204 protein-coding genes and 5 pseudogenes (2 of these 209 only partly in view) are annotated in these 226,796 nt (G+C 69.1%); 93 read left to right on the top strand and 116 right to left on the bottom strand.

Going from position 1 to position 226,796, the window contains the following annotated elements:
• On the top strand, positions 1-769 hold the 3' portion of the coding sequence (locus tag ACUWEX_RS13590; RefSeq protein WP_079728694.1) for a carboxylesterase family protein. 650 nt of this gene lie to the left of the window's left edge; 769 of the gene's 1,419 nt are visible here — the last part of the coding sequence; the start codon falls outside the window, past its left edge; its stop codon occupies positions 767-769.
• A 61-nt stretch (positions 770-830) separates the two neighbouring features.
• On the opposite strand, the gene ACUWEX_RS13585 is transcribed toward ACUWEX_RS13590, so the two are convergent.
• Positions 831-1,598 (bottom strand): HAD-IIB family hydrolase, encoded by a 768-nt coding sequence (locus tag ACUWEX_RS13585; RefSeq protein ID WP_079728693.1) that lies wholly within the window; start codon positions 1,596-1,598, stop codon positions 831-833.
• A gap of 91 nt (positions 1,599-1,689) precedes the next feature.
• Between ACUWEX_RS13585 and ACUWEX_RS13580 the strand changes: the two genes are divergently transcribed.
• Both ACUWEX_RS13580 and ACUWEX_RS13575 read left to right on the top strand, forming a co-directional pair.
• On the top strand, positions 1,690-2,331 hold the full coding sequence (locus tag ACUWEX_RS13580; RefSeq protein WP_445996593.1) for a TrmH family RNA methyltransferase: 642 nt from the start codon (positions 1,690-1,692) through the stop codon (positions 2,329-2,331).
• Position 2,332: 1 nt separating this feature from the next.
• Positions 2,333-2,788: an SRPBCC family protein gene (locus tag ACUWEX_RS13575; RefSeq protein WP_445996592.1), complete on the top strand. Its 456-nt coding sequence runs from the start codon at positions 2,333-2,335 to the stop codon at positions 2,786-2,788.
• Positions 2,789-2,835: 47 nt separating this feature from the next.
• Here the strand turns inward: ACUWEX_RS13575 and ACUWEX_RS13570 are convergent, their stop codons facing one another.
• Genes ACUWEX_RS13570 through ACUWEX_RS13560 form a run of 3 tightly spaced genes read right to left on the bottom strand, consistent with a single transcriptional unit; the run spans position 2,836 to position 6,043 of the window.
• Positions 2,836-4,731 carry a YhgE/Pip family protein gene (locus tag ACUWEX_RS13570; protein ID WP_445996591.1) on the bottom strand — a complete coding sequence of 632 codons (1,896 nt, stop codon included), beginning with the start codon at positions 4,729-4,731 and terminating at the stop codon, positions 2,836-2,838.
• Positions 4,728-5,402 (bottom strand): hypothetical protein, encoded by a 675-nt coding sequence (locus tag ACUWEX_RS13565; RefSeq protein ID WP_445996590.1) that lies wholly within the window; start codon positions 5,400-5,402, stop codon positions 4,728-4,730. Before ACUWEX_RS13565 ends, ACUWEX_RS13570 begins: the two co-directional genes overlap by 4 nt.
• Positions 5,399-6,043 (bottom strand): TetR/AcrR family transcriptional regulator, encoded by a 645-nt coding sequence (locus ACUWEX_RS13560; RefSeq protein WP_445996589.1) that lies wholly within the window; start codon positions 6,041-6,043, stop codon positions 5,399-5,401. The genes ACUWEX_RS13565 and ACUWEX_RS13560 overlap by 4 nt, the downstream gene beginning before the upstream one ends.
• 299 nt (positions 6,044-6,342) lie before the next feature.
• Here ACUWEX_RS13560 and ACUWEX_RS13555 point away from each other — a divergent pair, with 299 nt between their 5' ends.
• From ACUWEX_RS13555 to ACUWEX_RS13525, 7 genes are all read left to right on the top strand, one after another.
• Positions 6,343-7,170 carry an ABC transporter ATP-binding protein gene (locus tag ACUWEX_RS13555; protein ID WP_445996588.1) on the top strand — a complete coding sequence of 276 codons (828 nt, stop codon included), beginning with the start codon at positions 6,343-6,345 and terminating at the stop codon, positions 7,168-7,170.
• On the top strand, positions 7,167-7,856 hold the full coding sequence (locus tag ACUWEX_RS13550) for an ABC transporter permease (RefSeq protein ID WP_079728687.1): 690 nt from the start codon (positions 7,167-7,169) through the stop codon (positions 7,854-7,856). Before ACUWEX_RS13555 ends, ACUWEX_RS13550 begins: the two co-directional genes overlap by 4 nt.
• Entirely contained in the window at positions 7,853-8,596 is a 744-nt protein-coding gene (locus ACUWEX_RS13545) for an ABC transporter permease (protein ID WP_234991249.1), read from the top strand. The genes ACUWEX_RS13550 and ACUWEX_RS13545 overlap by 4 nt, the downstream gene beginning before the upstream one ends.
• Before the next feature lie 69 nt (positions 8,597-8,665).
• The gene (locus tag ACUWEX_RS13540) at positions 8,666-9,610 is read left to right on the top strand and encodes an ABC transporter substrate-binding protein (RefSeq protein ID WP_445996587.1); all 945 of its coding nucleotides are present in this window, start codon (positions 8,666-8,668) and stop codon (positions 9,608-9,610) included.
• A gap of 243 nt (positions 9,611-9,853) precedes the next feature.
• Positions 9,854-10,345: a DUF3151 domain-containing protein gene (locus tag ACUWEX_RS13535; protein WP_077054820.1), complete on the top strand. Its 492-nt coding sequence runs from the start codon at positions 9,854-9,856 to the stop codon at positions 10,343-10,345.
• 100 nt (positions 10,346-10,445) lie between these two features.
• A complete protein-coding gene (locus ACUWEX_RS13530) occupies positions 10,446-11,732 on the top strand; it encodes an adenylosuccinate synthase (protein ID WP_079728685.1) in 1,287 nt (428 codons plus the stop codon).
• A 111-nt stretch (positions 11,733-11,843) separates the two neighbouring features.
• Positions 11,844-12,995, top strand: coding sequence for a lactonase family protein (locus ACUWEX_RS13525; protein WP_445996586.1), 1,152 nt, complete (start codon positions 11,844-11,846; stop codon positions 12,993-12,995).
• Here ACUWEX_RS13525 and ACUWEX_RS13520 read toward each other — a convergent pair.
• Complete coding sequence (locus ACUWEX_RS13520) at positions 12,992-13,282, bottom strand: hypothetical protein (RefSeq protein WP_445996585.1); 291 nt, start codon at positions 13,280-13,282, stop codon at positions 12,992-12,994. The genes ACUWEX_RS13525 and ACUWEX_RS13520 overlap by 4 nt on opposite strands.
• A gap of 88 nt (positions 13,283-13,370) precedes the next feature.
• Between ACUWEX_RS13520 and ACUWEX_RS13515 the strand changes: the two genes are divergently transcribed.
• The 5 genes and pseudogenes from ACUWEX_RS13515 to ACUWEX_RS13495 all read left to right on the top strand — a co-directional run bounded on the left by ACUWEX_RS13515 (position 13,371) and on the right by ACUWEX_RS13495 (position 18,047).
• A complete protein-coding gene (locus tag ACUWEX_RS13515; protein ID WP_445996584.1) occupies positions 13,371-14,024 on the top strand; it encodes a GNAT family N-acetyltransferase in 654 nt (217 codons plus the stop codon).
• 103 nt (positions 14,025-14,127) lie between these two features.
• Positions 14,128-14,823, top strand: a pseudogene (locus ACUWEX_RS13510) (ABC transporter ATP-binding protein); the annotation flags it as partial.
• Between the two features lie 383 nt (positions 14,824-15,206).
• Positions 15,207-16,601 (top strand): permease, encoded by a 1,395-nt coding sequence (locus tag ACUWEX_RS13505; protein ID WP_445996583.1) that lies wholly within the window; start codon positions 15,207-15,209, stop codon positions 16,599-16,601.
• Positions 16,602-16,767: 166 nt separating this feature from the next.
• Complete coding sequence (locus tag ACUWEX_RS13500) at positions 16,768-17,094, top strand: chorismate mutase (protein ID WP_077054825.1); 327 nt, start codon at positions 16,768-16,770, stop codon at positions 17,092-17,094.
• Entirely contained in the window at positions 17,091-18,047 is a 957-nt protein-coding gene (locus ACUWEX_RS13495) for an SDR family NAD(P)-dependent oxidoreductase (protein WP_445996582.1), read from the top strand. The genes ACUWEX_RS13500 and ACUWEX_RS13495 overlap by 4 nt, the downstream gene beginning before the upstream one ends.
• A gap of 69 nt (positions 18,048-18,116) precedes the next feature.
• Here the strand turns inward: ACUWEX_RS13495 and ACUWEX_RS13490 are convergent, their stop codons facing one another.
• Together ACUWEX_RS13490 and ACUWEX_RS13485 are read right to left on the bottom strand one after the other, a co-directional pair.
• A complete protein-coding gene (locus tag ACUWEX_RS13490) occupies positions 18,117-19,961 on the bottom strand; it encodes a chaplin family protein (protein WP_445996581.1) in 1,845 nt (614 codons plus the stop codon).
• Between the two features lie 89 nt (positions 19,962-20,050).
• Positions 20,051-21,082: a hypothetical protein gene (locus ACUWEX_RS13485; protein ID WP_445996580.1), complete on the bottom strand. Its 1,032-nt coding sequence runs from the start codon at positions 21,080-21,082 to the stop codon at positions 20,051-20,053.
• Between the two features lie 284 nt (positions 21,083-21,366).
• Here ACUWEX_RS13485 and ACUWEX_RS13480 point away from each other — a divergent pair, with 284 nt between their 5' ends.
• Positions 21,367-22,830, top strand: coding sequence for an MFS transporter (locus ACUWEX_RS13480; RefSeq protein ID WP_234991247.1), 1,464 nt, complete (start codon positions 21,367-21,369; stop codon positions 22,828-22,830).
• A 205-nt stretch (positions 22,831-23,035) separates the two neighbouring features.
• Here the strand turns inward: ACUWEX_RS13480 and ACUWEX_RS13475 are convergent, their stop codons facing one another.
• Positions 23,036-25,120, bottom strand: coding sequence for a YhgE/Pip domain-containing protein (locus tag ACUWEX_RS13475; protein WP_159449543.1), 2,085 nt, complete (start codon positions 25,118-25,120; stop codon positions 23,036-23,038).
• On the bottom strand, positions 25,117-28,287 hold the full coding sequence (locus tag ACUWEX_RS13470) for an efflux RND transporter permease subunit (RefSeq protein ID WP_445996579.1): 3,171 nt from the start codon (positions 28,285-28,287) through the stop codon (positions 25,117-25,119). Before ACUWEX_RS13470 ends, ACUWEX_RS13475 begins: the two co-directional genes overlap by 4 nt.
• A gap of 116 nt (positions 28,288-28,403) precedes the next feature.
• Between ACUWEX_RS13470 and ACUWEX_RS13465 the strand changes: the two genes are divergently transcribed.
• Complete coding sequence (locus ACUWEX_RS13465) at positions 28,404-29,078, top strand: TetR/AcrR family transcriptional regulator (protein ID WP_143785497.1); 675 nt, start codon at positions 28,404-28,406, stop codon at positions 29,076-29,078.
• A 105-nt stretch (positions 29,079-29,183) separates the two neighbouring features.
• Here the strand turns inward: ACUWEX_RS13465 and purL are convergent, their stop codons facing one another.
• A complete protein-coding gene (gene purL / locus ACUWEX_RS13460; RefSeq protein ID WP_445997652.1) occupies positions 29,184-31,487 on the bottom strand; it encodes a phosphoribosylformylglycinamidine synthase subunit PurL in 2,304 nt (767 codons plus the stop codon).
• Positions 31,488-31,632: 145 nt separating this feature from the next.
• Here purL and ACUWEX_RS13455 point away from each other — a divergent pair, with 145 nt between their 5' ends.
• Both ACUWEX_RS13455 and ACUWEX_RS13450 read left to right on the top strand, forming a co-directional pair.
• On the top strand, positions 31,633-32,547 hold the full coding sequence (locus ACUWEX_RS13455; protein WP_445996578.1) for a hypothetical protein: 915 nt from the start codon (positions 31,633-31,635) through the stop codon (positions 32,545-32,547).
• Between the two features lie 138 nt (positions 32,548-32,685).
• Positions 32,686-33,105: a pilus assembly protein CpaE gene (locus tag ACUWEX_RS13450; RefSeq protein WP_445996577.1), complete on the top strand. Its 420-nt coding sequence runs from the start codon at positions 32,686-32,688 to the stop codon at positions 33,103-33,105.
• A 651-nt stretch (positions 33,106-33,756) separates the two neighbouring features.
• On the opposite strand, the gene ACUWEX_RS13445 is transcribed toward ACUWEX_RS13450, so the two are convergent.
• Positions 33,757-34,362 (bottom strand): DedA family protein, encoded by a 606-nt coding sequence (locus tag ACUWEX_RS13445; RefSeq protein ID WP_445996576.1) that lies wholly within the window; start codon positions 34,360-34,362, stop codon positions 33,757-33,759.
• A gap of 195 nt (positions 34,363-34,557) precedes the next feature.
• Between ACUWEX_RS13445 and ACUWEX_RS13440 the strand changes: the two genes are divergently transcribed.
• The gene (locus tag ACUWEX_RS13440) at positions 34,558-36,648 is read left to right on the top strand and encodes a GDSL-type esterase/lipase family protein (RefSeq protein WP_445996575.1); all 2,091 of its coding nucleotides are present in this window, start codon (positions 34,558-34,560) and stop codon (positions 36,646-36,648) included.
• Between the two features lie 14 nt (positions 36,649-36,662).
• Here ACUWEX_RS13440 and ACUWEX_RS13435 read toward each other — a convergent pair whose 3' ends face one another.
• The 10 genes from ACUWEX_RS13435 to ACUWEX_RS13390 form a co-directional block, all read right to left on the bottom strand.
• Positions 36,663-37,241 (bottom strand): hypothetical protein, encoded by a 579-nt coding sequence (locus ACUWEX_RS13435; protein WP_445996574.1) that lies wholly within the window; start codon positions 37,239-37,241, stop codon positions 36,663-36,665.
• Positions 37,238-38,449: a glutathionylspermidine synthase family protein gene (locus ACUWEX_RS13430; RefSeq protein WP_445996573.1), complete on the bottom strand. Its 1,212-nt coding sequence runs from the start codon at positions 38,447-38,449 to the stop codon at positions 37,238-37,240. The genes ACUWEX_RS13435 and ACUWEX_RS13430 overlap by 4 nt, the downstream gene beginning before the upstream one ends.
• 118 nt (positions 38,450-38,567) lie before the next feature.
• Positions 38,568-39,863, bottom strand: a complete 1,296-nt coding sequence (locus ACUWEX_RS13425; protein ID WP_445996572.1) for an acyltransferase family protein — start codon at positions 39,861-39,863, stop codon at positions 38,568-38,570.
• Between the two features lie 19 nt (positions 39,864-39,882).
• Complete coding sequence (gene purQ / locus ACUWEX_RS13420; protein ID WP_079728667.1) at positions 39,883-40,578, bottom strand: phosphoribosylformylglycinamidine synthase subunit PurQ; 696 nt, start codon at positions 40,576-40,578, stop codon at positions 39,883-39,885.
• 4 nt (positions 40,579-40,582) lie between these two features.
• Positions 40,583-40,858, bottom strand: a complete 276-nt coding sequence (gene purS, locus ACUWEX_RS13415) for a phosphoribosylformylglycinamidine synthase subunit PurS (protein WP_077054843.1) — start codon at positions 40,856-40,858, stop codon at positions 40,583-40,585.
• A gap of 88 nt (positions 40,859-40,946) precedes the next feature.
• Positions 40,947-42,572 carry an AMP-binding protein gene (locus ACUWEX_RS13410; RefSeq protein WP_445996571.1) on the bottom strand — a complete coding sequence of 542 codons (1,626 nt, stop codon included), beginning with the start codon at positions 42,570-42,572 and terminating at the stop codon, positions 40,947-40,949.
• A gap of 175 nt (positions 42,573-42,747) precedes the next feature.
• A complete protein-coding gene (locus ACUWEX_RS13405; RefSeq protein WP_079728665.1) occupies positions 42,748-43,011 on the bottom strand; it encodes a hypothetical protein in 264 nt (87 codons plus the stop codon).
• Between the two features lie 167 nt (positions 43,012-43,178).
• On the bottom strand, positions 43,179-43,616 hold the full coding sequence (locus ACUWEX_RS13400; protein ID WP_200811558.1) for a DUF7882 family protein: 438 nt from the start codon (positions 43,614-43,616) through the stop codon (positions 43,179-43,181).
• A gap of 158 nt (positions 43,617-43,774) precedes the next feature.
• On the bottom strand, positions 43,775-44,272 hold the full coding sequence (locus ACUWEX_RS13395) for a MarR family winged helix-turn-helix transcriptional regulator (protein ID WP_143785495.1): 498 nt from the start codon (positions 44,270-44,272) through the stop codon (positions 43,775-43,777).
• Positions 44,273-44,325: 53 nt separating this feature from the next.
• The gene (locus ACUWEX_RS13390; protein ID WP_079728867.1) at positions 44,326-45,591 is read right to left on the bottom strand and encodes an alpha/beta hydrolase; all 1,266 of its coding nucleotides are present in this window, start codon (positions 45,589-45,591) and stop codon (positions 44,326-44,328) included.
• Between the two features lie 163 nt (positions 45,592-45,754).
• Here ACUWEX_RS13390 and ACUWEX_RS13385 point away from each other — a divergent pair, with 163 nt between their 5' ends.
• Complete coding sequence (locus tag ACUWEX_RS13385) at positions 45,755-47,380, top strand: sensor histidine kinase (RefSeq protein WP_079728664.1); 1,626 nt, start codon at positions 45,755-45,757, stop codon at positions 47,378-47,380.
• Here the strand turns inward: ACUWEX_RS13385 and ACUWEX_RS13380 are convergent.
• Both ACUWEX_RS13380 and ACUWEX_RS13375 read right to left on the bottom strand, forming a co-directional pair.
• Complete coding sequence (locus ACUWEX_RS13380) at positions 47,377-47,754, bottom strand: response regulator transcription factor (RefSeq protein WP_079728663.1); 378 nt, start codon at positions 47,752-47,754, stop codon at positions 47,377-47,379. The two genes, ACUWEX_RS13385 and ACUWEX_RS13380, sit on opposite strands and share 4 nt — an antisense overlap.
• A gap of 131 nt (positions 47,755-47,885) precedes the next feature.
• Positions 47,886-48,815: an AlkA N-terminal domain-containing protein gene (locus ACUWEX_RS13375; RefSeq protein ID WP_079728662.1), complete on the bottom strand. Its 930-nt coding sequence runs from the start codon at positions 48,813-48,815 to the stop codon at positions 47,886-47,888.
• A gap of 112 nt (positions 48,816-48,927) precedes the next feature.
• Between ACUWEX_RS13375 and ACUWEX_RS13370 the strand changes: the two genes are divergently transcribed.
• Positions 48,928-50,046 (top strand): CPBP family intramembrane glutamic endopeptidase, encoded by a 1,119-nt coding sequence (locus ACUWEX_RS13370; RefSeq protein WP_445996570.1) that lies wholly within the window; start codon positions 48,928-48,930, stop codon positions 50,044-50,046.
• 167 nt (positions 50,047-50,213) lie between these two features.
• Positions 50,214-51,455 (top strand): zinc-binding dehydrogenase, encoded by a 1,242-nt coding sequence (locus tag ACUWEX_RS13365; RefSeq protein ID WP_445996569.1) that lies wholly within the window; start codon positions 50,214-50,216, stop codon positions 51,453-51,455.
• A 107-nt stretch (positions 51,456-51,562) separates the two neighbouring features.
• On the opposite strand, the gene ACUWEX_RS13360 is transcribed toward ACUWEX_RS13365, so the two are convergent.
• A complete protein-coding gene (locus ACUWEX_RS13360; protein WP_445996568.1) occupies positions 51,563-51,913 on the bottom strand; it encodes a hypothetical protein in 351 nt (116 codons plus the stop codon).
• 126 nt (positions 51,914-52,039) lie between these two features.
• Positions 52,040-52,810 (bottom strand): glycosyltransferase family 2 protein, encoded by a 771-nt coding sequence (locus ACUWEX_RS13355; protein ID WP_445996567.1) that lies wholly within the window; start codon positions 52,808-52,810, stop codon positions 52,040-52,042.
• A gap of 113 nt (positions 52,811-52,923) precedes the next feature.
• Here ACUWEX_RS13355 and ACUWEX_RS13350 point away from each other — a divergent pair, with 113 nt between their 5' ends.
• Positions 52,924-53,655: a hypothetical protein gene (locus ACUWEX_RS13350; RefSeq protein ID WP_445996566.1), complete on the top strand. Its 732-nt coding sequence runs from the start codon at positions 52,924-52,926 to the stop codon at positions 53,653-53,655.
• 9 nt (positions 53,656-53,664) lie between these two features.
• On the top strand, positions 53,665-54,408 hold the full coding sequence (locus tag ACUWEX_RS13345; RefSeq protein ID WP_445996565.1) for a hypothetical protein: 744 nt from the start codon (positions 53,665-53,667) through the stop codon (positions 54,406-54,408).
• A gap of 34 nt (positions 54,409-54,442) precedes the next feature.
• Here the strand turns inward: ACUWEX_RS13345 and ACUWEX_RS13340 are convergent, their stop codons facing one another.
• Complete coding sequence (locus tag ACUWEX_RS13340) at positions 54,443-55,282, bottom strand: LuxR C-terminal-related transcriptional regulator (protein ID WP_445996564.1); 840 nt, start codon at positions 55,280-55,282, stop codon at positions 54,443-54,445.
• Between the two features lie 101 nt (positions 55,283-55,383).
• On the opposite strand from ACUWEX_RS13340, the gene hxlB reads away from it, so the two are divergent.
• The gene (gene hxlB / locus ACUWEX_RS13335) at positions 55,384-55,953 is read left to right on the top strand and encodes a 6-phospho-3-hexuloisomerase (RefSeq protein WP_445996563.1); all 570 of its coding nucleotides are present in this window, start codon (positions 55,384-55,386) and stop codon (positions 55,951-55,953) included.
• Positions 55,954-56,005: 52 nt separating this feature from the next.
• On the top strand, positions 56,006-56,629 hold the full coding sequence (hxlA, locus tag ACUWEX_RS13330) for a 3-hexulose-6-phosphate synthase (RefSeq protein ID WP_077054858.1): 624 nt from the start codon (positions 56,006-56,008) through the stop codon (positions 56,627-56,629).
• A gap of 4 nt (positions 56,630-56,633) precedes the next feature.
• On the opposite strand, the gene ACUWEX_RS13325 is transcribed toward hxlA, so the two are convergent.
• A complete protein-coding gene (locus ACUWEX_RS13325) occupies positions 56,634-57,485 on the bottom strand; it encodes a hypothetical protein (protein WP_079728653.1) in 852 nt (283 codons plus the stop codon).
• Between the two features lie 101 nt (positions 57,486-57,586).
• On the opposite strand from ACUWEX_RS13325, the gene ACUWEX_RS13320 reads away from it, so the two are divergent.
• The 3 genes from ACUWEX_RS13320 (at position 57,587) to ACUWEX_RS13310 (ending at position 58,685) form a co-directional block, all read left to right on the top strand.
• On the top strand, positions 57,587-57,994 hold the full coding sequence (locus ACUWEX_RS13320) for a hypothetical protein (RefSeq protein ID WP_445996562.1): 408 nt from the start codon (positions 57,587-57,589) through the stop codon (positions 57,992-57,994).
• Positions 57,995-58,080: 86 nt separating this feature from the next.
• Complete coding sequence (locus ACUWEX_RS13315; RefSeq protein WP_079728865.1) at positions 58,081-58,380, top strand: DUF7882 family protein; 300 nt, start codon at positions 58,081-58,083, stop codon at positions 58,378-58,380.
• An 8-nt stretch (positions 58,381-58,388) separates the two neighbouring features.
• Positions 58,389-58,685 (top strand): hypothetical protein, encoded by a 297-nt coding sequence (locus ACUWEX_RS13310; RefSeq protein ID WP_079728651.1) that lies wholly within the window; start codon positions 58,389-58,391, stop codon positions 58,683-58,685.
• A gap of 89 nt (positions 58,686-58,774) precedes the next feature.
• Here the strand turns inward: ACUWEX_RS13310 and ACUWEX_RS13305 are convergent, their stop codons facing one another.
• From ACUWEX_RS13305 to ACUWEX_RS13275, 7 genes are all read right to left on the bottom strand, one after another.
• The gene (locus tag ACUWEX_RS13305; protein WP_445996561.1) at positions 58,775-60,562 is read right to left on the bottom strand and encodes a hypothetical protein; all 1,788 of its coding nucleotides are present in this window, start codon (positions 60,560-60,562) and stop codon (positions 58,775-58,777) included.
• A 61-nt stretch (positions 60,563-60,623) separates the two neighbouring features.
• Positions 60,624-61,535, bottom strand: coding sequence for a VOC family protein (locus tag ACUWEX_RS13300; protein WP_445996560.1), 912 nt, complete (start codon positions 61,533-61,535; stop codon positions 60,624-60,626).
• Between the two features lie 38 nt (positions 61,536-61,573).
• Positions 61,574-63,091 (bottom strand): amino acid permease, encoded by a 1,518-nt coding sequence (locus ACUWEX_RS13295; protein ID WP_079728648.1) that lies wholly within the window; start codon positions 63,089-63,091, stop codon positions 61,574-61,576.
• A 170-nt stretch (positions 63,092-63,261) separates the two neighbouring features.
• Positions 63,262-64,389 (bottom strand): dimethylsulfone monooxygenase SfnG, encoded by a 1,128-nt coding sequence (gene sfnG, locus ACUWEX_RS13290; RefSeq protein WP_445996559.1) that lies wholly within the window; start codon positions 64,387-64,389, stop codon positions 63,262-63,264.
• Between the two features lie 104 nt (positions 64,390-64,493).
• Positions 64,494-65,396, bottom strand: a complete 903-nt coding sequence (locus ACUWEX_RS13285; RefSeq protein ID WP_445996558.1) for an endo alpha-1,4 polygalactosaminidase — start codon at positions 65,394-65,396, stop codon at positions 64,494-64,496.
• Between the two features lie 119 nt (positions 65,397-65,515).
• Complete coding sequence (locus tag ACUWEX_RS13280) at positions 65,516-66,640, bottom strand: TerC family protein (protein ID WP_079728645.1); 1,125 nt, start codon at positions 66,638-66,640, stop codon at positions 65,516-65,518.
• A gap of 191 nt (positions 66,641-66,831) precedes the next feature.
• Positions 66,832-67,758, bottom strand: a complete 927-nt coding sequence (locus ACUWEX_RS13275) for a LysR substrate-binding domain-containing protein (RefSeq protein ID WP_445996557.1) — start codon at positions 67,756-67,758, stop codon at positions 66,832-66,834.
• Between the two features lie 146 nt (positions 67,759-67,904).
• Between ACUWEX_RS13275 and ACUWEX_RS13270 the strand changes: the two genes are divergently transcribed.
• Positions 67,905-71,438: a bifunctional proline dehydrogenase/L-glutamate gamma-semialdehyde dehydrogenase gene (locus ACUWEX_RS13270; RefSeq protein ID WP_445996556.1), complete on the top strand. Its 3,534-nt coding sequence runs from the start codon at positions 67,905-67,907 to the stop codon at positions 71,436-71,438.
• Positions 71,439-71,546: 108 nt separating this feature from the next.
• Here the strand turns inward: ACUWEX_RS13270 and ACUWEX_RS13265 are convergent, their stop codons facing one another.
• Together ACUWEX_RS13265 and ACUWEX_RS13260 are read right to left on the bottom strand one after the other, a co-directional pair.
• Complete coding sequence (locus tag ACUWEX_RS13265; protein WP_445996555.1) at positions 71,547-72,002, bottom strand: MSMEG_6728 family protein; 456 nt, start codon at positions 72,000-72,002, stop codon at positions 71,547-71,549.
• Positions 72,003-72,144: 142 nt separating this feature from the next.
• A complete protein-coding gene (locus ACUWEX_RS13260; RefSeq protein WP_159449542.1) occupies positions 72,145-72,306 on the bottom strand; it encodes a hypothetical protein in 162 nt (53 codons plus the stop codon).
• Positions 72,307-72,516: 210 nt separating this feature from the next.
• On the opposite strand from ACUWEX_RS13260, the gene ACUWEX_RS13255 reads away from it, so the two are divergent.
• The 3 genes from ACUWEX_RS13255 to ACUWEX_RS13245 are packed head-to-tail and all read left to right on the top strand — an operon-like array spanning position 72,517 to position 74,753.
• Positions 72,517-73,524 (top strand): ABC transporter ATP-binding protein, encoded by a 1,008-nt coding sequence (locus ACUWEX_RS13255; protein ID WP_445996554.1) that lies wholly within the window; start codon positions 72,517-72,519, stop codon positions 73,522-73,524.
• Positions 73,521-74,396 carry an ABC transporter permease subunit gene (locus ACUWEX_RS13250; RefSeq protein WP_445996553.1) on the top strand — a complete coding sequence of 292 codons (876 nt, stop codon included), beginning with the start codon at positions 73,521-73,523 and terminating at the stop codon, positions 74,394-74,396. The genes ACUWEX_RS13255 and ACUWEX_RS13250 overlap by 4 nt, the downstream gene beginning before the upstream one ends.
• 9 nt (positions 74,397-74,405) lie before the next feature.
• On the top strand, positions 74,406-74,753 hold the full coding sequence (locus ACUWEX_RS13245) for a hypothetical protein (protein ID WP_079728639.1): 348 nt from the start codon (positions 74,406-74,408) through the stop codon (positions 74,751-74,753).
• On the opposite strand, the gene ACUWEX_RS13240 is transcribed toward ACUWEX_RS13245, so the two are convergent.
• Genes ACUWEX_RS13240 through ACUWEX_RS13230 form a run of 3 tightly spaced genes read right to left on the bottom strand, consistent with a single transcriptional unit; the run spans position 74,754 to position 77,560 of the window.
• Positions 74,754-75,749, bottom strand: a complete 996-nt coding sequence (locus tag ACUWEX_RS13240; protein ID WP_445996552.1) for an NAD(P)H-hydrate dehydratase — start codon at positions 75,747-75,749, stop codon at positions 74,754-74,756.
• Positions 75,746-76,552 (bottom strand): histidine phosphatase family protein, encoded by an 807-nt coding sequence (locus tag ACUWEX_RS13235; protein WP_445996551.1) that lies wholly within the window; start codon positions 76,550-76,552, stop codon positions 75,746-75,748. The genes ACUWEX_RS13240 and ACUWEX_RS13235 overlap by 4 nt, the downstream gene beginning before the upstream one ends.
• 60 nt (positions 76,553-76,612) lie before the next feature.
• Positions 76,613-77,560, bottom strand: coding sequence for a phosphoribosylaminoimidazolesuccinocarboxamide synthase (locus ACUWEX_RS13230; RefSeq protein ID WP_445996550.1), 948 nt, complete (start codon positions 77,558-77,560; stop codon positions 76,613-76,615).
• 120 nt (positions 77,561-77,680) lie between these two features.
• On the opposite strand from ACUWEX_RS13230, the gene ACUWEX_RS13225 reads away from it, so the two are divergent.
• Positions 77,681-78,436 carry a hypothetical protein gene (locus ACUWEX_RS13225; protein ID WP_445996549.1) on the top strand — a complete coding sequence of 252 codons (756 nt, stop codon included), beginning with the start codon at positions 77,681-77,683 and terminating at the stop codon, positions 78,434-78,436.
• A gap of 153 nt (positions 78,437-78,589) precedes the next feature.
• Here the strand turns inward: ACUWEX_RS13225 and ACUWEX_RS13220 are convergent, their stop codons facing one another.
• Positions 78,590-79,060 (bottom strand): MarR family winged helix-turn-helix transcriptional regulator, encoded by a 471-nt coding sequence (locus ACUWEX_RS13220; RefSeq protein WP_445997651.1) that lies wholly within the window; start codon positions 79,058-79,060, stop codon positions 78,590-78,592.
• Between the two features lie 92 nt (positions 79,061-79,152).
• Between ACUWEX_RS13220 and ACUWEX_RS13215 the strand changes: the two genes are divergently transcribed.
• From ACUWEX_RS13215 to ACUWEX_RS13200, 4 genes are all read left to right on the top strand, one after another.
• The gene (locus ACUWEX_RS13215; protein ID WP_445996548.1) at positions 79,153-79,392 is read left to right on the top strand and encodes a hypothetical protein; all 240 of its coding nucleotides are present in this window, start codon (positions 79,153-79,155) and stop codon (positions 79,390-79,392) included.
• 794 nt (positions 79,393-80,186) lie between these two features.
• A complete protein-coding gene (locus ACUWEX_RS13210; RefSeq protein WP_445996547.1) occupies positions 80,187-81,095 on the top strand; it encodes a PadR family transcriptional regulator in 909 nt (302 codons plus the stop codon).
• Between the two features lie 111 nt (positions 81,096-81,206).
• Positions 81,207-82,739 carry a DHA2 family efflux MFS transporter permease subunit gene (locus ACUWEX_RS13205; protein WP_445996546.1) on the top strand — a complete coding sequence of 511 codons (1,533 nt, stop codon included), beginning with the start codon at positions 81,207-81,209 and terminating at the stop codon, positions 82,737-82,739.
• Positions 82,740-82,852: 113 nt separating this feature from the next.
• Positions 82,853-83,371, top strand: a complete 519-nt coding sequence (locus ACUWEX_RS13200) for a GNAT family N-acetyltransferase (protein ID WP_445996545.1) — start codon at positions 82,853-82,855, stop codon at positions 83,369-83,371.
• A 37-nt stretch (positions 83,372-83,408) separates the two neighbouring features.
• Here the strand turns inward: ACUWEX_RS13200 and ACUWEX_RS13195 are convergent, their stop codons facing one another.
• Positions 83,409-84,908, bottom strand: coding sequence for a CitMHS family transporter (locus ACUWEX_RS13195; RefSeq protein WP_445997650.1), 1,500 nt, complete (start codon positions 84,906-84,908; stop codon positions 83,409-83,411).
• 326 nt (positions 84,909-85,234) lie between these two features.
• On the opposite strand from ACUWEX_RS13195, the gene ACUWEX_RS13190 reads away from it, so the two are divergent.
• The 3 genes from ACUWEX_RS13190 (at position 85,235) to ACUWEX_RS13180 (ending at position 90,314) form a co-directional block, all read left to right on the top strand.
• The gene (locus ACUWEX_RS13190; RefSeq protein WP_445996544.1) at positions 85,235-86,878 is read left to right on the top strand and encodes an ATP-binding protein; all 1,644 of its coding nucleotides are present in this window, start codon (positions 85,235-85,237) and stop codon (positions 86,876-86,878) included.
• Entirely contained in the window at positions 86,875-87,552 is a 678-nt protein-coding gene (locus tag ACUWEX_RS13185) for a response regulator (protein ID WP_445996543.1), read from the top strand. Before ACUWEX_RS13190 ends, ACUWEX_RS13185 begins: the two co-directional genes overlap by 4 nt.
• 173 nt (positions 87,553-87,725) lie before the next feature.
• Positions 87,726-90,314 carry a cell wall-binding repeat-containing protein gene (locus tag ACUWEX_RS13180; protein ID WP_445996542.1) on the top strand — a complete coding sequence of 863 codons (2,589 nt, stop codon included), beginning with the start codon at positions 87,726-87,728 and terminating at the stop codon, positions 90,312-90,314.
• 143 nt (positions 90,315-90,457) lie between these two features.
• Here the strand turns inward: ACUWEX_RS13180 and ACUWEX_RS13175 are convergent, their stop codons facing one another.
• The 6 genes from ACUWEX_RS13175 to aztB all read right to left on the bottom strand — a co-directional run bounded on the left by ACUWEX_RS13175 (position 90,458) and on the right by aztB (position 96,731).
• Positions 90,458-91,441, bottom strand: a complete 984-nt coding sequence (locus tag ACUWEX_RS13175) for an aldo/keto reductase (protein WP_079728625.1) — start codon at positions 91,439-91,441, stop codon at positions 90,458-90,460.
• A 73-nt stretch (positions 91,442-91,514) separates the two neighbouring features.
• Positions 91,515-92,003, bottom strand: coding sequence for an SRPBCC family protein (locus tag ACUWEX_RS13170; protein WP_445996541.1), 489 nt, complete (start codon positions 92,001-92,003; stop codon positions 91,515-91,517).
• 193 nt (positions 92,004-92,196) lie between these two features.
• A complete protein-coding gene (gene aztD / locus ACUWEX_RS13165; protein ID WP_079728623.1) occupies positions 92,197-93,408 on the bottom strand; it encodes a zinc metallochaperone AztD in 1,212 nt (403 codons plus the stop codon).
• A 40-nt stretch (positions 93,409-93,448) separates the two neighbouring features.
• The gene (aztC, locus tag ACUWEX_RS13160) at positions 93,449-94,429 is read right to left on the bottom strand and encodes a zinc ABC transporter substrate-binding protein AztC (protein WP_445996540.1); all 981 of its coding nucleotides are present in this window, start codon (positions 94,427-94,429) and stop codon (positions 93,449-93,451) included.
• Positions 94,430-94,485: 56 nt separating this feature from the next.
• Positions 94,486-95,778, bottom strand: coding sequence for a hypothetical protein (locus ACUWEX_RS13155; protein ID WP_445996539.1), 1,293 nt, complete (start codon positions 95,776-95,778; stop codon positions 94,486-94,488).
• Complete coding sequence (gene aztB, locus ACUWEX_RS13150) at positions 95,775-96,731, bottom strand: zinc ABC transporter permease AztB (protein ID WP_445996538.1); 957 nt, start codon at positions 96,729-96,731, stop codon at positions 95,775-95,777. Before aztB ends, ACUWEX_RS13155 begins: the two co-directional genes overlap by 4 nt.
• A gap of 50 nt (positions 96,732-96,781) precedes the next feature.
• Between aztB and aztA the strand changes: the two genes are divergently transcribed.
• Both aztA and ACUWEX_RS13140 read left to right on the top strand, forming a co-directional pair.
• Positions 96,782-97,408 (top strand): zinc ABC transporter ATP-binding protein AztA, encoded by a 627-nt coding sequence (gene aztA, locus ACUWEX_RS13145; protein WP_445996537.1) that lies wholly within the window; start codon positions 96,782-96,784, stop codon positions 97,406-97,408.
• A 57-nt stretch (positions 97,409-97,465) separates the two neighbouring features.
• A complete protein-coding gene (locus ACUWEX_RS13140) occupies positions 97,466-97,864 on the top strand; it encodes a transcriptional regulator (RefSeq protein WP_445996536.1) in 399 nt (132 codons plus the stop codon).
• On the opposite strand, the gene ybaK is transcribed toward ACUWEX_RS13140, so the two are convergent.
• Both ybaK and ACUWEX_RS13130 read right to left on the bottom strand, forming a co-directional pair.
• Positions 97,861-98,355 (bottom strand): Cys-tRNA(Pro) deacylase, encoded by a 495-nt coding sequence (gene ybaK / locus ACUWEX_RS13135; protein WP_445996535.1) that lies wholly within the window; start codon positions 98,353-98,355, stop codon positions 97,861-97,863. The genes ACUWEX_RS13140 and ybaK overlap by 4 nt on opposite strands.
• A gap of 32 nt (positions 98,356-98,387) precedes the next feature.
• A complete protein-coding gene (locus ACUWEX_RS13130) occupies positions 98,388-98,960 on the bottom strand; it encodes a YdeI/OmpD-associated family protein (protein WP_079728616.1) in 573 nt (190 codons plus the stop codon).
• Between the two features lie 56 nt (positions 98,961-99,016).
• Between ACUWEX_RS13130 and ACUWEX_RS13125 the strand changes: the two genes are divergently transcribed.
• Entirely contained in the window at positions 99,017-100,024 is a 1,008-nt protein-coding gene (locus ACUWEX_RS13125; RefSeq protein WP_445996534.1) for a serine hydrolase domain-containing protein, read from the top strand.
• 51 nt (positions 100,025-100,075) lie between these two features.
• On the opposite strand, the gene ACUWEX_RS13120 is transcribed toward ACUWEX_RS13125, so the two are convergent.
• Positions 100,076-100,672, bottom strand: coding sequence for an RBBP9/YdeN family alpha/beta hydrolase (locus tag ACUWEX_RS13120; protein ID WP_445996533.1), 597 nt, complete (start codon positions 100,670-100,672; stop codon positions 100,076-100,078).
• A 155-nt stretch (positions 100,673-100,827) separates the two neighbouring features.
• Here ACUWEX_RS13120 and ACUWEX_RS13115 point away from each other — a divergent pair, with 155 nt between their 5' ends.
• Positions 100,828-101,706: a hypothetical protein gene (locus tag ACUWEX_RS13115; protein ID WP_445996532.1), complete on the top strand. Its 879-nt coding sequence runs from the start codon at positions 100,828-100,830 to the stop codon at positions 101,704-101,706.
• A 22-nt stretch (positions 101,707-101,728) separates the two neighbouring features.
• Positions 101,729-102,022 (top strand): DUF4287 domain-containing protein, encoded by a 294-nt coding sequence (locus ACUWEX_RS13110; protein ID WP_445996531.1) that lies wholly within the window; start codon positions 101,729-101,731, stop codon positions 102,020-102,022.
• Between the two features lie 32 nt (positions 102,023-102,054).
• Here ACUWEX_RS13110 and purD read toward each other — a convergent pair whose 3' ends face one another.
• On the bottom strand, positions 102,055-103,380 hold the full coding sequence (purD, locus tag ACUWEX_RS13105) for a phosphoribosylamine--glycine ligase (protein WP_445996530.1): 1,326 nt from the start codon (positions 103,378-103,380) through the stop codon (positions 102,055-102,057).
• Positions 103,381-103,399: 19 nt separating this feature from the next.
• Here purD and ACUWEX_RS13100 point away from each other — a divergent pair, with 19 nt between their 5' ends.
• The 4 genes from ACUWEX_RS13100 (at position 103,400) to ACUWEX_RS13085 (ending at position 105,938) form a co-directional block, all read left to right on the top strand.
• The gene (locus tag ACUWEX_RS13100) at positions 103,400-103,771 is read left to right on the top strand and encodes a sterol carrier family protein (protein ID WP_077054922.1); all 372 of its coding nucleotides are present in this window, start codon (positions 103,400-103,402) and stop codon (positions 103,769-103,771) included.
• An 87-nt stretch (positions 103,772-103,858) separates the two neighbouring features.
• Positions 103,859-104,044 (top strand): hypothetical protein, encoded by a 186-nt coding sequence (locus ACUWEX_RS13095; protein ID WP_079728608.1) that lies wholly within the window; start codon positions 103,859-103,861, stop codon positions 104,042-104,044.
• Positions 104,045-104,064: 20 nt separating this feature from the next.
• Complete coding sequence (locus ACUWEX_RS13090) at positions 104,065-105,090, top strand: glycosyltransferase (protein ID WP_445996529.1); 1,026 nt, start codon at positions 104,065-104,067, stop codon at positions 105,088-105,090.
• Entirely contained in the window at positions 105,087-105,938 is an 852-nt protein-coding gene (locus ACUWEX_RS13085; protein WP_445996528.1) for a glycosyltransferase family 2 protein, read from the top strand. The genes ACUWEX_RS13090 and ACUWEX_RS13085 overlap by 4 nt, the downstream gene beginning before the upstream one ends.
• A 163-nt stretch (positions 105,939-106,101) precedes the next feature.
• On the opposite strand, the gene ACUWEX_RS13080 is transcribed toward ACUWEX_RS13085, so the two are convergent.
• The 12 genes from ACUWEX_RS13080 to ACUWEX_RS13025 form a co-directional block, all read right to left on the bottom strand.
• Positions 106,102-106,698 carry a hypothetical protein gene (locus ACUWEX_RS13080; protein WP_445996527.1) on the bottom strand — a complete coding sequence of 199 codons (597 nt, stop codon included), beginning with the start codon at positions 106,696-106,698 and terminating at the stop codon, positions 106,102-106,104.
• Complete coding sequence (locus tag ACUWEX_RS13075) at positions 106,695-108,728, bottom strand: PASTA domain-containing protein (RefSeq protein ID WP_445996526.1); 2,034 nt, start codon at positions 108,726-108,728, stop codon at positions 106,695-106,697. The genes ACUWEX_RS13080 and ACUWEX_RS13075 overlap by 4 nt, the downstream gene beginning before the upstream one ends.
• A complete protein-coding gene (locus ACUWEX_RS13070; RefSeq protein ID WP_445996525.1) occupies positions 108,725-109,525 on the bottom strand; it encodes a lytic murein transglycosylase in 801 nt (266 codons plus the stop codon). Before ACUWEX_RS13070 ends, ACUWEX_RS13075 begins: the two co-directional genes overlap by 4 nt.
• Positions 109,522-110,286: a phosphate ABC transporter ATP-binding protein gene (locus ACUWEX_RS13065; protein ID WP_445997649.1), complete on the bottom strand. Its 765-nt coding sequence runs from the start codon at positions 110,284-110,286 to the stop codon at positions 109,522-109,524. The genes ACUWEX_RS13070 and ACUWEX_RS13065 overlap by 4 nt, the downstream gene beginning before the upstream one ends.
• 420 nt (positions 110,287-110,706) lie before the next feature.
• Positions 110,707-111,636: a sortase gene (locus ACUWEX_RS13060; protein WP_445996524.1), complete on the bottom strand. Its 930-nt coding sequence runs from the start codon at positions 111,634-111,636 to the stop codon at positions 110,707-110,709.
• Complete coding sequence (locus ACUWEX_RS13055) at positions 111,633-113,366, bottom strand: substrate-binding domain-containing protein (RefSeq protein ID WP_445996523.1); 1,734 nt, start codon at positions 113,364-113,366, stop codon at positions 111,633-111,635. The genes ACUWEX_RS13060 and ACUWEX_RS13055 overlap by 4 nt, the downstream gene beginning before the upstream one ends.
• Positions 113,363-115,144, bottom strand: coding sequence for a PstA family ABC transporter permease (locus ACUWEX_RS13050; protein WP_445996522.1), 1,782 nt, complete (start codon positions 115,142-115,144; stop codon positions 113,363-113,365). Before ACUWEX_RS13050 ends, ACUWEX_RS13055 begins: the two co-directional genes overlap by 4 nt.
• Positions 115,141-116,187: a phosphate ABC transporter permease subunit PstC gene (gene pstC, locus ACUWEX_RS13045; RefSeq protein WP_445996521.1), complete on the bottom strand. Its 1,047-nt coding sequence runs from the start codon at positions 116,185-116,187 to the stop codon at positions 115,141-115,143. The genes ACUWEX_RS13050 and pstC overlap by 4 nt, the downstream gene beginning before the upstream one ends.
• A complete protein-coding gene (locus ACUWEX_RS13040) occupies positions 116,184-118,892 on the bottom strand; it encodes a hypothetical protein (protein WP_445996520.1) in 2,709 nt (902 codons plus the stop codon). The genes pstC and ACUWEX_RS13040 overlap by 4 nt, the downstream gene beginning before the upstream one ends.
• Before the next feature lie 155 nt (positions 118,893-119,047).
• Positions 119,048-120,718 carry an Ig-like domain-containing protein gene (locus ACUWEX_RS13035; protein ID WP_445996519.1) on the bottom strand — a complete coding sequence of 557 codons (1,671 nt, stop codon included), beginning with the start codon at positions 120,716-120,718 and terminating at the stop codon, positions 119,048-119,050.
• A gap of 115 nt (positions 120,719-120,833) precedes the next feature.
• Entirely contained in the window at positions 120,834-122,084 is a 1,251-nt protein-coding gene (locus ACUWEX_RS13030) for a hypothetical protein (RefSeq protein ID WP_445996518.1), read from the bottom strand.
• 335 nt (positions 122,085-122,419) lie between these two features.
• Entirely contained in the window at positions 122,420-123,367 is a 948-nt protein-coding gene (locus ACUWEX_RS13025) for an NAD-dependent epimerase/dehydratase family protein (RefSeq protein WP_445996517.1), read from the bottom strand.
• A 53-nt stretch (positions 123,368-123,420) separates the two neighbouring features.
• Between ACUWEX_RS13025 and ACUWEX_RS13020 the strand changes: the two genes are divergently transcribed.
• The gene (locus ACUWEX_RS13020) at positions 123,421-124,083 is read left to right on the top strand and encodes a ScbR family autoregulator-binding transcription factor (protein WP_445996516.1); all 663 of its coding nucleotides are present in this window, start codon (positions 123,421-123,423) and stop codon (positions 124,081-124,083) included.
• A gap of 90 nt (positions 124,084-124,173) precedes the next feature.
• Here the strand turns inward: ACUWEX_RS13020 and ACUWEX_RS13015 are convergent, their stop codons facing one another.
• Complete coding sequence (locus ACUWEX_RS13015; protein WP_445996515.1) at positions 124,174-125,256, bottom strand: AvrD family protein; 1,083 nt, start codon at positions 125,254-125,256, stop codon at positions 124,174-124,176.
• A gap of 171 nt (positions 125,257-125,427) precedes the next feature.
• On the opposite strand from ACUWEX_RS13015, the gene ACUWEX_RS13010 reads away from it, so the two are divergent.
• The 3 genes from ACUWEX_RS13010 (at position 125,428) to ACUWEX_RS13000 (ending at position 128,562) form a co-directional block, all read left to right on the top strand.
• A complete protein-coding gene (locus tag ACUWEX_RS13010; RefSeq protein WP_445996514.1) occupies positions 125,428-126,120 on the top strand; it encodes an HAD family hydrolase in 693 nt (230 codons plus the stop codon).
• Positions 126,121-126,297: 177 nt separating this feature from the next.
• Positions 126,298-127,485, top strand: coding sequence for a glycosyltransferase (locus tag ACUWEX_RS13005; RefSeq protein ID WP_079728604.1), 1,188 nt, complete (start codon positions 126,298-126,300; stop codon positions 127,483-127,485).
• Positions 127,486-127,608: 123 nt separating this feature from the next.
• Positions 127,609-128,562, top strand: a complete 954-nt coding sequence (locus ACUWEX_RS13000) for a manganese catalase family protein (protein ID WP_079728603.1) — start codon at positions 127,609-127,611, stop codon at positions 128,560-128,562.
• Between the two features lie 77 nt (positions 128,563-128,639).
• On the opposite strand, the gene ACUWEX_RS12995 is transcribed toward ACUWEX_RS13000, so the two are convergent.
• The 4 genes from ACUWEX_RS12995 to ACUWEX_RS12980 all read right to left on the bottom strand — a co-directional run bounded on the left by ACUWEX_RS12995 (position 128,640) and on the right by ACUWEX_RS12980 (position 132,930).
• Positions 128,640-128,891 (bottom strand): hypothetical protein, encoded by a 252-nt coding sequence (locus ACUWEX_RS12995; RefSeq protein WP_445996513.1) that lies wholly within the window; start codon positions 128,889-128,891, stop codon positions 128,640-128,642.
• A 97-nt stretch (positions 128,892-128,988) separates the two neighbouring features.
• Positions 128,989-131,058 carry a bifunctional metallophosphatase/5'-nucleotidase gene (locus tag ACUWEX_RS12990; RefSeq protein ID WP_445996512.1) on the bottom strand — a complete coding sequence of 690 codons (2,070 nt, stop codon included), beginning with the start codon at positions 131,056-131,058 and terminating at the stop codon, positions 128,989-128,991.
• A gap of 123 nt (positions 131,059-131,181) precedes the next feature.
• Positions 131,182-131,673 (bottom strand): FBP domain-containing protein, encoded by a 492-nt coding sequence (locus tag ACUWEX_RS12985; protein WP_445996511.1) that lies wholly within the window; start codon positions 131,671-131,673, stop codon positions 131,182-131,184.
• 282 nt (positions 131,674-131,955) lie between these two features.
• Positions 131,956-132,930: a LysR family transcriptional regulator gene (locus ACUWEX_RS12980; RefSeq protein WP_445996510.1), complete on the bottom strand. Its 975-nt coding sequence runs from the start codon at positions 132,928-132,930 to the stop codon at positions 131,956-131,958.
• Between the two features lie 81 nt (positions 132,931-133,011).
• Between ACUWEX_RS12980 and ACUWEX_RS12975 the strand changes: the two genes are divergently transcribed.
• A complete protein-coding gene (locus ACUWEX_RS12975) occupies positions 133,012-134,082 on the top strand; it encodes an aminotransferase class V-fold PLP-dependent enzyme (RefSeq protein ID WP_445996509.1) in 1,071 nt (356 codons plus the stop codon).
• Between the two features lie 140 nt (positions 134,083-134,222).
• On the top strand, positions 134,223-134,471 hold the full coding sequence (locus ACUWEX_RS12970; protein WP_445997648.1) for a DUF3800 domain-containing protein: 249 nt from the start codon (positions 134,223-134,225) through the stop codon (positions 134,469-134,471).
• 128 nt (positions 134,472-134,599) lie between these two features.
• Here the strand turns inward: ACUWEX_RS12970 and ACUWEX_RS12965 are convergent, their stop codons facing one another.
• Genes ACUWEX_RS12965 through ACUWEX_RS12945 form a run of 5 tightly spaced genes read right to left on the bottom strand, consistent with a single transcriptional unit; the run spans position 134,600 to position 141,267 of the window.
• Positions 134,600-136,855 carry a family 43 glycosylhydrolase gene (locus tag ACUWEX_RS12965; RefSeq protein ID WP_445996508.1) on the bottom strand — a complete coding sequence of 752 codons (2,256 nt, stop codon included), beginning with the start codon at positions 136,853-136,855 and terminating at the stop codon, positions 134,600-134,602.
• Between the two features lie 57 nt (positions 136,856-136,912).
• A complete protein-coding gene (locus ACUWEX_RS12960) occupies positions 136,913-137,971 on the bottom strand; it encodes a glycoside hydrolase family 43 protein (RefSeq protein ID WP_445996507.1) in 1,059 nt (352 codons plus the stop codon).
• A 5-nt stretch (positions 137,972-137,976) separates the two neighbouring features.
• On the bottom strand, positions 137,977-138,972 hold the full coding sequence (locus ACUWEX_RS12955; protein ID WP_445996506.1) for a carbohydrate ABC transporter permease: 996 nt from the start codon (positions 138,970-138,972) through the stop codon (positions 137,977-137,979).
• A gap of 8 nt (positions 138,973-138,980) precedes the next feature.
• Positions 138,981-139,940: a carbohydrate ABC transporter permease gene (locus ACUWEX_RS12950; RefSeq protein WP_079728595.1), complete on the bottom strand. Its 960-nt coding sequence runs from the start codon at positions 139,938-139,940 to the stop codon at positions 138,981-138,983.
• A gap of 10 nt (positions 139,941-139,950) precedes the next feature.
• Complete coding sequence (locus ACUWEX_RS12945; protein ID WP_445996505.1) at positions 139,951-141,267, bottom strand: ABC transporter substrate-binding protein; 1,317 nt, start codon at positions 141,265-141,267, stop codon at positions 139,951-139,953.
• Between the two features lie 253 nt (positions 141,268-141,520).
• On the opposite strand from ACUWEX_RS12945, the gene ACUWEX_RS12940 reads away from it, so the two are divergent.
• From ACUWEX_RS12940 to ACUWEX_RS12915, 6 genes are all read left to right on the top strand, one after another.
• Positions 141,521-142,633, top strand: coding sequence for a LacI family DNA-binding transcriptional regulator (locus ACUWEX_RS12940; RefSeq protein WP_079728593.1), 1,113 nt, complete (start codon positions 141,521-141,523; stop codon positions 142,631-142,633).
• 78 nt (positions 142,634-142,711) lie between these two features.
• A complete protein-coding gene (locus tag ACUWEX_RS12935; RefSeq protein WP_445996504.1) occupies positions 142,712-144,583 on the top strand; it encodes a glycoside hydrolase family 2 protein in 1,872 nt (623 codons plus the stop codon).
• A 136-nt stretch (positions 144,584-144,719) separates the two neighbouring features.
• Positions 144,720-147,767 (top strand): glycosyl hydrolase, encoded by a 3,048-nt coding sequence (locus tag ACUWEX_RS12930; protein WP_445996503.1) that lies wholly within the window; start codon positions 144,720-144,722, stop codon positions 147,765-147,767.
• A gap of 92 nt (positions 147,768-147,859) precedes the next feature.
• On the top strand, positions 147,860-149,161 hold the full coding sequence (locus tag ACUWEX_RS12925) for a hypothetical protein (protein WP_445996502.1): 1,302 nt from the start codon (positions 147,860-147,862) through the stop codon (positions 149,159-149,161).
• Positions 149,162-149,263: 102 nt separating this feature from the next.
• Positions 149,264-149,962 carry a TetR/AcrR family transcriptional regulator gene (locus tag ACUWEX_RS12920; protein ID WP_445996501.1) on the top strand — a complete coding sequence of 233 codons (699 nt, stop codon included), beginning with the start codon at positions 149,264-149,266 and terminating at the stop codon, positions 149,960-149,962.
• A gap of 59 nt (positions 149,963-150,021) precedes the next feature.
• A complete protein-coding gene (locus tag ACUWEX_RS12915) occupies positions 150,022-150,495 on the top strand; it encodes a hypothetical protein (RefSeq protein ID WP_445996500.1) in 474 nt (157 codons plus the stop codon).
• Between the two features lie 19 nt (positions 150,496-150,514).
• Here the strand turns inward: ACUWEX_RS12915 and ACUWEX_RS12910 are convergent, their stop codons facing one another.
• Positions 150,515-151,099 carry an AAA family ATPase gene (locus tag ACUWEX_RS12910; protein WP_079728586.1) on the bottom strand — a complete coding sequence of 195 codons (585 nt, stop codon included), beginning with the start codon at positions 151,097-151,099 and terminating at the stop codon, positions 150,515-150,517.
• A gap of 102 nt (positions 151,100-151,201) precedes the next feature.
• On the opposite strand from ACUWEX_RS12910, the gene ACUWEX_RS12905 reads away from it, so the two are divergent.
• Positions 151,202-151,663 carry a hypothetical protein gene (locus tag ACUWEX_RS12905; protein WP_143785488.1) on the top strand — a complete coding sequence of 154 codons (462 nt, stop codon included), beginning with the start codon at positions 151,202-151,204 and terminating at the stop codon, positions 151,661-151,663.
• Positions 151,664-151,671: 8 nt separating this feature from the next.
• Here the strand turns inward: ACUWEX_RS12905 and ACUWEX_RS12900 are convergent, their stop codons facing one another.
• The 4 genes from ACUWEX_RS12900 to ACUWEX_RS12885 form a co-directional block, all read right to left on the bottom strand.
• Complete coding sequence (locus ACUWEX_RS12900) at positions 151,672-151,983, bottom strand: putative quinol monooxygenase (RefSeq protein WP_445996499.1); 312 nt, start codon at positions 151,981-151,983, stop codon at positions 151,672-151,674.
• Between the two features lie 15 nt (positions 151,984-151,998).
• The gene (locus tag ACUWEX_RS12895; RefSeq protein WP_079728583.1) at positions 151,999-152,244 is read right to left on the bottom strand and encodes a hypothetical protein; all 246 of its coding nucleotides are present in this window, start codon (positions 152,242-152,244) and stop codon (positions 151,999-152,001) included.
• A gap of 118 nt (positions 152,245-152,362) precedes the next feature.
• Positions 152,363-152,737 carry a biopolymer transporter Tol gene (locus ACUWEX_RS12890; protein ID WP_445996498.1) on the bottom strand — a complete coding sequence of 125 codons (375 nt, stop codon included), beginning with the start codon at positions 152,735-152,737 and terminating at the stop codon, positions 152,363-152,365.
• A gap of 13 nt (positions 152,738-152,750) precedes the next feature.
• The gene (locus ACUWEX_RS12885; RefSeq protein WP_445996497.1) at positions 152,751-153,953 is read right to left on the bottom strand and encodes an alcohol dehydrogenase catalytic domain-containing protein; all 1,203 of its coding nucleotides are present in this window, start codon (positions 153,951-153,953) and stop codon (positions 152,751-152,753) included.
• Positions 153,954-154,134: 181 nt separating this feature from the next.
• On the opposite strand from ACUWEX_RS12885, the gene ACUWEX_RS12880 reads away from it, so the two are divergent.
• On the top strand, positions 154,135-154,923 hold the full coding sequence (locus ACUWEX_RS12880; RefSeq protein WP_445996496.1) for a GNAT family N-acetyltransferase: 789 nt from the start codon (positions 154,135-154,137) through the stop codon (positions 154,921-154,923).
• 33 nt (positions 154,924-154,956) lie between these two features.
• Here ACUWEX_RS12880 and ACUWEX_RS12875 read toward each other — a convergent pair.
• The 11 genes and pseudogenes from ACUWEX_RS12875 to alr form a co-directional block, all read right to left on the bottom strand.
• A pseudogene (locus ACUWEX_RS12875) lies at positions 154,957-155,226 on the bottom strand (type II toxin-antitoxin system RelE/ParE family toxin); the annotation flags it as partial.
• Positions 155,223-155,474 carry a ribbon-helix-helix domain-containing protein gene (locus ACUWEX_RS12870; RefSeq protein ID WP_445996495.1) on the bottom strand — a complete coding sequence of 84 codons (252 nt, stop codon included), beginning with the start codon at positions 155,472-155,474 and terminating at the stop codon, positions 155,223-155,225. The pseudogene ACUWEX_RS12875 and the gene ACUWEX_RS12870, both read right to left, overlap by 4 nt.
• 85 nt (positions 155,475-155,559) lie before the next feature.
• Positions 155,560-156,321 (bottom strand): enhanced serine sensitivity protein SseB C-terminal domain-containing protein, encoded by a 762-nt coding sequence (locus tag ACUWEX_RS12865; protein ID WP_445996494.1) that lies wholly within the window; start codon positions 156,319-156,321, stop codon positions 155,560-155,562.
• A 62-nt stretch (positions 156,322-156,383) separates the two neighbouring features.
• The gene (locus ACUWEX_RS12860) at positions 156,384-157,700 is read right to left on the bottom strand and encodes a hemolysin family protein (protein ID WP_445996493.1); all 1,317 of its coding nucleotides are present in this window, start codon (positions 157,698-157,700) and stop codon (positions 156,384-156,386) included.
• A 151-nt stretch (positions 157,701-157,851) separates the two neighbouring features.
• On the bottom strand, positions 157,852-159,072 hold the full coding sequence (locus ACUWEX_RS12855; protein WP_445997647.1) for a sulfate/molybdate ABC transporter ATP-binding protein: 1,221 nt from the start codon (positions 159,070-159,072) through the stop codon (positions 157,852-157,854).
• A 27-nt stretch (positions 159,073-159,099) separates the two neighbouring features.
• Positions 159,100-159,957, bottom strand: a pseudogene (locus ACUWEX_RS12850) (ABC transporter permease); the annotation flags it as partial.
• A 121-nt stretch (positions 159,958-160,078) separates the two neighbouring features.
• Entirely contained in the window at positions 160,079-160,909 is an 831-nt protein-coding gene (gene modA, locus ACUWEX_RS12845; RefSeq protein ID WP_445997646.1) for a molybdate ABC transporter substrate-binding protein, read from the bottom strand.
• A gap of 74 nt (positions 160,910-160,983) precedes the next feature.
• Positions 160,984-161,388 carry a TOBE domain-containing protein gene (locus ACUWEX_RS12840; protein ID WP_445996492.1) on the bottom strand — a complete coding sequence of 135 codons (405 nt, stop codon included), beginning with the start codon at positions 161,386-161,388 and terminating at the stop codon, positions 160,984-160,986.
• 78 nt (positions 161,389-161,466) lie between these two features.
• Positions 161,467-162,699 (bottom strand): hypothetical protein, encoded by a 1,233-nt coding sequence (locus tag ACUWEX_RS12835; RefSeq protein ID WP_445996491.1) that lies wholly within the window; start codon positions 162,697-162,699, stop codon positions 161,467-161,469.
• Between the two features lie 110 nt (positions 162,700-162,809).
• Entirely contained in the window at positions 162,810-163,844 is a 1,035-nt protein-coding gene (locus ACUWEX_RS12830; protein WP_445996490.1) for a D-alanine--D-alanine ligase, read from the bottom strand.
• Positions 163,831-165,117, bottom strand: a complete 1,287-nt coding sequence (gene alr / locus ACUWEX_RS12825; protein WP_445996489.1) for an alanine racemase — start codon at positions 165,115-165,117, stop codon at positions 163,831-163,833. The genes ACUWEX_RS12830 and alr overlap by 14 nt, the downstream gene beginning before the upstream one ends.
• A 248-nt stretch (positions 165,118-165,365) precedes the next feature.
• On the opposite strand from alr, the pseudogene glsA reads away from it, so the two are divergent.
• Positions 165,366-166,352: pseudogene (gene glsA, locus ACUWEX_RS12820) on the top strand (glutaminase A); the annotation flags it as partial.
• A gap of 211 nt (positions 166,353-166,563) precedes the next feature.
• Here the strand turns inward: glsA and ACUWEX_RS12815 are convergent.
• Complete coding sequence (locus tag ACUWEX_RS12815) at positions 166,564-168,012, bottom strand: amino acid permease (RefSeq protein ID WP_445996488.1); 1,449 nt, start codon at positions 168,010-168,012, stop codon at positions 166,564-166,566.
• A 136-nt stretch (positions 168,013-168,148) separates the two neighbouring features.
• On the opposite strand from ACUWEX_RS12815, the gene ACUWEX_RS12810 reads away from it, so the two are divergent.
• Positions 168,149-168,526 carry a hypothetical protein gene (locus ACUWEX_RS12810; protein WP_079728571.1) on the top strand — a complete coding sequence of 126 codons (378 nt, stop codon included), beginning with the start codon at positions 168,149-168,151 and terminating at the stop codon, positions 168,524-168,526.
• Between the two features lie 55 nt (positions 168,527-168,581).
• Here the strand turns inward: ACUWEX_RS12810 and ACUWEX_RS12805 are convergent, their stop codons facing one another.
• From ACUWEX_RS12805 to ACUWEX_RS12780, 6 genes are all read right to left on the bottom strand, one after another.
• Positions 168,582-169,208, bottom strand: coding sequence for a methylated-DNA--[protein]-cysteine S-methyltransferase (locus ACUWEX_RS12805; protein ID WP_445996487.1), 627 nt, complete (start codon positions 169,206-169,208; stop codon positions 168,582-168,584).
• A complete protein-coding gene (locus tag ACUWEX_RS12800) occupies positions 169,205-169,720 on the bottom strand; it encodes an RNA polymerase sigma factor (protein ID WP_445997645.1) in 516 nt (171 codons plus the stop codon). Before ACUWEX_RS12800 ends, ACUWEX_RS12805 begins: the two co-directional genes overlap by 4 nt.
• Positions 169,721-169,920: 200 nt before the next feature.
• A complete protein-coding gene (locus ACUWEX_RS12795) occupies positions 169,921-170,124 on the bottom strand; it encodes a hypothetical protein (RefSeq protein WP_445996486.1) in 204 nt (67 codons plus the stop codon).
• A 40-nt stretch (positions 170,125-170,164) separates the two neighbouring features.
• Positions 170,165-171,112, bottom strand: coding sequence for an ice-binding family protein (locus ACUWEX_RS12790; protein ID WP_445996485.1), 948 nt, complete (start codon positions 171,110-171,112; stop codon positions 170,165-170,167).
• A 167-nt stretch (positions 171,113-171,279) separates the two neighbouring features.
• Entirely contained in the window at positions 171,280-172,557 is a 1,278-nt protein-coding gene (locus ACUWEX_RS12785) for an ArgE/DapE family deacylase (protein WP_445996484.1), read from the bottom strand.
• A 20-nt stretch (positions 172,558-172,577) separates the two neighbouring features.
• Complete coding sequence (locus tag ACUWEX_RS12780; RefSeq protein WP_445996483.1) at positions 172,578-173,951, bottom strand: MFS transporter; 1,374 nt, start codon at positions 173,949-173,951, stop codon at positions 172,578-172,580.
• A gap of 170 nt (positions 173,952-174,121) precedes the next feature.
• Between ACUWEX_RS12780 and ACUWEX_RS12775 the strand changes: the two genes are divergently transcribed.
• Positions 174,122-175,399 carry a PucR family transcriptional regulator gene (locus ACUWEX_RS12775; RefSeq protein ID WP_445996482.1) on the top strand — a complete coding sequence of 426 codons (1,278 nt, stop codon included), beginning with the start codon at positions 174,122-174,124 and terminating at the stop codon, positions 175,397-175,399.
• Here the strand turns inward: ACUWEX_RS12775 and ACUWEX_RS12770 are convergent.
• The 3 genes from ACUWEX_RS12770 to ACUWEX_RS12760 are packed head-to-tail and all read right to left on the bottom strand — an operon-like array spanning position 175,380 to position 178,518.
• Positions 175,380-176,156, bottom strand: a complete 777-nt coding sequence (locus ACUWEX_RS12770) for a heme ABC transporter ATP-binding protein (protein WP_445996481.1) — start codon at positions 176,154-176,156, stop codon at positions 175,380-175,382. The genes ACUWEX_RS12775 and ACUWEX_RS12770 overlap by 20 nt on opposite strands.
• Positions 176,147-177,268, bottom strand: a complete 1,122-nt coding sequence (locus tag ACUWEX_RS12765) for a FecCD family ABC transporter permease (protein ID WP_445996480.1) — start codon at positions 177,266-177,268, stop codon at positions 176,147-176,149. Before ACUWEX_RS12765 ends, ACUWEX_RS12770 begins: the two co-directional genes overlap by 10 nt.
• Positions 177,265-178,518, bottom strand: coding sequence for a heme/hemin ABC transporter substrate-binding protein (locus ACUWEX_RS12760; protein ID WP_445996479.1), 1,254 nt, complete (start codon positions 178,516-178,518; stop codon positions 177,265-177,267). The genes ACUWEX_RS12765 and ACUWEX_RS12760 overlap by 4 nt, the downstream gene beginning before the upstream one ends.
• 219 nt (positions 178,519-178,737) lie before the next feature.
• Between ACUWEX_RS12760 and ACUWEX_RS12755 the strand changes: the two genes are divergently transcribed.
• From ACUWEX_RS12755 to ACUWEX_RS12705, 11 genes are all read left to right on the top strand, one after another.
• Positions 178,738-182,394 carry an HtaA domain-containing protein gene (locus ACUWEX_RS12755; RefSeq protein ID WP_445996478.1) on the top strand — a complete coding sequence of 1,219 codons (3,657 nt, stop codon included), beginning with the start codon at positions 178,738-178,740 and terminating at the stop codon, positions 182,392-182,394.
• A 232-nt stretch (positions 182,395-182,626) separates the two neighbouring features.
• Positions 182,627-182,956, top strand: coding sequence for a DUF7882 family protein (locus ACUWEX_RS12750; RefSeq protein ID WP_079728562.1), 330 nt, complete (start codon positions 182,627-182,629; stop codon positions 182,954-182,956).
• A 107-nt stretch (positions 182,957-183,063) separates the two neighbouring features.
• The gene (locus ACUWEX_RS12745) at positions 183,064-185,712 is read left to right on the top strand and encodes a lamin tail domain-containing protein (RefSeq protein WP_445996477.1); all 2,649 of its coding nucleotides are present in this window, start codon (positions 183,064-183,066) and stop codon (positions 185,710-185,712) included.
• Positions 185,709-185,840, top strand: a complete 132-nt coding sequence (locus ACUWEX_RS12740; protein WP_445996476.1) for a hypothetical protein — start codon at positions 185,709-185,711, stop codon at positions 185,838-185,840. Before ACUWEX_RS12745 ends, ACUWEX_RS12740 begins: the two co-directional genes overlap by 4 nt.
• Before the next feature lie 95 nt (positions 185,841-185,935).
• The gene (locus ACUWEX_RS12735; protein WP_079728560.1) at positions 185,936-186,556 is read left to right on the top strand and encodes a hypothetical protein; all 621 of its coding nucleotides are present in this window, start codon (positions 185,936-185,938) and stop codon (positions 186,554-186,556) included.
• A gap of 237 nt (positions 186,557-186,793) precedes the next feature.
• On the top strand, positions 186,794-187,471 hold the full coding sequence (locus ACUWEX_RS12730; RefSeq protein ID WP_445996475.1) for a hypothetical protein: 678 nt from the start codon (positions 186,794-186,796) through the stop codon (positions 187,469-187,471).
• A gap of 156 nt (positions 187,472-187,627) precedes the next feature.
• Positions 187,628-188,104, top strand: coding sequence for a hypothetical protein (locus ACUWEX_RS12725; protein WP_445996474.1), 477 nt, complete (start codon positions 187,628-187,630; stop codon positions 188,102-188,104).
• A 14-nt stretch (positions 188,105-188,118) separates the two neighbouring features.
• Positions 188,119-189,261, top strand: coding sequence for a phosphoribosylformylglycinamidine cyclo-ligase (gene purM, locus ACUWEX_RS12720; protein WP_445996473.1), 1,143 nt, complete (start codon positions 188,119-188,121; stop codon positions 189,259-189,261).
• A gap of 52 nt (positions 189,262-189,313) precedes the next feature.
• Positions 189,314-190,771 carry an amidophosphoribosyltransferase gene (gene purF / locus ACUWEX_RS12715; RefSeq protein ID WP_079728558.1) on the top strand — a complete coding sequence of 486 codons (1,458 nt, stop codon included), beginning with the start codon at positions 189,314-189,316 and terminating at the stop codon, positions 190,769-190,771.
• Between the two features lie 252 nt (positions 190,772-191,023).
• Positions 191,024-191,377 (top strand): TIGR02611 family protein, encoded by a 354-nt coding sequence (locus tag ACUWEX_RS12710; protein ID WP_445996472.1) that lies wholly within the window; start codon positions 191,024-191,026, stop codon positions 191,375-191,377.
• Positions 191,378-191,503: 126 nt separating this feature from the next.
• The gene (locus ACUWEX_RS12705) at positions 191,504-192,592 is read left to right on the top strand and encodes a cell wall-binding repeat-containing protein (RefSeq protein ID WP_445996471.1); all 1,089 of its coding nucleotides are present in this window, start codon (positions 191,504-191,506) and stop codon (positions 192,590-192,592) included.
• A gap of 208 nt (positions 192,593-192,800) precedes the next feature.
• Here the strand turns inward: ACUWEX_RS12705 and ACUWEX_RS12700 are convergent, their stop codons facing one another.
• Positions 192,801-192,995: a DUF3073 domain-containing protein gene (locus ACUWEX_RS12700; RefSeq protein WP_077054989.1), complete on the bottom strand. Its 195-nt coding sequence runs from the start codon at positions 192,993-192,995 to the stop codon at positions 192,801-192,803.
• Positions 192,996-193,236: 241 nt separating this feature from the next.
• Positions 193,237-193,452, bottom strand: coding sequence for a hypothetical protein (locus ACUWEX_RS12695; RefSeq protein WP_445996470.1), 216 nt, complete (start codon positions 193,450-193,452; stop codon positions 193,237-193,239).
• Between the two features lie 167 nt (positions 193,453-193,619).
• Here ACUWEX_RS12695 and ACUWEX_RS12690 point away from each other — a divergent pair, with 167 nt between their 5' ends.
• Together ACUWEX_RS12690 and ACUWEX_RS12685 are read left to right on the top strand one after the other, a co-directional pair.
• On the top strand, positions 193,620-194,789 hold the full coding sequence (locus ACUWEX_RS12690) for an inorganic phosphate transporter (protein ID WP_079728555.1): 1,170 nt from the start codon (positions 193,620-193,622) through the stop codon (positions 194,787-194,789).
• A complete protein-coding gene (locus ACUWEX_RS12685) occupies positions 194,786-195,019 on the top strand; it encodes a hypothetical protein (protein ID WP_445996469.1) in 234 nt (77 codons plus the stop codon). Before ACUWEX_RS12690 ends, ACUWEX_RS12685 begins: the two co-directional genes overlap by 4 nt.
• Positions 195,020-195,044: 25 nt before the next feature.
• Here ACUWEX_RS12685 and ACUWEX_RS12680 read toward each other — a convergent pair whose 3' ends face one another.
• The 4 genes and pseudogenes from ACUWEX_RS12680 to ACUWEX_RS12665 form a co-directional block, all read right to left on the bottom strand.
• Complete coding sequence (locus ACUWEX_RS12680) at positions 195,045-195,728, bottom strand: metal-dependent transcriptional regulator (RefSeq protein ID WP_445996468.1); 684 nt, start codon at positions 195,726-195,728, stop codon at positions 195,045-195,047.
• Between the two features lie 17 nt (positions 195,729-195,745).
• Complete coding sequence (locus ACUWEX_RS12675; RefSeq protein WP_445996467.1) at positions 195,746-197,785, bottom strand: APC family permease; 2,040 nt, start codon at positions 197,783-197,785, stop codon at positions 195,746-195,748.
• Between the two features lie 772 nt (positions 197,786-198,557).
• A pseudogene (locus tag ACUWEX_RS12670) lies at positions 198,558-198,959 on the bottom strand (PadR family transcriptional regulator); the annotation flags it as partial.
• The gene (locus tag ACUWEX_RS12665; protein ID WP_445996466.1) at positions 198,956-199,903 is read right to left on the bottom strand and encodes a DUF4097 family beta strand repeat-containing protein; all 948 of its coding nucleotides are present in this window, start codon (positions 199,901-199,903) and stop codon (positions 198,956-198,958) included. The gene ACUWEX_RS12665 and the pseudogene ACUWEX_RS12670, both read right to left, overlap by 4 nt.
• Before the next feature lie 195 nt (positions 199,904-200,098).
• Here ACUWEX_RS12665 and ACUWEX_RS12660 point away from each other — a divergent pair, with 195 nt between their 5' ends.
• Positions 200,099-200,569 carry a TipAS antibiotic-recognition domain-containing protein gene (locus ACUWEX_RS12660; protein ID WP_445996465.1) on the top strand — a complete coding sequence of 157 codons (471 nt, stop codon included), beginning with the start codon at positions 200,099-200,101 and terminating at the stop codon, positions 200,567-200,569.
• A gap of 11 nt (positions 200,570-200,580) precedes the next feature.
• On the opposite strand, the gene yczE is transcribed toward ACUWEX_RS12660, so the two are convergent.
• A complete protein-coding gene (yczE, locus tag ACUWEX_RS12655) occupies positions 200,581-201,255 on the bottom strand; it encodes a membrane protein YczE (protein ID WP_079728547.1) in 675 nt (224 codons plus the stop codon).
• A gap of 61 nt (positions 201,256-201,316) precedes the next feature.
• Between yczE and yczR the strand changes: the two genes are divergently transcribed.
• From yczR to ACUWEX_RS12635, 4 genes are all read left to right on the top strand, one after another.
• On the top strand, positions 201,317-202,759 hold the full coding sequence (gene yczR / locus ACUWEX_RS12650; protein WP_445996464.1) for a MocR-like transcription factor YczR: 1,443 nt from the start codon (positions 201,317-201,319) through the stop codon (positions 202,757-202,759).
• Positions 202,760-202,840: 81 nt separating this feature from the next.
• On the top strand, positions 202,841-205,927 hold the full coding sequence (locus tag ACUWEX_RS12645) for an efflux RND transporter permease subunit (protein ID WP_445996463.1): 3,087 nt from the start codon (positions 202,841-202,843) through the stop codon (positions 205,925-205,927).
• An 87-nt stretch (positions 205,928-206,014) separates the two neighbouring features.
• Positions 206,015-209,767, top strand: a complete 3,753-nt coding sequence (locus tag ACUWEX_RS12640; RefSeq protein ID WP_445996462.1) for an efflux RND transporter permease subunit — start codon at positions 206,015-206,017, stop codon at positions 209,765-209,767.
• Between the two features lie 52 nt (positions 209,768-209,819).
• A complete protein-coding gene (locus tag ACUWEX_RS12635; RefSeq protein ID WP_445996461.1) occupies positions 209,820-210,290 on the top strand; it encodes an NUDIX hydrolase in 471 nt (156 codons plus the stop codon).
• 99 nt (positions 210,291-210,389) lie between these two features.
• On the opposite strand, the gene ACUWEX_RS12630 is transcribed toward ACUWEX_RS12635, so the two are convergent.
• Positions 210,390-211,022 (bottom strand): antibiotic biosynthesis monooxygenase, encoded by a 633-nt coding sequence (locus ACUWEX_RS12630; protein ID WP_079728542.1) that lies wholly within the window; start codon positions 211,020-211,022, stop codon positions 210,390-210,392.
• A 168-nt stretch (positions 211,023-211,190) separates the two neighbouring features.
• Here ACUWEX_RS12630 and ACUWEX_RS12625 point away from each other — a divergent pair, with 168 nt between their 5' ends.
• On the top strand, positions 211,191-211,415 hold the full coding sequence (locus ACUWEX_RS12625; protein ID WP_445996460.1) for a DUF2945 domain-containing protein: 225 nt from the start codon (positions 211,191-211,193) through the stop codon (positions 211,413-211,415).
• Complete coding sequence (locus ACUWEX_RS12620; RefSeq protein WP_445996459.1) at positions 211,412-212,407, top strand: SDR family oxidoreductase; 996 nt, start codon at positions 211,412-211,414, stop codon at positions 212,405-212,407. Before ACUWEX_RS12625 ends, ACUWEX_RS12620 begins: the two co-directional genes overlap by 4 nt.
• Before the next feature lie 105 nt (positions 212,408-212,512).
• Here the strand turns inward: ACUWEX_RS12620 and ACUWEX_RS12615 are convergent, their stop codons facing one another.
• Positions 212,513-213,013 carry a GNAT family N-acetyltransferase gene (locus ACUWEX_RS12615; protein WP_445996458.1) on the bottom strand — a complete coding sequence of 167 codons (501 nt, stop codon included), beginning with the start codon at positions 213,011-213,013 and terminating at the stop codon, positions 212,513-212,515.
• A gap of 292 nt (positions 213,014-213,305) precedes the next feature.
• Between ACUWEX_RS12615 and ACUWEX_RS12610 the strand changes: the two genes are divergently transcribed.
• Positions 213,306-215,645 carry a DEAD/DEAH box helicase gene (locus ACUWEX_RS12610; protein ID WP_445996457.1) on the top strand — a complete coding sequence of 780 codons (2,340 nt, stop codon included), beginning with the start codon at positions 213,306-213,308 and terminating at the stop codon, positions 215,643-215,645.
• Between the two features lie 87 nt (positions 215,646-215,732).
• Here ACUWEX_RS12610 and ACUWEX_RS12605 read toward each other — a convergent pair whose 3' ends face one another.
• The 8 genes from ACUWEX_RS12605 to ACUWEX_RS12570 form a co-directional block, all read right to left on the bottom strand.
• Complete coding sequence (locus ACUWEX_RS12605) at positions 215,733-216,896, bottom strand: Rv2578c family radical SAM protein (RefSeq protein ID WP_445996456.1); 1,164 nt, start codon at positions 216,894-216,896, stop codon at positions 215,733-215,735.
• 80 nt (positions 216,897-216,976) lie between these two features.
• The gene (locus ACUWEX_RS12600; protein ID WP_445996455.1) at positions 216,977-217,420 is read right to left on the bottom strand and encodes an SHOCT domain-containing protein; all 444 of its coding nucleotides are present in this window, start codon (positions 217,418-217,420) and stop codon (positions 216,977-216,979) included.
• A gap of 15 nt (positions 217,421-217,435) precedes the next feature.
• Positions 217,436-217,918: a DUF6325 family protein gene (locus ACUWEX_RS12595; protein WP_079728537.1), complete on the bottom strand. Its 483-nt coding sequence runs from the start codon at positions 217,916-217,918 to the stop codon at positions 217,436-217,438.
• A gap of 147 nt (positions 217,919-218,065) precedes the next feature.
• Positions 218,066-218,899: an energy-coupling factor transporter transmembrane component T gene (locus ACUWEX_RS12590; protein ID WP_445996454.1), complete on the bottom strand. Its 834-nt coding sequence runs from the start codon at positions 218,897-218,899 to the stop codon at positions 218,066-218,068.
• Positions 218,896-220,764: an ABC transporter ATP-binding protein gene (locus tag ACUWEX_RS12585; RefSeq protein WP_445996453.1), complete on the bottom strand. Its 1,869-nt coding sequence runs from the start codon at positions 220,762-220,764 to the stop codon at positions 218,896-218,898. Before ACUWEX_RS12585 ends, ACUWEX_RS12590 begins: the two co-directional genes overlap by 4 nt.
• Complete coding sequence (locus ACUWEX_RS12580) at positions 220,761-221,372, bottom strand: ECF transporter S component (RefSeq protein ID WP_159449533.1); 612 nt, start codon at positions 221,370-221,372, stop codon at positions 220,761-220,763. Before ACUWEX_RS12580 ends, ACUWEX_RS12585 begins: the two co-directional genes overlap by 4 nt.
• Before the next feature lie 180 nt (positions 221,373-221,552).
• The gene (locus tag ACUWEX_RS12575) at positions 221,553-222,527 is read right to left on the bottom strand and encodes a pirin family protein (RefSeq protein ID WP_445996452.1); all 975 of its coding nucleotides are present in this window, start codon (positions 222,525-222,527) and stop codon (positions 221,553-221,555) included.
• A 13-nt stretch (positions 222,528-222,540) separates the two neighbouring features.
• Positions 222,541-222,924 carry a GNAT family N-acetyltransferase gene (locus ACUWEX_RS12570; RefSeq protein ID WP_445996451.1) on the bottom strand — a complete coding sequence of 128 codons (384 nt, stop codon included), beginning with the start codon at positions 222,922-222,924 and terminating at the stop codon, positions 222,541-222,543.
• Positions 222,925-223,094: 170 nt separating this feature from the next.
• On the opposite strand from ACUWEX_RS12570, the gene ACUWEX_RS12565 reads away from it, so the two are divergent.
• The 4 genes from ACUWEX_RS12565 to recQ all read left to right on the top strand — a co-directional run.
• Positions 223,095-223,808 carry a hypothetical protein gene (locus tag ACUWEX_RS12565; protein WP_445996450.1) on the top strand — a complete coding sequence of 238 codons (714 nt, stop codon included), beginning with the start codon at positions 223,095-223,097 and terminating at the stop codon, positions 223,806-223,808.
• 78 nt (positions 223,809-223,886) lie between these two features.
• Positions 223,887-224,633 carry a YcnI family copper-binding membrane protein gene (locus ACUWEX_RS12560; protein WP_445996449.1) on the top strand — a complete coding sequence of 249 codons (747 nt, stop codon included), beginning with the start codon at positions 223,887-223,889 and terminating at the stop codon, positions 224,631-224,633.
• Positions 224,634-224,636: 3 nt separating this feature from the next.
• On the top strand, positions 224,637-225,398 hold the full coding sequence (locus ACUWEX_RS12555; RefSeq protein ID WP_445996448.1) for a copper resistance protein CopC: 762 nt from the start codon (positions 224,637-224,639) through the stop codon (positions 225,396-225,398).
• A gap of 311 nt (positions 225,399-225,709) precedes the next feature.
• Positions 225,710-226,796, top strand: partial view of a DNA helicase RecQ gene (gene recQ, locus ACUWEX_RS12550; protein WP_445996447.1) — the 5' portion only. The gene runs 770 nt beyond the window's last position; the window shows 1,087 of its 1,857 coding nt (coding positions 1-1,087); its start codon is at positions 225,710-225,712; its stop codon lies beyond the right edge, outside the window.

The raw sequence follows: 226,796 nt of genomic DNA, 5'->3' as shown, positions 1-226,796 counted from the left end.
GCAATCGGCGGGCGCGGATGCCGTGGCTCACCTTCTCGCGGTGCCCGAGGCATCCTCGCTCTTCTCGCGCGCGATCATCCAGAGCGCACCCCTCGGGCTCGCGCGTGGTCGCGCCCGCATGACCTCCCTCATGGCCGAGGCCGCCGCGCAGGTCACGACCGAAACGCCCGTCGACAAGGTCGTCGCCCTGTCGGCCAAGCTGCAGCGCATCGCGGCGCCGTTCGGGCTCAAGGGTGGCATGCCGTTCAGCACGCAATACGGGTTCGACCCGCTGCCCGCCGAGCGCAACATCGAGCGGGCCTGGAACGAGGCGGCCCCGCGCGTGGACGTGCTCATCGGTCACACGTCCGAGGAGGGGCGGCTCTTCGTGCCCAACCTGCCCAAGCTGAAGCGGTGGGTGGGGCTGCCGGTCGTGGGCCCCGTCATCCAACAGGCCATCGTCGGTCTCGCCACGTGGCTGGTCTACGGGCGCACAGACAGTCGTTTCGCTCGGCGCCACGCGAAGGCGGGCGGCCGCGTGCACAGCTACGTCGTGTCGTGGAAGGCGCCGGGTAACCCCTTCGGTGCGGCGCACATGATCGACTTGCCGCTCCTCTTCGGCGACGAGGCGGCTTGGCGCGATGCGGCCCTCGTCGCGGGCGCCACTCGTCAGGAGATCGACGCCAACGGCACCATCCTGCGGCAGCTCTGGGGCGACTTCGCCCGCGGCGACGCCCTCGCTGCGCGGGGCCGCGTCCCCGGCCTGATCGCCTACCGCCGCGTCGGCTGAGCCCGCTGTGCCGTCCACGTCGCCTGGGCGGGCCGGCGGAGCCGGTCGGCGGAGCCGGCGCCTACCGCGCCGCGAGGCGGGGGATGAGCGCGTCGAGGTGTGCGGCCGTGTCTTCCCAGCCCTCGACGGCGATGCACTCGACGCCGAGCGTCTTCACGGGGTAGTCGTTGCCACCCTCGTCGAGGCGGTCGCCCACGAAGAGCATGTCGTCGAGCGGCGTGTGCGCCAGCTCGACCAATTTGTTCATGCCGTAGGCCTTGTCGATGCCGCGGCGCGTGATGTCGACCGACGTCGAACCGCCCGAACGCACCTCGAGGTCGGGCAGCTCGGCCTGCACGGCTTCGCGCAGCGACTCCTTCTTCGACCCCGTCGGGTCCCACGCCTGTTTGGCGGCCACGGGCGCCTGCTGCCCGAGCGCCGAGAACGTGATCTGCGACCCGCGGTCCTCGAGAATCGGCCCCCACACCTCGCTCTCCCACAGCCCCAAACGGCGGGCGGATGCTTCGACCGCCGCCAGCGCGCGCGCCTTCTCGTCGTCGCTCAGGTTGTGGGCGTAGATCTGCGCCCACGAGCCGTCGACGTAGCGGTAGTACTGCGTGCCGCACGTGGGCATCAGGTGCAGCTTCGCGAGCCGCTCCGGGTTGGCGCCCTCGAGACGGTCGACGACCTGGTTCTGGAACTGGGTGAAGTTGCCGCCCGAGATGATGCAGACCTCGACCTGGTCGAGCAGGCTCAAGAGCAGCTCAGACATCCGCGGATCGATGGCTGTCTTCGACGGCGCGAGGGTGTCGTCGAGGTCGAAGGCCACGAGGCGGGGGAGAGAGGTCACGAGGGCCGCTTTCTGTCGGGAGGGGCGGTAGCTCACCGCCAGCCGATGCTACCAAAACGGCGTGGGCATCCCCGAGCGGTAGATTTGGCGGATGCCTGACGAAACGCCGAATCCGACGAACGAGCTGTCGACCAACGGCGTCGGCCCGTGGGTGGGCGAGTGGCCCGTCGAGGACTGGTACGACCCCGAGCTGCTCGAGCGCGGCGACACCCGCAACGTGATCGACCGTTACCGCTACTGGACCATGGACGCGATCGTGGCCGACCTCGACCGGCACCGGCATCCGTTTCATGTCGCCATCGAGAACTGGCAGCACGACATGAACATCGGCTCGATCGTGCGCAGCGCCAACGCCTTCGCGGCCGACACCGTGCACATCGTGGGCCGTCGCCGCTGGAACAAACGTGGCGCCATGGTCACCGACCGCTACCAGCACGTCGAATACCACGCGGATGTCGCGGGCCTCGTGGCCTGGGCCCGCGAGCAGTCGATGCCCATCATCGCCATCGACAACGTGCCCGGCTCGGTCATCATCGAGACGTTCGCCTTTCCCGAGCGCTGCCTCCTCCTGTTCGGACAGGAGGGCCCGGGCCTCTCGGACGAGGCCATCGCGGCTGCCGACGCCGTCGTCGAGATCAGCCAGTTCGGCTCCACCCGCTCGATCAACGCCTCGGCCGCCGCCGCCGTCACCATGCACGCCTGGGTCTTGCAACACGTCACCTTCGGCGCCTGAGATGTCGGTCTCGTTCGTGTGCACGACCGATTCGGTGCTCGCGCCCGAGCGCCTTTTCGATCTGTCGCTCGACATCGGCGCGCACACGTCTTCGATGCAGCGGTCCCGGGAGCGGGCCGTCGCGGGCGTCACGTCCGGCCTCATCGGTCTGGGCGAGGAGGTCACGTGGCGCGCCTGGCATTTCGGCGTGCCCATCCGCATGACCAGCCGGATCACGGCGTTCGACCGTCCGCGTTCGTTCGTCGACCAGCAGAAGCGCGGCCCGTTCCGGTTCTTCCGCCACGAGCACCGTTTCGAACCCCTGCCGGACGGCGCGGGCACGCGCATGACCGACCATGTCTCGTTCGCGGCCCCCTTCGGCCCCCTCGGCCGTCTCGTCGAGAAGCTCGTCTTGGCCCGCTACCTCGAGCACCTCATCCGAGAGCGCAACGCCTACCTCCAGTCCCTCTCCGCATAGCGCGCGCCCGCCTGAGTAGTTCGGGCACGGGCTGCTGCGCCGCCGCGCTAGCCGATGAGGCTCGGCTGCAGGTCGCGCAGCGTGCGGAAGTGGGTCATGCGCGTGACGCCGATGGCGGCCACCACGAGCGCGCCGACCAGCACGAGGGCGAGCAGGATGGCGTCGTGCCCGGCCGCCGCCGCATCGCCGCCGTACATGAGCTGCCGGATGCCGTCGACCGCGAAGCCCATGGGCAAGAAGTGGTGCAACCACGCGAGCGGCTCGGGCAGGGTCTGCCACGGGAACGTGCCGCCGGCGGTCACCAGCTGCAGCACCATGAGCACGAGCCCGAGGAACTGCCCCACACTGCCCAGCCAGATGTTCAGCGCCAGGATGATCGCGGTGAAGGTCAGCGACGCGAGCACCATCATGCCGTAGGTGCCGATCGGGTTCTGGATCTCGAAGTGCAGCGCCCCGGCCAACACGCCGAACAACGCCACCATCTGGATGGCCCCGAGCGCGCCGGGTGTGATCCATCCGGCCAGCGTCACCTTGATGGGCGAGTGCAGGGCCGTGATGGCGCGCCGCGACACGGGTTTCACGATGAGGAACAGCGCATAGATGCCGATCCAGGCGGCGAGCGACACGAAGAACGGCGCGAGTCCGGCACCGTAGGTGCCCGCCGACGTGACGGCCGTGTTCTTGAGCGTCACCGGGTCGGCGATGTTCTTCGCCTGAGCGTCGCGCTGCGCATCCGTGTTGTCGGGGATCTGCGAGACACCGCTCGACAGCCCATCCTCGAGGATTTGCAACCCGTCGCGCAGGGTGACGAGACCGCTGGCGAGCGATTGGGCGCCGTCGTTGGCCTGGCTCGCGCCGTCGGCCAGCTGGTTCGAACCGGATGCGGCCTGCCCGATGCCCTGCACGAGCGCGGGCGAAGCATCCGCCAACGCCTGCGCACCCGTGGCGACCTGCTGCGCGCCCGACGCGAGGGTATTGAGCTGCCCGGCCGCGGCCTGCACCTGCTGATTGCCCGTCGTGATGCGCTGCCCGAGCGGGTCGAGGCCCGCGAGCACGCGGTCGATCTGCGCCTGGTCGAGGCCGAGGTCGGTGAGGTCCTGTTGGATGCGGGCGCGGGCGGCGGGCACCTCGTCGGCGATCTGCTGCGTGACACCGGCGACCTGGGTGCCATAGCCAGCGATCTTCTGGTTTCCGGCGGCCACCTGGGCCGCGCCGGCGGCGAGTTGCGCGCTCTGTGCGGGCAGTGACGCGGTCTTCGACTGCAGCTCGGCCAGGCCGTCGCGCAGCGTGGCGCTTCCCGTGGCGAGCTGAGCGGTGCCGTCGGCCAGCTGCGCCGACCCGTCGACGGCGGTGTTGGCGCCGTCGAGCAGTTTCTGCGTGCCGTCGACGGCGTCGACGAGGTTCACGCGCACCTCGGCCAAACCATCCAGGAACGTGTTGGCGGCCTTCTCGTTCACGGTCTTCACGATGGATGTCTGGATCGTCTTGACGGCCTGCTCGCCGATCGTCGACGCGAGGTAGCTGTTGGCGTCGTTCGTGGTGAGCAGCACCTCGGCCTGGCGCGGGTTGTCGCTGTCGGAGGATGTGAGCGATTGCGAGAAGTTGCTCGGCAGCGTGACCGAGAAGTCGTAGGCGCCGTTCTTCACACCCGCGGCTGCGTTCTTGGCGCTCACGCGGTGCCACTGGAAGCTGCCGTCTTCGATCAGCTGGTCGGCCACGTCGTTACCGAAGTTGGTCGTCGTGCCGTTGTCATCCGCACCGGTGTCGCTCACGACGAGCGCCACGGGCACCTGGTCGAGCTTCGAGTAGGGGTCTTGGTTGGCCCAGAGGTAGAGGCCGCCATAGATGATCGGCACGCACATGAGCGCCACGAGGGCGAGGCGGGCCATCTTGGTGGACCAGAGGCGGGCGAGCTCGGCTCGCACCATGGCAAAGATCTTCACGCCGGGTTCTCCGAAGTTTCGTCGGTGGTGCCGAAGAGGGGCACGGTGTCGGCGGGCACGGTGCTCGACACTTTCTGGATGGTGTTGGCGTCGATGGCGGTGGCCGCCGCGTCGCCCGCGATGACGAGCACGGCATAGCCGCGCGCCGCCAGCTGTCGGGCCACGCGCCACCAATCGAGCGGGTTGCCGCCGTGGCGGTCGGGCGAGACGATGACGAGCGCGCCGACGCCCTGGCGCAGGATGGCCAGTTCGGTGAGCAGGCGCACGCGCGTGGTGGGTTCGAGGGTGGCCATCGTGGTGCGCGACAGTTCCTGCCAGCCGTGTTCGGCGAGCCAGCGGCTGACGGCGACGGGGTGGTCGGGGCGGCCGGCGAACATGAGCTCTTCGGCCGTGACACCCGCGACGGTGGCGTTGCTGTTGGGCTCGCAGACGTCCGGGGCATCGATGAGCGCGATCTCGGCGCGCATGCGTTTGGTGTCGGGCGTGCCGTCGATCGTCACGCTGCCGGTCTCGGGCTTCATGCGGCCGGATGCGATGAGCCCCAACACCGTGGGACGCTGCGCCGTCTCGGCGCGCGAGAACGTGGCACTGCCCGTCTGGAACGACAGCGAGGTGGCGGGGAGTGAGGACGCATCCCGACCTTTCGTCACGTCTGCAAGTTCGACTCTCATGCGTTCACCAATCCGTTGCGCAGCGTTTCGTCAACCACGAGCCCGGCCTCCTGCCATCCGAGCCCGGCACCGCTCAGGCCCGCGAGCATGACCAGTCGCGCGGCGTGGTCGTCGTCGATCCCCGAGCGCGTGGCCTCGCCGAGAACGGTGAGCGCGGCATCCTCGACGAGCCGGGCAACGACGGCGGGCGGGATGTCGCGCCGCAACTGCCCCCGCGACACGCCGTCTTCGATCACATCCCGCAACGTTCGCCGGATGGGCGCGAGCGCGGCGGCCACGGTGGACCGGTAGGGCCCGCGCACAGCCAGGTCGGCCATCACTCGCACATGCGACACGGACGCCCAGAGCCGCGCGCCGATCGTGGCGATCGCGACCCGGCTGTCGTCGGTGCCGACCGTGCCGATGCCCTGGGCGATGCGCGCCGCGCCGGCTTCGACAACCGTGAGCACGAGGTCTTCGCGCGTGGCGAAGTGGCCGTAGACGGCGCGGCGGGACAGGCCGGCGCGCGCGGCGATGGCGTCGAGGCTGGCGTCGGGGTCGTCCCGCAACTCGACCATGGCGGCGTCGATGAGTGCCGCGCGGTTGCGGGTGGCGTCGCGCCGGGCGGGGCGGTCGGGGGATGTTGTGGTCACGACATCCATCGTACGATCTTGCACAGTCGTGTGCAAGATAATTCGCGACGAGTTCCTACATCATGACGTCTTGTTTCGCCAGGGCATCCGCGGCGGTGGATATTGTCAGGACATGTGCCTACGCTATTGATCTACCGGCTAGGTGGAGCGAGAGATTCTCTGATCGCTCACTCTGCACGCCCCGGATTGTGTCGCCCCTTCTGGCCGGTGTCGTACGTACCTCGTAGACACGGATCACGCATTGCTTTCGCACCGCGTGTTCACGGCGCATGAATGCCTTCGCGTTCAGCCAGAAAGGCAAGGCAGGCATGATCCGCTTCGATGGCGTCACCAAGCGCTTCCCCGACGGCACGCTCGCGGTCGACGACTTCTCGCTCGACATCCCCTCGCGCAAGACCACCGTCTTCGTCGGTTCGTCCGGCTGCGGCAAGACCACCATCTTGCGCATGATCAACCGCATGGTCGATCCCTCCGGCGGTCGCATCGTCATCGACGACGAAGACATCTCCACGCTCAACCCCGTCAAGCTGCGCCGCCGCATCGGCTATGTGATGCAGAATTCCGGCCTGCTGCCGCACCGCACGGTCATCGACAACGTGGCCACCGTGCCCCTGCTCGAGGGCGTGAAGAAGAAGCAGGCCCATGAGGCCGGGCTCGCCCTGATGGACACGGTCGGGCTCGACCGCTCGCTCGCCACGCGCTACCCCAGCCAGCTCTCGGGCGGCCAGCAGCAGCGCGTGGGTGTCGCCCGCGGCCTCGCCATCGACCCCAACATCATGCTCATGGACGAGCCCTTCGGCGCCGTCGACCCGCTCGTGCGCGCCGAGCTGCAGCAAGAACTGCTGCGCATCCAGCGCGATCTCGCCAAGACCATCGTCTTCGTCACGCACGACATCGACGAGGCCCTGCTGCTCGGTGATCAGATCGTCATCCTTGAAAAGGGCGCGCACATCGCGCAGGCGGGCACGGCCGAAGAGATCCTGGCCCACCCGGCGAGCGAGTTCGTGGCCAGCTTCGTCGGCTCCGACCGCGGGTCACGCGCCCTGCACGTGAAGAACGTCGACGGCAAACAGGTCGTCGTCGACGGAACGGGTCGGCTCGCGGGCATCCTCAGCGATGGCGCGGGTCCCTCATGACCTGGGTCTTCGCCAACATCGAGCAGATCGTCATGCTCACGCGGGACCACATCCTGCTGAGCATTCCGCCGATCCTGCTCGGTTTCATCCTCGCCGTGCCGATCGGCTACATCGCGCATCGCTACCGCGTCTCGCGCGGTGTGCTGCTCACGGTCTCGGGCCTGCTCTACACGATCCCGTCGCTCGCGCTCGTCGTGGCCATGCCGGCCATTCTGGGCACCAAGATCCTCGACCCGCTCAACCTCATCGCCACGCTCACGATCTATGCGATCGCGCTCATGGTGCGCACGGCGGCGGATGCCTTCGACTCCATCTCGCCCGATGTGCGCCAATCCGCGACGGCCATGGGTTACGGCCCGTGGAGCCGCTTCTGGAAGGTCGAGTTGCCGCTCGCCGGTCCCGTGCTCCTCGCCGGCCTGCGGGTCGTCTCGGCGAGCACCGTCAGCCTCGTCACGCTCGGCGCCCTCGTCGGCCTGTCGGGCCTCGGCTACCTCTTCACCGACGGCTACCAGCGCAGCTTCGCCACCGAGATCTTCACGGGTGTGGTGCTCACGGTCGTCATCGCCGTCGTCTTCGACCTCCTCCTCATCCTCCTCGGCCGCGTCGTGCTGCCGTGGGCCAAGGTCGAGGCCGCCGCCCGCACGGGCGACCGTGCGCCCCGCCGACGCAAGGCGGTGACCGCGTGAACGCCATCAGCGACGCCATCGCCTGGATCCTCGACCCCGCCCACTGGATGGGCCCGAGCGGAATTCCCGCCCGCCTCGCCGAGCACCTCGCCTACACGGGTCTCACCATTCTCATCGCGGGCGTCATCGCCATCGGCCTCGGCCTCTATATCGGTCACACGGGTCGGTTCCGCGGCACGTCGGTCATCGTCACGGGGGCCCTGCGCGCCCTGCCCACGCTCGGCCTGCTCGTCTACCTCGCCGTGGCCTTCGGTTTCGGCATCGCTCAGGCCATCATCCCGTCGATCATCGTGCTCGTCGTGTTGGCCATCCCGCCGATCCTCGCGGGCACCTACTCGGGAATCGAAGCCGTCGATCCGAAGACCGTCGACGCCGCGCGGGCCATGGGCATGACCGAATGGCAGATCCTGGCCAAGGTCGAGATCCCCCTGGCCCTGCCCCTCATCGTGGGCGGTCTGCGCTCGGGTGTGCTGCAGGTCGTATCCACCGCCACGGTCGCCGCCTACCTCTCCCTCGGTGGGCTCGGACGCTTCATCTTCGACGGCCTGCCCGTCAGGGATTACACGCAGGTGCTCGTCGGTGCGCTCCTCGTCACCCTTCTCGCTCTCGTCCTCGACGGCCTGCTCGTGCTCGTGCAGCGTCTCGTCGTCCCGGCAGGGGTCCGGGCAATCCGGTCCCGTGTTCCGCAACGTACCGCCAAGGGCGCCAGCGCCCAGGCCGCGTTGACGCCCTCCAGCTAGCTCCTCTTCACAGCGCTTTATCGCACTCCGATTGCACCACCCTTGTCATCCGACAGTAAGGAAAGCAGCATGTTCTCATCACGACGTGGCCGCCTGGCCGTCGCGGCTCTCGCCGCCGGCGCGGTCCTCTCCCTCGCAGCCTGCTCGAGCGGCGACCCGCTCGACAACTCCACTTCCGGTTCCGGTTCGTCCGGCTCGGCCGACTCGATCACCGTCGGTGCCGGGTCCTTCGCCGAGTCCGAAATCATCGCCCAGATCTACACGCAGGCCCTTGAGGCCGAAGGCGTGACGGTCACGTTCGCCGGCCAGATCGGCCAGCGCGACGTCTACCTCAAGGCCCTCGAAGACGGTTCCATCGACCTCATCCCCGACTACAGCGGAAACCTGCTGCAGTTCTACGATGCCGAGACCACGGCCAAGACGTCGGAAGAGGTCTACGCGGCCATCGGTGACGCCCTGCCCGAGGGCATCGAGGTGCTCGACCAGGCCGAGGCCCAGGACGCCGACAGCTACAACGTGACCAAGGACTTCAGCGAGAAGAACGGCATCAAGAGCCTCGCCGACCTCAAGGACTACGAGGGCACGCTCGCTATCGGCGCCAACCCCGAGTTCGCCGACCGCCCGTACGGCCCCAAGGGTCTCACCGAGGTCTACGGTGTCCCGGCCGACAAGCTCACCTTCACGCCCGTCTCTGACGGTGGTGGACCGCTGACGGCCAAGGCCCTGATCGACGGCACCGTGCAGCTCGCCGACATCTACAGCACCACCCCCTCCATCAAGGAGAACGGCTTCGTCACGCTCGAAGACCCCGAGAACCTGATCCTGCCGCAGAACATCCTGCCGCTGATCAAGTCCGACAAGGCCAGCGACAAGGTGAAGGACGTGCTGAACAAGGTCTCGGCCGAACTCACGACCGACGACCTGATCGACCTCAACACCCTCAACCAGGGCGACCAAAAGCTTTCGCCCGAGAAGGTGGCCAAGGACTGGCTGACCGAAAAGGGCCTGATCTAGTCCACGCCTCGCGCCGCTCGCACCAGAGCGGATGTCTGCACCGGGAACCCGGCGTCGTCACGACGCCGGGTTCTTCGCGTCCGTGCGGCGAGCTTTCGGGGACAGCGTCCGTGGGCCCGGCATCCGGGGGCGTGCGTCGGGGGCCAGGGGCCAGCACGGGCGGCTCCGCGCGGGGCTCGCGGCAGGCTCCGAGAGCGCCCAAATTCCCGGCCGCCGCCGCACCCCCGTTGGTAGGATCGGAGTGTGACCGGAAACAACTTGATGCCCCAGCCCGAGGTTCTCCTTCCCGCCGAGCCCGAGGTCGTCGGTGCCCTCGCCGCGGCCGCCGAGTCCGAGAACCCGATCGTCGCCCTCACCAACGTCGTGGCACAGCATCCGTCGTCGTCGCTCGCCTGGGCCGTGCTGGCGGTCGAGAAGTTCGATCCGATGAACCCGCTCGAGAGCTACGCCTATGCGCGCGTCGGCTACCACCGCGGGCTCGACTCGCTGCGCAAGGCCGGCTGGCGCGGCCAGGGCCCCATCCCGTGGTCGCACGAGCCCAACCGTGGCGTGCTGCGCTCGCTCTATGCTCTGCGCGCCGCCGCCGAGGCCATCGGCGAGACCGAAGAGGTCGAGCGCCTGACCGAGTTCCTGCGCGGAGCCGACGAGACCGCGGCCGCACAGATCGAGACCGAGGGCGAGCCCCGCACGCCGCCGCCCGCCACCGAGGCCTTCTTCATCCGCGGCCTAGACTGATCTGAGCACCACGCGATTCTCGGCCCGGCCGGGAATCCGAGCTCGGCGGCATCAGTCGGCTCATATTCGAAGCATCCCGACCGGAAGGGCATCATTCGTTATGCCAGCAATCGTTCTCATCGGCGCCCAGTGGGGCGACGAAGGAAAAGGTAAGGCCACCGATCTTCTGGGGTCGCGCGTCGACTACGTGGTCAAGTTCAACGGCGGCAACAACGCCGGCCACACGGTGGTCGTCGGCAACGAGAAATACGCGCTGCACCTGCTGCCCTCCGGCATCCTGACCGAGGGTGTCACGCCCGTCATCGCCAACGGCGTCGTCGTCGACCTCGAGGTGCTCTTCCACGAGCTCGAGGCGCTGAGCGCGCGCGGTGTGGATGTCTCGAAGCTGCAGGTCTCGGCCAACGCCCACGTCATCACGCAGTACCACCGCACGCTCGACAAGGTCACCGAGCGCTTCCTCGGCAAGCGCCAGATCGGCACGACCGGCCGCGGCATCGGGCCGGCCTACGCCGACAAGATCAACCGCGTGGGCATCCGCATCCAGGACCTGTTCGACGAGAACATCCTGCGGCAGAAGGTCGAGGGCGCCCTCGACATGAAGAACCACATGCTGGTCAAGATCTACAACCGCCGCGCCATTCACGTCGACGAGATCGTGGACGACCTGCTGTCCTACGCCGAGCGCCTGCGCCCCATGGTGAAAGACACCGTGCTCGAGCTCAACCGCGCGCTCGACGACGACAAGACCGTGCTGTTCGAGGGTGGCCAGGCCACCATGCTCGACATCGACCACGGCACCTACCCGTTCGTCACGTCGTCCAACGCCACATCGGGCGGCGCCGTGACCGGTTCGGGCGTCGCCCCCAACCGCATCGACCGCGTCATCGCCGTCGTCAAGGCCTACACGACGCGCGTCGGCGCCGGTCCGTTCCCCACCGAGCTCTTCGACGAGTCGGGCGAGTTCCTGCGCTCGGCCGGTTTCGAGTTCGGCACCACGACGGGCCGCCCGCGCCGCACCGGGTGGTACGACGCTCCGATCGCCCGCTACACGGCCCGCATCAACGGTGTCACCGACTTCGTGCTCACCAAGCTCGACGTGCTCACGGGTCTCGACGAGATCCCCGTGTGCGTCGCTTACGAAGTCGACGGCGTGCGCCACGACGAGGTTCCCGTCTCGCAGTCCGACTTCCACCACGCCAAGCCCATCTACGAGATCTTCCCCGGCTGGAAAGAAGACATCACGGGCGCCCGCACGTTCGACGACCTGCCGAAGAATGCTCAGGACTACGTGCTGGCGATCGAGGGTATGTCGGGTTCGCGCATCTCGGCCATCGGCGTCGGCCCCGGCCGCGACGCGATCGTCGTGCGCCACGACCTCATCGATTAGAACGCGGACGGCGCAGCTGCGCACCATGCTCGAAGGACTCGGTCGCCCGGCCGGGTCCTTCGGCCGTTACGAGCGGTGCGCACCGTCCTCACCGGCTGGCAGACTGGGGCCATGAGCGATGTGAACGGCGAAGACGCGAGTGTCCCTTCCTATTGGTTGGGCGCCTACACGCCCGATTCGCAGGGCAACGCGCGGGGTGTGAGCGTTCTGCGGCAGCAACCCGACGGCACGTTGCGTCACGCGCCCACAGTGTCGCTCGACTCGCCGTCGTTCCTGGCCCGGCATCCGTCGGCCGACGTCGTCTATGCGGCGCTCGAGGGCATCGGCGCCGTCCAGGTGCTCGAACGCCGCGGCGTCGACGGTCTCGTGCCGGTCGGCGACCCCATCGAGGTGGGCGAGGCCGTCTGCCACTTGCACGTCACCCCCGACGGCGGGATGCTGGTGGCCAGCTGTTACGGCGACGGCCGCCTCGTCACCATCCCCCTCGCCCCGACCGGCCGCCCGTCTGGCCGTCCCGTCGAGGCCGCGGCATCCATCGACCCCTACGCCGACCCGTTTGCGGGCTCGGCGCTCGAGGCCAGCGGTTTCGGCGAAAGCGCCCTCACCGACTTCTCGCTCGCGCAGCAGGTGCTCGAAGCCATGCCCGTGCGCCAGTCGCGCGCCCACGCCTCCCTCACGCTGCCCGATGGCCGCATCGTGTCGACCGACCTCGGGCACGACGCCGTGCGCGTCTGGCGGCGCACGGCAAACGGAGCCGGCCTCATCCTCGACGACACCATCATGCTGCCCTTCGGTGTTGGTCCCCGCCACCTGACCTGGCACGTGAGCGGCCACCTTTTCGTCGTCACCGAGTACTCGAACGAGATCTTCGTGCTCGCGCCGCGTGACCGGGGACGCCTACGCGTCGTGCGTTCGAAGCTCGCCACGGCCGACTCGCTCGAGGACGGCGACAACGCCTCGGAGCTGCAGATCGCCGGGCCCGACGCCGACCGCCTCTACGTCGCCATCCGTGGCACCAATCGGCTGAGCACCCTGCGCATCGGCGGCGACGGCGCCGACCTGTCACCCCTCGCCGACGTCGAGACCCGCGGCAAGCACCCCCGCCACTTCCGCGTCGCCGGCGACCTCGTACACGTCGCCAACCAGCACTCCGACGAGGTCGCATCGTTCCGCCTCGACGCGCGCGGCATCCCCTCGCAGTTCCTCGGCGCCACCGAGGCCCCCTCGCCCAGCTACCTCCTCCCGGTGCCTACAGCCGGTTAGCCGCCGACCGCATCGGTGGAGCGATCCTGTTGGCTCGCTGCGGTGCGGTCGATCTTGACCATGACGGCCGCGGCCCCGATCAATGCGACTCCGAGCGGCAGCGCCACGGTGGCGAGGATCTGCGAGATGAGCTGCAGGGCGACGATTCCGATGCCAGACCCGCCCGCGTCGGTGGGAAAGGTGTTCACCGTGAGCACCGCGTCGAGCGCCCACATCCTGACGACGAGGCCAACGACCGTGAGGCTGACGCCGGCGATCAGTGTCGAGCGGGTATATCTGTCGGTCATGTGCATTCTCCCCCGTGATGTGATGCACCTTTCTTACCGCGTTTGACGCGTCGGCGCATGCCGCGCGTGCGCCGGTTAGGGTGGATGCATGACCGCGAGAGTGCCCGAGCTGGCCGTGCATGTCGGCCGATTCGTTCGGATCGAACCGCTGACCGAGGCGGATTTCGGCGAGTTGTATGAGGCGATCGGGCACCCGGAGGTGTTCGCCGGAGGGTATGGCGGCGGTCCCGAAGGTCTGCCCCACGACATCGACGGGTTCCGGCGTTTCGCGGCCGGGTATTTCAGCACGGCGAGTGGCAACCAGCCCTACGTGGTGCGGCTGCACGGTGGCGCCGACGACGGGCGTGTGGTGGGAACATCCACGCTGGGGGACTTCGACCTGCCGAGCGAGCACGCGCACCTGGGCTGGACCGCCTACGACCCGCGCGTCTGGGGAACAGCCGTCAACGTCGACACCAAGCTGCTCATGCTGGCGCTCGCGTTCGACAACGGTTTCGGCCGCGTGAAGATCCAGGCGGATGAACGCAACGCCCGTTCGCGCGCCGCCATCGCCAAACTGGGCGCCACGTTCGAGGGCCTCGTGCGCCGGGACAAACGCCGCGCCGACGGCACCTGGCGCACCACGGCACTCTTCTCGATCATCGTCGAGGAGTGGCCGCAGGTGCGCGCCGCGCTCGAGGCCCGGCTCGAGACCTACCCGGCACCCGTCGTCACAGCGGGGGAGACCGCCGACCGCGCCTGACCCCGCGGTGCCGCCGCGCGTCCAGCCGCGTGGTACGAACGGACGACCCCGGTTCGCCCCCGTGCCCGATGTGCCGAAACCTCGCCACGGCGAGGCTGGATACATGACACAACCACTGCTCAGCGCACACAACCTCGTGAAGTCCTATGGCACCACGCAGGCCCTCGACGGGGTGAGCCTGGCCATCGGCGCCGGCGAATCCGTCGCCATCATGGGTGCATCCGGTTCGGGTAAGACCACCCTGCTGCACACCCTCGCCGGCATCATCACGCCGGATGGTGGGCAGGTCGTCTTCCAGGGCCCGGCCTCGCCCGTCGAGGTGTCGGCCCTCTCCGAAACCGACCGCTCCCGCCTGCGCCGCGAATCCTTCGGCTTCGTGTTCCAGCAGGGGCTCCTCATCCCCGAACTCACGGCCGTCGAGAACGTCGCGGTCCCCCTCATGTTGTCGGGTTACCCGCGGCGCGAGGCCGAGGCGCGCGCCCAGCACTGGTTGCAGGCGCTCGGCCTGGCCGGCATGGAGGCGCGTCGCCCCGGTGAGCTGTCGGGCGGCCAGGCCCAGCGTGTGGCCATCGCCCGGGCTCAGGTCACCGGCGCAACCGTCGTGTTCGCCGACGAGCCGACTGGCGCGCTCGACTCCCACACCTCGGTGGATGTCTTGAACGCCCTCCTCGGATCGACCGTCAGCCAGGGCCACACCCTCGTGATGGTGACGCACGACGAGGGTGTTGCCGCGCGGTGTTCGCGCGTCATCCGGGTGCGCGACGGACGCATCGTGAGCGACAGCGCCTCGACCGCAGCCCCGACGCCGGGACACCCGGGCGGCTATGCCAACGCAGCCGGTCAGGCCGGCCACCCCGGCGCCCCGCAGAGCCAGCAGTACACGCAGCAGACCCACCAGACCCAGCAGTACACCCAGAGCCCCTCCAACCCGCAGGGGCAGCAGGCGCCGTCGGGCGCGCAGAGAGAGGTTCGACCCATGTTCTATGGAGACGGCTGGGGCGTGGCCTCGGCGGCGACACTTCCGGCAGACGAGATGCCGGCCTCGCAGATCCAGGTTCCGGCCAATGTTCCGCGCGGCTACCCGCTGCAGCCGGGTACCTCCGGATACCCGCAGCAGGCCGCCCCCTACGGTTACCCGCAGCAGCCCCAGGGCCGCCCGCACCACAACGGCGGGCAGCACCGATGAGTGTCGCCGCCCCGTTCACGCCTCCGCGCGCCGCCGCGTCGTCGTCGTCGCGCCCAACGGGCCGCCCCTCCATCGTCAAACTGACCTGGCTGCTCGGCCGCCCCAGCGCCCAGAGTGCCGCGACCCTCATCCTGCCGGGCGTCGCCTTCGCCGTGACGACCGCCCTCATCCTCATCGTCCTGGGCGGGGTGCTCATGTTCTGGCGATGGACGATCGCCGACGCGATCACCTACCAGGCGCTCAGCCTCCTCGCTCTTGCGTTGCTGATCGTGCCTCTGTTGTCGCTCGGCGGTTCGGCGGCACGTCTGTCGGCCCGTCGGCGTGACGATCGGCTCGCGACACTGCGACTGCTCGGGGCCACACCCGGTGTGGTCGTGCGCATGACGGTGCTCGAATCATCCCTCGTCGCCATTGCGGGTGCGCTCGTCGGGGTCGTGCTGTACGTCGCGCTGATGCCCCTCGTGGGCCTTGTGCATTTCGCCGGACGAGCGATCGGCGCCGGCGAACTGTGGGTCGGTTTCGGTCCGCTCGCCCTGGTCGTCGTCGCCATCGCGGCGCTCGCGGCCATCAGCGCCGCGGTGGGCCTGCGCGCCGTCGCCATCTCGCCGCTCGGGGTGCGCACGCGCCAGAACGCGCCCAAGACGGGATGGATCGCCCCCGTCGCCGGAGTCGTCATCGTCGTCGCGGCCTTCGCCGGCCTGAATCTGCTCGGCGCGATCACCGAGGAGGCGGGCGGCATCATCACAATGATCTTCGTGCTCGCCGGATGCTTCGGTGTGGCCGTCGCGGCACTCAATCTGATCGGTCCGTTCGCCATCCGGGTGATGGCGCGCATCCAGCTGCGCACCGCGCGCACGGCCGAGAAGCTCATCGCGGCTCGAGGGATCCTCGAATCGCCGAAGGCCGCCTGGCGGCTGTGTTCGGGTCTGGCGATGACGAGCTTCGTCGCCGTCGTGGCGGGCACGGGTGTCTCCTTCGCGGGGGACGCCGACGGCGACCCGATCTTCATCGATATGCGCACGGGAATCGTCATGACCCTCGTGATCTCGTTCGTGATGGTCGCCTGCTCGATCGGCGTGAGCCAGGCCGCCGCCGTACTCGACCGCCGCGACCTCTACGTGAGCCTTGATCGACTCGGCATGCCGCGGCCCACGGTCGAGACGGCCCGTCGCCGCCAGGTGATGCTGCCCGTGCTGCTCGTCTCGCTCGGCTCGGCGATTCTCGGAGGCATCCTCGTCTTCCCGCTCGTCGGCCTGGCGCTCATCATCGCGCCGGCCTCGCTCGCCCTCATCGCGGGGTCATTCCTGGTCGGCATCGCGCTCGTGTGGCTGGCGCTGCGGTCGACCCGGCCGGTGCTCACGCGCGTGCTGCGCGAACCCGAGCGGGTCTAGCGCGGACAAGCCCGGCCGGGTGGTGAGCGGATGTCGCGTCAGGGGTGTCGGCGCATCCACCCGCCCGGCCGCAGAACAGGTGTCGCGGGTGAACGGTCTCTGGGGAGGGGCCGACACCCGCGACATCCTGTGTGCGGGCGCCCGGTGTCGAGGGTAGATTTGGGCAATGGTCGACACCGAGGCGCGCGCGCAACTGAACAGCCTGAGGCAGAGCATCGACAACATCGATGCCGCCCTGATCCACCTGCTTGCCGAGCGGTTCAAGTGCACGCAGACCGTCGGCCGGTTGAAGGCCGAGCACGGGTTGCCCGCCGCCGACCCCGATCGCGAGAGCCGTCAGATCGGGCGCTTGAAGGCGCTCGCCGAAGACGCGCAGCTCGACCCCGCGTTCGCCGAGAAGTGGTTCAACTTCGTGGTCGCCGAGGTCATCCACCACCACGAGCAGATCGCGTCGCAGGTCGAAGATTCCTCAGGGTCTGAGCCGCGCGCATGAGCTGGAACCCGCGGCGCATTCCGTCGCAGACCGGCAAGGTGTTCGCCATCACGGGCGGCAACGGTGGGCTCGGGTTCTTCACCGCGTTCCAGCTGGCCGAGGCCGGAGCATCCGTCATTCTGTGCTGCCGCAATCGCGAGCGAGCGGATGCTGCGGCTGCCGCCATCCGCCGCCGCCTGCCCGCGGCCGACGTGAGCGTCGTCATCCTCGACGTCTCGTCACTCGAATCCGTGCGCAGGGCGGGTGCCGAACTGGGCGCGCTGCCCCGGCTCGACGGACTGATCGAGAACGCAGGCCTCGTTCACTTTCCGCGCGAACGCAGCGAAACCGAAGACGGTTTCGAACTGGTTCTCGCGACCAACTTCCTGGGTCACTTCGCGCTCGTCGAGCACGTGCTGCCCGCGCTCGAGCGCACGCCCGGGTCGCGCATCGTCACGCTCGGCAGCCTCGCGACCGAGATCACGGGCCTGCACCTCGACGACCTGCAGCTCACGAAGAAGTACTCGGGCTGGCAGGCCTATGGGCAATCGAAGATCCTGATGAGCGTCTTCGGCTATGAGCTCGACCGCCGACTGGGGCTCGCGGGCAGCGGCGTGCGAGCGCTCGTCGCCCACCCGGGCTATGCCATCACGGGCCGCAGCCCCATCGTGCCGGGCGTCTCCGAACCATCGTTCGGGCAGCGCTTCGCCGACAACCTGCAGGGTCTCTGGGCCCAGGGCAAAGACCGCGGCGCCTGGCCCATCGTGCGCGCCGCGGCCGACCCCGAGGCGTTCGACTATTCGAGCAGAGCCACGGATGTCGCGCCCGCCCCGGTCTTCTACGGCCCGCGCTTCCGCGTGAAAGGCGCCCCCATCCACGCAAAGCCGGCCGACTCGACGACGGGCCCCTACGTGGGTCGCGCCGTCTGGACCGAGGCGCGAGCCCTCACGGGTGCCGACTACCTCGACGTCTAGCGGGCATGGCGATGCCGGGTGCCGTCGGTGGACCGACGACACCCGGGCGATCGCTGCGGGTGTGCTGCTCTAGCGGCGTGCGCCCATCCGGCGACGGCTGATCGCGGCGAGGGCGAGACCCAGCACCATGAGCAGGGCCATCAGGCCGAGGATGGGAGCGGTGGTGTCGACGCCCGTGTCGGCCAGGGCCGAGGCGTCGGTGCCGCTGGTGCCGGCCTTCGAGGTTCCGAAAGCTTGCGCCTGACCGGTCACGGCCACCGAGCCGGTGACGGTCGCGTCATCGGTGCCGTCGACCGGGGTCGTCGGCGTGGTGGGGGTGGTCGGCGTGGTGGGGTCCGTCGGGTCCGTGGGGTCGACCGGGGTGGTCGGGTCCGTGGGGTCCGTCGGGGTGGTGGGGTCGGTCGGGTCGGTGGGATCCGTCGGGGTGGTCGGCGTCGTGGGGGTGGTGGGCGTGGTCACCGTGGTGTCGCCGCCTTCCGTCTCGCTGTCGCCGATCACCGAGATGGCGTTGCCGCCGATCGTCACGGGGATGTCGATTCCGGGAATGATCTGGTTCCCGCCGAGGACGCCGTCGTTACCGCCGGTCGTGCCGGTGCCGTTACCCGTTCCGCCCGTCACCGTGGTGCCGGAGTCGGTCGAGGTGGTGTCGCCGAGGCCGGAGATGGCGTTGCCGCCGACCGTGACGGGGAGGCTGACGCCGGGGATGACCTGGTTGCCGCCGGCAACGCTGTCGTCACCGTTGGTAGTCGAGCCGGTTCCGGTGGTTCCGGTGCCGGAGGTGACGTCGGTGCTGGTGCCGGTGGTCTCCGAGTCGCCGAGGCCGGAGATGGCGTTGCCGCCGACCGTGACGGGAAGGGTGACACCGGGGATGATCTGGTTGCCGCCGGCGATGCCGTCGTTACCGTTCGTGGTCGAGCCGGTTCCGGTTCCGGTGGTTCCGGTGGTTCCGGTGCCGGAGGTGACGTCGGTGCTGGTGCCGGAGGTTTCCGAGTCGCCGAGGCCGGAGATGGCGTTGCCGCCGACCGTGACGGGGAGGGTGACACCCGGGATGACCTGGTTGCCGCCCGCGATGCCATCCTCGCCGGTGGTGGTGCTGCCGGTGCCCGAACCGGTGCCGGTGCCGGAGGTGCTGCCCGTGGTGGTGTCGCTCGAGGCGCTGTCGCCGACGACCGAGATGGCGTTGCCGCCGACGGTCACGGGAACGGAGACGCCCGGAACGATCTGGTTGCCGCCGAGGATGCCGTCGTCACCGGTGGTGGTGGAGCCGGAACCGTTCGACGTGCCCGCCGAGTCACCCGAGGTGACGTCGGTGCCCGAGTCGGTGGACTCCGAGTCGCCGACCACGGAGATGGCGTTGCCGCCGACCGTGACGGGGAGGTTCAGGTCGATGAGACCCTGGTTGCCGCCGAGCAGCGAGTCGCTGCCATCCGTCGTCGGAGCCGGAGCCGGAGCGGGAGCCGGGGCCGGTGCGGGTGCGGGAGCCGGGGCCGGTGCGGGCGCCGGAGCAGGTGCCGGAGCCGCCGGTGCAGGGGCGACCGCGGTGCCCGAGTCGCTCGAGGACGAGTCGCCGACGAGCGAGATCGAGTTGCCGCCGACCGTCACGGGCACGTTGACCGAGACGAGGGCTTGGTTGCCGCCCGCCGCGCTATCGGTGCCGGACGTGGTGCCGCTGGGTGCGGCGGGGGCCGGGGACGTGGAGGTCGAGGCATCCGAGGATGAGCTGTCGCCCAGCAGCGAGATGCCGTTGCCGCCCAGCGAGATGGGCAGGTTGACCGAGATGCCAGCCTGGTTGCCCGAGATGAGGCCGTCCTGGCCGGACGTGCCGTCGGCGGCGTGGGCCGCTGTGGTGCCGAGGAGGGACAGGCCTCCGATGGCGAGGGCGCAGTAGAGCCCTCTCTTGACGTTGATGTTCATGATCCGTGCACTCCAAATGATTGAGAAATGGTGCCCCGGGTGGGGCGGATGGTCGCGTGCCACGCGCTCAGAGGCGTGGCCGGACCAGCTCAATCAGGGGTGACGTCGGATTCGAAAACGGGCGACGACGGTAGGTCGTCGGAAACCGGGGTGTGGGAAACCAGGCCGAGGAGGTGGGCCTGGAAGGAGAAGTCGGCGCTGTCAAGCGCGCTGCCCGTGCCGGGGCCGCCGGACGAACCGCTCGAGCCCGAGCCGGAGCCGTTGCCGTTGGCGGGCGCGGCGGGGCCGAACGGGGAATCGGGGCTGCCGAGGGGCGAGTGGCCGAGCGGGGATTCGGACGGGGCTGAGTCGGTGGCGATAGCGCCCGCGGCGGAAGAAGTGGGGGAGCCGAAGTCCGTGTCGGCGCCCGCGAACGGGGTGGCCGGGAGGGACGAGCCCGCCGGGCCGAATGACGGGGAGATGGCGAGGGCTGCGTCGACGTTGGTGGCGCGCAGCTCGGCGATGGCGACTGCGGCGGGGGAGGCATCCTGCCCACCGAGGCCGGGGAGAACGCCGCCGCCGATGCTGCCGCCGGGAAGACCGGGGAGGCCAGGAACGACGCCGCCGGAGCCGGGCGTGGTGCCGGGGATGCTGCCGTCGACGATGGTGTCGGTGCCGCCGACGACCGTGCCGAGCGAAGTGTCGACGGTGCCCGTGATCGGGTCGGTGATGCCCTGCACGGGGTTGCTGCCGACAATGTCACTGACCACCGGCGACGTGACGATATCTCCCACGACCGGGAGTTCCGTGACGACGGTGTCGACGGTCTGGGCGACCGGCTTCACGATCTGCGTCACGGGCTTTTGCGCCACGACATCCGAGACCGTGTTGGTCACGGCGGGAACGACGGCGACGGCCTCGCGAACGGGGGCCGGAGCGTGCTGGACGACGGGGGCCACGACCTTCTCGGTGACCTGCGAAACCGTGTTGGTCGCGCCCGAGACGACCTGGTTGACGGGCTGTTCGACGGCTCCGACGACGCCGGACACGAGGTTGCCGACGAGGCCGGGCTTCGAGTCGGGCGGGGTGGCCGAGTCGGCAGCGTGGGCCGACGAGGTGCCGAAGAAAAAGAGTGCGAGCATCCAACCGAAGGTGACGGCCGAACTCAGGAGGAGGATTCGAGCCAGTCGGGATGCGTGGGCGGGGCGTTCGATGACGCGCGCAACCTGAGCGCCGTTCGGAGTGTTTCCCTCCCGAACGGGTACCTGATCTGCAGTTAGCGTCATCGCATTCACCCCCCAAAGGTGTGACCAGGACATTACGCCGAAGTTTTGCTCACGTCTAGCCCCCGATGCCCCCTCGAATCTGAGTATTCGCCGAGAGTAGTGTTTCTGTCGGCCACCCGGGCCAGGAAGTGAAGGCGACGATGACTGAGACGAAACTGGGCACGATTACGACGAGCATCCCGTTCCGCATGGACCGATTGCCGTGGGCCAGATGGCATTGGATGATCGTGATCGGGCTCGGCACCGTCTGGATTCTCGACGGCCTCGAGGTGACCATCATCGGCGCCATCGGAAGCCGCCTGACCGACCCAGAAGCGGGGCTCGGTTTGAGTGCATCGGATATCGGTTTGGCGGCCGCCATTTATGTCGCGGGGGCCTGCATCGGCTCACTCTTCTTCGGCTATCTGACCGATCGCTTCGGGCGCAAGAAACTGTTCCTCATCACGCTCGGCGTCTACCTCCTGGCGACCGTCGCGACGGCTTTCTCGTTCAACCCGATCTTCTTCTTCATCTGCCGTTTCTTCACCGGCGCCGGCATCGGCGGCGAGTACGCGGCGATCAACTCGGCCATCGACGAACTCATCCCGGCGCGCCGCCGCGGACTCGTCGATCTGGCCATCAACGGGTCCTACTGGCTGGGTGCCGCGTTCGGTGCCGTCGTGTCGGTGCTGCTGCTCAACGAGAACTTCTTCGCGGCCGATATCGGATGGCGGCTGGCGTTCGGTCTGGGCGCCGTGCTGGGTGTCGTCATCCTGCTCGTTCGTCGCAACGTGCCCGAGTCGCCGCGCTGGATGTTCATTCACGGCCACGACAAGGATGCCGAGAAACTCGTCGGCGAGATCGAAGCCGAGATCGAAAAGGAGACCGGAGAGAAGCTGGAGACCGTCGATAAGACGCTCGAGATTCGCCAGCGTAAATCCACAGGATTCGGAGAAATCGCCAAAGTTGCGATCACCAAATACCCGAAACGGTTTGTGCTCGGACTCTCGCTGTTCACCGGTCAGGCGTTCCTCTACAACGCGGTGTTCTTCACCTACTCGCTCGTGCTCACGCAGCTGCTCGACGTGCCCGACGACGTGGCGCCGTGGTCGCTCGTGCCCATCGCGCTCGGCAACTTCGCGGGCCCGCTCATCCTGGGCCGGTTCTTCGACAGCATCGGGCGCAAGGTGATGATCTCGGTGTCCTACATCGGCTCGGGTGTGCTGCTCGTGGTCACGGCGATGCTCTTCAGCAATGAGGTTTTGGATGCAACCACGCTCACCATTGCGTGGGTCATCGTGTTCTTCTTCGCTTCGTCCGGTGCCAGTGCGGCCTACCTGACCGTCTCCGAGATCTTCCCGATGGAGACCCGGGCCATGGCCATCGCGTTCTTCTACGCGCTCGGCACGGGTCTCGGCGGTATCGTCGGACCGATCCTGTTCGGCCGCCTCGTCGAGGACTCGATCCAGGCCGTGGCCGTGGGCTACTACATCGGAGCCGGCCTCATGATCGCGGCGGGTCTCGTCGAGGTGTTCATCGGTGTCGAGGCCGCGGGCAAATCGCTCGAGGACATCGCCGAACCGCTGAGCGCGAGCGAGGGTTCGTCCGAGAACGCGAAGAGCTAAGCGCGTCGCGTCGGGTGCTGACTGCCCGAGTGCTGACTGCCCGAGTGCTGACTACCCGAGTGCTGGGCGCCGCGGCATTCGCACGGGGCCCGACCCGAAACCGATAGCTGTAGAAACGACGGATGCCCCGAGCCGATGTGGCTCGGGGCATCCGTGTGTCACGCCGTGGGGCGCGCGGTGATCAGCTGTGGAACGGCGCCGCTGATCAGACGGTCGCCGGGGTTCGAGCGCCGGTGCGGGCCGACGACGGTTCGGGAGCCGATGCCTCGCCGAGGGCCCGCAGCTGCGCCGCCGACACGCTGCGGCGTCGGGCGATCGCGAGCGTGGTGACGACGAGCGAGAGCAGCAGCCAGAGCACGATGCCCGTGACGCCCGCGACCACGCCTCCGGTCTCGAGGGCCATGGCGCGCAGGGCGTTGAGCGCCGGTTGCACGGGCGTGTACTCGAACACGGTGTCGAGCAGATCGGGCACCGTCGCGATGATGCCCGTCGCCAGGGTGACGAGCGTGACGATCATCGAGATGAAGCGACCGAACCCGCCGAAGACGGCGATGAGAGCCTGGTTGGCTGCGGCGAAGGCGGCGCCGGCGACCATGGCGATGGCCGCAAAACCGATCCACTCGGGCGCGTCGAGCTTCAGCGCGGGCTGCATCACGGCCGAGACCAGCAGCCCCTGCAGAATGCCGACGAGACCGGCGGGCAGCCACGTGCGCACGGCCAGGCTGAGCGACGAACGCGTCGACGACAGAACGGCCGAGGGGATGGCGCGCAACACGATGAACGTGGCCAACGCGCCCAGCCACAGGGCGAGAACGGCGTAGAACGGCATGCTCGTGGTGCCGAAGAGCGCGTTCGCCTCGGCGCCGTCGGTCGTGACGGGCTGGCTCACCACCTTGGCGAGGTTGTCGCGGTCGGACTCGCTGTAGCTCGGGATGGACTGCACGGCCGTGTCGAGGCCGTCGGCCAGCGTGTGCGTGCTGTCGGCGACGGTTTTCGACCCGTCGGCGAGGCCCGTCGCGCCCGTGCCCAGCTGGGTGACGCCGTCGGCGAGGGTCGTGAGACCCGTCGAGAGCCCGGAGGCTCCCGTCGAGAGCTGCGCGGTGCCGTTGGCGAGCTGCGTCGAACCGGCGGCGAGCTGCTGGATGCCGGAGGCGAGCTGCGGGGCGGTGCCCGCGAAGCCCTGGATCTGGGTGGCCGCGGTCTGGGCGCCGTCGGCGAGAGGCTGTACGCCGCCGACCAGCTGCTGGTACTGCGGTGAACCGTAGAGGGCGGTCACGCCCTGCGCCACACCCTGGCAGGCCTGCTCGGCCCCGGGTCCTCCCGAGGTGCACAGAGCGGCAGCCTGCGACAGTTTGCCCAGCTGCTCGTTCAATCCGCCGGTGCCGGCGATACCCGTCGCCACGCCCTGCACGCCGTCGGCGAGGGTCTGCGAGCCGGTGGCGATGGCCTGGATGCCCGCGGGCAACTGTCCGACCTGGGTGGCCGCGGCGTTCAGCCCGTTGGCCAACTGCTGCGCACCCGTATTGGTCTGGGCGGCGCCCGAGGCCAGCTGCGAGGCGCCGGACGTGAGCTGCGGCATCCCGGCCGCGAGCTGGTTCACGCCGTCGGCGAGCTGCACGGCGCCGTCGCGCAACGAGTCTGTTCCCGTGGCGAGCTGTTGCGCGCCATCCGCCGCCTGACCGAGCTGCGTGCCGAGCGTGTTGAAGCCCACGTAGACGTTCTGCAGGTAGCTCGTGGTGAGGCCGTTGCCGACGAGGTTCGCGGCCGTCGACGAGATGGTCTGCGTGATCGCGTCGTCGACGAGGCGGCTCTGTTTCGAGGTGGCCACGTCGATGGTGGCCTGCTCGGCGTCGGCCGCATCGCCGCCGAACGAGGTCGCGGCCTTCGAGAAGTTCTTCGGGATGGTGACGACGGCCACGTATTTGCCCGACGTCAGACCCTCGCGCGCCTCGTCGGCGTCGGTGATCTTCCAGGCGTAGTTGGTGTCGCTCGTGTTGTCGTTGGCGGCGGCCTTCGAGGTGCCGTCTTCGCCCGCGTCGGACGAGGCGCCACCGTCGACCAGACCGGCCGAGAGTTGGCGGCCGAGCGGCACGGTCTGGCCCTCGACCTGCACGGGCTCGTCTTCGTTCACGATCGCCGCGGTGACCTGATCGAGCCGGTCCTGCGGGTTGAAGAGGGCCCACACGAGGATGCCGGCCACCACGAGCGGCACCAGGACGATACCGATCAGCGACAGCACGGTGATGCGCTTCGAGGAACGCGCGCGTTCGAGGCGGGTGAGGATGCTCATGCGGGGACCTCCGCGGTGTTCGTGGTGCGGGTGCGAGATGTTTCGAGGGAGAGGTCGACGAACCCGTCGCCGGCCGGGATCGCGTCGGACAGCGGCCATTCTTCGACGGTGCCGACGGCCAGGGTGAGGGTGGCGTCGCGACGGGCGGCGGATGCCTGAGCCTCACTCAGCTCGACGAACACCTGCTTGCGCGCGGCGTGGTCGGTGAGCCGGTCGATGCCGTCGATGACGAGCAGCGCGGGCTGCTCGTCGACGATGTCGCGGATGCGGCCGACGGCATCGACCGAGTCGTCGACCGTGAGGAAGGCGACGCGCGAGCGGATGGTCGTGGCGCGGATGGGCGACACCAGGCCGGCCACCTTGAGCGTGCCCTCGTCGGGTTTGGCGCGGCCCGAAATCGTGAGCAGCAGCGCGCGCACCGCGGCGGGGTGTTCGCCGTGCACGACGAGCGTGTGGCCGGCGGGGAGCACGAAGCTGAGGTCGTGGAAGAGGGCGTGTTCGGCGTTGGCGCTCGGTTTCAGGCCGATGCGGTCGGCGACCACGACATCCGTGCTGCCGGGGGCGGGCCAGTTGGCCAGGTCGAGCTCGCGCTGCAGACCCTCGCCCTCCACGTCGAACGACGGCAGGGCGCGGTCGAGCCACTTCGGCAGCCACCAGGCACGTTCGCCCAGCAGGGCGAGCACGGCGGGCACGAGCGTCATGCGAACGATGAACGCGTCGACGAACACGCCGACCGCGAGACCCAGGGCGATGGGCTTGATCGAGGTGTCACCCTCGGGCACGAAGGCCGCGAAGACGGCAAACATGATGACGGCGGCGGCCGTGACGACCTTGGCCGAACCCACGAAGCCCGTCGTGACGGCCTTGCGCGCATCCTTGCCGTGCACATAGTCCTCCCGCATGCGGGCCACGAGGAACACCTCGTAGTCCATCGCGAGGCCGAACAGCACGCCCATCAGGATGATCGGCATGAAGCTGATCACGGGGCCGGTCTGTTCCACATGCAACGCCTCGCCGAACCATCCCCATTCGAAGACCGCGGCCACGGCGCCGAACGACGCGATGACGCTGAGCAGGTAGCCGAGGGTGGCCTTGATGGGCACCCAGATCGAGCGGAACACCATGGTGAGCAGGATCAGCGAGAGGCCGACGACCAGGATGCCGAAGGGCAGCAGGGCTGCGCCCAGGCGGTCGGAGACGTCGATGCCGGCCGCCGTGGTGCCCGTGACGGCCAGGTCGACGCCGTACTTGTCCTCGAAGTGGTCGTGCTGGGCGCGCAGGTCGGCGACGAGGTCCTTGGTGGACTGCGAGTCGGGCCCGCCCGTCGGGACGACCTGGATGATGCCCGTGTCGGCGGTTTCGTTGGGGGTGGCGAGCGGCACGGAGTCGACGCCATCCATGTCGCGGATTTCGTCGGCGATGTCGTTCATGAGGCCGACGGGGTCGTTGCTCGTGACGATCGAACCGGTCACGATGAGCGGACCGTTCTTGCCCTCGCCGAAGTTCTCGCCGATGAGGTCGTAGGCCTGGCGAGCGCTCGAGGATGCGGGCAGCGAGCCGGCGTCGGGCAGGCCGAGGCGCAGCTGCAGGGCGGGCACGGCCGCGAGGCCGAGGATGCCCACGACCAGCACGATCGTGAGCAGCGGGAAGCGCGTGACGGCGCGCACCCAGCCGTTGAAGAACTTGTTCTGGTGGTGCACGGCCTGGTCGCTGGGGCCCGGGGCGGGCGGCGGGGCGATGGCGGGGCGGCTCTGGTCGGCCTGCGTGAGCGGCGAGCCGGCGGGGCGAGCGGATGCGGCGGCGGGCGGCGTCGTGTTGGCGGCCGCGTGAGCGCCCGAGCGCCCGTGCGTGGTCTGCACGGTGTCGCCGTCGACCTCGGCGAAGAGGTTCTCGAGCAGAACGGGCTCGGAGTCGACGCGCGAGGCGGCGGCCGCCGAGACGGGGCGGGATGATTCGGCGGGAGCGGTCGCATCCGAGGCGGCGTTTGCCGCGTGGGCGTCGACGGGAGCGCCGATGCCGGTAGCGCTGCCGCCGGTTGTGCCGCTGGAGCCTGTGCGCGTCGAGGAATCGTCGGTGTCGACATCCGCTCGATCGGTGCTGTGTGAACCGGCCTCGGCCTTCGCCTGCTTGCGCAGGGCGCGACGGTTGGGGTTGATGCGACCCTTGGCGAAGCCGAGCAGCGCCGGGATGAGGGTGAGCGAGATGCACACGGCCAGGGCAACGGCCACAGCGGCGGCCGTGCCCATGGTGGTCAGGAACGGGATGCCCGCCACGCTCAGGCCCAGCAGGGCGATGACGACCGTGAGTCCGGCGAAGATGACGGCCGAACCGGCGGTGGCCACGGCGCGCGCGGCGGACTCTTCGGGCTGCATGCCCTGCCGCAACTGGTCTTGGTGCCTCGAGATGATGAAGAGCGCGTAGTCGATGCCGACGGCGAGCCCGAGCATGAGCGCGAGCAGCGGCGTGGTCGAGGAGATCGGGCCGAAGATGGTGGCCACGAAGATGAGGGCGATCGAGATGCCGACGCCCAGGATGGCGCTGAGGAGAGGCATGCCCGCGGCCAGGAACGAGCCGAAGGTGAGCACGAGCACGACGAGCGCGACGATGAGGCCGACGCCCTCGGTGATGGTCACGGCCGGCAGCTCGGTGGCGAAGAGAGACCCGCCGAGCGTGGCCTTCGCGCCCTGGGGGAGAGCCTCGTTGAGCTCGTCGGTGATCTTCTCGAGATCGGACTTGGCGGTGGCCGTGACCTCGGATTGACCGACATCCATCTGCACGGAAATGAGCGCGGCTCGGTCGTTGTCGGCAATGGCCCCCGCGGCGTTCTCGCCGAACGGATCGGTGGCGGCGGCGACCTGCTCGCTGTCGCCCAGATCGTCGACGGCCGTCTTCACGGCGTCTTGCACGTCTTGATCGCTGATGTCGTCGCCCTCGGGCACCGTGACGATGATCTGCGCCGACGCGCCGCTCACCTGCGGGAACGTGCTCGACAGCGTGTCGAGCGCCTCTTGCGATTCGGTGCCCGGAATGGAGAATGCGTTGTCGGTGCCCTGGTTGAACAGCGCGGCGCTGCCGCCCGCGAGGGCCAGCACGGCGATCCACAGCACGAGGACGAGCTTGCGGCTGCGGTACGACCAGCGGCCGAGGGCATAGAGCAGAGAGGACACGTGGTTCTCCTTTGGGGACGGAAAAGTTACGATACAACGACGTATCCAATACACGAATGTATTCGATACAATCGTGTATCGCAAACGTTCGTTCGCGGTGTCAGGAAGGATTCAGGATGACGACCCAGCCCGTAGACGTGGAACCCGCTGTCGAATCCGCTCGCCGCCAGAAGACGCGTGAACGCCTCATGGATGCCGCGTTCGATGTGTTCGCCGAGCAAGGTGTGCACGCCGCATCCATCGAGGCCGTCACCGAACGCGCCGGATTCACGCGCGGCGCCTTCTACTCCAACTTCGCGAGCAAGGAGGAGCTCTTCTTCGCTCTCGCCGAGCGCGAGAACGGTGTGCGTCTCGACCGCCTCCAAGAGGGGATCGACATCATCTTCCCCACGCTCGCGACGCCGGTCGAGTCCCTTGACATCGAGGCCGTCGCCGAGATCGTCGATCGTTTCATGCTGCTGCAGCCCAACGACCGGCACTGGTGCATCGTCGAGTCCGAGTTCCGCACGCTCGCGCTGCGCAGCCCCGAGGTCGCCGCGCGCTACATCGACTACGAGACGCGCATCGACACGCGTCTCGCCCGCCTGCTCGAAGAGGCCGTCGGCACGGTCGGGCTGCGCTTCACCATCGACTCGTTGCAGGCCACCCGCATCATTACGACGCTCGCGCAGCAGGCCACCTATGACGCCATCCTCGCCGGTCCGGATGTCGCCACCGACGACCTGGCCCGCGCCAACGCGCGTCGCGTCCTCCCGGCCGTGCTTCTCGGCCTCACCGAGCCGGTCGCCTGAGCAACCGCGCGCGTCACGCAGCGCTGAGGTGCCGGCATCCGGATGCTTCTCGACGTAAAAAGGCCCCGACTAAATGGTCGGGGCCTTTCTGAGCTAGCGAGGGGTCTAGCCGACGGTCGGGCCGAAGAGCGCGGGCAGCGTGGCGCGGTGCGTGCTGCGCAGCTCGTCCACGGTGAGCGTGAACTGGTCCTGGATCTCGAGGGACGCGGGGGTGCCGGCATCCGCCTTGACCGTGACGCCGATGCGCAGGACGGGGTAACCGCGCCCCTCGCACAGGCCGCGGAACTTGACGTCGTCTTCGCGGGGAACCGACACGATCACGCGGCCGGTGGACTCGGAGAAGAGGGCCGTCGACGCGTCGACACCGTCGCGGTCCATGATCTCGCCGAGCCAGACGCGCGCGCCCACGCCGAAACGCATGACGCTCTCGGCCAGGGCCTGCGCGAGGCCGCCGTCGGCGAGGTCGTGCGCCGAACCGATGAGGGATGACTGGGCGCCGGCGTGCAGCAGACCGGCGAGGTCCTTCTCGGCCTGCAGGTCGACGCGCGGGGGCAGGCCGCCGAGGTGGCCGTGGATGGTGCCGGCCCAGGCCGAACCGCTCAGCTCGTTGGCCGTGACACCCAGCAGGTAGATGTTGTCGCCCTCGTCTTGCCAGCCGCTCGGAACGCGGCGCGCGACGTCGTCGATCACGCCGAGCACGCCGACGACGGGCGTCGGGAAGATGGGCACGTCACCCGTCTGGTTGTAGAACGACACGTTGCCGCCCGTGACGGGGATGCCGAGCTCGAGGCAGCCGTCGCTGAGGCCCTCGACGGCCTCGGAGAACTGCCACATGACCTCGGGGTTCTCGGGGCTGCCGAAGTTGAGGCAGTCGGTGACAGCCGCGGGCACGGCGCCCGTGACGGCCACGTTGCGGTAAGCCTCGGCCAGGGCCAGGCGGGCACCCTGTCGGGGGTCGAGCTGGCAGTAGCGGCCGTTGGCGTCGGTGGCGATCGAGAAGCCGAGACCCGTTTCTTCGTCGACACGGATCATGCCGGCGTCGTCGGGGAAGGCCAGGGCCGTGTTGCCGAGCACGTAGTAGTCGTACTGGTTGGTGATCCAGCTCTTGTCCGCGAGGTTGGCCGAGCCGAGCAGCTTCAGAAACTGTTCGCGCAGCGTGGCCGGGTCGGTGGGGCGAGGGAGCGCCTCGGCCGTGTCGGCCTGCAGGGCGTCGATCCACGTGGGGTAGGCGACGGGGCGGTCGTAGACGGGGCCGTCGACCGCGACCGTGCGGGGGTCGACGTTGACGATCTCTTCGCCGTGCCAGTCGATGACGAGGCGGCCGGTGTCGGTGACCTCGCCGAGAACGCTGGTCTCGACATCCCACTTCTTGACGACCTCGAGAAAAGCGTCGAGCTTCGACGGCTCGACGACGGCCATCATGCGCTCCTGCGACTCGGACATGAGGATCTCTTCGGCGGTGAGCGTGGGGTCGCGCAGCAGCACCTTCTCGAGCTGGATGTACATGCCGCCGTCGCCGTTCGAGGCGAGCTCGCTCGTGGCACAGCTGATGCCGGCCGCGCCGAGGTCTTGGATGCCCTCGACGAGCTTCTCGCGGTAGAGCTCGAGGCAGCACTCGATGAGCACCTTCTCGGCGAACGGGTCTCCCACCTGCACCGCGGGGCGCTTGGTGGGGCCGCCGTCGGCGAACGTGTCGGAGGCCAAGATGGAGGCGCCGCCGATGCCGTCGCCACCCGTGCGGGCACCGAACAGCACGACCTTGTTGCCCACGCCGGTCGCGTTGGCGAGGTGCAGGTCTTCGTGCCGCAGCACGCCCACCGAGAGCGCGTTGACGAGCGGGTTGCCCTGATATACCGGGTCGAAGTAGGTCTCGCCGCCGATATTGGGCAGCCCGAGGCAGTTGCCGTAGAACGAGATGCCGGAGGTCACCCCGTGCACGACGCGCGCCGTGTCGGGGTGCTCGGGCGAACCGAAGCGCAGCTGGTCCATGACGGCGACCGGGCGCGCGCCCATCGAGATGATGTCGCGCACGATGCCGCCGACACCCGTTGCCGCACCCTGGAAGGGCTCGATGTAGGAGGGGTGGTTGTGGCTCTCGACCTTGAACGTGACGGCCCAGCCCTCGCCGACGTCGACGACGCCCGCGTTCTCGCCCATGCCGACCATGAGGTTCTTGGTCATCTCGGGCGTGACCTTCTGGCCGAACTGGCGCAGGTACTTCTTCGAGGACTTGTAGGAGCAGTGCTCGCTCCACATGACCGAGTACATGGCGAGCTCACCCGAGGTGGGGCGGCGGCCGAGGATCTCTTTGATCGAGGCGTATTCGTCGGGCTTCAGGCCGAGGGCAGCGTAGGGCTGTTCCTTCTCGGGCGTCGACGCAGCGTTCTGCACGGTGTCGGCAACGTGCATGCGGGCTGGTGTGGTGGTGTCGGTCACGGGGAAGGGACTCCTAGGCAAGAGAGTGGATGCCGGACGCCTCCCATTCTAGGTGAGCGGCACGTGCCTCCCAGACGCTGTACACGTCCCTGTCATCTTGGTTTGGAAGAATGCGCGGATGGCTTCGAGCAGAGCGGTTTCCTCCCCGCGCGCGCGTGCCGGGCGATCCGGTGCTGCCGCGTCGCCCACCATCCCCCGGGTCAAGACGCCTCCCGGCCAGAAGCCCGGCCCCAAGTCTGGCCTGAAGCCCGGTCAGACGAAGCGATCGGCGGATGTCGCCAGTCGCCGTCGTGCGCCCGCGAAGCCCGTGCGTCCCGCCGCGTCGGCTCGCGGAACCGGTCGCGGAGGCTCGGGTGGCCGTGGCTCATCCGGTGGCAGAGGACGGGGCCCCGGCTCGAACGGGCGGCGCCCACCCCGCCCTCGCGGCGGCAGCCGTCGCCTGTCGCGCACGACTATCGCTGTTCTCGTGGTGGTCGGGCTCGTGGTCACGGGCATCGGCGGGTTGACGGCCGCCTACTTCTGGGCGGCATCCGGGATCACGTCGTCGATGCTGGCGCAGCCTCCGGCGCCCCTGTCGACGCTCGACCTGTACACGCCAGAACAGCGGGCCAATGCCGAGACGATCATCGACGTCGCATCCGCTCAGGGTTTGGGCGACGATGCGGCCACGATCGGGGTCATGACCGCGATGGGCGAGTCGGGCCTGCGTGCGATCAACTATGGCGACCTCGTCGGGCCCGATTCGCGCGGGCTGTTCCAGCAGCGCGACAACGGGCACTGGGGCTCGCTCGAGCAGCGCATGGACCCCGTGCACGCGTCGACGATGTTCTTCCGCGACCTGCAGAAGGTGCCCGGATGGCAGGCCTTGCGCCCCACCGAGGCCGCGCACGCCGTGCAGCGCAACGCCGATAGTGAGCACTACACCAAGTTCTATGGCCCCGCGCGGGCCCTCGTGGTGGCGATCCTGGATGAGCGGGCGGGCCGTTCCACGCCGACGCCCACGATCCTGCCGACCGAGGCGCCCGTCTCGTAGCTTTCGGTGGCGGCATCGTTGCTTCGGCGAGTTGTCGGCCGCCGCCCGTCCCGGGCTCGTGGCTAGAGCCCGGCGTCTCAGCCGGGAAAACGCCGATAGCCCCTCGCCAGGAGCGGCTGGGCGGGCCACGATGGGAGGATGATCTCCCGCGATTTGGCGCTCGAACTTCGACAGGCGGGCCTGGTGTGGCATCCCGCATCCGGCGACCGCTTTCAGATCGACCTGCCCGATTCGGCGGAGTTCGAGACCGAGGCCGACGTTTTCACGGTCAGCGACATGACCATCGAAGCGCATCACTACCCCGGTGGAACTGTGCTGGGCTTCAACGGCACGACCGAGTGGGCGCTCGACTCAGTCGCGATCGCGGATGCGCTGTGGCTGCCCCGCGAAGACCAGCTGCGCGAACTGCTGCGCTCCACGTTCCGGGCGCTGCGCCGCACGGTCGACGCGTTCGAGGTGGAGATCGAATTCCGCGGCGAACGCTCGGTGTTCGAGCATCCCGAACCGGCCGAAGCCTACGGCCGCGCCCTGCTCGCCTTCATCGGCGCCTCGGTCTGACGCCCCGCGGCGGGTGCGGTTCGCGTTCAGACCCCGGCTAGGTGAGGCCCGCGAGCGAGTTTGAGTGAGGAATTCACGAACACGGCGGCAGCGACAAACAAGATGCCGCAACATAACCAGGCGATGGCCGGCGCTACGGGCTCAGGCCGCTGGGTGATCAACCCGACTCCGACAAATACAAGATATGCTGCGGCCACGTAACCCGCGAGGGGTTTCTCGGTCATGCGCCAAGCGGGCCGACGGCTCCGGACATCCTCGCTGGGCCCGCGGAAGGTTCGTGAGCAGAAGCTGACGAGCAGCACGACCAAAGCGGTCATCACGAGCGAACCCACGTTGTAGCCGCTGACTGATACTGCGAGAAACCCGATCGCTGGGAAGAGGGCTCCGCATGCGACGACGAGTCCGATTTTCGCGGACGGCGATGTAATCCTGATCGACATGGGTTGTTCCTCCTGCTGCCTGGGATCAGTGAACTAGAGCGCAGTGGGCCCGCACAATGGCTCCGCAACAGGTTGAGTAGCGCGATCGCAAACATGAGTAGATGGGCGCGGATGTGAGCGTCGGATTGGCCCGGAGCTGAGTAATAGAGGAGCTGATGCGGGCTTGCAAGTGAGTACCGCCGCCTGAGTAGCCGAAGACAGGAGGGAGCGGTCAGCTGCCGCTCGAGGTTTCGCGGCGGCGGGCGCGGAGCGTGAGGAGGAGGTCGACGGTGAGGCCGAGGGCGATGGCGACGACAATCGAGACGAGGACGGCGACGATGGGGCCGCCCGGCACGAGGAGGCCGACGACGGCGCCCACGACGCTCTGGTAGGCGGCCCAGGCGCTCGCCGCGATGGCCGCGACGCCGAGGTAGCGGGCGGGGGAGAGGCCAGAGGCTCCGGCGGTGAGGTTGACCGCCAGGCGCGCGAAGGGGATGAAGCGGGCCGTGAAGACGACGACGGCCGTGTTGCCGTGCAGTCGGCCCCGCGCCCAGGTGAACGCGGATTGGACGCGGCGCCCACGCATCCAGGTCCAGCGGTCGAGGCCGACGCGACGCCCGATGAGGAAGCAGGCGGCGTCGCCCAGGAATGCGGCGAGGGCGGCGACGAGGATGACGGCGAGAACGGGTGGTGTGCCCGTCGAGGCGCCGAGGGCCGCGGCCGCCGTGACGACCGTTTCGCCGGGCAGGATGACGAGGAACGCGTCGCCCAGCACGAGGACGAACAGCGCGGCGAGAAGCCAGGGGCTGCCGGCGAGTGCGTTGATCACGTCGTCCACGCGCGCCACGCTGCCATGTCGTGGTGAACGTGGGCGGAACGGCGGGCGTCGAAGCGGATGTTGTCACTCAGCGGACTGGTCAGCCGGGCGCACCGGGAGAACCGCGGGTGACCCTCCGTCGTGCATTCGGTGAACAGCCGACGAAGAATGGCGTGATCCGGCCCCAAAACGGGTGGGGGAGAGCATCCTGAAGACATGAAGGTCGCGCTGATCGCCGAGTCTTTCCTCCCCCACATGAACGGGGTCACCAACTCCGTTCTGCAGGTCCTCGCCCACCTCGCCGCCGACGGACACGAAACCCTGGTCATCGCGCCCGAGACGCCCGCGCGGCTCACGCCCGGCGCGTCTGCATCCGGGCGAGCAGCCCGAGGCCTGCTCGAGCCGACTGACCCGGGCGCACCTCTAGCCCCGATGCCTCCGCCGCGCCCGGCAGCCGGCATCGCCGAATCGCTCGCCGCGCACACGCGCCTGCTGCGCTCGCTGCCGCTGCCGTCGTATCCGCAGGTGCGCGTGGTGTTCGCCACGACGGCGCGCCTCACGGGCATCCTGCGTGATTTCGCGCCCGATGTGGTGCACCTGGCGTCACCGTTCGTGCTCGGCTGGCAGGGCGTGTGCGCGGCCGATGCGCTGCGCATCCCGACCGTCGCCATCTATCAGACCGATGTCGTGGCCTATACGGCCAAATACGGGATGCCGCAGGCCACGACCTTTGCGGCGGGCCACGTCACCCGCCTCCACCGACGAGCAACCCTCACGTTGGCCCCCTCGTCGTCGTCGATCGCGCAACTCGAGTCGTTGGGTGTCGACCGCCTGCGCCGCTGGGGCCGCGGGGTCGACGCCGAACGGTTCCGGCCCGAACGCCGCAGCGACGACTGGCGCGAACGCGTCGCCCCCGGCGAACTCATCGTCGGCTACGTGGGCCGCCTCGCCCCCGAAAAGCAGGTCGAAGATCTGCGCGCGCTCGCCGACCTGCCGGGCGCCCGCCTCGTGATCGTGGGCGACGGCCCCGCACGGGCGGCCCTGCAGCGCCTCATCCCGAACGCCGTCTTCCTCGGGCACCTGTCGGGCGACGCGCTCGGCGAGGCCGTGGCCAGCTTCGACGTGTTCGTGCACCCGGGCGAGAGCGAGACGTTCGGGCAGACCATCCAGGAGGCGCTCGCGAGCGGTGTGCCCGTGGTGGCGACGGGTCGCGGCGGGCCGGTCGACCTCGTGCGGTCGAGCGTGGACGGCTGGCTGTATCGCCCCGGCGACCTCGATGATCTGCGCGCCCGCGTGGCCGACCTGCTGGGCGATGCGGCCAAACGGCGGGCCTTCGCTGCGGCCGCCCGCGAAAGCGTGCGCGAGCGCACCTGGCAGGCCCTGACCCGGCAATTGGTGGCGCACTACGAGGAGGCGCGACTGCTGCGTCCGATCGATGACGCGCTGCTCGCCCGCGCATCCACTCGCCCCTCGGCGCCCACCGCCCGAACGGATGCTGCAGCCCGACCCCGCTGGTCGCGCTTCGTGGCCCTCGGCGACTCGTTGACCGAGGGTCTGTGCGACACATCGCGCATGCCGGCCGGCACCTACCGCGGCTGGGCCGACCGCCTGGCGCAGCTGCTCGCCAACACCGCTTCGGGTCCCTTCCGCTACGCCAACCTGGCGGTGCGCAGCCGGGGCATCCGCGACCTGCTCGAAGAACAGCTGCCGGCGGCCCTCGCGCTCAAACCCGATCTCGTCTCGGTGTTCATGGGCTCGAACGACCTCGTCTCACCCGCCGCCGACCCGGTGCGTCTCGCGGCCGACATCGCCTCAGCCGTCTCGCGACTCCGCGAGGCGGGCTGCGACGTCTTGCTGGTGACGCCCTTCCTGCCGCACCGCCGGGCCGCGCGCCTGCTCGCCCCGCGCTTTGCGGCCTTCAACTCCGAGCTGCGGCGCATCGCGGCCGAAACGGGCGCCATCCTGCTCGACGTCGAATCGCACCCGGCCATCGGCGCCATCGACCTGTGGGCGGATGATCGCGTGCACCTGCGCTCGAGCGGACACCGTTTCTTGGCCTACCGCGCGGCCGAGATGTTGGGCGTGCCCGATGCCGAGGCGCTCGGCGGGCTCGATGCGGCCCTGCACGCCGACGACGAGGAGCCGCCCGTCGGCACGTGGTTCTCGCGCGATGTCGCGCCCTGGGCCCTGCGTCGCCTGCGCGGTCGCACGGCGGGCGACGGGCTCTCGGCGAAACACACCGACTACGTCATCCTGCCCACGAAGGATGGCCGGTCGCGCATCGCCTCCGAGCGCAGCGACGTTTAGGCCGGACCAGGCCCTCAGCCGCCGACCGACGACCCGCCGCCCGCGGCCGAGCCGAAGCCCGACTTGCCCGACGACCCGAAGCCGCCTTTGAGGGGCGCGCGCTGGCCGGTGGTCGCACCGGCGGGGGCGGGGGTCACGACATCCGATTGCAGTTTGGAGCCGGGCGCCGCGAAACCGCCAGAGGGCACGTTGGCCCAGCCAGCGACGGCGGGCGAGTTCCAGCGCGAACCCGCGAACAGGATGGGGCCGAGCCAGAGGTGGCCGTAGTGGCCCTGCGGGTAGGCATCCGAGGATTCGCACAGATCTTCGGGGCTGTCGGCGATGGTCTCGCCCTGGCTCTCGAGCTGCTGGATCTGCGCCGTCACATCGGCGATGCACGCTTCTTTCGAGTCGTACATGGGCCGCTCGGCGTTCTCGGGCATGACGTATTTCTCGCCGTCGGCACCCTCCAGCACGATGCCTTCTTCGGTGGGCGCGCAGCCCGACAGCGCGAGCACGGCGCCCGCGATCGACACGACGGCCACCCCGCGCTGGGCCCGCTCGGTGCGCGCGATTCCCGACAACGACGGCCCGGATGACGGAACCGATCTCATGAGGTCTCCTCGATGTAGTGCGGCACGAACTCGGCCAGGTCGCCCGTGATGGGCCCGCTCGTCTCCCGCATGTCGATGCCGGCAGGGGTCTCGCCGACGATCCAGCTGCCGATGACGGCGGTCTTGCCGGGCAGGTCCGCGAAGGCGGCGCGCTCCTGATAAACGAACCCTTCGTCACCATAAGCCCCGGTCGCGGATGCTTCCACCGCGCCATCGGCGCCGAACACCGTCACGTTCGCGCCTTCTCGCCCGAGCCGCGGCTTCGACACGTAGGAACGTCCGGCCAGCGCATCCGGCGTGGTGAAGGCGGGCAACAGGTTGGGATGGTCGGGAAACAGCTCCCACAGCACCACGAGCAGCTGCTTGTTGCTGAGCAAAAGTTTCCAGGCGGGTTCGACCCACTGCGTCGTGCCGCGGCTGACAGTGAGGAATCCTCCGAACTGCTCGGTGATCATCCACTCCCAGGGGTAGAGCTTGAAGATCTGCTTGACGGGGACATCGTCGCCGTCGAGGAAACGCTGGCTGTCGACATCCCAGCGCAGATCCTCCATGAAGACGAGCTTGGGTTCGAAACCGGCGGCCTTCACGGTCTCGGCCATATAGGCGACCGTGTCGAAGTCCTCGACGATGAGCGCGCCGTCACCCGAGTCGTGCAGCGAGGCGAGGTGCAGCAGCGCGCCCGGCGCGAGACCCCAGCGCGCCTGCCGCACGTGTTCCCACTGCTCGATGAGCAACTCGTGCAGCCCGTTGAACTGGTCGGTGCCGGCCGGCAGCTGTCCCGCGGCCTTGAGGTCGTCGAGCCACTGCCACTGCGCGGCGGCACTCTCCACGAGGGATGTCGGGGTGTCGGCGTTGAATTCGAGCAACTTCACGCCGCTCCCGCCGTCATAGGCCAGGTCGAAGCGCCCGTAGACGGTGGGGTCGTCGTCGTTCCACGAGGCCCGCACGAGCTCGTGATAGCGACCCGGGATGCCGAACTCGTCGAAGCGGCCCTGCCGGACGATGTGCTCGACGGCATCCATGCAGCGGTCGAAGAGCTCCTTCGTGGCACTCTCGAGCAGCTCGATCTCGGGCAGCGTGAAGGCGTAGGCCGCCGTCTCGTTCCAATACGGCCGGCCACCCTCCGATTCGAGGTCGTAGAAACTGAAGCCCACCTCGTCGCAGCGTACACGCCACGCGGGTCGGGGCGTCTGAGGAATTCGCCGCATAGCCGCCGAGTCTATGCCGCGCAGGTGACCGGCGTCTGACCCCTCCGCCGGAACGCGCCGTCTCTGCCAGCGGCGGCGGCGTGGTCGACGATGGCGACGGCTGGGCGGGGAGCTGGTGTCAGCGCGGGCCGGTGTCGGCCGAGCCGAGCCCCGACGTCTCGCCGTCGGCCGCAGACGACGGTTTCGGCGTGGGCGTTTTGCGCTTCTTCAACTTCAACGCCTGCGCCTCGACGAAGTAGTACGTGAGCGCCGACAACCCGATGGTCACGACGAACACGATCGCGAGGTTTCCGACGAACCCGGGCAGTGTGTCGGGCAGTGCCAGCCCGTGTACCTGCATGAACCGGATGACGGGCAGATGCCACAGGTAGATGCTGAAGGACACGAGGCCGAACCATCCGAGCCCACGCGAACTGAACAGGCGCCCCGCCCAGCCCGGATGCCCCGCCGACCGTGGTGTCGCCGCAAGCAGCAGCACGGCGGCCGAGGCGATCGCCACGAGGCTCGACGAGAACGGCCCCGTCATATCGGTCGTCGCGAGCACGAGCGCGCCGACGCCCACGAGCGCCGCGGCCCAGCGCCAGCGGTTGAGACGCTTGAGTGAGATGCGCCCCGACTCGGCATAGATGAAGATGATGGCGGCGATCATGCCGTAGGCGAAGAGGTCGCCGTGCACGAGGATGCTGCGCGCCACGACGGTGGTCCAGTTGGCGCCCCACTCGAAGCTGAGCTTCTCTGAGCCGTCCATGCCGACCTCGCTCGACAGCATCCACACCTTGCCGGCGATGCCCAGTGCGGCGAAGAACGCGGCCGGCAGGATGCTGCCCACCAGCGGGTGCACGAAGCGTCGCGCCAGCCACGCCGCCCCGAACGCGAGCAGCGGCATGAGCACGTAGAACGCGACCTCGACGCCGAGGGTCCAGGCGACCTCGAGCCCCGAACGCACGGTGCGGGGGAAGTAGCCCTGCAGCAGCACGGCGTTGAGCAGCGTGTCGCCCGCATCGAGGCGCCCGAACTCGGCGCTCTGGCCGTCGACCGGGCGCGGCAGATAGGCGACCTGCAGCACGATGCTCGAGAACAGCAGCACCACGATGTAGGCCGGGAAAATGCGGATGACGCGGTTGAGCAGGTAGCGCGCCGTGCCGAAGTGTTCGCGGCCGTCGAGCAGCGCCGCCACGAACGGGCGGAAGAGCAGGAAGCCCGACAGGGTGAAGAAGAGCGTGAGGCCGTGGCTGAGAAAAGAGACCTCGCCGAGCGGCCACACGTCGGCGCTCGACCGGTTGAGGTTGCGCTGCACGTGGTAGACGAGCACGGCCAGGGCGGCCAACCCACGCAGCCCCTCGATGCCGGTCAGCCGGCGCGCCCACTCGGGGCGGCCGCCGGCCGGCCTCGGCACCTGCGTGTCGGTCGTCACGCGGTTGATCCGGTGAGGGCTAAACCGTCTGCAGCGCGCGAATGGCGCTCGTGAAGAAGCGCAGACCGTCGATGCCGGAACGCATGGCGAGCGTGGTGTCGGGGCCGAAACCGGCCTCGATGGCGTGCTCGGGGTGCGGCATGAGGCCGACCACGTTGCCGCGCTCGTTGGTGATGCCCGCGATGTCGCGCAGCGAACCGTTGGGGTTGATGCCGCTGTAGCGGAACACGACGCGGCCTTCGCCCTCGAGCCGGTCGAGCTCGGTCTGCGAGGCGATGAAACCGCCCTCGGCGTTCTTCAGCGGGATGACGATCTCTTCGCCCTGCTCGAAGTCCGTCGTCCAAGCGGTGTCGGCGTTCTCGACGACGATGGTCTGGTCGCGGCGGATGAACGAGCCGTGGTCGTTGCGGATGAGCCCGCCGGGCAGCAGGTGGGCCTCGGTGAGCATCTGGAAGCCGTTGCAGATGCCGAGCACGGGGACGCCGCGCTCGGCGGCGTCGATGACCTCGGACATGATGGGCGCGTGCGAGGCGATGGCGCCGGCCCGCAGGTAGTCGCCGTAGCTGAAGCCGCCGGGCAGCACGATAGCGTCGACGTTTTGTAGGTCGTGGTCGCCGTGCCAGAGGGCGACGGGCTCGGCGCCGGCCATGCGCACGGCGCGCTGGGCGTCGCGGTCGTCGAGCGAGCCGGGGAAGGTGATGACACCGATGCGCATGGGGTTAGGCTCCCGCGGGTGCGACCACGGCGTCTTCGGCGACGTAGATCTTCACCACGTCTTCGATCACCTGGTTGCTGAACATGTCGTCGGCCAGGGCGCGCACCTCGGCGAGCGTGGCCTCGGTCACCTCGCCCTCGACGGTGAGTTCGAAACGCTTGCCGATGCGCACACCGGTGAACTCGTTCTTGCCGAGCCGGTGCAGTGCGCCGGCGACGGCTTTTCCTTGCGGGTCGAGCAGTTCGGCCTTGGGCATGACCTCGACGACGATTGTGGGCACCTGTGACTCCCGGGTGTCAGGGGGATGGATGCGCCCAGTCTACCCGCTGCACCCCCGCGCCTCCGTCCCCCGTTTTATCCAGCGCGCCTCAGTGCCCGCCACCCGCCCGCAGGTCCTTGCGGAGGATTTTGCCCGAGGTGGATTTGGGGATAACGTCGATGAATTCGACGCGGCGCACCTTCTCGTGCGGTGCCACGTTGGCGGCCACGAAGTCCATGACGTCGGAGTCGGTGAGCGCCGCATCCGGCTGTCTCACGACGAAGGCCTTCGGAATCTCCTGCCCGTCGTCGTCGAGTGCGCCGATCACGGCCGCGTCGGCGATCTGCGGATGACTGAGCAGCACGGCCTCGAGCACGGCCGGCGCCACCTGATAGCCCTTGTACTTGATGAGCTCCTTCAGCCGATCCACGATCGTGTAGACACCCTGCTCGTCCACCGTCGCGATGTCGCCCGTGTGCAACCAGCCGTCCGCGTCGAGGGCGGCGCTCGTCGCCTCGGGGTTGTTGAGATACCCCTTCATCACCTGGGGCCCGCGAATGAGCAGCTCGCCGGGCGTCGACGGGCCCGGATCGGTGGCGGCGACATCCGCACCGGTTTCGGGGTCGACGAGGCGGGCTTCGGTGGCGGAGAGGGGGAGCCCGATGGCGCTGCGGTCGATGTCGGTGCGGTCGGTGGGAACGGCGTGTGTCACGGGGCTGGTCTCGGTCATGCCGTAGCCCTGGCAGACGATGCAGTCGAGGCGGTCTTGCACGCTGCGGGCGAGGGCGCCGTCGAGCGGGGCTGCGCCGGAGAAGATCACCTGCACGCTCGACAGGTCGAACTGGTCGACGAGCGGATGCTTCGCCAACGCCACCGCGATGGGAGGCGCCACGAACACCCACGTGCACGTCGTGTCTTGCACGATGCGCAGGAACTCGGGCAGGTCGAACTTGGGCACCGTCACGAGCGACGCGCGCTGCAACAGGGCGTAGTTCAGCAACACCGTCATGCCGTAGATGTGGAAGAACGGCAGCACGGCGAGCACCCGGTCGTCGCGCCCGAGGCTGATGTGGCTCTGCGATTGCAGGATGTTGGCGACCAGGTTGCGGTGTGTGAGCATGACGCCCTTGGGCTTGCCGGTCGTGCCCGACGAGTAGGGCAGCACGGCCAGGTGTTCGGCCGGGTCGAACTGCACGTCGGGCGCCTCGCGTCCCTCGGCGAGCAGGTCGGCGAGCGAGATGTGCCCGTCGGCGCCGTCGATGACGATGACCTGCGCCTTGGGGATGCCCACCTCCACGGCGGCCTCGGCGGCGTGCGGCAGCAGCGCCGAGACGGTGAAGAGCCAGTGGGCGTCGGCATCTCGCAGCTGGTTGGCGACCTCGCGCGCGGTGTAGAGCGAGTTGATAGTGGTGGCCGTGGCGCCCGCCCGCAGGATGCCGTGGAACACCGTGGCGAACACAGGCACGTTGGGGCACAGCACGCCCACGACGCTGCCGACCCGGATGCCGCGTGCCGCCAGTGCGCCGGCCGTCAGATCGATCTGACGCACCAGCTGCCCGTAGCTCGTCTCGGCACCCGAGGGACCGTCGATGATCGCCGTCGCCCGGAGCTCGTCGTCGGTGAGGTCGCCGAACAGCACGTCGTAGATCGAGGCGTCGGGGATGAGGAAGTCGTCGGCGGGGGTGGGGGCGGCGTGGCGGCCGCGCGGTCGCTCGGTCGGGATCGGTGCGCTCATGACGATCTCCTGTGATCGTTGAGGTCGACTCGCGTTCGGGTGGGTCGACGGGCTGCCGCAAAGGGATGCGGGAACCGACATCGTCGTCGGTCTGTGGCTATTTCACCCGGGAGAAGCGGGAACGACAACCCCTTGCGCGAGATTCGCAGGCGCAGACGGCGGTGACGCGCTGTGTCTAGCGGCCGGCCTCGACGATGAAGCGCACGCCGTCGGTGAACGACTGGGACTCGAACGGTGTGGGAACGCGCACCGAGTGGGCCTCCCAGCTGACGGCGTCGGCATCCCAGGAGCGCTTGATCCAGCCGGCGAGGGCCGAGCCGGGTTCTTCGATGACGGTCCAGCGGCTGGCCGAGACACGGCTGATGTGCGTTTCGATGCCGCCCACGTCGATCGTGCGCGTGTCGCCTACTTCGAGTTGCTCGTCGTCAAAAGTATCCATCACTTCGAGGTTACTGCCGTTAGTGACAGCTAGCTGATCATTCTGCTTTTTTGCTCGTTAACCGAACAAACCGAGCACGGGGCTCGGTCGATCGGTCGTGCGGAAATATGAAGAGGGCCGAGGTGAGGGGCGTGTCACGCCCGCATCGACCTCGTGGTCGGATGTCGCTACGCGGTGATCGTCGCGCGGGTGCGGCGGGCGGCAGGCGCGGCGGTGGGCGACGCGGTCGTGCGCGTCAGTCGGGCGGCCGGGATCGTCGCCTGGGTGGCACCCGGGCTCTGCTCCGAACCCTCGACGGTGTTGGTCGGGCGGGGCTCGGGGATGACCTGGAGGCCGCCCGTGCTGTTGGCGCTGTGCAGCAGCTGCTCGACCCAGATGCGGTTGATGGCGGGCTTCTTGCTGCCCGAGAACTTGAACTGGATGGGCACGGCGGGGTGCAGCCAGACGGTGGAGCGGCCGCTGCCCTCATAGGACGGGGTCTCCCACGACAACGTGTGCGGCTCATTGCGACGCAACTTGGTGATGATGGCGATCTGCAGGTGGGCGAGCAGGCGATCTTCGAAGGTGATGTTGGAGCCATCCGCGCCGTAAATGAGTGTTCCCATGGTCGTTCTCCTTCAGAATGTGAGGCGCCGAGTTCTCCGAGCGTCTAGTAGCTAGTCTACCTAGCTAAATACTCGGCGGCGCAACGATGAAGGGAAAGTTCACCTTCCGGAAACCTGGGCTTCTCCGGCGCGTGCGGAGGAATGCGCTGGTGGAGGCGCTATTCGACCGAGTCGATGGCGGCGCGCATATCTTCCAAAAAGCGCATGACGGTGACGGCATCCTGCGGGGCAAGCGAGTCGGCGACCTCGATGAGGCGCGTATGCATCGTGCCGAGGGTGGCCCGCACCTCGCTGTCTGATTCGACGGTGGGCACGATGATGAGCGCGCGGCGATCGGTGGGGTGCGGTACGCGCTCAACGTGCCCCGACTTGGCCAGGCGGTCGATCAAGATCGTCGTGCTGGCCGACGAGATATTCAGGTGCGCAGCCAGCTCTTTCGGGCTGACCGTTTTGCCGGCGCGCTGCTGCTGCAGGAGGTATTGCACAGCCACGAGGTCGGTCTCGCCCATGCCCATGGCTGATCGCGTGCGGCGGCGGAGAGCGCTCTCGGAGGCGCGGTAGAGGCGCAATGCGTTGAGAACATCGACGCCACGAGGGCTCGCATCATCGTCGGAGTACCAATACCCCGTCGACTCGCGTGTCTGTTCTCGCCGCATGCTTCAACCCTAGACGATCTAGTTACCAGACGCCCTATGCAAATGAGGGCTACCTAACTCGGCAATGCATCTCTGCTCTGTTCGACGGCGCTCAGCGGATGGGCCTCACCCCGGTGGGAGCTATGCAGGGTGCGCAGCACCGCGACGGCGTCGTGGTGCCAGCGGCGCGCGAGCGGCACGACGGCCGTGAACATGGCTGCCTCGTGGTTGGCGCCCTGATACTGCACGGCGTGCGCCTCGACCCCGGCGCGTCGCAGGGCCGCGGCATAGGCCTGGCCGTCGGCGCGCAGGGCGTCGAACTCCGAGGTGAAGACGTAGGCCGGCGGCAGCCCGCTCAGATCATCCGCCAACAGGGGAGAGGCATAGCGTTCGCGGTCGCGCGAGCGGTCGCCGAGGTACGTCTGGGGAACCGAAGTCAGCTCGCGGCGGGCGAGGAACGTGGGGATGCCCATGGCGCGGATAGGCGCCAGGTCGATGTGGCTGCCCGTGAGATCGGTGACGGGCACCTCGAGCAGCTGCAGGGCGAGCGGATGCGCCATCCGATCGTGGTTCATGAGGGCCGTCGCCGCGGCGATGTTGCCCCCGGCCGAGGTGCCGTTCAGGGCGATGCGTGCGGCGTCGATGCCCAGCTCGTCGGCGTTCTCGACCAGCCAGGCGAGCGTGGCATAACCCTGCTCGACGGGCGTGGGGTAGCGCCACTCGGGGGCGCGGGAGTAGTCGACGGCCACGTGGGCGACGCCGGAATCGCGGGTGCGCAGGCGGTAAGAGGCGTCCACACTCGTCCAGTCGATGCCGCCCAACTGGAACGAGCCGCCGAAGAACGTGATGACGGCGGGGATGCGGGGGGCTGCGTCATCCGGTCGGTAGATGCGCACGCGCACGTCGGGGTAGCCCGGCACGACGACGGTGTGGTCGTCGGAGGCGAGCTCGGGGGCGGGCCAGCCGACCTTGTTATAGAGCTTGGTGTCCCATTTCTGCGCGTTGCGGTACTTCCACGCGGCCGTCTTGTGCAGGGCCTTCTTCTCGCGGTCGCGGGCGCGCTGGGCGTCTCGGTCGATGGGTGCGACGGCCGGGGCCCCGGTGGGCGTCGAGGGAGCCGCAGCTTTGCTGCCCTTCGGGGGTGCGCTCGGGTTGCCGACGCTGTCGGCCCCGAAAAGGAACGTGGCAGAGGCCGACGGGGGCGTGGGGCCGGAGGGTGCCGGGGGAACCGCGAAGGGCAGGATGTCGCGCACCACGTCGACGATCTGCGCGCGCACCCCCGCGAACGTGTCGACGCGCTTGGCGCGCAGCATCTCGTCGAAATAGGGATCGAGTGGCATGGGCATCCTTCCCGTTCGGTGCACCGGTCTGGCGTTCGGACAGCCTAGCGAGGGCCGTGCACGGGAGAAACGTCCTTGCGACGAAGCACGGAGAGTGCTGTGCATGACCTAATGTTCGACGTACCCCCGAATACCTCTTTACCCGCCTGCCTTTCGGAGCATCATGCCCCTTCTCGAACCGCAACCGTCGCTGCGCGGACGCTTCCGGGTGTTCTACCGCACCCAGCTGCCCTTCGCCCTGGGCGCTCTCGGCCTCTTCATCGCCGTCGCGATCATCCTGCCCTACACCCTCGACGTGCCCATCCTGCTGACGGGCTTCGTGATCGCCGCCGTCGCAACGGTGGCCGCGCTCGTGGTGCCGTGGGAGAAGGTCAACCCGCACTGGATGCTCGTCGTGCCGGCCCTCGACCTGGTGGCCGTGGCCTTCATGCGGGATATCCTGCTGCCGTTCGTGCCGTCGACCGGCCTGCTCTGCGTCTTCCCCCTGCTCTGGATCGCCTACGGGTTCCGCAGCTGGGCCGCCGTCGTCGCCGTCGCCGGCACGCTCTTCATCGTGGTGTTCCCGTTCTTCGCCACGGGAGGGTTGCCGCGCACCCCGCTCGAATGGCTCAACATCGTCATGCTCCCCACCATCGCCATCGGCATCACGGCCACCGTGAACGTCGCGGCCGCGCAGCTGCGTCGGGCTCAGGCGGCCGTCGCCGCGCGCGGGCGCGAGGTCAATCGCACGCTGCGCCGGTCGCAGGATGCCGAGGCGCTGTCGACCGCGATCCTCGAAACCGTGAACGCGGGCGTCGCCTTCTACGACGCCGAGGGAAAGCTGTCCCGCTCGAACCCGCGCGCCGCCGAGATGACCGAGCGGTCGGGGTTCCGTGCCGACGTGCCGCCCTATGCCGGGCCCGAGGCCCGCGAGGCCGACCGGGTCACGCTCATCCCGCTCGATCAGCAGGTCATTCCCCGGGCGTTGCGGGGCGACCTGATCAAGAACCACCTGGAATGGCTGGGGCCCGAGGGGGATCAGATCGCGATCCTCGCGACATCCGATCAGGTGCGTCGGCCCAACGGGGAACTGTTCGGAACGGTCATCGTGGGGCACGATGTGACGGCGCTCGCCGAGGCCGTGAACCTGCGCGAAGAGTTCTTGGCGACGGTGTCGCACGAACTGCGCACGCCGCTCGCATCCATTCTCGGGTTCCTCGAGCTGGTCGAGGAGGAGATCGATACCGAGGCGCTGGGGGTCGACGAGTACACGGCCGTGATTCGCCGCAATGCCGAAGAGTTGCTGAGGCGCGTGACCGAGCTTCTCTCGGTGTCGGATGGCCGGATGTCCACGTTGCTCACCGACATCTCGCCCGCCGAGGTGGTGCGCCAATCGGTGCACAAGTTGGGGCCCATGGCGCGGTCGAAAGATATCCGTTTAACGCAGACCATCTCGGGTGAGATTCGGCTCCAGGCCGATGCGCACCGCCTCGAGCAGGCCATCGACAACCTCATCTCGAACGCCGTGAAGTACTCTCCCGCTGGGTCGATCGTGCGCGTGGGCTTCGGTTTCGACGACGCCGAGGCCCGCATCACCGTGTCGGATGACGGGCGCGGCATGAACCGCGAAGAGGTGCGGCAGTCGACCGAGAAGTTCTACCGGGCCCAGGGCGTGCGGGACGACGCGGTGCAGGGCGTGGGCATCGGCCTGTCGATCGTCAAGGCGATCATCGAAAGCCACGGCGGCCGCATCGAAATCGACAGCGTGCCCGGCCGGGGCACCACTGTGGCTCTGGTGTTGCCGCGTTAGCTGGCGCGGCGGCTCTCGAGAACGGCGTTGACCCGCTGCAGCAATTCGGCGGTCGAGCAGGGCTTTGACAGGAACGCGTCGACGCCGGCGCCGAAGGCGACCTCGGCATCGGCGGGCGACGTCTTGGCCGTGAGCATGAGCACGGGGGTGCGCTCGAGCGCGGGATCGTTGCGGATGGCGGTGCAGACGTCGATGCCCGACAGGCCCGGCATCATCCAGTCGACGATGACGACATCGGGGTGGATGGCGGTGACAGCCGCGAGCCCGGAAGCGCCGTCGGCCTCGCGCGACACGTCGTGGCCGGCCTTCTTCAGGCGGATGCTGAGAAGCGTGGCCAGGTCGCGATCGTCTTCGACGATCAACACGTTTGCCATCAGAGTTCCCCCGAGAAGTAGTTAGGACCCCTAAGGATACCGGGCGCGGTCAGTAATATGTGACTCCAGAAGTGGAGGAAGGCTACGCTCGTACCCCCAGCCCGGGTGGCGTGGGGCGGCGGGCGCTGGTGTCAGGCCGGGGGAAGGGCGTGCATGGGGTGCTGCGCGTCGACGAAGACGGCCGCGGTCCAGAGGTGCAGCGTGGCGTAGCCGCGCCACGGGCGCCAGGGTTCGGCCAGACGGATGGCTTCGGCCGGCGTTTTCGCGCCGAGTGCACGCTTCAGGATGAGGTCGCCCGAGGGGAAGGCGTCGTCGTCGCGTAGGCAGCGGAGGGCTACATAGTCGGCGGTCCACGGGCCGATGCCTTTCACGGCGAGGAGGCGTCGGCGGGCGTCGGCATGGTCGACATGCGGCGCCAATTCGAGGCCGTCGGCGAGCACGCGCGCGAGCGCCTGCAGGGCGGCGACACGGCTGCGCGTGATGCCGAGGGCCGCGCGCAGGTCCTCAGTGTGGGCATCGGCGATGACGGCCGGGTCGGGGGACGAACGGAATCCCCACTCGTTTTCCGGCGAGACGGCTGCGACGAGCCTGCCCTGGAATGTGCGGGCCGCCGCCAGTGAAACCTGCTGCCCGAGCACCGTGAAAAGTGCGGTCTCGGCGCCGTTGACCGACCCCGGGATGCGGAGCCCGGGGCGGGCGGCCACGAGTGGCCCGAGCCGGTCGTCCCGACCGAGGTCGGCGGCGATGCGCTCCGAGTCGGCGTCGAGATCGAGCCAGCGGCGCAATAGCGCCACGACGGCGTCGCGATCGTCGCCGTGCGACAGCCGGAGGTGAAGCTTCAGAGGAGAGCGTTTCTCCGAATCGCCGACCTCGTCGGGCCAGAAGATCGTGGCAACCGCCGGGCCGTGCGGACCGTCGAGGGAGCGGGTCGTCGTGCCAGCCGTGTGGTCGACGACATCGAGCCCCGTCACGACATGGGCGTCGAGGAAGCGTCGCAGCGAGCTCACGTCCAGCGGCCCGTCAACGGGAAGGACGGTATCGATCTCGACGGAGGCGGTCATATCTCGATTCTGGCGCACCGATTGCGGCAGCCTTCGCCAGAAATGCCTCGTCCGATACCCTGGAGCCGCCGGGGGGCCGACCAATCCTCGGTTGTGAACGAAGAGGGGACGGATGACGAACGCAGGCGCACACATCCACCAGCCCCGCTCCGACGCCATGGACATGTCCGGGACGCGGCCGATTGATCCCGCCGCCGGAATCCCGCCGACGAGCTCGGCTGCTACTGCCGACGGCACGCCCGCCGCCCCGTTCGACCCGGCCGGCACCCGCTCCCTCTCGACCGCGCGGTGGGCCCTCGCGCTGGCCCTGTTCCTCGTCCTCTCGTTCGGGCTCGCCTGGCTGGTCGCGGCCCCGCTCTGGGTCGACGGTGGCCTCGCCAACCCCCTCGCGCCGCAACTGGCCGTGGCCATGATGCTCACGCCCACCATCGCCGTCGCGGTCGTCGTCGCAACGGTCGACCGGGGCCGCAAACCGCTCCGCCGCCTGGGCCTCTGGCCACTCACCCCGGCACCTCGTTTCATCGGCTACTGCGCGATCGCGCTCTTCGGCACGATCGCGTTCGTCTTCGCGGCCTTACCCGTCGGCGCCCTGCTGGGCGTCTACCCCGCCGACTTCGTCACCTTCTCGGGATTCCGTGAACTCATCGAGCAGTCCCTCGCGCGAGCCGGCATCACGGGTGACGCGGCCGCCCTCCCCGCCCCGATCGCCCTGCTCGTCGCCGCCCAATTCCTCAACGTGCTGATCGGCGCCCTGATCAACACCCTTCCGGCCCTCGGCGAAGAACTCGGCTGGCGCGGATGGCTGCTGCCGCACCTCCTGCGGTTCGGACTCGTGCCCGCGCTGCTGCTCTCGGGCCTCATCTGGGGCCTGTGGCATGCGCCCCTCATCCTCCTCGGCTACAACTATCCCGGCGCGCCCGGCTGGCTCGCGCTACTGCTCATGGTCGGCGTCTGCACGGTGTCGGGTGCCGTCTTCGGCTGGCTGCGCCTGCGCTCCGAATCGGTGTGGCCCGCCGCCATCGCGCACGGCACCTTCAATGCGGCCGCGGGGCTCTCGATCGTGTTCGTGGCGCGCGGGCACGAGGTCGACACCGTGCACGCGGGCATCCTCGGCTGGTCCGGATGGCTGGTGCCTCTCGTGCTCGTTATCGTGCTGGCCGCGACCGGGCAGTTCCGACCGTCGGCAGCGTGGGCCGAACGAGCCGGGCGTTCGCGCATGTTCGCGGGCTGACATCATCCGCCCGCTGGCGCCCGAAAGCTGAACCTTCGCGGCCCGTTCACCTGCCGGTTACCGAGCGGCCAGTGCGCCGACCCCGCCGCTGCCTACTGTCGGAGATCTGGGGGCGCCGCCGTCGCAGTTGGCACCGGCATCCGACACAACCGAGGGAGGGCGAACGGATGTCTCACACCATCGTCGCCGCGAACAGCACCGACGTCTTGATCAAGCCGGCGCCCGTGGCCATGGTGTGGACGGGCGCCGGTTCGTCTCTCGCCGAGATCGCCGTTCCGGGGGTGGCGCTGGCAGAAGGGGATCTGCTGGTCGCCGTGGAACTTGCGACCGTGTCGGGTGCCGATGTGCGGGCTGTCGCCGAGGCGACGGGCGCACCGCTCGTCTTGGGCCACGAACAGGTCGGCCGCATCGTGGCGATGGGGGGCGCCCCCGGCTCAGACGGCGTGTCCATCTCGGGTGGGCGGGCCAGCGCGGCCGACGGCCGGGAACTCGTCGTCGGCATGCGCGTGGTGTGGGCCGAGACCGTCGCCTGCCGCACGTGCAGCCGCTGCCTGGCCGACGCGCCGCGCGACTGCACCCGGCCCTCACGCTATGGGCACGACCGCGTGCACCGCGGGTGGGAGCTCTCGGGCGGATTCGCGAGCCACGTGCAGGTCTTGGCGGGCACGGCCGTCGCCATCGTCGACGAGACGACGCCCGCGACCGTCCTGGCGCCGACGCCCGGGGCCGTCGCCCGCGCGGCCGCTGCCCTGCGCACCGCCGCCACCCTCCGTTTACTCTCCGTGGGTCGATCGGGCCCCAGCTGCGGGCTCGACGGCCGCACCGTGCTCGTCGCGGGCGCCGGGATGATGGGGCTCGCGGCCGCCGCGCTCGCCGCCGAGGCCGGCGCCATCGTCATCGTGTCGGAGCCGGATGAGGCGCGCCGCCAGTTGGCCCTCGACTTCGGGGCGACAGCCGTCGCCGATCCGTCGCTCGGGCGCCGTGCACCCGGCGGCCTCGGCTGGGCGCTCAACGAATTGGCCATCGCGGGCCGCGAACCCGTCAGCGTCGCCATCGAGACCTCCGGTGCGCTGGCCGCCGTCGACGGTGCCCGCGCGGTGCTGGTCGACGGCGGCGTGCTCGTGCTCGCGGGGGCCGCCGACGCCGTGGGCAGCCCGCCCTCCACCGAAAGCCTGGCGGCGGGCGGCGACATCGCCCCGGCCGCGCTCGTGCGACACCGGCACACGGTCGCCGGACTGCACGACTACCTGCCCGAAGATCTGCTGCGAGCCGTCGAATTCGCGCGGATGGCGTGGCACCGGCATCCCTTCGCCGCCCTCGTGGGCGACACCCTGCCCCTCGCCCGGGCCAACGACGCGCTCGACCTCGCCGCCTCGGGCACCCACGTGCGCGTGGGCCTCGCCCCGTAACCGCACTCACCGCCCAGCGCCCAACGCCCAGCACGAGGGAACCCCAATCCCCGGGCACACGACAGGGCGGGAGCGCGAAAGCATCCCGCCCTGTCGACCGATGACTCTCACACACCCGAATGCGCGTGCTGCTTCTTTTTCTCGGCGGCACGAAGGGCGCCGGTATGCCAAAACGTCGTCCACACGCGTTGCCAATACGACTGTCCGGCAACAAGCGGGTTGTCTTTCCACCGGGAACCTCCGATGAGCGCACTCCCAATGGCTGCGGACACACCGAAAAGTGCGGGCGCGATCAAGCCGGCTCCTCCCCAGGCCATCACGAGCACCGCTACAAATATGAGGACGAACACCGCCGCCTGTGCCAGGGTGTCGCTTCGCGGCGCCGACGTGATCGAAAGAAGGACGCCGATACTCAAGCCGGCAGAAACAACGCACACGAACATGACGGGGTCAGACATCCTCGGCTCCTCGTGATCGTCAGTTAAGACATCGCAACGCTAGAACGTCGTGCCCGGCTCGACCACTTCGAAAATTTGCTGCCGCGGAAACAGGGGCCTCCCTCGGCGTGTCGCCATAGGCGCGCGCTAGAAGCGGGGGCTGCGGCGAGGGGGTGCGGCGTTGAAACGGCGCAGGATGCGGCGCCACGGGAACTCGTCGGGCCAGTGCGAGCGCAGCGTGTGCAGGCCGCGGTCGAAGCGGGTGGCGAGCGACGACATGCTGCGGAACGGGCGCGCCGAGATGCGCATGTCGACGGTGGGAACGAAGCGCACGGGCCAGAGCGGGTCGAGGTGGAGTGAGACATCCATGTCGTCGTGCAGGTGGGAGTCGTGGCGGTGCACCTCGGCGCTGATGCTCGCCCAGGCATCCGCTCGGATGGCGCAGTTCGAGCCGAACAGGGGCGGGCGACCGAGCGCCAGGCCGACGAACGCGAAGTAGGCGCCGAGGTAGGCGAAGGCGCCGACGAAGCGCAGGGGTGCCGGGCCGTCGTGGAACGCGGCCGGGCCCGTCACGGCGGCCGGTTGGGGCTCGCGCAGCATGGCCTCCTCGACGCGTTCGAGCCAGCGCTCGCCGGGCACGCAATCGGCGTCGAGGCGCGCGATGATGGACCCTGTCGCGGCGTCGAAACCGGTCGAAGACGCCGCAGGGATGCCGCGGCGAGACTCTTGCACCACGCGCGCGCCGAACTCGCGGGCGACCTCGGCGCTGTCGTCGGTCGAGCCGTTGTCGACGACCACGATCTCGTCGGGCGGTCGCGTCTGGGTCAGCAGGGCCGTCAGACAGGTGCGCAGGGGTTCGGCATCGTCGAGAACGGGGATGACGACGGACACGGTGGATCTCGGGGTTATATCTGTCATCGTCCTCGAACTGTAGATGACTGGGCCTCACCTGTCGCACCCCTGGACAGTTCGCGCGCGGGGCCGTATGGAGGGTCGGGGCGTCTGTCGGCCGCGGCCGTTAAGCTTCACAGATGAGTCGCACACCCGCACGCCGTCAAGAACCCGCCCCGATCAGCCGCGACGCCCTCGTCGCCCTCGAGCCGGATGACCTCGACGAGGCGTTGTACAAACGCTCGGGTCTGCCCGGTCGCGCCAATGTGGCTGTGCTCGACATGGCCTCTGAGGCGCTTCCGCTCGACGAGCTGCGCCGCCTGTCGGGTTCGCGTGAAGAATTCCTGGCCATGGTCGGTGCCACGGGTGTTGCTCGGGCTTTTGGCGGCCCGCACGATCTCGCCGAAGAACTCGCAAAAGATCTCGACAAGCTCGCCGTCGACCCGCGTTGGCGCGTGCGCGACGCTGTGGCCCGCGGTTTGCAGAAGGGTGCCGACGAGCACGTCGAACCCGTCCTCGGTCTGGTCGAGGGCTGGTCTGACTCGGGCGATATCGTGCTCGTGCGCACGGCCGTCGAGACGGTGTGCGAGCCGCGCGTGCTCGAGAACGCCGCCGCCCGCCAGGTGGCCGTACACGCGTGCGAGCGCGCCATGGCCCTGCTCGCGCAGGTCGACGGCCCACTCGGAGCCGAGGAACGTTCGCTCGCCGCCACCATGTCCTACGCGTGGAGCATCATCGTGCTCGCCGACCCCGACGAGGTGCTGCCGCTCTGGCACGCGCTCGAGCAGGACCCGTCGCCCGTCGTGCAGCGCATCGTCAGCGACAACGTGACGAAGACTCCGCTCGGCCGCCTGCTCGACGAGCGCGGTTAGACTTTTCGCATGGCGGTCACGCAGGCGCACGAGGGTGTTTTCAGGCATCCGACCTATCCCGGTCTGTATGTCGTCGACCCGGCCCAGGCGCACTCCGCGGCGCGGGCCGAGCTGTCGCTCGAGGCGCTGAGGCAAGCCGCGGCCGCCCGCAAGAGCAGTCGACGCGTGCGAACCATCGTCATCTTCGTCATCACGCTCGTCGTCGTTTTCGCGATCTTGAGCGCCATCGGCTACAACACGTTCTCGAGCATCTTCATCGCGATCGGCGCCGGCATCGTGGTCGACTCCATCCTGTTGCCGCTGCTCTACCGCCCCGGCCAGACGGTGCCCGCCGACGACGTCATCGAGTCGGGGGCCGCGCTCAGCCTGCAGAGCCTCGACAGCTACGGCGTGCCGGTCGTCGACTCGACACCCTGGTCGACGCTGTGGCAGCTCGCCTCGGCTTACGCGATCGTCGACGACGAGGAGGCCGCGCTCGACGACCTCGAATACTGGAAGTGGCAGGCCGACGCGGCTTCCGGCGCCGGCAACGCATCAGTGCCCCGTGGCGCAGCCAGTCGCTCCGAGGGCGACGATGAGCCCAGCGCAGAACCCGTCACCGAAGCGGATGTCGACCGCCAACGTCTGCGCCGCGACCTCGCGCTCGCCGAAGCCGACTCCCTCGCAACGCGCCTGGGCTACCCGCCCGCGCCGCGCACGCCGGGCCACCCGCATCCGCTCACCGAGACGCGCCCGGGCGACGACCTCGTCTGATGTCTCGGGACCGACATCGGCGATAAGAAAGCGCCTAACGGGCCTGGGCGACGAGTTCGGCGCGTGAGCGGGCGCCGGCCTTGCGGAGCAGGTTCGACACGTGGAACTTGACCGTGTTGTCGCTGATGCCGAGCGTGCGCGCGATGTCTTTGTTGCGTGAGCCCGAGGCGAGAAGGCGCAGGACCTCGCGTTCGCGCGGGCTGAGGGTCACCGCATCCGTCAGGTGATCGGGCTCGGCCGGAGGATCGAGGGGGAGCGCGATCGAGAGCTCGGAGCCCCAGCCCGGTGTCGAGGCCACGTTGAGTTTGCCGTCGAGGGCAGTGACCCGCTCGGCAATGGGTCGCAGCGAATCGTCGTGGGCCGTGAGCTCGCCGCGGCCGTCGTCGCGGATGCCGATGAGCAGGTTGAGGCCGTCGCAGTCCCACTGGATGCGCACGCGGCGCGTGACCCCGGTGTCGACGAACGCCAGCACGGCGCTGCGCACGATCGCGCGCGCGGCGTGAGCGACCTCACCCGGCAGGGCTCGGCCGGTGACGGGCGGCTCGACGAATTGCACGTCGAGGTCGCCGAACCGCGCGAGCGGGCGCAGGTCGGCCTGGAGTCGCGCGAACGCACCGACGACGGGTTCGAGCATGGCCTCGCGCTGCTCGTCGGTCGCGACGCGGATCTGCACGAGCGCGGCGGCGGCGACATCGATGGCCATGGTGCGCGCGGCCGTGTCGGAGAGGCGGGCAGATCGCAGGATCGCGAGGATCGACTCGAGCGCGAGGGCTTGCCGGTCGGCCTGCTCGGCGGCCGTGTGTGCGTGCTCGAGGAGCAGCTCGCGCGTGGCGAGTTCAGCAGGATCGGGTGCGGGAGCGGGGCCGGGCGTCATGGCACCCACCCTACTCTCGCGACCCACCCTGTCCGAATGGGTAGGTCGAACGGTTCCAAAGGGTGGCCGCACGCGCGGGCCGACCCTCGCAGACTGGAGTCATGCCCGTAGACACCGACACCGAAGCGACCGCCCTGGCCACCATCATGGCCGAACTCGACGCGCTCGCCGACAGCATCGACGACCGTCAGCTCGAGGCCGTCGCACACCTGCTTTCGGGCGCAGATCGCGTCTTCGTGCAGGGGGCCGGCCGCTCGGGATTCGCGCTGCAGATGACGGCCATGCGCCTCATGCACCTGGGCCTGACGGTCTTCGTCGTCGGTGAGACCACGACGCCCGCCATCCGCGAGGGTGACGCGCTGCTCGCCGCGAGCGGGTCGGGCACCACCGGCAGCGTCGTGCACGCCGCCGAGACGGCCCGGTCGGTCTCCGCGCGCATCGCGGCCATCACGACCGCGGCAGACTCGCCCCTCGCCGATCTCGCCGACGTGGCGATCGTCGTCCCCGCCGCCACCAAGCTCGACCGTTCCGGCACAGCCTCGGCGCAATACGCCGGCAGCCTCTTCGAGCAGTCGGTCGTGCTGATCGGCGACGCCGTGTTCCACCAGCTGTGGAAGGCGTCGGGGCTGACGGCCGACGACATCTGGCCGCGCCACGCAAACCTCGAGTAGAGCGCACGGCTCTCGCTCATCCATCCATCGACACCCGTCAAGGAAGAACACAATGAAACTGCAATTCGCCATGGACACCCTCACGACCGACGCCGCCCTCGAGCTGGCAGCCGCCGCCGCGCCGCACGTGGACATCATCGAGCTCGGCACGCCGCTCATCAAGAGCGCCGGCCTCAGCGCCATCACGGCCATCAAGGACGCCCACCCCGACAAGATCGTCTTCGCCGACCTCAAGACGATGGATGCCGGTGAGCTCGAAGCCGACATCGCCTTCCAGGCCGGAGCCGACCTCGTGACCGTTCTCGGCGTCGCGGGCGACAGCACCATCGTCGGAGCCGTCAAGGCCGCCACGAAGCACGGCAAGGGCATCGTCGTCGACCTCATCGGCGTCCCCGACAAGTCCGCCCGCGCCAAGGAGGTCGTGGCCCTCGGCGCCCAGTTCGTCGAGATGCACGCGGGCCTCGACGAGCAGGCCGAGGATGGCTTCACGTTCGGCACGCTGCTGACCGACGGCACCTCCTCGGGCGTGCCGTTCTCGGTGGCCGGCGGAATCACCGTCGACACCATCGAGTCGGTGCAGGAGTCGGGCGCCGACGTCGCCGTCGCCGGCAGCGCGATCTACAGCGCCCCCGACGTCGGAGCGGCCGCCGCAGCCCTGCGCGCCAAGATCAAGTAGGTCGTCAGTCGGCGAGACAGATCGTCGTCAAGATCACATCGGGGCCCGGGCGGGCGTAGGAGTAGGTATCCAGCCAGTCCGCCTGGGCAACGAATTGGTTGCCCGCCGCCGACGCCGAGTCGGCCTCGGAGGCGATGCCCTTCGATTCCCAATACGCGCGCACGCCATCGAGATCGTCGGTCGCGGTCGGAAGCCTGTCGTCGCCCTCAGCCACGAGGGGTGCGCCATCCGCGTCGACCAGAAGTTCGGCCGCGAACGAGTACCTCCAGCTCGTGCCGGGCTTCGAGTTCTCGAGAGTGCACTCCTCGGCCAGAGCCCGCACCGGGAGGCCATTCGGGGAGAACGAATTGCTGGGATCGCCGCCGAGGATCTCGACCGTGCGATCACCCAACTCCCTGAGCTCGGCGGCGGCGCTCCCGTTCGAGAAGTGGGTCTCGGCCGCGGTGGGCGGCTGAGCTTTCGACACCACCTCGTCGATCGCCTGAGGGATCTGGAATCCGAGCAGGATCAGGTTCGAGGGCACCGCGAAGACGAGCACGATTATCGATGCGACGAGCGCGATGCGCGAGAACCTCGGGTTTCGTCGCACGCCGCGCACGGTCACGATGAGCACCGCGAGCGGGATGCCGGCACCGACCGCTGCCCCGACGAGAAACCAGACGAGCAGCACGACGTCGTCGGAGTCGCCGCCCGCCCCGCTGAAGTCGCGAGCCAGCAACGCCGAGAACTGGATGATCCAGCCGATGAGCAGCCCCACCGGCATGAAGATCGCCGCGATGACACCGCCGGCCCGCCCCGGTGTGAACGACGGCGCGGCATCGAGACCTGGATCGGATTGTTGTCGTACGTCGCTCACGGTGCGCCCCTCGCTGTTGACCTGGTCTCATCATTCCGGTATCGCCGAGCCAGGTCGAATCGTCCGAGGGTGTTCGCGCCCCCTCTGCGTTCAGCGCACGGATGGCCGCGAAGCAGGTTGCGGGCCGCAAACGCAAGAGGGTTGTCAGGATCGGTTCACGGTCGTTGACTGTCGGGATGGAAATGATCTACTACGCGAATGACACCCTTCGCACCGGCACCGACATTTCGCGGGCGGTCCTCGCCTACGCGGGTGCGCTCGCCCGGCGGAATTCATCCGCCACAGTGGACATCCCGATCCGTCGCGACGACGGCACGCAAGGGCGGGCCAACCTCCTCCTCGGGCCGGCGAGCCAACTCGTCGCCGAGGCATACACAGACAATGCAGAGGAGATCGTCGACGAGGAACTCGTCGACTCCCTGCACGCGCTCGTCAAGAACCTCGCGGTCGGCACCGGGCGGCCCTTCGACGAGGGCGACGTCGAGGCGGTCGACGACGACTACGTCTGAGACGGGTTCCTGATCAAACTCGAGCATGCCATTGCGCTCACCGCCGAAGGCGAGGAACGTGGGTGCTCAACGAACGGAAAGACGCCATGGGAAAACTCACTTATGACGCATCGCTGGTGATCGATTTCGATGACCGCACGCTGGCTCACTTGCAAATCGTCATCACCGCAAAGCTGCGCCGCCGCGAATCCTTCATCTTCAGCTGGAAGGACGACGCCGATATCGGCGATGGCCGCACGACGGTGTGGCTCGACCCCACCATCTCGCTGGTCTACAAGTTCCTCGGCGGCCGGCCACCGCAGATCAACAAGGCGTGGATCGAGGCGCTCACGGCCACGGCCAATTCGCCCGGCGGCCTGCACCTGGTCAAAGAACCCGCCGCCTAAGGAGACCCATGCGCCGCGTCGACATCGCCTATGGCGGAATGCACTACTCCCTGCCCCGAACCACCGTCGAGGCGGTGAAGAAGACGATCGAAGAGGGCCTGGCCGGCACCGGCCCCCGCTGGATGACCGTGAACTTCGGGGAGGGCAAGCCGCAACCCGTCGAGATCCTCATCAGCCCCAACATCCCGATCGCCCTCGCGCAGGTGTCCACCGAGGACAACGAGCGGCCCGAGACCCATCGTGACGAAATGGGTTCCCTCGATGCGCACAGCGGCAGCGTGCCGGCGCACGACGTCGACCTCTGAGTGAGGCCGATCGGCGCCACGGTGTTCACGCGGGAGGGGTCGACCGGCGGCACGGGTCGGAAAACGGAGACCCGATAGCAAGCGCCGCCTCAACCGTGCGGCCGGGACTCGAACCCCCGCTGTACGCGCTGCAGGGTGGCCGATTCGGTGACGCGGGTGGTGAGGACCCTCTCGCCGCGCGTGCCCGTGTAGTCGAGGATCGTGTAGGTGCCGCACGAGATGTTCGCGCGCGGCGCTCCCATGGTGTCGACGAGTTCTTCGCCCCATGCCGAACGATCGTCGACGATGAGGTAGGAGAGCGGCGTGCCGTCGTAATCGGCGAGGTTCACCATCCACGGTCGGGCATTCAGATATTCGTCGATCTGCACCAGACGCACGTCGGGTGCGCCATAGGTTTTCAACCCGCGGATAGCCCAGAACTGGCCGGCCCCCGTGAGCGTGCGCCCGGCCAGCCATCCCTCGAGACAGGCCGCGCCGGGCAGATGAGCCCGAGACGCCGACGCGGCGACCGCAGCACCCGTGCCCGTGATGCCGCCCAGCAGCAGGACAACGAGGACCAGGCCGAGGGCCGCGCGGCGAGTCGTCGACGCGCTCGGCGGGGGCGCGGGCGTCGAGACGTCGGGCTGGGAGAAAACGCGTGCGGCGGTCCGCGCCCCGGCAGCGCCCCGGTTCGGGAATGAGGCACGCACGCTTTTCCTGTGACGCACTGCGTCGAGGCCCTGGCCCACGAGTGCGGGCAACACGAGCAGCGGCGCGAACGCGAGCGGCTGCAAGTAACGGGTGGCGTTGGTGCCGACGAGCACCGAACCCACCGCGACCGCGAGCACCGTGACGGCGGCGAGAAGGAAGAGGAGTTGTCGGCGCACGGGCAGCTGCGGCATCCGGAGAGCGGCGAAGCCCGCCACCACCGTGACGCTGGCGAGGGCAGACAGCAGAACGAGCTCGATGACGCCTGCCGGACGCGAGAACATGTCGACGATCGCCGCGCCATAGAACCGCAGGGGTGTGAGGATGTCTCCGATGTGCAGGTAGTTGGCCGGGTCCATCGAGAGGTAGGGGGCGAGCGGTTTGCGCACGAGCATGCCGCCGAAGCATCCAGCGATCAGGATCACCGCGGGTGTGAGCGCCGCGCGCCAGGGAATGCGGCCGAGACCCGCCAGGGCGATCAGCGTGACCACGGCGGGCGCGGCCGTCCACACGCCATAGAGCGGGTTCGAGGTGACACTGACGACGGTGAGGATGCCGAGAGTCACCAGCAGCGCCACTCGACGTCTCGACGCGGCACGGGTGGCCCGGCCGGCCGGTGCGTCACGCTCGACGAGCCGTGCCAGCAGCCAGGCCGCCACGAGCATCGCGAGCACGGTGGGGTAGTAATACGTGGTCGTCGCGAGGAGCGAGAAGAGCTCCAAGGAGTCGGCGTTGGTGGTCGACTCGAGCAGGGTGGCGGCGAGCGGCACGGCGAACGTCAGCAGACTCACCGCGACGACGAATCGGCGGCCGCGCCCCGGAAGGCTCAGCCCGGCGATCAGCCGGACCAGCGCGTAGAGGGCGACGAGATTGAGGACGGCGTTCACGGTGAGGGCATCGAACGGGTTCGCCGTGAGGACGGCCAGCACGAGATAGACCGGGATCTCGATGAGGAAGACAGTCGTCGACATGGCCCATTCGAAGGGCTGCCCCGCCTGCAGCGAGCGTTCGAAGAGCGGCAGGATGATCGAGTCGCCGTCGAAGAATAGCAGCCACGAACGCGACGTCGACAGCAGATGCAGCACCGCGAGCAGGGTGAGAAGCACGGCCACGAGGACGCCGAGCAGATCGATCGCCCACGGGGACCGCACGCCGCGCCGCGCCCCCCGATCATCCCCGCCCTGTGTCACGGTCACACACTAGGGGGCCGGGGTCGCCCAAAGCTGCGAATGTGCAGCGGGAACGCCCCGCTTACGCCGCGCCGGCGCCCGTCGTCACGAACAGGCGGTTGTTCCACGGGTCGTCGAAGCTCACGGTGCGCCCGTCGTCCTGACGCTCGACGCGGTAGTGCGCCAGGCGCTCGCCCAGGGCGCCGAGCGCGTCGCCGTCGGGCACGACGATGTCGACGCGACCGAGGCCGAGTGCGGGCATGCGCGGCCCGGCTCCGCGCGAGTTCCAGACGTTCATGGCCATGTGGTGGTGGTAGCCGCCCGCCGACACGAAGACGGCCGTGTTGCCGACGGCCGCCGTCTGGTCGAAGCCGAGCGTGTCGACGTAGAAGCTGCGGGCGGTGGCGACATCCCCCACCGAGAGGTGGATGTGGCCGACGCGCGCGCCGCCGAAGAGCGTCTCGTCACCCGGGGCGTCGGCGGCCTCGTCGGTGAGGTGGTCGGCGAGGTACTGGTTCGGGTCGAGGAAAATGGTGTCCATCTCGACCTGGCCGTGCACCCAGCTCCAGTCGCTGCGGTCGCGGTCCCAATAGAGTTCGACGCCGTTGCCCTCGGGGTCGGTGAAGTAGAAGGCCTGGCTGACGAGGTGGTCGGCGCTGCCCGTGAAGGTTCCGGGCGCGTGGCGGGCCACCGAGTAGAGGGATGCCGCGAGGGCCGCCTGCGTGTCGAACAGGATGGCGGTGTGGAACAGCCCGGCCGAGCCGCTGGGCGCGTGCGCCAGGGCGGGGGAGTGCTCGAGGATGACGACGGGCGTGGTGCCGCGGCCGAGCGTGACGGTGTGTCGGTCGGCGCTGAGCACGCGCAACGTGACGGCGTCCCGGTAGTAGGTGGTCATGCCATCCAGGTCGGCCACGAGCAGCGTCACGGGGCCCATTGCGGTGTCGGCGGCGAGCTTGTCGCCGGGCGTGGGCACGGTCGCCTCAAACGTATTCATATTCATGAAAACGGATGTCGCGCCCGCGGCATTCCCGATCAGGCCCGCGGCTCGGTGGACCCGTCACGCAACGCGCCCGACGCGGCTTTCTCGGCCAGGCCCACGCGCGAGTGACGGCGACTGTAGGTGAAGTAGATGATGAGGCCGAGTGCCAGCCACGCCGCGAACCGCACCCACGTGAGCGTCGTGAGCCCGAGCATGAGCCACAGGCAGAGCGCGGCCGACAGGATCGGCAGATACGGCGACAGCGGAACCTTGAACGCGCGCGGCAGGTCGGGCCGCTTCTTGCGCAGCACGACCACGCCGATGCTCACGAGCACGAACGCCGACAGCGTGCCGATGTTGATCATTTCTTCGAGCACGCCGACGTCGGTGAAGCCGGCGATGACGGCCACGAGGGCACCGACGATGATCTGCGTGCGGATGGGCGTCTTGCTCTTGGATGACGTCTTGCTCAGCCATCCGGGCAGCAGGCCGTCGCGGCTCATGGCGAAGATCACGCGCGCGAGGCCGAGCAGCAGCACCATGATCACGGTGGTGAGGCCCACGAGGATGCCGACCGAGATGATGCCGGCGGCCCAGTTCGCGCCGACGGCCGTGAAAGCCGTGCTGAGCGAGGGATCGTCGGCTTCGGCGAGGGTCGTGTAGGGCACCATGCCCGTGAGCACGAGGGTGACGCCGATGTAGAGCACGGTGACGATGCCGAGGCCCGCGAAGATTCCGCGCGGCAGGTTCTTCTGCGGGTTGCGCACCTCTTCGGCGCTCGTGGCCACCACGTCGAAGCCGATGAAGGCGAAGAAGACGAGGGATGCTCCGGCGATGAGTCCGAAGAAACCGTATTGTGCGGGCTGCGCACCCGTGGCGAAGGCGAAGAGTGATTGGGTCCAGACATCCGCTGCGCCGCCCTCGGTGGGAACGGCCGGCGGGATGAACGGCGAGTAGTTCTCGGGGCGGATGAAGAACGCGCCCACCACGATGACGAACAACACGATGGCGATCTTGATGATCGTGAACACCGAGCTGACGCGCGAGGAGAGCTGCGTGCCGATGGCCAGCAGGGTGGTGAAGATGGCGACGATGATGAACGCGCCCCAGCTGATCTGCACGCCGAAGACGTCGAGCGTCTTGGGCACGTTCCACCCCAGGATCGCGAACACGTCGGCCAGGTAGATGCCCCAGTACTTGGCGATCACGGCCGCGGCGGTGAGCATTTCGAGGATCAGGTCCCAGCCGATGATCCAGGCCAGCAACTCGCCGAGCGTGGCATAGGTGAAGGTGTAGGCCGAACCGGCGACCGGCACGGCCGAGGCGAACTCGGCGTAACACATGATCGCGAGCGCACACGTGACGGCGGCGAAGACGAACGCGATCGTCACCGACGGGCCCGCATAGTTGGCCGCGGCCTTGGCGCCGACCGAGAAGATTCCGGCGCCCACCGCGACCGCGACGCCCATGAGCGCGAGGTCGACGGGGCCGAGCGAGCGCTTCAGGCTCTGACCCTCCAGCTTGCTGTCGGCCAGCGATTCTTCGACACTCTTCGTGCGCCAAATGCTCATGGTGGATCTCCCGGTGGTGCGTCCGCCCGTGCGGCGGGGACTATCGAGGATGGCAGATGCCCCGGGTTTCTGGCAATCCGCGTGACAGCTCGCCGCGCCCGTGCGACCGGGGAGATCTCTGCTCGGCCGCACACCCAGCTAGCCAGCTAGCCAGCTAGCCAGCTAGTCGGCTAGTCGGCGACGTCCCCCGCGCGCAGCAGATCGGCCTCGAGGCTGCGCACGATCGGCAGAACCTTCTCGCCGAACTGTTCGACCTCCTCGATGAAGTGCAGGAAGCCGAGCAGCATGAGGTCGACGCCGCGCTTCTTGTAGTCCACGATGCGCGTGGCCACCTGTTCGGCGTCGCCGATGAGTCGCGTGCGGAACCCGTCGTTGTATTGCACGAGGTCGTCGAACGACGAGTCGGCCCACATGCCCTTCTTGTCGCCCGTCGAGGCTCCCGCCTGCTGCACGGAGGCGCGGAACGCTTCGACCGATTTCACGTCGGCGTGCGCGATGATCTCGCGCAGCTGCTCGCGGGCCTCGGCCTCGCTGTCGCGCACGATGGTGAACCCGTTCAGCCCGAAACGCACCGTGCGGTTGTGCGCCCGCGCGACGGCCGTGACATCGTCGTACTGCTCGGTGAAACCGTCGAAGTCCTTGCCGTTCGAGAAATACCAATCGGCGTGGGCGCCACCGTTGAAGCGGGCTGCCGTCGAGTTGCCGCCTTGGAAGATCTCGGGATGCGCTCGCCCCTCCACGGGGTAGGGCCCGGGTCGCAGGCTGAACCCGTGCGAGCGGTAGAAGTCGCCGTTGAAGTCGAACTCCTCGGTCGTCCAAAGCCCCCGCAGCATCTCGATGAATTCAGCGGACCGACGGTAGCGTTCGTCGTGTTCGAGCCAGGGCAGGCCCAGGTCGGTGTACTCGTTCTTGAACCATCCCGAGACGACGTTGACGGCAGCCCGGCCCTTCGAGAACTGGTCGGCTGTGAGGATGAACTTGGCGAGAACGGCGGGCTCCCAGAAGCCGGGATGCACGGCGGCGATGACCTTGAGCTTCTCGGTGGCGAGCAGCAGGGCGAGGCTCATGCTGGTCGACTCGTGCTGTTGCGCGGCGCCGTAGCTCGACGCGTATCGCACCTGGCTGAGCGCGTATTCAAAGCCCACGCGCTCGGCGGTCTGCGCGAGTTTCACGTTGTAGTCGTAGTCCCACGAGGTGCGCTGTTCGATGGTCGAGACGACGAGGCCGCCCGAGACGTTGGGCACCCAGTAGGCGAATTTGAGCGGTTCGGCGGAGGGCAGCGTGCGGATATCGGTCATCGAAACTCCTCGGAATACGGATGGACTGCCCCCACGCTAAGGACGCATCCTGGAGGTCAGTTCGAAATCCCGAACTGTGACGAAGAATGACGCGGACGCGCCCCTCAGGAGCAGCGCTGCAGCTCGTAGCCCTCGTCGCCGGCGGGCACGAGATCGCGATCGCGGATGACGGTGGATGCGGGCAGCTGCGGGTCGTCGCACACCTCGGCGACCGTGCCGCCCAGGTCATCCGTGTATTCGATGTCGATCACGCGGTCGCCGTAGACGTCGGCGTAGACCGCACACTCGTCGAAGCGCTGGCACTCCTCGGCGACCGCGAAGTCAAAACCGATCGTGGTGCGCCCGCGGTCGCCGAGCTCGGCCGTGTTCTTCTGACCCGCGTCGAGACCGTTGTCGTGCGCCAGCCCGACGAGCAGCGTCGCGAGCGCTTCGGCGTCGGCCACGTCGAGCGCGCCATCTGACCGCGTGTAGGAGTCGAGGTTGTCGAACTCGACCGCCTGATAGCCGTCGGATGCGCAGTGCCCCACGACCGCGGTCAACTGACGCACGATGCCCTCACGTTTCTCGGCCGTCGAACTGTCGAGGATGCGCTCATCCGGCCACCCCGGATCGAAGACCTCGGCGCCCGACGCGTCGTGCAGGATCAACTCCTCGGGCCACTCGGCGCCCGGCTGCGTCTGGAACCCGTTGACGTAACAGATCGAGTAGACCCCCGGCGCGGGCGTCTCGGCGCTGTCGCGCACGACGATGCCGACCCCCGCATCGGGTTCGTAGGCACCGCCGAGCTGATAGTCGACGGCTGCGCCGGCCGGCCAATCGACGACGACCTGCCCGGGCGTCTGCTGCACGAACGAGCCGGAATACTCGGTGGTCACGCCGGAGCTCGCCGGGTTCGACGACGCGCAGCCGGCGAGGAGTGCGAGGCCCGCACCGAGCGCGCCCACCCGACCGAGGGTGCCGACCAGTCGCGACGCCTTCGTGCGTGAGTGGCGTGGGGTGGGCTTCATGGATCGAGTCATCTGGCCAGGATGACACACGGAGACGACGTGCTGAGAGGGGGCCGCGAAACGCCGAAGCGCGCAGACATCCGAGGATGCCCGCGCGCTTCGCGAGGTGGTGCAGGGGGTTAGCGGTTCTCGTCGACCGAACGCTTGTCGCCCACGTCGGGCGCCGTGCCCGGCTGCACGCCCGATTCGGTGGGGTGCGCCGGCTTGGCCGAGCCCTCGACCGGTGCACCGGCGGCGTGGGCGGTGGCGGCATCCGGGGCCCCGACCTTGGCGGTCTGCTTCGCCTGACCGCGCGTCTTGCGCAGGCTGAGAACGGTGGCCACGGCGATCGTCAGGCCGATGAACACGAGCGAGAACCAGATGGGGATCTCGGGCGCCCACTCGACGTGCTCGCCGCCGTTGATGAAGGGCAGTTCGTTCACGTGCAGGGCGTGCAGCACGAGCTTCACACCGATGAACGCCAGGATGACGGCCAGCCCCTGCGCCAGATAGACGAGGCGCTCGAGCAGCCCACCGATGAGGAAGTACAGCTGACGCAGACCCATGAGGGCGAAGGCGTTGGCCGTGAACACGATGTAGGCCTCGCTCGTGAGGCCGTAGATGGCGGGGATCGAGTCGACGGCGAACACGAGGTCCACGAAGCCGATGGCGATGATCGTCAGCAGCATGGGGGTGAAGAAGCGCTTGCCGTTGATCTTCACGGTAATGCGGTCGCGGTGGTAGTCGTCGGTGAGCGGCAGGATGCGGCGGGCGAACGTGATCATCTTGCCGTTGGCGGGGTCGCTCTCGTGGTTGCTGAACGCCTGGCGGTAGGCCAGGAACAGCAGCAGCGCGCCGAAGATGTAGAAGATCCAGGAGTAATTCTCGATCAGGCCGGCGCCCACGGCGATGAAGATGCCGCGCAGGATGAGGGCGATGATGATGCCGATCATCAGCACCTTCTGCTGGTAGGCCTTCGGCACCGCGAAGCCCGTCATGATGATCAGGAACACGAAGAGATTGTCGATCGACAGGGCCTTCTCGGTGAGGTAGCCGGCGAAGTACTCGCCGCCGAAGCTCCAGCCGGAGAAAATGCCGATGCCCACGCCGAAGATGAGGGCCAGGCCGATGTAGAAGGCCGACCAGCGGGCGGATTCGCCGATCGAGGGCTCGTGCGGTTTGCGCACGTGGGCGAAGAATTCGTACACGAAGAAGGCGATGGTCACCGCGATGGTGATCAGCCAGATGGTGGGGGTCACGTTCACGTGAGGCTCCAAGGGGTCGTCGAAATAGGATTCAAAGTCTCATCCGCCATCGCGTGGGTTGCGCGTGTGATGGCCGTTGCTCCGGGACGCGGCGATGGGTCCGTATTGACGAAGCTTCCGTTGGTGGATTACTCCCCTTGCGGAGGAGAAAGTACCGTCCGAACCTGAGGAAACCATGTATTTGGATGGAATCAGGGGCGCTCAGTGGCACCATTCGCGTCCGCGAGGGCCCGTGCCGTCGAGGCGAGCACCGCGCGGAAGGCGACGGTGGCCGGGTGTTCGGCGCCCGAGTGCCGCACCGACGTGAAGATGGTGCGGCGGGGAGCGTCCTGCAGGTCGATCAGGCGGCACGACGTGTCGCGGCCCGTCCAGACGAGATCGGGCATGAGCGCGACGGCGTTGCCCGATTCGATGAGGCGGATCTGCGCCTGCAGGTCGGCGGTCTGATAGCGCACGTCGGGTTCGAAACCGGCCCGGCGGCACAGCTGCTCGGCGAAGTGGCGCGAGGCCGTGCCGTGCGGTTCCATCACCCAGGCGAGGTCGGCGGCGTCCTCGATGCGGTCGACGGCGTGCAGCTGGCGGCTCTCGGGCGGCGCGGCCAGGCGGATGGCGTCGGTCGTCAGCTGCTGTCGGTCGAGGTCGGGCCAGAGCGGCGCGGCGTGGGCCGGGTATTGCTCGGCCACGACCATGTCGTAGTCACGCGCCCAGGTCTCGGAGAGCGCGGTCTCGGGTTCGCGCTGCGTCATCTCGACGCGGACATCCGGATGCTGCGTGCGCATGGTGTTGAGCGCGTCGGGCATGAGCGCCAGCGCCGCCGATTGGAACACGGCCACGCGCACGGTGCCGCTCGCGCGATCTTCGGCACCGCGCAGCTGGCCCTCGGCGCGTTCGAGGATGTCGAGCAGCTCGGCCGTGTGCGCCACGAGCATCTCGGCCTCGGGGGTGAGTTGCACGCGCCGGCCCACCTTGCGCAGCAGCTCGACGCCCGTCTCCTGCTCGAAGATCGAGAGTTGCTGCGACACCGTCGAGGGGCTGAAATTCAGTGCCGCGGCGACGTCGGCGAGGGTGCCGCGGATGCTGAGCTCGCGCAGCAGGCGCAATCGTCGCACGTCGAGCATCCGGCCCCCTTCATTCTTCGGAAATACTAATGGATACCGCTCGGAAAGAGTTGCTATTCATAACTAGATTGCGAACGCATACTGAATTCACCCCCACCTCCTCAGGCGACGCCCGACCGGCGCCGCCTCCGCGTAAAGGACAGTCAATGACCGACGTCACCGAGAACCGCTCCGCTTCGGCCCCCGAACCCGCGCGTGAGGAGGGCTCGGCCAGCGCTTCCATCGCTGCCGCCGCCGCGGACACCTCGTTCGAGCAGGAGTTCGCCGGCCTGTCCGACGAGGCCATTGCGCTCGTGCGCCGCTGGCTGACCGCGGCCGACGACCAGCCCGTCGACGCCTCGGCGCAGCAGCTCGCGGGCGTGCTGAAAGACCCCAACGGCCTCGACTTCACGGTCGGCTTCGTCGACGGCGTCGTGCGGCCCGAGGACCTCACCGTCGCCGCGCGCAACCTGGCTCGTCTGGCCCCCAAGGTGCCCGCGTTCCTGCCGGTGCCCATGCGCGCGGCCGTGCGCCTCGGCGGCATCGCGGCCCCCATCCTGCCGGGCGTCGTCATCCCCATCGCCCGCAAGGTGTTGCGCCAGATGGTGAGCCACCTCATCGTTGACGCCACCGACCAGAAGCTCGGCGCGGCCATCGCCAAGATCAAGCGCGACGACGTGCGCCTGAACGTGAACCTGCTGGGCGAGGCCGTCCTCGGCCAGAAGGAGGCATCGCGCCGCCTCGCGGGAACCCACGCCCTCCTCGCACGCGACGACGTCGACTACGTGTCGATCAAGGTGTCCTCGACGGTGAACCCGCACTCGCCGTGGGCGTTCGACGAGGATGTCGACCACGTCGTCGAGAGCCTGACGCCCCTGTTCGAGCGTGCGGCCGCAGCATCCACGCCCAAATTCATCAACCTCGACATGGAGGAGTACAAGGACCTCGACCTGACGATCGCGGTCTTCACGCGCATCCTCGACAAGCCCGAGTTCCACGACCTCGAGGCCGGCATCGTGCTGCAGGCCTACCTGCCCGACGCGCTCTCGGCCATGATGCGCCTGCAGGAGTGGGCCGCCACCCGCCGTGCCACCGGGGGTGCCGCCATCAAGGTGCGCATCGTCAAGGGTGCCAACCTGCCCATGGAACAGGTCGAGGCCTCGCTGCACGACTGGCCCCTCGCCACCTGGGGCAGCAAACAGGACAGCGACACCAACTACAAGCGCGTCGTCGACTACGCCCTGCACCCCGACCGCGTGAAGAACGTGCGCATCGGTGTGGCCGGGCACAACCTCTTCGACATCGCCTTCGCCTGGCTGCTCGCCGGCCGCCGGGGCGCGCGCGACGGCATCGAATTCGAAATGCTGCTCGGCATGGCGCAGGGCCAGGCCGCGGCCGTCAAGAAGGATGTCGGCAGCCTGCTGCTCTACACGCCCGTCGTGCACCCGCAGGAGTTCGACGTGGCCATCGCCTACCTCATCCGCCGCCTCGAAGAGGGCGCCTCGTCGTCGAACTTCATGTCGGCCGTGTTCGAGCTGTCCGCCAACGAGGAGCTGTTCGAGCGCGAGAAGAACCGTTTCCTGGCCTCGCTCGCCGACTTCGACCGCGCCGTGCCCGGGCCGAACCGCACGCAGAACCGCCAGCTGCCGGCCGCCGCCGCGCCCACCGACACGTTCGAGAACACGCCCGACACCGACCCGTCGCTGCCCGCCAACCGCGAGTGGGCCCGCGACATCCTGTCGCGCGTGGCCGACACGCGGCTGGGGCTCGACACGCTCGAGGCATCCACCGTCACGACCAAGAAGGCGCTGACCGAGCGCATCACAACGGCCACGCAAGCCGCGGGCGACTGGGCCGCGCGAGGCGGAGACGGCCGCGCCGAACTGCTGCACCGCGTGGGCGACGTGCTCGAACAGAACCGGGCACGCCTCATCGAGGTAATGGCCGCCGAAACCGGCAAGACCGTCGACCAGGCCGACCCCGAGATCTCGGAAGCCATCGACTTCGCCCACTTCTACGCCGAGCAGGCGCGCGAACTCGACCGCGTCGACGGCGCCACCTTCGTGCCCGCGCGCCTCACGGTCGTCGCCCCGCCGTGGAACTTCCCCGTGGCGATTCCCGCCGGGTCGGCGCTCGCCGCGTTGGCCGCCGGGTCGTCGGTGATCATGAAACCCGCGCCCCAGGCATCCCGCTGCGGCGCCGTGCTGGCCGACGCGCTGTGGGAGGCCGGCATCCCCACCGACGTCTTCCAGCTCGTGCAGGTCGACGAGGGGGCCCTCGGCCGCGAGCTCATCGCGCACCCGAGCGTCGACCGCGTCATCTTGACCGGCGGCTACGAGACGGCCGAGCTGTTCCGCTCGTTCCGCCACGACCTGCCCCTGCTCGCCGAGACCAGCGGCAAGAACGCCATCATCGTCGCCCCGAGCGCCGATATCGACCTGGCCGTGAAGGATGTCGTGAACTCGGCGTTCGGTCACGCCGGCCAGAAGTGCTCGGCCGCGTCGCTCGTCATCCTCGTCGGCTCGGTGGCCCGCTCGCGCCGGTTCCACGACCAGCTCGTCGACGCCGTGTCGTCGCTCACGGTCGGCTACCCGACCGATGCGACAACGCAGATGGGGCCGGTCATCGAACCCGCCGCGGGCAAGCTGCTCTCGGGCCTCACCGAACTGGGCGCGGGCGAGAGCTGGCTCGTGCAGCCGCAGAAACTCGACGACACCGGGCGTCTGTGGAGCCCCGGCATCCGTGACGGTGTGCGCCGAGGGTCGACGTTCCACAAGACCGAGTACTTCGGCCCCATCCTCGGCATCATGACGGCGGCCACGCTCGACGAGGCCATCGCCCTGCAGAACGAGGTCGACTACGGTCTGACCGCCGGGCTGCACTCGCTCGACCCCGCCGACCTCGAGGTGTGGCTGGCGGATGTCGCGGCCGGAAACCTCTACATCAACCGCGGCATCACGGGCGCCATCGTGCGTCGTCAGCCGTTCGGCGGCTGGAAGAAGTCGGCCGTGGGCCCCGGCACCAAGGCCGGCGGACCGAACTACCTCATCGGTCTGGGCTCCTGGCAGTCGGACACGGCATCCGCGTCGACGCCCGTCACCAACCCGGATGTCGTGGCGCTGCGCGACGCGGCCCTCGCGTCCGGCGGGCTCGACGCCACCTCCGGCATCCCCGCCATCGACCGCCTCGAGCGCGCACTCGCGAGCGACGCCGAAGCGTGGGCGACCCGTTTCGGAACCGCGACGGATGTCTCGGGCCTGAGCGCCGAGCGCAACGTGTTCCGCTACCTGCCGCGTCACACGGCCATCCGCCTGTCGGAGGGGGAGTCGCTCGCCGACCTCGTGCGCGTCGTGTCGGCGGCCTTCGCAGCCGGTGCGCGTCCCACGGTGTCGGTGCCCGAGGCGCTGCCCGCACGCATCCAGTCGGTTCTCGAGGCGCGCGACCTGCGCGTGACGGTCGAGTCGGATGAGGCATTCCTCGCCCGCGCCGGCCGCAGCCGCGCCGACCGTGTGCGCCTCATCGGCGGCTCGGTCTCGGCCCTGGCCGCCGCGACGGGCGGTCGTCCCGACCTCGGCATCTACGGCAACCCGGTCACCGAGTCGGGCCGCGTCGAGCTGCTCCCGTTCCTGCAGGAGCAGGCCGTCAGCATCACGGCGCACCGCTTCGGCACGCCCAACGCACTGTCAAAGGGCCTCATCTAGGTCGCACGTTCGGCAGCGCGCGCCGCTGCATCAACCGGCCCTCGGCTCTGCGGCCTCACCCCGCGGAACTGAGGGTCGGTCTGCGTTTCCTGCGCGGCGGTGGTGGCGCTAGACGGTCGGGCCGGTGACGGGCCAGACGTAGTCGAGGTCGGGCGGCACGTCGGGGAAGAGGGGCGCGTAGAACTCCGGAAACTTGCGCAACAGGTTCGAGCGGTGCGAGAGCATGATCGACTCGTCGGCGAGCCAGGGCGGGCGTTCGAACGTCTCGCCGATGTAGGCGTCGAGGTCGGCCGGGGCGGTGGCGAGGTCATCCAGCGTCTTTTCGAGGCACGTGTCACCGAAACCGCGGCGCACCCACTCGGCACACGTCGCCTCCTGATAGTCCATAAGCGCGGCTCGGTAACCACGCCACATGCGCGTGACGGGGTGGTTCTGCCATCCATAGGTCGGGATGGTGAGGGCGCGCATGATCTGCAGCGTCTCGACGCGTTGTTTGCCGAGGCGACGGTCGTCGAGCACGCGGGCGCTCTCGTCGAAATCGGCGAAGGGCACGAAGGTTTGCATGGGTCCTCGGTTCTTGGCGGCGGGCCGGCTCCAGGCCGCGGCTTCCGGCGTCGGCTCCGGGCAACAGGCTGCCGGCGGCAAAGAAAAACCCCCGCCTCCCGGAGTGTTCTCCGAATGACGGGGGCGATGGTGGGTGGGCGCCCTACTCGGGTGAACCGCCCGAAACGGTGTCGGCCTGAGGCTCGTCGTCGTTGCCATCGGTGCCCGTGCCGTCGGGCAGGTTGTCGGTCTTCTGCGTCTCCTCGTCGGACACGTTGGTCGAACCGTTGGAATCTTCCTCTGGGGTCTCGATCTTGTCGCTCATGACTCCAACCTACGCCCGGTGCGGATGCTCTGCAGGGGCTTTCTTCGCGTGCGACGGTGAGCGTACAATCGCTCGCTCTCACCCCGCGGTCGACTCCGGCGGCCTACTCCGACGGGTGCAGTCGCGGGCGGAATGTCCCCCTGACGGACGATTGTGGCCCGTATGGTCGCCCTGTCAGCATGGAATCTCCGCCACAGTGAGGACATCCGCATGATCGAAGCCCGTTCGCTCACGAAACAGTACGGCGATAAGACCGCCGTCAACGACGTGAGTTTCACCGTCCAATCCGGCAAGGTCACGGGGTTCCTCGGGCCCAACGGCGCCGGCAAGTCCACCACCATGCGCATGATCGTGGGGCTCGACCGCCCGACGAGCGGCTCCGTGACGGTCGACGGCAAGCCGTACGCCGACTACCCGGCCCCGCTGCACGAGGTCGGCGTACTGCTCGACGCCAAGGCCGTGCACACGGGCCGCAGCGCCTACAACCACCTCCGCGCCATGGCGGCAACCCACGGCATCCCCACGTCGCGCGTGAACGAGGTCATCGAGATGACCGGACTCACGGGCGTGGCCAAGAAACGCGTCGGCGGCTTCTCGCTCGGCATGGGGCAGCGCCTCGGCATCGCGGCGGCCCTGCTGGGCGACCCGCGCGTGCTCATCCTCGACGAACCCGTCAACGGCCTCGACCCCGAGGGCGTGCTCTGGGTGCGCCAGCTGGTGCGCTACCTCGCCGCCGAGGGGCGCACGGTTCTGCTGTCGTCGCACCTCATGAGCGAGATGGCTCAGACCGCCGACCACCTGATCGTGTTGGGCCGGGGTCGCGTGATTGCGGATGCTCCGATCGCCGACATCCTCGCCGGTGACCAGACCGCGGCCGTGCAGGTGAAGAGCCCGCGCATTGACGAGTTGGCCGCGGCCCTCGTGGCGCTCGGCCGGCCGAACGTCGCGCTCGCGCCCGTGTCTCCCGGAACCGCCTCGGTGACGGGGCTGACCGCCGAGATCATCGGCGATACGGCCGCCGCGAACGGCATCGCGTTGCACGAGCTCACGCCCACGTCGGCGTCGCTCGAGGACGTGTTCATGCGCCTCACGCAAGACGAGGTCGAGTATCGAACCGGGGTGGGTGAGCAGGACTCGGCGCCCGCCGGTGCCCACGCCGCCGCGCCGTCTACTTCGGCTTCTGCTTCCGCTTCCGACGCCCAGGAGGCGACCCGATGAGCACGACATCCGCCCCCAGCCGTTCCCACGCGGGCGCCCCCGCACCCGCCCAGCGCGGCAAGCTCACCTTCGGCGGCCTGCTCGTCTCCGAATGGATCAAGCTGACGACCGTGCGCTCGACCGTGTGGTCGCTCGCCATCCTCGTGCTCATCAGCGTGGGTCTCGGCCTGTTGATCGCCACCTTCCTCGAGGCGGGGGATGCCGGTGCCGCTTCTGGTCCCGGCGGCCCGGGCAGCCCGGCCGATGCTGCCGCTGCCGCCGCCACCGACTGGGCCCTTACTTCGGCAACCGCGGGCATGTCGATGGCCTCGCTCGTCGCCGCCATCCTCGGAGCGCTCAACATCACGAGCGAGTACTCGACGGGCATGATCCGTTCCTCGCTCGCGGCCGTGCCGAAGCGCCTGCCCGTGCTGTTCGCCAAGGCCGTCGTGCTGGCGCTCGTCACGTTCGGCGTCGGGCTGATCACGCTGTTCGGCACCTACCTGATCGTCACGCCCATCCTCGAGGGCAAGGGTTTCGAGGCCCACCTCGACGACCCGCAGACCGTCATCGCCCTCATCGGCGGCGCCGCCTACCTCGCCATCGTGGCGGTCTTCTCACTGGGCCTCGGCACGATCATCCGCAGCGGCGCCGGCGCGATCGCCGCGGCCGTGGGTGTGCTGCTCATCCTGCCGCCCCTCTTCCTGCTCGTTCCGCTCGAGTGGCTGCACGACCTCGCCCCCTACCTGCTGTCCAGCGCGGGCGGGCAGATGCACACCATCCCGACCGGGTCGATGGATGTCGAGGGCTGGGTCGCCGTTATCGTGAGCGTGGCCTGGGCCGTCGTGTCGCTGGTCGTCGCAGCCGTGTTGTTGAAGCGGCGCGACGCGTAACCTCGCATCATGGAGATGTGGCTGTTCGATGCCCCCACGGCGACGGCGCTCTCACAGATCATGCCGGTGCTCCTGCTGGCTCTGATCCTCGAGATGCGCCGCACCGAGATGCATCTGCGCGGCCGCAGCATTCGCAAGACTCGAATCATCCTCGCTGTGTTCTTCGGGGCTTTCGCGGTGATCGAAACGGTGCTCGTGTTGTCGATCGACGGCCGACTCTTCCCCGCACGGTGGAGTGACCTCGTCGCGGCGCTCGTGATCTTCGCGCTGCTGTGGCTGCTGTTCGTGCTGTCGATGATGTCGGAGCGCGGGACGCAGCGCTCAGGGCGCCGCGACGGGAAACGCGACGACGACTGACTAGCCTTCGACCTCGACGAGGATGAGGGGCAGCTCGTCGAGCAGTTCGCGAGCGAGGAAACCGAGCGGGCCGACGCGCACCGAGAGCCGATCTCCGGCGGCGGCGTGTGCGTGCGAGGCCCAGACGGCGGCCTGCGCTGGCTCGGCTCCCCGCGCGCAGAGTCCCGTGATGGCACCCGCGAGAACGTCTCCCGAGCCGGATGTGCCGAGGCCGCTGTGACCCGTGCCCGACTGCCAGACGCGGCCGTCCGGGTGGGCGATGACGTTGTGGCATGAGACGACGGCCTGGTAGCGGCGCGCGATGGCGAGGGTGTCGGCGACGAGGTCGGTGTCGGCATCCTCGTCGGAATCGCGCTCGAGCAGGCGGTCGGCTTCGCTCGTGTTGGGGGTGAGGACGAGTCGGTTCGCGAAGGTCTGCACGATCTCGTCGACTTTCGGGAGGACGCCGAGCGCGTAGGCATCCAGGGCCAGGATGGTGTCGTCCCCGAGCAGGTCGGGGAGCTCGCGCAGCAGCGCTTCGGCTTCGTCGGCGTCGTCGAGCCCCGGCCCCACGAGCACGACATCGGCGGAGGAGAGGTCGTCGGCGATGTCTCGCACCGTGGAGCCCGCGACGTGTCCGTCGTCGGTTTCGGCGAGAGGTGCGACGCCCGATTCGGGCACGGCCACGGCCACGTGCGGTGCGACCGACCGGGCGACGGCGAGTGTGAGCCGGCCGGCCCCGACGCGCAGGGCGGCGAGACCCGCGAGCTGCGCGGCACCGGGGGACCGGAGGGCGCCGCCCACGACGACGACCTGCCCGCGGCCGTACTTCGAGTCACCACCGCCCGGGAGTGTCCACTCGCGCAACAGGTTCGGTGTGATGACGGTCGGCGTGGGCGTGGGCGTGGTTGCGGGCGTGGGCGACGGCGTCGCTTCGAGTTGTGCGTTGGGTGTCTGCGCGGACCGTGCGGTCGAGTCGCCTGCGGATGCTGCGGATGTCGTGTCGGTGTCGCTCATGCTCTTCCTCCGATGACGGCCGCCTCGGGCGACCCGTCGCTGCGGGTGTCGTCGCGCTCGCCCGAGTGGTGGGTGACGGGTGCGCCGGCGCGTTCGAGGTGGGTGGTGTCCGAGAAATCGTCGAGCTTCCAGGGCTCGCCGGGCTCGCCGGGGGCGCCGCGGCTGATGCGGGTCAGCGACGCGTTCTTCACCGAGTGCGACGCGGCGAATTCGAGCAGTTCGGCCTCGTCCCAGCCGAGGCACACGTAGAGCAGCAGCATGACGATCGAGTCGTGGGCGACGATCACCCCGAGGCTGTCCGAACCGGTGTCGTGCGCATCGTCCTCGATGTCGCGCAGCACGCTGCGCAGCCGCAGGGCCAGGTCGGCCCAGGATTCGCCGCCGGGCGGTCGGTAGGAGAACTTGCCGAGCCAGTCGCGGCGCTCCTCTTCTTCGGGATGCCGCGTCTGCACGCCGTGGCGCGTGAGTAGGTCGAGGATGCCGAGCTCGCGGTCGCGCAGCCGTTCGTCGCGCCGCGGCGAGAGCGGCAGCTGCGCCGCATCGAGGGCGATGGCGAGGGTTTGTCGGGCGCGCAGGTAGTTCGACACCCACAGTCGGGTGCTGTCGTGGCGCAGCCGTTCGTCGTGGTCGGCGAAGACCGACCCGAGCGCGGCGGCCTGCTGCTCGCCGTCCTCCGAGAGGGGCACGTCGGCGTCGCGCATCTCGATGTGGATGACCTCGGCGCCCTCCGCTTCGGCGGCGCTCGCGGCCCGGTTGGCGATGCTCTCGCCGTGCCGGATGAGCCAGAGTTCTGTGACAGCCATACTTTCAGGCTATCCAGCCCCCGGGGGCAGACAAGTGGTTGACGTGTTGAGCGCCGGGCCCTATCGGGTGGCGGCCGCCGCACCCGTCAGAAGCGTGAGGATGTCTTGGTAGCGCTCGGTCGTGCGCGCGACGATGTCGGCGGGCAGCTCGGGCGGGGTGCCCGTCTGGTCCCAGTTCGCGGCCAGCCAGTCGCGCACGATCTGCTTGTCGAACGAGGCCATGCGCTCGGCCGGGGTTCCGCCGGATGCCCACGCCTCGGCATCCCAATAGCGGGACGAGTCGGACGTGAGCACTTCGTCGGCCAGGACGATCTCGCCCGTGTGGGGGTCGCGGCCGAATTCGAACTTGGTGTCGGCGAGGATGACCCCGGCGGGCTCGGCGAGGGCGGAGGCGCGGCGGTAGATGGAGAGCGAGAGGTCGCGCAGTGCTGCCGCGTCGTCGGCGCCGATGAGTTCGACGACGCGCTCGTAGCTGATGTTCTCGTCGTGTTCGCCGAGCGGCGCCTTGTAGGCGGGGGTGAAGAGCGGCTCGGGCAACCGGTCGCCGTTCTGCAGGCCGGCGGGCAGCGGGATGCCGCACACGCTCTGGTCGGCCTCGTACTCTTTCCAGCCCGACCCGGTCAGGTAGCCGCGCACGACGCATTCGACGGGGAACATGTCGAGCTTCTTGACGAGCATGCTGCGGCCGACCACCTCGGTGGGGATGATTTCGCGCACGGTGGCCGGATCGCTGGCCGCGTCATCCGAGCGCAGTTCGTGATCGGCCACGAGGTGGTTGGGAACATCGGACAGCTGGTCGAACCACCACAGGCTCAACGTGGTCAGCAGCTCACCTTTGCCCGGGATGGCGGGCGACAGGACGTGGTCGAAGGCGCTGACCCGGTCGCTGGCGACGACGAGCATGCGCCCGGCCGCGCCATCGGTGCGCTCGGCGTCGGGCTCGTACAGGTCACGCACCTTGCCGGAGTAGACGTGGGTGAAGCCGGGCAGTTCGAGGTAATCGCTCACCCGCCCATTATCGCGGAGTCCCCGTGCTCATCGATGCGCGCTGCCGCCCGATAGATTGGACCACGACAAGGTTTTCGGAGTGGGGGAGGGCGCATCGACGCCCTCGAGATGGGGGTTCGCATGTCGATGGGTTCGCGCGATGGTCTGCAGCCGGAGGATTCCGGAGCGTCCGACGTCGGAGCGAGCGGCGAACCTCTGAAGGGGTCGTCCTCGAAGCGCCGGGTGTGGCTCCTCGTCGGCGGAATTCTGGCCGCGGTGGTGATCATCACGCTCGTCGTCGTGTTCTTCCTCACTCGTTCGGGCAGCAACCCCCTCTCGTCGTCGACACCTTCGGCTTCGGTCTCGGCGTCGGCCACCGCGGTTTCGTCCGCGTCACCGACCGCCGCGCCCCCGGCCACGTCCAGCGCGGCTCCCGTCGAGCCGGCGGCTCCGGTCGCTCTGCCGACGGATTGCTACAAGATCTTCGACCAGGCCTACCTCGACACGTATGGTTCGGCCGAGTTGAATAGCCCGCTTCTCGAGCCGATCATCTCGCGCATCCCCGATATCGAGGCGCTCCGCGCGAGCTTGCCGGGCATCGAGTGCCGCTGGGGTGGACCCACCGAGGGCGGCACGGCGAGTTCCGTCAACGCGGTCACGCCCGCGCAGCAGGATGAGGCCATCGCGCTCGCCGTGGCGAACGGTGCCTCGTGCGAGGACTGGGAAGAGGGCACGAAATGCCGCATCTTCCAGCGGCTGGACGAGTGGTACACCGCCGAAGAGTATTTCTTCCGCGACGGCCTGTGGGTGTCCACCTGGCTTGCGGGCACGATCGGTGACGAGAACACGATCACCCAGGAGATGACGTCGTCGATCGAGTCGACGCTCTGGCCCTGACCCGGGCGTCGAACCGGAGCACGGTTCGCGCAGCATCTTTGTGAGGCCGGACGAGCGCGGCGCCGCGGCGGCGGTTGTGCGGTGTATTCCTTCGAGCAGCGACCTCCGTTGCACAGCGGCTTCCACGAGGCTCCGGCTTCGGCGGCGGTTGCGCTACCGAGTCGCGGAGGGTGCTGCTGGCTCGCTGGGTGCCGCTGCGGCGATGAGCCTGTGCAGCGTGGAGCGCAGGCCGTCGAGTTCGTCGAGCGTCATGCCAAGTTCTCCGACGATGGTGGTCGGGATGCCTTCGGCCTTCGATCGCAGCGCCCGCCCCGTGTCGCTCAGTGTGATGTCGAGAACGCGTTCATCGTGCGCGGAGCGCCGGCGCTGCACGAGCCCGGCTGCTTCCAGGCGCTTGAGTAATGGGGACAACGTGGCCGGCTCGAGCTGCAGCACCTGCCCGAGCTCTTTCACCGAGTGCGGCTCGTTCTCCCACAGCGCGAGCATCACCAGATATTGAGGATGCGTCAGCCCAAGCGGTTCGAGCACGGGCCGGTACAGCGCCAACACGCTGCGCGACGCGACGGCCAATGCGAAGCAGACCTGGTTCTCGAGCGCGAGCACATCGGCCTCGGCGGGCAGCATCTCGGCCCCGGCCGCGGTCTGCGCCGTTGCGTGCGTTCGTTCAGCTGCCGACATCCGAGCACCCTCCGCGTTTAGTATGTACACTAATCATTATGGCACGAAGCAAAAAGAAGCGTCTGACGGTGAAGGAGGCCGGTGGCATCACCGGTTGGCTCACCGCCACGCTGCTGCCCTATCTGGGCCCGCCGCCCCTCGGCGATCGCAACGAGCCGCTGGCGCCGTCGTCGGTCGACAACCCGTGCCCGCTCTGTGGAGCGCCCATGTCCGAGCACCGCGTCGACCGCTCGGGCGAGCGCACGCAGCTCTACTGCCCGACCGCGCCCACCCCTTAGCGCTCTAGCGGGTCGTGACGGGCCCGCTTCGCCACACCGTCTGACGGTCCCGCCGTCTGGCGCCTGCCACGTCACATTCGGCAAGGCCCCCACTTCCGCGCGGCGCCTCCTTGTGGCGCCGCCTCCCACGCCGTTGGCCGCGTCTCCGCGCCACGTCGAGCCGTTCCGCGCTCCGTCGAGCCGTTCCGCGCTCCGTCGAGCCGCTCCGCGCTCCGTCGATCCGTTGGTCGCCTCTCCACGCTCCGTAGCCTCGCCCCGCACCACGTCGCCTCGAGGCACGGCGTGCCTCGTTTCGTCGCGGCCCGTCGTTTCGGTCTGCCTCGTTTTCTCGCGGTCCGTCGCCACGTCGTGCCTCGTTTTCTCGCGGCCTGCCGCTACGTTGTGCCTCGTTTCCTCGCGGACCGTTGCCACGTCGTGGCTCGTTTCCTAGCGGACCGTCGCCTCGTCGTGCCTCGTTTCCTAGCGGACCGTCGCCTCGTCGTGCCTCGTTTCCTAGCGGCCTGCCGCTCCGTCGTGCGTTGCTGCTGTTGCCGAGACCGCGGAGGCGTTCGAGCTCCGCATCGTGTCGTTCGGATGTCGTCGGAGATGGCGGACGTTCTCGAGCAGCCCCGTGCTGCCTGGGCCGCACTTTTTTCTTGGTTTGAGCTATTCCAGGCGGTATATTCCAGATGGACTATTCCAGATGGAATAGTCCATCTGGAATACCGAAAACGTGGAAAGAATGTGCCTGTCGCCGACAGGACGATGGGGGCGGTGATGATATGAATCGACGGAAACAGGGCGAAGGCCTTGGGATGCCGATGATTCGCGTCGCGGCACTCGGGTTTCTCGCGGAACGACCGATGCATGCCTACGAGATGTATCAGCTGGCCCTGAAGCGCGGCGAGGATCGCGTCGTCAACGTCAGCCCAGGATCTCTGTACCGCGCGGTGTACGCGCTGGAAGATCGCGGATACGCCGCCGAATTCGAAACATTCCGTGATGGTCCGAGACCGGAGCGGACCACGTTCGAAATCACGCAGGCCGGACGCGAAGCCTATGAACGCGAACTGCAGCACATGGTAGAACTGCCTGCCGAGGAGTATCCCGAATACATCCTCGCCATATCCGGGATGCATGCGCTCGCGGCCGATGTCGTTCACGAAGCCGTCGCGCGGCGCAATCGTCACCTGACCGCCGAGATCGAAGCCATCGACGAAGCCACCAGACAGGCCGACGAGCGCGGTGTGCCCGAGATGTACGTCTTGCACCGTCAATTCCGTCGGCACATGATCTGCGCGGAGATGGACTGGAACGGGCAGCTCCTGGCCAGGCTCGACGCCGGAGACATCCCCTGGCACGACGACCGCAGTCCCGAAGAGCGCGCTCGCAACGGACCCGCCTCATCGCACGTCGGCACGAGAAGCGGTCGGCGTCGAATGGCGGCGGGGGATGCATCCGGGCGGCGTTTTCGTTCAGACAACGTTCCCGTGCCACCGCCCGAAGAAACAGCCGTGGCACGCGGAACGCTCGATAGCGCCTCGCACGAGCGCCGGGTGAGTGGCGTCGCCATCGTAGAAGACACCCGAGAACGTGAGGCCGAACCGGCCGGCGCGACCCGGGACTCGACCGAAGAACTCAAGGAACGCGCGCAGCGTGAAGCGGAAGCGCGAGCATGGCTTGGCTCAGCGGCCCGCACGCAGCTGCCTGAACCCACGAACTGACGTGCCACGGGGGCGGCGGCACCGAGAACGTCCCATCGAACTCTCCCTACAAGCATCCCCACCCCTCACCCGGCCCAGCCTGACGCTGAGCCCTCGCATCTTTAGGACACCGTGGAAACCATCGCAAAACCGTGGCCGGCACTCTGGTCACTCGTCATCGGATTCTTCATGATCCTGATCGACACCACCATCGTCTCGGTCGCCAACCCCGCCATCATGCGCGGGCTCGGCGCCGACCTGAACGCCGTGCTCTGGGTGACCAGCGCCTACCTGCTCGCCTACGCCGTGCCGCTGCTCATCACCGGGCGGCTCGGCGACCGGTTCGGGCCGAAAAACCTCTACCTCGGCGGGCTCGTGATCTTCACCCTCGCCTCGGCCTGGTGCGGATTCGCCGGCAGCATCGAGATGCTCATCGTGGCCCGCGTGTTCCAGGGACTCGGCGCATCGCTCATGACCCCGCAGACCATGGCCGTCATCACCCGCATCTTCCCGCCCGACCGCCGCGGCGCGGCCATGGGACTCTGGGGAGCCACCGCCGGCGTCGCCACGCTCGTCGGCCCCATCCTCGGCGGCGTGCTCGTCGACGGGTTCGGCTGGGAATGGATCTTCTTCGTCAACGTGCCCATCGGCATCGTCGCCTTCGTGCTCGCCGCGCGTCTCGTGCCCTCGCTCGAAAAACACCCGCACAAATTCGACATCCTGGGCGTCGTGCTCTCGGCCGTCGGCCTCTTCCTGCTCGTGTTCGGCATCCAGGAAGGTGAGGCCTACGACTGGGGCACCATCGCCGGGCCCATCACCGTCTGGGGCCTCATCGTGGCCGGCATCGTCGTGCTCATCGGCTTCGTCGTCTGGCAGCGCTACAACCGCGGCGAACCGCTCCTGCCGCTGAAACTCTTCCGCGACCGCAACTTCTCGCTCGCCAACGGCGCCATCACCACGGTCGGCTTCACCATCACGAGCATGAGCCTGCCGCTCATCTTCTTCTACCAGACCGTGCTCGGCCTGACGCCCACCCAATCGGCACTCATGATGGTGCCCATGGCCGTCATCTCGGGCGTGCTCGCGCCCGTCGCCGGCAAGCTCATCGACCGCTACAACCCCCGCTACATCGCCGTCACCGGCATGCTACTGCTCGCCCTCGCGCTCGTCTGGTACTCGCTGCTGCTCACACCCGACCGCCCCATATGGATGTTCCTGCTGCCGAGCGCCGTCCTCGGCCTCGCCAACGCCGGCATCTGGGGTCCGCTGTCGACGACCGCCACGCGCAACCTGCCGCCGCAGCTCGCCGGCGCCGGATCGGGCGTCTACAACACCACCCGGCAGATCGGCGCCGTGCTCGGAAGCGCGTCCATCGCGGCGCTCATGCAGGCTCGCATCAGCGCCGAACTGGGTGGCGGAGCATCCGGTGCCGCACCCGGCGGCGAGATGCCCACGACCGGTGGCGAACTGCCCGAGGCGTTGCACGCCGGGTTCACCGCGGCCATGGCTCAGGCCCTGCTGCTGCCCGCCGCCGTCGCGCTCATCGGGGGCGTCATCGTCGTGTTCTTCGCAAAGCCGAAACCGCCGCAGTGGGGTCCGCGGGCCCAGGCTGCGCCGGATGATGCCGCAGCGACGGAGCAGGAAGCCCAGGCGACGCGGCCGTAGCGGGAACGCCGGCCGCGGTGCTGGCCGCGCCCCGCGAAGCTGCCCCACCGCGGAGGACGCAGGGGGGCGCGGTCCGGATCGGCGTGGCCACGGCATCCGGTTAGGGTGTGACGATGGCGAAGAAACGTATCGAGGTGCGCGCAACTACGGCCGACGACTGGCAGCAGGTGCGTGCGCTGCGACTCGAGATGCTCGCCGACACCCCCATCGCATTCGGCGAAACCCTCGAGGCCGCGCACCGCGTCACCGAGGCCGGATGGCGTGAGCGCGGCCGCCGCGGAACCAACCCGCACAGCACGGCCCTCGTCGCCATAGACCTCGACACCGGAGCCTGGGCCGGCATCATGGGCGGCTACGTGGACGACGCCGTCGGGTCGAAACCGCTACTCGTCGGCGTGTACGTGTCACCCGCTTACCGCGGCAAGAACTCGCACGTCACCGACCTGCTGCTCGCCGGGGTCGAGGAGTGGGCCCGCGGCGAGGGGGACGAGCTGCTGCTGCACGTGCACGAGAGCAACCCGCGCGCCATCGCCGCCTACGAGCGACGAGGTTTTTACGCGACGGGCGTCACCGTGCCCTACGTGCTCGACCCCAGCACGCGCGAACTCGAGATGCGCAAGCGACTGCGCTGACCGCATCCCCGCGCCGGCCGAGGCCAGAGCACGCGACTCAACCCCAGGGGATCGAGCCGACGAGGACGCCGACGACGAGCATGACGACCGAGACGATGGCGGCCCGCCAGAGCACCTTCTTGTGGTGGTCGCCGAGGTTCACGTTGGCGAGGGAGACGAGCAGCAGGATGGCGGGAACCAGCGGAGACTGCAGGTGCACGGGCTGCCCGGTGATCGACGCGCGAGCCATCTCGACCGGGTCGATGCCGAAGTTCGCGGCGCTCTGCGACAGCACCGGCAGGATGCCGAAGTAGAACGCGTCGTTCGACATGAAGAACGTCATCGGGATGCTGAGCAGGCCCGTGATGACGGCCAGGAACGGTCCCATCGACGCCGGGATGACCTCGACCAACCAGTTCGCCATCGCGTCGACCATGCCCGTGCCGTCGAGTACGCCGATCAGCACACCGGCGGCCAGAACCATCGACACGACGCCGACGACGCTCGGAGCGTGCGCCACGATCTCGGATGCCTGGCTCTTCATCTTGGGGAAGTTCACGAGCAGTGCGATGGCCGAACCGATCATGAAGACGTAGAACAGTGGCACCAGGTCGAGCACCAGGAGCGTCATGACCGCGAGCGTGAGCGCGAGGTTGAACCAGATGAGCTTGGGACGCAGGGTGGGGCGGTCGGAGTCGAGCATGGTGTCCGACATGGCGGTCGCGATGGGCTGCGTGATGACCGCGACACCCGAGGCGTCGACGGTGGCGGGGGAACCAGCCGGTGTGGAGGAGGCGGTGCCCGAGCTCGAACCGGTGCCGGCGGAGCCGAAGCGGCCGCGAGAGCCGGCGAGACCGGAACCGGAACCCGGGGTCGCGTCATCCGTGTCGGTGGTGCCGCGGGCGCGGCCGAACGTGGTGCCCGCGAGCGTGCCGTCGGTGCCCAGGGGACTGCCGTCGGCGTCGAAACGGCCGAGGCGCTTGCGCTCGGCGAGCCCCAGCATCCAGGCGAAGAGGAAGACGATGACGAGACCCGCGATGAGCGACGGGATCATGGGGACGAAGATGGCGCTCGCGTCGACCTTGAGGGCCGCGGCGGCGCGCACCGTGGGACCGCCCCAGGGGACGATGTTGAGCGTGCCGTTGGCGAGACCCGCCACACACGTGAGCACGACGGGGCTCATGCCGAGACGCAGGTAGATGGGCAGCAAGGCCGCCGTCGTGACGATGAACGTGGTCGAGCCGTCGCCGTCGAGCGAGACCGCGCCCGCCAGCAGCGCCGTGCCGACGACGATCTTGGCCGGATCGTTGCCGGCCACCTTCAGGATGAAACGCACGAGCGGGTCGAACAGCCCGACGTCGATCATGATGCCGAAGTAGATGATGGCGAACATGAGCAGGGCGGCCGTGGGCGCGAGTTTGCCGACGGATTCCATGACCATGTCGCCGAGCCCGAGGCCCGCTCCGGCGAACAGGCCGAAGATGGTGGGGACGAGGATGAGGGCCACGACGGGCGTGAGCTTCTTGGTCATGATGAGCACCATGAAGGTGACGATCATGGCGAAACCGAGAATGACGAGAGACACACTGACTCCTTTGTCTGTTTTGTCTGCGGAATGGTGCGCCGCCCCCAGAGGCTCGCAGACGCGGCATCCGCTGTCTTGCTTTGCCGCGTTTAGGAGAAAGCACGCATAAAACCGGTTTTGCGCATTGTGCTCAGGGGGTCGGCGCGCGTTCATCTGGGTACCCTGAAGGGCGACGAGGCGAAGGAGGTCGCATGCCGGGTACACCCGCAACGCGCGCCCCCCGCGCACCGCGAACGCCTCGAACGCCGCGAACACCGCTGCGAACACCGCCGCGAGCGCCGCTGCGCTTCGTCACACAGGTGTTCATCCTGCAGGTGGCCGTCGTGCTCGCCACCGTGGCCATCTCGGCCGGTGTCTTCGTGTGGGTGGGCACGGGGCAACTGGTGCGCGAGGCCGAGGCCACCGCGCTGGCCATCGCTCGCAGCGTGGCCGAAGACCCGGATGTGCGCGCCGACGTGGCTGAGTGGTCGGCCGATCCGGGCACACCGTCGGCCACCGAGCTCGCGGACGGACCGCTCGAGACCGTGGCCGAGAACGTGCGCGTGAGGACCGGCGCGTTGTTCGTCGTCATCACCGACGATCAGGGCATCAGGCTCGCGCATCCGAACCCCGACGAACTCGGTGAGACCGTGAGCACGAGCCCCGACGTCGCGCTCGCCGGACGCGAGGATGTCTCCTGGGAACGCGGCACACTCGGCGACTCGGCGCGCGCGAAGGTGCCCGTGCTGGCGCCGGGAGCGGCACCCGGGTCGACCGACGACGTGGTGGGCGAGATCAGCGTGGGCTTCGCGGCCTCCACGGTGTTCGACACGCTGGGCGACGAAATCGCACCCGTCGTGATCGGGGCGTTGGCGGCCCTGGGTGTCGGGGTGGCGGCATCCATTCTGATTCGGCGACGGTTGCGGCGGCTGACGCTCGGCCTGCAACCCGAAGAGCTGCGCGCGCTCGTGCAAGACCAGGAGGCCGTGCTCTCGGGCGTGGGCGAAGGCGTGATCGGCCTCGGCCCCGACGACCGGATCACGGTGTGCAACGACCAGGCGGCCCGGGTGCTCGGGGTCACGGATGCCGTGGGCCACACGCTCGACGAACTGGGTCTGCCCGCCGACTTCCGCGCGCTCGTGCGGGGTGACGGCGCCGAACAACAACTCCTGCTGAACGGCCGCGTCGTCTTCATCGACGTGCGGACCGTGTCGCGCGACGGCGCCCACCTCGGCCGCGTCGTGATCGTGCGCGACCGCACCGACGTGGAGGCGCTCAGCCGCAAACTCGACGCCGTGAATGCCATGACGACCGCGCTGCGTGTGCAGCGCCACGAATTCGCCAACCGCCTGCACGCCATCTCGGGCCTCATCGCCACGGGGGAGCACGACCAGGCCGAACGCTATCTGGCGGATGTGCTGAACCACGGCCCGCTCAAATACCCCGTCGAGCACGCCGACCGCCTGACCGAGCCCTATCTGCAGGCGTTCCTCGGGGCGAAAGGCATCGAGGCCTCCGAAAAGGGGGTGCTGCTCACGATCGGCGCCGAGACGCTCGTGACGGGTCGCGTGGTCGCCGCCGAAGACGTGACGACCGTGCTGGGCAACCTCATCGACAACGCCGTCGCGGCGGCCGTGGCGGGGCAGGTCTCGCCGGCGTGGGTGGAGGTCGAGGTGCTGGATGACGGGGCCGACCTCTACCTGTCCGTCATGGACTCCGGGAACGGGGTGGATGCCCGGGAGGAGGTCGGCGATCGCGCAGAACCCGATCCGGATGCCGTGCACGGACTCGGCTTCGGGCTCCCACTCTCCCGCGACATCGCGCGGCGCAGCGGCGGCGACCTCTGGTTGGCCTCGCGCGGCGTGCCCGGCGAACACGGAGCGGTGTTCTGCGTGCGCCTGCCCGGCGCCGTCGAGCCCGACCGCCCCGCCCGCCCCGACATCCCGAACGAAGGAACACCGTGAGCGCAGCATCCGACGATCTCGTCGTCCTGGTCGTCGACGACGACTTCCGTGTAGCGCGCCTGCATGCCGAATATGCCGCGCGCGTGCCCGGTGTGCGCGTGCTCGAACCCGTGGGCACGGCGGCCGCCGCTCGCCAGGCCATCGCGCAACACCGCCCGGGGCTCGTGCTGCTCGACGCCTACCTGCCCGACGAGAGCGGCCTCGATCTGCTGCGGGACATTGATGCGGATGTTTTCCTGTTGAGCGCCGCCTCCGACGCCGACACCGTGCGCACGGCCCTGCGCCGCGGGGCGCTGTGCTACCTGATCAAACCGTTCGCGGCCGACGCGCTGACCGACCGCATCGCGGCGTTCCAGCGGTTCGCCAACGTCGTGCCCGCCGACCCCGCCCGCACCCTCGACCAGGAGGCTATCGAACGGGGCTTGCGCATCGTGCACTCGGGGGACAGCCCGGGGGGCTCGCGCTCGCGGTCGGCCACCGAACAGGCCGTGCTCGATGCCGTCGAGCGCGCTGATGCCGAGCTCTCGGCCGTCGACGTTGCCGAGCGCGTGGGCGTCTCGCGCGCGACCGCGCAGCGCTACCTCTCGGGGCTCGCGGCCGACGGGTCGATCCGCGTGCAGCTCAACTACGGCAGCACGGGGCGCCCCGAACACCGCTACCTGCCGCGCGGCTAGGCGCGGCCATCCGGGTAGCCGCTCGATTGCGGGTTTCCGCAAGAGGCGCATACCCGCACGTTACCGGGCCGCAATCCGCACGCGTCCCCGGAATCGTTGCTCCGCACCTAAACGCGCCTCAAGACTGAGGCATCGGCCGTTCACCTCCCGGCCACCCGAATCAGGAGCTTCCCATGAGTCCACGTTTTGCGATGCCGCACGCCCTCCGGGCCCGGCCTCTCGCCGCACTACTGGCGGCCGCCCTCGCGCTCGGGGTCATGCCCCTGGCCGCGCAGGCCGCTCAAGCCGCACCGACGACAGGCACTGCCGCCTCCTCCGTCCGCGCCGCGATCACCGACCCGCAAACAGTTGTCAGCCTCACCTTCGACGACACCAACGCCGACCAGATGGCGGCACTTCCCATCCTCGACGCCGCCGGCATCAAGGCCACCTTCTATGCCATCACGGGCTACATCGGCGCCCCCGGATATCTGACCCTGCCTCAGCTGCAGGGCATCGGCGCGAGCGGCCACGAGATCGGCGGCCACTCGGTCACCCACCCCGACTTCACGACCATCACGGCGGCCGAGGCCACGCGCGAGGCCTGCAACAGTCGAGCGACCCTCGCCGACTGGGGCTTCGCCAACGTGCGCAGCTTCGCCTACCCCTTCGCGGCCGTCGACGCCGCCGCCGAGAAGGCCGTCGCCGATTGCGGCTACAACTCCGCCCGCGGCCTGGGCGACATCGAGTCCCGCTTCGGCTGCGCCGGTTGCGGCTTCTCCGAGGCGCTTCCGCCCGCCGACCCCTTCTACACCCGGGCCCTCGACCAGTTCGATTCGTCCTGGACCCTCACCGATCTGCAGAATGCCGTGCTCAACGCCGAGAACAACGGCGGCGGATGGGTGCAGCTCACGTTCCATCACGTCTGCGACAACGCGTGCGACTCGCTCGCGATCTCGCCCGCCCTGTTGAAGCAGTTCACCGACTGGCTGACCCCCCGTGCGGCCACCGAGAACACCGTCGTTAAGACGGTCGGAGACGCTGTCGGAGGCGCGGTGAAACCGGTCGTCAGTCAGCCCCTCCCGCCCGCACCGGGCGCCGGGGTCAACGGCATCATCAATCCGAGCCTCGAGGATGTCGCGACATCCGGTATCCCGGCCTGCTGGTCGACGGCCGGCTTCGGCACCAACACGCGCACCTTCAGCACCGTCACCCCCGGACGCACCGGAGTCGTCGCCGAGAAGCTCGTGGTGACGGGCCACACCGACGGAGACGGTCAGCTGCTGTCCACCTTCGACCAGGGTGCCTGCGCCCCCACCGTCACGGCCGGGCACACCTACTCGTTGCGTGCCTGGTTCACCTCGACCGCGCCCACCCAGATCAACGTCTATCTGCGTAACACGGCCGGCCTCTGGTCGTACTACACGTCGAGCGCCTACTTCGCAGCCGCGGCCACGTGGACGCAGGCCGAATGGACGACGCCCGCCCTGCCCGCCGGCACCACCGGGCTGAGCTTCGGTCTCAACATGTTCCAGAACGGTGAGATCACGACCGACGACTACGCGCTCTACGACACCGTGGGTGCGCCCGCCGTGCCCGGTACCCTCGTGGCCGGAACTCCCACCATCACGGGCACGGCCAAGGTCGGTGAAACGCTGACGGCCAACCCCGGCACGTGGACGCCGGCATCGACCACGTTCACGTATCAGTGGCTGCGCGGCGCGACCGATATCGCCGGCGCGACCTCGGCGACCTACACCGCGACGGCCGCCGATCGGGGCGCGCAGCTCTCGGTGCGGGTCACCGGTTCGGCGCCCGACTGGACGCCGCCGACCGCAACCGCGACGTCGGCTGCGACGTCCGCCGTGCTCGCCGGAAACGTGACGACGAATCGTCTCGCCGGGGCCGACCGCTTCGGCACCGCGATCGCCGTGGCCCAGACGTTCGCCCCCGGTGTCGCTCGCCTCTACATCGCCAACGGCTACGGTTTCCCGGATGCCCTGAGTGCGGCCCCGGCCGCCGCCCACTTCTCGTCGCCGTTGCTCCTCACGGCGCCCGAAGCCCTGCCGGCCGCCGTGAAGGCCGAGATCAAGCGGCTGAAACCGGCGAAGATCGTCATCGCGGGTGGCGTCAACGCCGTCAGCAACAGCGTGCTCGCCGAACTGAAGGCGCTCGCGCCGACCGTCCGGCTCTCGGGCGACGACCGCTTCGGCACCTCGCGGGCCATCGCCGCCGACGCCTTCGGCACCAACGCGCCGACGGCCTACGTGGCAACGGGTTACGACTTCCCGGACGCCCTCACGGCATCGGCGGCCGCCGCGAAGGCCCAGGCTCCCGTCGTGCTCGTCCCCGGAACGAACACGACCCTCGACCCCGCGACGCTCGCGGCATTGAAGACGCTCAAGACGACCACGGTGAAGATCGCGGGCGGCCCCAACGCCGTCAGCGTCGGTATCGAGAACGGCTTGAAGGCGGGCTTCGGGCCCACGGCCGTGAAGCGCCTCTCGGGTGCGGACCGTTACGCCACCGCCGAGGCCATCAACCTCGACGCCTTCGGCTCGAGCGCCACCGTGTATCTCGCCTCGGGGGTCGGCTTCCCCGACGCCCTGGTGGGCGCGGCGCTCGCGGGCACGAAGGGATCACCGGTCTATCTGACCGGCCCCGGATGCGTGGTGCCCAGCGTTCTGCAGGCCATCGACCGGCTCGGCACCACCGTGGTGACGCTCCTCGGCGGTCCGAACGTGCTCTCGGCCGACGTAGCCGCCCTGAAGGCCTGCGGCTAACCCGCCGGCCGCCGATCCTCCGGCCGGCGCCACCCGAAGGCGCCGGCTCGGACCCTCGAAGAAGCGCCCCTCCCCTCGCGTGTGCGGTGGAAGGGGCGCTTCGCTGCGTGTGGGGCGCGCGGCCGACGGGCGGCAGACGATGCTTACCAGCGCGGGTGGATGCTCGCGCGGAAGTGGCGGTCGTAGATGTCGTGCACGACGCGATCGAAGTCGGCGCCGAGCTCGGGCACAGAGGCGGCCTGCGCGTTGGACGTCGCCTGCGATACATTGCGCGCACCCGGGATGACGGTGCTCACGCCCGGCTGCTCGACGATCCACTTGAGTGCCGCCTGCGGAACCGAGACGCCCTCGGGAACAGCGCGCGCGAATTCCTGCGCGGCCGCGACGCCCTCCTCGAAGTCGACGCCGCTGAACGTCTCGCCCTGGTCGAAGGCCTCGCCGTGCCGGTTGAACGTGCGGTGGTCGGAGTCCGCGAAGGTGGTCTCGGCCGTGTACTTGCCCGAGAGAAGGCCGCTCGCGAGCGGCACGCGCACGATGATGCCGACGCCCGCCTCGGCGGCGGCGGGCAGCACGGCGTCGAGCGGCTTCAGGCGGAAGGCGTTGAAGATGATCTGCACAGTGGCGATGCCCGGGCGCTCGATGGCCGCGAGGGCCTGGTCGGCCTCCTCGACGCTCACACCGTAGGCCGCGATCGACTGGTCCTCGACGAGGGCGTCGAGCGCGTCGTAGACGGCGTTGTTGTGGAACACGGCCGTGGGCGGGCAGTGCAGCTGCACGAGGTCGAGCGTGTCGACACCGAGGTTCGTGCGCGAGCGGTCGACCCAGGCGCGGAAGTTTGCGGCCGTGTAGTTCTCGGGCGTCTGCTCGGCGCGGCGGCCCATCTTGGTGGCGACCGTGAGGTCGAGATCGGGGTTCGCGGCGCGGAACCGGCCGATCAGGCTTTCGCTGCGGCCGTCGCCATAGACGTCGGCGGTGTCGAAGAAGGTGACACCGTTCTCGACCGAGGCGTCGAGCACGGCCAGGGCGTCGTCTTCCGAGACGTCACCCCAGTCCGCGCCGAGCTGCCAGGTGCCGAGACCGATGACCGAGACGTTGCGGCCCGTGCGGCCGAGGATGCGTGATTCCATGCCTCGACCCTAGCCGCGACATCCGATGCCCGAGAGGGGTTGCGGTGTGGAGTCGGGCCGCGCGCTCGTGCCGCTATTCGGCCGGGATGGCGAGCTCGGCGTCGAGCTTGTCGAACGACAGGCGCCAGCCCTGCTCGGTCTGGTGGCGGCCCTCGAGGTCGAAGGGTGTCTCGTGCAGCGTGAGGCGGCCGTGGCCGTCGCGCTCCTGGAAGCGGATGTCGAGCCGCACGTCGCTGAGCTCGGCGCCGTCGCCCGTCTGCGCGTCGAGCCTGACGGCCAGGTGGGTGGGGGCCTCGAAGGCTGTGATGACGCCGTCGATGGGCAGCAGCTCGTGCGTCTCGGGGTCTTGCATGGCGAGCTTCCAGACGCCGCCCTCGCGCGCGTCGATCTCGACCGTCTCGCGCGGTGTGGTGAAGGTCTCGGGCCCGAACCAGGTCGCCACCAGGTCGGGCTCGGTGAAGTACGCGAACACGCGCTCGACGGGCGCCGCGAACGTGCGGCTCAGGTAGACATCGGTCTCGGGCAGGCCCTCGGGGCGGTAGTGGTGCAGCTCGTCGTTCACGGGGATCCTTTCGAGCGGAGGCGGTGTCCGCGGTGCCGGTCGGTGTCAGGGCAGTGTATTCGGGGCCGCGGGTGGCGTGCGACGGGTTGCGCTCGACGAGGGGTGCGCGCAGAGGGGTGTAAGTACGGGGGTATGCGCACGGGGGCGGCTCGCGACATCCGCGAACCGCCCCGTGTCGGGTTGCGTCGTGCCGTTAGTGGGCGAGCACGCCCGACAGCTCGTTCGAGGCCTCGGGCAGCGTGGCTGTGGTGAGGATTTCTCCCGACTCGATGTCGACGGCGTGGATCTTCTTCGAGGCGGGCTCGGTCACGTAGGCCACGTGGTCGCGCACGAAGATCGTGGGGCGGGGCTGCTGCCAGTCGAGGGGTTCGCTCCACTCGGCGATGACGGGGATGCTGTTCGTCACCGTTCCCGCCTCGGGGTCGATCACGTGGAGGGCTCCGTCGGTGCCGAGCACGAGGCCCTCACCGTGCGGCCCGCGCGCGAGCGAGCGGAACGAGTAGCTCGTGCCCAGGTCGACGAGTGTCAGCTCCTTGGTGCGGGTGTCGATGAGTGAGACGCGCTCGGGGCGCTCGAGTTCGGCATCCTTGTCGGTCTTGTAATCGCCGAGGGTGATGGGCGACTCGTCGCTGCCGGCCTGGTTGCCGATGCGGCCGTAGGCGTCGGGGCTCGCAACCTTGGTGATCTCGCCGTCCTGGTAGATGAGCACGCCCGACTCGCAGCCGATGACGACGGCTTCGTCCTCGGCCGTCGCCTCGCCGTGCACGCCCAGGCAGTCCTCGTTGCGCGCGATTTCCGTGCGGTTCTTATCGAGCACGATGATGCCGGGGCGGGATTCCTCGGTGCCGAGGGTGACGACGAGTTCGCCGTTCGCGAGCTCGACCGCGACACCGTGGTGGGCATCCGCTGTCTTGTAGGTTTCTTCGGGTTCGAGGGCCTGGGCGTCGTCGTCGCTCGCGTGCTCGATGTCGTGCGTGTCGAAGATCTCGACCTCGCCCGTGCCGTCGGTGAACAGCACGGTGCGGCCGTCGTGGCGCACCACGTGGCCGGGCTTCTCGCCGCCGAACGTCTGGTCGGTCAGCTCTCCGGCCTCGGCATCGAGCAGTGTGAAGCCCGAGCTCGTCGACACGAACAGGTGGCGGTCGTCGCCGGCGGGGTTCAGGCGGTTGAAGCCGTCGAGGGGGATGTCCTTCGTCACCTCGAGGGTCTCGGGGTCGAGCAGGTAGATGCCGCCGTCGTAGCTGACGGCGAGGGCGCCCGAGCCCGCCGAATCCGAGTGGCTGTCGGGGGCGGAGGAGGCGCTGGGCGTCGAGGTGCTCGAGGCTCCCGAGGCGCAACCGGTGAGGGCGAGGCCGCCGGCGAGGAGGGCCGCGAGGGCCGTGGTGGAGCGAGTTTTCTTCTGCATGTTTTCACGTTTCTAAACGAGGGTGAGTGCTGGGGATGATTCAGGGGGAGAGTCCGCGGGCGAGCGTCTCGACATTGGCGTCCATCATGTCGATGTAGCTCGGGGCACCTCCCTTCGCCGACGTCAGCGACTCGGAGTAGAGCGAGAGCACGGCCACGTCGAGTCCGGCCTCGTCGGCGAGCACCTGGCCGAGCGTGTCGGGCTGCGACGAGTCGACGAAGATCGCGGGCACCCCCGACGAGCGGATGGCCGAGGCCAGCGAGTCGAGATCGGAGGCGCTCGGCGAGGCCAGTGTGGTGCCCGACGGCACGATCGCGCCGATGACCTCGAAGCCGTACCGCTCGGCGAAGTAGCCGAACACGTGGTGGTTGGTGACGAGCGCCCGGTTCTCGGCGGGGATGCGGTCGACGGTGTCCTGGATGCGGGACTCCAGGGTCGTGAGCTCGTCGCGGTAGGCATCGGCGTTGGACTGGATGGCCTGCGCGTCGATGCCGGGGACCTCTGCGATCAAGCGGGCCGCGATCGCGTCGACGGCCGTGCGCATGCGGGCCGGGTCGGTCCAGAAGTGCGGGTCGAGCTGGCCGGCGCTGGCGTTGTGCTCGTCGGCCGCGGCGCCCTCGCCCGCCTGGTCGGACGCGAACGTGAGGGGATCGACCTCTTCGCCGACGGCGAGTGTGGCCACGCCATCCGTTGCCGCCGCGTCGACTGCGCGCAGCACGCCCTCCTCGAGTCCCAGGCCGTTGTAGACGACGAGGTCGGCGTTTTGCAGCGCCGCGGCCTGTTTCGCCGAGATGCCGAACGAGTGCGGGTCGGCGTTGGGGCCCATGAGCACCTCGACCTCGACCTCGTCGCCCGCGATGTTCTGCACGACGTCGCCCAGGATGTTGGTGGTGACGACGACCGTGCCGGCGCGATCCCCGGCGGGGCTGCAGCCCGTCAGCACACCCGCGGCGGTCAGGGCCGTGGCGACGAGGGCGACGACCCGGGAGCGGCGTCTGTGTTGTCCCCGATCGGCAGGCACCGGCATCCGGGCGTTGCCGCCAGGAAAGTGGGTGACTGCGGAGAACGTCGCGCGCCTCATCGCCCGACCTCGACGAGGTGGCTGGGGGTGATCGTCGTGTCGAAGCTGCGCGTCAGGCGCAGTCCGTCGGCGTAGTCGATCTCGTGGATCTGGCGGGCGCCGGGGTCGTTGACGTAGGCACGCGACGTGTCGATCTGGATGCTGGGGGTGCCGCTCGCCGCATCCGCCCCCGTGCTCGCGCCGCCCGCGAGCAGCGGCACACTCGTCATCACCGAGCCATCGTCGGTGGAGTAGGAATTGAGCGTGCCGTCGGCGAGCAGGGCAAGCACGGTCGACCCGTCGCCCGGCGAGGTGACGGCGCGCACCGGGGCCGCGGATGTGGCGACCGACCAGGCGCGATCGGAGACGTCGAGCGAGAGCACCGTGTTGTCGGCGGCGCGGGCGGCGAGGTAGTTGGCGCCGGGCCGGTAGTCGAAGGATGTCGCGCGCGAACCGGCTGGCAGGGACTCGGGGTAGGCGATCTTCTCGCTCGCGAAGCTGCCCGACGTGTCGGTGACGAGCAGGGCGCCGTCGGCGCAGCCGATGACGATTCCCGTGCGGGCCGTGGCGGTGCCGGCCGGGGCGGTGCAGCTGTCGGCGAGCGTGCCGAGGTCGGCGGCGTCGGGACCGTGCACCTGAACCGTGCCGGCGGGGGAGTCGGACGCGTCGCCGGCGACCGTGATGAGGTTCTCGCCGAAGGGTACGGCCAGGGCGGCGCTCGCCGCGCCCTCGGTGAGGTCCGCATTCTCCGACAGGGTGCCGTCGTCGAGCTTGGCCCGGTCGAGGACGCCGTTCGCGGTTGCGCCGGCACCGCTGATCGCGACGAACGTGCGCGAGGACGCGACGCTCGCTCCCGCGGCTCCCTCGATGACGCCGACGGCGTCGGGCGTCGTGCGGTAGTAGTGCTTGTGGTCGCCGTGGTCGACGGTCCAGGTGCCGCCGTCGAAAACCGACAGGGCGCCCGTCGACGCGCTCGAGGCGTAGGCGTAGCGACCGTCGGTGCGCAGAGCATCGATCGTCGGCGCCTTCGTGTCGCCGTCGCTCAGGGTGCTCGTGTCGCCCGACAGCAGGTCGAGCAGGTGCACCTCGCCCGTCGAGGCGTCGGCGTAGATGAGTCCGTTCTGGGGTTCGGCCGATTCCTCGGCGCCCTCCACGTAGCCGTGGGGCTGGGCGGCGTCGGATGCGGCATCCGTGCCTTTTTCGTCGGTGCCGCTCGGGCCGCCACCGGGCGCGCACCCCGTGAGGGCGAGGGCTGCGGCGAGGCCGAACGTGGTCGCGCCGAGGCCGACGCGATGCTGACGGGATGTCATGTGGAGCTCACTTTCAATGCGGATGTTGCGGGTGTTGCCGTGTTCGTGTCGTCGGTGTCAGTGCCGGTGTGTCTGCCCGTAGCCGTGTCGGTGTCGGTGTCGGTGTCGGTGTCGGCGTCCGGTCCCGCGTGCCCGGTCTCGCGCCGCACGACCGCGCGAACCCCGACCGACACGAAGAACAGGAGCACGGACATCCCCGCGATGGTCGCCCCCGCGGCCGTCGACGCATGCCACGAGACGAGCAGCCCCGCGAACACCGAGAACGCCCCGAGCGCCGCGCCGCCCGCCATGATCGCCGGGATGCTGCGGGCCCAGACGGCCGCGGCGGCGGGAGGTGCGATCAGTAGACCGAACACGAGCAGCGTGCCGACGACGTGGAACGATGCCACGAGCGCCAGCGTCACGAGGCTGAGCAGCACGGCCTGGGCGAGGCGGGGACGCAGTCCGAGGGTGCGGGCGACGCGTTCGTCGAACGCCAGCGCCACGAACGCGCGGTGGAACACGACGCTGACGATCGCGGCGACGACGAGGGCGGCCGCGAGCACGGCGAGGTCCTGCGGGCGCACGGCGAGGACATCCCCGAAGAGGAAACCGGTCAGGTCGACGGCGTAGGACTGTGATTTCGACACGATGATGACGCCGAGCGACAGCATGCCCACGAAGAGCAGGCCGATGGCGGTGTCGTGCGAGAGCTTCGAGCGGCGGGTGATGGCGGTGACGCCGAGCGACATGGCGACGGCGCTTGCCGCGGCACCGATGAGCACGTTGCCGCCGAGTAGCGATGCGATGGCGATGCCGGGCAGCATGCCGTGCGACATGGCGTCGCCGAGGAAGGCCATGCCGCGCACGACGACCCAGGTGCCGACGATGGCGCACAACGCCGAGGCCAGGATGCCGCCCCACAGCGCGCGCTGCACGAAGGCCACCTCGAAGGGCTCCACGATCCAATCCATGCTCGCTACTATAGGTAATGAGAACCGTTATCGTTAAACCGAGGGAACCCATGGATGCCGCCATCACCGCCACAAACGTCAGCCTGCGCTATGACCGGCACGCCGTTTTCGAGGACTTCAGCGCGCGCATCCCACACGGCCGGATAACCGCCTTGACCGGCCCGAATGGATCGGGCAAATCGTCGCTCCTCGGGCTCGTCGCCGGCGTGATCGCGCCCACCTCCGGAACCGTCCAGCGCAACCTCCCCGGGCGCGTCGCTTTTGTCGCGCAGCGCAGCGCCGTGGCTGACGCGCTGCCCCTCACGGTGCGCCAAACAGTCTCGATGGGCCGCTGGTCAGATCTCGGGATGCTGCGCCGCCCCACCTCGGCCGACCGCACGATCGTCGACCACACGCTCGACCTGCTCGGCATCCGTCACCTAGCCCGGGCACCCCTCGGCGACGTCTCGGGCGGACAGCGCCAGCGCGCCCTCGTCGCCCAGGGTCTCGCCGCGCGCACACAACTCCTCCTGCTCGACGAGCCGACGACGGGCATCGACGACGCGGGCCGCGACCTCGTCTTCGCGGCCCTGCGCGACGCCCGCGACCGCGGCGTCACGGTCGTGCTCGCCACCCACGACACCGACGCGGCCGCCATCGCCGATGAAACGCTTGCGCTCGGGGCTCCCGTAGCCTGAGTCGAATCGGCGCATTTTTTCTTCGGCTCCCCAGAGGCCGACCAGTAGAACTTGAGTATGCAGGATGGAATTAGCATTTCAGCGTGCGCGAGTGCGCCACCCGATCGCCGTGTTTTCTACCGCGACATCAAGCCGTATGACGTGCCGGATTCTCTGGATGCCCTCGTGGGCCCCGCCGAGGGCACTCTCGCGTTACCGCATCATGTCTACTGGGGCCCTGAGCACGTCTTCGACTTATCGAATGAATGGGACCGCGTCGATGCCTACAAGGCCGTTCTCTGCGAGGGGCGAACGGAAGACATGACCCGGCTTCTGAACGGGCGCATTCTTCGAGAGCTGTGGCCGGAAATGTCGATCCCTACCCGTCTACGCGTGTTGTGGGAGAGCCGTTTTCCCACCCTTGCCCGGTCGGCGGCGCCGGCTTGTGCCGAGCGTTTAGTGGCTGACACAGGCTAGCGGCGGATGTGCGCAGCCCGGCCGTTCGTCGCCCGCAGCAGGTCGGCGGGCGAGAGCTCGATGTCGAAGCCACGGCGGCCGCCCGACACGAAGATCGTCGCGAAGGTGAGGGCGGAATCGTCGAGGACAGTGGGGAGGGGCATGCGCTGGCCGATGGGGCTGATGCCGCCGACCACGTAGCCGCTCTTCTTCTCGGCCAGCGCCGGATCGGCCATGGTGGCCTTCTTGCCGCCGAGGGCCGCCGCGACAGCCTTCAGGTCGAGCAGGCCGTCGACGGGAACGATGCCGATGCCGAGACCCTGGTCGGTCTGCACCATGAGGGTTTTGAACACGCGCGCCGGGTCGACGCCCAGAGCGCGCGCCGCCTCGGCGCCGAAATCCGTTGCGCCGTCGTCGTGGGCATAGGCGTGCGGCGTGAACGCGATCTTCGCGCGCGTCAGCGCCACCGTTGCGGGTGTGCTGGGCCCAGAGTCGGCGGTCTTCTTCACCATTCGATCAGCCTTTCTCGACAGGGGTGCCGCGGCTAGCGGTAGTGGTGTTCGCCGCGCGCGGCCTTCTCGACGACATCGGCGATGCGTGCCGCCCGCACCGAGGGCGTCTTGATGTTGCCGATGCGAAAGTAGATGCGAAACGCCTCGACCTTGGTGAGCCGGGCGATGAACGCCGCCGCATCGGGGTTGGCGTCGAGGGCAGCCTGCAGATCGGCGGGGGCTTCGGCGCCTTTCTGGCGGTAGGCGGCATCCCACCGCCCGTCGGCTTTCGCGCGGTCGACCTCGGCCAGACCCGCCGGCCGCATGCGACCCTCGTCGATGAGGCGCTGCACGTGCTCGCGGTTGATCTGCGACCACGGGCTGTTCTTGCGGCGCGGCGTGAACGCCTGCAGGGTGTAGTCCTCGTCGAAACGCCCGGCCTGCCCGTCGATCCAGCCGTAACAGAGCGCCACGTCGAGCGCCTCCGACCACGTGAAACCGGGCGCGGTCGAGTTCTTCTTGCGCAGCTTCAGGCGCACGCCGCCGTCATCGGGCGTGCCCTCGAGATAGGCCTGCCACCCGTCGAGGGTCACGTCGAGAATCGGCTTGTCGGCAAAGCTCACCATGACCCGAGTATAGGAACGACCGCCGACACCCGGGGCGGAGGTGGCACACTGATCTGATGGACACCGTCGCGCTCGAAAAAGTCATCGCCGAAACCGAGTTCTCGGGTGTGGTGAAGATCGTGGATGCGAGCGGCACGCTGTTCGAGTCGGCCACGGGCCTGGCGTCGCGGCGCTGGAACGTGCCCGTCGCCCTCGACACCCGGTTCGACACGGCATCCATCACCAAGCTGTTCACGGCCGTTGCGGTGCTGCAACTGGTCGAGACGGGCGAGCTCGACCTCGAGGCATCCATTCACGACTATGTCGACCTCGACGACACCACCATCTCGCCGAAGGTCACGCTGCTGCACCTGCTGACGCACACGTCGGGAGTGGCCGACGATGTCGACGAGGAGGCGGGCGAAAGCTATGACGAGCTGTGGAGCCGCGTGCCCGTCTACACGCTCACCGAGACCATCGACCTGCTCGCGACGTTCGCTCAGAAACCCGCCGTCACCGAGCCCGGGGTTGAGCCGTATTACAGCGACAGCGGCTACGTTCTGGCCGGTCTCGCGCTCGAATCGGTCACCGAACGGCGTTATCGGGATGTCGTCACCTCGGCCATCTTCGACGTCGCCGACATGCCGGGCGCGGGCTTCTGGGACCGCCGCGGCGACGCCCCCGCCATCGCCGAGGGTTGGAACAAGTCCGACGACGGCACCTGGATCGAGAGCGTCTTCCAGGCCCCGCCCATCGGCAACCCGGCCTCGGGTGCCCAGGCCACGGCCGACGACCTGCTCGCGTTCCTGACGTCGCTGCGCTCCGGCGGCTTGCTGACGGCCGAGATGACCGAAGAATTCCTCACCCCGCAGGTCGAGTTCGACGAGGACCTCTTCTACGGTTTCGGCCTCGAGTTCGATCTCGACGACGACGGCGAGGTGCGCTCCTACTACGCGGATGGCGTGGGTGCCGGCTCGAGCGGCATCGTGCGGCACTACCCGGCGGCCGGTGTCGACGTGGTCGTGCTCTCGAACAGCGAAGACGGCGCGTGGGACGTGGTGCGCGAGATCGACGGCAACTTCTAGCCGGTCTCGGCCCCGGAGGCCCCGCTCGAGCTGCCGGCGCGCGCTCCGGGTCTAGCCCGCGGCCGGAACGATGGTCGTGCTGCCGTCGAGACACCAGTCGAGCACGGACGGCCAGCGCCCATAGCCGGCACTCGGCTCGAGGTGTCCGCCGTGTGGGATGACGGCCACCGGGAGGCCGAGCGGGTCGGCGAAGGATGCCGCAACGCCGTTCGGTGAATAGGGGTCGTTGTCCGAGCCCACGAGGAGCGCGGGCGTGGTGGGTGCGACGAGCGGCAGCGCGACGAAGGCCGTGAGCGCGTCGATGCCGGCCAAGACCTCCTGTTCGGGCGGCGCGACGAGCAACACGCGTTCGACCGCGTCTTCGGCGGGCCGTGCGGCGAGCCAGACGATGCACGCGAGGCTGTGGCACACGACGATCACGCGGCGACGGCCGTCGTCGGATGCTTCGGCGAGGGCCCGGGCGACCGCGTCGGCCCAGACATCCACCTGTGGCGCCTCGGCCTCGGGCAGCTGCGGATAGACCACGCGCTCGCCCCGCTCGCCGAGCTCGGCGGCCAGGTGATGCTGCCAATGCTCGACGGGCCGGAAGTTGTCATACCCGTGCAAAACGAGAAACGCTCGAGATTCGGATGCGTCGCGAGAGGCCATGCTCGATCCAACCGCATGCGCCGCCCTACCGGCAATTCCATGACCTGCCGTGACGGGGACCGCGCAGGGCGGACTTACTCTGGCCCTCGCTGCATCAGCGCCCTATGATCAGGGGGCGCGGAGGGGGATTCCGCCGGAATCGGAGAACCGTGGGGATGTCAACGACGACGTATGGGGCGGGGCGGGTCGCGGGAGGCGCACTCGCGGTTGTGCTGCTGTTGAGCGGATGCACGGCACCGGCGCCCGCCGCCGGGGACAGTGTGACAGCGGCATCCGTCGACGCGGAGTCCTCGACGGCCCAGGCGACACCCGAGCCCAAGCCCACCGACGAGTTCTTCCTCGCCGACTATCAGCCGGGCGACGTCTTGGCGCGCGCTCGGGTCGCCGCGCCCGACGGTTCCGTCGCAGCGGATGTCTCGCTCGTCGTCGCAGACAACCGTGACCTCACCATGAAAGCCGAGAACATCGTCAATCGGACGGGGCGCCTGTTCTCGCTGTCGGTGAGCCCCGACGCCGACGTGCAGCCGGGGGATTGCCCCGCTGGCATGAGCATTGATGGCGCAGAGATCTCGGCCGAGGGCACGAGCACCGAGCAGGTCGTCGCGCATTGGGACACGCCGAGTCTCGCCGACCCACGCTGGTGGCGCACCGTCGAGATCAACGACGTCTGGCAGGGGGATCCGAGCACCTTCGTCAACTGCCCCGCTCAGGTCATCGCTGCGGCGCCGTGGGAGTGGGACGTCCCTGAGCTGCCGAAACAGATTGTCGCGCGCGATGGTGGCTCGGCGGCCGGCGCCAATGGAACGGTCGAGCTCGAAGGGGATACCCCGGCGCGCTACGTGGTTGCGGATGGGGATGTGCTCGCCGAGATTTGTGCGCGGTTCGGCCTCACCCGTTTGCAGCTCGACGTTCTCAACCCGCGGCGCGACCAGGTGGCCGGGGCGGGCGTCGCCGTTCGCGGCGAAACGCTCAACCTGCAGGACACGCCCGACGCCCGCGCCACCTACTACCCGACGCCGCGAAAGTTCGAGTGATTGCTCGACGAAAGGGAAACACATGTCGTTCCAGGCTTATCTCGATGCCATCGAGACGAAGACCGGCCTCACGCCGCGCCAGCTCGTCACTATCGCGCTGAAGAGGGGTTATGACGATCCGGCCGTGAAGGCGGGCGAGATCCTCGCCTGGCTGAAGGATGACTACGACCTGGGTCGTGGGCACGGCATGGCCCTCGTGCACGTGATCAAGAAGGGCGCCGCTATCGACCCGAAGCATGTCGGGTCGGGCGGCACTCACAGCGACGAGTCCGAGACGCTCTGGCTCGACGGAGCCGCCACCAAACCGCAACCATAACCCCGGCCGCAACTGTCGGCTAAGCGGCGTAGCTAGCCAGAGACGCGGGCCGCGATGTCGGTGCGGTACTGGCCGCCCTCGAGCGTGATGCGGCCGAGAGCGTCGTAGGCGCGGGTGCGCGCCTCGGTGAACGTGGTGCCGAGCGCGACGACGCTGAGGACGCGGCCCCCCGAAGCCAGGAGCGTGTCATCCGAAGCACCCGAAGCACCCGAGATGTCCGAAGCAGCCGCGGTGCGGGTGGCCGCGTGGGCGATGTGCACGTGCTCGAGCGAGGATGCCTCGGCGAGACCCGTGAGCGGGCGGCCCGTGATCGGGGTGTCGGGGTAGTTCTCGCTGGCCAGGACGACCGTCACGGCCGAGGTCTCGGAGAAGGCCGGCGCGGGCACGGTGCCGAGCGTGCCGGTGGCGGCCGCGAAAAGCAGCTGCGACAGCGGGGACGCCAGACGGGGCAACACGACCTGCGTCTCGGGGTCGCCGAAACGCGCGTTGAACTCGATCACGCGGATGCCGTTATCCGAGGCGCTTTCGCGCTTCGACGTGAGGATGAGGCCCGCGTAGAGCAGACCGATGAACGGGGTGCGCTCGGACGCGAGCTGCGCAATCACGGGGCGCGCGATCGTCTCGACGACCTCGCGCGTGAACGCCTCCTCGCTGCCGAACGTCTCGTCGAGCCACGGCAGCGGCGAATACGCGCCCATGCCACCCGTGTTGGGCCCGGCATCCCCATCACCCAGTCGCTTGTAATCCTGCGCCGGCGACAGCGGAACGACCGTGTGCCCGTCGCTCACCAGGAATAGCGACACCTCCTGGCCGTCGAGGAACTCCTCGACCAGCACGCTGCCGTGCTGCAACCAGTGCGTGGCGTGGGCGATGGCCGCCTCGCGATCCTCCGACACCAGAACACCCTTGCCCGCGGCCAGACCATCGGCCTTCACCACATACGGCGCGCCGAACTCGTCGATCGCGGCCGTGGCCTCGGCCAGCGTGCCCGCACGAACCGCGCGGCCCGTCGGAACACCAGCGGCCTCCATGATGCGCTTCGCGAACGTCTTCGACCCCTCGAGCGCCGCGGCCGCCTTGCCGGGACCGAAAACGGGGATGCCCTGCTCGCGCAACTCGTCGGCGACACCCGCCACCAGGGGAGCCTCAGGGCCTACGACGACGAGGTCGGCACCCCACGCGATGGCGTGATTGGTGACCGCGACAGGGTCGTTGGCGTCGAGCTCGACTACGGGCACATCCAGCGCGATGCCCGCGTTGCCGGGGGCCGCCTGAATGTCGTGACCGGCCTCTTCGCCGAGCAGGGACAGGACGATGGCGTGCTCACGGGCACCGGAGCCCAGTACGAGGATTTTCACGGGTACTAGCCTATTGGGCATGGCACGCGCGCGTATCCCCGATGATTCTGGTGAGGCATCCGTTTATCGAGCCCTGCAGGCCGAACCGAAGCCCGCGCGCGACGACACCGCCACGGCCGTGCGCTACACGCTGCAGCTGCTCGCCGAACGCGCCGAGGGCAACACGCTCGAGGTGCGCGTGCCGCCGTTCGGGGCCGTGCAGTGCATCGAAGGCCCCCGGCACACACGCGGCACCCCGCCCAACGTGGTCGAGATGGATGCCGCCACGTGGCTGGCCCTCGCCACGGGCCGAGAAGCGTGGGCGGATGCGGTGGCCGCTGGCCGCGTGCACGCCTCCGGTTCGCGAGCCGACCTCACGGGCGAGTTGCCCATCCTGCGACGCCCGCAGTGAGAATGTCTGCGAACGCAACCCGCTATACGTGAGGCGGGCGATGACGGATGGTTGGTGAGCAAGATTCCTATAAGTGAGGAGCTCGACATGGACCACCACAACGACGCACACGAGGCGCACCCCGACGAGACCGTCGAATCGCTGAACGAACCCGACCAGTCGTCGTCGGGCGTCTCGGACGACAAGGTCGACGAGGCCACGAAGACCGCCGAACACGCGGCCGACGAGCAGCCGCTGGCCGCCCAGAAGAGCAGCGACACGCTCGACCAGTAACTCCCCTCAGTAAGGACCGCATGATCGGCTACTACGTCCACCACCATGGGTCCGGGCACCTGAGTCGCGCCACCGCGCTCGCCCGGATGCTCGGCGACGACCTCACGGGGCTCTCGTCGCTCGCACGGCCCGCCGGGTGGACGGGCGACTGGCTCCAGTTGCCCGCCGATACCGGTCCCGACACCGACGAACCCATCGACCCGACCGCGCGCGGGGCCCTGCACTGGGTCCCGCGCCGGGCGGCCGGGGTGCGCGCTCGGGCGGCGGCGCTGTCGGCGTGGTTCGAACGGGCCCGTCCGCGCGTGATCGTGACGGATGTGTCGGTCGAGGTCGCACTCTTGGCGCGGCTCCACGGCGTCCCCGTCGTCGTCGTGGCCCAGCCCGGGCGGAGGGATGACGAGGCGCACCGTCTGGCCTACCGCATCGCCGATCGCGTCATCGGGTTCTGGCCGGCAGGTTTCGACGTGCTGCAAACGGCGGAGCCGCTCGGGGGGCGCCTCGCGACCGTCGGCGCACTCAGCCGGTTCCCTGCCGCCGGACGAACGGGCGACACCGCCACTGACACCGCTCAGGCACCAGTTCCGGCTCCGGGAGAGATTCTCGTTTTCTCGGGGACGGGCGGGACCGGCCCGGGGGCCCTGGCTGCCGTCGTGCGGGCGGCGCGCGCTGCCCTGCCCGAGCGCCGCTTCACCGAGCTCGTGGATGCCTCGGCGGCGCAGGTCGAGGCCGCGCTGGCTCGAGCATCCCTCGTCTTTTCGCATTGCGGGCAGAACGCCGTCGCCGAGATCGCCTCGGCTCGGGTGCCCGCCGTGCTCGTGGCAGAAGAGCGCCCGTTCGCCGAGCAGGAATCCCTGGCGGCGGCGCTCGCGGCCTCCGACCTGCCCGTCGAGGTGATGACTCCCGAGAGCGCCGAGAGCGCCGATTGGACCGCGCTCGCTGCCCGACTCGGGGCAACCGACGGTGGTGGGTGGGCGGCCTGGGTCGACGGTGCCGCGGCCGAGCGTGCGGCACAGGTCATCCGCGACGTCGCCGAGGATCGCTCATGACTGAGCCGAGGGACCACGCTCCCCGCATCATCCTGGGCCTCGCCCTCATCACGATTGTGCACGGGCGCGAGCAGCACCTGGCGCGCCAACTCGCCGCTATCGACAGCGCAAAGGCTGTCCCCGAACTGCACATCATCGTCGCCATGGACGACCCGGCCGTGGCCCCGCGCTACGCCGACCGGCCGCGCACGCGCGTCATCGAGTGTCCCTCGACGGGTGCTCACCTTCCGCTGGCCGGGGCGCGCAACACCGGTGCCGCAGCCGCCCGCGAACGGGGCGCCGACGTGCTCGTCTTCCTCGACGTGGACTGCCTGCCTGACCCCGACCTTTTCTCGCGTTACGACGACGCCGTGCGCGCACATCCGGGTGAGCTCGTGTGCGGCGCGGTCGGCTACCTGCCCGAGGGCACCGACTACGGCCGCCCCGACCTCTTCGCCGATGCGGCCCGTTTCCACGGCTTCCGCCCGCGCTTGGATGCCGGCGCCACGGCCCCCGGCGACCACCTCGCCTTCTGGTCCCTCTCGTTCGCCACGACGCCCGACACCTGGCTGAGGATCGGCGGGTTCTTCGAGGGCTACTCGGGGTATGGCGGCGAGGACACCGATTTCGCCGTGACCGCTCGCGAGGCCGGCGTGCCCCTCCGCTGGGTGGGCGGCGCCGAGGCGTTCCACCAGTACCACCCGACCACCAATCCGCCGGTGCAGCACGTCGACGACATCGTGCGTAACGGCTCACTCTTCGCCGAGCGCTGGGGGTTCTGGCCCATGCAGGGATGGCTCGACCAGTTCGTCGAGCGGGGGCTCGTGCGTCGCGACCCCGCGACGGGCGACTACAGCGTCGCGCCCTGACCACCGGCACAGCGCGGGCACCGAAGAATGCACAGCGCGGGCGCTGATTAGCCCATCTAATCGAACGCCCGCGCGGCGATGTCGCCGGCGCAGAGCACCGAGGGACATCACTTGATTTTACCCGGTAAACGGCACATATCCGGGACGTGACGTGACGATCGCGTTACGTCTGTTCCGAGGTCTGCGTGCGCTCGCGTCGCAGGGTGCGCATCACCTCGTCGGGCTGGGGCCGGTGCACATATGGTTCGAGGTCGGCGGCCTGCAGCGCGTCGAGCAGGGAGGGTTCGCCGGGCTCTGAGCGCAGCAGTCGGGCGTTCGGCAGGCTGCGCAGCACCGAGACGTCGTCGAGGGTTGCGAACCAGTCCGTGATCGTCACCGACCCGGCCCCGATGTCGGTGCGCGCGTGCAGCACGAGTTCGCGCGCCGCCGCCTGAACGGAGCGCATGCTGCGCCGCGCCGCCTCGACGGTCGTGAAGTAGTCGGCGCTGATGGCGACGGGCAAGCGGCCGCGCACGAGGCGCCAGAACACGAGCGGCGCCCCCTCCGCTGGTGTGTCGACGTGGGCCGGCCGCACGTCGTCGGGAATGCTGCGATGCAGCGCCATCCATGCCGCGGCCGTCTCGGTGCTGGTGGGTCCGGGCAATTCGGTGAAGTGCACGCGGGTCTGTTGGCGGCCGCGGCGCAGGTCGGGTTGGGCGCCGATCGCCCAGTCCGCGAGGGATGTGCCGGCGCTGCGGTTTCGGCGGGGGCGTGTGCTCATTCGGCGACCGGTTTTCGTTCGGGGGTGGCGGGCCGCGGAGACGCGGGAGCGGGCGGGCGCGCGGGAGTGGGTGCGGTCGTTGGTCGAGGAGGCACCGCGGTGGGGCTGGGCGACGAGGTGGCGTTGCCGGGGCCGGACGTCGACGGTGGTGCGGCGGGCGGCACCGCGACCGCGACGGTCACACTCACCACCGTGCCGTGCGGGGCGCTGGTCCCGGCAGCAGGGTTGGTGGCCGCGACGGATCCGGGGGGCTGGTCGTCCCGCGGTTCTTGCCGAAATCGCACCGAGAAGCCGAGGGCCTCAAGCCGGGCGGCCGCATCGTCGGGGGCGAGCCCGGGCAGGCCGTCCGGAACGGTGGAACGGCCGCTCGCGACGGTGAGGGCGACGGTCGAACCGGCGGGGGCGTCGGTTCCGGCGACGGGGGTGGTGGCGAGCACGGTGCCCGCGGCATCCACCCCGTCGCGTTTGCGGATCTCGCCGAGCACCAGACCGGATGCCTTGAGCAGGGCCTCGGCGTCGCTCACTGCGCGTCCGGTCAGCGACGGCACCGCGGCGAGATCGGGCCCCGAGCTGACGATCAGGGTGACGGGCGCGTCGACGCCGAGGGTGGTGCCGGCCGCCGGGTCGGTGCCGATGACCTGCCCGTCGGGGGCCGCCGGGTCGGCCTCGCTGCGCTGACCGGCGGGCGAGACGCCGGCGTCGACCAGGAGGCGGGTTGCCTCGTCGACGCTCTGACCCGCGACGGTCGGCAGGACGACGCCTTCGCGGATGGCCGACGACGCGGTCGGGCCGAACGAGGTGATCGCCGACCAGGTCAGCACCGCGATCGTGGCGGCCGAGGCCAGTGCGAGGGCGGTGCCGCGGGTCGCCGCGCGGCGTCGGCGCCGTCGGGGGAGTTCGCGCGTGAGTTCGTGCTGCAGGGCCGTCGCGGTGGCGATGCGGCGTTCGAGTTTGCCGCGTCGCACGGTGGCGATGGCTTCGGTGGGCGTGCGATCGGCGGCGAGGTGGTGGGCTGCGCCGGAGTGCGCGACGCCGGAGTGTGCGCTAGCCGCGCTGACCGCTTCGAAGCCGCCGAGCGAATCGGCTTCGGGGACACCGAGCAGTCCACCTGGACCGATGGCCTCGATGACGGCGGACTGCAATTCGCCTGCCGATGCGAACCGATCGGAGGGATCCTCGGCTCGCGCGATGGCGGCGATCCGGCCGAGACGCCGCAGCAGCGCGCCCGGCGCAGACGGCACGGTCGCTTCACCGTCGTCGGGCTCCTGGGCGTCGAATGTGTCGTGCCGCCCCGCGCCTCGTTCTCCGTCGTCGACGACCAGCAGAAGCGTGTCGAGCATGACGCCGAAACCGTAGACGTCGTCGGCCGCCCGCGGGGCCGCACCGTTCCGTCGCTCGGGCGCCGGATATCGCACCGATTCGCCGAACCGTTCGAGCAGCCGAGTCGGCGATACCCCCGCGTCGGCCCGCGCGAGGTCGGAGGCCTGCGGCCCGAACCCGACCACCTTCACGCGGGTGGCATGCCCCGGAGCGCTCGCCACGACGATGGTCGACGGCCCCAGGTTGCCGTGCGTCATGCCCTGGTCGTGCAGCAGCTGCAGCAGCTCGGCCACGTGGCGGGCGACGTCGACCACGAGCCGGGATCCGTCGGCTGCCGTGACCGCCGCATCGCGCGCGAACCCGTCCACGCTCTTGCCTCGCAGGGGCTCGCGCACCGCCCAGCGCACGGTTCGGCCGCGGAACTCGCCCGTGCCCGCGTCGAAGATGCCCAGGGCGGCGGCATGCGTGAGCCGCGCGGGTGCGGCCACCCCGGCCGCGAACAGCGCGGTCGCCACGGGGTCGGCGAGCATACCGTCGTGCAAGAGCAGCACGTCGACGGGGCGGTCGAGCAGCTCGTCGTGGGCCGCAAAACGGGTCGCAAAGAGCTCGTGCGCGGGCGCCTGCGGGTCGCCCAACCGGTAGCGGCCGGCGAGCAGGTCGTTCGCGTCGGCCGGGTCGTCCCCGCCCGGCGCGGCGCCGCGCCGACTCATTGGATCGCCGCCCGGGCCGTCTGCTCGGCATACGCGAGCGCCTGCTGCCGCACGGATTCGACGTAGGCGTCGTCGTGGTTGTAGGAGCGCACGGCCGCGACCCAGGCGGCGTCGGTGTCGAGAGCCCCGCCCGAGGCGCACAGATAACCGGCCGCGGCGAGGGCGGCGTCGTCGAGGTCGTTCGGGTCGGCCACGCCGTCCCCGTCCCCGTCGAGCCCGGACACGGCCCAGGTCGAGGGGATGAACTGCAGCGGCCCGACCGCGCGGTCCCAGCGCACGTCGCCGTCGAGTTGCCCCGCATCGGTGTCGGGCACCGCGGCGAATCGCTCGCCGTTCAGCTCGGGGCCGATGATCGCGGGCGCGGTCGTGCCGTCGTCCTGCAGCACCGCGCCGTCGTGGCTGCCGTGCTGTGATTCGACCTGGCCGATCGCCGCGAGCGTGTTCCAGCCGAGCGCGCAGCCCGGGTTCGACGAGCCCATGAGGTGAGCCGCGGTCGCGTAAGAACGCAGGGCACGCTGGGGGATGCCCGTGGCCACACCCGTGCGCTCCAGCCATCCGGCATCGATGGTCACGGTCGAGGGGGATGCCGCGAGCTGGGCGTCACCCGACCCGCCCGCGTAACCCGGGCCGATGCCCCCGCCGTCGGCCCCGGTCGCCTGCACGCCGATCGCCGCGGCCGGGGGTGCTTCGGCCACCATGGGCGCCGGTTTCGGCATGCCGAAGACGTAGCCGACCGCGCCGAGCACCAGGAAGGCGCACAGCGCGAGCCCGACGACGAAGCTGCGGGAGGAGGTCATCCGAAACGCCCGTTCACGTAGTCGCTCGTGCGCTGATCGCGGGGGCGGTCGAACATGGCCTCGGTGGCGCCGTGCTCCACGATGACGCCGGGCGTGTTCTGCGCCGCGAGGAAGAACGCGCAATCGTCGGAGACGCGGTTGGCCTGCTGCATGTTGTGCGTCACGATCACGACCGTCGTCGAGCCCTTGAGCTGCTCGATGGTCTCTTCGACGCGGCGGGTCGAGGTGGGGTCGAGGGCCGAGCAGGGCTCGTCCATGAGCAACACGCGCGGCGAGACGGCCAGCGAACGCGCGATGCACAGGCGCTGCTGCTGGCCGCCCGAGAGCCCACCGCCCGGCTGATCGAGGCGGTCCTTCACTTCGTCCCACAGGGATGCTTTGCGCAACGAATCCTCGACGAGCACGTCCCTGATCTCGCGCGTCGACCCGATGCCCGAGAGTTTCAGTCCCGACACCACGTTGTCGTAGATCGACATGGCGGGGAACGGGTTGGGCTTCTGGAAGATCATGCCGATGGAGCGGCGCGCGGCCGTGATGCGCTGGTCGGCGGCGTAGATGTTGCTGCCGTCGAGCCGCACCTCTCCGGCGAGGGCCGCGCTCGGAACGAGTTCGTGCATGCGGTTGAGGATGCGCAGGAACGTGGACTTGCCGCATCCGGACGGGCCGATGAGCGCGGTCACCTCGCCCTTCCTCATGGTGAGGGATACGCGGTCGAGCACCTTGCGCGTGCCGAACCAGGCCGTGATGGAGTCGGCCACGATCTCGGCCGGCTCGACGTCGCCGAAGAGGGCGCGACGCACCTCCTGGCCGCCCACCGTTGTGGGAGCGGGCGGTTGCGAGTGCGCGATGAACTCGTCCGATCCTCCGGACGTGGGCGCGCCGGCACGGGCGGGGCCGACGACGGTCTGCGGCCCGGAGAGGGGGGCGCCCGCCTCGCGCGCCCAGACCGAGAGAACCTCGGTGTCGAGGCGTTCGGCCGGGGCAGACCCATCCGAGGCGGCCCCATCCGAGGCGGCCCTCTCCGAAGCGGTCGGGATGGCGGAGGTGACGGTGTTGTCGGTCGTGCTGTCGGCCGTGTTGTCGGTCGTGCTGTCTGCGGCGTTCTCGGTGCGCGTGCGACGCAGGCGCGACAGGGGGCTGGGCTTGGTGGGCATGAGATCTCGTCTTCTTTCGAACCGGGTTCAGAGCAGATTGGGGATGAGCCACTGGGTGATGGCGGAGGCGGCGAGCAGGCCGACGGCGAGCACGGGCGGGAAGCCGACCAGCCAGGTGCGGCCGCGTCCCCACCGGCGCCACAGCCAGGCCAGCGCGAAGCCGAGCGCCACGAGCAGTTGCACGAGCAGCACCAGGCCGAACAGATTGCTCGAGTCGGTGCCCATAGCGGCCTCGGCGGGCGGCAGGGCGGCGGTGGGGATGGCCACGGCGGGCCGGTCGAAGCCGTCGCTCACGAGTCGGGCGTCCACGCGATACACCTCGGTGGGCATGAACGGGGCGCCCGCGGCGGTCGTCAGGGTGAGACGGCCTTCGCGGCCGGTGACGGGCGGCGGCGCGGTGTCCCCGGCCATGCGGATGCCGATCACCTCGTAGCTGCAGGCCCCCTGCGAGGTCGTCACCCCGAAGCGATCGCCCTGCTTCAGGGCCTGGAAGCCGGAACCCGCCGCGCCATAGCTGCTCGCGCGGGCCATGAGCACGCTCGTGCCGACCTGGCACGGCAGCACGGTGTCGCGGCGATGGCCGATGCCCAGCATGGTCTGCGCCGACGCCGTGCCCTCGACGACGACCTCCTGCGGCAGCCCGACGCTCGGGGCCGCGAAGACCGCGAGCGGCGTGCCCGGCGGGATCAACTGCCCGTTCTCGTCGACGGGGCCCGTGGGTGCCGACCCCTCAGCGAGGCTGAGCCGCAGCTCGCTGAACAACGACTTCTGCGAGGCATAGTTCTGAATCGGCGAGATCAGCACGAGGTTGGCGAGCAGCGCGAGAATCGTCGCCGAGATCATGGTCAGGATGAGGGCGAGCACACGCTGTTGCGCAGGTGCGTCGACGCGCGGGGTCTTCGTGCGGGGCGGCTTGGAGGAGCGAGGCTTCCTCGTGCCGAGAGTCGTGGCGCTCATCGCCGCCTGCGCAAGAACTGCGACGTCAGCGGCGGTGTCACGAGCACGGCCGCCAGGCCGATGAGCGCGAGGGCCATGAGCGTCTGCTGCCCGGCCCATCCGTTCTGCGTGGCCAGCACGACGGGCACGCTCTTCACGGCGCCGACACCCCCGGCGGTCAGCTCGGAGTCGCTCGTGCACACGCCCGTGTCGGGGTCGCACACCTCGGTCGAGGCCGCGCCGACCGCATTCGGGTCGGTGGTCCCCGGGGCCGCGCCGCCCGTGCCCGCGCCGCCCGTTCCGGCGCCGCCGGCCCCGCCGCCGGTTGCCGGAGCACCCGTGCCCGCACCGAAGTCGGGGCCCGCGTTGACGCCGGCGCCCGCGAGCTTCCACGGCGCCTGGCAGGCCGCATCGCAGCCCGCCGGGAACGGCGCCGTGTCGACGAGGTTGTTGTGGCTCGGCGAGTCGCCGGGCTTGAAGGTCGGGTTGTTGCAGGGGTTGCCGCCGTCGGCGCCCAGCGTCGAGTTCTTCACGGCGTCGAGCTTGGCGATGGTGTCGGCATCCACGCCCGGAACCTTGCGGATCTGTTCCATGGCCGCGAGCACGAGGTTCATGGGGAGCGGCGAATAGCCGAGGGTCCCCATCGTTTGCTGCCCCTCGCACAGCGCGTACTGCGTGAAGAAGCCGAGGCTGGCACCGTGCGCGTTCTTGAAGACGGGCGTCTCCTGCGTCGGCACCATGAAGTAGGAGTAGGCCGACAGGGCATAGCTGCGCGGGTCGCCGTAGGCGTAGACCGCCGAGAGGTCCTGCGCCAGATAGTTCTCTGAGGCCGGGTCGGTGTTGATCTTCGCCTGGGTGAGCGCCACGGCGACGGCCGTGTCGGTGGGCACGGTATAGAAACCGGCCGCGTTCTTGAGGTTCGCCACGGGGAAGCCGACGGCCTGCGAATACGAGTACTCGTCGTAGTTGATCGTGTAGGGGGTGCTCTCGGTGTATTTCGTCACGCCGGTCGAGCCGTTCTGCGCCACGAAGTTCTTCAGGTTGGATGTCGGGAAGTAGCTCGTGGCGTGTGCCCCGTCGCATCCGCCCGTTGTTTTGCAGAGCGACGCGTAGTAGCTCGGGAACTGCCGTTGCAGCCACAGCGTGAACTGCGCGGTGGCTCCCGAACCCTCTGAGCGCACGACCACCGTGATGGGCGCGGCGGGCAGGTTGACGCCGGGGTTGTCGGCCGCGATGGCGCCGTCGTTCCACTGCGTGATCTGCCCGGTGAAGATCTTGGCCGCGGCATCCTGAGACAAGTTCAGGCTTTCGTAGCGGTTGCCGTTGACGGGCAGGTTGTACATGAACGACGTGCCGCCGGCCACCATGGGCATCATCGAGAAGCCGAAGTCGGGGTAGGAGGTGTCTTTCGGGTCGGCCGTGTCGCCGCGATAGGGGATCTCTGAGACGGCGAATTGGGCGTTCACCTTCTGCGCGAAGGACTTGCGGCCCGTCGACGAGCCGTTGGGCGTGTAGTCGACCGTGACGCCGCGGCTCTTCACATCGGCCTGCCACTGGGCCACCGCGTTGCCGGCCCAGCTCGAGCCCTCGCCCGAGATGCGCTGATACTGCGCGGCGGCGGCGCTGAGGGGCATGGTCAGCGCGAAGATTCCGGCGATGGCCGCGAGCGCGAGCAGGCGCGCACCCCGGCGGCGGGGGCGCGTGGTGCCGGCGCGGTCGCGATCGCGGGGCTGCGGGGTTGAACGGGTCATGAGGGTTCTCCAGTGCGGGGCGAAGCGGGTGAGTCGGGTGTGTCGGGGCTGTCGGCGTGCGGGCGTATGAATGTCTCGGGACGCGGCCGGTCGTAGGGATCCGCGTGGCGGGCGGTCTCGGTGAGGAGAGGCCCCGGCGGCACCGGGATGGGCGAGACGAGCGTGTAGCGCCCGGTGGCGAGCTGCTGCGCCGCGACCTGCGCGCTGCCCGCCATGCGCTCGGCGGTCTTGCGCGATCGGATGCTGAGCGCCGACCGCTGCCCGGGCGTCAACTTGCCGGGCTCCTGCCCACCGAGTTTGCGCGCGATGAGGAACAGGATCAGCACGAGCACCAGCAGCACCGCGGCAGTGGCAAAACCCCGAGCCTTCATCGTGTTCTGGCTCGACTTCACGAACTCGAGTGCCGCCAGGGGCAGGCTCACCATGGGCCCGCTGAACGGGTTGAAGTTGAGGTTGCTCGTCACGCCGGCGGTCAGCAGCACGGGTGCGGTTTCGCCGATGCCGTGCGCGGTCGCGAGGATGAGCGCTGTCGTGAGCCCCGAGCGCACGGTCGGTAGCACCACCTGCCACACCACGGCCCAGCGGCTCGCGCCGAGCGCCAGGCCGGCCTCACGGAGGTTGCCGGGCACGAGGCGCAGCACGACATCCGCAGACCGGATCATGATGGGCAACATCAGCACCGTGATGGCGAGGGATGCCGCGAAACCGTTGAACTCGCGCGTGATCGCCACGATCACCGCGGCGTAGATGAAGAGACCGGCCACCACGCTCGGCAGGGCCGTCATGGCCTCGACCACGGTGCGCACCAGGCGAGCGAATTTGCCGCCCACCTCGGCGAGGAACAGCGCCGTCGTCAGGCCGAGCGGCACCGTGATCGACACCGCGATGCCGATCTGGATGAGCGTGCCGACGATGGCGTGCAGGATTCCGCCATCGGTGAGCGCGGCGAGGGGGCCGACGCCCGACATGTCCTGCGTGAAGAAGTGCAGGCGTTCGACGACGTTCTGGTTCGAGGCGGGATCGAAGATCTGGCTGAAGACATCCTGACCGCTGATCAGGGTGAAGCCGATCACCAGGCCGAGGGTGCCGACCACCGCGAAACCGGCCGAATAGAGCATGACGGTCCAGAAGCGGTCGACCACGGCCGGGCCGCGCTCGCGGAACAGAACGAGCGCCGTGTACAGGAAGACGAACCACACATAGGAGGTGAAGAACAGCCAGCCCACCGGGATGAGGCCCAACACCATCGTGAAGAGCACGCCCGCGCTGAGACCCGCGATGGCCGAGCCGACGACCGTGAGCGTGTCGTCGCGCGAGGTGCCGATGATGACCGGGATGGCGGGAGCCTGCGCGTCGTCGAGGGCCAGGCGGGGGAGCGAGGTCTCGGCGGCCGGGGTCGCGGTCGCGGCGGCAGACGACGCTGGGCCGACACCGGCGCCGACGCCGACGATCACGGATGTCGCGGGGAGGGCTGGTGCCGAACCTGCGTCGGGGGTGACGAGCGCGTCGAACGGCGGTCGGGCGCCCCGCGCGTCTCGGATGGGCGCGAACGCGGTCGTGGCGGGGGCCGCGACCATCGTGGACGGGCTGCCGATGCGGGAGGCGCGATCGTCGGCGTGCGAGCCCTCCTCGAGGGCGGTGTTCTCGGGCTCGCCATCCTGTCGCGCGGCGCGCTGCGCGGCCTCGGCCGCCAGACGTTCGCGCCGGGTGGCAGCGGGTTCCGCCTCGGCGGGTTGCGGGCCGAAGACCCGGCGGTCGGCATCCGTGGTCGTCATCATGCCTCGCTTTCGGCGCCCGAGCGGGAGCGCGCGATGATGGTCGAGGCCGTGAAGTTGATGGCCATCGTGAGCAGGAACAGGGTGAGGCCGGCCGCCATGAGGGCCGACATCGCGAACGGGTTCGCTTCGCCGTAGCGCAGGGCGATGTGGGCGGCGATCGAGTTGGCGCCGCGCTCGAGAATGTGGAAGTTGATCTCGAACAGCGGCGAGATGATCAGATAGATCGCGATCGTCTCGCCGAGCGCCCGGCCCATGCCGAGCATGGTTCCGCCGATGATGCCGCCCTTGCCGAACGGCAGCACGACCGAGCGGATCATGCCCCAGCGGGTGGCGCCGAGAGCGTAGGCGCCCTCGCGTTCGCCGATGGGGGCGCGGGAGAACGACTCGATCATGAGCGAGGCCATGATGGGCACGATCATGAGCGAGACGACGAGGCCCGCGATGAACGTCGACGAGGTGTAGAGCGAGTCGTTCGGCAGCGGGTTGGCGGGATCGGCGCCATCCACCGCGAAGATCGGGATCCAGCCGAACCAGGTCGACAACCAGCGGGCGAACGGCACGATGGTGGGCTGCAGGAAGGCGAGGCCCCAGAGGCCGAACACGACCGACGGCACGGCGGCCATCAGGTCGATCACCGAACGCAGCGTGCGCTGGCCGGCGCCGCGAGCCACCTCGGTGGTGAAGAGCGCGAGGCCCAGGCTGAGCGGCAGGGCGATGATGAGCGACACGATCGCGATCATGACCGTGCCCGTGATGAGGGCGGCGATGCCGAACTGGTTGGTCTCGGGCGTCCACTTCGTTTCCGTGAGGAACTCTCCGATACCGACCGCGCTGATGGCCTGCACCGCGTTGATCGTCAGGAAGGCGCCGACGAGCACCATGATCGACAGCACGATGGCGCCGCCGAGTCGAGTGGTGCCGCGGAACAGCTTGTCCGACAATTCGCTCTCGTGGGCCAGGGGCTGCGGGGCGGCATCCTCCGACCCGGTCACCGGGTAGTCGGGTTGCGTGGTCGCGGGGCGCGGGGGAACGTCGATGCTCATTCGGCCAGCTCCTTGCGACGGCGCCCGAGCCACGGCGCGAAGATTCCGGCCGCGAGGGCGCCCGCCAGCCCGGCGATCAAGCCATACTGCGGAAAACCGATCTCGGTCGCCGCGGTCTTCGCGCCCGCGAGGGGCGCTGGCGTGTTGGCGGCGTTCGCGGCCGTGGCCGCATTGGGGGCGGATGCGGCAGCCACGGGTGGCACGACCGTGCGAGGCACCACACCCGTCGGTGCGGCATTCGCCACCCCGGGTTGCACGCCCGCGCTCGCCGCGCCCCCGGGTGCCGCTGCGGCCGGCGCGACGACCGAGTTGAGCGCCGACACGGCCGTCGTGGCCTGCGAGGCGAAGTCGCCGCTCAGCGGTGCGAAGCCCGGCGGCAGCTGCCCGCGTGCCGAACCCGGCTGCTGGCCGGGGCCCGTGATGTAGCCGAAGATCTTGGCGAACGTGCGGCCGGAGTCGGGGGTGAGGCTGCGCTGGGCGACCACGCCGTAGACGGGCACGGCCAGCGGGTAGGCGCCGCCCGCATAGTCGGGGGCGGCGGGCGCCTTCAGGGGCGACGTGATGCCCGTGGACGTGTAGCGCCCGAACTGCTTCGTGAGGCTGTCTTCGTTCGCGCCGACGCAGGAACTGCCGTCGGTGGTGCAGAGCGACGCGGTGACGAGCTGGTAACGGGCGGCGCTCGCCGAGTCGGTGGCGACGGCGATGTTGCGCGAGCCGTAGACCTGCGGGGCGGCTCCGGCCTTCCAGAGCGCCGGCACGCAGCCTCCCGTGTTGCCGTCGCACCACTTGCCCCGGGTGGGCGCCGCGCGCAGGCCGTTGCGGGCGGCGGCGGCGGAGTCGGCCACCGACGGGTAGATGTCGACCATGGTCGCGCCGGCCACATACTCAGAGGGCGTCGGGGGCGTGCCGGGAGCGGGCGTTCCGGGCGTCGTCGACGGCGGCGTGCCGATCGGGTCGGAGGACGCGTAGAGAATCTGCGGGTAGGAGCTCTGCGTCGGCGGGTAGCTCGGCGGGGTGTCGCGGTCGAACGTTTCGGGCGTCTTCGTGGCGTTGCGCTTCTCGGCCGCGGCCTTCTCGAGCGTCGCCTTGTCGCCCGCGCACTCGGCATATGTCCGGGTGGAGTACCACGGGTTCACGGTGAGGCCCGCGGGGTCGGGGCAACCGTCGAGGAAGGCGTGGGCGTCGCGATCGGCGACCACCCAGTCCCACAGCGCCGCTGCGGCATCCGATTTCAGCGTCTCGGTTTCGAGCTTACGGATGCCGTCGTTGCCGTAGCTGCCGAGCGTGCCCTTTAGCTGCGGATTCAGTGCGAGGAATTCGGGATCGCTCGAGAGCGAGTCGTTGAGCGACGACTGCGCCCAGGGGGCCTTCGAGGCGAGCAAGCTTCCGGCTGTGTCGAAACCGTAGCTCTGCGTGAGCAGCTTCGCCACGAGGCGGGCGTTGAGGCGGATGTCGGTCAGGACAGCTCCCCGGTCGCACCCGTCGGTCGCGCAGCGGTTCTCGTAGTTGAACCCGATCGTGACGCCGCTCAAAGCGGTCGGAACATAGGTGGCGTCATTCTTCGTGGGGCGGCTCGACAGGATCAGCGGGCTGGCGCCGGAGTCGAGCGAGCGACGGGCTTGGTCGTCGCTCAGTTGCGAGTATCCCGTGGAGACACCGGCAGTGCTGCAGAGGCCGGGAATCCAGGACGCCATCGCGGGCGAGGCCAGTTCCGATCCGGCCGAGAGCACACGCGAATCGCTGCTCGCACACACTCCTGCCGCATCGGCGAAGCCGATCTTCACCTGCATGCGTTGGCCCCACATCGACGGGGTCAGGCCGGAGGGGTGGGCGCCGAGGCTGGTGCCCACGCGATAGGGCACGGCTACGAGCCAGCAGTTCGGCGTCGAGGGAGCGTCGTTCCGCATGCCGCAGCCCAGGAACGTGGACTCGGTGCCCGTCTGCATCTCGAACGAGCGGTTGACTGCTCCGAGAGACGAGGATGTCTGCAAGCGGCTCTGCTCATTGGTTGTGATGCGGCTCAGGATCGTGCCGCTGCCGTCGACCGCGTCTGTTTCGGTGCCGTCGATCGCGAGCCAGGGCATACCCCGCCGGTCCTTGAAGTCGCTCGATCGCGCCAGCGCGTCACCGTCGAACAGTCGGTTCGACCACGCTTCCCCGTTTTCCAGGTCGCTGCCGCCCGGACCTTCTTGGCAGGTGCGCGGGTCGGGTGAGGTCGCGTCGGGGCTGGGCTTCCCGTCGGAACCCGGGGCTCCCCAGCATTGGAAGAGCATGAGCGCCGAGCCGTTATTGATGGCCACACCGTTGTCGTCGACGATGGGTGGCAAGCCCGTGACAGAGACGGAAACGCCCTGACCGGTGACATTGTCCGTTTGGCCGACAGTCATCGTGAGGTTCGAGAAGAGGTCGCGCCAGCCCGTCTTGATCGGCGCCGCGATGTCCTCATAGGTCTTGCCGCCCGTGAAGGGGATGACCTGGGTCGCGTCCCGCGGTACGACACTCTCGGCGGGGTTGTCGCGGTTGTCCCACCGCACCGTCTTCTGGTTGTCGGTGACGGTGGCGCCCTGCGGCCCCCACTCGGCTGTCGAGGGGGCCGCGGCCGCGATGGGGGCAGTGGCCGTGGTACCGGTGGCGAGCAGCCCGACGAGGCACAGCGTTCCGACGACGGCGGAAACGGATCGAATCAGGGTGGGGCGGGAGATCATCAAGGGGTCCTCGGGTCGTGCGGGTCGAGTCGGTCTGCGGCGGAGCGGGGTGTGCCGGAAGAAGAGGGGGCGGGATGGTGGGCGGCGACTGTTCGGCGCCCACCATCCCGGCTGTTTTGTGCTGGTTGGTGCTGGTTGGTGCGGGGCAGCGCTGGTTAGTGCCTGCTCGTGCGGTGGATGCCGGCGGCACGCTTGCGCGTGCGCAGGATGCGGCTGGCGACGACGGCGGCGAGGCCCGCGATGAGGGCGGCGAGACCGCCGAGCATCAGGGGCAGCTGGGCCGCGCCGGTGTTGGCGAGTCCGTTGACGTTCGTTCCCGTGCCCGATCCGGTGGTGCCGGGGTTCGTGCCGTCGGGGGTGTTCGCGCCGGGGGTTGCCGAGGGGGTGGGGGTGACGGCGGCCGGAACGATGACGAAGGCCCGGGCGAACGAGTTCGCCGAGGTTGCGCCGGTCAGGGTCAGCGTGTGCGCCGCGTCGGTCGAGGCGAACAGTGCGGCGGGCAGGGTGAAGACGTAGCGGGCCGATCCGTCGGCGGCCGCGGTGGCCGTCTCGGAGAGCGTGATCGGGTCGGACGTGACCACGCCGGTGATCTTCTCGCCGGCCGTGAAGGTTCCAGCGGGGGCGTCGACGTAGTAGCGCACGTCGGGCTTCGCGGTGGCGCCCTCGGTCAGCTCGATCGGGGCGGCGGGCACCGTGAAGGATGCCGCTGCCGACGCCGCGGAGGCGCCGAACTTCGCGTCGCCGCCGTAGCTGGCCGTGAACTCGACCGTCGCGCCGGGTGTGAGGCCCGCGGCCGTGTAGGTGGCGACGCCGTTGGCGACGGTTCCGGTGCCGAGCTTGGTGGTGCCCTGCATGAAGTCGACGGTGCCGGTGGCGGATGTCGCGGTCACGGTGTCGGCGACGACGGTCGCGGTGAGCGTGGCTCCCGTGTCACCGCTGGCCGCGGCGGCGAGGTTGACCGTTGTGGCGGCCTTCGGAACGTCGATGACGAGCGCGGTGGAGGTCGAGGCCGTGTAGGCGTCGCTGCCGGTGTAGGTGGCGGTGTAGGTGTGCGAGCCGATGCTGGCACCGGTGACCGTCGCCGTGGCCTGGCCGGCCGCGATCGTGCCCGAGCCGACCTTGGCGTCGCCCTCGAAGAAGTCGACTGTGCCGGATGCGTCGAAGGGAACCTTGGCGGTGAGCGTGACGGCGCCCGCCTTGACGGCGCCCGTCAGAGTCGTGGTGGAGGCGACCTTCGGGGCCGAGAACGACCACTTCGTTCCCGTGGAGTCGATCGTGAGGGTGCCGAAGGTGACGATTGCATTGCCGTCCGCGCCCGGGAAGGTCGTGAAGTTTGTCGCGTCGAAGCAGTACAAGCCCAGGGAATAGCTGTGACCCGCTTGAACGAAGTCGGTGAGAGTGGCCTGGCGGGCGCTCGCATCGAAATATGCATCCGAGATCGGCTGCGTCGGATTGTCTACGCTTCCATCTTCAATGATGCCTGATCCGCCGAGGGTTGCGGCGATGTTCGCTTCCCACGGAAGCTTGCTTGCAGGCCACCCTTCCGAACCCTGTTCGGCGAGGAATGCTCCAGCTTGCACTTCCAACCCCGCGGGTTCAGGGCAGATCAGTGATGTCGTGGCGACGGGAACGGCGATGGTTCGCTGAAAAGCCGCAAGGGAGTCGGCCGGCTTTCCATCCGCTAGGACACCGGGCTTGACCGACAGAGTTGCCCCCGGCTGCACGTCGGCGGTGGCGGGGGCGGCCACGGCGAGGGCGCCGATGCTCGCCGTGAGGAGGGCGAGTCCGGCGAGGGAGACTCGGGTGAGGCCGGGTGTGCGTTTCATGCGGGGTTCGTTCTCTTTCTCTGGGAGTGCTCCGCTCGCCGGTGGCGGGGAGGGCGCGGTCAGGGGCCGCGCAGGTGAGGGCCGGGCGAGTGAACTCGCCCGGCCCTCGATGGGACTAGTTGGTCCAGTTGGACGCGTAGCGACCGGTGGTGCCGGTGTACTCGAGTCGCAGGAATCCGAATTCGGTGACGACGTACGTGGAGCTCGTGCCGACGCGCTTCTGGCCGAGGCCGCGCGCGTAGCTGTCAGCCGTTGCGGCGTTCTGCGTCGGGTACACGATGTAGGTGTCGCGTGCGAAGCGGAACGTTGCAGCGGTGGGTTCGGCCGTGGCCGAGCCGTAGTACGCGGCGTTCGGGGCGAGCGTGGCATCCGTCGAGCCCGTGGTGGCGAGCACGCCGTTGGTCTGCAGCAGCGAGAGCGTCGCCGAGTTCGAGCCGGTGAAGGTCGAGGCGACGGTGCCCTTCTTCTGCGAGATCCACTGACCGGCAGAGAACGGCGCGATGTTGCCGGCCGTGTTCAGGGCCGATGCGTCGTTCTCGGCCACGCCACCGGTGGTGGCGCCGGTGACCCAGGTGCCGACCGTGCCGACGCCGATGGCGCTGAGGAAGAACGTCCGTGTGCCCGAGGAGGCCTGTGGAAGAACCGGGTTCAGCGGAAGCTGCGCGTTGGTGGAGGTGCCGGGCGCCGTGTTGTAGACGGGCTTGTTCGAGACGAGCGTGATCTTGCCGTCGTCGGAGGTGCCATCGCCGAAGATGGCGTTCAGCTGGTCGGTGGTGAGGTTGGTGACGGAGTTGTAGGTGGTGCCGGCGCCCTTCTGCAGCACGGGCGCCACGGCGTCACGGGCGAACGGCACATAGGTGAGCTTGTCGTTGGCCGTGCCGGGGATGACGGTGGTGCCGGGCTTCGACGAGCTGCGCGCGTAGTCGAACTCGCGCACGCCGTCGTTGTCGGTGCCGGTGCCGACGTTCTTCAGGTCGTAGCTGGTGGTGACACCGCTGACGGTCTGAACGAACAGGTCGTTGGCGGGGTTCCACGAGGCGCTGAGCGCCTTGACGCCGTCGCCGGAACCGTGGGGGCGACCGACGGCCTGTCCGCCGGCCTTCGGGGTGATCGGGTCGGGGGCGCCGAAGGCGTTCCACGAGCCGAGGTCGGTCTGCGTCGCGGCACGCGCCACGCCGTTCGAGGTGTAGCCGTTCGTAATGCCGTTCAGAACGTCCTGAATGGTGTCGGAACCGCTGATCTGGTTGGCGCGACCCGTGGTGCTGGGGTCGGCGTTCGCGGCCAGGGGCGCCGTGACGGTGAGGGCGAGAGCTGCGGCTCCGACGGCGACGAACGCCTTCGTGATCCGTGAGGTGGGTCGTGACACGGGAGTGTCCTTTCTCAGTGGATGTTGTATGCGCTCAGGAGGATGGGCCTCGTTGAGTGCCGCGCCCCGTGAGTGGGCTCCGTTGCAGATGGGCTGCGGTCGAGTCCGGTCCATTCCGCGGCACGGGGCGACCGCTGGCGGGAACGGAAAGTGGTGGAGATGTGAAGCCGATGTGCGCTTCGGCATGAGTCTCACTCACCCGCATCCGCTTCACAAGTAGGACGAACAACTCGGTTTTGGAACAATGGATGAGGCGCGGATGAATGCGGGATGAACGACCCAGAGACATCCGGGCGTTTCCGCGGCTCACCGGGCGCTTTTTCAAGCAGAACGGCTCAGTGCGGGAGGCGCGGCTGCCAGCGTTCTGCGTACCAGGCGAGGCTCGCGGCGTCGAAAATGGGATGTTTCGGCTGCGTGAGGCCAGTCCCGCGCCAGATCGCCGACGTGTCGAACCAGGTGTCCCGCGTGATGGCGTCGATCTGGCTGGGCGTCACGCCGAGGGGGGCCGCGAGGCGGGAGGCGGCGGCCGGGCTGAGCACCCGCTGCGGGGGAGCCGTGGCCAGGCCGACGAACAGCGCGTCGACGAGCTGCCCGAATGGCACGGGGCGGGGCAGGGCGGCGTGGAAGACACCGGCCGCACTGTCGAAGGGCTGCAGGGCCAGCGCTGCGATGAGCTCGCCGAGCGTGCGGCGGTCGATCACCGAGACGAGCGCCGAGCCCGACCCGATGCGCGCGTCGAGGGCGCGCATGAGCGGCAGCAGTCCGCCGAGGAACCAGCGGTCGCCCGGGCCGAAGACGAAGTGGGGGCGGATGACCGTGCCACCCGCGTCGAGGACGATGTTCTCGGCATCCCGCCTGCTCGTGCTGAGGGTGCTGCGCGGGGAGGGTGTGGCCGTGCGCTCGGTTTCGCCGCCGCGCAGGGAATCGCCATAGACGCCCGCCGTGCTGACATAGAGCACGCGCTCGACGCCGGCCCGGCGTGTGGCCTCGACCAGGCGCCGCGTTCCCTCGACGTTGACGGCGCGGCAGAGCTCGGGATCGGCGCCGATGTAGCTCGCCGCGTGCACCACCACGGCCGCGCCGCCCACCAGGGTGTCGAGCGCATCGGTGTCGCCCAGATGGCCCGCAACGACACGCGGATGCGCGAGCCGGGGGTGGCGTGCAAGCACCGTGGTGGCGGCATCCGATCGGTCGAGGGCGTCGAGGATGGCGCCCCCCACGAAACCGGTCGAACCCGTTAACGCAACGTGACGCGGTGTGTTCGCGCAGGAGATTCCGGACATGGCGGCCCTAACATGAGTGGGGAGACGACGACGAGGGATGGTCACGAGTGAGCATGACGGGACGAGCACCGCAGCAACAGCGCGGCCACGAGCGCCGCGAGGCGTTGCTGGAGGGCGCCGCCCGCGTGTTCGACCGGTCGGGCTTCGCGCAGGCCAGCCTGAGCGAGATCGCCACCGAGGGCGGGGCCACGATGGGGTCGCTGTACTTCTACTTCCCGTCGAAGGAGCAGCTGGCGCTGGCGATCATCGAGGAGCAGAACGCGCGCACGTTCCGCTCGCTCGAGGCGGCCGGGCAGGGGCGTGACCCGCTGCAGACGCTGCTGCACGGCTCGAAGGCGATCGCCGACCAGCTCATCACCGACGCCGTCGTGCGCGCGGGCATCCGGCTCTCGCTCGAGCAGGGAACGCTGTCCACGCCCACCAACGGTTTCTACCGCGAATGGATCGGCGGCATCACGGCGGTGTTCGAAGAGGCCGTGGCCGAGGGCGAGCTGCGCTCGGATTTCGAGGCCGCCGACCTCAGTCGCATGGTCGTCGCCACGTTCACGGGAACGCATGTGGTCTCCAATGTGCTCACGGGCCGCGCCGACCTCTATCGATCGCTGCGGGTGATGTGGGGTGTGGTGTTGCGGGGCATGGTGCCCGGCGACCGGCTCGACGGCTATCTGGCCGACGCGGCGGCGCTCTTCGACGACGCGCAGCCCGACGCGGCGTAGACGATCAACGCTCACGCCGGGCTGCCGCGCACCCGGTCTGCAGGTTTGGCCAGCTGCCGGCCTGCGTGCGCTCAGCTGGCCTGCGTGCGCTCAGTCGGCGAAATAGGCGAGCGACGACGTGACCGTAATCCCGCCGATGCCGGCCTCGACGTCGACGCTGTGCAGCGTCCGTCCGTCGTGGGGCAGCGCGCGGCGGCGGGTGACGATCATGCGCGACGGCTGCGGCACGCCGACCACGCGCACCGGTGAGGTGGCCGTGAACGTGGCGCGCCGCATCCACAACGTGTTGGTGTTGTCGCGCGCCACCTCGTCGCCCGCGTAGATGAGCACCTGGGCCATTTGGCCGCCGATCGCGGCCGCGTCGGTGAGCCCGATGGACGGCCAGTAGCGCGCCTCGAGCCCGGCGGCTCGGCGGGGTGCCGTGCCCGAGGGTCGCACCGTGTGCTCCATGTCGAGCGTGGCGGCCGTCTCGTCGAGCGTGCTCAGCGACGACATATGCTCCATCGATCGGAAGAGGGTCGTGTGGATGCGGGGCTCTCGCATCGCCCCCAGGGTCGCGGCCCACGGCAGGCCGGAGAGTGACGGGGCCGGATGCCGCAGCGTCACCGTGCCCGAGAGCGAGCCGATCCGGCATGCGAGCACCGTGCGGAACTCGTCGGGCCGCGCGGTGGCCTCCATGGGGCGGGAGACAGTCAGCGCGACCGGTATGGCATCGACCCGCTCGAGCGGCGTGGCGCCCGCGCGCACGGCGAACTGTTCCAGCCACGACGCCTCGATGCCATCCGGGGTCACGCCGATGCGGCTCAGGTAGGCCTCCGCCAGCTCGGCGGCGAGAGCCAGGGCGTCGAGCGTGCTCAGGTGCGGCACGCGCGCGCTTCCGCCCTTCGTCGACCAATCCTCGGGGTAGGTGATCGACGCGACACCGGATGCCGCGAGCGAGGTCGGGGCGGCGGTGTCGGTGTTCTCGGCGGTCGTGTCGGCCAGTTGCAGCAGCTTCTGGTCGATGCGCCGATAGCCGGTGCCGAAGTAGCGGTTCGCGGCGGGCCCGAGCAGGGTATCGAAGGCGTCGGATGTGTCGGATGTGTCGGATGTGTCGGGTGCGCCGGGTGCGGCTGCTGCTGTCGAAGTGGTCGTCGTGGCGGAGGGGGCTGGCGGAGTGGATGTCGTGTGCATGGTGTCCTCGTCGTGGTGTCGGATGGGCCGGGTGGAGTCGGATAGCGCAGGATCACTCTTCCCCGGCATCAAGGTGTGCGCTCTACTTATCCTGAGAACGATGCGTGATGTTTGCATGAACGACGGGCGAAGCGGGCGCGCCATCCCCTCGCGCCTTGACACACTCGACGTATGGCAACCGACCAGGCGGCATATTTCGACGTCGACCACACGATCACCCGCACGGGCACCCTGCGTTCGTTCCTCGACTTCTATGCCGCCGACCCTCGCGGCCGCTTCGTCGCCCAGCGGGTCGCGGGCCTTGAGCGCGCCGTCGCGGCCACGCACGATCGCGTCACCCTGCACCGCCTGTTCATCGAGGCTTTCGCGGGCGAGACCTGGTCGGGCCTCGAGCGCGCGGGCGCCGACTGGTTTGCAGACTTTGCTGTGCGCGACGGCTTCACCCCATCCGTCATCGAGCGGATGCGGCGCCACCAAGACCTGGGCCACCGCGTGGTCTTCGTCAGTGGCTCGTGGTGGCCCTGCCTCGCCCCGATTGCGGCCCACTTCGGCGTCACCGAGGTGCTGTGCACGACGCCCGTGGTGGTGCGCGACCAGGTGACGGGGGAGATGGTGCGCGCGATGGTGAGCGAGACCAAAGCGACGGCGGTGCGCGAGCACGCGGCCCAGCACTCGATCGACCTTGCCCGGAGCATCGCCTACGGGGATGACGAGAGCGATCTGCCGCTCCTGCGCACGACGGGTCGCGCCGTGGTCGTGGGAGGTGACCCGGCGCTCCTCGGCTGGGCCGCCAACCGGCAGGGATCGGTCGAGGTCCTCGATGCCGAGCGCATCCCCGTCGTGTCGTCCGAGGTGGGTCACTGACCGTTCGCGCCTCTGACGCCGTGTTTCCGGCGTGTCACGCGAAGTTGTACCCCCGGTGAACAGTTCTCGCAAGGCCTTCTCTGGGGGCCCCTTCTCAGCGATGATCGGCTAGTGGGACGAGTCCCGCTCCGGCGACCACGCCGTTCGATCCCGCGAGAAACGGAGACCCGCCCGCAGATGAGAATCGCCGTGCTGTGCCACATGCATCACCCGATCGCCGAGCCGTTTCAGGGTGGAACCGAGACCCATACGGCGAACTTGGCGGACGAGCTTGTGGCGCGCGGTCACGACGTGACGCTCTTTGCGAAGGAAGGCTCCGAGACGACGGCCGCGGTGTATCCGCTCGTGCCCGCGGACTTCGAGTTCGTGTTCGCGGCGTCGCCGCTCGTGCGGGTGCAGCAGAAGGGCTTCCTGGCCGAGGCCGTGCACCACAGCATCCAGATCATCAGTGAGGGCGATTTCGACATCGTCATCAACAACTCGCTCAGCGTGCTGCCCTACACGCACATGCGGCACCTGCCCATGCTGACCATTCTTCACACCCCGCCGACGCTCGCGGATGTCAACGCCATCGTCACGAGCCCGGGGTGGGCACCCTCGCCGCAGCACCTCTTCGTCACGGTGTCCGAATCGAATGCGGCGCCGTGGCGCCTGATCCTGCCCGAGGTTCACGTCGTGCACAACGGCGTCCTGCCCCGTTCGGCCTCGGCGGCAGGGGTAACCCCGGCAGACGCCGGCAGCGCCGACCTCGCCGCGACGCTCAGCGAAGCCGTGGCCGGGTTCGCCGACAGCGGGGCCGTTGCGCACGCCGACTCCGCCACGCCGACCCCCTACGCCGCGTGGGCCGCGCGGGTCACGCCCGAGAAGGGTCTGCACGTGGCGATCGAGGCCGCCGCGCGCGCGGGCATCGAGCTGCGCATCGCGGGCCCGATCGCCGACCCTCGCTACTTCGAGGAAGACATCGAACCCCTTCTCGGTCGCGGGGCGACCTATGTCGGTCACCTCGACTCCGACGAACTCGACCGCTTTCTCGCCGCGGCCTCCGTCTTCGTGGCATCGCCGCTCTGGGCCGAACCCTTCGGGCTCTCGGTCGTCGAAGCCCTGCGCCTCGGCACCCCGGTCGCGGCCCTGCCGAACGGCGCGCTTCCCGAACTCATCTCCACGGCCAATGGCGCACTGGCCCGAGACGACAGCGCGGCATCCCTCGGGCGTGCCATCCGCACGGCCCGCCGCCGCGACCGCACCCGGGTGGAAGCATCCGCCGCGCCCTACACCGTCACGCGCATGGTCGACGGCTACGAACGCCTGCTCGATCGTATCCTCGCGGGCAACGCCGAAACCGTCGACGCCCGCGCAACGGCCTGACCGCCGACATCCGGGGTCACTGTCACCCATTCGGGGGTATTTGGCAATGGGCTATTCAGGATGCGCGACAGCCCGCAGTCTGTCTGTGACGGCATCCCGCCGCCACCCAGACAGGAGGCACAGATGTATTTCCACGTTCAGGACTTCATCAACGAGATCGCCCAGGACGAGCCGGATCCCGCGGCCGCGAACGCGCTGCAAGAGGGTCTCGGCGGCCAGTTCGGCGAGATGCGCACGATGATGCAGTACCTCTTCCAGGCCATGAACTTCCGCGGGCCGGCCGCCAAGCCGTACCGCGACCTCATCCAGGGCATCGGCACCGAGGAGATCAGCCACGTCGAGCTGATCGGCACGACGATCTCGCGCCTGCTCGACGGGTCGCCGCAGTATCAGGGCAAGCCCACCGACCCGCTCGACAAGGCCGGCGCCGGCGGAGCCATTCCGCTGAACATCGCCCTCGACCACAGCAACATCCACCACTACCTCGTGGGTGCCCAGGGCGCGCTGCCCGTCGACGCGGCCGGCAACCCGTGGAGCGGTAGCTACGTCTACAATTCGGGCAACCTCACGCTCGACCTGCTCTACAACCTCATGCTCGAGTCGACCGGCCGCCTGCAGAAGTGCCGCATCTATGAGATGACCGATAACAAGACGGCGCGATCCACGATCTCCTACCTGATCGTGCGCGACCAGGCCCACGAGAACGCCTATGCAAAGGCCCTCGAGTCTCTCGGCGTCGACTGGGGCAAGCTGCTGCCCATTCCCAAGACCAACGCCGAGGCGTTCCCCGAGGTCAAGGAGCTCGTCGACCGCGGCCTGCAGAGCAAGCAGTACTCGTTCGACCTGCGCGGGCAGTCCGAGGCGGGCAAGATCTTCCGCGGCGCCTCGCCCTCGAACGACGGCACCGAACTGGATGCCTCGGAGCAGGCGCCCGTCGGAAGCCCCATCACCATCGCCCCCGAGCGCATGGAGGAGTTCGCCCCGGGTCTCGACCCCGAGCTGCTCGCGCTCATCCAAGCGACCGCCGATCTCGAGCTCAACGAGATCGAGAACCTGTACGGCCCCGTCGCGAAGTAGCGGCTGCGCCGACAGACAGGCGAAGGGCGGTCATCGGGATGGTGACCGCCCTTCGCTCTGCGGGCGCGCGGCCGGAACTACATGCGGCGTGCGACCTCGTACAAGGTAGGCGCGACGTCTTCGACATCGGCCACGAGGAACTCGACGTTGCCCGCGCCGTCGCTCACGATGACATCCCAGACGCCCGGATGCGAGATGAGCGTCGCCGTGAGGCTGCCGCGCGTGAACACGCGCACGTCGCGCAGCTGGATCTCGGAGTGGTCGACCCACCCGTCGAGCACGTCCTCGCCCGGAAACGTCGGCAGTCCGTAGGGGTCGACGTCGTTCACGAGTTCTCCTCGGGTTGGGTGTTCAGGCGGGGACGGAAGCGACGAGGGGCGCCCACCGCATCCGGTGAGCGCCCCTCGCGTTGAGGTCGTGCCGAGTTTATGCCCGCTGGCGTCGTCGGCGCGCGATAACGGTCGAGCCGGCGCCGAGCATCAGGAGCAGAGTGGCCGCGCCCAGGGCGAGTGCGCCGTTCTCGGCACCCGAGTTCGCGAGCGAGCCCGTGTTCGAGCTCGAACCCGCCGTGCCGGAGCCCGCACCCGTGCCGGAGCCGGAGCCCGAACCTGCTTCGTCATCCGCGCCGGGGGCCGGAGTGGCCGGGTCGGTCGGGTCGGCCGGGTCGGTCGGAACCGGGGTCGGCTCGGGCGCCACGACGGCGGCCGTCGACAGAGCCCAGTTCTGCACGAAGAAGTCGGCGGGGTCGATCGTGCCGCGCGCGCCGGCCCAGTCGATGAGCAGCTGACGGATCTCCTGCAGTTCGTCATAGACGATGGGGGCGTCGGCCACGGCCGGGAACCCGCCGCCGCCCGACTGGCGGTAGTTGTTCACGGCGAGCACGAACTGGTCGTCGTCGGCGATGGCGGTGCCGTCGGCGTAGGACAGGCCCTGGATGCGCGACCCGACGGGCTGCGAGACGTTGATCTCGTAGTCGACCCCCGACAGGGCGTCGTAGTTGTAGTCCGGGATGCCGGTGGGCCGGTCGGCCGTCACGGCGTTGGTGCCCGTCTCGGGGTCGAACGCGGCGCCGGGGGCGACCTGGTTGAAGTACCGCGCCGAGAACTCGAGGTAGTCGCGCAGCTGCGCGCCCGTGATCTGCACCCCGCGCAGGGTGTTTTCATAGATGTAGAGGCCGGCGATGTCGCGAATCGTGACCTCACCCTCGGGGAACATGGCGGTGCGCGAGAACGGCGAGGCCTGCGAGATGACCGGGATGTCGGCGAGCGGGCCGCCGTCGAGGGCCGTCTCGACCGTGTCGGCCTGCACGTAGTTGATGAAGTCGATGATCGCCGTGTCCTCGTAGCGCGAGGTCTCGGCGGGCAGCGCCTCGGTCGAGCGCGCGACGGGCGTGTTCACGTAGTCGATGGTCTGCTGGTGCTCGTCCTGCAGCGCCGCGACGACCTTCTGGCTCTGGGTGGGGGTGTCCTTGCCGTAGTGCGGCTTGACGGTGGGCTTGGCCGCATCCGCCCAGTTCACGTCGAAGTTGCCCGAGGCATCCTCGACCAGGTTGAGCGTGGTCTCGGTCACGCCGCGCGCCCAGTAGTTCGGCTGCGTGATGAGCACCTTCTCGCCGGCCACGTTGGTGAGCACGGTCTCGGGCTTGTCCTGGTGGCTGTGGCCGGCGACGAGCACGTCGATGCCGGGCACCTGCGTGGCGATGTTGTTGGCCACGTCTTCGTTCAGGTCGGCGGGCACGTAGTCGGCGTCGGCGACGGTGCCCTGGCCGGTGTGGGCGAGCACGACCACGACGTCGGCCTGCGCCTCGATCTCGGGCACCCACTTCTTGGCGGTCTCGACCATGTCGTCGAATTCGAGGATGCCGTCGACGTTGGCTTTGTCCCAGATGCGGATGCCGGGTGTCACCACGCCGAGCACGCCCACCGTGACCTGCTTGCCGTCGATGGTGCGCTCGATCAGCTCGTACGGCTTGTGGTACGGAGCGTCGGTCTTCACATCGATCACGTTGGCGCCGAGGAGCGGTGCCTGCAGGTCGTTCTCATAGGCGCTCAGCATGTCGAGGCCGTAGTTGTACTCGTGGTTGCCCACGACCTGGGCGTCGTAGCCGATGGCGTTGAAAGCCTGGGCCATGGGGTGCTCGATGGTGTTGTCGAGCACGCTGGCTGCGCCATCCCCCATGCCGTAGTAGTAGGTGAGGGGTGTGCCCTGGATGGCGTCGCCGTTGTCGAAGACGAGCACCGATTCGGGGCCCTTGGCGGCGCGCACCTCGTCGACGACCGTGCCCACGCGCGTGAGGCCGAGGATGTCGGCGTCCTTCGTGTATTCGGCGTTGGCGAAGTAGTCCCAGTTGAACACGTGTCCGTGGGTGTCGGTGGTGGCGAGCAATGTGAGCTCGACGGTGTCACCGGCTGCGGCGGGCGCGGCGGTGGCGGGTGCTGCGGCGACGATGCCGAGCCCCGTCAACGCCACGATGCCGACGATGCGATGTAAGCGCATAGTTGTCCTGTCTCAAGAAAAGTGGTGGATGTGAGAGAACCTATCCACCCCTTGTGAACGGGACGTTACGACACCCTTTCGGGGGGTAAACGTTATCGAAGGGTGATGTTAGCGCCGCAATCGTTAGTCGGTGCCGCGGATGCCGCGCACGAAGCTCTGTGACCGCTCGCGCAGCACGTCGATGCGGTGCTGCTTCGCGGCATCCACGTCGAAGCCCACGTAGGCGACCGTCGGGCGGCGGCGCACGTTGACCGAGCATTCGAAGTCGGCGCACACGAGCGTGCCGACGGTGTCGCCGCGTCGCCCGGCCGCACCACCGCGCTTGACGCTGAAGAAGGCCACGTCGTTGGGCAGCTCCACGTCTTCGCACCAGGCGCACTGCGGTCGGGTGCGCGGTTGCACGTCGCCCTTCCGCAGCAGGATGCCCGTGGCCACACCGTCGAGGTGCAGCACGACGTAGCCCTGGGCCGGGGCCTTGGGGTCACGCCATCCGAGGTAGTCGATGGCCTCCCAGTCGATGCTGTCGAGGTGGGCGGGCAGGTTGAGCTCCTTGCGCTCGCGCTGCGACGCGTTGATGAAGGATGCTCGGATGTCTTTTTCGGTCAGGGGAAGCATGGGTGATCGCCTTGTCTGGAACGCACGAGCGTCGATGCGCGCGTGTCGTCCTCATTGTCGTTCTCGTACTCTGCGGATTCGCGGGTGCCGGGTGCACGAATCGGGCCCACTCCTGTCGAGCGGGCGCGGGCAACCGCGGCGGGGTGGCGCCGGGCGGCGCCGGAAACACCGGGAAAGGCGGCTATCTGATGCCGGCGAACGATACGCCGGCAACCCCCAGACGCCCCGCGGGCAGGTTCGACACGATGAGACTCACGTCGGCGAGTATACGCCGGGGGATGGTTAGGAGCGAGCGGTCGCGAGTCCCCAGGCGGAGGTGTCGAGCGCGTCGATGGCCGCGATGGTGGCGGCTATGGCGGGCACCCGGTGCGAGGCCTCGGCCGACACGAGGTGCACGGTGCGCGAGTCGGGGGTCGCTGGATGCCGCGCCACCACGTTCGCGGGCAGTGGCACGCTCGCGAGCGCCAACGACGGCAGCAGCGCCACCCCGAGCCCCGCCTCCACCATGGCGAGCACGGCCGAGACGTTGTCGGTCTCGTAGTCGATGCTCGGCGTGAAACCGTGTGCCGCGCAGAGGTGCAACAGGTGACCGCGGCAGCGCGGGCAACCCGCGATCCAGCCGGCACCCGCGAGGGAGTCGAGGGCGAGGGGCGACGCGTCGGGTGACAGGCCCGCACCGGCATCGCGTCGCAGAATCAGGATCATGTCCTCGCGCCACAGCGGTGTCGCGGTCAGCCCGGCTGCGCTCGCCCCGTGCGGGTCGTCGGGGTCGCCCGGATAACTGAACGTGAGCGCGATATCGGCCGTGTGATCGCGCACCGCCTGAACGGCCTCGGGCGGTTCGGCCTCGATGTAGCGGAACCGCAGCCCCGGGTAGTCGGCGCTCATGCGCTCGATCAGCCGCGGCACGATGGTGGACGACGCCGACGGGAACGCCGCGATGCGCACCCACCCCGTGCGCAGTCCGGCGAGCTCGGCCAGTTCCTCGGCCGCCGAGTCGATCGAGCGCAGCACCGTCGCCGCGTGGCGCGCCAGGATGTCGCCGGCCTCGGTGAGCAACGCGCCGCGGGGAACGCGCGTGAGCACCGGCATCCCCAACCGCTGTTCGAGGCGCCGAACGGTCTGGCTGACCGCGGGCTGGCTGTAGCCGAGTCGTGCGGCGGCGGCCGTGATCGACCCGGTGTCGGCGATGGCCCGCACCACGCGCAGGGTCTGCGAGTCGAGGTCGGCGGCCAGCAGTGTGCGGGGCTCGGTCATGGGCCCAGCATAACCCGGTGTTATGCCGCCGATAGAGAAGCTGTCGTTGTCGAATGGATGCCGCACGGGCACCCTGGAGGCATGACCACGCTCGCGCGCTCCCGCCGCACCCTCGACGAGGCGCGCGCCCAGTTCGTGGGTGGCCGCCGCTACCTTGGCGCTTGCTCGGTCGGCCTCGCCAGCGCCGACACGCTCGCCGCCATGCGCGCCGACCAGCAGAACTGGGCCGAGGGCACGTGCTCGCCCGCCGCCTTCGATGCCGGCATCGCCCGCACGCGCGACGCTTACGGTCGCCTCGTGGGCGTCACGCCCGACCGCATCGCGATCGGCTCGCACGTCTCCGCCATGGTCAGCGTTCTCGCCGCCGGAGTGCCCGACGGCGCCGAGGTGCTGTGCGTCGCCGGCGATTTCAGCTCGATGGTGTTCCCGTTCCTGGTGCTCGAGCGCCGCGGCGTTCGTGTGCGACACGTCCCCGTCGAGGCGCTCGCCGACTCGATCACGGCCGACACCTATCTCGTCGCGTTCTCGCTCGTGCAATCGGCGTCGGGCCGGGTGGCGGATGTCGCGGCAATCGTTGAGGCTGCGGCATCCACCGGCACCTTCACGCTGTGCGACACCACGCAGGCCGCCGGCGCCATGCCCGTGGATGCCTCACTTTTCGACGCCACCGTGTGCCACGCCTATAAGTGGTTGTGTGCCCCGCGCGGCGCCGCGTTCCTCACCCTCGGCGCCGACTATCAGCGCACGCTCGTCCCCATCCAGGCCAATTGGTATGCCGGTGACGACGTCTGGGCCTCTTGCTACGGCCCCGAGATGCGGCTCGCCACCGACGCGCGCGCGTTCGACGTGTCGCCCGCCTGGCCCGTCTGGGTGGGCACCGAACCGGCCATCGACCTCTTCGCCTCGCTCGACCTGGCCGAGGTGCACGCCCACAACACGGCCCTCGGCGACGCGCTCTGCGACGGCCTCGGCCTCCCTCGCGCGGGCCAGGCCATCGTCACGTGGCCGGATGCTTCGGCCCACGATCTCGCGGCCCTCACCGCCCACGGCATCACGGCCTCGGGTCGAGCCGGCCGAGCCCGCGTTGCCTTCCACCTCTGGAACGACGAACGCGACGTCGCCGACGTGCTAACGGCCCTCGGCCACTGTTAGCAGCCCCGCCTGATCTCGCGCACAGTTTGAGAGCCGTGAGGCTCCTACCGTGTGCTCATGCCAGCCTCCCTGAACCGAATGATCTACATCGACGATTCCGGCCATCCGGCGTCGGGTTTGATCGTCTATGGGTGATCTTCATGGACGGCGACGGATCGGACACGTCGTATCGCTCGACGCACCGGCAGTTGCCTTTGTCGCAACGGCGCATCATCGAGGATGCCGTGCATCTCGACTCCGGCGCCTCGCAGCTCATACAGATGGCAGATCTCGTTGCGTGGAGCGCGAACGCGGCGATTGACCGTCACGACGCGCAATCCTTCGCCTGGGACTGGTATCGAACCTACTTGGCCGAGCGAGATCTCGCTCGAGAGTCTCAATCCATCTGAGCTTAAACAGCGAGACCCCCATATCCACGTGTGCGGGGGGGTCTGCATGTGCAGTCTATTCCGGAATATCGGAAGAGGCAAGAGGGCCGGGATGAACGTGTCGTCCCGGCCCTCAGTGGTGCGGCGGGTTAGCTGCGGTCGGTGCTGTGCTTGGCGGCTCGGCGCCGCAGGAGGACGAGCACGAGACCCGCCACCACCAGCACGGCGGCGATGCCCGCGACGAGCCCGAGCGTCGACCCGTCGGCACCCGTCTGAGACAGAGAACCGCGGCGGATGGCATCCGGGTCACCCGCGGGAGCGGCCGACGAGGTCGCGCCCGGCACGATCGGCACGGCCGTGGCCGAGGGGGTCGGCGTGACGGGCGGCACCGGGGGAGTGGTCGGGTCGACAGGCGGTTCGACCGGGGCTGCGGCCAGGCCCGACACGCGCACGTAGTCGAACGTGGTCGTGAAGCCCGAGCCTGCCATCGAGACGAGGCCGATGCGCGGCGTCACGCCGAGCGGGGTCGTCCAGGTGCCCGATTCATCCCAGGTCTGTCCGTCGAGGCTCGTGTAACCCGTGTAGAGGTTCTCGGTTTCGCTGTGCTGGCGCACGATGCGCAGGTAGGTTTCGTCGCCGACGGGGCCGCCGACGCCGTTGCCGTAGACCGGGTATCCGGCCGGAACGGGGCTCTGACGCTTGGCGAACTCGGTTTGGCGGGTCTCCCAGATCGACGACACCGCGTGCTTGATGAAGTTGCCGTCGTCGGTGTAGAGCACGATGCCGCCCTGCACGTAGTTTTGGCAGCAGCCCTCGGCGGGCACGTTCACCGACACGCGCGTCTCGACCACATAGTCGCCCTCGGGCGCGGCCTCGGTGACGAGGCCGGCGGCGTTCGCCTCGGGGCCGAGGTCGCCCGCCTGCGTGTCGAAGCTGAACGAGCCGTCGGCGACACCGAAGCTCGAGGCATCCGGTTGGCGAATCCACGACCACTGGGCACCGAGCGCGTCACCGTCGAAGTCATCCGACAGTGCGGCGATCGTCTCGCCGGGTTTCGGCTGCACGACGGGGGTGGATGCCGGAGCGGCGGCCTGTCCGGCAACCGTCACGGGTGCGGGCTGAGGGGTGTCGCTCGGACCGGCGCCGCCACGAACGGTGGGCCAGCCATCCACCCAGTCGATGCGGTCCATGAGCACGGGGCGCTTCGTGTAGGTCTCACCCTCGACCATGTAGGGGTCGTTGCGGTCGACGGCGTGGTAGACGATCCAGGATGTCCCCGCGAGGTCGGTCGCCATGGTGTTGTGGCCCGTGCCGATCCAGCGGTTGCCGTTCTGGTGCAGCAGCGGGGTGCCGCCCACGCGGCCGGCGAGGAGCGATGTGCCCGTCTTGTCGACGAAGGGCCCGGTGGGGCTGGTCGAGCGGCCGACGAAGACGCCGTAGCCCGTGAGGGGCCCGGCGCAGCAGTTGGTGGCCGAGCCGAGCAGATAGTAATAGCCGTCGTGTTCGACGACGTTGGTGCCCTCGTAGCGGTTCGAGATCGAGATCTGCACCTGAGTGGCGGGGTCGGTGGTGAGGCCGTCGGCGCTGAGCTCGCGCACCGAGAGGCCGCCGAAGTAGCTGCCGTAATAGAGGTAGTTCTGGCCGTCGGCCGTGATGACCTCGGGGTCGAAGGTCCAGCGGCGGTCGTTGGGGTTGCCGCCGGGAGGGGCGGCCGGTGCGACGACGGGTCCGCCCGAGTCGGTCCAGGGGCCGGCGGGACTGTCCGAGGTGGCGACGCCGATGGCCGCGCCCCCGTCATCCGGAACGCCGTCGCCGTTGGTGTCGGGGCCGACCGTCTTGGTGGCCGTGTAATAGAGGTTGTATTTGCCGTTCAGGAAGACGACGTCCGGCGCCCACATGTCGCCGTCATTGATCCAGGCGGGCTTCTCGGGCAGCGCCTCGGTGACGAACGTCCAGGTCACGAGGTCGGTCGACCGATAGGTCGGGATGCTGTAGAAACGCAGGCTGCCGTCGGGGTTCGTTTCCTCGGAGTCGAGTGCGTCCCGCGTGCAGAAGAGGTACCAGGCGGCGTCGGCCGGGTCGGCCGAGCGGATCACGTCGGGGTCGGCGCATTGTTCGGCGGGTCGGCCGTCGGCGAGCGTGAGCGTCAGCGGGTTCGTGAACGTGTTTGCGGCCACGGCGGCGCGGGCGCCCGTGGCGGGGGTGACGGATGCCGGGGCCCCGACGGTTGCCGCAGACGCAGACGCAGACGCAGACGCAGACGCAGACGCAGATGCGGTCGTCGTCGCGCCGTTCGCGCCGGTCGCGACCGGTTGGGCGATTCCCGCGCCCGCGGCGGCGGCTGGCGCCACCCCGAGCAGCAGGGCCGCGGCCGTGAAGCCGGCGGCAAGGGAGAGCTTTCTCATGTTTCCTCCACGTTGAGGGTTGGTCGAGCGGGGTGTCTGAGGGCGGAGTGCCCGGGGTTACGGCAGGTCGACGACGGGCGTCGAACCGTTCCAGCTGAGGGGCAGCACGTTCATGCCGCGGTAGACGATCGCCGGATCCCACGAGTGGAAGAAGATGCGGTCTTTCCCATCGGGTCCCGCGACGACATCCTGACCGCCGGGGCCGACGTAGGCGTCGTCGGTGATCTCGGTGGTGAGCAGCGGGCCGTCGGCCTTCGTATAGGGGCCGGCCAGCGCCGTGGCGGTGGCGTAACCCGTGGCGTAGGCCTCGCCGCCATAGTCGTTCGCCGAGTAGAAGAGCACGTAGGCATCGTCGTGTTTCACGATCACGGGCGCCTCGATCAGCGACCCCTCCCACGCCTCGGTCTGCTGCAACAGGCGGGTCGGCTCACCGGCGAGCGTGACGCCATCCGCGCCGAGGGGGGATAGCTGCAACCAGGTGTCGAGTCCGCAGCAGTTGCCGTCGTTCTTCCAGACGAGGTAGCGCGAGCCGTCCGCGTCGGTGAAGCTCGACGCGTCGATGGCGCCGCCCTCGTCGAGCGGGCAGATGAGCGGGGTGTCGCTCGTGCCCACGAACGGGCCGGTCGGCGCATCGGCCGTGGCCGCGCCGATGCACTGCTGACCCGACTCGGCATCCTGCGCCGTGAAGTAGAGCGCGAAACGCCCGTCGGCCAGCTCGGTCACATCGGGCGCCCAGGTGCGGCCTTCGTCGGCCCAGGCGGGCAGGTCGGGAAAGGCGTCGTCGCCGGCGACCTGCCACGTCTCGAGATCGGTCGACGTGGCGTATTGCAGATTCGCCGCGGGGCTGTTGGTCGCGTAGGCGTAGTAGGTGTCGCCGACGCGCAACACGTCGGGGTCGGGAAAATCCTGATCGATCGCAAAAGCGGGCGTCGCGGATGCTGGAGCCTCGGTGTCGCCACCGCCCCCGTCGCCCGAGCCGGCGCCCGAGCACGCGGTCAGGGCGAGGGCCCCCGCGGCGAGAACGGCCAGCGCACTGATCGCTCGCGCATCCGCCCGCCTTGTCGCGCCAATACCCGAACCAGCACGGGCACCGGCCCGAGCGCCGCGTTCCCGCATCCGCATCAGCCCTTCACGCCCGAGGATGCGACGCTGTCGACGATCTGGCGCTGTGCGAGCGCGAACAGGATGAGCACGGGCACCGACGCGATCACGGCACCGGCCATGACGATCGAGAAGTGCGTCGAGTAGGCGCCCTGCAGCTGCGACAGACCCGGCTGCAGCGTGAGGTTCTCGGGGCTGAGGAGCACGTAGATGGGCCACAGGAAGTCGTTCCAGTTGGCCAGGAAGCTCAGCACCGCGAGGGTGGCGAGCGCCGGTCGCGACAGGGGCACGATGATCTGCAGGAAGATGCGCAGATCGCCGGCGCCGTCGATGCGCGCCGCCTCCTCGATCTCCATGGGCAATCCGACGAAGAACTGGCGCAGGAAGAACACGCCGAAGGCGCTCGCCGCACCCGGGATCGAGATCGCCCAGATGGTGTCGAGCCATCCGAGGTTCTGCACGATCAGGTAGTTGGGGATGAGGAAGATGACCGGCGGCACGAGCAGCGTCGCGATGATGAGGCCGAAGACGAGCTTCTTGCCCCGGAACTCGAGCCGGGCCAGGGCGTAGGCGGCCGCCGATGCGGTGACGAGGATGAGGATGGTCTGCAGCGTGGCCGCGAGGAAGCTGTTCAGCAGCCAGCGGAAAATCGGCTGCTGCCCCGACGACAGTGTGGCGTAGGCCTCGGTCGAGAACGGGTTGGGGATGAAGCCGTAGGGGTTGGTGATGACGTCGCCGTCGGTCTTGAACGACGTGATGAGCACCCACAGGAGCGGCAGCACGATGATGAGCGACACGACGACGAGCACGACGTAGAGGATGGCTTCACGCACGGTGCGGGGCCGGAAGCGGCGTTTCGGCGCGGCGGTGGGTGAGGCATCCGCCCGGCCGCGCCCGCTGCCCGAACCGCTGCTCGCGCCGCCGTTGCCGCTGGCGCTGCCGTTTCCGTTGGCGTTGCCGGCACCCTCGACGCCGTCGTCGCCGCCGCGGGGGCGGGTGGGGGTTGAGGTAGACATCTTTGTCCTTACTCCGCGCGTTCGCGCTGTAGACGGAAGTTGATGACGCTGATGATGGCGAGCACGGCGAACAGGATGTAGCTCATGGCCGAGGCCGCGCCCATGTTGCTCTGCGCGAGACCCTGGTCGGAGATGTACATGATGACCGTGCGCGTGGCGTTGCCCGGCCCACCCTTGGTGAGGATGAACGACTGGCCGAACATGTTCGCCGAGGCCAGGATGGTGGTGGTCGTCACGAACAGCATCACGGGTCGCAGCCCGGGCAGGGTCACGCTGAAGAACTTGCGAATCGCGCCGGCGCCGTCGAGCGAGGCCGCCTCATAGAGGTCGGCGCTGATGCCCTTGAGGCCCGCGAGCAGGATGACGGCGTTGAAGCCCAGCGTCCACCACACGGTCACGCCCACGAGTGAGACCCAGGCCCAGGGAACGTCGACCGTCCACGGCAGGTCGGAGGGGAGACCGACGAGCCCGAGCAGGTAGTTCAGGATGCCGGACTGCGTGTCGAGCACATAGCGCCACACGACGCCGATGACGGCGACGCCGAGCACGTAGGGCGCGAAGAAGATGGCGCGGAACGCCGTGCCGCCCTTGATCTTGTTGTTGAGCAGCACCGCGAGCAGCAGCGGCACGACGAGCATGACGGGCACGCTCAGCAGCGTGAAGATGCCGGTGGCGCCCATGCTCTGCCAGAAGTCGCCGAACGTGATCGACCCGGGGGTGAAGAGGTCGATGTAGTTCTGCAGCCCGATGAAGGCCTGCTCGGCCTTGTAGGGGCTCCAGTCGGTGACGCTGATCACGAGGCCGAAGATGGCCGGCGCGATCACGAAGATGCCGAACAGGATCAGGAAGGGCGCGAGGAACAGGTAGGCGGTGCCGGTGCGGCGGGGTGCCCCCGACTTGCCGACGCGTGAACGTCGGCGAGCCGGGGGCACCGCCACAGCGGGCGCGGCCGGGTTGGGACCGGCCATCGTGCTGGAATTAGTCACCGTACTTGGTCTTGTTCTGCTTGAGGACCTCGTCGGCCTTGGCGGCCGCGTCGTCCAGGGCCTGCTTCGGGTCCTTCTTGCCGGTGACCGCTTCGTTGAGCGCCGTCGTGATGAACGCGTTCGCGGCGGTGATGCCGGGGGCGCTCGTCTCGTAGTGCGCGTAGGGGAGCTGGTCGAGGAACGGCTTCAGGTTGGGGTACTTCTCGACGAGGGCCGGGTCGTTGCGCACCTCGTTGGCGGCGGGGAGCTCACCGGTCTCGGCCCAACCGGCTGAGTTGGCGTTCATCCACTTGACGAACGTGGCGGCCGCGGCCGTCTTGTTCTTGTCCTGGCCCTTGTTGTTCAGGAACATCCAGTGCGTCGAGCTCGACCAGACGGCCTTCTCGGTGCCGATCTGCGGAACGGGGGCAACCGTCCAGTCGATCGAGTTGAAGCCCTCGTTGGTGGTCTGCCAGACACCGTTCCAGTTGTAGGCGGTCTTGCCGGCCAGGAGGCCCTTGATGTTGCCGTCCTGGGCGACGTTGGCGGGGCTGTAGCCGTCCTTGATGAGGTCGGTCATGTGCGTGAGCGCCTGGACACCCGCGTCGGAGTTGAACGTGGCCTTCGAGACATCCTCGTTGTAGAGGTCGCCGCCGAACTGCCAGAGCAGCGACTGGAACTCGAACGTGCCCGTGAAGACGTAGCCGTCGACCCATTCGCCCTGCACGCCGGCCGCCTTGAGGGCTTCGAGCGCCTTCATGTAGGCGTCCTTGTCGGAGGGGACGGTGGCCGGGTCGATGCCCGCGGCCTTCAGCACATCGTTGTTGACGTAGAGGCCGAGGGGCGTGACGCTCCACGGGATGCCGTACTGGTTGCCCGAGTAGGCGCCCGCGTCCATGAGGCCTTCGGGGAAGTCGTCGGCCGAGTAGCCGAGCGCCTTGACGATGTCGTCGGCCTTCAGCAGCAGACCCTGCGCCGCGTAGGTCGCCACGTCGTCGCCGTGGGCCACCGCGACATCCGGACCCTTGCCGGCCTTGACCGCGAGGGGGAGCTTCTTGTTGACGTCGGCCCATTCCATGGGCACGTTCTTGACCTCGATGTTGTCGTGCTCGCTGTTGAACTTCTCGATGAGCTTCGGCACGAGAACGGGGGCTGCGCCACCGGTCCAGCCGTTCCAGAAGCTGATCGAGACTTTGGGGCCGTCGTAGTCCTCGCCAGAGACGGAGGCGCCTCCGCCGGTGCTGCCCGATGACCCGCAGCCGGTCAGGGCCAGGCCGACGCCGAGCGCCAGTGTCGCCGCAAGTGCTCTGCGGGCGGTTCCCTTCTTCATGAGTACTCTCCTTTGAGTTTTACGCCCGATGGGCGGTGCACAGGGTGGCGCCCCTCAAGAATGATCGGGCGTCGAAGGTGAATTTACAGCGCTGGAAGTCGGGCGTCAAGATCTAGACAAATCTCCAGCGCGGTAATCTGGCGGCACGGGATGCTCCGGGTCTAGAGTTCGGGGCGAGCGACGTCGGTGCAGCCATCCATGGTCGTGGCATCGGCAGCGCACGTGACACAGCAGACGCGACATCGGAGGAACCATGGCGGGAGTTCGCTTACAGGACGTGGCCGAGCACGCCGGGGTGTCGATGAAGACCGTCTCCAACGTGGTGCACGCCCACCCCAACGTGTCGGCGCCCATGCGCGAGCGCGTGCAGCGGGCCATCGACGAGCTCGGCTATCGGCCCAACGCCATCGGCCGGCGGCTCGCAACGGGGCGCACGGGCCTGATCGCGCTGGCCTTCGCGGATGTGCGGCTGCCCTACTTCTCCGAGCTCGCCAACGTCGTCTCGAAGGCGGCCGCGGCGACGGGCTCGGGCTATCGCGTGCTGCTCGAAGAGACCGAGGGCACCATCGAGGGTGAGCGGGCGGTGCTGTCCGCGAGCGAGGCCGGCCTCGTCGACGGCATGCTGTTGCAGCCCTCGCAGATGTCGTCGCGCGAGATCGCCGAGCGGCACGGCGACCTGCCCATGGTCTTGCTGGGCGAGGGGCCCGCGCCGCTCAGTGTCGACCGCGTCATGATCGACAACGTCGCGGCGGCGACCGTGGCCACCGAGCATCTCGCGGATCTCGGTCGCACGCGCATCGCCTTCGTGGGGCACGAGAACGAGGGGCTGTCGTGGACGTCGAGGCAGCGCATCGTCGGCTATCAACAGGGCCTCGAGAGCCGCGGCCTGCCGGTCGAACACGACCTGTTGATCCCCACGGGGGCCATCGCGTCGGATGAGGCGGCCCGGGCGGTCGGAGAGGCGATCGATCGCGGCATCCGCTTCGATGCGCTCATGTGCCGCGACGATCTCGCGGCCATCGGTGCCCTGCGTGCTCTGCACGAGCGGGGCATTTCGATTCCGGATGATGTGGCCGTGATCGGCTGGGACAACATCGCGTTCGACGCCACGACGTTCCCGAGCCTGTCGTCGGTGTCGCCGAATACGCACGAGTTGGCGCGGGTGGCGCTCGAGATGCTGGCTGAGCGCATCGACGGTTATGACGGCATCGGCCGGCACCGTCTGGTCGATTTCGAGCTGGCTTTGCGCGAGAGTGCGCCGGGTTCGTTGCAGGCCTCCGGGGCCACCTCGGACGCCGCCTCTGACGTCGATGCCGACGTCGATGCGGGGGCTTCCGGATCGCTTTCGCACTCTCTCTCAGCCTGACCTGCTCGACTCGCGGCGACACGCCGGTGTCGGGATTGCAGAGTTTACAGCGCAGTAAATTGCGTGCATGATGTGTGCATGAGCAGTAGCCCCGCGCGCCTCGATGACGAGGCCCTTCGAGCCAGCCGCCAAGACGGCACCTACCCACGACCGCAACTGGTGCGCCCCGATTGGGCTGATCTCACCGGCACGTGGTCGTTCGCCTTCGACGATGCCGACGAGGGTCTGGCCGAGCGGTGGTTCGCCTCGCCCGACTTCGGCCGCAGCATCCAGGTGCCGTTCCCGTTCGAGTCCGAGGCCTCCGGAATTCACGACACGGGTTTCCATCCCGTGGTCTGGTACTCCCGCGAGCTGACCGCCGACGATCTGGCGGCCGCCGGCTTCGGCGCCGACCGCCGACTGCACGTGCACTTCGGCGCCGTCGACTACCGCGCGCAGGTGTGGCTCGACGGTGTGCACCTCGGGGCGCACGAGGGTGGGCACACGCCCTTCTCGTTCGACGTGACCGACGTCGTCGGTGCCAGTACCGGTGCCGGTGCCGAGCGCGCCACGCACACGCTCGTGGTGCGTGTCGAGGACGACCCCTTCGACGTGTCGCAGCCGCGCGGCAAACAGGATTGGCGGCTCGAGCCGCACTCGATTTGGTACCACCGCACCTCGGGCATCTGGCAGCCCGTCTGGCTCGAGTCGACGTCGGATGTCTTCGTCACGCTCGTGCACGCCACCCCCGATGTTCCGGGCGGCACGATCGCGCTGCGGCTCGACTTGAACCGGCGACCCGCGGCCGACGCCGATGTGCGCCTCGACGTGGTCGTTTCGTTTGAGGGTGAGCAGCTCGCCTCCCAGACCATGCGCGCGCTCGACGTCACGACGGCGCTCGTGGTGGCGCTGCCCTTGCAGACGAACGGGCAGGCCTATGAAGAATTGCTGTGGTCGCCCGAACATCCGCGCCTGCTCGATGTGCGCGTCACGGTGCGCGCCGACGATGCAGTGGTCGACGAGGTGTACTCCTACCTGGGCCTGCGCTCGGCGGCCGTCGCGGGCGGGCACTTCCTGCTCAACGACCGCCCCTACTACGTGCGCAGTGTGCTGAACCAGGGCTATTGGCCCGAATCACACCTCGCCGCGCCCAGCCCGGCGGCCCTCAAACGCGAGGCCGAGCTCATCAAAGAGCTCGGTTTCAATGCCACGCGCGTGCACCAGAAGTTCGAAGACCCGCGCTTCCTCTATTGGGCCGACGTGCTCGGCCTGCTGGTCTGGGCCGAGACGCCCGGTGCGTTCGAGTTCAGTCCGCGCGCCGTCGCCCGCCTGAGCGCCGAGTGGACCGCCGTCATTGAGCGCGACCTGTCGCACCCCTGCATCGTCACGTGGGTTCCGCTCAACGAGAGCTGGGGTGTGCAGCACATCGCGCACGACGAGCGCATGCAGGCCTACGCGCGCTCGCTCGTCTCGCTCACGCGGGCGCTCGACCCGTCGCGGCCCGTCGTGTCGAACGACGGGTGGGAGCACGTGGACTCCGACATCCTCAGCATCCACGACTACGAATGGTCGGGCGAGGTGTTGCGGGCCCGCTACCTCGACGAGGATGCCTGTGCCGCCGTGCTCGGTGGCTTCGGCCCGGCCGGCCGACGCATGCTGCTCGACGGGCAAGAGGTGGGCGGCCGGCCCGTCATGGTCACCGAATTCGGCGGCATCTCTTATGCCTCGAAGGCCGTGCCCGACGATGCGTGGGGCTATTCGAGGGCGACCAGCTCGGAGGACTTCGTCGACCGCCTTGAGGCCGTCGTCGGTGCCGTCGCGGCCAGCTCGTTCGTGGCCGGGTTCTGCTACACGCAGCTCGTCGACACGCTGCAGGAGACCAACGGTCTGCTGGCCGACGACCGCACGCCGAAAGCACCCCTGGAGACGCTGCGCGCCGTCATCACGCGCACGGGTTCGACGACGCGCTAGTCGGGCTGCGTTTGTGGGCAAACGCTTGACCCCTGCTCGGGGGCCGGGATATGGTCAGTGAAGTTTCTTACTGAAACGATTCACAGGTTTGCACAACGCGGTGCGAAGGTGCGCGCGTTCTGTCCGGAAGGCCACGATGACTCCGTCTCGCGCACCCCACCTCACCCGCCGCCAATTGATCGGCTACACGGCCGCCGCCTCGATGGGGGCCGCGATCGCCGCGACCGCCGCGCGCGGTGCCGCCGGCCAGGCCTTCGGAGCCCCCGTGGTCTCTGCGGCCGCCGCGCCGAACGCCGCCTCCTTTGCCACGCCACCCGCCAGCGTCGCGCCGAAGTTCCGCTGGTGGTGGCCCAACGGCGAGGTCGAGATCGACGAGATCGTGCGCGAGGTCAACCAGGTCGCCGACGCGGGCTTCGGCGGGCTCGAGATCGCCGATGTGCACCACAGCGTGCCCAAGAACCTGCTCGACGTGAAGAATTTCGGATGGGGGAGCCCCCGCTGGTTGGCCGCCGTCGAGGCCGCGCTGGTGGCGGCCGAGAAGCGCGGCATCACGCTCGACGTGACGCTCGGTCCGTCGTGGCCCGCAGCCCTGCCGAACATCACGCCGCAGTCCGTCGAGGCGCTCACCGAGGTGGCGCACGGCCTGGTGGAGGTGCCGGCGGGCGGACGCTTCAACGCCGTACTGCCCGAGCCGGTGGTGGCGGCATCCGCTGGTGTGACCGAGAAGATTCTTCTAAAGGTGCACGCCGCAAAGATTCTCACCAAGCCGACGCGTGGGCAGATCGTTCTGCAGCGATCCTCACTCGTCGACCTCACGAACAAGGTCACGAACGGGTCGCTCGACTGGACGGCGCCCTCGGGAGCATCCGGTGAACTGTGGGTTCTGCTCGCGTATTGGCGGCGCGGTTCGGGCCAGGAGGCCGAGGGTGGCCCGCACACCTCGCCGACCGCCTATGTGGTCGACCACTTCAGCCAGGCCGGCGCCCAGGCGGTGATCGACTACTGGGAGGCCAACATCGTCACCCCGCGCGTGAAGGATCTGCTGACGCGCGCCGGCGGCAGCTTCTTCGAGGACTCGCTCGAGATCGAGACGCATTCGACCATCTGGACGCGCAACCTCGTCGAGGAGTTCCAGAAGCGCATGGGCTACGACCTGCTGCCCTGGCTGCCCGTCATCATCGAGCAGAAGGAGAAGTACCTCTACGACTTCGACGATGTGAAGAACATGCGGGTGCGGGATGACTACAACCAGGTTCTGAGCGACCTCTACACCGAGAACCACCTCGTCCCGCTGCGCGACTGGGCGCACCGACTGGGCCTCACCTACCGCGTGCAGGCCTATGGCCTCGAGCAGGACTCGATTCAGCAGGCCGGCATCGTCGACATTCCCGAAACCGAGTCGTTGGGCGCAAAGAACCTCGACGATTACCGCGTGCTGGCGTCGGGGCGGGATATCGCGGGCCACACCATCCTGTCGTGCGAGGCGGCCGCGTTCCTCGGCAAGGCCTACAACACCACCTGGACCCAGGTGCTCAACACGCTCAACGAGACCTTCGCGGGCGGCGTCAACCAGACCGTGCTGCACGGCTTCCCCTACGCCACCGCGCCGGGCCTCGGCTGGCCCGGGTTCGCGGCTTTCAGCCCGTACTACAACAACGCCGTCGGCTACTCGGAGGCGTGGGGTCCGCGCACGCCGAACTGGGCCCACGCTCGGGATATTTCGGCCTTCATCGCCCGCACGCAGCAGGTGCTGCAGACGGGGCGTGCGCGCTACGACATCCTGTTCCTGCGTCAGAAGGGGTGGGCGCAGACCGGTATCGGCGCGCCCTGGGCGACGGCCTCGGGTATCCCGATCGGGTGGACGCACGGGTTCCTGGCGAACTCGTCGCTCGAGCTGCCGGGTGCCGTCATGAAGAACGGCCGGTTCGCGCCCGAGGGCGGAAACTATCGCGTCGTCATCCTCGACATCGACCGGTTCCGCGGCAACGAGGCCACCATGTCGGTGGCGGCGGCCACCAAACTGCTGGGTCACGCGAAAGCCGGCCTCCCCGTCATCTTCTTCGGCGACTGGACGAACCCCGAGGCGACCGGGCTGCGCGATGCATCCGCAAACCAGCAGGTGGCCTCGCTTCTGGCGCAGGTGAAGGCGCTGCCCACCTCGACGACCGCGCTCGGCAACGACGACATCCCGATCGCGCTCGCCGCGCTCGGCATCGGGCGGGATGTCGAGCACTCCTCGTCGATGCTCAAGCACATCCGCCGCGTGGACGGAAAGGTCGACTATTACTTCCTCACCAATACGCGTCACAATCCGCCGAAGGACAAGCTCGTCCTCATCGATCAGGACGTGTGGTTGACGGCCGAGTCGGGTGACAGCATCCCTTACGAGCTGGATGCCTGGACGGGGCGCATCACGCCCGTGGCGCACTACCGGCGCGAGGGTTCGCGCGTGCGGGTTCGGGTGCGGCTGGCCCCGGCGCAGTCGACCATCATCGTGCTGGCGGGCCGCTCGTACGCGGGGGTCACGGCGCCTCTCGTGCACGTGGTCGAGACCACCGCGACGGGTGCGCGCTTCGCGGCGGGGGCCGGTGCCGGTTCCGGTTCCGGTGCCGCCGAGCTCGTCGCCGAGGCGACCGGCACCTACCAGGCCACCCTGTCCGACGGCCGCACTAAGACCGTGACCGTGAAGGATCTGCCCGCGGCCATCGATCTGCCGTCGTGGCAGCTCGAGCTCGACGACTGGCAGCCCGTCGACCCCGCGCGCATCGAGACGAAACACGTCATGCATACGATCGCGCTCGACAGCCTGCAACCCTGGAACAAGATCCCGGGGGTGGTGGATGCCTCGGGAATCGGTGTCTACAAGACGACACTGACGCTCGACCCCGCGTCGTGGAAGATCGGCCGCGTCGGCATCTACCTCGACCTGGGGCAGCTCATCGACACCTTCAAGGTGTGGGTGAACAGCGAACTGGTTGCCGAGCGAGACATCCTCGACACTCGCCTCGACATCAGTGCGTATGCCCGGCCGGGCCGCAACACCGTGCGCGTCGAGGTGGCCTCGACCCTGATCAACCGGCTGCGCGTCGTGAACCCGACGGTGTATTCATCGGTGGGCTCGCAGGCGTATGGGCTGCTCGGTCCGGTGCAGGTTCGCCCCTACGGCATTGCGCGGGTCATCTGATGCGCGGCGGGGATGTGGGAAATCAATGCGTGATGAGCGCGAGTGACGCGAGAAGCGCGAGTGGCGCGATGCGAAGGGGAGAGATGACAGAGATGTCCGGCAGACGGAACGAGAAGTCGGCTCCGAACGGTGCCACGCGGCGCGCGGGTGTAGTGCGCATCTTCGGGGCCGTGAGTGTCTTCTCTCTCGCCGCGGTGGGTCTCGGGGCGGGCGCCGCAGTGGCCGCGCCCGCCGAAGCATCCATCTCGGGTGTCGTCACCGAGCTCGACCGCCCCGTCTCGGAGGTCGTCGTCTCGGCCTACCGCTGGGATGCGGCGGCCGACGCCTACGTCTTCGAACAGGAAACCGACACGGCCGGCGATGGTTCGTGGACCCTCGACTTCCTCCCGGATGGCGAATACACCCTCGACTACGGCACCGAATTCTCGTCGGCGCGCTTCGCTTTGGGCGAATCCCTGGCGGGCGACGACGACTACAGCGACGACGAGCCGCAGTTCGCGGTGACGGGCGCCGCGGCATCCGCCACGCCCTTCGCCGACGTCGACCTGCGCCTGCTGGGCGGTGCCCTCGAACTGACGGTCACGGCTGAGGACGGCACACCGCTCATCGACCTGGATGATGCGGCCGCCGAATTGCGCGGTAAGACGCTCGACGGCGCGGCCGTCACGACTACCAAGACGTTCGCCGACGAGGAGGGTCTCGTAACGATTCCTCGCGTTCCGGTCGGCAACTACGTCGCCTACATTGGCTCGGCGGGCAGTACGCCCGCGCCCGTCCCGCTGGGTGCATCCATCGAGGCGGGGGAGACGGTCGACTACGGAGCGCACGTCATCCCCGCGGTCGCCGACGGAGCGGTCGCGGCCGCCGGGACCCTCGCGCTCGCCGAAGCCCCGCGCGTCGGCGCGGCCGTCGACGTGACGCTGCCGGCCTTCGACCCGGCCGGCGACCCTGTCGAATATCGCTGGTACGCCGACGACACCCTGATCGAGGATGCGGTGGGCGCCACCTTCACGCCCACCGACGACGAACTCGGCACGACCCTCACGGTCTGGGTGTTCGCGCACGCGGCCGGCAAGGACCCCTACCTCGAGAGCGCCCGCGCGTCGGCGGTCGTCGTCGCGGCCGACGACCCCACGGCCACTCCGACCCCGGCTCCGACGGCAGCGCCGACCCCGGGCGTCCCGTCCGACAACGCGGGCTCCGCAACGCCGGCTCCCGGCGCAAACCCGGGCGGCGGCGGCCCCGGCGACCTCGCCCAGAGCGGTGTCGCCCCCACGCTGGGCGTCCTCCTCGCCGCGGCCCTCGTCGCCGCCGGACTCGTCCTTGCGCGCCGCTACCGCGCCCGCGCCGCCGGCGCCGTGATCGACACCGCGGCGGACGACGACAACCGGTGACCGCATGAGCGCGGAATAAGCAGTTACACCGGAAGGGCGCCCGGCTTGCAGCTGGGCGCCCTTGTCGTCGGTTGGCCATCCCGACGTGTTGCGATACGAAACGTGCCGTATCTTTCCGATCGATCTTCCGTTGCCTCTGCCCTGACGACTTCCACCCCGACGTCCTCGGCCGGGGGCCGCCCCCGCGACGCAGTCCGCGAGGGTCAAATCCTCGCGACCGTGCTCGGGATGCTCGCCGACACGGGCTATGACAGCATCACGTTCGAGGAGGTCGCGCGTCGCGCCAAGGCATCCAAGGCCACCCTTTATCGCCGCTGGCCCACCAAACGCGACATGGTTGTCGCCGCAGTGAAGGCCGGGCCGTCGTCAGGGCACACGCAGGATGCCATCGACACGGGTTCGCTGCGCGGCGACCTGCTCGCCCTGTGCCGCCGGCTCAACACCACGCTGCGTGCCAGCGACGGTTCGATGAGCCTCATGCTGTTGCAGGCCGGCCTCGAGGATGCCGAACTCTGCGAATACCTCGAGATTGCGACAGGACCGACCGGCGCGCGGCTGCCCGCTTCCGTGCTCGAGGCCGCGATCGCTCGCGGCGAGCTCCCGGCCGGCGCGAAACCCTTCCCCTACGAAGAGGTGACGGGTTCAGTTCTCCTCCTCCGCCGGCTGAACGGCCTCACGGTCGACGACGCCTACCTCGACACGCTGATCGACAGCATCCTCATCCCCGCTCTCGCCGCCAGTGCCGCGCCCGCCTCCGAACCGCCGCGCGGCATCTTCTCCGGCGCGCCCGCCTCCGACTGACCCCTCCCGAAAGGCATCATGAACGACTTCTCTAGCCCGGCCTCGACGTTCTCCCCACCATGGACATGTGGGATGTCTTGCACGGCGTCGACGCGAAGGTGGCATGGCACCTCTACCTGATGGCCCAGCCGGCCGGCCTGCCCGAGCGCATGATCGCGGCCACCGGCGAAGAGTTCTTCGCGTCGTTCCTCGACGCCTGGGACACCGACGGTGCGACGTTCCCGCCGCACATCCGCCAGCACTATGTGGACGCGTCGGTCGCGGCCATCCCCTCGATCGTCGCCGACTACCGCGCCTCGGCCGGCATCGACCTGGACCTCGACCGCGCCGACCGTGCCGCGGGCGCACAACTCGCCATGCCCGTCGGCATCCTCTCGCAGGACTGGGGTTCGCAGCTGGGCTTCGACGCGTCGTCGCTCTGGGCCGCCTGGGCCCCCGACCTCACCTACGAGCCCAGCCAGGCCGGCCACTACATGGCCGAGCGCGCCCCCGCCGACGTCGCCGCCTTCATCCGCGGCCTCATCGCCCGCTAGCTCGCGGCCGGAACGAGCTTCATCGAATGTGGCGCAACGTCACGCCGAGGCGCCGCGCAGGCTGAGCGAGCCGTTCGGCGAGCGAGTGCGAGAGCGAGACACCCGCAAGTGCGCCGATGTGCTCTACGACCTGAGGCACGCTCATCCCATCGGTCGCGAGACGCTCGCCGAACGGGTCGGCTCTCAGGGCTGCATCGGCGTCCTCGAAGCGCTGCGCGGCCCAGCTGCTTCGACCGTCGAGACGGCTCCGCAAACGCCGCAGCACTGTCGTTTGGTTCGCGAGCAGCGTCACATGCAGCGTCTTGATGTCCGCCCCGTGCAAGGCGTCGAAGATGACTCGGCGCCTCACGGGATCGCTCAGCGTCATCGGCACGATCAGCGTGCCGGGATGCTTGCGCGAAATGTCGACCAAGATCTCGGCCGCGGTAGGCGCCCACCATGGCGTCTCCTGAAAATCATCCCGAATGGCGGGCGGGTACATCCGCTGGATGCCGAAGCCCAACAGCTCGGGGTCGACCACCGCGCTCCCCGGAAGCTTGCGATGCAGCCCGAATGCGGCCTGCGTCTTCCCCACACCGAAAGTCCCATTGATCCAGATCAACACACCCTGAGCCTAGAGCGCTGCGTTGGTGCGTGCTCGTAACCAATGGGCAACGAAAAGGCGCTCGGTATACCGCTCCAGGGCGCGGCGTGGCACGGTCGAGTCATGAGTTCGTCACGGCGCCACGCACGCCCGGTCGTGACATCCGCGGCACTCGCCCTCCTTGGGCTCACGCTCACGCTCGCGGGATGTGCCGGGTGGGGCGGCGGCGTCGCGTGCCCGGCCATCGGCTACACCCAGTCGCTGACCGTCGTCACGGTGGGGCAGGTGGCGGAGGCGGCATCCATCGAGTTCTGCGACTCGGAGGGCCGGTGTTCGCGCACCGCCGAGCAGCGCGCCGAGGACGACACCGTCGGCTCCGTCTACGACATCGTGCCCGTGAACGGCTCGACGTGGCAGGTCACGCTGTTCGCAGGCCAGGTGCCCGAAGCGACCGTCACGGCCTACCGCGAGGATGGTTCGACTGTCGGCGCAATCACGACACCTCTCGCGTGGACGTGGCTTTCGGACGACCAGGTCTGCGGCGGCCCCACTGCTGCCTTCCCCGTTTTCCTACCCGTCGGCTAGGGGTGCAGCTATACAGCCAGCGTGAGCGGCAACTGCTCCGAGAACACGCGCGTGGTGGGCGGTGCCGCGAGCAGTTCGCGGATGCGTCCGCCCCCGCCCTCGGGAGTGGCGCGCCACTCGACGTACCGGGTGTGGTCGATGGTGCTTGCCCACTTCTCGACGACGATCATGGTGGCGGGGTCGTCGTCGGACACCAGCACCTCGAGGCCTTCGTTGCCGGGCCAGGCGCGGGTCGCCGCGAGGGTCTCGCTGAGGATCTCGGACGCGTCGGCGAGCTTCGCCGGGTCGAGCTGGATCTCGAAATGCACGATCGTAGTCATGCCCAACCCAACGTGTCAGGGCTGGCCGTATTCCATGGGCGAGCCCTGCACCCACCAGCCGAACAGCGGCATCCAGAAGGGTGCGGAGAAGATCGCGATCCAGGCGGCCGCCGAAATCGTGATGCTCACCGCGGCGGTGGCGACGACGAGCAGAACCACGGCGGATGTCCCGGCGCGCACGGCTTCGGTCGACGTATTGTCGTCGACGTCCTCCTCGTTCTCGGCCAGCAGCAGCCCGAGAGCATCCTCGTCGGTAGTCATGTTTCCCACCCTCGTCGATCCTGAGTCTCGACTCTAACAAGGGTCTGCCGGAAACCTGGCCGACCGTTTCGTCACCCGCGTGGCTGTGTCCTGAGCGTGAGGACGCGGTTTGGGAAGGTCAAGAACTCGTGCGCGATGTGGGCGGCTCGTCGAGCGCATCCAGTGCGGCCAGGGCCTCGCGTGCTCGGGCCAACCTGTCGGCGGGGGTATCGTCCCACCAATACGGCCCGCGCTCGCCGAGGCCGTGCTTGGCGAGCCCGACACGCTTGCGTGCCGCCGCAACCGCGTCGTCGTCGGCATCCTTCTTCGCCGTGCGCACACCCGACCGCCCGCGGCCCAGATGGGATTTCAGCGCGGCGACGACGTCCTCGGGCAGGCTCGGATCGGTGCGCCGCCAGCGCCGCCCGTTGACGACGAGCCAGCGCTCGTCGTCGGTCGCCTCGCTATCGGGCACGCCGGATTGCGCGGAGGCGGTTTCGTCACCGGGGGACATGGCCCGCCCGCCCTCAGACGAGTTCCACCTTGATCCATCCGGGTTCGCGACGGTCGAATGCCTCGTAGGCGGCAATCGCGTCGCCGATGTGCTCGTGCCCGGTGATCAGCGCGGTCGGGTCGAACTGGCCAGACGCGACGAGGTCGATGAGGGGAGGCGTCACCGAATGGTGGTCGCAGTTGCCCGCTCGAATCGTGAGGTTCTTGTTCATGGCTTCGCCGATGGGGTACTGCTCGACCGTCGGCGAATACACGCCGATGATGCCGATGCGGCCGTACTTCGCCACCACCTCGACTGCCCAGCGCGCCGCCTGAGAGGGGCCGTCGCCCGGCTTCCACTGGGTGGCGTCGGGGTCGGCATCCGGCGCGATCTGCGCGACCTCGGCGTCGAATTTCGCGGCGTCCTCGTCGGATACCGCGGCCGGACCGCGCTTCGGGTGCTCGGCATCCACACCCACGGCATCGATCACGCAGTCGGCGCCGATGCCGTTCGTCAGATCCATGATGGTCTGCACGGGGTCTTCGCGGTTGTAATCGACGATCTCGCAGTTCTGGGCCAGGGCAGCGGCCAAGCGGGACTCCTCACCGTCGACGATGATGACCCGTCCGGCGCCCTGCTTGAAGGCGGATGCCGCGGCGAACTGCCCGACGATACCGGCGCCGAAGACGACCACCACGTCGCCACGGGTCACGCCCGCGAGCTCGGCGCCGAACCATCCGGTCGGGAAGATGTCGGAGAGCAGGATCGCCTGCTCGTCGGAGACGTTGTCGGGCAGCGGGTGCATGCTGTTCTGCGCCCACGGGATGCGCGCGTACTCTGCCTGCAGGCCGTCGATGGGGCCGGTCGTCTCGGGGCCGCCGAAGAAGCTCGTGCCGGCCTGCGGGCCGTTCGGGTTGGCCACATCGCACTGACTGGTCTTGCCCATGCGGCAGTAGCGGCAGGCGCCACACGACATGGTCGAATTCACGACGACGCGGTCGCCGGGGCTGAAACCGCGCACGGCGTCGCCCACCTCGACGACCACGCCGACGGCCTCGTGGCCGAGGATCGTGCCCTCACGCATGGGCGCCATGGTGCCGCGCACGAAGTGCAGATCGGTGCCGCAGATGGCGCTGCGCGTGATGTGGATGATCGCGTCGTGCGGGTCCTGAATGGTGGGCTGCGCCACCTCGTCGAGTCGGATGTCGCCGATACCGTGCCAGACAACTGCCTTCATGATGAACCCTCGTTTCCCGCTGCGCGTGTCGTGTCTCGTGTCTCGTGTCGTATTTCCGTCGAGACACTAGTCAAACCGCCGCTTCGACCCCGCAACAGGGCATTGCCAGCCGCCGGACGCGCGGTTATCGTGTGCCCGCCGGCATTGTGCCCGCGTCGCCCGCCTGCGACGATGAACCCCGATGACTGATATTGAGCGTTACCTCCAGGCCCATGACGAACAGCTCCGAACGGATGCCGAGACCCCGAGCGCGGTGAGTGTCACACGCCTCGGCCCGCTCCGGCTCGTCACCTTCGCCGGTGGCCGAGGTTTCATCACCTACCAAGACCTCGGCGATGCGGATGCCGCAGCCATCGCGGCTCTCGTGCAAGACGCGCTCGCGCACTACGTCGTGCAGCCCGAGATCACGCGCGTCGAGTGGAAGACCCGCGGTCACGATCGCGCACCCGGCCTCGACGAGGCCCTGCGGTCGAACGGTTTCGAACCCGACGAGGTCGAATCGATCATGATCGGCCCGCTCGAAGCCCTGGCCGGCGACATCCCGACACCCCCGGGCGTGACGCTGCGCGTCGTCACCGACGAGGCGGATGTCCGCGCGATGAGCGCCATGATCGACGAGGCGTTCGGCGAAGACGTCGACCCCGGCATCGCCGATGCGCTGCTCGCGCGCCTCGCCCGCAACGACGGCATGCAGCTCTGGGTGGCCGAGACGGACGGCCGCATGGTGTCGGGCGGCCGCCTCGAACCGGTGCCCGGCACGGACTTCGTCGGCATCTGGGGCGGGGCAACCCTCGAGGCCTATCGTGGCCGCGGCATCTATCGCGCGCTGACGGCCGCCCGCGCGCGAGCCGCCCTGGCCCTCGGCAAGACTCTCGTGCACAGCGACTCGACCGAGTACTCGCGCCCCATTCTCGAGCGCTCGGGCCTCGTCAAGGTCTCGACCACGACCCCCTACCGCTGGGCGCGCTGACTCGTCGCGCATCAGCCGTTCCCAGTCCATCGCGCTCGCATAGACGCCGAGAATGCGCACCTCGCGCGCGGTCAGGCTGTATGCGAGAGTGATCCGACGCTCGAAGCCCGTCACTCGCACGCCCGGCGCGATGTCGTCTCGGGCCTTGCCGAGATCGGGGAAGTCGGCGAGGAGTTCGCAGTGCTCCAGGATGCGGTCAACGTAGCGCGATGCACGGTCAACCGAGCTTTGCTCAGTTATGTGGAGCTGGAGGTCTAGAAGCGCTCGTTCCGCCTGCGGGGCGAAGACGAGCGCCCGCCTCACGCGGTGTCGCCGCGGAGCTGAGCGAGCCGAGCGCGAACGTCGTCGATCGTTTGCGCGGCACTGGGATCATTGTCGAGCGTCTGAGCGGCAGCCGCCACGTCCTCGCGCAACCAGCGTTCGATGGCCGCGTCTCGCGCCAGAAGGCTGCGAATGCCATCGCGAATCACTTCGCTCTCGCTGGCATACCCGCCCGCTTCGACGCGCTCCCGAACAGCGTCGGCCATCTCGTTTGGCAGTGTGATGCTCATTTGACGAGTCGTGCGCATGGTCGACCTCCGGTGAATAGGATTCAATCCTACTCGACGACCGCGGTCAGCAACAGTGCCGACAGGCTCAGCCGCGGCGGCCGAAGAGGGAGCGCCGGGGCGAGGGGCGCGTATAGAAGGGCTGGAGGCTCGTGAGCAGGTGTTTCTCGCGCGGGCCCGCGAATGCGACATCCACGGGGTGCACCTGGGAGTAGTAGACGAGGGCGCTGCCCAGGTCGTCGCTCACGGCCCCGCGGGTGTCGCGTGAACCGACGAGCACGAGCAGGTAGGCCTGGTCGTTGTTCTCGGGCGTGACCTTCCAGCCGAGGAACGCGCGCTCGACCTGGGGATGCCGCGCGAACAGCTCGGCAAGGGTCTGCTCCATGCCATCCGGAACCTGCGCGGGAGCGCCGACCAGAACCTCGGTGTCTTTCGCGAGCACGTTCGGGGTCATGGGGGCGATGCCGTCGAGCAGCTGCGCGATCTCGCCCGGCAGGAACTCCTTGCCCTGCGGCGAATGCGGGTTCAGCACGAGGCGCGCGCCCCGAGTCATGTCCCAGAACGCGCGGCAGGACAGCGCGAGGTAGCGCGTCTCGTAACCCGGGATGGCGGCCTGCGTCTCGGCGAGCCGCGCCTCCGACGTGTAGAACGGCTGCACCGAGCTGCCGTCGCCCGACGTGAGGGGAGCGAAGGTGACCATCTGCCCCTCGCCGTCTGCGGCCGGTTCGGCCCACCCTGGCACGAGTACGGTGCTGTCGAGCAGCGCGGCCAGGAAATCCGGGATGCCTTGCCCCGTATCGGCCGCGCGGATGAGAAGGGCTTCAAGCGTCGTCTGTTCGCTGTTTTCCACGCCGCGAGCCTACCTCCCGGTCACGATCTCCGCGTCATCGTCCCGGCGTTCCTGCCCCGGCGTCAGTGCTCCTGCGCAACGTCGGCGGGCGCGGGGTCGCCCGCGGGTCGCTTCGTCACGAGGATCTCGGCGATGCGGCGCCGGTCCATGGCCGTCACCTTCAGTGAGGCATCCTCTAACTCGATGACGTCGCCGACGGCCGCGAGTCGCCCGAGTCGGTGCACCACATACCCGGCGATGGTGTCCCACGTGCCTCGAGGGATGCTGACTCCCGCCGCCTCCTCGAAGTCCTGGATGTTGAGGCGGCCGTCGATGACACCGCCCTCGTCCGCGAGTTCGCGGGGTGCGGCATCCGTGTCGTATTCGTCGAAGATCTCGCCGACGACCTCTTCGACCAGGTCTTCGAGCGTGACGATGCCGTCGGTGCCGCCGTATTCGTCGACGACCACGGCGATCTGCTGGTTCTGCGCCCGCATGCCGGTGAGTGTCGGCAGCACGCGCGCGGTCGACGGCAGATAGGGGATGTCGCGGCTCACGTCGCCGAGCGGTCGCGAGCTGTCGGTGGCCGCGGCGTCATAGAGGTCGCGCACGTGCACGAAGCCCGTGATGTCGTCGATCGACTGGTCGACCACGGGGTAGCGCGAGAACGGCAGCCCCTGCACGCGGTCGACGGCCTCGGCGATGGTTCCGGCGCCGTCGAGCGCCACGACCTCGGGCCGCGGGCGCATGACCTCGCTGATCTGGCGGTCGCGCAGCGAGAGCACGTCGTCGAGGATGCGGCGCTCGTCGTCGGGCAGGCCCTCGTGGCTCGACACGATGTCGCGCAGCTCCTCATCCGAGAGTTCGTCGCTCGACTTGTTGGGGTCGCCGCCCAGCAGCCGCACGACGGCGTTGGTCGACAGCGAGAGCAGCCAGATCACGGGCCGCATGAGGTGCGCGAAACCGTTCAGCACGGGCGCGACGGCGTAGGCGAACTGTGCGTTGCGCTGAATCGCGAGCCGCTTGGGTGCGAGCTCGCCGAGCACGAGCGAGAGATAGGCGATGATGAGCGTCAACGTGAGGGTCGCGATGGTGCCGGCCAGCTGTTCGCTGAGCCCCCACGCCACGAAGAGCGGCACGACGGATGGCGCGATCGACGACGCTCCATAGGCCGCCGAGGCGAAGCCGGCCACCGTGACGCCGATCTGCACGGCCGAGAGGAAGCGGTTCGGGTTGCGGGCCAGGCTCGCCACCTTTTCGCCGCGTTTGCCGCGCTGGGCGATGGCGTTGACCTGGCTCTCGCGCAACGTGACGAGGGCCATTTCGGTGGCCGCGAACACGCCGCCGATGAGCACGAATACGACGACGAGGACGATGTTGAGCAGCAGATCGCCGTTCATCGGGCCACCCCCTGCGAGGTGCGGTGTGCGCTCGGGGTCACCCGGGCGCTGGGTCTATGGCAGTCGGTCGATGGTTCGACGGTGCGTGTCATGGACGCAGCCTATTGAGCTTTTCTCAGAAAACGCCCGGGGTGGTGGGGTGAGTGTCGGTTCAGGCGGATGCGTCGGTGCGTGTGCGGCGCGCAGGAAAAACGACCATGTCGTCTGAGGACAGCGAGAACGTGACGCGGTCTCCAGCGTCGATGTCCATGGCCGCCCAGCGGCGCAGCGAAAGGTCGGCGAACACGTGCGCCGCTCGCACCCGCACCGTGTCTCCGTGCGGTTCGACGTCGAGGATGTCGGCGGTAATGCCGCTCTGCTGGCCGACGTGTGCGGCGCTACCGCCATTCGGTTCCTCCGCGTAGGTCGCCTCCGCCTCTTCGCTCGCCGAGAATTCGGATGGCGTCGTTTCCGAGCGGCGTACTCCGACCGATGCGGGCGAGATGACCGCAACCCAGCGCTTGCCCGTCACCCTCGTCGGATCGGCGGCGTCGGGACGGCTCGGTGATCCGACGACAGCGCGCTCGCGCTCGCCCCGCGGAGGCAGCGGGATGCGCAGCCCGTCGTCCGTGTGCAGGACATCGCCGTGTCGCTCACCCTCGAAGAAGTTGAGGCCCGCGAGCTGCGCCATGAACGGCGTGCGCGGGCGTCCGATGAGATCGCGGGGCGAGCTGTGCTCGACGATGCGGCCGCCGTTCATGACGAACGCGCGGTCCGCGAGCGTCAACGCATCGACCACATCGTGTGTCACCAGAATGGTCGTGCGGTCGGCGAGCACTTTTCGCAGCAGGCGGCGCAGGTCCGAGGCGACCCGCACGTCGAGGGCCGACATCGGTTCGTCGAGCAGCAGCACCTCGGGGTCGGTAGCGAGGGCTCGCGCGATCGCGATGCGCTGAGCCTGCCCGCCGCTGAGGGTCGACGGCATCCGATCGGCCAGGGATGCGGCATCCACCCGCTCGAGCCACCGCAGCGCCGTCTCGCGCGCGACCCGTCGTGACGCCCCCGCACTGCGCGGACCGAATGCCACGTTCTCCAGCGCGGACAGATGCGGAAAGAGGAGGGCGTCTTGCGCCAGGAGAGCGACGCCCCGGCGATGCGGCGGCACGTTCACCCCGCGATCTACGAGAGTACGCGAGCTACGGATGCGGGAACCGAGGCCCGGCGTGAGGACCCCAGCGATCGCGCCCAACGCCGTCGACTTGCCCGAACCGTTCGGACCGAGAATCGCGACCGTTTCGCCGGCCCGGACCTCGAAGGAAGCCTCGACATCGCGTTCGTCGTGCCGGAATCGGGTGTCGAGCGAAACGGCCGCCCGGCGTGGCTGAGGCTGCATATCCGCGTCCGCATGCACCTGCGCGCCGCTTCTGGAACGTCCGCCGCGGTCGGCCCGGCGGGCGCCCGGCTGCAGCCCCGCCAGCCACTGCGAGGCGACGACGATGAGCACGGCGACCAGGACGAGCACGAGGGAGAGGGCGACCGCGGCATCCGGGTCGGTCTCGCGCTGCAGATAGATCTCGAGGGGCAACGTGCGGGTGGTGCCCGCGAGGCTGCCCGCGAAGGTGAGGGTGGCGCCGAACTCGCCGAGCGCGCGGGCGAACGACAGCACGGCCCCCGACACGACGGCGGGCAACAGGAGCGGCAGCGTGACGCGCAGGAACGTGGTCGTCGGCCCGGCCCCGAGGGTGGCGGCGACCGTCTCGTAACGCCCACCGAACGTGCGCAGGGCGCCCTCGAGGCTCAGCACCAGGAAGGGCAGAGCGACGAACGTCTGAGCGAGCACGACGGCGGTCGTGGAGAACGCGATGTCGATGCCCCACGAGCTGAGCAGCTGGCCGATGAGCCCGCGCCGCCCAAACGTGTAGAGCAGCGCGATGCCCGCGACGACGGGCGGCAGCACGAGCGGCAAGAGCACGAGCGCTCGCACCACGCGTTGTCCCGGAAAGCGACTGCGCGCGAGCACGACGGCCAGCGGCACGCCGAAGACGAGACACAGCACCGTGGCGGTGAGCGACGTGCGCAGGCTCAGCCCGAGGGCCTGCAGCGACGATTCCGATGTGATGAGGGGGATGAATTCACCCCAGTTGACGCGGGCGATCATCGCGACCAGCGGCACCACCACGAACAATCCGCCCGCGGCCGCCACGACGAGGAGCCATCGCGGAACGCTGACGCCGGCCCCGCTCGCGCCGGTGACGCGTTCACCTCGAGCGCCGCTCACGGTGTCGACGATCGCAGTTCTTTCGGGCGTGCCGGCGCGGGCCCAGGATGCCGTGCCGCGCGACCGGCAGGTGGGTGCGGTCGCCGACGCACGTGCATCGCCTTCAGCATCACGGGCGGGTTCACGGGGCGCCGAATCCGGCGGCGGCCAGTACCTTCTGGCCGGCCGGGCTCGCGATGTGGGCCACGAACGCGCGCGCGACATCCGGTTCACTTGCGCCGCGCAACGTGGCGATTGGGTACGTGTTGACGGCTTCGGCGGATTCGTCGAACGGGATGCCCACGACGGTGTCGCCCGCCGCACGTACATCGGTCAGATAGACGAGGCCGGCGTCGGCCTCTCCCGACGTCACCTTGCCGAGAACGTCGGTCACCGAGGATTCTTCGCTGACGGGCTGGATGTGGACGCCCGAGGCCTTCTCGATGGCCACCGTCGCCGATCCGCAGGGCACCTGCGGCGCACAGATAACGGTCTTCACGCCGGCACGAGCCAGGTCGTCGAGGGATGCGATCTTGGCCGGGTTCGAGGACGGCACCGCGATCTCGAGGGTGTTGGTCGCGAAGTCTGTGCTCGAGCCGTCGAGCAGGTCGCTGTCGGCGAGCTTCGCCATGTTCGTCGTGTCGGCCGACGCGAACACGTCGGCGGGCGCGCCCTCGACGATCTGCGTGACAAGGTCGGACGATCCCGCAAAGTTCAGCGTCACCGTGGTGCCCGGGTAGGCGGCCTCGAAATCCGAGGCCAGCTCGGTGAAGGTGCCCGTGAGGGATGCGGCCGCAAAAACGGTTATCTCGCCGGTGATTGCGCGCGAGCCATCCGATTCGCCGGTTTCTGCCGCGGCCCCGCCATCGGACGGAGACGAACAGGCCGCCACTCCGGCCACGAGCGTCATGCCGACGCCAAGCGCGAGCGCGATGTCGCGGAGCCGGCGCCTGGCCGTGCCCCGCTCACCCATGCGCAGCGCGCCGGCTGTGCTCGGCCTGCCCCCGAAGGCCTGGCGCAACAGCGGTCGGTCGCGCTGAGGCCGACTCACGAGCTGCGCCCCGGCGTCTCGACGATGACATTGGTGGCCTTGACGATGGCGATGGCCACCGAGCCGAGTTCGAGGCCCAGTTCGCGCACGGCCTCGCTGCTCATGAGTGACACAACACGGTGTGGGCCGGCCTGGATCTCGACCTGCGCCATGACCGTGTCCATGACGATGTCGGTCACGATGCCGACGAAACGGTTGCGTGCCGACCGGCCGATCTCGGAGGGGTCGGCGGGCAGCACGGCGTTCTCGCGGGCCAGTCGGGCCAGCGACAGGCCGTCGACGACGGTGCGCCCCGACGCATCCTTCTCGCTTTCGAGGGCGCCGCTCTCGACCCAGCGGCGCACCGTGTCGTCGCTCACGCCGAGAAACTGTGATGCTTCACGAATCCGTATCTGCGTCATGAAAGCCACCCTAGTCTCGCAAATGCGGCTTCGCGAGGGTCATGGTCGACGTTCCTCGACCCGCACCGGCAGCAAGGATCAGTTCGGAATCACCTGGGCGAGGATGAGCGCTGCGCCGATGATCACCGTCGGCACGATCCAGATCAGCGACCCGATGCCGAACCCCATGCGCAGGCGCCGGCCCTTCTTGCTCACCTGTCCGCGCTGAGCGGTCCTCGGATCGGCCCGGCGCGGGTCACCCGGGATGGCCGTCATGCCGGCCCCCGCAAGCGATGCCTGGCGAGCTACGTCGACCTCGATCTCGGCGCTCGACCCGGCCAGACCGGCCGTCGACAGGGCGCGCGCCCGGTCGATTCCGCTCTCGCCGCCGAGGCGGTCGTCGCGCCAGCGTTCCCAGCGGGTCAGCTTGGCGCTCACGGCGTCGACGGCGTCGGTCAAGGCATCCCAGCGATCGGGGGAGAGCGTGACGACGTCGCGCGTGGACACGAGGAACAGCCAGTCGTCGATGATCTCGACGTCATAGCCGCGCACGTTGTCCATGAGGCGCGTCATCACGTCGGGGGTGAACAGGTAAAGGGCATCCCGCTCGTAGCCGCGCGGGCAGAACAGGGTGAAGTGTTCGTCGAAATCACCCTCGAGAGACAGCTTCTGCGCGCCGCTCGGCACGGTCGCCAACGAGAAGCGCCGAGACCCGCGGCCCCGCGACTGCAGCACGATGTGAGGAAGGCTCGTCGCGAGACGCAGGGCCGCGTAGCCGCCGAACTGCGTGTTGCGGCTGCCCTGCGCCCCCGTCAGCAGTTCGTAGTTCGCGATCTCGATGGGTCGGGGCCCGGTCGAGCGGAAGACCCGCGCCACGCGGAAAATCCCGTGATCGGCCCAGGGTGTCAGATGCATCGTGACGAAGGGGCCCGGAACGTAGACGAGTCGGTTGACCAACGCGAACCACGTGAAGCGGTAGTGCCGTTTGGGCGTGTCCCGTCGCGCGCGCAGGCGCAGCCACGCCCACAGGATCACGCAAAAGGCCACGAGAAGCAGCATGCCGAACCCGAACATGCCGGCGAGCTCGGAGTTCTTGTCGGGCTCGTCGTCGGCCAGCTCGGCGAAGAAGCCGATGAGCAGGCCGAACACGCCGAAGGGCGTGATGAACACGCCGACGCCGAGGATGAACCGCCGGAACCGGGCCATGGGGGCCCGCGCGATCGGATAGTCCTGCACGAACCTCTTGTAGAAGGCCCGCACATCGCGCCGCTTCACGCGCGCCGTCAGTGGCGCGGTGTTGAGAGTCGTATTCTGGCCCGCGAACGTGGTCACGCAGCATCCCCCTGGTCGTCGGGCCCGACCGGCCCTCCCTCAAAAATACGGGATGCGCGGGCCTGCGCTCGACGTGACGTGCGCCCTCGGGTGACCTCGCGTCCGAGGACTCAGGCGCGGGCGGTGGTGAGGAGTTCGTCGAGGAGGGTGGCGTAGGGGATGCCGATGGCGTCGAACATCTTCGGCACCTGCGAGTCGGGGGTGAAGCCGGGCATGGTGTTGACCTCGTTGAGGAGGACGCCGCCGGGGGTGACGAAGAAGTCGAAGCGTGCGATGCCGCGGCAGCCAAGCGCCGTGAAGAGGGTGTCGGCGGCCGTGCGCAGGGCCTCGAGCTCGGGGTCGGTGACGCGCGCCGGGATGACGAAGGGCACGTGGCCGCCGTACTTCTGGTCGGTGTCGAAGACGTCTCCCGTGTCGACGGCGATCTCGAGCCCGGGGCCGATGGTGCGGTGGCCGTCGGCGTGTTCGAGTACCGCGACATCCACCTCGCGGCCCTCGACGAACTGTTCGATCAGCACGTGTTCGTCGTGGCGGCGGGCTTCGTCGACAGCGGCCGGCAGGTCGGATGCCTGGGCCACAACACTCACGCCGTGACTCGACCCGGCCGCAACCGGTTTCACGACGACGGGATACGTGAGGCCCGCGACGGAGACGCCCTCGGCTACCGTGAGGGCGGGAGACGACACCCCGCCTCCCGCCACGACCCGGCCCCCGACGACGTAGACGGCGGGCGCGGTCGCGATGCCGAGCGCCCCGGCGATGAGTTTGGTCACCCATTTGTCCATCGCCAGAGCGCCCGGGCGGATGCCTCCCCCCACGACAGGCACCCGCACCACCCCCATGAGGGCCGCCATCGTGCCGTCCTCCCCGTTCACGCCGTGCAGCGCGGGGAACACGACATCCATCCCCTCGAGCCCCGCCACCGCCTCGGCCGCCGTCAGACGCGAGCGTTCGTCAGTGGCCGAACCATCGAACCACCCGCCGTCCCGGCCGATCGTGAGGCGATAGACGTCATACCGCTCACGGTCGAGTGCCCCCGCGACGCCTGCGGCCGAGGCCAGAGAGACATCGTGTTCGCCGGAGGCGCCGCCGCCGATCACGCAGACGCGCACGCGTTCGTCGGGGGTCAGATCAGATCGCTGCACAATTCTTCTTTCGTCGGGGGAGGGCTCGGTCGCTGCCGGCGGGTCGATCAGTCGAACGGGCAAGGGCGGGCACGGCCGGGGATTTCGGTGGGCCACTCGGTTCCGGCGGCGCAATGGGTTCCGGCAGGCCGGTCGGTTGCGGGAGGGCAGCAGATGCCGCCGCATCCGCCGGGATGGTGCGCCGGTCCACCCGGTGCACGCGCGCACCGACGCCCACGACGATGTCGTGTTCGAGCGTGCCCGCCCAGTCGGCCCACTCGGCCACGGTCGGTTCGCCGGAGGTTCCCGGGCCGAACACCGTGGCGCGTTCGCCGGGCTGGATGCCGTCGTCGCCGACATCCACCACGATCTGGTCCATCGAGAACAGGCCCACGACGGGGTAGCGGCGGCCGCGCAGCTGCACCAAGGCGCGGCCCGAGGCTGTGCGCGGCAAACCATCGCCGTAACCGAGCGGCAGGAGCGCGAGCGTGGTCTCGGAGGACGTCGTGTAGGTGTGCCCATAGCCGACACCCGAACCGCGGGGAACGCGCCGCACCGACACGACCGGGGCCGTGAGCGTGAGCGCCGGTCGCAGCGCCACCGTGCGCGACGGGTCGATGCCGTAGAGCCCGGCGCCCACGCGGCTGAGTTCATAGTGCGTGTCCGGCCGGGTGAGCGTCGCGGCGCTCGCCGCCAAGTGACGAATCCTCGGCGAGAGTCCGCGGCGGCGCGCCACCCGCACGCCGTTGTCGAAGATCATGCGCTCGCGGTCGGTCTCGGGCGAGGCCGGGTCAGAGGCGCTCGACAGATGCCCCATGACACCGACCACGTCGATCGACCCCTGGGCCTGCCACAGCCGCGCCATCTCGCACAGCGCCGCCCATTCACCGCGCGGCGCACCGTCGCGGTTCATGCCAACGTCAAGGTGCAGGTGCACGCGGGCGGCCCGACGGGCGCGGGATGCCGCGGCCGCCACGAATCGTAGCTGCCTCATGCTCGACACGGCCAGGTCGACGTCGGCGCGGATAGCCGCCTCATAGTCGGCGTCGAGCGGGTTGAGCCAACTCAGGAGCGGGGCCGCGGGCGCTTCGGCGCGCAGGGTCATCGCCTCGGCGATGCTCGTCACGCCCAACCAGTCGGCGCCGTTCGCGAGCACGAGGGGCGCGAGGCTGCCGTGCCCGAAGCCGTCGGCCTTGAGCACGGCCATGAGCTGCCCCGCGGCGCGCTCGCTGAACAGGCGCGTGTTGTGGGCGATGGCTGCGGCATCCACCGTCAGTTCTGCCGTCGTGTGCATCGGTCCCCTTTTCCCTCGCTCCGACGCTACGCAGGCGTTCGTGAGGGCGCCTCAGCCTTTGGGCCCCCTTCGTTCGAGCGAAACGGTCCTGCAGGATGACCGCGACCCGGCCGATCGGCCAAGGCCCGTGCTGGGGGCGACCGGGTCTGAAGCACGCAGCAGTGGGAGTCGGCAGCGGGAGCCCGTTCATGAGCGCCCGGGATAATGGGTGCACAGGCCGTGGATCGCGCGGTGCCGGAGAGGACCGCATGAAATTCGACCTGCACGGCGTTCCCGAACGCGTTTCGACCGGCACGCTGCCCGCGCCCGATCTCGTCGAGGAGTTCGTGGAGGAGGCGCACCAGAGGAACCAATCGCTCGAAGGCGGGTCCGTCGCCGATTACATCCCCGCGCTGGCCGATGCCGACCCGAACCTCTTCGGCGTATCCGTGGTCGACGTCTCGGGCGATGCGCACGACGCGGGCGACACCGATCACGCGTTCTCGATCCAGTCGATCTCGAAGGCCTTCGTCTATGCGCTCGTCTGCGAAGAGCTCGGGCACGACGCCACCTACGAGCGCGTGGGCGTGAACAACACGGGCATGCCGTTCAACTCGGTCGTCGCGATCGAGCTCAACGACGGGCACCCCATGAACCCCATGGTGAACGCCGGGGCACTGACCACGACATCCCTCGCCCCCGGCACGGGCGACGAACAGTGGCGCTGGATCTGGAAGGGGCTCTCGGCTTTCGCGGGCCGCCACCTGGTCTTGGACGACGACGTCTATCGCTCGGAGCGCGCCGGTAATCAGCGCAACCAGGCCATCGCGCGCCTGCTCGAGAGCTATGGACGCATCGAGAAGGATCCGCTCGAGGTGGTCGACGTCTATACGAAGCAGTGCTCGCTTCTCGTGACGGCCCGCGACCTCGCCGTCATGGGGGCGACGCTGGCGGATGGCGGGGTCAACCCGATCACGAAGGAGCGAGTCGTGGCGCCGCACGTGTGCCGCGACACGCTGGCGGTGCTCGCCGCGAACGGCCTCTACGAGCGCTCGGGCGAGTGGCTGTTCGAGGTCGGAATCCCCGGCAAATCGGGGGTCTCCGGCGGCATCGTCACGGTCGCGCCCGGCAAGGCGGGCATCGGCGTGTTCTCGCCGCCGCTCGACGACGCCGGCAACAGTGTGCGCGGCAAGCAGGCCACGGCGTTTCTGTCCCGTGCCCTGGGGCTGAACGTGTTCGCCTCGGATGCCTTCGCCGAAGCCTCGATGACGGCCACCGCCGAAGCGGCCGACGATGACGACGCGTCCGGCGAGGAGATCGACGAGCGGGCCCACGACCTCTCCGACCAGGAGGCGGCGCGCGAGGACGCCGAGGACGCTGCGGCATTCGACGATGCGATGGCCGAGGAGGGCGATAACGTGCCCTGGAATCAGGTCAAGGCGGACCTCGACTGAGCCGTAAGGACGTCTACGAGCGTTGATTCACCTGGTGCCTCGGGCTGTCCGGATTCATGAGGGAGTGGCGGCGGCCATACGCGAAGTAGATGATGAGGCCGATCACGAGCCAGATGCCGAACCGCAGCCAGGTCTCCCAGTGCAGTTGCAAGATGAGGAAGCCTGAGGCGAGCACGCCGAAGGCGGGCACCACGGGCATCCAGGGCAAACGGAACGTGCGCGGGGCGTCGGGCTTGGTGCGGCGGAACACGATGACGGCCACGCACACGACGACGAACGCGGCGAGGATGCCGATGTTGGTCAGATCGGCGACCTGCTTGATGGGCAGGATGCCGGCGAGGACGGCCGCGGCCGCTCCGGCGATCCAGGTGACGCGCTGCGGAACACCCCGACGGTCGGTCTTGGCGAACCAGCCGGGCAGCAGGCCGTCGCGGCTCATCGAGAACCACACGCGCGTGACGCCCAACAGGAACGTGAGCATGACGGTGAGGATCGAGAGCACGGCGAAGACGGCGATGATCGTCGCGATCACGGGCAGCCCCACGCTCGAGAAGGCTGACGCGAACCCGGCGGTCGGGTCGATCTCGGTGTAGTTCTGCATGCCGGTCAGCACCAGCGTGGCGGCCACGTAGAGCAGCATGGCGATGACGAGCGACAGGATGATGGCCTTCGGCATGTGCTTCTTGCCGTCCTTGGCCTCCTCGGCCGCCGTCGACATGGCGTCGTAGCCGAACACGGCGAAGAACACGGTGGCGGCGCCCGCGAACACGGGCCCGAAGCCGTTGGGCAGGAACGGGTTGTAGTTGGCGGTGTCGATATAGAACACGCCCAGCCCGATGATGAACAGGATGAGCACGACCTTGATGGCCACGGCGACGAGCTCGAACCGCCCGAACGCCTTCGTGCCGCGGCTCAGGATGAAGGTCACGAGCAGGCACACAACGATGGCCGGCAGGTTGATCACGCCGCCCTTACCCTCGTCGGCGGTCGACGTCATCCACGCGGGCATATGGATGCCGATGCCCGACAGTGCCGCATCGAAGTAGCCCGAGATGCCGATCGCGACGACCGCCACGATGGCGACGTATTCGAGCAGCAGATCCCAGCCGATGAACCATCCGATGATCTCGCCGAGGGCCACGTAACCGTAGGTGTAGGCCGAGCCGGCGCGCGGGATCATGCCCGCGAACTCGGCGTAGGAGAGGGCTGCGGCCGCCGACGCGAGGCCCGCGATGAGGAACGAGAACAGCACGCCGGGGCCGACCGCGGCCGAGGTGTCGCTGCCGTGCGCCACGAGGCCGGCGAGCGAGAAGATGCCGACGCCGATGATGCCGCCCACGCCGATGGCGGTGAGCTGCCAGAGGCCGAGGCTCTTGAAGAGCTTCGAGCCCTGGGACTCGTCGCCCGGCGCGTCGATGGGCTTCTTGCGCATGATCGATTGCGAGTGATCGTTGGTGCTCATGGGTACTCCCGGTGTCAGCGGAAGCGGCTCGACTCTGAGTCGCCTGCACGAAGCATAGCCCCCGTTCGGGTGCCAGTGGGGGCTCTCTCGAGCGGATGTCGGGCGCCGCGTCTGCGGGACCGCCTAAGCTCGAAGTATGTGGCTCACGAGCGATGGCACGATCAACCTGAGGGCTTTTCCAACCGACCAGTTGGTGAGCTATGACCAGGCGTTGGCGGCGCTCGCCGCGGTCGACGCCGACGAGCTCGAAGACCTCGAGCAATTCGTGCTGGAAAGCCAGGACGGCGTCAACGAGGACATCGAAGAGACTATGACGTTCTCCGAGGCCGAGGCGGCCTTCGTGGATGCCTCGCTCCCGGACGAGATCGATGCGGCGCTCGATTGGGCGGCGCTGACCGACATCGACCGGCGCGGCGACGCGTTGCACGACATCCCGCTGCGCTGGCGGTATGACGTGCTGGTCATGTTCGAGGACCTGATCGACGAGGCGAAGGCCGAACCCGAGCGCTTCTGAGCCGGGGCTCGCGCTTGACGGAAGCCGTCTCGTGACCGCGCTCAGCGGACCAGAATCACGGCTGTGCGGCCGCGTGTTCCAGGTCGAGGAGCGCCTGTTTGGCCGCGAACCCGCCGATGTAGCCGCCGAGTGAGCCGTCCGAGCGCACGACCCGGTGGCACGGAACCACGATGGGCAGCGGGTTCGTCGAGCACGCCGTGCCGACCGCGCGCACGGCTCCGGGATTGCCGACGAGCGCTGCCATCTCCTTGTAGGACGCCGTGCGGCCGTAGGGGATCTCGGGCAGGTGTTGCTGCACGAGCCGCCGGAACCCGGCGGAGAGCCGCAGGTCGAGGGTGAGGTCGAAGGCCGTGCGGCGACCCGCGAAATAGTCGTCGAGCTGGCGGGCCGGGGCGTCCAGCCGGGCGGGGGCGTTCAGGATGCGTCGGCCGATTGCGGCTCCGAGCGTGTCGAGCACGGCGTCGAAGTTCTCGTTGGCGAAGGCGACGCGCACGAGACCCTGTGCGGATGTCGCGAGCAGCAGGTCGCCGACGGGGCTGTCGATCGTGCGGAACGCCAGGTCGAGCAGCTCGGCGTCGGCGGCCGCGTCGGCCAGGCGGGCGCGCAACGCGTCGAGGTGCGCGGGCGGTGTCGGTGGGACGGGGAGCGGATCGAGGCGAGCGGACTGGTCGTGCTCGGTCATGAGGTCTCCTTAGATAGGAAATCGGTGGGGGAAGGCGGGGCGACGAGGATGGCGCGCAGGGACGTCATGCCGTCGGCGGCGGCGCGGCGTGCGGCATCCGTCGACCCGCCCAGGAGCTCGGCGACGTCGCGATAGGGGAGGCCGCCGAGGTGGTGGTAGGCGACCGCCAGGCGTTGTTTGTGCGGCAGGGTGGCGAGCGCTGCCCAGAGGTCGAGGTCACCGGCATCCGGAATGCCGAGAGTCGACGCGCGTTCGGGGAGGTCGCCGACGGGGATGGCGTGGCGGCTGCGGGCGCGCGTGATGTCGATGGCCTTGCGATGCGCGATGGTCACGAGCCACGCCTCGACGTTGGCCGACAGGGGGAGCGCGGGCCACGCCCCGAGGGCCGCGAGGAACGTCTCGGACCAGGCGTCGTCCGCGTCGGTATGCGCACCCAGCACGGCGCGGCAGACGCGCAGGACCGTCTCGCCGTGTTCGGTCACGACCCTGTCGAAAGGCGGTTTCGTTGTCATCATGGGGAAGACGCGCGGGCGCACCCGAACGTGAGATCGGCGGGCGGGCCGTTCTCACGACAGTAGCGCGCCGCCAGATGAGCAGCTTGCAGCGGGAGACGAGCAGCGAGCGACGTGGAGCGTACCCGGCCTCGGTGTGCGCAAACGAAAACGGCCGCCCGCACTCCGTGGGGGAGCGGACGGCCGTTCTCTATGGGTGATTACGCCTTCGTGCGAGCGTTCTCGCGGCGACGCAGGCTGACTCCGGCGAGGCCGAGGCCACCGATGACGAGGCCCAGGGCCGTGACGCCGATCCATCCGTTGGCCGCCGAATCGGCACCCGAGTTGGCGAGCGAGTCGGGCGAGTTGCCGTTTGCGTTGCCGCCACCGTTCGGGCCGCGCGTGGAGGTCGGAACGATCAGCACGCCGCCGTTGTCGGTGGGGGTGCCGGTGCCGGGGGTGCCGTTACCGGGGGGTGCCGGGTCCGCCGTCGGTGGGTGTGCCGGGTCCGCCCGTTCCGCCGTCGGTCGGCGTTCCCGGTCCGCCCGTTCCGCCGTCGGTCGGGGTGCCGGGGCCGCCGGTTCCGCCATCGGTGGGTGTGCCCGTTCCGGGAGGTGTTGCCGTGTCGGTCGGCGTGCCGATGAGCGGCGCCGTGACGCACGTCGTCGACTGGAAGACGTTGGACTGCAGCGAGACCTGCCCGTTGCGGGCCAGCGCGCGGCCGTCCACGCGGGTGCCGGTGGTCACCGAGATCGACTGCAGCGCCATGATGGTGCCGGTGAAGCGCGAGTTCGTGCCGAGCGTGGCCGACTCGGCGACCTGCCAGTAGACGTTGCAGCTCGACGCGCCGTCGAGAAGCGCGATGCGGCTGCTCGACGCGGTGATGAGCGTGCTGGCGGCCTGGAAGATGAAGACCGCGTTGGGGTCGCCCTGTGCGTCGAGCGTCAGGGTGCCCGAGACCGCGAGGGGGCCGGAGGCGGTGTAGACGCCGCCGACGAGGGTCTGGCCGACGAGGTCGCCCGCGACGCTCGCGGTGGTGGCGCGGCTCCTGGCGTCGTCATAGGCGACGAGCAGGGATGCTTTGGCGTCGGCCGCTGCGGCCTCGACGCGGGTCGTGCCGCCGACGATGCCGGGTGGGAAGCCCGTGATGGCCGAGCCGGGTGTCGTGCCGAGGTCTCCGTCGAGAACCGTGAGGCCCGTGTTGGTCACGGTCTCGCCGCCCAGGACCGAGTAGCTGGCGACGGCCCCGAGGCCGACGGGGGCTTCGGCGGCGAAGGCCGCCGGTGCGCCGAGGTTGATGATGAGTGCGGCCGTGCCGGCGACGGCTAGGGCCGCGCCCCCGAACAGACCGATCGGGCGCCGGCGAAGACCGGTGCGGTGAATAGTGGCGTGTTTCTGCGTGTCGGTTCCCATGGGAACCCCAATCCGCCCCCGAATGAGCGGGGGTGCAACAGCTCAAGGTGAGGTAGTTCGCAGATTATCGCTCACAGGCTCCGCCAAACCACAGCCGGGCATATTGCCAGCTTGAACAGGCTATTCAACGCTTTGAGGATAAGGGCCCAATCCGCCCCGCACCGCCGCTACGAATGATCCGTCGTGCCGCACCATTCGGCGATGAAGAGCGCGATGCTCTTGGTGATCCGGCGCACCGATTCGATGTCCACGCGCTCGTCGAAACCATGGATGGCCTGGGAAATCGGTCCGTAAACGAGCGTCGGGGTATTGCCGTAGAGCGTGAAGACGCGACCGTCGAGGTAGCCCGGTGTGGTGAACGATTCGAGCTTCGTGTCGAAGACGGTTTCGTGCACGCGAGCCAGGGTGGCCTCGGCATCCGAGCCTTCTTCGAGAACATAGCCCTCGGAGTAGAAACCCGTGCGCGAGGCCGTCGCCGTGATCGGATGCCCGTTCGGATCGGTGCCGATCGCCGCGAGCGCCTCGGTCAATTCGCCCCAGGCATCCTCGGCCGTCACGCCCGGGTAGAGCGCCACGCGCACCTCGATCTCGCACCACGCGGGAACGCTCGAGGGCCAGTCGCCGCCTGAGATGGTGCCCAGGTTGAAGTTGATGGGATGCTCGAGGTCCTCGAAGTAGGGGTGCGAGCCCTTCTCGGCATTCCACCGCTCCTCGACCTGGCGCAGCTGCGTCATGACATGGTGGGCCGCGTCGATGGCGTTGAAACCCGACGCCATTTCGCGAGGGTGGGTCGGTTCGCCGGCCACCCGCACGGTCATCCAGATGACGCCCGTGTTGGCGCGCACGAGCATGTCCTCTTCGGGCTCGGGAATGATGACCGCATCCGCCGTATAGCCGCGCAGGAGCGCCGATAGCGAGCCGTTGCCCGTGCACTCCTCCTCGACGACCGACTGGAAGTGGATGGGGGCCGCGGGCCGCAGTCCGGCGGCGACGACGGCGTCGAACGCGAACAGGTTGGCCACGAGGCCCGCCTTCATGTCGCCGCTGCCACGGCCGTAAAGCCAGCCGTCGATGATCGGCGCATCCCACGGCGAACGCGACCACACCTGCTCGGGCCCCTCGGGCACCACGTCGACGTGCCCGTTGAGAATGAGCGAACGCCCGGATGTCTCGGCCGGCCGATAGGTTCCGACAACGTTGGTCATGCCCTCGTACGAGACGGTGCTGGGGCCGTAGCCGATGTGCTCGCTCAGCTGCGCGGCGTCCAGCTCCCAGCGGTCCATGTCGAAACCGCGGCGTTGCATCTCGGCGAAGAGCAGGTCCTGGGCCGACCCCTCCCGGGTGCGGCGCGACGGGTGGGTGACGAGCTGCTGCGTGAGCGCGAGCTGGGCGTCGAAGGCGTCGTCGACGGCCTGGCAGATGCGTTCGGTGCGTGCGTTATCCATGAGAGTTCCTTACTGACTGACTATTCGACGATTGCTTTGTCGGTGATGCGCAGGCGCTCGCCGAGGGCGCCGCCCAGCACGGTGATGAGCGAGATGACGATGAGGATGAGGGCGGCCGACCAGGAGGCGTTGCCGGATGCCGCGAGGAACGCCGTCGCGATGAGCGGCAGGAACCCGGTCAGCGCGCCCGCGATGTTGTAGCCGAGGGCCACTCCGGAGTAGCGCAGCTCGGGCGGGAAGAGCTCGGTGAGCAGCGCACCGGTCACGGCGTAGGCGATCGTGACGATGGCGATGCCGACCGTGACGGCCACGATGATGGCCAGCGGGTTCTTGGTGTCGATGAGCCAGAACATCGGGAACGCCGCGACGGCCGTGAGCAACCCGCCGATAACCGTCATGCGGCCGGCGCCGAACTTCTCGCCGAGGCGCCCGGCGAAAACGGTGACGACGATCTGGAAGGCCGCGGCCACGAGCGTCGCGTTGACCATGACGCCGCGGTCGACGCCCAGGGTGTTGGTGCCGTAGCTGACCACGAACGTCGTGATCATGTAGAAGCCTCCGACGCCCAGCATGGCGGCCGCGATGGCCACGAGCAGCCGCCCGCCCGCCTTGCGGAACACGTCGACGGCGGGGATGCGGGAGCGCTGTTCCTGCTTGACGAGGTCCTGGAAGATCGGGGATTCCTCGACCTTCAGGCGGATGTAGAGGGCCACGCCGAGCAGCGGGAAGGCCGCGAGGAACGGCAGACGCCAGCCCCACGCGTCGAAGACGTCGGGCGGCAGCAGCAGCGCGAGCGCGAAGGCTCCCGAGGAGACGAGCGTGCCGACGGGTGAGCCGATCTGCACGAGGGCCGCGAACCGGCCGCGCTTCTCGAGCGGTGCGTGCTCGACCGCGATGGTCACGGCTCCGCCCCATTCGCCGCCGACGGCCAGGCCCTGCAACAGCCGCAGGACGGCGAGCATGATGGGCGCGGCCAGCCCGATGGAGCCGAAGTCGGGCAGGAAGCCGATGAGCCCGGTCGCGCATCCGATCATCACGATGGTCGTGAGCAGCGCGGGGCGGCGCCCGTATTTGTCGCCGATGTAGCCGAAGAGCAGGGCGCCGATCGGGCGGGCCGCGAAGCCGACACCGAAGGTGGCGAAGGCCGCGAGGGTGGCGGCCGTGGCGTCGAGCTCGGTGAAGAAGAGGCGGTTGAAGACGAGGGCTGCGGCGGTGCCGAAGAGGAAGTAGTCGTACCACTCGAGGGCCGTGCCCACGAAGGCCGCGCGGGCGATGCGGGCGGCGTCGCTGCCCGAGACCGTGGGGAGGCTTGGGTCGGGTGTCGCGGGGGCCGCGGCGGCCGTCGTGCCGGGGGTGTTGCGCGATGAGTCGGGGTGGGGCGTAGGCGTGTCCATGGGAAACCCTCCGTGAGAAACAGGGACCGATGTTGTGGGGAATTCCATCGGTGGCGGTGAACGGCGCGTGAAGAGCGGATGACTGAGCCGGACGTTTCGCTCTATCCTGGGCGTATCGAGGGGTGGCGGCAATGGATGCGCGCAACCCATGAGGCGGAAGGTTTGTGCAGATGCACAATTCGAGCGACACCGAACAGCTCTGGCCGGCCGTCAGCGGCACCCCCGTGGAACATGCCATCCTGGCCTGCCTGGGCGAGTTGGATGCCCTCGCGGCCGAGTATCTCGCCGAGGTGCGCCAGCTGAGCGGCTACCCCGCCTCGGCCATCACCGACGAGGAGATCGTCGACACCGCCACGGCCTCCCTCGAGCTGTTGCTGCGGCTCATCGGCGACCTGCCCGTGACCCAGGACCTGCGCATCGTATCGACCGAGACCGGCCGCAAGAGGGCGCGCCAGGGCATCCCGATCGATTCGTTGCTGCGGGCCGTGCGCATGGACTTCCGGCTGATCTGGCGGGCGCTGCGCCGGCATGTGCCGCCCGAGTCGCTCGTGCAATTCGCCGAGCAGGTGGTGCCGATCTGGGACGCCGTCGAGGTGCACACGACCGACATCCACGCGGGATATCTGGCCGAGCTGGCCGTGATGGAACGCGAGGCCGAACACGAGCGCGCCTTCCTGTTGCGCCGCCTCTTCGCCGCCGAGGAGCACGACCCGCGGCTCGTGGGTCAGGTGGCCGAAGCCCTGCGGGTCGACCCGCGCAGTCGTTTTCTCGTGGCCGTCTCGGCCGCGGATCGCCATGCCGAGTTGCGGCGAGCGGCGGCCGCGCACGGGCTCGACGAGCAGCTGCACGATATCGAGGGCAGCTCGCTCATTCTGCTCGAGTGCGAACCTGGTCAGGATGCTGCGCCGCCCTGGTTGCTCAAGCTTCCCGTCGGCATCTCGCCGCGTGCCGACGGCCTGGCCGGCGTCAGCCGCATGTGGCGCACGGCCCGGCGACTCGCGGCCGCGGTTCCCGAGAATCATGAGGGCGCCTATTCGGTGCGCGAGAACTGGGATGCCGTGGCGGCCGCGTCGCTCGGCGAATTCGGGCGCGTGCTCGAACGCTCGGTGCTCGGGCCCCTCGACAGCTGCCCGCCGCGCGAAGCCGCCCTGTTGCGCGAGACCGTGGCGGCTGTGCTGCGCGAGGGCACCGTGAGCCGGGCGGCGCAGGCGCTGTACTGTCATCGCAACACGGTGCTCAACCGTCTGGGGCGGTTCAAGGAGGTCACGGGCGTCGACCCGCTGCATCCGGGCGATGCGTCGATCGTGCGCATCGCGCTGGCCGTGACCGCCGCCGGTGCCGGTGCCGGTTCCAGTTCCAGTTCCGGTTCCGTGGTGGGCGTGAGCGCTAGCGCTGCCGCTCGCGAGCCCAACGCTTCTCGCGGCGCGGTCAGCGCTGGGGCACGATGATCGGCTGACCCGTCGCGGGGTGCGGCACGAGGTCGACGTCCTGGCGATAGACCGCCCGGATGCGTTCGGCCGTGAGCACCTCGGCGGGCGTCCCCGTCGCGACCACCCGCCCGTTCTCGAGCAGGGTGATCGTGTCGGCGAAGGCCGCGGCCACGTTGAGGTCGTGCAGAACGATGACGACGGCATCCCCGGCGCGAGCTCGTTCGCGCGCGAGCCGCAGCACGTCCTCCTGGTGTTTGAGGTCGAGGGCGGCGGTCGGTTCGTCGAGCAGCAGGATTCCGGCGCGTTGGGCGAGCACACGGGCCAGGGCGGCGCGGGCACGTTCGCCGCCCGAGAGGGAGGGAACGGGGCGTTCGAGCAGGGGATGCAGCTCGGTCGCGGCGATGGCGTCGGCGACGGCCTGCTCGTCCTCCGCCTCGGCTGCGGTTCCGCGCCAGGGGGAGCGGCCCATGCGCACGACCTCGTCCACCGTGAAGGGGAACGAGACGCGGTTCTCCTGCAGCAGCACGGCTCGTTCGCGGGCGAGCTGCTTCGGTTTCCAGGCGTTCAGGTTGGTGCCGTGCACCGAAACGTTGCCGGCGGCTGGCCGGATGTCACCGGCCAACGCCGCGAGCAACGTCGACTTTCCGGCACCGTTCGGCCCGATGAGCGCGTGCACGCGGCCCGCCTCGACCGTGAGATCGACATCCGTCAGAATGCCTGCGCGGCCGATCCACACCGACACCGACCGGGCGCGCAGGGCGGCGTTCACGCCCATCCCCCCGCCTTGCGGCGCGTGCGCAACAGCAACCAGAAGAAGAACGGCCCGCCCACGAGCGACGTGATCATGCCGATGGGCAGATCGGCGAGGGGCACGGCCGTGCGCGCGAACAGGTCGGCCGTCGCGAGCAGCAGGGCGCCGCCCAGCACGGATGCGATGAGCAGCGGCAGGTGCGCGGGCCCGATGATCATGCGCATGAGGTGGGGAATGACGAGCCCCACGAACGCGATGATGCCGGCGAACGCCACGGCCGCGCACACGAGCAGCGCGACGACCACGATGATGAGGATGCGCACGCCTTCGACGTTGACCCCGAGGTGGCGCGCGTTGCGCTCGCCGAGCGAGAACAGGTCGAGCGTGCGCGCGCTGAGGAACGCGACCACGAGTCCCACGGCCACGAGCGGCGCGACGATGCCCACCTGCGACCACTGCGAACCGTTCAGGCTGCCGAGCTGCCAGAAGATGATCTGCTCGCGTGTGGACGTGTCGCCGATGAATGTCATGAGCGCGAGCCCGGCGCCCGCGAACGCGTTCACGGCGATACCCGTCAAGATGAGCGTCACGACCTCGGTCTTACCGTTGGAGCGGCTCGTGGCATAGACGATGAGCACGGTTGCGAGTCCCGTGGCGAAGGCCAGCAGGGGAACGGTCCACTGGCCCGCGAACGTCCAGCCCAGCGTGATGGCTGTTGCGGCACCCAGGGCGGCGCCCGACGAGACGCCGACGACTCCGGCATCCGCGAGCGGGTTGCCGAAGACGGCCTGCATGAGCATGCCCGCGGCGGCCAGGGCGGCGCCGATCAGCAGGCCCATGAGCACGCGCGGAAAACGGATGGTCACGAGGGCCTGCTCGGCGTTCGGATGCGTGAGCGGAATGCCCAGGTCGAGCCCGAGCCGCGCGAACATCACCTGCACGACCTCGTGCGGCGGCACGGGCAGCTGGCCGGTGCCTGCCGAGATCAGCGCGACCACGACGAGCGCGACAGCCAGGGCGGTGAAGAGGACGGCCTTGCGGGTGCGGAACGGGTGACGGCCGGCGCGGCCCGGCGGAGCGGCGACCGTGTCGGCGGGCATCTCGGCTGGTCGGGCGGCGGATGTATCGGCGGTCATTCGGCGCTCGGGCTGCTGCGTGTCGTGGAGCCCGCGGCACCCACGCTCTCGGGCGCCCACAATGCCCGTGCCAAAGCATCCACGATCTGCGGCGTGCGCGGCCCGAAGCTCAGCACATCGCCGTCGGCCATGTCGATGACGCGTTTGTGCTGCCCGGCGGGCGTCGAGGCGATGGCGGGGATGCGTTCGATCAACCCGTCGATGCCGTCCACCGATTCGAGCCCGTCGGTCATCATGAGCAGCACGTCGGGAGCGGCCTGCACGATAGCCTCGGCCGTCATGGGCTTCATACCCTGCCAGCCGATCTCGCCCGCGACATCCACGCCGCCGATGGTCTCGATCAGGGTGTCGGCGCCCGAGCCCTCGCCGAAAATGTAATAGACGCCGGCGCTGCCGCGAACATAGAGGAACATGACGCGCGGTCGATCGGATGCTCGAGCCGCCACCTCGTTCACCTGCGCCGTCACCGCGGCCAGTTCGCCGTCGACCCGCGTCGAGAGTTGCTCACCAACCGAGCTCACACCCAGGGCGGTGGCGACCTCGCCGATGATCTGGTCGACGTTGTCGATGCGGCGGTCGGGCGTGATGACCACGACGGGGATGCCGGCGTCGCGCAGCTGCTGCCGCACCTCTTTCGGGCCGATGGTGGTGTCGGTGAGCACCACGGTCGGCGCGAGGTCGAGAATCGCCTCGCCGTTCAGCGAGTGGCCGCTCGACGTGACGACGGGCAGGTCTGCCGTGCCGGGGAACGTGGTCGAGGTGTCGCGGCCCACCAGGTTGTCGCCCAGCCCGAGCCCCCACACGGTGGCGGCCAGCGTGCCCGAGATGTCGATGGCCAGAATGCGGCTCGCGTCTTCGACCGTGACGGTGTTGCCCTCGCTGTCGGTCACGGTGACGGGCAGATCGGATGTCGGAGCCTCGGCCACGGGCTGCACGCCCCGGTTCTCGAGGCATGCGGTGGTGCCGCCCTCGACGGCCGCCGGGTCGTCGGTGAGCGCGAGTTCGCTGAGCGGTGTGGCGCTACCCGGGCACGCGGGCACGGACGCGGACGTGGTGCCGCCCGAGGCAGGCCCAGATGTCGGATCGCCGGCCGTCTGGCATCCGGTGAGCGCGAGGGTGATCGCGGCGGCCGCGGCTACCGTTGCGATGCCGAGCGCGAACGGTCGACGAGCCGAGGCCGAGAGGCCGGATGACGCCGCGCGGTCGGTCGATGTCTCGGAGCGGTGACGAGGGCGATGAAGGATGCGCACGAGGCCGATTCTGTGGAAGTTAATGAGGTAAGGCTAACCTGAGCTTGACAGGGGCTCGACGGCCCCGATACTTTCTTAGCATAGCCTCACCTAACCCGCCACATCGGCGGGATTCCGCGGCTCACACAGCACCCGACCCCGCGCCATGCGCGCACCGCCACCAGCGGTCCGACCCCTTCTCGGACCGTCAACAGGTATGCCACCAGGAGCACACACCCCGTGACAACACACCCCTCCGCACAGCCCGGGCCGCGCACGCGGCGCCCCCTGCGCGCCGCCCTCGCCAGCCTCACCGCGGGCCTGCTCATCATCGGCGGTTCGTTCGCCGGCGCGACCGCCGCGACGGCCGAGGCGCTCGCCCCCGATTCCGCGACCGCGACTGTTGCGCCCGAGCAGTCGGCTGCCGCGACTCAGGCCGCCGCCGTTGTCGCCGCGCCCGTTCTGACCGTGACGCCCGCGACGGATGTCGACCCCGCCGTCTCGAACACCTTCACCGTCACGGGCACGGGCTACGTGGGCGACGCCGCCGTCAACGGCGCCTACGTCGTCCTCGGCGAGAAAGCCAAGTGGGCGGGCGAAGGCCCGCTCCCCGCCGAGGGCTGGGCGGCACTCTCCTGGGTGATGCCGCGCCAGATCGTCGACGGAAAGTTCACCACGACGCTCACGATCCCCGCCGGCACGTTCGACGCCTCGAAGGCCTATCACGTGGGTACGTCGGCCGCGCACGGCCTGTCGGTCACCAACCGCTCGCTCGACGCCTTCGCGGCCATCGGCATCCGCCAGCCCGCGCCCGTCGCCGATCCGAAGATCACGGTCACACCGGCCGCCGACATCGACCCGGCCGTGGCGAACACGTTCACCATCACGGGCACGGGCTTCGTCGGCCCCGGTGCTGCGAGCGGCGCCTACGTCGTGCTCGGAGAGAAGGCCAAGTGGTCGGGCGAGGGCCCCCTCCCCGCCGAGGGATGGGCCGGTCTCGGTTGGGTCATGCCCCGCCAGATCGTCGATGGAAAATTCACCACGACACTCACCATCCCGGCCGGCACGTTCGACGCCTCGAAGGCCTATCACGTGGGCACGTCGGCCGCACACGGCCTGTCGGTCACGAACCGCACGCTCGACGCGTTCGCCGACCTGAGCATTCGTCAGCCGGCACCCGTTGCCGACCCGAAGATCACGGTCACGCCCGCATCCGATATCGACCCCGCCGTCGAGAACACCTTCACCGTGACGGGCACCGGGTTCGTCGGCGACGCCGCCGTCAACGGCGCCTACGTCGTGCTCGGAGAGAAGGCGAAGTGGGCGGGCGAAGGCCCTCTGCCGTCGACCGGCTGGGCCGCGCTCTCCTGGGTGATGCCGCGCCAGATCGTCGACGGAAAATTCACCGTCACCCTCAAGATCCCCGCGGGCACGTTCGACCCGTCGAAGGATTACCACGTCGCCACGAGCGCGGCTCACGGTTTGTCCATCACCAATCGCACGCTCGACTCCTTCGCGGGCCTGGCCATCCGCCAGCCCGTGCCCGTTGCGCAGCCGAAGATCACGGTGACGCCCGCATCCGATATCGACCCCGCCGTCGAGAACACCTTCACGGTGAAGGGAACCGGTTTCACGGGCGAGGCGGCCGCGAACGGCGCCTACGTGTTGCTCGGTGACCGCGCGATCTGGTCGGGCAACGGCCCGCTCATCGCCGAGGGTTGGCTGTCGACCAACTGGGTCATGCCGCGCCAGATCGTCGACGGCGCCTTCACGCTCGCGATCAAGATTCCCGCCGGGGCCCTGGCCTACGGCGTCGACTACCAGGTCGCCACGAGCGCCGCTCACGGTCTGTCGGTCACGAACCGCTCGCTCGACACGTTCCAGCAGCTCACGCTCGTGCCGCAGCCTGCGAAGTCCACCAGCACGACACTCGCCGCCTCGGCCACGAGCATCTCGGTGGGCGACTCGGTGCGCTTCGACCTCACGGTGAGTCCCGCCGTCGACGGCACCGTCACCCTGCTGGATGGCTTCACCGTCCTGGCGAGCGACGTGCCCGTCCGCGCGGGCTCCGGGTCCTTCTCGACCTCGACGCTCTCCGCCGGAGTGCACTCGATCACGGCGCGGTTCCTGCCGAACCCGTCGACGGGTCTCGACCCCAGCACCTCGAATCGTGTGACGATCTCGGTGTCATCGATCATCACGCCCGAGCCGCCCACCTCGCCGACACCGCCGACCACGCCTACAACGCCCACGGCGCCCGTCAGTGACCCGACGCGGGCCGGCTCGCTCAGCTGGGGTGTCGTCTCGAGCTTCCGCGCCTACATCACGGGCCCGATTGCCAAGGGTTCCATCCAGGTGTCGGGCGGAGCCACGAGCTCCGGCGGCGCCTTCCAGTTCGGCCAGTCGAACGGTTCGTTCGACCTCGGCTCGAATACCGGTTCCGCCGGCTATTCGGGTGCCGTCCGCTTCACGGGCCACGGCGGGGCGCTAGACGTCACGCTCGCCAACCCGCAGATCCAGGTCACCTCGGCCACCGCGGGCACACTGTCGGCGACCGTCAACGGCACGCCCACCACGCTCGCCACGCTCGACCTGCAGTCCGCCGCGCGCTCCACGACGGGAAACTCGGTCACCTACCGCAACGCGCCCGTCACCTTCACGGCCGCGGGTTCCGAGGTCTTCCAGGGCCGCTATGCGACGGGTGATCCGCTCACCTTCACGATCGGTGTGGCGGGGGCTGCTCCGGCCGGCACTGCGGGAACGGTGGCCCAGGCATCCGGTGCCGCCGCCTCGGCCTCGACGACGCCTCGCCTGCCGGCCACCGCACCCGCGAGCACGGGTATCGTCCTGACCGATGAGACGCGAGCAAAGCTCATCGCGGGCGACGAGGTCACGGTCTCGGCCGACGGCTTCAAGTCGAATGAGAAGAACATCCGCGTAGTCGTCTACTCGACGCCCACCGTGCTCGCCTCGGGGCTCAGCGCCGACGCGTCCGGTGTCGTCACCTGGACGGGCAAGCTTCCCGCCACGCTCGAACCCGGTGAGCACACGCTCACGTTCCAGGGGTCAATCAGCAAGGGTGTCGTGTTCCAGCTGCCCGAGGTCACGACGCTCGCGGCGGGGTCGTGCGTGGTCGAGAACGCCACGCTCGATTGGGGCTTCAAGGAGTCGTTCCGCAATTACATCGAGGGCATTGCCCGCGGTGGGTGGGAGCTCGCCGACGGCGCCACCTACACCTACCCGACCTTCGGCTTCACGGGCGGGAAGGGCTCCTACAATCCCGAAGAGTCCTCGGGTGTGGTGTCGTTCGGCGGCAGCATCCGCTTCACGGGCCACGACGGCGCCCTGAACACGACCCTGACGAACCCTCAGATCGAGTTCGTCGACGACACCACGGCCTACATCCTGCTCGACGTCTCGGGCACGACGCAGGACGGTCAGGCCATCGCTGACACGGCCATCCGGTTCGCGAAACTCGACCTCGCGTCAGGCACGGTTAACCAGGATGCCGGCAGCGTCACGGGTGCCGACATCGCCGCGGTCCTCACCGACGAAGGGGCCGCCGCGTTCGGCACCTACGCCGCCGGCGAGGAACTCGACCCGGTCGCCTTCACGGTTCCGCTGCCCGCCGATTGCGGCGTCGCCGCGGCCCCGGCTGCCGAGGAGGAGGCCGAGGTGACAACGACCGACACCCGGGCCGAGCTCGCCGCGCCGGCCGCGTCCACGGGCGACACCTCGTGGATCGTCTGGGCCATCGTCGCCGCGTTCGTGCTGCTCGCGGCCCTGGCGCTCGTGTGGCTGGTCGTCGCCCGTCGTCGCTCCGCCTCTGGCGCTGCGGCAACAGGCTCCGGCTCCGGCCCCGCCTCGAACGACGTGACGCCGGGCCCCCTGGCCTAAGCTCACGCCGTGAGGGCCGTTCCCCAAACGCGGCCCTCACCAGATCGCCCCCGGTGCCCACGCGCCGGGGGCGATTCTGTTCTCCCTGCCTCTCACCCGTTCGCCAGACACCTGGCGTCCGACGCTGATCGCCCGATGACGAAGATGAGCACGATTCAACGCCGCGGCCCCCGCCTGATACTGTCCCCCCAAGTCAGAAATGCCTGACGCGCTCCAACAAGGGACTAGCACCATGGGAAAACTCATCTACGGGATTGCCCCCGCTATCGAAATCGATGACCGCGGCCTCCGCCACCTGCAGGTCGCCATCTTCACCAAGCTGCGCCGCGACGAACGCTTCACCTTCAGCTGGGGCGACGAACCCCTGGTCGGTGAAGACGTCGCGCTCGACGGGGAGGAAGGCCGATTCGGCACCGTGTGGCTCTCGAGCGCGGCCTCCCTCTACTTCAGCTACGACCGCCACCCGTCCGGCCCCCTCAACAAGGCGTGGGTCGAAGCGCTGCTCGAGGTCGCCAACCGCACGGGCGGCCTCCGCCTCGTCTCTGAGCCCGCCGCCACATAACGTCAGGCGTCGACGCGACGCCCGCGATTCGCCTGCCGTTCACCTGCGGTTCGCCCAGCACGGCCACGATCGAAGAATCCCTCGTTCTTCGCCCGAAAGGCTTGCCCGTGCGCTCACTTTCTCGGTCCTCGTGGGGTGCGCTCACGCTCGCCCTGCCGGTCGCCGCCGCCCTGCTCGCCCCGGCCGCGCTCGCCGCCCCGGCCACTGCTGCCGACGCAGCCGCCGCCCCGATCGCAGCCGATGCCGCCGCCTCCATCCGTATCAATGAGGTCGAATCGGATGCCTCGCCCACCGACTGGGTCGAGCTCACCAACATCGGCACGGCGCCCGTCGACATCTCGGGCTGGATCGTCAAGGACGACACCGACACCCGCACCGACGCGCTGCCCGCCGGAACCATCCTGGCCCCCGGAGCATTCTTCGTCTTCGACCAGCCGGCCATGAGCTACGGCCTCGGCAAGGCCGACTCCGCCCGCCTCTTCGCGCCCGACGGCACCACGCTCGTCGACAGCTATTCCTGGACCGCCCACGCCGCCACCACCTACGGCCGCTGCGTCGACGGCGCCGGTGCCTTCACCCTCACGGCCGCGCCGACCAAGGGCGCCCCGAACGCCTGCGTCGTCGATCCCGCCGACGTCGTGCGCATCAACGAGGTCGAATCCTCGGGCGGCACCCCGGGCGACTGGGTCGAATTCACCAACATCGGCACGACCGCCGTGGATGCCTCGGGCCTCGTCCTGCGCGACGACGACGACACGCACTCCTACGTCCTCCCCGCCGGCAGCACCATCCCCGCGCGCGGCTTCCTCGCCGTGGGCGACCCCGAGGTGACCTTCGGACTGGGTGGCGCCGATTCGGCCCGCCTCTTCGCCGCCGACGGTTCGACGCTGATCGACAGCTACTCCTGGACCGCCCACGCCGCCACCACCTACGGCCGCTGCGCCGACGGCACGGGAGCCTTCGCCCTGACTACGGCCCCCACGCGCGGCGCCGCCAACGCGTGCGCCCCCGTGGCTGGCGCCGGCGTACGCATCAACGAGATCGAGTCGAACGGCGGAACGCCCGGCGACTGGGTCGAACTCCTCAACCCCACGGCCGCTGCCATCGACCTGAGCGGCTGGATCGTCAAGGACAGCGCCGACGACCACGTCACGGTCTTGCCCGCCGGCTCGACCATCGCCCCCGGGGCCTTCTTCATCGTCGAGGAGTCGACGCTCGGCTATGGTCTCGGCTCGGCCGACGCCGTGCGCCTCTTCGCGCCCGACGGCGTCACGCTCGTCGACCAGCACTCCTGGACCAGCCACGCGGCCCTCACGCTCGGCCGCTGCCCCGACGCGACGGGCCCCTTCGCCGCCACGACGTCTTCTACTAAGGGCGCCCCGAACGTGTGCGACGGCACCGGCGGGGGAGACGACGGCGGCACGGGCGGCGGCGACATCGTCACCCTCCCGTGGGCCGGCGAGCAGACCGTCGACACGGTAGACCCCGCCAACCTGTTCGGCACCAACCTCAGCGGCCTCGCCTTCGAGCAGACCGCCGACCCCTCCGACGCCGACACCCTCTGGGCTGTCAAGAACGGCCCCGGAACCCTGTACCGCCTCGACGCCTCCGCCACCGGCTGGGCCCCCTCGACCGACGACGGCTGGTCCAACGGCAAGCTCCTGCACTACGCCGACGGCACGGGCGATGTGGATGCCGAGGGCGTCGCGTTCACCGACGCGGGCCCGTCGGGCGGCATCTTCGTCTCGACCGAGCGCAACAACGCCGGTTCCAAGATCAGCCGCCCCTCGATCATCCGCTACGACGTGACCACGACGGATGCCGCACTCTCGGCCACGCGCGAATGGAACCTCGCCGCCGACCTCGCCACCGACGTGCCCACCATCGGCGCCAACGCCGGCCTCGAGGGAATCACCTGGATTCCGGACGCCGACCTCGTCGCACAGGGTTTCGTCGACGAGCGCACGGGCGCCGCGTATCGCCCGGCCAGCTACCCCAACCACGGCGACGGACTGTTCTTCGTCGGTCTCGAAGCGAACGGCAGCATCTACGCCTACGCTCTCGATCAGAACTCGGGCGCCGTGAACCGTGTCGCCACGATCTCGAGCGGCTTCCCGTCGATCATGGAACTCGAATACGACCCCGCGACCGACCTGCTCTGGGCCGTCTGCGACGACACGTGCGAGGGCCGCTCGGCGCTCCTGAGCGTCGCACCGAAGCCGGTTGGCGCCGCTGCTGCTGCAGCGCCTACGTCTGCTGTCGCCGCTGCTGCTGCCGCTCCCGGCCGCTTCACCATCACGGCTGTGCTCGAACGCCCGACCGGCATGCCCAACGTCAACAACGAGGGTTTCGCGATCGCACCGAACGCGCAGTGCACCGACGGCCTGAAGCCGGCGATCTGGTCGGATGACAACGGCACCGACGGTCACTCGCTCCGCCAGGGCACGATCGCCTGCCTCGCCGACGCGGTTGCTCCGGCTCCCGTTCCGTCACCGACCCCGACGCCGGCCCCCTCGGCCACGCCGGGCGCCTCCGACCCCGCGGGCACCCCGGGCGCGACTCCGGTCCGTCCATCAGCCGACTCTGCACTTGCCTCCACGGGCGCCACCCCGATCATCGCCATCAGCGTCGCGGCGGTCCTCCTGCTTGTGGGCGTCGCGGTCTTCGTCATTGCCCGCGTGCGTCGCTCACGCTCGACCGCGGCAGCCGACACGGCACCGACATCCGCCCCCGATCGAAATGACGACGCCTCATGACGCTCAAGAGGTTCGGCTCGATCACGGCCACCCTGGCCACGCTCGTCGCGCTTACCCTCACCTCGGGCCTGACGGTGCTCACCGAGTACGCCGACGAGCGCGAGGTCCAGGCCGAGTACGACTGGTAATGCGGGTTTTCGGCGCCCCTGGCGCCCTATCACGCGCTCTGCGGCCGGCACAATGCATCCTGAGTGGTGTGTGCCGTGCCACTACGCTCGGAGCTATGCGCCGAACTCCCGCCCTCACCGTGTCCGCCCTTGCACTCACGCTCGCTTTCGGCGTCGTGGGATGCTCGACCCCCTCGAACGACGACTCCACGCCCGCCGCCGAGTCCTCCTCGAGTGAAAGCCCCTCGTCGACGCCCTCGTCCGCGGCGAACGAACTCGACGTCGCCCCCGCAGCCGGTGCCCTCATCACCGGCGACGGCTACACCTACAACGTTCCCGAAGGCTGGGAGCTGCAGGACAAGTCGATTGCCCCCGGCACCGACACGGCAGCGGCGGATGTCACCACCACCACCGACTTCGCCAACAACGTCAACGTCATCCTCAGCCCCGCTGGCGCGCTCACGCCCGAGCAGGTCGAGAGCATGGCCGCCAAGGAGCTCGAGGCCGCCGGCGCCACCGACGTCACGGTCGAGCCCCGCGTCACGTTCGGCGGAAAAGAGTCCGCCCACATCAGCGCCGGCATGACCGCGAGCGGCGCCACCTACCGCATCCACCAGTACTACGGCACGAACGACGACCAGACCTACATCGTCACCTTCTCCTTCGGCACGGATGTCGCCGACACCGAGGCCGTCGAGATCTCGGAGTCGATCCTCGCCTCCTGGACCTGGAGCTAACCTCGGCCCAGCAAGACAACACAGCCCGCACGGCGAAAGGCCGCGAATCCCCGGATTCGCGGCCTTTTCGTATGCCCTGGTAGCCCGTTCCTGGGAGTTAGCGGGGCGCAATATAACGGAAAGGTCACGACACCAATCCTTTTTTGGGACGGTCCCGAACCCCTGACATCACCAAGCACGATCCACCGGGACATCCGCCCCACCTACGAACGAAGGATTGACACCATGCGTAAGTACATGAAAACCACACTCGGAGTTGCTGCTGCTGGCGCTCTCGCCCTTTCTCTGGCCGCGTGCTCGACCGGTGGAACCTCCACCGAGTCCAGCTCCTCGCCCTCCAGCTCTTCCTCGTCGTCGGCTGACGCGACGCCCACTCCGGTTGCGTCGATCCCCGACCTCTCCAAGGGTGTCGACACGCAGGTTGCCGTTGACGCGTCGTTCGTTGACGCTCTGACCTCGCTGGGTCTGACTCCTGGCACCGTTGGCACGGCCACGTTCACCGATGGCACGTTCTCGTTCCCGATCACGGGCGGCAACGTGGACTACTACGACCCGCAGGAGGACTACCGTCCCTACGTGCAGGGCACCATCGACCACGAGGGTTCCGGCCTGTCGTTGACCGCTGGCGCGAAGGTCGTCGAGCTCAGCAACTTCGTGATCGACCCGGGCACCTCCAAGCTCATGGGTGACGTGTCCGTCGATGGCACCGTCGCTGTTGAAGACGCCGTCCTGTTCGACCTCCACGGTGGCACCCTGAAGCCGCTCCAGATGGACGGCGACAACGCGATCCTCGAGGGCACCACGGTCCACATCTCTGACGACGCTGCGGCGCTTCTGAACGAGACCTTCGGCACCGACAAGGTCGCCGGCGGAATGCTCGTCGGTGTCGCGAAGATCACCGTCGCCACCAAGTAATCCAGCTCCACCCGTAACACGCACCAGTTTGGGGTCGCCGATTCTCACCCGCTGAGAAACGACGAGAAGGGCCCGGCATCCACGGATGTCGGGTCCTTCGGCGTGTGCCCGACATCCCTCGGCGTGCGCCTTCCCAAAGTGCGCGACAATAGACCTATGAGCATTCCCCCCGGAGACCGGGACCCGCAGGGCGACGCGCAGCCCGCATCGCACGATCCCGGGGCGCCGCTGCCCGACGGCCACGCCGAGGCCCCGGCGCAGCCGCAGCCCGCCGCGCCGGCCGCCGCAGCACCCGCGCCGCAACCCGAGCCCGATTTCGTCGAGACCCTCGAAGACGCCGACGAAGAGATCGTCATCCGCCGGTCGCCGCGCTACCTGAACTTCATCCTGCTCGGGGCGCTTCTCGGCGCCATCGTCGCCTTCGTGCTCACGCTCGTCTTCCCCGAGAACCCCGACTACTCGCGCATCCAGGTCTTCGGATTCCTGCTGCTGGTGTGCGGCGTCATCGGCATCGCGCTGCTGAGCCTCGTCGCCATCCTGCTCGAACGAACCGTCGGCCGTCGTGAGATGCGCGCCCGAGCAGATAAACTGGGTGCACGCATTCCTCCCCACGAACCCGAGGGCAACGCCTGAGCATGAACTCTTCCGTGTCGAACAGCACCGCCCCCGCAACCGCGGCAGACCCCACGGGGTCGGCCAGCTATCGGGAGGCCGGGGTCGACACCGCGGCGGGTGACCTCGCCGTCGAGCTGATGAAGGCCGCCGTGCAGAAGACGCACGGGCCCGAGGTGCAGGGCGGGGTCGGCGGTTTCGCCGGGCTCTTCGATGCATCCGCCCTCGTCGGCATGTCCAAGCCGCTGCTCGCCACCTCGACCGACGGCGTCGGCACGAAGGTCGCCATCGCGCAGGCCATCGACAAGCACGACACCATCGGCCAAGACCTCGTCGGCATGGTCGTCGACGACATCGTGGTCGTGGGCGCCAAACCCCTCTTCATGACCGACTACATCGCCTGCGGCAAGGTGGTGCCGGCCCGCATCGCCGACATCGTCGCCGGCATCGCGCGCGCCTGCTCCGACACCCGCACGGCCCTCGTCGGCGGCGAGACCGCCGAGCACCCCGGCCTGCTGGGCCCCGACGACTACGACGTCGCCGGCGCCGCAACGGGTGTGGTCGAGGCCGACGACGTGCGCGGCGCCCACCTCGTGGCCGACGGCGACGTCGTGCTCGCGCTCGAATCCTCGGGCCTCCACTCCAACGGTTTCTCGCTCGTGCGCCACATCCTCGCCCAGCGCGGCATCGGCTTCACCGACCACTCCGACGACTTCGGCGGCATGGTGGGCGAGGCCCTGCTCGAGCCCACGCGGCTCTACACGTCGCCGCTCGTCGACCTGCTGGCCGACGAGACGCTGGGGCGCAGCATCCACTCGCTCTCGCACGTCACGGGCGGCGGCATCGCGGCCAACCTTGCGCGCGTGCTGCCCGTCGGCTCGTGGGTCGAGGTCGACCGCAGCACCTGGTCGCCGGCCCCCGTGTTCCGCATTCTGAGCGACCTCGCGGGCACAACGCTCGAAAGCGCCGAGGGCACCTGGAACCTCAGCATCGGCTTCTTCGCGGTCGTCAGTGCAGCGGATGCCGCAGCCATCGCCACGCACCTCACCAACACCGGCATCCCCACGTGGCCTGTCGGCACCATCCATATGGGCGAGCGCGACCTCGCCGGCTTCGAGCAGGGCGCCAAGGGTGTCGACGGAGGCGCCGTGCGTCTCGTCGGCTCATACGCCTCCTGATGATTTCTTCCTGTTTCTCCCTCACCTCTCAGCACCCCGGAGCTCACTAAGCATGTGCGGAATCGTCGGCATCGTCTCAACCGAGCCGGTCAACCAGCAGGTCTACGACAGCCTTCTCCTTCTGCAGCACCGCGGCCAGGACTCGACGGGCATCGCCACCGTCGACGGTCGCACCGTGCACATGGTCAAAGCGAAGGGGCAGGTGCGCGAGGCGTTCCGCACGCGCGACATGCGCTCGCTCCTCGGCACCATGGGCCTCGGCCACGTGCGCTACGCCACCAAGGGTGACGCGGGCAACGAACAAGAGGCGCAGCCGTTCTACGTGAACGCCCCCTACGGCATCGTGCTCGTGCACAACGGCAACCTGACGAACACGCGCGAGCTGGCGGATGACCTGTTCCACGTCGACCGTCGCCACGTGAACTCCACGAGCGACACCGAGATGCTGCTCAACGTGCTCGCCACCGAACTGCAGAGCCAGGTCTCGGGCCTCGAGCTCGACCCCGACCAGATCTTCGCCGCCGTCGAGCAGGTGCACGAGCGTGTCGAGGGTTCCTACGCCGTCATCTCGATGATCGCCGGGCAGGGCCTGCTCGCATTCCGCGACCCCTACGGCATTCGCCCGCTCGTGCTCGGCCGTCGTGCCGTCGGCATGGTCGGTTATGAATACATCGTCGCGTCCGAGTCGCTCGTGCTCGAGTCGGCCGGCTACGAGACGGTGCGCGAGGTGGCGCCCGGCGAGGCCGTCTTCATCACCATCAGCGGTGAGCTCTACTCGCGTCAGTGCGCCAAGAACCCGCGCCTCGTGCCGTGCTCGTTCGAGTACGTCTACCTGGCCCGCCCCGACTCCATCATGAACGGCATCTCGGTCTACGAGGCGCGTCTGCGTCTCGGCAACCGTCTCGCCGACACCATCGCCGAGTACACGCCCATGGGCGATATCGACGTGGTCATGCCCATCCCCGATTCGTCCCGCCCCGCCGCCATGCAGGTGGCGCAGAAGCTCGGCGTCGAATACCGCGAGGGTTTCTACAAGAACCGCTACGTGGGCCGCACGTTCATCATGCCCGGGCAGGCGCAGCGCAAGAAGAGCGTGCGCCAGAAGCTCAACGCCATGGGAAGCGAGTTCAAGGGCAAGAACATCCTCATCGTCGACGACTCGATCGTGCGCGGCACCACGTCGAAGGAGATCGTCGACATGGCCCGCGCGGCCGGGGCCAACAAGGTCACGTTCACGTCGGCCGCGCCCCCCGTGCGCTACCCGCACGTCTACGGCATCAACATGCCGTCGCGCGGCGAGCTCATCGCGCACGGCAAGAAGATCCCCGAGATCGCGCGCGAACTTGGCGCCGACAATCTCATCTACCAGGAGGTCGCCGATATGAAGAGCGCCATCCTCGAGGGTTCGTCGGTCACCGAGCTCGAGATGAGCTGCTTCACCGGCGAATATGTCACGGGCACTGTGACCCCCGAATACCTCGACTGGGTCGAGCGCACGCAGCTGTCTTAGGTTGCGGCGGGGCGTGGCGTGGCGCGGATCGGGTCGCTGGTCTCGCCTCTGGCTGTGCCGCTGTGCCGCTGTGCCGCTGTGCCGGACGTCCATCGCGCGCCGCTCCGGCGGGCCGCGGCGTTGTGCCGTCGGGATGCCGCGTCCGGCTTGTTGTGGCGTGAACCGGTGCGGTAGCTGAGCGACACCGGCGGATGGCCTGGGAGGCTCGGGGTTGCCCGTGACTGTGGCTCGGGCATCCGTTAGTTTGGGGCTATGGACGAGCGGCAGCAGCAGATGAGCAGGGATATCGCGATCGGCGAGAGCCCCCGCCAGCCGCTGCGCCAGTTCTTGCGCACGTTGCGAGCCCACCTCGACAAGTGGCCGTGGGCGCGTGCCGCCTATCGTGTGGCCGTGGCCCTCATCGGCGGCACGGTCGTCGTCGTCGGCCTCATCATGGTTCCGCTGCCCGGCCCCGGCTGGCTCGTCGTCTTCCTCGGGTTCGCCATCCTCGGCACCGAGTTCGCGTGGGCCAAGAAAGTCGCCGCGTTCGTCAAACGCCAGCTCGCCCGGTTCTGGGCCTGGTACAACGCCCGCCGCGCCCGCAAGCGCGCCGGCGCCGCGGCATAGCTGACCTCGTATCTCGACCGCCCCGAATGACCCCCCCAACTGGAGGGGCGTGAGCGAGCTGGGCCCGTCGCGCGTTCCCCTATTCTGATTCAGCACACTCGTGCTGAGGGGGAGGGCTGCGGCCACATGTCTATTTTTCGTTCAGGTTTATCGCGCGCAACGGTCGCCGCGGTCGGCCTTGTTGTTGTGGCGAGTTCCGCATTCGTCGGCGCACCCGCCTACGCGTCGGCAGCATCGGCGCTGCCCCAGAATGCGGCCTCCGGTTCGTTCGCCGCTGTCGCCACTGCGGTCGCGGACCAGGTGAAACCCGAGGTCTCGCGCATCGCGGGCGCCGACCGGTTCGCTAGCGCCGTCGCTGCATCGGGCGCTTGGGCTCCCGGCGTCGATTCGCTGTTCATCGTCAACGGTGTCTCCTACGCCGACGCGCTGTCGGCAGGGCCGGCTGCCGCTCACCAGAACGCTCCGCTTCTGCTGGTCGCGCCCGATTCGGTGCCTGACGTCGTGATGACGGAGATCAAGCGTCTGCGCCCGAACAAGGTCATCATCATCGGTGGAGAGAACGCGGTGAGCCGTTCGGTCGGCTCGCGAATCGGCCGAGAGGCTGGGGTCGCCACCGTTGAGCGTTATTCCGGTACTGACCGCTTCAGGACATCGCAGGAAGTAGCTTCCTACATTTGGCGTGACACGCTTGCCACCGAGGCTTTCCTCGCAACGGGGTTCAATTTCCCGGATGCTTTGTCCGCCGGCGCTGCGGGCGCGGCACTCGATGCGCCCGTCATCCTGGTTGACCCTCGGCAGCCCGCGGATTACCCACTGACGGCGACCCTGAACGGGTTGGGAGTCGAATCTGTGCTGGCTGTGGGTGGGCAGAATGCCGTTCCGGACGCCTTCCTGGATTCCGTCGACGAGAAGGTGAATGGTGAGGTCTACAGGATCTCCGGCGACGACCGTTTCCAGACGTCCGCCGCGATCGCGGACGCGGTTTTCGAACAGACGGATATCGCGTACTTGGCCGTCGGAACGAACTTCCCCGACGCCCTGGCCGGCACGGCCCTCGCAGGTAAGACAGCTTCGCCGCTTTTCACGGTGCGTCAGAACTGTATTCCGGCCGTCGTGAACGATGCTCTTGTTTCACACGGTGTCCGGCGAGTGGTGTTGCTGGGCGGGGAGAATGCCCTGAGCCGCGACGTCGAGGCGCTCACGGTGTGCGCATAAGCGAGGGAATGCTTGAGTTGACCGTCTGTCCCCGCGGGGGCGGGCGGTCATTTCTATCATCCGCGCTTTCATCGAGTGCCATCGAGTAACGCAATAAGCGTGCGTCACCCGGCGCATGTGAAACGGCCGCTCACCGTGGAGGTGGAGCGGCCGTTTCGAGGTTGTTGCGTGTGCGGAGTGCGCAGCGAACGGGCGGCGGAGCGGGGCTCTACGCGCGCTTGGGTTCGTCGCGGTTGACGTCGTCGCCGACGTACTCCGACCACTTCGACAGTTCGTCGTTGTATTCGTCGGATGGGTGCCCTGTGAGCTCTCTCTCGAGAGCGTCATAGTTGACATCAGGACTGAAGGACTTGAGCTCACGTGCGATCTTCGTGTGCTTTGCCTTTTGACGGCCGCGCCCCATGCGAGACCCCCTCACGAATCAGTTGCCGAACGGATGGTGCCGCCCGGAGGTTTCACCAACCAGGGAACGATAAAGACTAAACGCCAGCTTATCATGTGGCGTGAACGCTAACGCCCGGCGGAGACGAGTCCCAGCCGGTATGCAGGAGTGGAGGCGCAGTCTCGGCGCCGACTCCGTGTGTCAGGATACCGCAGCTCGGGGTCGCACGCCGCGGCATCCGTTCGTCTGATCGGTGTGGCCCCTATCGCAACCTCTGTCGCCGGGACACGACGTCCAGTCCCATCGCGAGCGTGAACCAGAAGAGCGCGAAGAGGATGCCGATGAAACCGACGTCTTGCCCGGACATCCAGAGGCCCGCCCCGAGGGCGAAGAATGTCACCGCCAGCGCGAAGCACGCGATCGCGGCCACGGTCCAGGCCAAGATGCGTCGGTGCAGCGGGGTGCGTGCGACATCCACGGCACCAGCATGGACCCCGAAATCGCCGATGTCGACCAGTGGGGTGGCGCGACATCCGATGTTCACCTGCCGTTGGGATGACGCGGGAGAGACGCAGGACTTGACTGTCTGGGTGCGGCAGCGAGCCGCCGCCCGCGGTCCGTCGCCGCAGGGGAAGGAGCGTCTCGATGGATGTCCTCGTCACCGTCATGTTGGTCGTCGCCATCGCCCTGGTGTTCGACTTCACGAATGGCTTTCACGACACCGCCAACGCCATGGCCACCTCGGTCGCGACGGGGGCGCTCAAACCGCGAGTGGCCGTCACGATCTCGGCGGTGCTCAACCTGGTGGGCGCGTTCCTCAGCACCGAGGTCGCCAAAACGATCTCGGGTGGCATCATCAACGAGGGGGATGGCGGCGTGGCGATCACGCCCGTCATGATCTTTGCGGGGCTCGTTGGAGCCGTGCTCTGGAACGTCGCCACGTGGTACCTCGGCCTCCCCTCCAGCTCGACGCACGCGCTCTTCGGTGGCCTCATCGGCGCCGCGATCGTCGGGGCCGGTTTCGACGCCGTCAACTTCGGCGCGGTCGTCTCGAAGGTGCTGCTGCCGGCGCTCATCTCGCCGCTCGTGGCCGGGGCCATCGCCCTGCTCGCCACCTACCTCGCCTACAAGATCACGAAGAACGCGAGCATCCGCGGGTCGGAGGCCGGGTTCCGGCACGGGCAGACCATCTCGGCGTCACTCGTCTCGCTCGCCCACGGCACGAACGACGCGCAGAAGACCATGGGTGTCATCACGCTCACGTTCATCGCCGCGGGCTACCAGCAGAGCGGCACGGGCCCTCAGTTCTGGGTCATCGGGGCGTGTGGTCTGGCGATCGCACTCGGCACCTACCTGGGCGGATGGCGCATCATTCGCACCGTGGGCAAACGCATCACGGACATCACGTCGCCGCAGGGGTTCGCGGCCGAGACCAGTTCGGCGGCCACCATCCTCGTGTCGTCCCACCTGGGCTTCGCGCTCTCGACCACACAGGTCACGTCGGGCTCGATCGTGGGCGCGGGGCTCGGCAAGAAGCTCGCGTCGGTGCACTGGAACGTGGTCGGCAAGATCGCCATCGCCTGGGCCTTCACCCTGCCGGCGGCTGCCATCGTCGGCGGGCTCGCGGCCTGGGCAGCCTCACAGAGCACGGCTGGTCTCATCATCGTCGCGGTGCTCGCCGTTGCCGGCGGCCTCACGTTCTACGTGCTGTCGCGCCGCCACCCGGTCACGCACGAAAACGTGAACGAAGACTCATCCGCCGCCGGTGACGCCGATCCCGCCGCGCCCACCGAGAAAGCAGGGGCCTCCGCATGACGAACTTCCTGGGCATCGACTGGGGCGCGTTCGCCCTCGTCTTCGTGGTGGCGCTCGTCGCCACGGCCGTCATCGTCTCGTCGTTCGCCACGGCCCTGCGCCTGCTCGCGGCCGGAAGCGATGTCGGGCACCGGCCGCCCGCCGCCACCGTCGGCGCCTACGCCTGCTTCGCGGTCGGAGTGGCTGCGGTCCTCTACGGTCTCTACATGATCATCCCTCAGTTCCACTGAGGAACCGGCGAGGGTCGCCGCCGGCTCAGCGGTCGGCGGTGACCCAGATGGCTCGGGCCGCCGGCATACCGAGTTCGCGCTCGACGGTTGAGGCGGGTTCGCCGACGCGCACCGAGACGGTGCCCGCGAAGTCGCGGTTGCGCACGACCGTGACGGGGTGGTCGAGGCCCAGGCCCAGCTCGTCGAGGTAGCGCAGGATGTCGGGGTCGTCGTCTGAGATGCGCACCACCACGCCCGCGGTGCCGTCGGGCAGGTCGCTCAGCCGCACGGCGTCGGGCAGGTGCGGGTCGCCGTCGGCCGACGGGATCGGGTCGCCGTGCGGGTCGCGGGTCGGATGCCCGAGCTTCTCGTCGATGCGCTCGATCATGTTGTCGCTCACGGCGTGTTCGAGCACCTCGGCCTCGTCGTGCACCTCGTCCCAGCCGTAGCCGAGCTCGCGCACCAGGAACGTCTCGATCAGCCGATGCCGGCGCACCATCGAGATGGCGTAGCGGCGGCCGCGCTCGGTGAGCTCGATCGAGCGGTAGGGCGCATGTGTGATCAGCCCCTGCTCGTCGAGCCGCTTGAGCGAATCCGACACGGTCGACACGGCCACGCCCAGCTGAGCGGCGAGCGACTTCACGGTGGCATGCTGCCCGGGCCATTCCTGGCTCGACCAGATGAGCTTCAGGTAGTCCTGCGCGGTGTTGGAGAGGTCGGAGACTGCCACGTCCCCATCATAGGGAGCTACTTCTTGCTCTTCACGGGTCCGCGCGGCACGGCCTTCTCGGGCCGCACGGGCTCGCCGCGTCGTTCCTGTCCGGGCAGCGGCCGCGACCGGCGCCCGTAGATCAGCTCGGACGAGTCGAGCAGCCACGGCACGATCGTCACCGACACACCGTGCATGAGCAGCAGCTGCTGGCGGATGCGTTTGGCGCGGCGGTTGTGCAGCAGGCTCTCCCACCAGTGCCCCACGATATACATCGGCATGTAGACGGTGACGACCTCGGAGCCGTGCTCTTCGCGGTGCGCCTTGATGTACTTCAGCACGGGGATGGCGAACTCGCGGTACGGCGATTCGAGCACCGTCAGCGGCACGTGGATGTTCATCTCCGACCACTGCTTCTCGAGCTTCTTCGTCGACTCCTCGTCGACCGCGATGTGCACGGCCTCGAGGCTCGCGTGGTTGGCCGCGATGGCGTAGTCGAGCGCCTTGAGCGTGGGCTTCTGCATCCGGTTGACGAGCACCATGGCGTGGTCGCCCGAGGCGCCGAAGGTGGTCGTGGGGTCGACCTCGATCTCCTTCTCGACATCCCGGTAGTAGCGGTTCACGCCGAGCATGAGCGTGTAGAGGATGGGCATGAGCACGAAGACCAGCCAGGCGCCGTGCGTGAACTTGGTGATGGTCACGACGATGAGCACGGATGCGGTGAGCAGCGCGCCGAATGCGTTGATGGCGAGCGACGGCCAGATCTCGCGGGGCTTGGCGTCGTGCTGCCTGAGCGCGCGCAGCCAGTGCTTGACCATGCCGATCTGCCCCAGCGTGAACGACACGAACACGCCGATGATGTAGAGCTGGATGAGCTGCGTGAGGTTTGCCTGATAGACGACGAGGATGACGCACGCCGCCAGGCCGAGGATGATCATGCCGTTCGAGAACACGAGGCGGTCGCCGCGCGTGTTGAGCGAGCGGGGAGCGTAGGAGTCGCGGGCCAGCACGGCGCCGAGCAGCGGGAAGCCGTTGAACGCCGTGTTGGCGGCCAGCAGAAGCACGCACGCCGTGACGGCCTGGATGAAGAAGAAGGGGATGCTGTTGGCCCCGAATACGGCCGTCGCGACCTGTGCCATGAGGCTCGGCTGCGGGGCGGTCTCGCAGTTCGCGAAGCCCTGCAGGTGGCACGCGTTCTCGGCGTAGTGCACACCCGAGATGAGCGCCAGGGCGGTGAGGCCGGCGAACAGAACGATGGCGGTTCCGCCCATGAGCACGAGCGTGGTCTGCGCGTTCTTGATCTGGGGGCGGCGGAACGCGGGGACGCCGTTGGAGACGGCCTCGACACCCGTGAGCGCCGAACATCCGCTCGAGAAGGCGCGCAAGAGCAGCAGGATGAAGGCCGCCTGGGTCAGGTTCTCGCCCTGCACGGTGTAGGAGGCGCTCTCGGCCACGGGGGCGTCGCCGAACAGGGTGCGCACGAGGCCGGCGACGATCATGACGAAGACGCTGGCGATGAAGAGGTAGGTGGGAATCGCGAAGGTTTTGCTCGACTCGCGCACGCCCCGCAGGTTCACGGCCATGATGACGAGCACGAAGCCCACGGCGATCTCGATGCGATAGGGGTTCAGCATCGGGATGGCCGAGATGATGTTGTCGACACCCGAGGCCACCGACACCGCCACGGTGAGCACGTAATCGACGAGCAGGGCGGATGCGACGATCAGGCCGGCCTTCTCGCCCAGGTTTTTGTGGGCGACCTCATAGTCGCCACCGCCGGAGGGGTAGGCCTTGATGAGCTGCCGGTAGCTCGCGACGACGACGAGCAGCAGCACGATGACGGCCACGGCCACCCAGGGGGCGAAGCTCAGGAACGCCAGGCCGCCGAGCAGCAGGATCATGAGCAACTCTTGCGGGGCATAGGCCACGGACGAGAGCGCGTCGCTCGCGAAGATCGGCAGAGCGAGCCGCTTCGGCAGCAGCTGCCCCTCGAGTTTTTCGGTGGGGAGGGGTTCACCGATCAGCCAGCGTTTCGCCGACCGACCCTCTTGTTGCGGCTCGCGCCCGTCTAGTGTCACGAGCGGCGATCCTACTCCTGTGTGGGGCCGCCGCCTAGCCGTCGGAGGTCGGTGTTTACGCGGTGTTCGGCGGCGGTATCGTGAGGCCCCCTCGACCGGGGGTCGGCGGGCGCGCGGCAGTTCGCTGCCGACATGCAGCTGAGCCCCGACCAGCGTTCGGTCGGGGCTCAGCGCGCTGTCAGACAGCGGATGCCGAAGGTCAGCGTTTGCGCAACCAGATCACCAGATCGGCCAGACGTGAGCGCAATTCGCGCACGTCGTCGCTCGACAGCGAGCCGTCCGCGGCGCGGCGCCGCAGCTCGGCCCGGATCTGCTGTCGGGCGTCGTTGAGCGATAGCTCGGCCTCGCCGAGCGCCAACCGCGCGGCGACCCGCGGGTCGAGCCCGTTCGCGGAATCGCTCGATGCATTGCCGAACGTGTTGCCCGATCCGTTGCCCGACGAGTTGGTCGAGGAGTTGCCCGCGGCGCTCGCCGACGCGTTCCGCTCGGAGTCTGAGCCGGCACCGGTTGCGTCAGCGTGAGGTTCGTTGTCCGCGAATCCTGCCCCGGGCGATGCGTTGCTCGCCGAGGCGCCGGAGCCGGAGGCGGAACCCGTCGTCGTGGAATCAGTCGTTCGGTTGTCATTGTCGGATGCGGTCGTGCCGCCGGGGGAGCCGTTGCCAGTGCGATTCGCATCGGGCGTGGTGCCGGAGGCCGCGCTGCCGCGGCCGTGCTCGGTGCGCGCCGAAGCGTCGCCCCACGGGTTGCCGAACCCCCAGTCCGACCACGACTTCTTCTGACCGTGCGGTTCGGGCTCGCGGGCCGCCGAGGCGAGGTCGGCGCGCAGGCTCCGCATGGCGACGCTCACATCCGATCGCACCTCGTCGGCCAGGCGGCGCACCGAATCGGTGACCTCGTTCTCGATGGACGACAACTGATCGGCCTTGGCGGCCAACTCGGCGCGTCCCGCATCCGTGATCGTGTAGATCGACTTGCGGCCGTCGGTGGTCTTGGTGACGAGCCCCTCCTCCTCGAGCTTGGCGAGCCGGGGATAGATGGTGCCGGCGCTGGGGGAGTAGGTGCCGCCGAAGCGATCGGTGAGCGCCTGGATGAGCTCGTAGCCGTGTTTGGGTGACTCCTGCAGCAGGTGCAGGAGGTAGAGGCGCAGGCTGCCGTGCGCGAAGACGGGGGTCATTCGGCGGGGCTCGCGGGTGCGGAGGGGGCGAAGGGCTCGGCCGGGTGGTCTGACCCGGAGCCACCGTGCGCGGACGATGATGACGTGGCTTGCGCCGACGCGGACGTGGCCGAGGGGGTGTGGCCCGCGTCATCCCGATCGCGTCGCAGCACCGAGATGTCGCCCGAGACCGAGTTGGCCGCGATGTCGACGTAGAAGCTGTCGTCCGAGCCGATGGTGGTCGTGTTGTAGCCGCGGCCGCGCGTGCTCGTGATGACGTTGCCGTCGAGACGCAGCGCGCCCGTGACGGTGTTGGCCACGTAGCGCGCGCCGAGGCCCGGGTCGATGCGCGCGGTCAGGGCCCCCGAGACGGTGTTCGACGAGATCTTGTCGACGGGGCCGCGGATGTCGAGGAACGTGTCGGCCGTGATGCCGTCGGCCGAGAACCGCTCGATGCGGCCCGTGGCCGTGATGTCGCCCGAGACGGTCTGTACGTCGACGCGCCCGGTGTGGTTCTGGATGCTGACCTCACCGCTCACGCTGTGCACGTCGATGTTGCCCGTGATGCCGTCGAGCTGCAGTTCTCCCGACACGGTGCTGAGCTTGGCATCGCTCGTCAGCCCTGTGACGAGGGCGCCGGCCGTGACGGTGCCGAAGGTGAGGGCCACGGCGCGGGGCACGAGCAGGCTGATGGTGGCCTTGGCCGAGTTGGGGCCGAAGTTGCGGAACACCTCGAGGAAGTTGTTCCAGGCCACCTGGGGGTGGTCGATGTCGAGGCGGTCGCCGTTGATCTCGATCTTCAGGTCTTTGCCGTGCACCTCGTGCACCTCGATGCGGGCGGTCTCTTCGTCGTGTCCGACGAGGTTGATCTGGCCGCCGGCGAGGGCGACCTTGAGCGAGCGCACGATGCCGAGATCGATGACGCGTTGTTCGCCGGGGCGGACGATCCATTTTTCGAGGGTCATGACGGGCCTTTCTTGGGCGATTCTCGGTCGAGGCTCGGTCGAGCTATATCGCGTGTGTGAACTCACGATATAACGCGTTCCACAGGAGGGCAAGGGCTCACATTGGACGCGAAGGTTATTCGATCGTTTCGCGTCAGATCTTGACGGCGGGTCGCCGCGCAACACACCCTGGGTCGAGAACAAGGAGACCCGATCGTGGCAGAGAACGAGGAGTTCGACGGTGTGAGCGGCCCAGTCGGATCAGGTGGCCCAGACGGCTTCGGTGGCCGAGGCGACAGTGGTTTCGATGACGGCGTGCACCGCGACGAGGTCGAGTGGCTGTGGGGTGCGCAGGCGTATGCCGACTCCGCCGCGTGGTGGCGCGGGCTCGGCGAGGAAGGCCGTCGGGCGCTGCAGGCCGACACCGAGGCGCTCGACGAGACGTGGCAGGATGCGGCGGCGCGCGGCATCCCGGTCGGTGGCGACGAGGCGCAACGACTCGCCGGCCGGCATGTGCGCTGGCTCGAGGCGGCGACCGAGGGGCACGAGGTCGGCGCGGCCTATCTGACCGGTCTCGGCGACATGTATGTGGCCGACGAGCGCTTCTGGCCGAGTTACGGGGATGTCGCGGGCGCGGCGTTCGTGCGTGACGCGCTGGCCGTCTACGCCGAGCGCAACCTGCGGTAGGAGCGCCGCACTCAGTTCGCGGGCGAGTCGATCGTCGGATGCGCCGAGGGTGGCACCGTCCCCTGGAGGGCGGCCTCCCGCTGGGCGGCCTGCTTCTCGGCGCGCGTCGGCGGAACGGGCAGGCGGAAGAACGGGATCGTATAGGTGCAGAGCGGCCCGATCAGTGCGGCGAAGAGAACGGTGCCGATGCCGAGGTTGCCTCCGAGCAGCCATCCGATGGTCAGCACGGTCACCTCGACGATGGTGCGACCGACCCAGATGGGCCAGCCGGTGCGCTGGTGGATGCCCGTCATGAGACCGTCGCGCGGCCCGGACCCGAAATGCGCCCCGATGTAGAGGCCCGTCGCGACGGCGAGGAGCAGGAGCCCCGCGGGGAAGAGCAGGATGCGCACCCACAGGTCGAGACCCTCGGGGATGGCCCACAGGCCGATGTCGGCGCTCGGCCCGACGAGGAGCACGTTGAGCACGGTGCCGATTCCGGGCTTCTGCTTCAGCGGAATCCACAGCAGCAGCACGATTGCGCCGACGCCGATCGTGATGGTGCCGAACGGCAGACCCGTCTTGAGCGAGATGCCCTGCGTCAACACATCCCACGGCGAGACGCCGACCGCGGCGCGCACGATCAGGGCGATCGCGATTCCGTAGAGGAAGAGGCCGAGGAGGAGTTGCAGGATGCGGCGGGTCATATGTACATCCAATTGGCAAAGTGGCCTTCCCGCAAGATGCCAATTCGGCTAATGTGGCCCCATGACTGCGCGACGGCTCGGTGCCGCATCCCTCGAATCGCTGCTCGGAGAATGGCGCAACGGCGGCGCGGCCAACGAAGACCTGGCCGATCGGTTGCGCCTGCTCATGGTCGACGGCCGCATTCCCGTCGGCACGCGGCTGCCCGCGGAACGGGAACTGGCCGCGCGCCTGAGCGTGAGCCGTACCACCGTGGCCTCCACCTACGGCCGCCTGCGGTCGGCGGGCTACCTGGCGAGTCAGCAGGGGTCTGGCAGCGAGGCGCGGCTGCCGCAGCATCCGTTCGGGCGTCCGGCGGCGGGAATGGAGGCTCCCGACACCATCGACCTCACGAAGGCGGCCATGCCGTGCGCGCCCCAGGTGGCGCCCGCGGTGCTGCGCGCGGCCGAGCAGCTGCCCCTCTTCGCCGCCGACTGGGACTACGACGCCGTGGGGCTGCCGCACCTGCGCCAGGCCATCGCCGATCGATATACGGCGCAGGGTCTGCCGACCGAGCCCGACGAGATCCTCGTCACCATCGGCGCGCAGCACGCGATCGGTCTGCTCGCGCGCGTGTTGGTCTCGCGCGGCGACCGCGTCGTGATCGAGGCCCCCACCTATCCCCATGCCCAGCGCGCCTTCATCGAGGCGGGCGCCCGGCTGGTGCCTGTCTCGGTGACGGCCGACGGCGGGTGGGATGCCGAGGCGCTGCAGCACGCGTTCGAACGCACCAACCCGCAGCTCGCCTATCTGATGCCCGATTTCCACAACCCCACGGGTGCCAGCATGTCCGCCGCGGAGCGGGACCGCATGTTGCGGGCCGCCGCGCGGCAGGGCACGACCGTGCTCGTCGACGAGACCACCGCCGAGCTCGACATCGACCGTGACGGCGTCGACAGCCGGTTCGTGCCGGTCTCGGCGGGAGACACGGGCGCCACGGTCGTGAACGTCGGCTCGATCGGCAAGACCGTGTGGGGCGGGCTGCGCATCGGATGGATCCGTGCCGATCGTTCGCTCGTGGCCCGCCTCGTCGCCGCGCGCTCGAGTCTCGATCTCGGCACCCCCATCCTCGAGCAGCTGGCGGTGGCCGAGCTGATGCCCGAGCTCGACGAGATCATCGCCGCGCGCCGCGTGCAGTTGCGCCGGTCGCGCGATCGCGTCGAGGAGTTGCTCGCGGCGCGCTTCCCCACGTGGCAGGTGCCGCACGTCGCGGGCGGCCTGGCGGTCTGGGTGGGCCTCGGCCAGCCGGTGAGCAGCGCGCTCACCCTCACGGCGCGTACCTCGGGTCTCGTCATGGCGGCGGGCCCCTGGTTCGGGTCGGATGGCGCGTTCGAGCGTTTCTTGCGCGTGCCGATCACCTACCCGGTCGACACGCTCGAGCGGGCCGTCGAGCGCCTGCACGCCGCCTGGCTGGCCGTGGGTGGCGCCCGCCGGCCCGTGATGCCCTCTGCGAGCACGCTCGTGTAGTCGCGGCGTGCGGTGCTGCTGTGTATATCAGTATGCTGAATGCATCGCGCGATGTGCGCGTTCCCCTGCACCGGGAGAGACATGTATTCGCTCGCCGCCCTCAGCCTCACCAACAAGGCTCTCATCGCCCTCGCCACCGCCGTCGTGGCGCTCTTCGGCTCACTCGCCCTCGGGGCGTTGAAGCAGGAGCTCGTGCCCAACGTGCAGTTCCCCCAGATCGTCATCGTGACGGCCTACCCGGGAGCGACGCCCGAGGTGGTCGACGACGACGTATCCGCCCCCATCGAGGCGGCCATCAGGGGCGTGCCCGGTCTCGAGTCGTCGAGCGCGACATCCAGCACCGATCAATCGGTCGTCACCGCCACGTTCGCCTACGGCACCGACCTGGCGGCCGCCGAACAGAAGCTCGGCCAGGCGATCAACCGCATCGCGCTCGAGTTGCCGGAGGACGTCGACCCGCAGGTGGTCTCGGGCAGCATCGACGACCTCCCCGTCATGCAGATCGCGGTCACCTCCGGCGGCGACCCCTCGGCGCTCTCGACACGCATCCGACAGACGGCTCTGGTCGACATCGAGGATGTCGCGGGCGTGCGCGAGGCGCAGCTCGTCGGCCAGACGCGGCAGCGCGTCACGATCACGCCGGACTCGGCCGAGCTGGCCCGCCGCGGACTCACCACCCAGGCCGTCACCGACGCGCTCGCGGCCAACGGAAAGCTTCTCCCCGCCGGCGACGTCTCCGACCGCAGCAAGACGTTCACGGTGCAGACGGGCAGCACACTCGCGTCCGTCGACGACATCGCGGCGCTCCCACTCGTCGCCGAGGGGTCGCAGCGCTCCCGCGCGGTCGTGACCGTCGGGGACGTCGCCGCGGTCGCCCTCGGCGACGACCCGCGCACGTCGATCTCACGCGTCGACGGCAAACCCGCGCTCACCATCGCCGTCACGAAGCTGCCGTCGGCCAACACCGTCGAGGTGTCCCGCGCCGTGCGGGCGCTGCTGCCCGGCCTCACCACCGCGATCGGTTCGGATGCCGCCCTCACCGTGGTCTTCGACCAGGCGCCGTTCATCGAGCAGTCGATCGAGACGCTCGCCATCGAGGGCCTGCTCGGCCTGGTCTTCGCCGTGCTCGTCATCCTGCTGTTCCTCGTCGACGTGCGCGCCACGATCGTGACGGCGATCTCGATCCCCGTCTCGGTGCTCATCACTTTCATCGGGCTGCAGGCGGGCGGTTATACGCTCAACGTGTTGACGCTCGGCGCCCTGACGATCGCGCTCGGCCGCGTGGTCGACGACTCGATCGTGGTGATCGAGAACATCAAACGGCATCTCGCCGACGATGTGCGGCCGCGCCACGGCGCCGCCGAGCGGTCCCGCGCCATCCTGTCGGGGGTGCGCGAGGTGGCCGGGGCCATCACCGCGTCGACTCTCACGACCGTCGCGGTGTTCCTGCCGCTCGCCTTCGTGGGCAACATCACGGGCGAACTCTTCCGGCCGTTCGCGCTCACCGTGACCATTGCCTTGCTCGCCTCGCTGCTCGTCGCCCTCACGATCGTGCCCGTGCTCGCGTTCTGGTTCCTGCGCGCCCCGGCTGCCGCGGCGTCCGAGAGCCCGGCCGACGACCTCGAGCATCCCTCGCGCCTGCAGAAGGCCTACCTGCCCATCATCCGCTGGACGATGGCGCATTCGGTGTCGACGCTGCTGCTGTCGGCGCTCGTGCTCGTGGGCACGTTCGCGCTCACCCCCCTGATGAAGTCCAACTTCCTGGGCGACACGGGCCAGAACGTCATCACCATCACCCAGACCCTCGACGCGGGCGCCAGTCTGCAGGCTCAAGACGACGCGGCCGCCCTCGTCGAGGCCGAGCTGGCCGGGGTCGAGGGCGTGGCCAGTGTGCAGCTCTCGATCGGGTCGAGCGGATCGGCGCTGCGGGATGCCTTCGCGGGCGGGTCGCCGGGCGCCGTCACCTACTCGATCACCACCGACGAGGGCGTCGACCAGGAAGGGCTCCGGGTGGCGGTGCGCCAGCGGCTCGAGGGCATCCACGGGGTCGGCTCGTTCGAGGTGGCGGGTTCGGGCTGGGGCGGGTCGAGCAATATCGAGGTCGACGTGACCGCCGTCACGAGCGACGACCTGGTCGCGGCGAATGCGGCGATCGTCGCCGCGCTCGCGGACGTCGACAGCGTCACGCAGGTGGTCAGCAACCTCAGCGCCACCCGGCCCTACGTGGGCGTGCAGATCGACCGCCGCCAGGCAGCGGCGGCCGGCTACACCGAAGCCGCGCTGGGCGCCCTGGTCGCGCAGGCCACCCGACCCACCGCGGCGGGTTCGGTCGAGATCGGCGGCAGTTCGCTGAAGGTCTTCGTGCAGTCCGATCGGCCGGCGGCCACCGAGGCCGAGCTCGCGGCGCTCGAGATCCCGACCGCGACGGGGCCGGTGCGGCTCGATACCCTGGCGACGGTCGGGCTGGTCGAGGGGCCGGCATCCCTCACGTCGGCCCAGGGCGCGCGCACCGCGACGGTGAGCGGCATCCCCGCCGACGACAACATCGCCGCGGTGAGCGCACGCGTGCAGTCCGCCATCGACGGCGCCGCGCTTCCGGCCGGCGCGAGCGCGACGCTCGGCGGCATCACGGCGAGCCAGGGCGACGCGTTCGGCGATATGGGACTGGCGCTCCTCGTGGCCATCCTGATCGTCTACATCGTCATGGTGGCCACCTTCCGGTCGCTGCGGCAACCGCTCCTCTTGCTCGTGTCGGTGCCCTTCGCCGCCACCGGAGCTATCGCGCTGCAGGTGGTCACCGGCATCCCGCTCGGCGTGCCCTCCCTGATCGGGGTGCTCATGTTGATCGGGGTGGTGGTGACCAACGCCATCGTGCTCGTCGACCTCGTCAACCAATACCGAGCGCGGGGGATGTCCGTGGCGCGGGCCGTGGAGCTCGGTTCCGCCCGGCGGCTCCGCCCGATCCTCATGACCGCGCTGGCCACCATCCTGGCGCTCACCCCCATGGCCCTCGGCGTGACGGGACACGGCGGGTTCATCTCGCAGCCGCTCGCGATCGTCGTGATCGGGGGGTTGCTGTCGTCGACGGTGCTGACGCTCGTCGTGCTGCCCACGCTCTACGCGCTGGTCGAGGGGGCCGCGCAGCGTCGCGCCGAGACGAGTTCTTAGAAGAGTGCTCAGGTCACCGTTACCCGCCGTGTGACAGAATTCGAGAAGTCAGCGCTGTCTGCGCACACTCACCGCACCAGGAGACAGATGCACTCGCTCGCCGTCCTCAGCATGAAGAACAAGGCGCTCATTGCCCTCGTCACCATCGTCGTCGCCATTTTCGGCGCGCTGGCGCTCACGGGGCTGAAGCAAGAGCTCGTGCCCAGCGTGCAGTTCCCGCAGCTGGCCATCGTCACGAGCTACCCCGGTGCCGCCCCCGAGGTCGTGAGTGAAGACGTCTCCAACCCGATCGAATCGGCCATCCGCGGTGTTCCCGACCTCGAGTCCACGAGCGCCACGTCCAGCACCAACCAGTCCGTCGTCTCGGCCACGTTCACCTACGGCACCAACCTCGCCACGGCCGAGCAGAAGATCGACCAAGCGATCAACCGCATCGAGTCGCAACTGCCCGACGGCGTCGACCCGCAGGTCATCTCGGGCAGCATCGACGATCTGCCCGTCATCCAGATCGCGGTCACGTCCAACACCGACACCAAAGAGTTGGCCACGCAGATCCGCGAGAACGCGCTCGCCGAGATCGAAGACACCGACGGCGTGCGCGAGGCGCAGCTCATCGGTGACGTCGGGCAGCGCATCACCATCACGCCCGACCAGGGCAAGCTCACCGAGCGCGGCCTCACCACGCAGGCCATCTCTGACACGCTCGACGCCAACGGCGTGCTCATCCCCGCGGGCGATGTCACGCAAGACGGTAAGACGTTCTCGGTGCAGACGGGCTCGAAGCTCGGCTCGGTCGACGACATCGCGGGCCTGCCCCTCTTGCCCACCGATCCGCAGCCCGGCCAGGCCGTCACCAAGCTCAGCGATGTGGCCACGGTCGCGCTGACCGACGACCCGCAGACCTCCATCTCGCGCGTCAACGGCGAGCCCGCGTTGACGATCGCCGTCACGAAGCTGCCGGCCGCCAACACCGTCGAGGTGTCCAAGGCCGTTCGCGCCCTGCTGCCGAGCCTCACCGACTCCATCGGCTCCGACGCCAAGCTCACGATCGTGTTCGACCAGGCGCCCTACATCGAGCAGTCGATCGAGACCCTCACGGTCGAGGGCCTCCTCGGTCTCGTGTTCGCGGTGCTCGTCATCCTGCTCTTCCTGCTCGACATCCGCGCCACCATTGTCACGGCCATCTCCATCCCCACGTCGGTGCTCATCACCTTCATCGGGTTGCAGGCGGCCGACTACACGCTCAACATCCTCACGCTCGGCGCCCTGACGATCGCCATCGGGCGCGTGGTCGACGACTCCATCGTCGTGATCGAGAACATCAAGCGCCACCTGGCCATGGGATCGCTCAACGACCGTTCGCCCGAGAAGCGCTCACGTGCCGTGCTCGAGGGTGTGCGCGAGGTCGCCGGCGCCATCACGGCCTCGACCATCACGACCGTCGCGGTGTTCCTGCCGCTGGCGTTCGTCGGCGATGTCACGGGCGAGCTGTTCCGGCCGTTCGCGCTCACCGTGACGATCGCGCTACTCGCATCGCTGCTCGTCGCGCTCACCATCGTGCCCGTGCTGGCCTACTGGTTCCTGCGGGCGCCCAAGGCCAAGAAGACGGCGGCAACGGATGCATCTTCCACCTCGTCTGAAGCCGGTGCCCGCGCCGCGCGGGGCGTCGACTCCGTTCCGACCACCACGTCGTCGATCCCGCTGCCCGGCTCTCGCCGCGCGCGTCGCCAGAGCGAGGACGACGTCGACGACCTCGACCACCCGACGCGCCTGCAAAAGGGCTACCTGCCGGTCATCCACTGGACCATCAAGCACTCCGTCTCCACGCTGCTCATCGCCGTCTTCGTGCTCGTCGGCACGTTCGCGCTGACGCCGTTCATGAAGACCAACTTTCTGGGCGACTCGGGCCAGAACACGCTCACCGTCACGCAGACGCTCGACGTGGGCGCCAGCCTGCAGGCTCAGGACGACGCGGCCTCGGCCGTGGAAGACGAGCTGCGCACCATCGACGGCATCGAGACCGTGCAGCTGTCCATCGGTTCCAGCGGTTCCACCCTGCGCGACGCCTTCTCGGGCGGCGGCGCGGGCGCGATCACCTACTCGATCACGTCCTCGGATGACGTCGACCAGGAAGCGCTGCGCAACACCGTGCGCGACGAGCTCGAGAAGATCGACGGCGCCGGCGAGATCGAGGTCTCCGGTTCGGCCGGCTTCGGCGGCTCGAGCGATGTCGAGATCGACATCGAATCACCCAACAGCGACGACCTCACCACCGCGAACGACACACTCGTCAAGGCCGTCACGGGTCTCGAGGGTGTCACGCAGGTGGTCAGCAACCTGAGCGAGACGCGCCCCTACATCGGCGTGCAGATCGACCGCGACAAGGCGGCCGAGGCCGGCTACTCCGAGGTCGCCCTCGGCGGTTTCGTCGCCCAGGCCACGCAGCCCACCACCGTCGGCACGGTCGAGATCGACGGCACCACGCTGAACATCTACGTGCAGTCCGACAACCCGCCCACGACCGAGGCCGAGCTCGCCGAGCTCACCATCCCCACCGTGACGGGCCCCGTGCGCCTCGACTCGCTCGCGACCGTCGGCCTCGTCGACGGACCGGCGTCGATCTCCTCCTCCGAGGGCAAGCGCACCGCCACCATCAGCGCCACCCCGGCGAGCGACAACATCGCCGCCGTGAGCGCCGAAGTGCAGACGGCCATCGACGATGCCGACCTGCCCGCCGGTGTGACGGCGTCGCTCGGTGGCGTGTCATCCAGCCAGTCCGACGCGTTCGGCCAGCTGGGGCTCGCGCTCCTCGCCGCCATCCTGATCGTCTACATCGTCATGGTGGCCACGTTCCGGTCGCTGCGTCAGCCGCTGCTGCTGCTCATCTCGGTGCCGTTCGCGGCGACGGGTGCCATCGCGCTGCAGGTCGTCACGGGCATCCCGCTCGGCGTCGCCTCGCTCATCGGTGTGCTCATGCTCATCGGCATCGTGGTCACGAACGCCATCGTGCTCGTCGACCTGGTCAACCAGTACCGCCGACGCGGTATGACGGTGGCGCAGGCGGTCGAGCACGGTTCGGCCCGACGACTTCGCCCGATCCTCATGACGGCCCTGGCCACCATCCTGGCGCTCACGCCCATGGCGCTCGGCATCACGGGGCACGGCGGCTTCATCTCGCAGCCGCTCGCCATCGTCGTGATCGGCGGACTGCTGTCCTCCACGGTGCTCACGCTCGTCGTGCTGCCCACGCTCTACAACCTCGTCGAGGGTGCCAAGGAGCGCCGCAACGCCAAACGCGCCGCGCGCGCCGACCAGGTCGCCCGCTCGCGCCCCATGCTGGCGGTCGAAAGTGGCCGCCCGGCCGGTGCCGAGCACGTGCCGGCCCATGCGGCCGGCGTGGTTGCCGGTGCGGGTGCGGCTGCGGGCACCGCTACGGGCGTCGTCGATGCGCCGAGCGCTGCCGACGCTGATCCGCGCGAACCTGTCGAGCCGGCTGAGGATGCGGAGCAGGCCGAGCAGGCCGAGCAGGCCGAGCAGACCGAGCAGGCCGAGCAGCCTGAGCAGGCCGAGCGCGTTGAGGACGCCGAGCAGGCCGAGCGCCCGAACGAGGTCGTCGACGCAACCGACAACGACGAACGTGGCGACAGCGGCGAACACGTCGAGAACGACGAACATGGCGACAGCGTCGACAGCGTCGACAGCGGCGAGAGCGCCGACAACGTCGAGAACGTCGAGGCCGCCGAGAACGGCGAACACGCCGAGAACGGCGAGTTGCCCAGCACTGGCAAGAGTGCCGAAGACGGTGAGCACCGCGAGGGTGACGAGCGGCACGAGCACTAGCGGCTGAGCCGAGGGGCGGCGGAGAGACTTCCGCCGCCCTTAGGCTTGTCGCATGGCTACCCCGGACTTCATCCTCGAGCTGCGCGCGAAGATCGGCACCCACCCTCTGTGGCTGTCGGGCATCACGGCTGTCGTGCAGCGCGACAACGGCGACCTGCTGCTCGTGCGCCGGGCCGACAACGGCAACTGGACACCCGTCACGGGCATCATCGACCCGGGCGAAGAGCCCGCCGTCGCCGCCGAACGCGAAGTCCTCGAAGAGGCCGACATCCGGGCCACCGTCGTCAGGCTCGCCAGCATTCAGACGACGGCCGAACACGTCTATGCCAACGGCGATCGCGCGCAGTACATCGACTTCACGTTCCTCTGCCGCTACGACGGCGGAGAACCGGCCCCCGCCGACGGCGAAAACCTCGAAGCGCGCTGGTTCAGCCGTGAAGACCTGCCGACCATGCCGCCCGAGTTCGCCGAACGTCTCGACGCCGCGCTCAGCGGTGAGCAGGCCGCCCGCTTCAAGCGCTAAGCGACGAGCCCGCCCGTGTCGAGCGCGCAAAACGGTCGACGGATCTTCGCGTCGCCGGGGTCAGCAGAACCCACCTCCAAACCGCGAGGGTTTGAACGGTTACGCCTCGAGCTGGCCGCGCGAACGTGAGGGTGCCTGCAACCAGGGGCGCAGCATCCGCGTCACCCACGGCAACACCCAGTAGGCCATGATCGGCGTCAAGACGAGTGTCGAGACGAGCACGTGCAGCAGCACGCCCCACGTCTCCCACCCGGGCACCAGCCACGTCACCAGGAACGTGAAAACGAGGTTCACGGGGAAGAAGCCCAGCCAGATGCTCACCGCCTGCTTCCAGCGCGGCGGCGCCAACGGCACGGTGACCTGAGTTCCCGTCGCTTCGGGGCCGCCCGGTCCGTGCGCGGCCGAGACGCTCGTGGCGAAGGGGGCGTCGAACCAGCCCTCGATGCCCGTGCGTTTCTCGCTGCGGCGATGCTGCATGAAGTCCTTGCCGCTCGACAGCCACCAGGCGCGTTCGGAGGAGTTCTCCCACGCCAGCAGTGTCTCGTCGTCGCGGAAGCGGTACAGCATGTACCAGATGTCGGATGTCTCGCCGGCCCTCACCCAGCCGGAGCCGAGGAAGCCGGGGTACTTGTTGGCGAGGTTGATGCCAGCCTGTACCCAGATGGTGGCTTCACCGATGCGGGCGGGGTCTACCGTCCGTTCGATGGAAACCGTAATGGGTTCGTGTTCCATGCATCCAGCATGACGGATCACTGTTTCGTCGCGGTAACGGACGCCCCCGGCACGCCGACTAGTCGAGCCCGCTTCAACTCACAAGGGGCTGCCCGCGAAAATTGCTCGGCGTAGCGTAGGGTCACCCCCTTTCCCATCCGCCCCGCACCACCGAAGCGAAGGGATGCCATGAGCATCAAGATCGGAGACCGCGTGAGCTGGTCGACGCCGCAAGGTCGCACGCAGGGCGTCGTGCGCGAGAAGAAGGACAAGGACTTCACGTTCGACGGGCAGGACTTCACCGCGACAAGCGATGAACCCGCCTACATCGTCGAATCGGAGAAGTCGGGAAAGAAAGCGGCCCACAAGGGTTCCGCCCTACGCACGTTGAAGAAATCGGAGAAAAGTTCATGAGCCGTGGAGTTGCAGTCGTCACCGGAGGATCCGCAGGACTCGGTCGCGCCATCGTGCGCGAGCTGGCCGCCCGTGACTGGGATGTCGCCATCCTCGCCCGTGGCCAGGAAGGCCTTGACGGAGCCGTCGCCGACGTAGAAGCGCTCGGTCGCCGCGGCCTCGGAGTGTCCACCGACGTTGCCGACCGCGACGCCGTCGACGCAGCGGCCGACCGCGTCGAAGCCGAACTCGGTCCCATCGACCTGTGGGTCAACGACGCCATGGTGGGCGTCTTCGGCGAGTTCGTCAGCACCGACCCCGAGGACTTCGAGCGCGCCTTCGCCGTCAACTTCTTCGGCTTCGTCAACGGAACGCGGGCCGCTCTGAAGCGTATGACGCCGAGGAACGCCGGCCACATCATCCAGATCGGGTCGGCTCTGGCGCACCGCGGCATCCCGCTGCAGGCGTCCTACTGCGCCGCCAAGCACGGCATCCAGGGCTTCACCGAGTCGGTCACCGCCGAGCTCACCCACAACAAGTCGAACATCTCCATCTCGACCGTGGACATGCCCGCCATGAACACCATGCAGTTCAGCTGGGTCAAGTCGCAGCTGCCCGACCACCCGCAGCCCGTTCCGCCGATCTCGCAGCCCGAAGTCTGCGCCCGCGTGGTGGCCGACGTGGCCGAGAAGCCGCGCAAGCGCACCTGGGTCGGCGAGGCCACCGTCGGAACCGTGCTCGGCAACCGTTTCGCGGCCGGTTTCATGGATCGCTACCTGGCGAACTCCGCCTACAGCGGCCAGCAGGCGCCGGAGAAGAAGAACCCGATGCTGCCGACCAACCTCTACGAGCCCACGCCCGGCGACCACGGTGCACACGGAATCTTCGATGACAAGGCCCACGGCGAGACGGTGCAGACGTGGGCGATCCGCCACCGTCCGCTCGTCTACTCGGTGGCGGCCGGGGCGGCTGCGGTCCTCGCGGCGTCGGTCACAAAGGCGCTGCGCAAGTAACACCTCGCCATCCCGCGGTTCCGAAACCCCGCGACCTCTGATGCTGAGCGCCTGCGCCAGCCTCGCCAGAGGTCAGCGGGGTTTCTGCATGACGCGGCGCGACGATCAGGCCGCGGGTCGGAGTGGCTTCGCCATGCAGAGACTCGAGGCCGCTCCCGCATAGGGACCGTATTGCGCGATCTCCGCATAACCGCATCGCGTATAAAGGGCCTGGGCTGCGTTATGCAGGGTGCCGGTCTCCAGCACGATGCGCGTGAATCCGGATGCCGCGGCGTCGGCTTCGAGGCGATCCATCAGGGTCGTCGCGATGCCCTGCCCGCGGCCGTCGGGGTGCACGAACATGCGCTTGACCTCCGCCTCGACCTCGCCGGGCGTGCCGGTGCCGGAGGCGGGGTTCGTGAGCGGCACGAGGGCGACCATGCCGAGCGCCCGGCCGCTGTCGTCGCGGGCCACGTAGACGACGATGCCCGGCACCTCGAGCTCTTCGACGTCGAGGAGGAAGTTCTCCTCGGGCGGGTACAGGCTGTGCGCATACGCGGCGCCCGCCTCCATCAGCTCGATGAGTTCGGCTTGGCGCGCGGGTTCCGGGGTGATCGTGATGCTCATGATGACTAGCATGGCGCAGGCATGTTTCGCGGCCGTTTCGGTCGGGGTGATGACATCCGTGCCTTGCTCGTGTAACGTATGCAGGTCGGCTCTAGGCACCGCGGTTGTGACGCGGAGAGGGTTTGTAAGTCTGGTGGGCCGGTTTCACTGCGAGAACGCAGATGAATTTCACACGATGTGAACGGTCCCCGGCCACTGCTCGCCCGGGTATGAGAGAGATTGCCGCGCTTCACGTATGCGGCTCTTCTTGCTTGCTGTTTTCACGCAAAAAGAGATAACCCGGAAAAGTATCATGCCTAAAAAGAAGCCTGTCGGCGGACGACCCGCCAAGAACTACGACCCCAACTACGCCGCAAAGCGCCCCGCCGGAAAGCCGGGCAGCCGCAGCGAAGGCCACCGCGGATTCCGCGCAGCCGACCCCAACGCCCCCAAGAAGGCCCGCTGGAACGCCGACGAGCGTGCCGCGAAGCACGCCGGCCGCTACTCCGACGAGCCCCGTGCGAAGCGTTCCGACGACGACCGCGCCCCGCGTTCGTTCGACCGTGACGACCGTGCGCCCCGCCGCGACAACGACGCCCCGCGTTCGTTCAACCGCGATGACCGCGCCCCTCGCCGCGACAACGACGCCCCCCGCCGTTTCGATCGGGATGACCGAGCCCCGCGCTCGTTCAACCGTGACGACCGTGCGCCTCGTTCGTTCAACCGCGACGACCGTGCTCCTCGTCGTGACAACGATGCGCCTCGCCGTTTCGACCGCGATGACCGCGCTCCTCGTTCGTTCAACCGTGACGACCGTGCTCCGCGTTCGGCCGGCCGCGACGACCGCGCCCCGCGCTCGTTCAACCGCGATGACCGCGCTCCTCGCTCCTTCAACCGTGACGACCGCGCTCCTCGTCGTGACAACGATGCGCCTCGCCGTTTCGACCGCGATGACCGCGCTCCTCGTTCGTTCAACCGTGACGACCGCGCTCCGCGTTCGGCCGGCCGCGACGACCGCGCCCCGCGCTCGTTCAACCGCGATGACCGCGCTCCTCGCTCCTTCAACCGTGACGACCGCGCGCCCCGTCGCGACAATGACGCGCCTCGTTCGTTCAACCGCGATGACCGCGCCCCGCGCTCGTTCAACCGTGACGACCGTGCGCCCCGTCGTGACAACGACGCGCCTCGTTCGTTCAACCGCGACGACCGCGCCCCCCGCCGCGACAACGACGCGCCCCGCCGCTTCGACCGCGATTCCAAGCCCGCGTTCCGCGACGACAAGCCCGCATTCCGCGACGCCAAGCCGCCCCGCACCTTCACGCGCGACGGCCGCCCCGAGAACGAGGGCCGCGCGAGCGACTTCTACCCGAAGCGCGACGCCGCGAACCGCCCCGGCTTCTCCGGTGACGAAGACGTCGTGCTCGAGCGCCTCGAGGCCCAGGCCACGACGGCGACCGATGTCGAGGGTGTGACCTTCCAGGACCTCGGTCTCGGCGGCAACATCTCCGGCGCCCTCGCCGAACTCGGCGCGGCAAGCCCGTTCCCCATCCAGGCCGCCACGATCCCCGACGTGCTCGCGGGTCGCGACGTGCTCGGCCGCGGCCGCACCGGCTCGGGCAAGACCATCGCCTTCGGTGCTCCGTTGGTCGAGAAGCTCATGGAGAACGGTGGCGGCAAGCGACGCGAGATGGGCCGCAAGCCCCGCGCGCTCATCCTGGCCCCCACACGTGAGCTCGCCCTGCAGATCGACCGCACCGTGCAGCCCATCGCCCGCAGCGTCGGCCTCTTCACCACGCAGATCTACGGCGGCGTGCCCCAGGGCCGCCAGGTGGGCGCCCTGCAGCGCGGCGTCGACATCATCATCGGAACGCCCGGCCGCATCGAAGACCTCATCGAGCAGGGTCGTCTCGACCTCTCCGAGGTTTCCATCGTCGTTCTCGACGAGGCCGACCACATGTGCGACCTCGGCTTCCTCGAGCCCGTGCAGCGCATCATCCGCGAGACCGCTTCGGGCAACCAGAAGCTGCTCTTCTCGGCCACCCTCGACAAGGGTGTTGCGGCGCTCGTCAACGAGTTCCTGCAGAACCCGGCCGTGCACGAGGTCGCCGGTGAGGACCAGGCTTCCTCGACCATCGACCACCGCGTTCTCGTGGTCGAGCACCGCGACAAGGATCAGCTCATCGAGCAGCTGGCCGACCGCGAGGAGAAGACCCTCATCTTCGCCCGCACCCGTGCCTACGCCGAGCGTCTGACCGACCAGCTCGAGGATGCCGGCATCCCCGCCGTCGCCCTGCACGGTGACCTGAACCAGGCCCGCCGCACGCGCAACCTCGAAAAGGTGACCAGCGGTCGCGTCAAGGTTCTCGTAGCCACGGATGTCGCAGCCCGCGGCATCCACGTCGACGACATCACGCTCGTGGTGCAGGCCGACGCGCCCGACGAGTACAAGACCTACCTGCACCGCTCGGGTCGCACCGGCCGCGCCGGCAAGGAGGGCGTCGTCGTCACCCTGATCCCGCGCAGCCGTCAGCGTCGCATGACCGAGCTTCTCGGTCGCGCCGAGATCGAGGCCGATTTCGTCGAAGCCCGCCCGGGCGACGACATCATCGAAGGTCTCGCTGGCCGCATGACCCTCGCGGACATCACGGCGTAACACCCGCGTTTCGCACATGAACGGGCCGTCCCTCAGGGGGCGGCCCGTTTTTGCGTTGATGAGGCGCTCATTGATTCTGCAGGGGCCTCAGAACAGGGTGGGTGGCGGCTCTTCCGGGCTGGGTTCGAAGCGCGGCCCGCTGGGCGCGGGCGCCGCCACCGACTTCGCGCCCGTGGCCCCCGCCGACCACGCCATCTTCGACGGATCGGAGCCGGCCGGCCGCCGTCGACGTTCGCCGTCGCCGCCCGTATACATGCCGAGCGCGGCCGAACGGATGCCGCCCGTCACCGGGTCCTCCTCGCCGCGCGTGAGACCGTGCGTGCGCATGAGCGGCCCCATGCGTTCGGACAGCCACCGACGGTACTCCTTCGGCGCATAGGACGACTCGGCATACATCTCGGTATACGACGCCACGAGGTGGGGATGATTGCGCTGTAACCAGTGCATGAACCACCCCTTCACGCCGGGCCGCAGGTGAAGCGCCGTGTAGAGCACCGACGTCGCGCCCGCCTCGGCGCACATGCGCAGGGCATTGTCGAGGTGTTCTCGCGTATCGGTGAGGTGCGGCAGGATCGGCATGAGGAACACGCTGCACGGCAGACCGGCCTCACGTGCCGCCGTGACGGTGGCGAGTCGAGCCGTGGCCGACGGGGTGCCCGGCTCGATCGACTGCTGCAACTCGGGGTCGTAAATCGCGATCGACATCGCCAGATCGACGGGGATGGTCTCGGCCGCCGCAGCCAGCAACCCCAGGTCGCGCCGCAGCAGCGTGCCCTTGGTGAGCATCGACAGGGGAGTGCCGCTCGCGGCCAGGGCCTCGATGATGCCGGGCATCAGCTTGTACTTGCCCTCGGCCCGCTGGTAGGGGTCGGTGTTGGTGCCGAGCGCCACCGGGTGGCGCCCCCAACTCGGTTTGGCCAGCTCGGTGCGCAAGACTTCGGCCACGTTGACCTTGACGACCACCTGGTTGTCGAAGTCGGCGCCCGCGTTCAGATCAAGGTAGGTGTGCGTGGGGCGCGCGAAGCAATAGACACAGGCGTGCGAGCATCCGCGGTAGGGGTTGATGGTCCAGCCGAAGGGAACGCTCGACTGCGAGTGCACTTTGTTGAGCGCGGACTTGGCGAGCACCTCGTGGAAGGTGACGCCGGCGAACTCGGGCGTCTGCACGGTGCGCACGAGGTTGTTGAGCTTGGCGAGGCCGGGAAGCGCGTCGGCGTCTTCTGTAGCGATTGCCTGCGCGTTCCATCTCATACACCTAGTAGAACATATGTTCGATAGAATTGCGCGGTGAGAACACGCTCGGGGGCGAGCGGTTCAGTGATGGGGAAGACCTACAAGCCGAGCAGTTTGCTCTTCGCCGCGCCGAACTCTTCCGCCGTGAGCGCGCCCTGTTGGTGCAGCGCCGCGAGCTGTTCGAGTTGCTGCATCAGATCGGCGCCTCCCGCGGGGCCGGCGACCGGGCCGGGCCCGCCTCCAGCAGCGCCGACGGAACCATCCGCGCCGTCGTAGCCGTCGGCTGCGCCGGGTAGTGTCGGGTAGTGCTCGGCGGCTTGCGCCGGGGTCGGCATCGTGCCGGACGCGGGCTGCCCATAATTCTGCTGGCCGTAGCCCTGCGGACCGCCCTGTGGAGCGGGCTCGGGCGCTTCGTCGTAGCGGTCGCGCTCCTGGAAGCGCCTGATTCCTCCCGACACGGCCGTGGCGGTGCCCGCGATGACGGCGGTCCGGGCTGCGGCCTGCAGCAGACCCCCGCGTCCGATGCGTCTCAGGAAAGGCATGTTCGTCTCGTTTCGTCAGAGTCCGGATGCTTCGGCGACGATCTCGTTGACCACGGACGCCGGAATCGTCTCGACGTGTCGGATTGCTCCGCCGCCCGCCGAGATCGTCGCCGCCAAGTCCCTGGCCCACAACATTTCTACGACCAGTATGGCCGCCGAGGAGCCGGCGGTCACGAGGGGCGCGAGATCGGCGACATCCGTCTCGCCCGTGAGGCCGTGTGCCGCCAGGTCGAGGGCCGCGACGATTTCGCGGAACGCCTCGAAGTCTTCGGGGGCATTGTGATGGAATTCATCCCATTCGAGGATCGACACCTCGCCGCCCACCGATTTACTCACGAAGACGAGATCGAGCAGACGCACCGAGTCCACGTCGGCCAGTTGCGCGACGGCCTGGGCGACAGCGGGGCCGGGACCCGCCTCGGGGAATGCGAGCACGAGGACCTCGACGGGGCCGTAGTCGTCTGCGGGCACCGATGCGGCGTCGCTGTGCTCGGTCATGGTATCCCCTTGCTGGCGTCGTGTTGTCGTCTGTTGCTCGGGACTGTAGCACCGCATCCGGGGCCGCCGCTCGATTTTTTTGCGCGCCGAACGAGTCCCGGTCGACAGCTGGTGGCGCAATCGGGAAAACGGTGAGGATTAGTCGTTTTAGCGCTGCCCGACGACGAACAGGGCCAAGGACGCGAGCGGCAGAATGACGACGAACGCGGTGTCCCGAGCGCGCCACGGAACCGAGTATCGCTCAGTTCTGTGCCGGGACGCTCCGAACGCTCGAGAATCCATGGCGAAAGACATCCGCTCGGCGTGTCGGATGCCGCCGGCCAGGAGGGGCACGACCATCCCGACGGTGCGTGCCGCCCATGCAGCGGGCCCCCGACGGGCCGCCGCGCCGCGCACCCGGCGCGCCGCCCGCAGCTGCTCGAGGTCGCGCCCGAAGCGCGGCACGAAACGATAGGCCGCCAGGGCCGTGTAGCCGAAGCGGTAGGGCACGCGCAGGTTCTGCACGAGCGAGCGCACGAGGTCGGGCCCTGCCGTCGTCAGACCGGCGATCAGTGACAGCGTGAGGATGCTGCACAGCCGCAACGACGTGGCGAGGCCCACGCCGAGCGCGGCCACCGTGTAGCGGTAGTCGCCCACCTGCACGACGACGGCATCCGGTGGCAGGCCGAAGAGGCCTTCGGGCAGGAGCGTCGAGCGCAGCGCGGCCGCCGGGTCGGTCCATGCGCCGAAACCCAGCGCGAAGACGACGATCAGCACAGGGAGGGCCGCGCCGAGCAACAGGGCGGTGCGTCGGCCGATGCGAGCCCCCGTCACGATGACGGCGAGCGCGAGCATCAGGAAGAGCAGCGGGGTCAGGATGTCGCGCGTGAAAAGAAGCGCCGCCATGGCGGGTAGCACGGCCACCAGTTTCGCCAGCGGGTTGAGGGCGTAGAGGTAGTGTCGCGGGCGCGCGGATACGAAGCTGCGATAGGGATCCGTCACGGGTCGGCTCTCCGGTCGCCAGCGGCGCGGTCGTCGCCGATCTGGCCGAGCCGCCGCACCCGTCGCCACTCGGGATGCGTCGTCACCGCCTGGAACGCGCGCACGAGCGGCGGCATCCGCAGCCCGTTGCGTTCGAGGATCGCTTCGTCGCCGAGAACGCCGTCGAGGGGGCCCGCTTCCACCAGCCGGCCGCCCGCCATGACCGCCAGGTGATCGGCGTGGTCCACCGCCAGCTGCAGGTCGTGCGTCACGACGACGACGGTCGTTCCGTCACGATTGAGCGTCTGCAACAGGTCGAGCAGTTCGTCGCTGCGCTCGCGATCCTGACCGAACGTCGGTTCGTCGAGCACCAGGGTGGAGGCGCCCGCGATGAGCGCCGTGCCCACCGACAGTCGCCGCTTCTGCCCGCCCGACAAGAGGAAGGGATGCACGGGGGCGGCGTCGGCCAGACCGAAACGCTCGAGCATCCCGGTCACCTGGCGTTCGATGGTGGCCTCGTCGACCCGGCGTGCCCGCAAACCGTAGGCGAGCTCATCGAAGACGGTGTGGGCGACGAATTGGTGTTCCGGGTTTTGGAAGACGAACCCGACGTGTTCCGAGAGGCGGCGCGCGTCGGTGCGGGCCGGATCGAAACCGTGTACGCGCACGCGGCCCGACGAGGGGGCCGTGATGCCGACGATGGTCTGCACGAGGGATGATTTGCCGGCCCCGTTGACGCCGACGATCGCCCAGAACTCGCCCCGGCCGATCGTGAGCGAGACGTCGTGCACGATGCGGGTGCGGCGGCGTGTGACCGAGACGTTCTCCAACACGATGGCGGGCTGCGGATGTCCGAGCGCGGCGTTCGGCGCAGCCGGTATCGCTCGCGCCGATGCCGATGCCGATGCCGATGCCGATGCCGATGCCGATGCCGATGCCGATGCCGATGCAGATGCCGGCACGGCAAGTAACCCCGACACGCGTTCGCGAGGAATCGCGTCCAGAGCCGCCGTCAACTCCTCGCCCGTCAGTGGCAGTGCGGCGCCCGCGTCGAGAATCCCCGCCCGCCGCAACCACCGCCCCGCCTCTGTCGCCGGCGGCAACCATACCCCCAGTTCGTGCAGCTCATCTGCGCACCCCACCAAGACCTCGCGCGGCGTGCCGTCGGACACGGGGTGCCCGTCGCCGTCGATCACGATCACGCGGTCGACGATGCGCACGGCCCGGTCGAGGTCGTGTTCGATGAGCACGATGGTGTGGCGCCCGTCGGACGCGATCTCGGCGAGGGCGTCGTACACATCGTCCGCGCCGGCCGCGTCGAGATTGGCGGTCGGTTCGTCGAGCACGAGAATGTCGGAGTCGAGTGCGAGCGCGGCGGCGATCGCGACGCGTTGGCGCCCACCGCCCGACAGTATGTCCGGGTTGTCGTCCCGTCGCTCCCACAGGCCCACACGGCGCAGCGCTGCTTCGGCACGACGCAGGATCTCGGGCACCGGCAGGCTCAGGTTCTCGGGCCCGAAACACACCTCGTCGAGCACGCTGCCGGTGACGATCTGGGCGTCGGCGTCTTGGAACACCATGCCCACGTGCTCGCTCAGCGCGGCCACCGAGGCGTCGGCGGTATCGATGCCCTCCACCCGCACGCTGCCGTGCATGTCGGCCGGAACGGCGTGCGGCACCAGACCGTTGAGCGCGAGGGCGAGCGTCGATTTGCCCGAACCGCTCGGTCCCATGAGGAGGACGACCTCGCCCGCCCGCAGGGTGAACGTCACGCCGTCGGGGCTGAAGCGGTCCCGTCCGTCGTGGCGGATGCGCAGCCCGTCGACGACCAGCCGTGGCTCGGGCGTCGGCGGGGCCGGATGCGCGGGGAGGACCGCATCCGTCACGTGTGCGCCAGGCGGGGGAGACCTGAACCGGAACCGGCGCCCGAACCGGGGGAGCGCGCCGGCCGCCGATCGATGTCGTGCTGCAGCCCGCGCGCGGCACCCGTGCGGTCGATGCCGGCGGCCACGAGGCGCGCCAGCCAGGTGACGAGAAGCGGCGTGAGCACCCACACGGCGATCGAGACGACCTCGGCAACGGGCGCGAAGTGGTCGACGCCGAGCGCGATCAGCACGACGCCGCCGAAGACCACGCCGGCGATGGCGGCCGCGAGATAGAACACCCAGGCCTTCCAGTAGCGGTAGCGCGACAGGGCGAACGGCAACTCTTGCAGCAGGCCGATGAGCAGCCCCGTGCCGATGTGCCGCCAGACGTTGGTGGGGTTGAAGGCCGACGCCGTGAGCCCCGCGATGACGCCCGTGACGACGGCGACACCCGGCCGGCGCAGCAGCGATTGCGCGACGACGCCCGGGAAGAAGTAGACGCCGATGAGCACGCCGTAGACGACGGGGATGGTGGCGAGCACGACGACGTGCAGGTAGCCCGTGACCGCGAACACCAGGCCGCCGCCCACGCCGATGGCGGCGCACGTGAGGAGGAGGCGGGTATTCATGCTCGTCATGGTGAGTCCTGGTGTCGAGGCGGGGGCGCGTTCATCCAATGTAGTTGAGGCCCGTGGTGCGAGCGACGGTGCAGTGAGTGCGCCTGTGGTCTGACCACAGCTTACGCCCTTCCTTCCCGACCTACCAGGGCGAGATCGCGCATCACCTGGCGGCCGACGACAGGGGCCGGGTCAGACGGGGTCGACGGCGCGCGGTCGGCGACGGCGACGCGGGGTCAGGCGCACATTCGGCAGCGGCGGCGCCGGGATACGCGCACCCGCGTGCCCCTCGACATGCCCGAAACGGCCGGCCTGCGCCTCCCAATCGTCGCGCGCGCTCACGATGTCGTCGTGGCTGCGGCCGACGAAGTTCCACCACATGATCAGGTCCTCGGCGAACGGCTCGCCACCCAACAGGATGAAGCGGGCGTCACCCTCGGCCTGCACGGTCACGTGCTCGCGATCCAACCCGAGATACAGCATGGGGCCCGACGTGAGGAGGGCGTCGCCCACCCGCAGCGCGCCCGACAGGACGGCGATGGCGTATTCGAACCCGGGCAGAAGGGGGATGGTGGCGCTCGCCGCATCCGGCAACCGGGCGTCGGCGCCCACGATCGGGGTGTGGGTCGTGGCGGGGGAGCGCACGCCGCCGAGCTCGCCGAGGAAGACGGTGGCCCGCAACGCGCCGTCGGTGAAAACGGGCAGATCGGCGTGGGTTTCGAAGGCGGCCTCACCGGCGGCGGCTTCGGGCGGCAATGCCACCCAGAACTGCAGGCCCTCGAGCGGCCCGGGCTCCTCGCCGATCGAGAACTCGGAGTGCGACACCCCGCGCCCGCTCGTCATCAGGTTGAGTTCGCCCGGCCGCAGCGTCACATCGCTGCCCACGCTGTCGCGGTGCCGGATATCGCCCACGAGCGGCCACGTCACGGTCTGCAGGCCCGTGTGCGGGTGCGGCAGAACGCGCATGAGCGCCTGCTCGTCGAAGCGATCGAAGAAGCACCACGCGCCCACCATGGGCAGCGCGCGCTGCGGCAACAACCGGTGCACCTGAATGCCGCGCACCCCGCCCAGCGGAACCTCGCGCGGCTCGAGCAGCAGCATTTCGGGCCCGTCGGTGTCGGGGCGCCGGCTCACGCTCTCGGTGTTGTGCCCGTCGAGCCTCGTCATCGTGCGGTCTTCGTCATCGCAGCGTGTCGGGCGAGGCCAGGTGCTCGTCGAACTCGTGGTGTTCGGCCACGTAGTCGGCGACGAACGAGCAGCCGGCGACGATCTTCTCGCCGCGTGCCACGGTGTCTTCGAGGGCGGCCTTGACCAGGGTGGAGCCCGATCCCGCGCCCTGGAACTCGGGGCGGATGCCCGTGTGGGTGAACACGGTGGCGCCATTCATCTCGCGCACATCGGCCACGCCCACCAGGGCGTTGCCGCGCCACAACTCGTATCGCTCGCGCTCGTCGTTGCGCACGACGCGCTCGTCGTCGGCGTTCGCCTCGGTCTTCGCGCTGCCCGTTTCGTTCGCCTCGGTGCCAGCTTCGTTGCCCGTCTCGGGCGATGTCTCGTCAGTCATCCTGCACGCTCCTTCGTGTGCCACAACCTACTCCGCGCGGCGCTTGTTCCGAACGGGCCCGGCCCGGCACCCACCCATCCACGCTATCGGCTCCGAATCAAGCCCGACCCGTCGATGTCTGGCCCCGACCCGCCCTCGACTATCGTTGACCACAGGAACAGGAGGAACGGATGCATTCACGCCCAGCCCGCGTGGCGCGCGGCCTCGTCGCCGCATCCGTTTCCACCTTCGTCGCCGCCCTCTCGCACGCGTCCGCCGGGTCTCAAGCCCCCAGCCTCGTGGCCGTCGCCCTCTGCCTCGTCGTGGCGTCGTTCGCGTGCATCGCGCTCGCCGGCCACCGCCTCACTCCGTGGCGCACGGCCGCGGCCGTTCTCGTCAGCCAGGCCGTCTATCACGCGCTCTTCACGGCCATTCCGGCGGTGTCGGGCAGCGCCCAATCGGTGTTCGGGATGTCGGGAGCGCACGTTCACGGGCAGGCCCACGCCGCGGCATCCGCCCCGCTGGCCTCGTCGTCTGCCACCTCTTCTCTGTCGCCGTCGGCCCTGACGCTGTCGGGCGCTGACGCGGCCATGGGTATGTCCGCGGGTTCGCACGCGCACGCCGCCGGTCACTCCGACGCCCTCATGTGGGCCGCTCACGGTTTCGCGGCCCTCGTCACGGTCGCCGTCGTGCTGCACGGAGAACGCGTCTTCTGGCGCCTCTTCGACACCCTGCGCCTCACGTTCCTCACCCTCTTCCGACCCGTCGCCGCGGCCAGCACGCCGTTGTCGGTCTCAGTTCCCGTGGTGGTGCGCCGCATCCTCGCGCCCGTCGCCCCTCCCTTCTTGTCCTCTGTGAAACATCGCGGCCCGCCGCGCGGAGTCTCGGCTGCCTTCGCGGCCTGACCCGCACGTCGCACCATCCCCATTTCACAGTTATCGGTCGCAGGCCCTGCCGCGACCACCAGACAAGGACTCATTCGCATGAAGAAACGCACCCCCCTGCTCGCCGTCGGCTCCCTCACGGCCGGCGTCGCCCTCGCCCTGGCCGCGCCGCTCGCCGCGAGCGCCCACGTCTCGGTCACACCCTCCGACACGGCCGCCGGTTCCTACACCGTGCTGAGCTTCGCGGTCGGCCACGGCTGCGACGGTTCGCCCACCACGAAGCTGAGCTTCGACATCCCCGAGGAGATCGTCGCCGTGACGCCGACGGTGACCCCGAACTGGGACATCGAGAAGCAGATGACCGACCTGAAGAACCCCATCACCGACAGCCACGGCGAGTCGTTGGCCGAGCGCGTGGGAACAGTGGTCTACACGGCCAAGACGCCGCTCGCCGACGGCTACCGCGACACCGTGTCGTTCCAGGTGCAGCTGCCCGAGGACGCCGCGGGCAAGACCCTGAGCTTCCCGGTCGTGCAGACCTGCGAGCAAGGTCAGACCGACTGGACCCAGGTTGCCGAAGACGGCCAGGACCCGGAAGAGCTGGAGTCGCCCGCGCCGCAGGTGACCGTCACCGAGGCCTCGGCGTCGGGAGCCCACGGGCACTCTGACGCCGACGGCGACGAGAATGCTTCGGCCGCCTCTGCGTCGTCCGAGAACGCCGCCGCCACCACGGAGGCCGGCCCGGATGTCGTCGCCCGCACGCTCGGAATCCTCGGAATCGTCGTCGGCGCCGCCGGTGTCGTCACGGCCGTCGTCGCCACCCGTCGTCGCACCCAGAAAGGCTGACGTATGACTGTCACCACAGGAAAGAAGTCCGGTCTCGCTCTCGCCGGGGCGCTCGCGCTCGCGGTTGGCACGATTCTCGGAGTATCCCCGCTCGGCGGTTCGGCGGCCGAGGCGCACAACTACCTCGTGTCGTCCAACCCGGCCGCGGGTTCGACCGTCACCGAGCAGCCGGGCCAGATCGTTATCACGACGAACGACGCCCTGCTCGATCTCGGCGGCGAGAGCGGCTCGAACCAGCTGCAGGTGAAGGGCCCGGGAGAGACCTTCTATGGTGACGGTTGCACGACGGTCAACGGCCCGGCGCTCACGATGCCCGCGCAGCTCGGCCAGCCGGGGGAGTACACGGTGATCTGGCAGGTCGTCTCGACCGACGGTCACCCGATCTCCAACGAGTTCACGTTCACGTGGGCCCCCGATGCCACCCAGACGCTCGCCGAGGGGCAGACCAGCGCCCCGGTGTGCGGACAGGCATCGTCCCCAGCGGCGACCGAGCCGTCGACGGATGCGGCCACGACAGCACCTGCGCCCGACGCGACGGATTCGGCGGCCCCGGCCCCCGAGCCCGAGATGACGACGCAGACCGATGCGGCGGCGGGCGAGCAGTCGCAGGCCGCTGGCGACATCCTCTGGATCGGCGGCGCCGTCGCGGTGCTGCTGATCGCGGGTCTGATCGTGCTGCTGGTGCTGCGTCGCCGCAAGCCGGCGGGTGTCGCGGATGATTCGGGCGCGGCGTCGTCGCACCCCGAAGAGCCCGGCGTGCGCTAACTCCTTCTGGCGGCTGGCCCTGCCGGTCGCTGCCCCTCGGCCCGGTCGCGTTCTGTTCTCCACAGGCGCGATCGGCCCGATCTCTCCACGGATGCGGGGGAGCCCACCTCTCGGGGTGAGCTCCCCCGTATTTTCGTCTCACGGGGAGCCGCGCGGCTCCCGCAGACGAGGAGAACATCATGGCCAGCCCCACCGTTCGAGCGCCGCGCCGCGCATATCCTCGCGTTCTCGATCTCTCCGAGCAGCGGCGGTCGGCCGAGGAGCCGACGGGTCCGCCCGCTGCGTCGGTTGGCCCGCCCCCTGAATCAGCGATGTCGGTGGAAGGAGGTAGCGTTATGGGCGTGACGCCCGCCCTCGAAGTCCTGCACCGTGTCTTCGGGTACGACGAGTTCCGCGGTGAGCAGGCCGAGATCGTCGAGCAGGTCGCCTCGGGCGGCGACGCCGTCGTGCTCATGCCGACGGGTGGCGGCAAGAGCCTGTGCTATCAGATCCCGGCGCTTTTGCGAGAAGGCACGGGCATCGTCGTCTCGCCGCTCATCGCGCTCATGCAAGACCAGGTCGACGCGCTGACGGCCGTCGGCGTGCAGGCGGCCTTCCTCAACTCCTCGCAAGACGCCGCCGAGCGGGAGCGCGTCGAGCGTGCCTATCTCGACGGCCAGCTCGATCTGCTCTATGTCGCCCCCGAGCGGCTCTCGTCCGAGTCGACCAAGCGGTTCCTGGCCAACGGCAAGGTCGCGCTCTTCGCGATCGACGAGGCGCACTGTGTGTCGCAGTGGGGTCACGACTTCCGCCCCGACTACCTGTCGCTGGGCGATCTCGTGCAGCGCTGGCCCGATGTGCCGCGCATCGCGCTCACGGCCACGGCCACCGATGCCACGCACCGCGAGATCACCGAGCGTCTGCACCTCGAGCGCGCTCAGCACTTCGTGGCCAGCTTCGACCGGCCCAACATCCAATACCGCATCGTGCCGAAGAACGAGCCGCGCAAGCAGTTGCTCGACTTCATCCGGCGCGAGGGCTCGGGCGAGGCCGGCATCGTCTACGCCCTCAGCCGCAACACGGTCGAGAAGACGGCCGAGTTCCTGAAGCAGAACGGCATCGACGCCATGCCCTATCACGCGGGCCTCGACCAGGTCACGCGTGCGCGCACCCAGGCCCGGTTCCTGCGCGAAGACGGCGTCGTCATCGTCGCCACGATCGCTTTCGGCATGGGCATCGACAAACCCGACGTGCGCTTCGTCGCGCATATCGACCTGCCGAAGAGCGTCGAGAGCTACTACCAAGAGACCGGCCGCGCGGGCCGAGACGGCCTCCCGTCGGTGGCCTGGCTGGCCTATGGCCTGCAAGACGTCGTGCAGCAGCGTCGCATGATCGAGCAGTCGCCCGGCGACCTCTCGC

This window comes from Okibacterium fritillariae (assembly GCF_052783725.1).
This window is presented reverse-complemented; position numbering and strand designations above follow the sequence as displayed.

Bases quoted from the DNA above. Each gene is read 5' to 3' on its own strand.
- ACUWEX_RS12565 (WP_445996450.1), top strand. From the start codon at position 223,095: ATGCATTCACGCCCAGCCCGCGTGGCGCGCGGCCTCGTCGCCGCATCC.
- ACUWEX_RS13110 (WP_445996531.1), top strand. From the start codon at position 101,729: ATGTCGTTCCAGGCTTATCTCGATGCCATCGAGACGAAGACCGGCCTC.
- hxlA (WP_077054858.1), top strand. From the start codon at position 56,006: ATGAAACTGCAATTCGCCATGGACACCCTCACGACCGACGCCGCCCTC.
- ACUWEX_RS12935 (WP_445996504.1), top strand. From the start codon at position 142,712: ATGAGCAGTAGCCCCGCGCGCCTCGATGACGAGGCCCTTCGAGCCAGC.
- ACUWEX_RS13385 (WP_079728664.1), top strand. From the start codon at position 45,755: ATGCCCCTTCTCGAACCGCAACCGTCGCTGCGCGGACGCTTCCGGGTG.
- ACUWEX_RS13455 (WP_445996578.1), top strand. From the start codon at position 31,633: ATGGCTTCGAGCAGAGCGGTTTCCTCCCCGCGCGCGCGTGCCGGGCGA.
- ACUWEX_RS13395 (WP_143785495.1), bottom strand. From the start codon at position 44,272: ATGCGGCGAGAACAGACACGCGAGTCGACGGGGTATTGGTACTCCGAC.
- ACUWEX_RS12640 (WP_445996462.1), top strand. From the start codon at position 206,015: ATGCACTCGCTCGCCGTCCTCAGCATGAAGAACAAGGCGCTCATTGCC.
- ACUWEX_RS13270 (WP_445996556.1), top strand. From the start codon at position 67,905: ATGACCGACGTCACCGAGAACCGCTCCGCTTCGGCCCCCGAACCCGCG.
- ACUWEX_RS13410 (WP_445996571.1), bottom strand. From the start codon at position 42,572: ATGAGCGCACCGATCCCGACCGAGCGACCGCGCGGCCGCCACGCCGCC.
- ACUWEX_RS12740 (WP_445996476.1), top strand. From the start codon at position 185,709: ATGACGCTCAAGAGGTTCGGCTCGATCACGGCCACCCTGGCCACGCTC.
- ACUWEX_RS13095 (WP_079728608.1), top strand. From the start codon at position 103,859: ATGGACCACCACAACGACGCACACGAGGCGCACCCCGACGAGACCGTC.
- ACUWEX_RS12950 (WP_079728595.1), bottom strand. From the start codon at position 139,940: ATGGCCGGTCCCAACCCGGCCGCGCCCGCTGTGGCGGTGCCCCCGGCT.
- ACUWEX_RS12665 (WP_445996466.1), bottom strand. From the start codon at position 199,903: ATGACCCTCGAAAAATGGATCGTCCGCCCCGGCGAACAACGCGTCATC.
- ACUWEX_RS12595 (WP_079728537.1), bottom strand. From the start codon at position 217,918: ATGACCGAGCACAGCGACGCCGCATCGGTGCCCGCAGACGACTACGGC.
- ACUWEX_RS12895 (WP_079728583.1), bottom strand. From the start codon at position 152,244: ATGACTACCGACGAGGATGCTCTCGGGCTGCTGCTGGCCGAGAACGAG.
- ACUWEX_RS12980 (WP_445996510.1), bottom strand. From the start codon at position 132,930: ATGACCGAGCCCCGCACACTGCTGGCCGCCGACCTCGACTCGCAGACC.
- ACUWEX_RS12570 (WP_445996451.1), bottom strand. From the start codon at position 222,924: ATGACTGACGAGACATCGCCCGAGACGGGCAACGAAGCTGGCACCGAG.
- purL (WP_445997652.1), bottom strand. From the start codon at position 31,487: ATGCACGTTGCCGACACCGTGCAGAACGCTGCGTCGACGCCCGAGAAG.
- ACUWEX_RS13005 (WP_079728604.1), top strand. From the start codon at position 126,298: ATGAGAATCGCCGTGCTGTGCCACATGCATCACCCGATCGCCGAGCCG.
- ACUWEX_RS13265 (WP_445996555.1), bottom strand. From the start codon at position 72,002: ATGCAAACCTTCGTGCCCTTCGCCGATTTCGACGAGAGCGCCCGCGTG.
- hxlB (WP_445996563.1), top strand. From the start codon at position 55,384: ATGCCCGTAGACACCGACACCGAAGCGACCGCCCTGGCCACCATCATG.
- ACUWEX_RS13235 (WP_445996551.1), bottom strand. From the start codon at position 76,552: ATGGCTGTCACAGAACTCTGGCTCATCCGGCACGGCGAGAGCATCGCC.
- ACUWEX_RS13505 (WP_445996583.1), top strand. From the start codon at position 15,207: ATGAGTGTCGCCGCCCCGTTCACGCCTCCGCGCGCCGCCGCGTCGTCG.
- ACUWEX_RS13310 (WP_079728651.1), top strand. From the start codon at position 58,389: ATGCGCCGCGTCGACATCGCCTATGGCGGAATGCACTACTCCCTGCCC.
- ACUWEX_RS12625 (WP_445996460.1), top strand. From the start codon at position 211,191: ATGAGCATCAAGATCGGAGACCGCGTGAGCTGGTCGACGCCGCAAGGT.
- ACUWEX_RS13050 (WP_445996522.1), bottom strand. From the start codon at position 115,144: ATGATGACGACCACGGATGCCGACCGCCGGGTCTTCGGCCCGCAACCC.
- ACUWEX_RS13340 (WP_445996564.1), bottom strand. From the start codon at position 55,282: ATGACGCCCGGCCCCGCTCCCGCACCCGATCCTGCTGAACTCGCCACG.
- yczE (WP_079728547.1), bottom strand. From the start codon at position 201,255: ATGACCCGCCGCATCCTGCAACTCCTCCTCGGCCTCTTCCTCTACGGA.
- ACUWEX_RS13115 (WP_445996532.1), top strand. From the start codon at position 100,828: ATGTCAACGACGACGTATGGGGCGGGGCGGGTCGCGGGAGGCGCACTC.
- ACUWEX_RS12990 (WP_445996512.1), bottom strand. From the start codon at position 131,058: ATGCGCTTACATCGCATCGTCGGCATCGTGGCGTTGACGGGGCTCGGC.
- ACUWEX_RS12855 (WP_445997647.1), bottom strand. From the start codon at position 159,072: ATGCAGCCTCAGCCACGCCGGGCGGCCGTTTCGCTCGACACCCGATTC.
- ACUWEX_RS12580 (WP_159449533.1), bottom strand. From the start codon at position 221,372: ATGAATACCCGCCTCCTCCTCACGTGCGCCGCCATCGGCGTGGGCGGC.
- ACUWEX_RS13320 (WP_445996562.1), top strand. From the start codon at position 57,587: ATGGCCGCGAAGCAGGTTGCGGGCCGCAAACGCAAGAGGGTTGTCAGG.
- aztB (WP_445996538.1), bottom strand. From the start codon at position 96,731: ATGGATTGGATCGTGGAGCCCTTCGAGGTGGCCTTCGTGCAGCGCGCG.
- ACUWEX_RS13295 (WP_079728648.1), bottom strand. From the start codon at position 63,091: ATGAGCATTTGGCGCACGAAGAGTGTCGAAGAATCGCTGGCCGACAGC.
- ACUWEX_RS12900 (WP_445996499.1), bottom strand. From the start codon at position 151,983: ATGACTACGATCGTGCATTTCGAGATCCAGCTCGACCCGGCGAAGCTC.
- ACUWEX_RS13090 (WP_445996529.1), top strand. From the start codon at position 104,065: ATGATCGGCTACTACGTCCACCACCATGGGTCCGGGCACCTGAGTCGC.
- ACUWEX_RS13350 (WP_445996566.1), top strand. From the start codon at position 52,924: ATGAGTCGCACACCCGCACGCCGTCAAGAACCCGCCCCGATCAGCCGC.
- ACUWEX_RS13300 (WP_445996560.1), bottom strand. From the start codon at position 61,535: ATGAATACGTTTGAGGCGACCGTGCCCACGCCCGGCGACAAGCTCGCC.
- ACUWEX_RS13100 (WP_077054922.1), top strand. From the start codon at position 103,400: ATGGCACGCGCGCGTATCCCCGATGATTCTGGTGAGGCATCCGTTTAT.
- ACUWEX_RS12965 (WP_445996508.1), bottom strand. From the start codon at position 136,855: ATGAGAAAGCTCTCCCTTGCCGCCGGCTTCACGGCCGCGGCCCTGCTG.
- ACUWEX_RS13355 (WP_445996567.1), bottom strand. From the start codon at position 52,810: ATGACAGATATAACCCCGAGATCCACCGTGTCCGTCGTCATCCCCGTT.
- aztD (WP_079728623.1), bottom strand. From the start codon at position 93,408: ATGCAGAAGAAAACTCGCTCCACCACGGCCCTCGCGGCCCTCCTCGCC.
- ACUWEX_RS12915 (WP_445996500.1), top strand. From the start codon at position 150,022: ATGGACATGTGGGATGTCTTGCACGGCGTCGACGCGAAGGTGGCATGG.
- ACUWEX_RS13215 (WP_445996548.1), top strand. From the start codon at position 79,153: ATGGCACGAAGCAAAAAGAAGCGTCTGACGGTGAAGGAGGCCGGTGGC.
- ACUWEX_RS13180 (WP_445996542.1), top strand. From the start codon at position 87,726: ATGAGTCCACGTTTTGCGATGCCGCACGCCCTCCGGGCCCGGCCTCTC.
- ACUWEX_RS13250 (WP_445996553.1), top strand. From the start codon at position 73,521: ATGAGCACGACATCCGCCCCCAGCCGTTCCCACGCGGGCGCCCCCGCA.
- ACUWEX_RS13440 (WP_445996575.1), top strand. From the start codon at position 34,558: ATGAAGGTCGCGCTGATCGCCGAGTCTTTCCTCCCCCACATGAACGGG.
- ACUWEX_RS13515 (WP_445996584.1), top strand. From the start codon at position 13,371: ATGACCGCGAGAGTGCCCGAGCTGGCCGTGCATGTCGGCCGATTCGTT.
- alr (WP_445996489.1), bottom strand. From the start codon at position 165,117: ATGCACACGACGGCAGAACTGACGGTGGATGCCGCAGCCATCGCCCAC.
- ACUWEX_RS13370 (WP_445996570.1), top strand. From the start codon at position 48,928: ATGACGAACGCAGGCGCACACATCCACCAGCCCCGCTCCGACGCCATG.
- ACUWEX_RS13080 (WP_445996527.1), bottom strand. From the start codon at position 106,698: ATGAGCACACGCCCCCGCCGAAACCGCAGCGCCGGCACATCCCTCGCG.
- ACUWEX_RS12630 (WP_079728542.1), bottom strand. From the start codon at position 211,022: ATGGAACACGAACCCATTACGGTTTCCATCGAACGGACGGTAGACCCC.
- ACUWEX_RS12905 (WP_143785488.1), top strand. From the start codon at position 151,202: ATGAGTTCGTCACGGCGCCACGCACGCCCGGTCGTGACATCCGCGGCA.
- ACUWEX_RS13360 (WP_445996568.1), bottom strand. From the start codon at position 51,913: ATGTCTGACCCCGTCATGTTCGTGTGCGTTGTTTCTGCCGGCTTGAGT.
- ACUWEX_RS13565 (WP_445996590.1), bottom strand. From the start codon at position 5,402: ATGAGAGTCGAACTTGCAGACGTGACGAAAGGTCGGGATGCGTCCTCA.
- ACUWEX_RS13430 (WP_445996573.1), bottom strand. From the start codon at position 38,449: ATGCGGCGAATTCCTCAGACGCCCCGACCCGCGTGGCGTGTACGCTGC.
- ACUWEX_RS12710 (WP_445996472.1), top strand. From the start codon at position 191,024: ATGGACGAGCGGCAGCAGCAGATGAGCAGGGATATCGCGATCGGCGAG.
- ACUWEX_RS12955 (WP_445996506.1), bottom strand. From the start codon at position 138,972: ATGTCTACCTCAACCCCCACCCGCCCCCGCGGCGGCGACGACGGCGTC.
- ACUWEX_RS13405 (WP_079728665.1), bottom strand. From the start codon at position 43,011: ATGGATACTTTTGACGACGAGCAACTCGAAGTAGGCGACACGCGCACG.
- ACUWEX_RS12735 (WP_079728560.1), top strand. From the start codon at position 185,936: ATGCGCCGAACTCCCGCCCTCACCGTGTCCGCCCTTGCACTCACGCTC.
- ACUWEX_RS13525 (WP_445996586.1), top strand. From the start codon at position 11,844: ATGAGCGATGTGAACGGCGAAGACGCGAGTGTCCCTTCCTATTGGTTG.
- ACUWEX_RS13175 (WP_079728625.1), bottom strand. From the start codon at position 91,441: ATGGAATCACGCATCCTCGGCCGCACGGGCCGCAACGTCTCGGTCATC.
- ACUWEX_RS13450 (WP_445996577.1), top strand. From the start codon at position 32,686: ATGATCTCCCGCGATTTGGCGCTCGAACTTCGACAGGCGGGCCTGGTG.
- ACUWEX_RS12555 (WP_445996448.1), top strand. From the start codon at position 224,637: ATGACTGTCACCACAGGAAAGAAGTCCGGTCTCGCTCTCGCCGGGGCG.
- ACUWEX_RS12635 (WP_445996461.1), top strand. From the start codon at position 209,820: ATGGCTACCCCGGACTTCATCCTCGAGCTGCGCGCGAAGATCGGCACC.
- ACUWEX_RS13210 (WP_445996547.1), top strand. From the start codon at position 80,187: ATGCCGATGATTCGCGTCGCGGCACTCGGGTTTCTCGCGGAACGACCG.
- ACUWEX_RS13025 (WP_445996517.1), bottom strand. From the start codon at position 123,367: ATGTCCGGAATCTCCTGCGCGAACACACCGCGTCACGTTGCGTTAACG.
- ACUWEX_RS12645 (WP_445996463.1), top strand. From the start codon at position 202,841: ATGTATTCGCTCGCCGCCCTCAGCCTCACCAACAAGGCTCTCATCGCC.
- ACUWEX_RS13200 (WP_445996545.1), top strand. From the start codon at position 82,853: ATGGCGAAGAAACGTATCGAGGTGCGCGCAACTACGGCCGACGACTGG.
- ACUWEX_RS12810 (WP_079728571.1), top strand. From the start codon at position 168,149: ATGTGGCTCACGAGCGATGGCACGATCAACCTGAGGGCTTTTCCAACC.
- ACUWEX_RS12560 (WP_445996449.1), top strand. From the start codon at position 223,887: ATGAAGAAACGCACCCCCCTGCTCGCCGTCGGCTCCCTCACGGCCGGC.
- ACUWEX_RS13040 (WP_445996520.1), bottom strand. From the start codon at position 118,892: ATGATCTCCCGCCCCACCCTGATTCGATCCGTTTCCGCCGTCGTCGGA.
- ACUWEX_RS12620 (WP_445996459.1), top strand. From the start codon at position 211,412: ATGAGCCGTGGAGTTGCAGTCGTCACCGGAGGATCCGCAGGACTCGGT.
- ACUWEX_RS13315 (WP_079728865.1), top strand. From the start codon at position 58,081: ATGGGAAAACTCACTTATGACGCATCGCTGGTGATCGATTTCGATGAC.
- ACUWEX_RS12700 (WP_077054989.1), bottom strand. From the start codon at position 192,995: ATGGGGCGCGGCCGTCAAAAGGCAAAGCACACGAAGATCGCACGTGAG.
- ACUWEX_RS12815 (WP_445996488.1), bottom strand. From the start codon at position 168,012: ATGAGCACCAACGATCACTCGCAATCGATCATGCGCAAGAAGCCCATC.
- ACUWEX_RS12780 (WP_445996483.1), bottom strand. From the start codon at position 173,951: ATGGACACGCCTACGCCCCACCCCGACTCATCGCGCAACACCCCCGGC.
- ACUWEX_RS12705 (WP_445996471.1), top strand. From the start codon at position 191,504: ATGTCTATTTTTCGTTCAGGTTTATCGCGCGCAACGGTCGCCGCGGTC.
- ACUWEX_RS13485 (WP_445996580.1), bottom strand. From the start codon at position 21,082: ATGCTCGCACTCTTTTTCTTCGGCACCTCGTCGGCCCACGCTGCCGAC.
- ACUWEX_RS12685 (WP_445996469.1), top strand. From the start codon at position 194,786: ATGACGAACTTCCTGGGCATCGACTGGGGCGCGTTCGCCCTCGTCTTC.
- ACUWEX_RS13390 (WP_079728867.1), bottom strand. From the start codon at position 45,591: ATGCCACTCGATCCCTATTTCGACGAGATGCTGCGCGCCAAGCGCGTC.
- ACUWEX_RS12750 (WP_079728562.1), top strand. From the start codon at position 182,627: ATGGGAAAACTCATCTACGGGATTGCCCCCGCTATCGAAATCGATGAC.
- ACUWEX_RS12945 (WP_445996505.1), bottom strand. From the start codon at position 141,267: ATGAAGAAGGGAACCGCCCGCAGAGCACTTGCGGCGACACTGGCGCTC.
- ACUWEX_RS13575 (WP_445996592.1), top strand. From the start codon at position 2,333: ATGTCGGTCTCGTTCGTGTGCACGACCGATTCGGTGCTCGCGCCCGAG.
- ACUWEX_RS13125 (WP_445996534.1), top strand. From the start codon at position 99,017: ATGGACACCGTCGCGCTCGAAAAAGTCATCGCCGAAACCGAGTTCTCG.
- ACUWEX_RS12725 (WP_445996474.1), top strand. From the start codon at position 187,628: ATGAGCATTCCCCCCGGAGACCGGGACCCGCAGGGCGACGCGCAGCCC.
- ACUWEX_RS13475 (WP_159449543.1), bottom strand. From the start codon at position 25,120: ATGAGCATCCTCACCCGCCTCGAACGCGCGCGTTCCTCGAAGCGCATC.
- ACUWEX_RS12940 (WP_079728593.1), top strand. From the start codon at position 141,521: ATGGCGGGAGTTCGCTTACAGGACGTGGCCGAGCACGCCGGGGTGTCG.
- ACUWEX_RS13580 (WP_445996593.1), top strand. From the start codon at position 1,690: ATGCCTGACGAAACGCCGAATCCGACGAACGAGCTGTCGACCAACGGC.
- ACUWEX_RS12840 (WP_445996492.1), bottom strand. From the start codon at position 161,388: ATGACGCAGATACGGATTCGTGAAGCATCACAGTTTCTCGGCGTGAGC.
- ACUWEX_RS13155 (WP_445996539.1), bottom strand. From the start codon at position 95,778: ATGACATCCCGTCAGCATCGCGTCGGCCTCGGCGCGACCACGTTCGGC.
- ACUWEX_RS12930 (WP_445996503.1), top strand. From the start codon at position 144,720: ATGACTCCGTCTCGCGCACCCCACCTCACCCGCCGCCAATTGATCGGC.
- purQ (WP_079728667.1), bottom strand. From the start codon at position 40,578: ATGCGCATCGGTGTCATCACCTTCCCCGGCTCGCTCGACGACCGCGAC.
- ACUWEX_RS12960 (WP_445996507.1), bottom strand. From the start codon at position 137,971: ATGCGGGAACGCGGCGCTCGGGCCGGTGCCCGTGCTGGTTCGGGTATT.
- yczR (WP_445996464.1), top strand. From the start codon at position 201,317: ATGACTGCGCGACGGCTCGGTGCCGCATCCCTCGAATCGCTGCTCGGA.
- ACUWEX_RS13275 (WP_445996557.1), bottom strand. From the start codon at position 67,758: ATGCTCGACGTGCGACGATTGCGCCTGCTGCGCGAGCTCAGCATCCGC.
- ACUWEX_RS13490 (WP_445996581.1), bottom strand. From the start codon at position 19,961: ATGAACATCAACGTCAAGAGAGGGCTCTACTGCGCCCTCGCCATCGGA.
- ACUWEX_RS13560 (WP_445996589.1), bottom strand. From the start codon at position 6,043: ATGGATGTCGTGACCACAACATCCCCCGACCGCCCCGCCCGGCGCGAC.
- ACUWEX_RS12615 (WP_445996458.1), bottom strand. From the start codon at position 213,013: ATGAGCATCACGATCACCCCGGAACCCGCGCGCCAAGCCGAACTCATC.
- ACUWEX_RS13245 (WP_079728639.1), top strand. From the start codon at position 74,406: ATGGAGATGTGGCTGTTCGATGCCCCCACGGCGACGGCGCTCTCACAG.
- ACUWEX_RS12765 (WP_445996480.1), bottom strand. From the start codon at position 177,268: ATGACCGCCGATACATCCGCCGCCCGACCAGCCGAGATGCCCGCCGAC.
- ACUWEX_RS13375 (WP_079728662.1), bottom strand. From the start codon at position 48,815: ATGACCGCCTCCGTCGAGATCGATACCGTCCTTCCCGTTGACGGGCCG.
- aztA (WP_445996537.1), top strand. From the start codon at position 96,782: ATGGATGCCGCCATCACCGCCACAAACGTCAGCCTGCGCTATGACCGG.
- ACUWEX_RS13480 (WP_234991247.1), top strand. From the start codon at position 21,367: ATGACTGAGACGAAACTGGGCACGATTACGACGAGCATCCCGTTCCGC.
- ACUWEX_RS12805 (WP_445996487.1), bottom strand. From the start codon at position 169,208: ATGACCGAGCACGACCAGTCCGCTCGCCTCGATCCGCTCCCCGTCCCA.
- ACUWEX_RS12870 (WP_445996495.1), bottom strand. From the start codon at position 155,474: ATGAGCATCACACTGCCAAACGAGATGGCCGACGCTGTTCGGGAGCGC.
- ACUWEX_RS12770 (WP_445996481.1), bottom strand. From the start codon at position 176,156: ATGGGCGTGAACGCCGCCCTGCGCGCCCGGTCGGTGTCGGTGTGGATC.
- ACUWEX_RS13220 (WP_445997651.1), bottom strand. From the start codon at position 79,060: ATGCTGCCCGCCGAGGCCGATGTGCTCGCGCTCGAGAACCAGGTCTGC.
- ACUWEX_RS13345 (WP_445996565.1), top strand. From the start codon at position 53,665: ATGGCGGTCACGCAGGCGCACGAGGGTGTTTTCAGGCATCCGACCTAT.
- ACUWEX_RS13015 (WP_445996515.1), bottom strand. From the start codon at position 125,256: ATGCACACGACATCCACTCCGCCAGCCCCCTCCGCCACGACGACCACT.
- ACUWEX_RS13240 (WP_445996552.1), bottom strand. From the start codon at position 75,749: ATGAGCGACACCGACACGACATCCGCAGCATCCGCAGGCGACTCGACC.
- ACUWEX_RS12785 (WP_445996484.1), bottom strand. From the start codon at position 172,557: ATGGATAACGCACGCACCGAACGCATCTGCCAGGCCGTCGACGACGCC.
- ACUWEX_RS13020 (WP_445996516.1), top strand. From the start codon at position 123,421: ATGACGGGACGAGCACCGCAGCAACAGCGCGGCCACGAGCGCCGCGAG.
- ACUWEX_RS12860 (WP_445996493.1), bottom strand. From the start codon at position 157,700: ATGAACGGCGATCTGCTGCTCAACATCGTCCTCGTCGTCGTATTCGTG.
- ACUWEX_RS13060 (WP_445996524.1), bottom strand. From the start codon at position 111,636: ATGAGCGCCACGACTCTCGGCACGAGGAAGCCTCGCTCCTCCAAGCCG.
- ACUWEX_RS13130 (WP_079728616.1), bottom strand. From the start codon at position 98,960: ATGGTGAGCTTTGCCGACAAGCCGATTCTCGACGTGACCCTCGACGGG.
- ACUWEX_RS13055 (WP_445996523.1), bottom strand. From the start codon at position 113,366: ATGACCCGTTCAACCCCGCAGCCCCGCGATCGCGACCGCGCCGGCACC.
- ACUWEX_RS12885 (WP_445996497.1), bottom strand. From the start codon at position 153,953: ATGAAGGCAGTTGTCTGGCACGGTATCGGCGACATCCGACTCGACGAG.
- ACUWEX_RS12890 (WP_445996498.1), bottom strand. From the start codon at position 152,737: ATGTCCCCCGGTGACGAAACCGCCTCCGCGCAATCCGGCGTGCCCGAT.
- ACUWEX_RS12775 (WP_445996482.1), top strand. From the start codon at position 174,122: ATGCACAATTCGAGCGACACCGAACAGCTCTGGCCGGCCGTCAGCGGC.
- ACUWEX_RS12790 (WP_445996485.1), bottom strand. From the start codon at position 171,112: ATGGGAACCGACACGCAGAAACACGCCACTATTCACCGCACCGGTCTT.
- ACUWEX_RS13400 (WP_200811558.1), bottom strand. From the start codon at position 43,616: ATGGGAACACTCATTTACGGCGCGGATGGCTCCAACATCACCTTCGAA.
- ACUWEX_RS13530 (WP_079728685.1), top strand. From the start codon at position 10,446: ATGCCAGCAATCGTTCTCATCGGCGCCCAGTGGGGCGACGAAGGAAAA.
- ACUWEX_RS13000 (WP_079728603.1), top strand. From the start codon at position 127,609: ATGTATTTCCACGTTCAGGACTTCATCAACGAGATCGCCCAGGACGAG.
- ACUWEX_RS12730 (WP_445996475.1), top strand. From the start codon at position 186,794: ATGAAAACCACACTCGGAGTTGCTGCTGCTGGCGCTCTCGCCCTTTCT.
- ACUWEX_RS12975 (WP_445996509.1), top strand. From the start codon at position 133,012: ATGACCACGCTCGCGCGCTCCCGCCGCACCCTCGACGAGGCGCGCGCC.
- ACUWEX_RS13195 (WP_445997650.1), bottom strand. From the start codon at position 84,908: ATGATCGTCACCTTCATGGTGCTCATCATGACCAAGAAGCTCACGCCC.
- pstC (WP_445996521.1), bottom strand. From the start codon at position 116,187: ATGAGCATCGACGTTCCCCCGCGCCCCGCGACCACGCAACCCGACTAC.
- ACUWEX_RS13255 (WP_445996554.1), top strand. From the start codon at position 72,517: ATGATCGAAGCCCGTTCGCTCACGAAACAGTACGGCGATAAGACCGCC.
- ACUWEX_RS13365 (WP_445996569.1), top strand. From the start codon at position 50,214: ATGTCTCACACCATCGTCGCCGCGAACAGCACCGACGTCTTGATCAAG.
- ACUWEX_RS13260 (WP_159449542.1), bottom strand. From the start codon at position 72,306: ATGAGCGACAAGATCGAGACCCCAGAGGAAGATTCCAACGGTTCGACC.
- sfnG (WP_445996559.1), bottom strand. From the start codon at position 64,389: ATGACCGATATCCGCACGCTGCCCTCCGCCGAACCGCTCAAATTCGCC.
- ACUWEX_RS12600 (WP_445996455.1), bottom strand. From the start codon at position 217,420: ATGCCTTTCCTGAGACGCATCGGACGCGGGGGTCTGCTGCAGGCCGCA.
- ACUWEX_RS13225 (WP_445996549.1), top strand. From the start codon at position 77,681: ATGTCGATGGGTTCGCGCGATGGTCTGCAGCCGGAGGATTCCGGAGCG.
- ACUWEX_RS12925 (WP_445996502.1), top strand. From the start codon at position 147,860: ATGTCCGGCAGACGGAACGAGAAGTCGGCTCCGAACGGTGCCACGCGG.
- ACUWEX_RS13550 (WP_079728687.1), top strand. From the start codon at position 7,167: ATGACCTGGGTCTTCGCCAACATCGAGCAGATCGTCATGCTCACGCGG.
- ACUWEX_RS13380 (WP_079728663.1), bottom strand. From the start codon at position 47,754: ATGGCAAACGTGTTGATCGTCGAAGACGATCGCGACCTGGCCACGCTT.
- ACUWEX_RS13465 (WP_143785497.1), top strand. From the start codon at position 28,404: ATGACGACCCAGCCCGTAGACGTGGAACCCGCTGTCGAATCCGCTCGC.
- ybaK (WP_445996535.1), bottom strand. From the start codon at position 98,355: ATGGTGAAGAAGACCGCCGACTCTGGGCCCAGCACACCCGCAACGGTG.
- ACUWEX_RS13075 (WP_445996526.1), bottom strand. From the start codon at position 108,728: ATGAGTCGGCGCGGCGCCGCGCCGGGCGGGGACGACCCGGCCGACGCG.
- ACUWEX_RS12970 (WP_445997648.1), top strand. From the start codon at position 134,223: ATGGACGGCGACGGATCGGACACGTCGTATCGCTCGACGCACCGGCAG.
- ACUWEX_RS13555 (WP_445996588.1), top strand. From the start codon at position 6,343: ATGATCCGCTTCGATGGCGTCACCAAGCGCTTCCCCGACGGCACGCTC.
- ACUWEX_RS13085 (WP_445996528.1), top strand. From the start codon at position 105,087: ATGACTGAGCCGAGGGACCACGCTCCCCGCATCATCCTGGGCCTCGCC.
- ACUWEX_RS13495 (WP_445996582.1), top strand. From the start codon at position 17,091: ATGAGCTGGAACCCGCGGCGCATTCCGTCGCAGACCGGCAAGGTGTTC.
- ACUWEX_RS13035 (WP_445996519.1), bottom strand. From the start codon at position 120,718: ATGAAACGCACACCCGGCCTCACCCGAGTCTCCCTCGCCGGACTCGCC.
- ACUWEX_RS13435 (WP_445996574.1), bottom strand. From the start codon at position 37,241: ATGAGATCGGTTCCGTCATCCGGGCCGTCGTTGTCGGGAATCGCGCGC.
- purF (WP_079728558.1), top strand. From the start codon at position 189,314: ATGTGCGGAATCGTCGGCATCGTCTCAACCGAGCCGGTCAACCAGCAG.
- ACUWEX_RS13500 (WP_077054825.1), top strand. From the start codon at position 16,768: ATGGTCGACACCGAGGCGCGCGCGCAACTGAACAGCCTGAGGCAGAGC.
- ACUWEX_RS12610 (WP_445996457.1), top strand. From the start codon at position 213,306: ATGCCTAAAAAGAAGCCTGTCGGCGGACGACCCGCCAAGAACTACGAC.
- ACUWEX_RS13070 (WP_445996525.1), bottom strand. From the start codon at position 109,525: ATGACCTCCTCCCGCAGCTTCGTCGTCGGGCTCGCGCTGTGCGCCTTC.
- modA (WP_445997646.1), bottom strand. From the start codon at position 160,909: ATGGGTGAGCGGGGCACGGCCAGGCGCCGGCTCCGCGACATCGCGCTC.
- ACUWEX_RS12985 (WP_445996511.1), bottom strand. From the start codon at position 131,673: ATGCTTCCCCTGACCGAAAAAGACATCCGAGCATCCTTCATCAACGCG.
- ACUWEX_RS12575 (WP_445996452.1), bottom strand. From the start codon at position 222,527: ATGACGAGGCTCGACGGGCACAACACCGAGAGCGTGAGCCGGCGCCCC.
- ACUWEX_RS13140 (WP_445996536.1), top strand. From the start codon at position 97,466: ATGCAGGATGGAATTAGCATTTCAGCGTGCGCGAGTGCGCCACCCGAT.
- ACUWEX_RS13540 (WP_445996587.1), top strand. From the start codon at position 8,666: ATGTTCTCATCACGACGTGGCCGCCTGGCCGTCGCGGCTCTCGCCGCC.
- ACUWEX_RS13285 (WP_445996558.1), bottom strand. From the start codon at position 65,396: ATGAAGCCCACCCCACGCCACTCACGCACGAAGGCGTCGCGACTGGTC.
- ACUWEX_RS12880 (WP_445996496.1), top strand. From the start codon at position 154,135: ATGACTGATATTGAGCGTTACCTCCAGGCCCATGACGAACAGCTCCGA.
- ACUWEX_RS13120 (WP_445996533.1), bottom strand. From the start codon at position 100,672: ATGGCCTCTCGCGACGCATCCGAATCTCGAGCGTTTCTCGTTTTGCAC.
- ACUWEX_RS12690 (WP_079728555.1), top strand. From the start codon at position 193,620: ATGGATGTCCTCGTCACCGTCATGTTGGTCGTCGCCATCGCCCTGGTG.
- ACUWEX_RS12605 (WP_445996456.1), bottom strand. From the start codon at position 216,896: ATGAGATGGAACGCGCAGGCAATCGCTACAGAAGACGCCGACGCGCTT.
- ACUWEX_RS13010 (WP_445996514.1), top strand. From the start codon at position 125,428: ATGGCAACCGACCAGGCGGCATATTTCGACGTCGACCACACGATCACC.
- ACUWEX_RS12800 (WP_445997645.1), bottom strand. From the start codon at position 169,720: ATGACAACGAAACCGCCTTTCGACAGGGTCGTGACCGAACACGGCGAG.
- ACUWEX_RS13520 (WP_445996585.1), bottom strand. From the start codon at position 13,282: ATGACCGACAGATATACCCGCTCGACACTGATCGCCGGCGTCAGCCTC.